Annotated in this window: 201 protein-coding genes and 2 pseudogenes (2 of these 203 only partly in view); 112 read left to right on the plus strand and 91 right to left on the minus strand. The window is 45.5% G+C overall.

The annotated features are described in order from the left end of the window. Positions 1–382: the 3' end of a Fe(3+) dicitrate ABC transporter ATP-binding protein FecE gene (fecE, locus tag OCU74_RS16545; RefSeq protein WP_087481737.1), read on the plus strand. It extends 386 nt beyond the left edge of the window; the window shows 382 of its 768 coding nt (coding positions 387–768); the start codon falls outside the window, past its left edge; it ends in the stop codon at positions 380–382. Between the two features lie 140 nt (positions 383–522). On the opposite strand, the gene glpK is transcribed toward fecE, so the two are convergent. Then, complete coding sequence (gene glpK, locus OCU74_RS16550) at positions 523–2,037, minus strand: glycerol kinase GlpK (RefSeq protein WP_087481736.1); 1,515 nt, start codon at positions 2,035–2,037, stop codon at positions 523–525. Positions 2,038–2,108: 71 nt separating this feature from the next. Then, the gene (locus OCU74_RS16555) at positions 2,109–2,963 is read right to left on the minus strand and encodes an MIP/aquaporin family protein (protein ID WP_087481735.1); all 855 of its coding nucleotides are present in this window, start codon (positions 2,961–2,963) and stop codon (positions 2,109–2,111) included. 512 nt (positions 2,964–3,475) lie between these two features. Between OCU74_RS16555 and glpA the strand changes: the two genes are divergently transcribed. The 3 genes from glpA to glpC are packed head-to-tail and all read left to right on the plus strand — an operon-like array spanning position 3,476 to position 7,694. Then, positions 3,476–5,119 carry an anaerobic glycerol-3-phosphate dehydrogenase subunit A gene (gene glpA / locus OCU74_RS16560; RefSeq protein WP_087481734.1) on the plus strand — a complete coding sequence of 548 codons (1,644 nt, stop codon included), beginning with the start codon at positions 3,476–3,478 and terminating at the stop codon, positions 5,117–5,119. Beyond that, positions 5,116–6,471, plus strand: coding sequence for a glycerol-3-phosphate dehydrogenase subunit GlpB (gene glpB / locus OCU74_RS16565; RefSeq protein ID WP_087481733.1), 1,356 nt, complete (start codon positions 5,116–5,118; stop codon positions 6,469–6,471). The genes glpA and glpB overlap by 4 nt, the downstream gene beginning before the upstream one ends. Continuing rightward, the gene (gene glpC, locus OCU74_RS16570) at positions 6,468–7,694 is read left to right on the plus strand and encodes an anaerobic glycerol-3-phosphate dehydrogenase subunit GlpC (protein ID WP_087481732.1); all 1,227 of its coding nucleotides are present in this window, start codon (positions 6,468–6,470) and stop codon (positions 7,692–7,694) included. Before glpB ends, glpC begins: the two co-directional genes overlap by 4 nt. A 177-nt stretch (positions 7,695–7,871) precedes the next feature. On the opposite strand, the gene OCU74_RS16575 is transcribed toward glpC, so the two are convergent. The 6 genes from OCU74_RS16575 to OCU74_RS16600 form a co-directional block, all read right to left on the minus strand. Continuing rightward, positions 7,872–8,198, minus strand: coding sequence for a hypothetical protein (locus OCU74_RS16575; protein ID WP_143693248.1), 327 nt, complete (start codon positions 8,196–8,198; stop codon positions 7,872–7,874). A 193-nt stretch (positions 8,199–8,391) separates the two neighbouring features. Next, positions 8,392–9,399, minus strand: a complete 1,008-nt coding sequence (locus tag OCU74_RS16580) for a LacI family DNA-binding transcriptional regulator (RefSeq protein ID WP_159457443.1) — start codon at positions 9,397–9,399, stop codon at positions 8,392–8,394. A 291-nt stretch (positions 9,400–9,690) separates the two neighbouring features. Then, a complete protein-coding gene (locus tag OCU74_RS16585; RefSeq protein ID WP_087481729.1) occupies positions 9,691–11,004 on the minus strand; it encodes a PTS sugar transporter subunit IIC in 1,314 nt (437 codons plus the stop codon). A gap of 17 nt (positions 11,005–11,021) precedes the next feature. Further along, positions 11,022–11,327: a PTS sugar transporter subunit IIB gene (locus OCU74_RS16590; RefSeq protein WP_087481728.1), complete on the minus strand. Its 306-nt coding sequence runs from the start codon at positions 11,325–11,327 to the stop codon at positions 11,022–11,024. Between the two features lie 185 nt (positions 11,328–11,512). Continuing rightward, positions 11,513–12,520, minus strand: coding sequence for a LacI family DNA-binding transcriptional regulator (locus OCU74_RS16595; RefSeq protein ID WP_087481727.1), 1,008 nt, complete (start codon positions 12,518–12,520; stop codon positions 11,513–11,515). A 112-nt stretch (positions 12,521–12,632) separates the two neighbouring features. Further along, on the minus strand, positions 12,633–14,537 hold the full coding sequence (locus OCU74_RS16600; RefSeq protein WP_159457442.1) for a methyl-accepting chemotaxis protein: 1,905 nt from the start codon (positions 14,535–14,537) through the stop codon (positions 12,633–12,635). 388 nt (positions 14,538–14,925) lie between these two features. On the opposite strand from OCU74_RS16600, the gene dmeF reads away from it, so the two are divergent. The 19 genes from dmeF to OCU74_RS16695 all read left to right on the plus strand — a co-directional run bounded on the left by dmeF (position 14,926) and on the right by OCU74_RS16695 (position 38,749). Then, complete coding sequence (dmeF, locus tag OCU74_RS16605; RefSeq protein WP_087481725.1) at positions 14,926–15,852, plus strand: CDF family Co(II)/Ni(II) efflux transporter DmeF; 927 nt, start codon at positions 14,926–14,928, stop codon at positions 15,850–15,852. Positions 15,853–15,861: 9 nt separating this feature from the next. After that, entirely contained in the window at positions 15,862–16,278 is a 417-nt protein-coding gene (locus OCU74_RS16610) for a MarR family winged helix-turn-helix transcriptional regulator (RefSeq protein WP_087481724.1), read from the plus strand. A 758-nt stretch (positions 16,279–17,036) separates the two neighbouring features. Then, positions 17,037–17,321 carry a type VI secretion system PAAR protein gene (locus tag OCU74_RS16615; RefSeq protein WP_087481723.1) on the plus strand — a complete coding sequence of 95 codons (285 nt, stop codon included), beginning with the start codon at positions 17,037–17,039 and terminating at the stop codon, positions 17,319–17,321. Further along, a complete protein-coding gene (locus tag OCU74_RS16620; RefSeq protein WP_087481722.1) occupies positions 17,305–18,390 on the plus strand; it encodes an SEL1-like repeat protein in 1,086 nt (361 codons plus the stop codon). The genes OCU74_RS16615 and OCU74_RS16620 overlap by 17 nt, the downstream gene beginning before the upstream one ends. Before the next feature lie 258 nt (positions 18,391–18,648). Further along, positions 18,649–19,158 (plus strand): type VI secretion system contractile sheath small subunit, encoded by a 510-nt coding sequence (tssB, locus tag OCU74_RS16625; protein WP_087481721.1) that lies wholly within the window; start codon positions 18,649–18,651, stop codon positions 19,156–19,158. Between the two features lie 56 nt (positions 19,159–19,214). Beyond that, on the plus strand, positions 19,215–20,690 hold the full coding sequence (gene tssC / locus OCU74_RS16630; protein ID WP_087481720.1) for a type VI secretion system contractile sheath large subunit: 1,476 nt from the start codon (positions 19,215–19,217) through the stop codon (positions 20,688–20,690). A gap of 1 nt (position 20,691) precedes the next feature. Beyond that, positions 20,692–21,129: a type VI secretion system baseplate subunit TssE gene (tssE, locus tag OCU74_RS16635; RefSeq protein ID WP_087481719.1), complete on the plus strand. Its 438-nt coding sequence runs from the start codon at positions 20,692–20,694 to the stop codon at positions 21,127–21,129. Between the two features lie 3 nt (positions 21,130–21,132). Then, positions 21,133–22,905, plus strand: coding sequence for a type VI secretion system baseplate subunit TssF (tssF, locus tag OCU74_RS16640; RefSeq protein ID WP_087481718.1), 1,773 nt, complete (start codon positions 21,133–21,135; stop codon positions 22,903–22,905). After that, positions 22,869–23,885 carry a type VI secretion system baseplate subunit TssG gene (gene tssG / locus OCU74_RS16645; protein ID WP_200807751.1) on the plus strand — a complete coding sequence of 339 codons (1,017 nt, stop codon included), beginning with the start codon at positions 22,869–22,871 and terminating at the stop codon, positions 23,883–23,885. The genes tssF and tssG overlap by 37 nt, the downstream gene beginning before the upstream one ends. Positions 23,886–23,888: 3 nt before the next feature. Beyond that, the gene (tagH, locus tag OCU74_RS16650; RefSeq protein ID WP_087481717.1) at positions 23,889–25,442 is read left to right on the plus strand and encodes a type VI secretion system-associated FHA domain protein TagH; all 1,554 of its coding nucleotides are present in this window, start codon (positions 23,889–23,891) and stop codon (positions 25,440–25,442) included. Then, entirely contained in the window at positions 25,442–25,939 is a 498-nt protein-coding gene (gene tssJ, locus OCU74_RS16655) for a type VI secretion system lipoprotein TssJ (RefSeq protein ID WP_087481716.1), read from the plus strand. The genes tagH and tssJ overlap by 1 nt, the downstream gene beginning before the upstream one ends. Positions 25,940–25,944: 5 nt before the next feature. Continuing rightward, positions 25,945–27,279 (plus strand): type VI secretion system baseplate subunit TssK, encoded by a 1,335-nt coding sequence (gene tssK, locus OCU74_RS16660; protein WP_087481715.1) that lies wholly within the window; start codon positions 25,945–25,947, stop codon positions 27,277–27,279. Between the two features lie 2 nt (positions 27,280–27,281). Next, positions 27,282–28,055 (plus strand): type IVB secretion system protein IcmH/DotU, encoded by a 774-nt coding sequence (gene icmH, locus OCU74_RS16665; RefSeq protein WP_234993605.1) that lies wholly within the window; start codon positions 27,282–27,284, stop codon positions 28,053–28,055. Positions 28,056–28,076: 21 nt separating this feature from the next. Beyond that, entirely contained in the window at positions 28,077–30,773 is a 2,697-nt protein-coding gene (tssH, locus tag OCU74_RS16670) for a type VI secretion system ATPase TssH (RefSeq protein WP_087481713.1), read from the plus strand. 2 nt (positions 30,774–30,775) lie between these two features. Further along, the gene (locus tag OCU74_RS16675) at positions 30,776–32,311 is read left to right on the plus strand and encodes a sigma-54 interaction domain-containing protein (RefSeq protein ID WP_087481712.1); all 1,536 of its coding nucleotides are present in this window, start codon (positions 30,776–30,778) and stop codon (positions 32,309–32,311) included. A gap of 8 nt (positions 32,312–32,319) precedes the next feature. Next, positions 32,320–33,000: a type VI secretion system-associated protein VasI gene (gene vasI / locus OCU74_RS16680; RefSeq protein WP_234993604.1), complete on the plus strand. Its 681-nt coding sequence runs from the start codon at positions 32,320–32,322 to the stop codon at positions 32,998–33,000. Between the two features lie 8 nt (positions 33,001–33,008). Next, positions 33,009–34,412: a type VI secretion system protein TssA gene (gene tssA / locus OCU74_RS16685; protein WP_087481711.1), complete on the plus strand. Its 1,404-nt coding sequence runs from the start codon at positions 33,009–33,011 to the stop codon at positions 34,410–34,412. Positions 34,413–34,473: 61 nt separating this feature from the next. Next, the gene (gene tssM, locus OCU74_RS16690) at positions 34,474–37,977 is read left to right on the plus strand and encodes a type VI secretion system membrane subunit TssM (RefSeq protein WP_200807755.1); all 3,504 of its coding nucleotides are present in this window, start codon (positions 34,474–34,476) and stop codon (positions 37,975–37,977) included. Positions 37,978–38,038: 61 nt separating this feature from the next. Then, positions 38,039–38,749 (plus strand): type VI secretion system ImpA family N-terminal domain-containing protein, encoded by a 711-nt coding sequence (locus OCU74_RS16695; RefSeq protein WP_087481709.1) that lies wholly within the window; start codon positions 38,039–38,041, stop codon positions 38,747–38,749. Between the two features lie 121 nt (positions 38,750–38,870). On the opposite strand, the gene OCU74_RS16700 is transcribed toward OCU74_RS16695, so the two are convergent. Next, positions 38,871–39,347, minus strand: a complete 477-nt coding sequence (locus OCU74_RS16700; RefSeq protein ID WP_087481708.1) for a GNAT family N-acetyltransferase — start codon at positions 39,345–39,347, stop codon at positions 38,871–38,873. Positions 39,348–39,554: 207 nt separating this feature from the next. On the opposite strand from OCU74_RS16700, the gene OCU74_RS16705 reads away from it, so the two are divergent. Continuing rightward, positions 39,555–40,322: an alpha/beta fold hydrolase gene (locus tag OCU74_RS16705; protein ID WP_234993603.1), complete on the plus strand. Its 768-nt coding sequence runs from the start codon at positions 39,555–39,557 to the stop codon at positions 40,320–40,322. Positions 40,323–40,426: 104 nt separating this feature from the next. On the opposite strand, the gene OCU74_RS16710 is transcribed toward OCU74_RS16705, so the two are convergent. After that, complete coding sequence (locus tag OCU74_RS16710) at positions 40,427–42,787, minus strand: Lon protease family protein (protein WP_087481707.1); 2,361 nt, start codon at positions 42,785–42,787, stop codon at positions 40,427–40,429. 324 nt (positions 42,788–43,111) lie between these two features. On the opposite strand from OCU74_RS16710, the gene OCU74_RS16715 reads away from it, so the two are divergent. Next, a complete protein-coding gene (locus tag OCU74_RS16715) occupies positions 43,112–44,446 on the plus strand; it encodes an MATE family efflux transporter (protein ID WP_087481706.1) in 1,335 nt (444 codons plus the stop codon). Between the two features lie 61 nt (positions 44,447–44,507). On the opposite strand, the gene aroG is transcribed toward OCU74_RS16715, so the two are convergent. Continuing rightward, positions 44,508–45,563, minus strand: coding sequence for a 3-deoxy-7-phosphoheptulonate synthase AroG (gene aroG, locus OCU74_RS16720; protein ID WP_087481705.1), 1,056 nt, complete (start codon positions 45,561–45,563; stop codon positions 44,508–44,510). 336 nt (positions 45,564–45,899) lie between these two features. Here aroG and OCU74_RS16725 point away from each other — a divergent pair, with 336 nt between their 5' ends. Further along, positions 45,900–47,618, plus strand: coding sequence for a phospho-sugar mutase (locus OCU74_RS16725; protein ID WP_087481704.1), 1,719 nt, complete (start codon positions 45,900–45,902; stop codon positions 47,616–47,618). 80 nt (positions 47,619–47,698) lie between these two features. On the opposite strand, the gene OCU74_RS16730 is transcribed toward OCU74_RS16725, so the two are convergent. Next, positions 47,699–49,378, minus strand: coding sequence for a phosphoethanolamine transferase (locus OCU74_RS16730; RefSeq protein WP_087481703.1), 1,680 nt, complete (start codon positions 49,376–49,378; stop codon positions 47,699–47,701). After that, positions 49,375–49,731: a diacylglycerol kinase gene (locus OCU74_RS16735; protein WP_087481702.1), complete on the minus strand. Its 357-nt coding sequence runs from the start codon at positions 49,729–49,731 to the stop codon at positions 49,375–49,377. The genes OCU74_RS16730 and OCU74_RS16735 overlap by 4 nt, the downstream gene beginning before the upstream one ends. Before the next feature lie 145 nt (positions 49,732–49,876). On the opposite strand from OCU74_RS16735, the gene mak reads away from it, so the two are divergent. Next, positions 49,877–50,794 carry a fructokinase gene (gene mak / locus OCU74_RS16740; protein WP_087481701.1) on the plus strand — a complete coding sequence of 306 codons (918 nt, stop codon included), beginning with the start codon at positions 49,877–49,879 and terminating at the stop codon, positions 50,792–50,794. Here mak and OCU74_RS16745 read toward each other — a convergent pair. Genes OCU74_RS16745 through OCU74_RS16755 form a run of 3 tightly spaced genes read right to left on the minus strand, consistent with a single transcriptional unit; the run spans position 50,785 to position 54,630 of the window. Further along, positions 50,785–52,914, minus strand: a complete 2,130-nt coding sequence (locus tag OCU74_RS16745; protein WP_087481700.1) for a putative bifunctional diguanylate cyclase/phosphodiesterase — start codon at positions 52,912–52,914, stop codon at positions 50,785–50,787. The genes mak and OCU74_RS16745 overlap by 10 nt on opposite strands. Before the next feature lie 37 nt (positions 52,915–52,951). Beyond that, complete coding sequence (locus tag OCU74_RS16750) at positions 52,952–53,404, minus strand: hypothetical protein (RefSeq protein ID WP_143693246.1); 453 nt, start codon at positions 53,402–53,404, stop codon at positions 52,952–52,954. Beyond that, positions 53,404–54,630 (minus strand): hypothetical protein, encoded by a 1,227-nt coding sequence (locus tag OCU74_RS16755; protein WP_087481698.1) that lies wholly within the window; start codon positions 54,628–54,630, stop codon positions 53,404–53,406. Before OCU74_RS16755 ends, OCU74_RS16750 begins: the two co-directional genes overlap by 1 nt. A gap of 182 nt (positions 54,631–54,812) precedes the next feature. Here OCU74_RS16755 and OCU74_RS16760 point away from each other — a divergent pair, with 182 nt between their 5' ends. Continuing rightward, the gene (locus tag OCU74_RS16760) at positions 54,813–55,418 is read left to right on the plus strand and encodes a DNA-3-methyladenine glycosylase I (protein WP_087481697.1); all 606 of its coding nucleotides are present in this window, start codon (positions 54,813–54,815) and stop codon (positions 55,416–55,418) included. A 495-nt stretch (positions 55,419–55,913) separates the two neighbouring features. On the opposite strand, the gene OCU74_RS16765 is transcribed toward OCU74_RS16760, so the two are convergent. The 4 genes from OCU74_RS16765 to OCU74_RS16780 are packed head-to-tail and all read right to left on the minus strand — an operon-like array spanning position 55,914 to position 58,864. After that, positions 55,914–56,891: a 5-oxoprolinase subunit C family protein gene (locus OCU74_RS16765; RefSeq protein WP_087481696.1), complete on the minus strand. Its 978-nt coding sequence runs from the start codon at positions 56,889–56,891 to the stop codon at positions 55,914–55,916. Further along, positions 56,881–57,762: a 5-oxoprolinase subunit B family protein gene (locus OCU74_RS16770; protein ID WP_087481695.1), complete on the minus strand. Its 882-nt coding sequence runs from the start codon at positions 57,760–57,762 to the stop codon at positions 56,881–56,883. Before OCU74_RS16770 ends, OCU74_RS16765 begins: the two co-directional genes overlap by 11 nt. 49 nt (positions 57,763–57,811) lie before the next feature. Then, on the minus strand, positions 57,812–58,063 hold the full coding sequence (locus tag OCU74_RS16775) for an acetyl-CoA carboxylase (protein ID WP_087481694.1): 252 nt from the start codon (positions 58,061–58,063) through the stop codon (positions 57,812–57,814). 27 nt (positions 58,064–58,090) lie between these two features. After that, positions 58,091–58,864 (minus strand): 5-oxoprolinase subunit PxpA, encoded by a 774-nt coding sequence (locus OCU74_RS16780; RefSeq protein WP_087481693.1) that lies wholly within the window; start codon positions 58,862–58,864, stop codon positions 58,091–58,093. Positions 58,865–59,001: 137 nt separating this feature from the next. Between OCU74_RS16780 and OCU74_RS16785 the strand changes: the two genes are divergently transcribed. Next, positions 59,002–59,928, plus strand: a complete 927-nt coding sequence (locus tag OCU74_RS16785) for a LysR family transcriptional regulator (protein WP_087481692.1) — start codon at positions 59,002–59,004, stop codon at positions 59,926–59,928. 158 nt (positions 59,929–60,086) lie between these two features. Continuing rightward, complete coding sequence (locus OCU74_RS16790; protein WP_143693244.1) at positions 60,087–60,872, plus strand: transporter substrate-binding domain-containing protein; 786 nt, start codon at positions 60,087–60,089, stop codon at positions 60,870–60,872. 1 nt (position 60,873) lies between these two features. Here the strand turns inward: OCU74_RS16790 and OCU74_RS16795 are convergent, their stop codons facing one another. The 4 genes from OCU74_RS16795 to proV form a co-directional block, all read right to left on the minus strand. Further along, on the minus strand, positions 60,874–62,220 hold the full coding sequence (locus tag OCU74_RS16795) for a magnesium transporter (RefSeq protein WP_087481690.1): 1,347 nt from the start codon (positions 62,218–62,220) through the stop codon (positions 60,874–60,876). Positions 62,221–62,391: 171 nt separating this feature from the next. Continuing rightward, complete coding sequence (proX, locus tag OCU74_RS16800; RefSeq protein WP_234993610.1) at positions 62,392–63,381, minus strand: glycine betaine/L-proline ABC transporter substrate-binding protein ProX; 990 nt, start codon at positions 63,379–63,381, stop codon at positions 62,392–62,394. Between the two features lie 181 nt (positions 63,382–63,562). Further along, entirely contained in the window at positions 63,563–64,600 is a 1,038-nt protein-coding gene (gene proW / locus OCU74_RS16805) for a glycine betaine/L-proline ABC transporter permease ProW (protein ID WP_087481688.1), read from the minus strand. 3 nt (positions 64,601–64,603) lie between these two features. After that, positions 64,604–65,791, minus strand: a complete 1,188-nt coding sequence (proV, locus tag OCU74_RS16810; RefSeq protein ID WP_087481687.1) for a glycine betaine/L-proline ABC transporter ATP-binding protein ProV — start codon at positions 65,789–65,791, stop codon at positions 64,604–64,606. Positions 65,792–66,066: 275 nt separating this feature from the next. On the opposite strand from proV, the gene OCU74_RS16815 reads away from it, so the two are divergent. The 3 genes from OCU74_RS16815 (at position 66,067) to OCU74_RS16825 (ending at position 68,464) form a co-directional block, all read left to right on the plus strand. Then, positions 66,067–66,912: a tetratricopeptide repeat protein gene (locus tag OCU74_RS16815; RefSeq protein WP_087481686.1), complete on the plus strand. Its 846-nt coding sequence runs from the start codon at positions 66,067–66,069 to the stop codon at positions 66,910–66,912. Between the two features lie 208 nt (positions 66,913–67,120). Next, positions 67,121–67,468 (plus strand): helix-turn-helix domain-containing protein, encoded by a 348-nt coding sequence (locus OCU74_RS16820; protein ID WP_087481685.1) that lies wholly within the window; start codon positions 67,121–67,123, stop codon positions 67,466–67,468. A gap of 276 nt (positions 67,469–67,744) precedes the next feature. After that, a complete protein-coding gene (locus OCU74_RS16825) occupies positions 67,745–68,464 on the plus strand; it encodes a carbonic anhydrase (RefSeq protein ID WP_087481684.1) in 720 nt (239 codons plus the stop codon). A gap of 353 nt (positions 68,465–68,817) precedes the next feature. Here OCU74_RS16825 and OCU74_RS16830 read toward each other — a convergent pair whose 3' ends face one another. Both OCU74_RS16830 and nadE read right to left on the minus strand, forming a co-directional pair. Next, positions 68,818–70,146, minus strand: coding sequence for an anaerobic C4-dicarboxylate transporter (locus OCU74_RS16830; protein WP_087481683.1), 1,329 nt, complete (start codon positions 70,144–70,146; stop codon positions 68,818–68,820). A 245-nt stretch (positions 70,147–70,391) separates the two neighbouring features. Continuing rightward, positions 70,392–71,222, minus strand: a complete 831-nt coding sequence (nadE, locus tag OCU74_RS16835) for an ammonia-dependent NAD(+) synthetase (RefSeq protein ID WP_087481682.1) — start codon at positions 71,220–71,222, stop codon at positions 70,392–70,394. Between the two features lie 234 nt (positions 71,223–71,456). Here nadE and OCU74_RS16840 point away from each other — a divergent pair, with 234 nt between their 5' ends. Further along, entirely contained in the window at positions 71,457–71,972 is a 516-nt protein-coding gene (locus OCU74_RS16840; RefSeq protein ID WP_087481681.1) for a nicotinate-nicotinamide nucleotide adenylyltransferase, read from the plus strand. 41 nt (positions 71,973–72,013) lie between these two features. Here OCU74_RS16840 and OCU74_RS16845 read toward each other — a convergent pair whose 3' ends face one another. Then, positions 72,014–73,903 carry a methyl-accepting chemotaxis protein gene (locus OCU74_RS16845; RefSeq protein WP_315972466.1) on the minus strand — a complete coding sequence of 630 codons (1,890 nt, stop codon included), beginning with the start codon at positions 73,901–73,903 and terminating at the stop codon, positions 72,014–72,016. Between the two features lie 458 nt (positions 73,904–74,361). On the opposite strand from OCU74_RS16845, the gene OCU74_RS16850 reads away from it, so the two are divergent. Then, complete coding sequence (locus OCU74_RS16850; protein WP_087481679.1) at positions 74,362–75,918, plus strand: DUF3369 domain-containing protein; 1,557 nt, start codon at positions 74,362–74,364, stop codon at positions 75,916–75,918. A gap of 93 nt (positions 75,919–76,011) precedes the next feature. Here the strand turns inward: OCU74_RS16850 and OCU74_RS16855 are convergent, their stop codons facing one another. Continuing rightward, complete coding sequence (locus OCU74_RS16855; protein WP_087481678.1) at positions 76,012–77,940, minus strand: PAS domain-containing sensor histidine kinase; 1,929 nt, start codon at positions 77,938–77,940, stop codon at positions 76,012–76,014. 162 nt (positions 77,941–78,102) lie between these two features. Next, positions 78,103–80,061: a sensor histidine kinase gene (locus tag OCU74_RS16860; protein ID WP_087481677.1), complete on the minus strand. Its 1,959-nt coding sequence runs from the start codon at positions 80,059–80,061 to the stop codon at positions 78,103–78,105. Between the two features lie 432 nt (positions 80,062–80,493). Here OCU74_RS16860 and OCU74_RS16865 point away from each other — a divergent pair, with 432 nt between their 5' ends. Then, entirely contained in the window at positions 80,494–80,838 is a 345-nt protein-coding gene (locus OCU74_RS16865; RefSeq protein ID WP_087481676.1) for a HopJ type III effector protein, read from the plus strand. Between the two features lie 44 nt (positions 80,839–80,882). On the opposite strand, the gene OCU74_RS16870 is transcribed toward OCU74_RS16865, so the two are convergent. After that, positions 80,883–81,182 (minus strand): cysteine-rich CWC family protein, encoded by a 300-nt coding sequence (locus tag OCU74_RS16870; protein WP_087481675.1) that lies wholly within the window; start codon positions 81,180–81,182, stop codon positions 80,883–80,885. Positions 81,183–81,538: 356 nt separating this feature from the next. Between OCU74_RS16870 and OCU74_RS16875 the strand changes: the two genes are divergently transcribed. The 5 genes from OCU74_RS16875 to OCU74_RS16895 are packed head-to-tail and all read left to right on the plus strand — an operon-like array spanning position 81,539 to position 89,406. After that, positions 81,539–83,596 carry a type VI secretion system Vgr family protein gene (locus OCU74_RS16875; protein ID WP_261856177.1) on the plus strand — a complete coding sequence of 686 codons (2,058 nt, stop codon included), beginning with the start codon at positions 81,539–81,541 and terminating at the stop codon, positions 83,594–83,596. After that, entirely contained in the window at positions 83,584–84,330 is a 747-nt protein-coding gene (locus OCU74_RS16880) for a DUF4123 domain-containing protein (protein ID WP_261856178.1), read from the plus strand. Before OCU74_RS16875 ends, OCU74_RS16880 begins: the two co-directional genes overlap by 13 nt. Next, positions 84,327–85,304 (plus strand): Rhs family protein, encoded by a 978-nt coding sequence (locus OCU74_RS16885; protein ID WP_087483062.1) that lies wholly within the window; start codon positions 84,327–84,329, stop codon positions 85,302–85,304. Before OCU74_RS16880 ends, OCU74_RS16885 begins: the two co-directional genes overlap by 4 nt. A 40-nt stretch (positions 85,305–85,344) precedes the next feature. Continuing rightward, the gene (locus OCU74_RS16890; protein WP_159457486.1) at positions 85,345–89,184 is read left to right on the plus strand and encodes an RHS repeat-associated core domain-containing protein; all 3,840 of its coding nucleotides are present in this window, start codon (positions 85,345–85,347) and stop codon (positions 89,182–89,184) included. 3 nt (positions 89,185–89,187) lie between these two features. Then, complete coding sequence (locus tag OCU74_RS16895; protein ID WP_087483063.1) at positions 89,188–89,406, plus strand: hypothetical protein; 219 nt, start codon at positions 89,188–89,190, stop codon at positions 89,404–89,406. Positions 89,407–89,524: 118 nt separating this feature from the next. Here OCU74_RS16895 and OCU74_RS16900 read toward each other — a convergent pair whose 3' ends face one another. The 5 genes from OCU74_RS16900 to OCU74_RS16920 all read right to left on the minus strand — a co-directional run bounded on the left by OCU74_RS16900 (position 89,525) and on the right by OCU74_RS16920 (position 94,431). Further along, positions 89,525–89,722: a hypothetical protein gene (locus tag OCU74_RS16900; RefSeq protein WP_087483064.1), complete on the minus strand. Its 198-nt coding sequence runs from the start codon at positions 89,720–89,722 to the stop codon at positions 89,525–89,527. Between the two features lie 468 nt (positions 89,723–90,190). Continuing rightward, a complete protein-coding gene (locus OCU74_RS16905) occupies positions 90,191–91,987 on the minus strand; it encodes a S8 family peptidase (protein WP_200807807.1) in 1,797 nt (598 codons plus the stop codon). A 22-nt stretch (positions 91,988–92,009) separates the two neighbouring features. After that, complete coding sequence (locus OCU74_RS16910; RefSeq protein ID WP_200807806.1) at positions 92,010–92,708, minus strand: hypothetical protein; 699 nt, start codon at positions 92,706–92,708, stop codon at positions 92,010–92,012. 24 nt (positions 92,709–92,732) lie between these two features. Beyond that, a complete protein-coding gene (locus tag OCU74_RS16915; protein WP_087483066.1) occupies positions 92,733–93,716 on the minus strand; it encodes an AAA family ATPase in 984 nt (327 codons plus the stop codon). A 268-nt stretch (positions 93,717–93,984) separates the two neighbouring features. Beyond that, positions 93,985–94,431 carry an NUDIX hydrolase gene (locus OCU74_RS16920; protein ID WP_087483067.1) on the minus strand — a complete coding sequence of 149 codons (447 nt, stop codon included), beginning with the start codon at positions 94,429–94,431 and terminating at the stop codon, positions 93,985–93,987. Positions 94,432–94,598: 167 nt separating this feature from the next. Here OCU74_RS16920 and OCU74_RS16925 point away from each other — a divergent pair. The 4 genes and pseudogenes from OCU74_RS16925 to OCU74_RS16940 all read left to right on the plus strand — a co-directional run. Then, positions 94,599–96,322: pseudogene (locus tag OCU74_RS16925) on the plus strand (type VI secretion system Vgr family protein); the annotation flags it as partial. After that, on the plus strand, positions 96,310–97,065 hold the full coding sequence (locus tag OCU74_RS16930) for a DUF4123 domain-containing protein (protein ID WP_087483068.1): 756 nt from the start codon (positions 96,310–96,312) through the stop codon (positions 97,063–97,065). The pseudogene OCU74_RS16925 and the gene OCU74_RS16930, both read left to right, overlap by 13 nt. Continuing rightward, positions 97,062–101,801: an RHS repeat protein gene (locus tag OCU74_RS16935; RefSeq protein WP_261856179.1), complete on the plus strand. Its 4,740-nt coding sequence runs from the start codon at positions 97,062–97,064 to the stop codon at positions 101,799–101,801. Before OCU74_RS16930 ends, OCU74_RS16935 begins: the two co-directional genes overlap by 4 nt. A 15-nt stretch (positions 101,802–101,816) precedes the next feature. After that, entirely contained in the window at positions 101,817–102,080 is a 264-nt protein-coding gene (locus tag OCU74_RS16940) for a DUF6966 domain-containing protein (protein WP_072961413.1), read from the plus strand. Between the two features lie 592 nt (positions 102,081–102,672). Here OCU74_RS16940 and OCU74_RS16945 read toward each other — a convergent pair. The 4 genes from OCU74_RS16945 to aguB form a co-directional block, all read right to left on the minus strand. After that, positions 102,673–102,870 carry a hypothetical protein gene (locus tag OCU74_RS16945; RefSeq protein WP_087481168.1) on the minus strand — a complete coding sequence of 66 codons (198 nt, stop codon included), beginning with the start codon at positions 102,868–102,870 and terminating at the stop codon, positions 102,673–102,675. 520 nt (positions 102,871–103,390) lie between these two features. Continuing rightward, a complete protein-coding gene (gene aguA, locus OCU74_RS16950; RefSeq protein WP_087481167.1) occupies positions 103,391–104,482 on the minus strand; it encodes an agmatine deiminase in 1,092 nt (363 codons plus the stop codon). Continuing rightward, the gene (locus OCU74_RS16955; RefSeq protein ID WP_087481166.1) at positions 104,479–105,870 is read right to left on the minus strand and encodes an APC family permease; all 1,392 of its coding nucleotides are present in this window, start codon (positions 105,868–105,870) and stop codon (positions 104,479–104,481) included. The genes aguA and OCU74_RS16955 overlap by 4 nt, the downstream gene beginning before the upstream one ends. A gap of 4 nt (positions 105,871–105,874) precedes the next feature. Next, positions 105,875–106,756, minus strand: coding sequence for an N-carbamoylputrescine amidase (aguB, locus tag OCU74_RS16960; protein WP_087481165.1), 882 nt, complete (start codon positions 106,754–106,756; stop codon positions 105,875–105,877). Positions 106,757–106,861: 105 nt separating this feature from the next. Here aguB and OCU74_RS16965 point away from each other — a divergent pair, with 105 nt between their 5' ends. From OCU74_RS16965 to OCU74_RS16975, 3 genes and pseudogenes are all read left to right on the plus strand, one after another. Further along, positions 106,862–107,752, plus strand: a complete 891-nt coding sequence (locus OCU74_RS16965; RefSeq protein ID WP_087481164.1) for a LysR family transcriptional regulator — start codon at positions 106,862–106,864, stop codon at positions 107,750–107,752. 48 nt (positions 107,753–107,800) lie between these two features. Beyond that, positions 107,801–108,040: pseudogene (locus OCU74_RS16970) on the plus strand (IS66 family transposase); the annotation flags it as partial. Positions 108,041–108,229: 189 nt separating this feature from the next. Beyond that, positions 108,230–109,756: a nucleoside hydrolase-like domain-containing protein gene (locus OCU74_RS16975; RefSeq protein ID WP_087481163.1), complete on the plus strand. Its 1,527-nt coding sequence runs from the start codon at positions 108,230–108,232 to the stop codon at positions 109,754–109,756. Positions 109,757–109,856: 100 nt separating this feature from the next. Here the strand turns inward: OCU74_RS16975 and OCU74_RS16980 are convergent, their stop codons facing one another. Together OCU74_RS16980 and OCU74_RS16985 are read right to left on the minus strand one after the other, a co-directional pair. Further along, entirely contained in the window at positions 109,857–110,642 is a 786-nt protein-coding gene (locus OCU74_RS16980; protein WP_087481162.1) for a helix-turn-helix domain-containing protein, read from the minus strand. A 77-nt stretch (positions 110,643–110,719) separates the two neighbouring features. Further along, positions 110,720–111,028, minus strand: coding sequence for a DUF6506 family protein (locus OCU74_RS16985; RefSeq protein WP_087481161.1), 309 nt, complete (start codon positions 111,026–111,028; stop codon positions 110,720–110,722). A gap of 651 nt (positions 111,029–111,679) precedes the next feature. On the opposite strand from OCU74_RS16985, the gene OCU74_RS16990 reads away from it, so the two are divergent. After that, positions 111,680–112,396, plus strand: a complete 717-nt coding sequence (locus OCU74_RS16990; RefSeq protein WP_087481160.1) for a tRNA-dependent cyclodipeptide synthase — start codon at positions 111,680–111,682, stop codon at positions 112,394–112,396. A gap of 229 nt (positions 112,397–112,625) precedes the next feature. Here the strand turns inward: OCU74_RS16990 and OCU74_RS16995 are convergent, their stop codons facing one another. Then, entirely contained in the window at positions 112,626–113,984 is a 1,359-nt protein-coding gene (locus tag OCU74_RS16995) for a hypothetical protein (RefSeq protein WP_143693208.1), read from the minus strand. Positions 113,985–114,502: 518 nt separating this feature from the next. On the opposite strand from OCU74_RS16995, the gene OCU74_RS17000 reads away from it, so the two are divergent. Next, complete coding sequence (locus OCU74_RS17000) at positions 114,503–116,983, plus strand: right-handed parallel beta-helix repeat-containing protein (protein WP_087481158.1); 2,481 nt, start codon at positions 114,503–114,505, stop codon at positions 116,981–116,983. A 112-nt stretch (positions 116,984–117,095) separates the two neighbouring features. On the opposite strand, the gene nikR is transcribed toward OCU74_RS17000, so the two are convergent. From nikR to OCU74_RS17035, 7 genes are all read right to left on the minus strand, one after another. Then, positions 117,096–117,521, minus strand: coding sequence for a nickel-responsive transcriptional regulator NikR (nikR, locus tag OCU74_RS17005; protein WP_087481157.1), 426 nt, complete (start codon positions 117,519–117,521; stop codon positions 117,096–117,098). Continuing rightward, positions 117,485–118,324 carry a nickel import ATP-binding protein NikE gene (gene nikE / locus OCU74_RS17010; protein WP_087481156.1) on the minus strand — a complete coding sequence of 280 codons (840 nt, stop codon included), beginning with the start codon at positions 118,322–118,324 and terminating at the stop codon, positions 117,485–117,487. Before nikE ends, nikR begins: the two co-directional genes overlap by 37 nt. Positions 118,325–118,326: 2 nt before the next feature. Continuing rightward, positions 118,327–119,118, minus strand: a complete 792-nt coding sequence (gene nikD / locus OCU74_RS17015) for a nickel import ATP-binding protein NikD (protein ID WP_087481155.1) — start codon at positions 119,116–119,118, stop codon at positions 118,327–118,329. Further along, the gene (gene nikC, locus OCU74_RS17020; RefSeq protein ID WP_087481154.1) at positions 119,118–119,948 is read right to left on the minus strand and encodes a nickel ABC transporter permease subunit NikC; all 831 of its coding nucleotides are present in this window, start codon (positions 119,946–119,948) and stop codon (positions 119,118–119,120) included. The genes nikD and nikC overlap by 1 nt, the downstream gene beginning before the upstream one ends. After that, a complete protein-coding gene (gene nikB / locus OCU74_RS17025; RefSeq protein ID WP_087481153.1) occupies positions 119,945–120,892 on the minus strand; it encodes a nickel ABC transporter permease subunit NikB in 948 nt (315 codons plus the stop codon). Before nikB ends, nikC begins: the two co-directional genes overlap by 4 nt. 1 nt (position 120,893) lies before the next feature. Continuing rightward, positions 120,894–122,423, minus strand: a complete 1,530-nt coding sequence (gene nikA, locus OCU74_RS17030; RefSeq protein ID WP_087481152.1) for a nickel ABC transporter substrate-binding protein — start codon at positions 122,421–122,423, stop codon at positions 120,894–120,896. A 257-nt stretch (positions 122,424–122,680) separates the two neighbouring features. After that, positions 122,681–122,884: a hypothetical protein gene (locus OCU74_RS17035; protein WP_087481151.1), complete on the minus strand. Its 204-nt coding sequence runs from the start codon at positions 122,882–122,884 to the stop codon at positions 122,681–122,683. On the opposite strand from OCU74_RS17035, the gene OCU74_RS17040 reads away from it, so the two are divergent. The 11 genes from OCU74_RS17040 to OCU74_RS17090 all read left to right on the plus strand — a co-directional run bounded on the left by OCU74_RS17040 (position 122,876) and on the right by OCU74_RS17090 (position 133,981). Beyond that, the gene (locus OCU74_RS17040) at positions 122,876–124,075 is read left to right on the plus strand and encodes a type III PLP-dependent enzyme (RefSeq protein ID WP_087481150.1); all 1,200 of its coding nucleotides are present in this window, start codon (positions 122,876–122,878) and stop codon (positions 124,073–124,075) included. The two genes, OCU74_RS17035 and OCU74_RS17040, sit on opposite strands and share 9 nt — an antisense overlap. 244 nt (positions 124,076–124,319) lie before the next feature. Further along, a complete protein-coding gene (locus OCU74_RS17045) occupies positions 124,320–124,481 on the plus strand; it encodes a hypothetical protein (protein ID WP_159457422.1) in 162 nt (53 codons plus the stop codon). Positions 124,482–124,919: 438 nt separating this feature from the next. Continuing rightward, positions 124,920–126,194, plus strand: a complete 1,275-nt coding sequence (gene sbmA / locus OCU74_RS17050; protein WP_087481149.1) for a peptide antibiotic transporter SbmA — start codon at positions 124,920–124,922, stop codon at positions 126,192–126,194. A 162-nt stretch (positions 126,195–126,356) separates the two neighbouring features. After that, complete coding sequence (bluB, locus tag OCU74_RS17055; protein ID WP_087481206.1) at positions 126,357–127,001, plus strand: 5,6-dimethylbenzimidazole synthase; 645 nt, start codon at positions 126,357–126,359, stop codon at positions 126,999–127,001. Between the two features lie 276 nt (positions 127,002–127,277). Next, positions 127,278–127,883, plus strand: coding sequence for an acyl-homoserine-lactone synthase (locus OCU74_RS17060; RefSeq protein ID WP_087481148.1), 606 nt, complete (start codon positions 127,278–127,280; stop codon positions 127,881–127,883). A 2-nt stretch (positions 127,884–127,885) separates the two neighbouring features. After that, positions 127,886–128,437: an acyl-homoserine-lactone synthase gene (locus OCU74_RS17065; protein ID WP_143693206.1), complete on the plus strand. Its 552-nt coding sequence runs from the start codon at positions 127,886–127,888 to the stop codon at positions 128,435–128,437. Between the two features lie 1,061 nt (positions 128,438–129,498). Continuing rightward, complete coding sequence (locus tag OCU74_RS17070; protein ID WP_159457421.1) at positions 129,499–130,992, plus strand: ATP-binding response regulator; 1,494 nt, start codon at positions 129,499–129,501, stop codon at positions 130,990–130,992. Between the two features lie 390 nt (positions 130,993–131,382). Continuing rightward, positions 131,383–131,553, plus strand: a complete 171-nt coding sequence (locus OCU74_RS17075) for an entericidin EcnAB (RefSeq protein ID WP_200807720.1) — start codon at positions 131,383–131,385, stop codon at positions 131,551–131,553. Between the two features lie 199 nt (positions 131,554–131,752). Further along, positions 131,753–132,202, plus strand: a complete 450-nt coding sequence (locus OCU74_RS17080; RefSeq protein WP_200807719.1) for a MarR family winged helix-turn-helix transcriptional regulator — start codon at positions 131,753–131,755, stop codon at positions 132,200–132,202. A 103-nt stretch (positions 132,203–132,305) separates the two neighbouring features. After that, complete coding sequence (locus tag OCU74_RS17085) at positions 132,306–132,728, plus strand: organic hydroperoxide resistance protein (RefSeq protein ID WP_087481145.1); 423 nt, start codon at positions 132,306–132,308, stop codon at positions 132,726–132,728. Between the two features lie 284 nt (positions 132,729–133,012). Then, positions 133,013–133,981: an aldo/keto reductase gene (locus tag OCU74_RS17090; RefSeq protein ID WP_087481144.1), complete on the plus strand. Its 969-nt coding sequence runs from the start codon at positions 133,013–133,015 to the stop codon at positions 133,979–133,981. 99 nt (positions 133,982–134,080) lie between these two features. On the opposite strand, the gene trxC is transcribed toward OCU74_RS17090, so the two are convergent. Continuing rightward, positions 134,081–134,524, minus strand: a complete 444-nt coding sequence (gene trxC / locus OCU74_RS17095; protein ID WP_087481143.1) for a thioredoxin TrxC — start codon at positions 134,522–134,524, stop codon at positions 134,081–134,083. A 296-nt stretch (positions 134,525–134,820) separates the two neighbouring features. Here trxC and OCU74_RS17100 point away from each other — a divergent pair, with 296 nt between their 5' ends. The 3 genes from OCU74_RS17100 (at position 134,821) to OCU74_RS17110 (ending at position 139,702) form a co-directional block, all read left to right on the plus strand. Further along, positions 134,821–135,201 carry a SpoIIAA family protein gene (locus OCU74_RS17100; RefSeq protein ID WP_087481204.1) on the plus strand — a complete coding sequence of 127 codons (381 nt, stop codon included), beginning with the start codon at positions 134,821–134,823 and terminating at the stop codon, positions 135,199–135,201. Positions 135,202–135,513: 312 nt separating this feature from the next. Further along, positions 135,514–137,145 (plus strand): methyl-accepting chemotaxis protein, encoded by a 1,632-nt coding sequence (locus tag OCU74_RS17105; RefSeq protein WP_087481142.1) that lies wholly within the window; start codon positions 135,514–135,516, stop codon positions 137,143–137,145. A gap of 808 nt (positions 137,146–137,953) precedes the next feature. Next, positions 137,954–139,702, plus strand: a complete 1,749-nt coding sequence (locus tag OCU74_RS17110) for a methyl-accepting chemotaxis protein (RefSeq protein WP_087481203.1) — start codon at positions 137,954–137,956, stop codon at positions 139,700–139,702. 46 nt (positions 139,703–139,748) lie between these two features. On the opposite strand, the gene OCU74_RS17115 is transcribed toward OCU74_RS17110, so the two are convergent. Next, positions 139,749–140,684 carry a LysR family transcriptional regulator gene (locus OCU74_RS17115; protein WP_087481141.1) on the minus strand — a complete coding sequence of 312 codons (936 nt, stop codon included), beginning with the start codon at positions 140,682–140,684 and terminating at the stop codon, positions 139,749–139,751. A 116-nt stretch (positions 140,685–140,800) separates the two neighbouring features. Here OCU74_RS17115 and OCU74_RS17120 point away from each other — a divergent pair, with 116 nt between their 5' ends. The 6 genes from OCU74_RS17120 to OCU74_RS17145 all read left to right on the plus strand — a co-directional run bounded on the left by OCU74_RS17120 (position 140,801) and on the right by OCU74_RS17145 (position 146,093). Next, a complete protein-coding gene (locus OCU74_RS17120; protein ID WP_087481140.1) occupies positions 140,801–141,460 on the plus strand; it encodes a glutathione S-transferase family protein in 660 nt (219 codons plus the stop codon). A gap of 536 nt (positions 141,461–141,996) precedes the next feature. Further along, complete coding sequence (locus OCU74_RS17125; RefSeq protein ID WP_087481139.1) at positions 141,997–142,776, plus strand: ABC transporter substrate-binding protein; 780 nt, start codon at positions 141,997–141,999, stop codon at positions 142,774–142,776. A 60-nt stretch (positions 142,777–142,836) separates the two neighbouring features. Then, on the plus strand, positions 142,837–143,523 hold the full coding sequence (locus OCU74_RS17130) for an ABC transporter permease (RefSeq protein WP_087481138.1): 687 nt from the start codon (positions 142,837–142,839) through the stop codon (positions 143,521–143,523). Continuing rightward, the gene (locus tag OCU74_RS17135) at positions 143,520–144,239 is read left to right on the plus strand and encodes an ABC transporter permease (RefSeq protein WP_087481137.1); all 720 of its coding nucleotides are present in this window, start codon (positions 143,520–143,522) and stop codon (positions 144,237–144,239) included. The genes OCU74_RS17130 and OCU74_RS17135 overlap by 4 nt, the downstream gene beginning before the upstream one ends. Before the next feature lie 79 nt (positions 144,240–144,318). Continuing rightward, positions 144,319–145,092, plus strand: coding sequence for a histidine ABC transporter ATP-binding protein HisP (gene hisP, locus OCU74_RS17140; protein WP_087481136.1), 774 nt, complete (start codon positions 144,319–144,321; stop codon positions 145,090–145,092). A gap of 44 nt (positions 145,093–145,136) precedes the next feature. Beyond that, a complete protein-coding gene (locus OCU74_RS17145; protein WP_087481135.1) occupies positions 145,137–146,093 on the plus strand; it encodes a GlxA family transcriptional regulator in 957 nt (318 codons plus the stop codon). Between the two features lie 93 nt (positions 146,094–146,186). On the opposite strand, the gene OCU74_RS17150 is transcribed toward OCU74_RS17145, so the two are convergent. Beyond that, entirely contained in the window at positions 146,187–146,813 is a 627-nt protein-coding gene (locus OCU74_RS17150) for a LysE family translocator (protein ID WP_087481134.1), read from the minus strand. 145 nt (positions 146,814–146,958) lie between these two features. On the opposite strand from OCU74_RS17150, the gene OCU74_RS17155 reads away from it, so the two are divergent. The 4 genes from OCU74_RS17155 (at position 146,959) to OCU74_RS17170 (ending at position 152,779) form a co-directional block, all read left to right on the plus strand. After that, positions 146,959–147,420, plus strand: coding sequence for an Lrp/AsnC family transcriptional regulator (locus tag OCU74_RS17155; protein WP_087481133.1), 462 nt, complete (start codon positions 146,959–146,961; stop codon positions 147,418–147,420). A gap of 34 nt (positions 147,421–147,454) precedes the next feature. After that, positions 147,455–148,114, plus strand: a complete 660-nt coding sequence (locus tag OCU74_RS17160; protein WP_200807718.1) for an SDR family oxidoreductase — start codon at positions 147,455–147,457, stop codon at positions 148,112–148,114. A 142-nt stretch (positions 148,115–148,256) separates the two neighbouring features. After that, the gene (melB, locus tag OCU74_RS17165; RefSeq protein WP_087481131.1) at positions 148,257–149,642 is read left to right on the plus strand and encodes a melibiose:sodium transporter MelB; all 1,386 of its coding nucleotides are present in this window, start codon (positions 148,257–148,259) and stop codon (positions 149,640–149,642) included. A gap of 20 nt (positions 149,643–149,662) precedes the next feature. Then, positions 149,663–152,779: a beta-galactosidase gene (locus OCU74_RS17170; protein WP_087481130.1), complete on the plus strand. Its 3,117-nt coding sequence runs from the start codon at positions 149,663–149,665 to the stop codon at positions 152,777–152,779. 73 nt (positions 152,780–152,852) lie between these two features. Here OCU74_RS17170 and OCU74_RS17175 read toward each other — a convergent pair whose 3' ends face one another. After that, positions 152,853–153,860 carry an expansin EXLX1 family cellulose-binding protein gene (locus OCU74_RS17175; protein ID WP_087481129.1) on the minus strand — a complete coding sequence of 336 codons (1,008 nt, stop codon included), beginning with the start codon at positions 153,858–153,860 and terminating at the stop codon, positions 152,853–152,855. A 621-nt stretch (positions 153,861–154,481) separates the two neighbouring features. Between OCU74_RS17175 and OCU74_RS17180 the strand changes: the two genes are divergently transcribed. From OCU74_RS17180 to OCU74_RS17220, 9 genes are all read left to right on the plus strand, one after another. Then, on the plus strand, positions 154,482–154,940 hold the full coding sequence (locus OCU74_RS17180; protein WP_390623667.1) for a lipocalin family protein: 459 nt from the start codon (positions 154,482–154,484) through the stop codon (positions 154,938–154,940). Positions 154,941–154,974: 34 nt separating this feature from the next. Beyond that, complete coding sequence (locus OCU74_RS17185; RefSeq protein ID WP_087481128.1) at positions 154,975–155,250, plus strand: putative quinol monooxygenase; 276 nt, start codon at positions 154,975–154,977, stop codon at positions 155,248–155,250. A 56-nt stretch (positions 155,251–155,306) separates the two neighbouring features. After that, positions 155,307–155,663: a nuclear transport factor 2 family protein gene (locus OCU74_RS17190; RefSeq protein ID WP_087481127.1), complete on the plus strand. Its 357-nt coding sequence runs from the start codon at positions 155,307–155,309 to the stop codon at positions 155,661–155,663. A 21-nt stretch (positions 155,664–155,684) separates the two neighbouring features. Beyond that, positions 155,685–156,320 (plus strand): DUF1349 domain-containing protein, encoded by a 636-nt coding sequence (locus OCU74_RS17195; protein ID WP_087481126.1) that lies wholly within the window; start codon positions 155,685–155,687, stop codon positions 156,318–156,320. 140 nt (positions 156,321–156,460) lie between these two features. Beyond that, positions 156,461–157,087, plus strand: a complete 627-nt coding sequence (locus OCU74_RS17200) for a LysE family translocator (protein WP_087481125.1) — start codon at positions 156,461–156,463, stop codon at positions 157,085–157,087. A 62-nt stretch (positions 157,088–157,149) separates the two neighbouring features. Next, on the plus strand, positions 157,150–157,626 hold the full coding sequence (locus OCU74_RS17205) for a GNAT family N-acetyltransferase (protein ID WP_234993585.1): 477 nt from the start codon (positions 157,150–157,152) through the stop codon (positions 157,624–157,626). A gap of 510 nt (positions 157,627–158,136) precedes the next feature. Continuing rightward, the gene (locus OCU74_RS17210) at positions 158,137–158,871 is read left to right on the plus strand and encodes a GTPase (protein ID WP_087481123.1); all 735 of its coding nucleotides are present in this window, start codon (positions 158,137–158,139) and stop codon (positions 158,869–158,871) included. Next, on the plus strand, positions 158,868–160,055 hold the full coding sequence (locus OCU74_RS17215) for an MFS transporter (protein WP_315972467.1): 1,188 nt from the start codon (positions 158,868–158,870) through the stop codon (positions 160,053–160,055). Before OCU74_RS17210 ends, OCU74_RS17215 begins: the two co-directional genes overlap by 4 nt. Positions 160,056–160,224: 169 nt before the next feature. After that, positions 160,225–160,650: a universal stress protein gene (locus OCU74_RS17220; RefSeq protein ID WP_087481121.1), complete on the plus strand. Its 426-nt coding sequence runs from the start codon at positions 160,225–160,227 to the stop codon at positions 160,648–160,650. A gap of 56 nt (positions 160,651–160,706) precedes the next feature. Here OCU74_RS17220 and OCU74_RS17225 read toward each other — a convergent pair whose 3' ends face one another. Beyond that, positions 160,707–161,318, minus strand: coding sequence for an NAD(P)H-dependent oxidoreductase (locus OCU74_RS17225; RefSeq protein WP_143693204.1), 612 nt, complete (start codon positions 161,316–161,318; stop codon positions 160,707–160,709). Between the two features lie 123 nt (positions 161,319–161,441). Next, on the minus strand, positions 161,442–161,930 hold the full coding sequence (locus tag OCU74_RS17230; protein ID WP_087481120.1) for an Lrp/AsnC family transcriptional regulator: 489 nt from the start codon (positions 161,928–161,930) through the stop codon (positions 161,442–161,444). Between the two features lie 216 nt (positions 161,931–162,146). On the opposite strand from OCU74_RS17230, the gene leuA reads away from it, so the two are divergent. From leuA to OCU74_RS17250, 4 genes are all read left to right on the plus strand, one after another. Further along, positions 162,147–163,811, plus strand: coding sequence for a 2-isopropylmalate synthase (leuA, locus tag OCU74_RS17235; RefSeq protein WP_087481119.1), 1,665 nt, complete (start codon positions 162,147–162,149; stop codon positions 163,809–163,811). A gap of 142 nt (positions 163,812–163,953) precedes the next feature. Beyond that, positions 163,954–164,334 carry a hypothetical protein gene (locus tag OCU74_RS17240; RefSeq protein ID WP_087481118.1) on the plus strand — a complete coding sequence of 127 codons (381 nt, stop codon included), beginning with the start codon at positions 163,954–163,956 and terminating at the stop codon, positions 164,332–164,334. A gap of 49 nt (positions 164,335–164,383) precedes the next feature. Next, entirely contained in the window at positions 164,384–164,734 is a 351-nt protein-coding gene (locus OCU74_RS17245; protein ID WP_087481200.1) for a DOPA 4,5-dioxygenase family protein, read from the plus strand. Beyond that, positions 164,721–164,954, plus strand: a complete 234-nt coding sequence (locus OCU74_RS17250) for a hypothetical protein (protein WP_143693202.1) — start codon at positions 164,721–164,723, stop codon at positions 164,952–164,954. Before OCU74_RS17245 ends, OCU74_RS17250 begins: the two co-directional genes overlap by 14 nt. A 134-nt stretch (positions 164,955–165,088) precedes the next feature. Here OCU74_RS17250 and OCU74_RS17255 read toward each other — a convergent pair whose 3' ends face one another. Together OCU74_RS17255 and OCU74_RS17260 are read right to left on the minus strand one after the other, a co-directional pair. Next, positions 165,089–165,301 (minus strand): hypothetical protein, encoded by a 213-nt coding sequence (locus OCU74_RS17255; RefSeq protein ID WP_234993584.1) that lies wholly within the window; start codon positions 165,299–165,301, stop codon positions 165,089–165,091. 314 nt (positions 165,302–165,615) lie between these two features. Next, positions 165,616–166,497 carry a helix-turn-helix transcriptional regulator gene (locus tag OCU74_RS17260; protein WP_087481116.1) on the minus strand — a complete coding sequence of 294 codons (882 nt, stop codon included), beginning with the start codon at positions 166,495–166,497 and terminating at the stop codon, positions 165,616–165,618. A 343-nt stretch (positions 166,498–166,840) separates the two neighbouring features. On the opposite strand from OCU74_RS17260, the gene OCU74_RS17265 reads away from it, so the two are divergent. Both OCU74_RS17265 and OCU74_RS17270 read left to right on the plus strand, forming a co-directional pair. After that, entirely contained in the window at positions 166,841–167,788 is a 948-nt protein-coding gene (locus OCU74_RS17265) for an SPFH domain-containing protein (RefSeq protein WP_087481115.1), read from the plus strand. Then, entirely contained in the window at positions 167,788–168,261 is a 474-nt protein-coding gene (locus OCU74_RS17270) for an NfeD family protein (RefSeq protein WP_087481114.1), read from the plus strand. The genes OCU74_RS17265 and OCU74_RS17270 overlap by 1 nt, the downstream gene beginning before the upstream one ends. 198 nt (positions 168,262–168,459) lie before the next feature. On the opposite strand, the gene OCU74_RS17275 is transcribed toward OCU74_RS17270, so the two are convergent. From OCU74_RS17275 to OCU74_RS17295, 5 genes are all read right to left on the minus strand, one after another. After that, positions 168,460–169,347: a LysR family transcriptional regulator gene (locus tag OCU74_RS17275; RefSeq protein ID WP_087481113.1), complete on the minus strand. Its 888-nt coding sequence runs from the start codon at positions 169,345–169,347 to the stop codon at positions 168,460–168,462. 147 nt (positions 169,348–169,494) lie between these two features. Beyond that, positions 169,495–170,853 (minus strand): carbohydrate porin, encoded by a 1,359-nt coding sequence (locus OCU74_RS17280; protein ID WP_087481112.1) that lies wholly within the window; start codon positions 170,851–170,853, stop codon positions 169,495–169,497. A gap of 114 nt (positions 170,854–170,967) precedes the next feature. Then, complete coding sequence (locus tag OCU74_RS17285; RefSeq protein ID WP_087481111.1) at positions 170,968–172,356, minus strand: glycoside hydrolase family 1 protein; 1,389 nt, start codon at positions 172,354–172,356, stop codon at positions 170,968–170,970. Positions 172,357–172,421: 65 nt separating this feature from the next. Next, on the minus strand, positions 172,422–174,290 hold the full coding sequence (locus OCU74_RS17290) for a beta-glucoside-specific PTS transporter subunit IIABC (RefSeq protein ID WP_087481110.1): 1,869 nt from the start codon (positions 174,288–174,290) through the stop codon (positions 172,422–172,424). A gap of 595 nt (positions 174,291–174,885) precedes the next feature. Further along, positions 174,886–175,797, minus strand: coding sequence for an AraC family transcriptional regulator (locus OCU74_RS17295; RefSeq protein WP_087481109.1), 912 nt, complete (start codon positions 175,795–175,797; stop codon positions 174,886–174,888). A 373-nt stretch (positions 175,798–176,170) separates the two neighbouring features. On the opposite strand from OCU74_RS17295, the gene OCU74_RS17300 reads away from it, so the two are divergent. The 4 genes from OCU74_RS17300 (at position 176,171) to OCU74_RS17315 (ending at position 180,272) form a co-directional block, all read left to right on the plus strand. Then, positions 176,171–176,803: a carboxymuconolactone decarboxylase family protein gene (locus tag OCU74_RS17300; protein WP_087481108.1), complete on the plus strand. Its 633-nt coding sequence runs from the start codon at positions 176,171–176,173 to the stop codon at positions 176,801–176,803. Positions 176,804–176,902: 99 nt separating this feature from the next. Continuing rightward, complete coding sequence (locus OCU74_RS17305; protein ID WP_087481107.1) at positions 176,903–178,081, plus strand: MFS transporter; 1,179 nt, start codon at positions 176,903–176,905, stop codon at positions 178,079–178,081. A 157-nt stretch (positions 178,082–178,238) separates the two neighbouring features. Further along, positions 178,239–179,096, plus strand: a complete 858-nt coding sequence (locus OCU74_RS17310; RefSeq protein WP_234993583.1) for a DUF3737 family protein — start codon at positions 178,239–178,241, stop codon at positions 179,094–179,096. After that, complete coding sequence (locus OCU74_RS17315) at positions 179,097–180,272, plus strand: MalY/PatB family protein (RefSeq protein ID WP_087481105.1); 1,176 nt, start codon at positions 179,097–179,099, stop codon at positions 180,270–180,272. 117 nt (positions 180,273–180,389) lie between these two features. Here the strand turns inward: OCU74_RS17315 and OCU74_RS17320 are convergent, their stop codons facing one another. Then, complete coding sequence (locus tag OCU74_RS17320) at positions 180,390–180,884, minus strand: (R)-mandelonitrile lyase (protein ID WP_200807717.1); 495 nt, start codon at positions 180,882–180,884, stop codon at positions 180,390–180,392. A gap of 9 nt (positions 180,885–180,893) precedes the next feature. Further along, positions 180,894–181,670, minus strand: a complete 777-nt coding sequence (locus OCU74_RS17325) for a carboxymuconolactone decarboxylase family protein (protein WP_200807716.1) — start codon at positions 181,668–181,670, stop codon at positions 180,894–180,896. Positions 181,671–181,897: 227 nt separating this feature from the next. Between OCU74_RS17325 and OCU74_RS17330 the strand changes: the two genes are divergently transcribed. Continuing rightward, entirely contained in the window at positions 181,898–182,800 is a 903-nt protein-coding gene (locus tag OCU74_RS17330; protein ID WP_087481104.1) for an AraC family transcriptional regulator, read from the plus strand. 22 nt (positions 182,801–182,822) lie between these two features. Here the strand turns inward: OCU74_RS17330 and OCU74_RS17335 are convergent, their stop codons facing one another. Together OCU74_RS17335 and OCU74_RS17340 are read right to left on the minus strand one after the other, a co-directional pair. Further along, positions 182,823–183,533 carry an exonuclease domain-containing protein gene (locus OCU74_RS17335; protein ID WP_087481103.1) on the minus strand — a complete coding sequence of 237 codons (711 nt, stop codon included), beginning with the start codon at positions 183,531–183,533 and terminating at the stop codon, positions 182,823–182,825. A 4-nt stretch (positions 183,534–183,537) separates the two neighbouring features. Further along, on the minus strand, positions 183,538–185,406 hold the full coding sequence (locus OCU74_RS17340; RefSeq protein WP_087481102.1) for a DUF294 nucleotidyltransferase-like domain-containing protein: 1,869 nt from the start codon (positions 185,404–185,406) through the stop codon (positions 183,538–183,540). A gap of 198 nt (positions 185,407–185,604) precedes the next feature. On the opposite strand from OCU74_RS17340, the gene OCU74_RS17345 reads away from it, so the two are divergent. The 5 genes from OCU74_RS17345 (at position 185,605) to cqsA (ending at position 192,857) form a co-directional block, all read left to right on the plus strand. Beyond that, positions 185,605–186,129, plus strand: coding sequence for a YgjV family protein (locus OCU74_RS17345; protein ID WP_087481197.1), 525 nt, complete (start codon positions 185,605–185,607; stop codon positions 186,127–186,129). 171 nt (positions 186,130–186,300) lie between these two features. Next, the gene (locus OCU74_RS17350; protein ID WP_087481101.1) at positions 186,301–186,870 is read left to right on the plus strand and encodes a GNAT family N-acetyltransferase; all 570 of its coding nucleotides are present in this window, start codon (positions 186,301–186,303) and stop codon (positions 186,868–186,870) included. A gap of 153 nt (positions 186,871–187,023) precedes the next feature. After that, positions 187,024–188,166 (plus strand): efflux RND transporter periplasmic adaptor subunit, encoded by a 1,143-nt coding sequence (locus OCU74_RS17355; protein ID WP_087481100.1) that lies wholly within the window; start codon positions 187,024–187,026, stop codon positions 188,164–188,166. Between the two features lie 2 nt (positions 188,167–188,168). After that, a complete protein-coding gene (locus OCU74_RS17360) occupies positions 188,169–191,243 on the plus strand; it encodes an efflux RND transporter permease subunit (protein ID WP_087481099.1) in 3,075 nt (1,024 codons plus the stop codon). A 441-nt stretch (positions 191,244–191,684) separates the two neighbouring features. Then, entirely contained in the window at positions 191,685–192,857 is a 1,173-nt protein-coding gene (gene cqsA, locus OCU74_RS17365) for an alpha-hydroxyketone-type quorum-sensing autoinducer synthase (RefSeq protein WP_087481098.1), read from the plus strand. A gap of 22 nt (positions 192,858–192,879) precedes the next feature. Here the strand turns inward: cqsA and OCU74_RS17370 are convergent, their stop codons facing one another. After that, the gene (locus tag OCU74_RS17370) at positions 192,880–194,937 is read right to left on the minus strand and encodes a hybrid sensor histidine kinase/response regulator (protein WP_087481097.1); all 2,058 of its coding nucleotides are present in this window, start codon (positions 194,935–194,937) and stop codon (positions 192,880–192,882) included. Between the two features lie 651 nt (positions 194,938–195,588). Between OCU74_RS17370 and OCU74_RS17375 the strand changes: the two genes are divergently transcribed. Continuing rightward, the gene (locus OCU74_RS17375) at positions 195,589–196,401 is read left to right on the plus strand and encodes a DUF3289 family protein (protein WP_234993582.1); all 813 of its coding nucleotides are present in this window, start codon (positions 195,589–195,591) and stop codon (positions 196,399–196,401) included. A 243-nt stretch (positions 196,402–196,644) separates the two neighbouring features. Here the strand turns inward: OCU74_RS17375 and nqrM are convergent, their stop codons facing one another. The 5 genes from nqrM to OCU74_RS17400 all read right to left on the minus strand — a co-directional run bounded on the left by nqrM (position 196,645) and on the right by OCU74_RS17400 (position 200,165). Continuing rightward, a complete protein-coding gene (gene nqrM / locus OCU74_RS17380; RefSeq protein ID WP_087481096.1) occupies positions 196,645–196,848 on the minus strand; it encodes a (Na+)-NQR maturation NqrM in 204 nt (67 codons plus the stop codon). Between the two features lie 273 nt (positions 196,849–197,121). Further along, positions 197,122–197,577, minus strand: a complete 456-nt coding sequence (locus OCU74_RS17385; RefSeq protein WP_087481095.1) for a heme-degrading domain-containing protein — start codon at positions 197,575–197,577, stop codon at positions 197,122–197,124. After that, positions 197,574–198,614, minus strand: a complete 1,041-nt coding sequence (locus OCU74_RS17390) for an oxidoreductase (RefSeq protein WP_390623665.1) — start codon at positions 198,612–198,614, stop codon at positions 197,574–197,576. The genes OCU74_RS17385 and OCU74_RS17390 overlap by 4 nt, the downstream gene beginning before the upstream one ends. Positions 198,615–198,623: 9 nt before the next feature. Then, positions 198,624–199,376: a DeoR/GlpR family DNA-binding transcription regulator gene (locus OCU74_RS17395; protein ID WP_087481094.1), complete on the minus strand. Its 753-nt coding sequence runs from the start codon at positions 199,374–199,376 to the stop codon at positions 198,624–198,626. A 102-nt stretch (positions 199,377–199,478) separates the two neighbouring features. Beyond that, complete coding sequence (locus OCU74_RS17400; RefSeq protein ID WP_087481093.1) at positions 199,479–200,165, minus strand: phage repressor protein CI; 687 nt, start codon at positions 200,163–200,165, stop codon at positions 199,479–199,481. A 293-nt stretch (positions 200,166–200,458) separates the two neighbouring features. Between OCU74_RS17400 and OCU74_RS17405 the strand changes: the two genes are divergently transcribed. Together OCU74_RS17405 and OCU74_RS17410 are read left to right on the plus strand one after the other, a co-directional pair. Next, on the plus strand, positions 200,459–200,623 hold the full coding sequence (locus OCU74_RS17405; RefSeq protein ID WP_159457420.1) for a hypothetical protein: 165 nt from the start codon (positions 200,459–200,461) through the stop codon (positions 200,621–200,623). Positions 200,624–200,943: 320 nt separating this feature from the next. Next, entirely contained in the window at positions 200,944–201,996 is a 1,053-nt protein-coding gene (locus tag OCU74_RS17410) for an NAD(P)-dependent alcohol dehydrogenase (RefSeq protein WP_087481195.1), read from the plus strand. Positions 201,997–202,119: 123 nt separating this feature from the next. Here the strand turns inward: OCU74_RS17410 and OCU74_RS17415 are convergent, their stop codons facing one another. The 6 genes from OCU74_RS17415 to OCU74_RS17440 form a co-directional block, all read right to left on the minus strand. After that, the gene (locus OCU74_RS17415) at positions 202,120–202,803 is read right to left on the minus strand and encodes an SDR family NAD(P)-dependent oxidoreductase (RefSeq protein WP_087481092.1); all 684 of its coding nucleotides are present in this window, start codon (positions 202,801–202,803) and stop codon (positions 202,120–202,122) included. Positions 202,804–202,892: 89 nt separating this feature from the next. After that, entirely contained in the window at positions 202,893–204,059 is a 1,167-nt protein-coding gene (locus OCU74_RS17420; RefSeq protein ID WP_087481091.1) for a sialidase family protein, read from the minus strand. A gap of 76 nt (positions 204,060–204,135) precedes the next feature. Next, positions 204,136–206,016, minus strand: coding sequence for a TRAP transporter permease (locus OCU74_RS17425; RefSeq protein ID WP_087481090.1), 1,881 nt, complete (start codon positions 206,014–206,016; stop codon positions 204,136–204,138). A gap of 32 nt (positions 206,017–206,048) precedes the next feature. Beyond that, on the minus strand, positions 206,049–207,044 hold the full coding sequence (locus tag OCU74_RS17430; RefSeq protein WP_087481089.1) for a TAXI family TRAP transporter solute-binding subunit: 996 nt from the start codon (positions 207,042–207,044) through the stop codon (positions 206,049–206,051). Positions 207,045–207,064: 20 nt separating this feature from the next. Continuing rightward, positions 207,065–207,949 carry a dihydrodipicolinate synthase family protein gene (locus tag OCU74_RS17435; RefSeq protein WP_087481088.1) on the minus strand — a complete coding sequence of 295 codons (885 nt, stop codon included), beginning with the start codon at positions 207,947–207,949 and terminating at the stop codon, positions 207,065–207,067. A gap of 8 nt (positions 207,950–207,957) precedes the next feature. Further along, a complete protein-coding gene (locus OCU74_RS17440) occupies positions 207,958–209,097 on the minus strand; it encodes an iron-containing alcohol dehydrogenase (RefSeq protein WP_087481087.1) in 1,140 nt (379 codons plus the stop codon). Positions 209,098–209,291: 194 nt separating this feature from the next. On the opposite strand from OCU74_RS17440, the gene OCU74_RS17445 reads away from it, so the two are divergent. Genes OCU74_RS17445 through OCU74_RS17455 form a run of 3 tightly spaced genes read left to right on the plus strand, consistent with a single transcriptional unit; the run spans position 209,292 to position 212,412 of the window. After that, complete coding sequence (locus OCU74_RS17445) at positions 209,292–210,674, plus strand: four-carbon acid sugar kinase family protein (protein WP_159457419.1); 1,383 nt, start codon at positions 209,292–209,294, stop codon at positions 210,672–210,674. Next, positions 210,671–211,657: a 4-hydroxythreonine-4-phosphate dehydrogenase PdxA gene (pdxA, locus tag OCU74_RS17450; RefSeq protein ID WP_087481085.1), complete on the plus strand. Its 987-nt coding sequence runs from the start codon at positions 210,671–210,673 to the stop codon at positions 211,655–211,657. The genes OCU74_RS17445 and pdxA overlap by 4 nt, the downstream gene beginning before the upstream one ends. Continuing rightward, positions 211,654–212,412, plus strand: coding sequence for a DeoR/GlpR family DNA-binding transcription regulator (locus tag OCU74_RS17455; RefSeq protein ID WP_087481084.1), 759 nt, complete (start codon positions 211,654–211,656; stop codon positions 212,410–212,412). Before pdxA ends, OCU74_RS17455 begins: the two co-directional genes overlap by 4 nt. A 66-nt stretch (positions 212,413–212,478) precedes the next feature. On the opposite strand, the gene OCU74_RS17460 is transcribed toward OCU74_RS17455, so the two are convergent. The 8 genes from OCU74_RS17460 to OCU74_RS17495 are packed head-to-tail and all read right to left on the minus strand — an operon-like array spanning position 212,479 to position 219,096. Beyond that, the gene (locus tag OCU74_RS17460; RefSeq protein ID WP_087481083.1) at positions 212,479–213,378 is read right to left on the minus strand and encodes an alpha/beta fold hydrolase; all 900 of its coding nucleotides are present in this window, start codon (positions 213,376–213,378) and stop codon (positions 212,479–212,481) included. Further along, positions 213,375–215,174 (minus strand): lysophospholipid acyltransferase family protein, encoded by a 1,800-nt coding sequence (locus tag OCU74_RS17465; RefSeq protein WP_087481082.1) that lies wholly within the window; start codon positions 215,172–215,174, stop codon positions 213,375–213,377. The genes OCU74_RS17460 and OCU74_RS17465 overlap by 4 nt, the downstream gene beginning before the upstream one ends. Next, the gene (locus tag OCU74_RS17470) at positions 215,171–215,626 is read right to left on the minus strand and encodes a hypothetical protein (RefSeq protein ID WP_087481194.1); all 456 of its coding nucleotides are present in this window, start codon (positions 215,624–215,626) and stop codon (positions 215,171–215,173) included. The genes OCU74_RS17465 and OCU74_RS17470 overlap by 4 nt, the downstream gene beginning before the upstream one ends. Before the next feature lie 32 nt (positions 215,627–215,658). Beyond that, a complete protein-coding gene (locus OCU74_RS17475; protein WP_087481081.1) occupies positions 215,659–216,102 on the minus strand; it encodes a YHS domain-containing (seleno)protein in 444 nt (147 codons plus the stop codon). After that, entirely contained in the window at positions 216,099–216,851 is a 753-nt protein-coding gene (locus OCU74_RS17480) for an NRDE family protein (protein ID WP_087481080.1), read from the minus strand. Before OCU74_RS17480 ends, OCU74_RS17475 begins: the two co-directional genes overlap by 4 nt. Before the next feature lie 3 nt (positions 216,852–216,854). Continuing rightward, the gene (locus OCU74_RS17485; RefSeq protein ID WP_087481079.1) at positions 216,855–217,412 is read right to left on the minus strand and encodes a hypothetical protein; all 558 of its coding nucleotides are present in this window, start codon (positions 217,410–217,412) and stop codon (positions 216,855–216,857) included. A gap of 26 nt (positions 217,413–217,438) precedes the next feature. Further along, a complete protein-coding gene (locus OCU74_RS17490; RefSeq protein ID WP_087481078.1) occupies positions 217,439–218,572 on the minus strand; it encodes an ATP-grasp domain-containing protein in 1,134 nt (377 codons plus the stop codon). After that, the gene (locus tag OCU74_RS17495) at positions 218,569–219,096 is read right to left on the minus strand and encodes a DedA family protein (RefSeq protein ID WP_087481193.1); all 528 of its coding nucleotides are present in this window, start codon (positions 219,094–219,096) and stop codon (positions 218,569–218,571) included. Before OCU74_RS17495 ends, OCU74_RS17490 begins: the two co-directional genes overlap by 4 nt. 555 nt (positions 219,097–219,651) lie before the next feature. On the opposite strand from OCU74_RS17495, the gene OCU74_RS17500 reads away from it, so the two are divergent. Then, positions 219,652–220,107, plus strand: a complete 456-nt coding sequence (locus OCU74_RS17500; RefSeq protein ID WP_087481077.1) for a hypothetical protein — start codon at positions 219,652–219,654, stop codon at positions 220,105–220,107. A 104-nt stretch (positions 220,108–220,211) separates the two neighbouring features. On the opposite strand, the gene OCU74_RS17505 is transcribed toward OCU74_RS17500, so the two are convergent. Together OCU74_RS17505 and OCU74_RS17510 are read right to left on the minus strand one after the other, a co-directional pair. Further along, positions 220,212–220,754, minus strand: coding sequence for a flavin reductase family protein (locus OCU74_RS17505; protein WP_087481076.1), 543 nt, complete (start codon positions 220,752–220,754; stop codon positions 220,212–220,214). Positions 220,755–220,867: 113 nt separating this feature from the next. Next, positions 220,868–221,200 (minus strand): MerR family transcriptional regulator, encoded by a 333-nt coding sequence (locus tag OCU74_RS17510; RefSeq protein ID WP_087481075.1) that lies wholly within the window; start codon positions 221,198–221,200, stop codon positions 220,868–220,870. A gap of 69 nt (positions 221,201–221,269) precedes the next feature. Here OCU74_RS17510 and OCU74_RS17515 point away from each other — a divergent pair, with 69 nt between their 5' ends. Then, positions 221,270–221,641 (plus strand): EthD domain-containing protein, encoded by a 372-nt coding sequence (locus OCU74_RS17515; protein ID WP_087481074.1) that lies wholly within the window; start codon positions 221,270–221,272, stop codon positions 221,639–221,641. Between the two features lie 54 nt (positions 221,642–221,695). Here the strand turns inward: OCU74_RS17515 and OCU74_RS17520 are convergent, their stop codons facing one another. The 3 genes from OCU74_RS17520 to OCU74_RS17530 are packed head-to-tail and all read right to left on the minus strand — an operon-like array spanning position 221,696 to position 224,820. Beyond that, entirely contained in the window at positions 221,696–223,765 is a 2,070-nt protein-coding gene (locus tag OCU74_RS17520) for an FUSC family protein (RefSeq protein ID WP_234993580.1), read from the minus strand. Continuing rightward, positions 223,762–224,616, minus strand: coding sequence for an efflux RND transporter periplasmic adaptor subunit (locus OCU74_RS17525; protein WP_087481073.1), 855 nt, complete (start codon positions 224,614–224,616; stop codon positions 223,762–223,764). The genes OCU74_RS17520 and OCU74_RS17525 overlap by 4 nt, the downstream gene beginning before the upstream one ends. A gap of 3 nt (positions 224,617–224,619) precedes the next feature. After that, positions 224,620–224,820, minus strand: a complete 201-nt coding sequence (locus OCU74_RS17530; protein ID WP_087481191.1) for a DUF1656 domain-containing protein — start codon at positions 224,818–224,820, stop codon at positions 224,620–224,622. Positions 224,821–225,717: 897 nt separating this feature from the next. On the opposite strand from OCU74_RS17530, the gene ppnP reads away from it, so the two are divergent. The 5 genes from ppnP to galM all read left to right on the plus strand — a co-directional run. Beyond that, on the plus strand, positions 225,718–225,999 hold the full coding sequence (gene ppnP, locus OCU74_RS17535) for a pyrimidine/purine nucleoside phosphorylase (RefSeq protein WP_087481072.1): 282 nt from the start codon (positions 225,718–225,720) through the stop codon (positions 225,997–225,999). A 394-nt stretch (positions 226,000–226,393) separates the two neighbouring features. Then, positions 226,394–227,404 (plus strand): UDP-glucose 4-epimerase GalE, encoded by a 1,011-nt coding sequence (galE, locus tag OCU74_RS17540; protein WP_087481071.1) that lies wholly within the window; start codon positions 226,394–226,396, stop codon positions 227,402–227,404. 79 nt (positions 227,405–227,483) lie between these two features. Next, the gene (locus tag OCU74_RS17545) at positions 227,484–228,539 is read left to right on the plus strand and encodes a UDP-glucose--hexose-1-phosphate uridylyltransferase (protein WP_087481070.1); all 1,056 of its coding nucleotides are present in this window, start codon (positions 227,484–227,486) and stop codon (positions 228,537–228,539) included. Between the two features lie 93 nt (positions 228,540–228,632). Further along, entirely contained in the window at positions 228,633–229,793 is a 1,161-nt protein-coding gene (gene galK / locus OCU74_RS17550; RefSeq protein WP_087481069.1) for a galactokinase, read from the plus strand. Between the two features lie 10 nt (positions 229,794–229,803). Then, a protein-coding gene (gene galM, locus OCU74_RS17555; RefSeq protein ID WP_087481068.1) for a galactose-1-epimerase crosses the window boundary here: on the plus strand, positions 229,804–230,686 show its 5' portion. The gene runs 170 nt beyond the window's last position; only the first 883 of its 1,053 coding nucleotides appear in the window; its start codon is at positions 229,804–229,806; its stop codon lies beyond the right edge, outside the window.

A 230,686-nucleotide genomic window follows, 5' to 3' on the forward strand; every position in this document is an offset into this window, starting at 1 on the left:
AGAATTTGCTGAGCGGAACGTTGTTGAACTCTCCGGAGGTCAGCGTCAGCGAGTCTGGCTGGCGATGACGCTGGCTCAGGATACGGATTATGTCTTTCTGGATGAACCGACAACCTATCTTGATTTGAACCATCAGGTTGAGCTGATGAAACTGATGCGGACGCTGAACCGGGCAGGTAAAACCCTGGTGACGGTGCTGCATGATATTAATCAGGCCTGCCGTTATTGTGATCATCTGATCGTGATGAATGCCGGACAGGTTGTTGCTCAGGGTTCGCCGGACGAGATACTGACCACACAACTACTGGCAGATGTATTTGATCTCGATGCCGAAATCCACCGGGATCCGGTTGCGGGTACACCAATGTGTGTGGTGAGGTAGAACAGTATATTCAGTGATTCTTACTTGAGGTCACTTGAGTATAAATGGGTATGGTGGAGCAAACAAGGGCATGGATGCCCTTGTTTAAGCGCTCATGGATGTTTTAAGCGGTTTGTGGTTAGACCACATTTTTATCCATCTTATTCTTCGTTATGCATTTCTGCCCAGCTTTGGGCACATTTGACCGCCCGTTTCCAGCCTTTGTAGCGACGTTGCCGTTTTTCTTCATCCTGATGTGGTGTGAATGTGCGATCAATTTCCGCTTTATCTTTCAGTTCATCCAGACTGTCCCAGAAACCAACAGCCAGACCAGCAAGGTAAGCTGCACCTAACGCGGTGACTTCGGTGACTTTCGGACGGTGTACCTGTGTATCGAGTACATCAGACTGGAACTGCATCAAAAAGTTATTGGCGACAGCTCCGCCGTCAACCCGGAGTCCGGCTAACTGAATACCGGAATCTGCCTGCATGGCATCCAACACGTCACGGGTCTGATAAGCGATGCTTTCCAGTGTGGCGCGGATGATATGGTTAGAGTTGACACCCCGGGTCAGGCCGACAATCGTACCGCGGGCATAAGCGTCCCAGTAAGGTGCACCCAAACCGGTAAAGGCCGGAACCACATAAACGCCGTTGGATGTTTCCACTTTGGTGGCAAAATATTCAGAATCTCTGGCATCGGAGATGAGTTTCAGTTCATCCCGGAGCCACTGAATCGAAGCACCTCCCATAAATACGGCACCTTCCAGAGCATAGGCCGGTTCACCTTTTGGACCGCAAGCCAGCGTTGTCAGCAGTCCGTTATTGGAGGTAACTTTTTCCTGCCCGGTATTCATCAACAGGAAACAGCCCGTACCGTAAGTATTTTTCGCCTGTCCGGCCTGAACACACATTTGCCCGTACAGTGCTGCCTGTTGGTCTCCGGCAATACCGGCAATCGGAATGCGGGTTCCGCCTTTTCCACCGATGTTGGTCTGGCCGTAAACTTCCGACGACTTTTTCACTTCCGGCATCATCGAAAGCGGAATGTCAAACTCTTGCAGAATCTTCTCATCCCATTGCAGCGTATTGATATTGAAGAGCATGGTCCGGGATGCGTTGGTGTAGTCCGTAACATGGACGCGTCCCTGAGTCATTTTCCACACCAGCCAGGTATCGACTGTTCCAAACAGAAGCTTACCGGCTTCGGCATCTTCACGGGCACCTTCGACATTATCCAGAATCCATTTAATTTTGGTTCCGGAGAAGTACGGGTCTAACACCAGCCCGGTATTTTCACGGATATAAGATTCCAGTCCTCTGGCTTTCAGCGTTTCACAAATCTCAGCCGTACGACGACACTGCCAGACAATCGCATTGTAAACCGGTTTGCCGGTTTCTTTGTTCCAGACAATGGTTGTCTCACGTTGGTTGGTGATCCCGATTGCAGCGACTTCATGACTACGAATCCCGGCTTTACCGATTGCTTCGATTAGCGTTGAGCTCTGGGTAGCATAAATCTCCATCGGATCATGTTCTACCCAGCCGGCTTCGGGATAAATTTGAGTGAATTCACGCTGAGACACACTGACGATATTGGCGTCATGGTCGAGTACGACGGCCCTTGAGCTGGTGGTCCCTTGATCAAGGGCGACGACATATTTTTGCTCAGTCATGGTTTATTCCTTCATCTTTTCTGTTTCACGTTTTTATCAGATTGACTTGTTGTTACTGTTATTCGTTCAGATTAAATATGAGCTTCGGTATTTTCTTCGGCATCATCACATTGATTCGGGATCGTGCAGCCAACACCGACAGTCGGCAGATATGCGGCAATGAATTTAGGATAAGCCCAGGCACCAAAGCATGCTCCGGCAATAGGTCCGATAATGGGTACAATAAAATATGGGATATCTTTACCACCGGTTAAGGCATAGTCCCAACCAGCCAGATAAGCAAAAAGTTTCGGGCCGAAATCACGGGCCGGGTTCATTGCAAAGCCGGTCAATGGGCCTAACGAGCTACCGATCACCGCAATCAGAATACCGATAAGTAATGGGTTCATCGCATTTCTGTGTGCGCCATTGTTTTCATCTCCGAGCGCCAGAATACCAAACATCAGGACTGCGGTAATGGTAAATTCAACGGCGACAGCACCAAAGAATGACAATGATGCATTCGGGTAGGTTGAGAAAATACCGGCAGTTGCCAGTGCTTCCTGACTACTGCGGAGCATGTCATGGGTGATTTCATAGTTGACAAAAAGGTTACTGTATAGCGCATAAACCAGTGCTGCGGAGCAGAATGCGCCTAATATTTGTGACACGATGTAGGGGATGACTTTTGCTTTGTTAAAGCCGTGGAATGCTGCCAGAGCAATGGTTACGGCGGGATTAATGTGTGCTCCGGAGACACCGGCAGTACAATAGATCGCTATTGAGACGCCAAGCCCCCAGACAATACTGATCTCCCACTGTCCAAATGAAGCTCCGGTAAGCACCAGAGCCGCGACACAGCCAGCGCCAAAAAATATCAATAATCCGGTTCCGATAAATTCGGCGATGCACTCCCCTAACAGGGTATGTTGTTTTGTTCGAGCCATAGGTAAGAGTCCTTATTTTACTCACATATATGTGCACAGCTTATTTTGCATATAAAGATTTTTTCGAAAACAAACAAACATGATTAATGAGTGTTCGAGCACAATTCTATGGTTTTTATTTCTATTTTTGTTAATTAGAGCATCAGTTTGACCTATAGCATTCTGTTTAAAGACTCAGTTAGTAAAGGGTAAAAATTCTGTTATCGGTAAAAAGATAAATTATCTGATATATAATGTTATAAATATTAGTTTATTGTTAATAATAATGTTAATTGTATAGATGAAATCACTATTTATGAATAATGGACTCTGGTGGTTCTCTTCATTTGGTTAAACGCTTAATCGCTATACATCCCAGAAAATTCGATCGAAATCGCAATAAATACCACTTTCAATAGATAATATTATTACTATAAATGTTCGTTCGCGCTTTTGTGAGCGATATATCGAACATTATGGATAATAAATGACACACTGTATGTCCGTGTATTGGGATAAGAAGGTTCACTATCATGACATTTGCCCAAAGGCTGGAAACAGATGTTGTTATCATTGGTGGCGGAGCGACGGGAACCGGAATTATGCGCGATTGTGCATTACGTGGGATCGGCTGCATTTTACTGGAGCGGGATGATATTGCCTCCGGAACGACAGGGCGTAATCATGGATTATTACACTCGGGAGCCCGTTATGCCGTTACTGACCCTGAATCGGCGAAAGAGTGTATCCGGGAGAATCAAATTCTCAGACGGGTTGCCAGGCATTGTGTTGAACCCACTGACGGCTTGTTTATTACCTTACCGGAAGATGATTTAAGCTATCAGGACGAGTTTATTCACGCATGTGGTGTTGCAGGAATTGAAGCTACCCGTTTAAGCGCCAGAGAAGCTCTTGCGCTGGAACCACATGTCAACCCGCAGTTGACTGGAGCAGTGAAAGTTCCTGATGGAACACTGGATCCTTTTCGTCTCTGCACTGCCAATGTTCTGGATGCGAAAGAACATGGGGCGCGTTTATTGAACCGGACTCTGGTTCTTGGTCTGATTCGTCAGGGAGATACCGTACTTGGTGTCCATGCTCTGCGCACGACAACCGGTGAACATCTGGATATCTACGCCAGAGAAGTGATCAATGCGGCCGGAATCTGGGGCCAGAATATTTGTGAATACGCCGATCTGAACATTCGAATGTTTCCGGCCAAAGGTTCTCTGCTGATTCTGGATTACCGGATCAACAATCTGGTCATTAACCGCTGCCGGAAGCCTTCTGATGCCGATATTCTTGTCCCCGGTGATACGATTTCTCTGATTGGAACAACATCGGAGCATGTTGACTATGCCCAGATCGACAATTTGCAGGTGACTGAACATGAAGTTGATCTGCTGCTAAGAGAAGGCGAAAAACTGGCACCGATCATGGCAAATACCCGGGTTTTACGGGCGTATGCTGGTGTCCGACCGTTAGTTTCTGTCGATGATGATGGCAGCGGGCGCAATATCAGCCGGGGAATTGTCCTGCTGGATCATGAAAAGCGCGATGGTCTTAAAGGGCTCACCACGATTACCGGCGGCAAGCTGATGACCTATCGTCTGATGGCCGAATGGGCAACCGATACAGTTGCCCGGAAACTAGGCAATGAAAAACCGTGTGAAACCCATACCCAGCCACTTCCCGGAGCAAATGACGTTCCGAAAGCAGTCAGGAAAACAGCCAGTATTGCCAAACCGGTTTATGAATCTGCGATATACCGTCATGGAGAACGGGCCGGACAGTTTTTAGCCGACAACCCGGAAAGTCAGTCAATTGTCTGTGAATGTGAAATGGTGACTGCCGGAGAAATCGAGTATGCCATCAAGCAGCTTGATGTGAAGAACCTGATTGATTTGCGGCGCCGGACCCGGTTGGGAATGGGACCGTGTCAGGGTGAATTATGCAGCTATCGGGCCGCAGCTCTGTTTTCGGAATATGCAGGCATGGACGGCTGTGAATCCAGCTCTTTACTGACCGATTTTCTTGAAGAACGCTGGAAAGGGATCAAACCTATTTTCTGGGGCGATGCCTTACGGGAAGCTGAATTCAGTTACTGGATCTATCAGGGGTTGCTGGGGGCGGGAGATATTCCCGCCAATCAGTCCCGGCAGGAGGACAACGAATGATGCATTATGATATTGCTGTGATTGGTGGCGGTATTGCCGGATACTGTGCGGCTATCCGGAGTCAGCAGGCCGGGAAGAGAACCGTTCTGATTAGTCAGGGACAGAGTGCACTTCATTTTTCATCGGGATCGATTGATGTTTTAGGACGCCTGCCATCCGGTGAAATTGTCGATTATCCTCTTGAGGCGATTTCTTTATTACAAGACAACGAATCACCGGAACCGGAATTACAGGGACAGACAGCGCAGTATTTGCCAGAGAAACATCCGTATAGCAAGGTCGGTCGCTCATCTCTGGAGAAAAGTCTGAGGTGGTTTACTGACATGCTGGCTGCGGAAGTGCCGTTATCTCATCAGGCCGATAGTGCGAATCACTGGCGTATTACACCTTTTGGCACGCTGAAATCGACCTGGTTGTCCCAGCCACATGTGTATCAGCATCGTTCGGCTGCCGGATTTCGTGAGATTGTCGTGATTGCTTTGGCTGGATATCGTGACTTTCAGCCACGCACACTGAAGGATAATTTAACCCGGCTGGCTGATTTTTCCGGGATTCCGGTCAGGATTGCCCAGATCCATATTCCCGGATTCGAAGGATACCGGCGTAATCCCTGTGAGCTACGTTCGATTGATATTGCTCACCTGTTGCAACAGGAGTCGGCGTGGCTGGCATTCTGTGACCAACTGACACATATGACCCACAAGGATGATCTGGTGATATTACCGGCAGTGATCGGAAATGGTGATGGTCTGAAGTTACTGGAGCGTTTACAGCAGGCCACACATCGTCACTTTCATGAAGTACCAACCATGCCACCTTCATTGATGGGAATTCGTCTTGAAGAGGCGTTACACCGGATTTTCCGTCAGGCAGGTGGTATTCACCTGAAAGGTGATCAGGTTCTCGAAGGTCATTTTGACGGGCATCGATTAACCGAAATTTATACCCGTAATCTGCCGGACATACCGATCCGGGCCGGACAATATATCATGGCAACCGGCAGTTATTTCAGTCAGGGACTTCGGGCATCACGGCAGTCGGTCAGGGAACCGGTTTTTGATCTGGATATTTCTCAGGCATCACAGCGGACTCAGTGGGGAGAACGTGATTTTTTCTCCCGTCAGCCTCATCCATTCATGACATTTGGCGTTTCAACCAATAAGCATCTGAATCCAAGTTATCATGGTAAAACAATTGAAAATCTTTATTGCTGTGGTGCGATGCTTGCCGGGTATGATCCGGTTTTCGAAGGAAGTGGTGGTGGTGTTGCGATTGCGACCGCATATCATGCAGTTGAACAGTGTCTTACGGGTGACATTTGGGCGGATACCCGGCAGGAGGTCGTTTTATGAATCGTTCTTTTACCCGGTTTGCACCGCAGAATACCTCATTTGATCAGTGTATCAAATGTACCGTATGTACGGCTTACTGCCCGGTTTCGAAGGCGAATCCCGATTATCCGGGACCAAAACAGTGCGGACCGGATGGTGAACGCCTGCGGATCAAAAATCCGGCCTATTATGATGAAGCACTGAAATACTGTACCAATTGTAAGCGGTGTGAAACGGCGTGCCCTTCCGGAGTCAAAATCGGCGATATGATTGCCGTTGCCCGTGGTAAATACGGGCAGGAGCCGATGAACCCCAAACGGATACGTGATTATGTTCTGAGTCATACGGATCTGTTCGGTACACTGGCATCTCCTCTTGCTCCTGTTATCAATGCGACGACATCTTTGCCACTCGTCAAAAAAGCAATGCATCAGACGATCGGTGTTCATCAGCATAAATCATTGCCCAAATATTCACATGGCACATTCAGACGGTGGTTCCGGCAACACTGTACCCGTCAGCCACTGTATCAGAATCAGGTGACGTATTTTCACGGATGCTATGTGAACTATAACCATCCACAACTGGGGAAAGACTTTGTCAAAGTCATGAATGCGATGAATATTGGTGTTCGCTTGCTGGAACATGAGAAATGTTGTGGTGTTCCTTTGATTGCGAATGGATTTCATCAGAAAGCACGTAAAAATGCTCAAGAGAATATGAAGTCGATCGAAGCTGCTGTACGAAATTATCAGACAGCCATTCTTTCCACATCATCGACCTGTTCTTTCACGCTGCAACAGGAATATCCACATGTACTGGGCGTCGACAACAGTCAGGTTGCCGACAAGATTGAATATGTGACCCGATTTTTACTCAAAGCATTTATGAATGGGCAGAAGCCCAGAATGAAGCCACTGAATATGAAAGTGGTTTATCATACACCCTGCCATCTGGAACGAAGCGGACAGGCCATATTTACGATTGAGTTATTGAAAATGATTCCGGGTGTGGAGCTGATTGTTCTGGACAGCGAATGTTGCGGCCTTGCCGGAACCTATGGTTTTAAGGCAGAAAATTATCAGGTATCGATGAAAATCGGTGCTCATTTATTTGAGTCGATTGATGCATCCGGAGCGGATATTGTTGTTACCGACTGTGAAACCTGTAAGTGGCAGATCGAGGAAAACACCCGGCTTGAAGCAATACATCCGGTTAGTTTACTGGCAATGGCGGTGCAATGAAAAACAGATATACCCAAATTATCTCAAGCTGGAGTTTCAGAGAGAATCACTGGGTTCAGAGGCAAAGCAGACATTCGAGTCATAGCCATTCTATGGCGAAATATAAGACGAGGGAGCATAGCTCCCTCGTAACTTAGGCCGGGCCTGAAAGCCCGATATGGACAGAATCCGGTTTGATTAGTGCTGTACAGCAATAAAGCGGTTCGTTGTAATTGAGTTACCGCTTGGATCTTCAACACTGATTTTGAAGCTGCGTGAATGGTTTTCATTGTTTTTCACAATCACGGTACCGTGGTCAGAAGTCATCAATGTCTGATGCTGACTTCCTCCCTGAATTTCAACAGGAACCTGACCGACCGGTTGTCCGTTATCTGTGATTTTGACAATCGCTTCATCAGAAAATGTATAAACACTCATTTTATACTGTGATTCAGATGCGAATACATTTGCTGAAAGTAGTGTTGCAATTGCAGTGACAGAAGCTAATGACAGTAGTTTTTTCATAATCTCACCCATGTTTGTTTTTGGTTGTACTTGTTTTGTCGAAAGAGATTATGCGTTGAAATAAATGTGACTTCGATAACAAAAATTCGTTTGTTACTTTCTAATTTTTTGAATCTAGTCACATCTGATATGTATTCGTTAGAATTTATAGTGTTGACTTATACTTGATTGTGGTGTATGGGTTAATTTCGGGTTAAGGAGATGCCGGCGCTGCAACGGATTCTCTTTCTACGATTTCACCGACAAACACAGCCGACATGTCCACCGGCTCGTTTTCAGCCAGTTTTAGTGCGGTTTGTATCGCACATTCAGTCATCGGTTTGATTGGGATTGTGACGCTGGTGAGTGGCGGGTAAGCGTATTTAGCAATTGTTGAGTTATCGATACTGGCAAGAGATTTGTCCTGCGGAATTCGAAAACCGGCATCAAGCAATGCCTTCTGACTGCCAACAGCCATTTCATCACTACAGGCAAACACTGCGGTAAAGGACGGATTCCGGGAGAGGATTGCATTACATGCCTGATAACCCCCGTCAAACATATTGTTTCCGGATTCCACCAGTTCTGCGCAATACGCTATCCCGGATTCCTGAAGAGCTTGTCGGTAACCTTTCAGTCTCTCTGCCCCTGTGTTGGTTGTCAGTTCTCCTGCAACACAGGCAATCTTCCGATGACCTTTCTGAATCAGATAACGTGTCATCATATAGGCCGCTCCCGCCTGATCAAACGTTACTCCGGGAAATGCGGTCCGGGAAAATTGCTGGTTGATGGTTACTATCGGGCTGCGGGTTGTCCGGGTCATTTCGTCTAAAGCCGTTTCTGGCATGTTCCGGCAATACAATACAATGGCGTCACACTGATGATCATTCAGAAGCAGAATTGCACCGTTTTCATGCTGGGGATCATTGTGTCCGTCGGTGACGATCAGTTTTTTGTTATAGAATCCGGCTGACGTCGCAGCCTGTTTCAGCAGCGCGCCATAGTAGGCACCTTCAAATTCAGGAACGATCAAACCAATGGTGTTGGTTTTTCTGGTTGCCAGTGCCCGCGCCAGAGAACTGGGACGGTAGTTGAGGTGTTGTATTGCATCAAATACTTTCTGGCGTGTTGCTTCTGTAACTTGTCCGGTCTCGTTCAGTACTCTGGATACGGTAGCTTTAGATACACCTGCCATCTTACAAACGTCAGAAATTGTTGCCATTGAACTTGCCTTATCATGATGTTTTCTACATTCGAAAGCCGCCATAACAGCTATTGCTCTGAGACGACGGATGATTTTATGTTGCCCTGTCCGGTGTGATGACAGATAGCCGGGGAAGTGAATCAATGAGCCATGGTCAATATTCTGAATGACATGGTGCGGAGTCGTCAGAATATACGTGCCACGACGATTGATTCCTGTTCCATGATCGTGTTTTCTGGATTTTTTCCTATTATCTGAATATTCATGAATCGGGAGCTTCCTCTGGAAACTCCCACAGTTTGATAGTTGTTACTGAGAATTTTGCGCTGTGAGTTCTGATTCAGCGGCGGCCTCAGCTTCTTCTTGTTGGATGAGCTGCTTTTCATAAATTTTGAAGAATGGATAGTAGATCACCAGATCCAGTACGATCAGTGCAATGACCAGAACGGCATTACTCAGTTGCCAGCCAGCACCCCAGGATGCTCCGATTGGTGCCGGCGCAGTCCACGGAACCAGAGAAACAACGCCACCAACAAGTCCGCTCCGGGTAGCAACATAAGCAATCGTGGCATTGACCAACGGTGTAATGACAAACGGCACAAAAAGCGTTGGATTCATCACGATGGGAGAACCGAAAATAATCGGCTCGTTAATATTAAAGATCGCCGGAACAATGCCCAGACGACCAATCGTACGCAGATGAACTGATTTACTGCGTAAGTACATCAGTACCAGAGCGAAAGTTGCTCCTGAACCGCCAAGTACGATGAAAAATGACCAGAATGCTTCAATAAATACGTGAGGCAATGGCATTCCGGAGGCTAACGCTTCCTGATTCATGCCCAGATTGTAAAGGAAGAAAGGTGCCATGATTCCGGCAACAATGGCTGCACCATGAATTCCGGCAAACCAGAGAATGTGTGCAATAAAGGTTGCCAGCAGGATTGCCGGGAGAGTATCAGAAGCTGAAATCAGTGGCTTGAAGATAGCCATGATGGCGCCGGGAAGTAACATATCGAACTGGCTTTGCAGGATCAGGTTAGCCGGGTAGATAGTCAATATAACAAACACAGCCGGAACCAGTAAGTTGAATGACTGACGTATTTTATCCGGAACCTGCTCCGGCATCTTGATACCGATATTGTGTTCTTTGAGAAAACGGGTTAGTTCAGTGACGTAAATTGCAACAATAATGGTGCTGAAGATCCCTGTACCTCCCAGATAACTGGCAGAAAGTTTGCCATCTTCCATCGGCGCGGCGATCATCAGAAATGTCATCAGCGACAGCATGGCTGTCGGAAGCGCATCCAATTTATAGCTTTGAGCCAGGTTATAGGCGATACATGTACAGATGTAACAAGACATGATCCCCATACTCATGTTGAAAGGTGTCATGATTTCATTGAAATAATCATGCGCGATATGAAGCCACCACTGACCGAATGTGAATGTTGTTTCCGCAGAGAAAGGGGGAAAAGCGATCACCAGCAGAAAGGAGCCGACGATCATAAAAGGCATCGCTCCGATAAAGCCGTCCCGAATAGCACAAACATGACGCTGGGTCGCTAACCTACCGGCAATCGGCGTCAGCGTTCCCTCTAAAAATTGAAAAAGACGATCCATATGAGCCTCCAATTATGTTATTGAATCATGGCAAGAGCATCAGCAAGGATTTTGTCTCCTTTCATCATGCCGTAGTCCATTGGATCGATGACACTGATCGGTTTGCCTAAGGCATCAGCTTTCACTTTGAAATCCGCCAGTTTATATTTAATCTGCGGACCGAGCAGATAACAGTCATATTCTGAATAACAAGATTCGAATTCATCAATACTGACAGCATTGATGTCCACATCGATAGACTTTGCAGCGGCTGCCTGCTTCATTTTATTGACAACCATACTGGTTGACATACCGGCAGCACAGCAGAGTAAGATTCTGATCATTATGTTTCCCCTTGTGTCAGTTAAATTGTTTTTATTGTCTGAGACTTACATCTCTTATACTTGGATATCATAAGCGAAAATAAAACCGGGCAAAGTAACCGGTTTCATTTTTTGTTGTTAAATGTGAAGAGAGACGTTTTTTTCAACGTGGTCAAGGTGATGTTCGATAACTGAGTCACAAAAGGCTAGGATTCCAAAGGACGTGTTGATTCTCTATATTCCAGAGAGCCGTAATATTCAAAATGATGTGGTGAGCATGGGATTTTATTGGTCAGTTTGATCGCCAGATTAGTTGCATCGATCGTAAGCTGTTCGATCGGAAGAGAAACCGTGGACAGGCTGGGAATTGAATAAAATGCGGCTGGTTCATTATCAATACCAATCACAGAGACATCCTTGGGAACCGAAAGTCCCCGTTCATGTAATGCCCGGATTGCACCCAGTGCCATGTCATCGTTACAAGAGAAAATCGCACTGAATTCTCTTCCCTGATCCAACAGCTGCATCACAGCAGCATAACCCCAGAAATGGGTACTTTTCCCTTCGATAATCAGTGCTTCATCTACAGGAATTTCTCTTTTGGTGAGGCTGTCACGATAGGCCTGAAGCCGGAGGAGACCGGTTTGATTGTCCAGTGGAGTTGTCAGGCAGGCGATTTGTCGGTGACCGAGTTCCAGCAGATGTTCTACAGCAAGAGTTCCCAACTGGTACTGGTCAAAGCTGAAACTAACCAACTGTTGTGCCGATAAAAAGCGGTTCAGAATGACCAGTGGTCTTTGTATCTGATGTTGATAATGAATCAACTGTTCTTCACTCAGGTAACGGCTATAGATGATAATGGCATCACAACGCTGGGTAGTCAGTGTATTGATGGCTTCAATTTCTCCGTCTTCACTGTTGTGGCTTTCCATGACAAACAATTTCTTTTTGGACTTTTGTAGTGTCTGGGCTGTCTGTTTCAGTATTGAACCGAAATAGTGACTATCAAAGTGGGGCAGAATCAAACCAATGGTATTGGAGGTATTGGTTGCCAGTGCCTGTGCCAGAACGTTGGGCTGGTATCCCAGTGATTTCATGGTCTCAAGGACACGTATCCGGGTTTTTTCTCTGACTTGGGGACTTCCGTTGATCACACGGGATACGGTTGCTTTGGATACGCCGGCAGCTTTACAGACATCATTGATTGTCGCCATGTATTCCCTCAGTTGATACATTTCAGGCACAAAGCGCGATTTTACCTAATTTTCATCTGTGGGAACAGATATCATTTCTCCGTCAGGAGAAATGATATCGACAGGAAATGGGCTACTGAGCTTGTGATTCGGTCAACCGGGTAATCGTCAGAACATTCTGATCAATTTGTTCCAGTTCCGACTGAACTTCATTGATGTCACTGATACTTTCCTGAATGCTGAAAGAAGCTTCACTGGACAGTGTTAACATCTTGCCCATTTCTTCGTGCAGGCCGAGTGAGGAGTTGCTGACGTGTTCCATGAGTGCAACTGTTGTTTCTATCACGTCTTTAATTGCATCGATCGATGAATAAAGATTATTGACGGTTTCTCCAGTTGTACTCAGGCTTTCCTGAGTATTTTTGGACAGATTCCGAACTTCATCTGCAACCACAGCAAAACCCCGTCCCTGTTCTCCGGCTCGGGCGGCTTCAATCGCAGCATTGAGTGCGAGTAAGTTGGTTCGCTCAGCAATACCATCGATGACATCTAGAATGTCCTGAATTTTATTCGAGTTAGTTTTTAATGTTTCCACATATTGCTGGAGTTCCTGGCTGTGCTCGGTTTGTCTCTGTACTTCTCCGGACAACCCGGCAAACTGAGTCTGAACCTTTTGCAGGACATCAGATGTGTCACTGGCATAGGACGCAACATTCTGCAGGCTCTGAAGCATTCGCCCTAGTAGCTCCTTATAGCGGAATAAGTCCCGAATCGTGGTTTGCTGAAGAAAAACCACTTTTTGGAGACTGTGCAGTTCATTTTGTAAGAAGTAGGCTTTGAAATGACTGTAGTGAATGGGGAAGTTGTCTGCATATTCATCGTGAAAGGATTCCCCGGCACGGACCTGATACAGATAAAGGGCGGTGAGCGTTTCATTTTGATGAAGACCTAAAAATTCACCGAATGTGCTGACCCCGGCAACTGCCGGAATATGATCAAAGTTATGCACAGAGGAGAGAGACTGGCTGTTATGTAGACGGCGCAGGATACAGTCGTTGGCAAGCATTGCCAGAGGTTCTCTGGGTTTGCCCCGCTGAAACGCTGCGTAGTCCCGCTGAATCGATTCGGAGAAATTTTTGGCTTTCATCAGATACAGTTTGTCGCCGAATGAGAAATCACAGAAGAATTTCAGGGTCTCATCTTCATAGTTAATGCTGGCAATCGAGCGGATATAGGTTTCGTGGCCGATTTTGACCCCGAAGCTGTACTGACTCAATATTGATTCCAGCTCTGACGGTGTACAGCCAAAATGTCGGCACAGCATAGAAACCGGAGATTGTAGTGTCATGCTGCTTTCATCAAGCAGCGATTTGACTGTCCGGGTCGCAGCATTTGTTTCAGCAATCGTAAAATAGGTTGGTGTAGGTTCAAAGTTATGCGTTTTTAAAATACCGTATCGGATTGTCGGGGCCAGTTTGACAAAAACCAGACAGACTTTGTTCGCGAGCGTTTTTCCGTCTAAGGCAACATCGGCTTTGGTGAAGTCCAGTTTTCCGCCCGCGGAGCTGCCGATGAAGTAACAAGGGAAACGGTCAGACTGATAGAGTGCCTGTACAAAGAAGTTTTCTGAGGAAGATAAACCATCAAAGAAAGTCAGCGCGATGGTATCGAGATAACTGACAGAAAAATCAAGTTTAACTTTCTGGATTTCGTCCTGAATACGGGCAATCCGATTGTTACGGCTGAGTTTTACCTGACCATTTTTAATATCTTCACAATGGAGTTCAACCTGAGCGATGGAAATATCCTGAAAGACATGTTCGCTGAAGCTCTGGATGACGATGTTGTCCCAGGTTTCCGGAGTTGTATGATAGAGCCCGCTATTTCCCCGGCCACCCAGTTCTCCGGCACTCATCAGTGAGACAATATGCTTTGCAAAAGGCATCGCCTCTTTTAATTTTCTGGAAATTTCCTCAAAAGGCAGGTGAGGTGACACATAAGCCAGAACCAGTGTTGTCGCACCGGAATTAAAGCTCATCTCCTTTAATTGACTGACACTGATATCATGACTTTTTATTGCCTTAACCTTCACAGGTGGTTCGTCATGCAAAGATTGTTTTTTTGGGGCATTTCGCCAAGATAGATTGAACATAAGAGCCACTCCGCCTGTTAGTTTTCCTGCAAGAAAGTATAAAGTGTTTCAATAACACCTGGATCCAGATTAATTTATTCTTATGGTGAGTAAAAACAGCATAAATAGTATGAACAGAAACCAGTATAAATAGTATGGATAAAATGTTGCTGTGAAAACAAGCACATTATTATTGATTTCGATGAGGTAAGAGCACTTGAGAAATAGTCTTGGAAATTAGTTTGATTATCAAATATTATTAATAAAATAAATTTTGATAATCAAGGTAATTTGTATGCATAGTGCGCCACAGTGTTCCCATGTTGATGTATTTTCTCGCTTTAACCCTAAAAATGAGCAGAAAACTTTCTATGTTTTGCTGCTCACGGTTGTGACGATGCTGGCTGAGATTACTGCAGGAAGTGTCTATGGTTCCATGGCGCTACTGGCTGATGGATGGCATATGGGAACCCATGCTGCCGCTTTTTGTATTACGCTGTTTACCTATCGTTATGCCCGTAATCATAAAGACAGTCGTCAGTACAGTTATGGTACCGGGAAAGTGAGTGTTCTGGGCGGGTTTACCAGCGCGGTCGGTTTAGGATTGGTTGCTGTCGTGATGTTATTTGAATCGTTATATCGTTTTATTGAGCCGGTTCAGATCCATTTTACAGAAGCCATGGTTGTTGCTTTTGTTGGGTTGCTTGTGAATGTAGCCAGTGTATTTTTGTTGCACGACCATCACGACCATCACGACCATCACGACCATCACGACCATCACGACCATCACGACCATCACGACCATCACGACCATAATTTAAACGCCGCATATATGCATGTTCTGGCGGATGCGTTGACTTCAGTGCTTGCGATTGTAGCGTTGTTGATTGGTAAATATCTGGGATGGGTTTGGCTGGATCCCGTAATGGGAATTGTCGGAGCAGTTGTAATTACCAAATGGGCAATTGGCTTGATGAAACAAACGGCACCGGTTTTATTGGATGAGAATATTGATCATACTTATGAAGCCAAAATTCTGCACAAGCTTGAAGGGTTGGGAGCAAATGTAACGGATATTCATATCTGGCGGGTGAGTGCAGATCATTTCTCTGCATCAATATGTCTGGAGACTCAGGAGGAGAAAAGTCCGGAGTTTTTTAGGCGTCAGTTGCAAGAATTTGATAGAATCCACCATCTGACTATCGAAGTGAATCATAAATAGAGGTTGACGATGTCATCGCTGATTGAACTGAATAATCTTTTAACTGAGTTCTATGACAAGATGTCATCCTGGGAATTATCCGTTGTTAAAGAAACCGGTTATTCACTGGCACAAATTCATACTCTGGAGGTTTTGGGCAGTCATGGAGCGATGAAAATGAAAGATCTGGCGAATCGGCTGGGAATAACAACCGGAACGCTGACGGTGCAGATTGATAAACTTGTCAGGCTTGGTCTGGTTGCCCGCCATTTCTATGAAGAAGATCGTCGTTCTATTCTTGTTGATCTGACTGACAGTGGCATCCAGATATTCCGCCAGCATAATCAGTTACACCTCTCTCTTACAGAAGAGCTGACCAAAAATCTGGATACAGAGGCTAAGTCAGTTCTGGCCTCTGTTCTTATGCAAATTAATCAGGAATTCTGACTTAAGTCCGCGGCATGCTCCGTGCCGTGATTCTATTTCATTTCAGTTGTATAAAATCCAACCATGCGGACTATAATTTTTTCTGATCAACTATGAATCGGTTTATCTGTGTTTTGTTGAGGCACCTAATGATTGGTGTGATGAATAGGATGTAATTCTTGGCTGTATATTGGTTATTAATTGTTCAGAAGATTTATCAGGAAATAACCACGTTTGTATAATTTACTGGATGAAGTAAAGCACCTGCGTAATTAAAAGGTATACAAATGTGGAATCAAAGTCATATTTTTATTATTCCATTTCTTCCGGAAATACTTTCGGAGTTTCACTTTATATAGAAATTTAGGGAATGCTAATAATAAAGAACAGATCATTGTATACGTACATTGTCAGAAAAGAAACATTTTAATGTTATTTCTATGTTATTTGTTGGGGTTTATCAGAAGTGATATCAAATTTATACATGAGGTATAGTGATTTTGTGATCCTCTGCGGTAAAAAAAAATTTATTATTAATAAAAATATTTTTAGGTATTCAGCACTAGATTATTTTGTCAATATAAGAGAAAATTATTTCACTAATCGGGCAATATATTGCCTAGACCAAGCAATATATTGCCCGATTGGATAAAAAATAACCGGCATGAATAAATAAAATAGATATATTCTAAGCATTTGCCGTTAAATCTGGTTCTCTTTGAAAACCGATTTTGAATTAACGAACAATTTTGATCGACTAACAACAGCAGAGGCACAATATGGGAAACGGAATCGTCGTTGGTAACACGGGTTCTGATCATGATGGCTTTCCTCCTACACCTGTAATCGCAGGTTCAGGAACCGTTAAATATGATGGTATTCCTGCCGCACGGAAGGGCGATCCTCTTGTTCTTCACGCTAAACCGAATAATCCACCTCATGGCCGCTCTATCTCTGGTGGCTCCGGGACTGTTATGGTTGATGGTAAACCGGCAGCCCGTGCTGGTGATCCCATTAGTTGTGGTGGTGCTTTACAAGGTGGTAGCAGTGTTAATATCGGCTAAAAACAGAGCGCTGTTATTCGGTGTTCTTGTCGTGGGTTATAGTCATATTGTAATGGCAGATGAGCCTTCTCCTGTTGTTTCCGAAGAAAAAGACCTGAATCCGGTAATGATTCAGGTGCCGGGAGAACAGCAAAACTATGACTATGATATTAACTTTCTGACTCCGCTTCAGGCTTATGAGAAAGGACGTTTACTTCGTGCCCAGTTTAAAAATGAAGAAGCACGTCCTTATCTGAAATATGCTGCGGATAAAGGCAATGCTGATGCTGCCTATTTATATGCGATAGAGCTGTCTGAATATAATGCAACAATCAGAACGCCGCAGAAAGTCAGAGATTATATTGAACAGTCGGCAAAACTGGGTAATCTGCATGCAATGAGTTATCTGTATCAGCACGGAAGCTGGTTGCGGACACCAATCCGTCAGTCGTGGGAAAAGCAGTACCATGATGGCCTGGTAAGACTTGCTGATACAAAGCCGGCCAAAGCTTCGTATTATCTGTCCCTTTATTATGAGAAGACAGACCCGGATCAGTCCGAATATTATTTACAGCGGGCACTGGATTATGGTTATCCGCTGGCATGGATGGATAAGTCCAGAAGAACATTAGATGATATAAATCAGTTATATACTGAAACTCGCTTTTCCACGGGCATTTATACCAACTACCGTCATGCTGCGGAGGAAAATTTTATTCCGGCGATTAAAGCATGTGTCGAGCTGTATGAAGGAAGAGGCGATTTTAAGAAGGCTTTCGAATGGCGTCAGAAAGCTTTGGATGCAGGGGATCTGACATCATTGGCCGTCGTCGCAAAAATATATGCGGGAGAGGCTTCATCCTACAGTTTTGTTGAAGAAGATTTAATTAAAGCCCGTGCGTATTCTGAACTTTATTTAGATTATGCCGGGAATGATCGGCTGACGAGTTTACATAAGTCGATGGAACAGTTTTTTGTTGATATCACCAATGAGATGACACCTCCGGACATTGAAAATGCCCAGAACATCACAGACAGTTATAAAGAAAAAGTAACCTTTTATAATCACGATACTTATTGGGATTTATAAATTATACACTGTAATGTTTTCATCATCTCCATTTATAAAATGGGGAGAATGTCACAATTGGTTTATTTAATTAATATGTAACATTGTAGACTTAAAAATATTATTAAATAAGCGAACCTCTTCGTTTATTTAACTGATACGAATCTTATTCGTGTTCTCATATCTGAGTCAGAATTATATTTCTGTTCAGATACCATTTTGCTGGTGAAATGAATATACGCAAGCAACGACTATTGGCATAGGTATTGGAGACTTGATATGTCTAAAGAAGGTAGTGTCGCTCCTAAAGAGCGCATTAATATCAAATATGTTCCTGCGACAGGAGATCAACAGGCTGAGATTGAATTACCTCTCAAAACATTAGTGATAGGTGATTTTAAAGGCCATACGGAAGAAACTCCGGTTGAAGATCGTCAGTCTGTTTCAGTTGACAAAAACAACTTCGAATCAGTGATGCGCGAGAGTAATCTCCAAATCAGTGCGACTGTGAAAAATAAATTAAGTGATGACCCTGATGCTGAGTTGCCTGTCGAACTGAGCTTTAAGTCGTTGCAAGATTTTGCACCGGATTCAGTTGCGGCTCAGGTTCCGGAATTGAATAAGCTGATCGAACTGCGTGAAGCATTGGTTGCTTTAAAAGGTCCTTTGGGGAATATCCCTGCGTTCAGAGACCGCTTACAAGCGCTGATTGCATCTGAAGAATCTCGGGAAAAGCTTCTTGCTGAGCTGGATATCGTCAGCGGATCGGAAGAAGAACCTCAAGAGTAATTATAGACGCGATACTTTTGGTGTTTTTTAACTTATATGTCATAGGAACTTGATTAATGTCTGCTACAGAAGAAACGGTACTAGAAAGACCCCAGGCTGGTGAAGTCAGCCTGTTAGATGAGATTATGGCTCAAACACGCCTTGCTCCGAATGAAGAAGGTTATGATATCGCGAAGAAAGGTGTTGCCGCGTTTATTGAAAACCTGATTGGTTCAAGCCAGGAATCAGAGCCGGTCAATAAATCTCTGGTTGACCAGATGCTGGTCGAACTGGATAAGAAAATCAGTGCACAAATGGATGAAATCCTTCACCATGAAAAATTCCAGCAAATGGAATCTTCATGGCGTGGACTTAAGCTTTTCGTTGATCGTACCGATTTCAGAGAAAACAATAAAATCGATATCATCCATGTAACAAAAGAAGAGCTTCTGGAAGATTTTGAATTTGCACCAGAAATTTCTCAGTCAGGTTTGTATAAGCAAGTTTACTCATCTGGTTATGGTCAGTTTGGTGGTGAACCAACAGGCGCAATGATCGGAAACTATGCTTTCACTCCGTCTACACCGGACATGAAACTACTGCAATACATGGGCGCACTGGGAGCGATGTCTCACGCACCATTTATTTCTAGTGTTGGTCCTGAATTCTTTGGTATCGACTCTTTTGAAGAACTTCCTAATATCAAAGATGTGAAGTCTATCTTCGAAAGTCCTAAATACACTAAATGGCGTTCACTTCGTGAATCTGAAGATGCACGTTATCTGGGTCTGACAGCACCACGCTTCTTGCTACGTGTGCCTTACGATCCAATTGAAAACCCAATCAAAACCTTTAACTATCAGGAAAATGTCCGTGAATCTCACGAGCATTATCTATGGGGTAACACTGCATTTGCATTCGCAACCCGTCTGACTGATAGCTTTGCAAAATACAGATGGTGTCCGAACATTATCGGTCCGCAAAGTGGTGGTGCTGTTGAAGATTTACCTGTACACGTTTTTGAAACAATGGGTGCTCTGCAGGCGAAGATTCCAACGGAAGTTCTGATTACTGACCGTAAAGAATTTGAACTTGCTGAAGAAGGTTTCATTGCGCTGACAATGCGTAAAGGTAGCGACAACGCGGCGTTCTTCTCTGCAAACTCGATTCAGAAGCCAAAAATCTTCCCGAATACGAAAGAAGGTAAAGAAGCGGAAACCAACTATAAGCTGGGAACTCAGTTACCTTACATGATGATCATCAACCGTCTGGCGCATTACATCAAAGTATTGCAACGTGAACAGATTGGTTCATGGAAGGAAAGACAAGATCTTGAGCGTGAACTGAATGGTTGGATCAAACAGTACGTTGCTGATCAGGAAAACCCACCGGCAGATGTCCGTAGCCGTCGTCCACTTCGTGCAGCTCGCATTGAAGTGTCTGATGTGGAAGGTAACCCTGGCTGGTATCAGGTATCACTGGCAGTTCGCCCACACTTCAAGTACATGGGTGCGAACTTCGAACTGTCACTGGTTGGCCGTTTAGATCAGTAATATGTCTTATATTGCACCTGAAGAGGTTGCATTTGGCGTCGGCTTCTTTGAGCGCTTAGAAGCCGGCGAAAGACCCCGGTCTTTGACACAGGGACCAGATGCAAATGACGTGCTTAATTCGATCAAGCGGAATGTTTCCAACGTTCTGAATACCCGCATGGGAGAAGCTCAGAGCGCTCCCGAGTTGGGGCTCGTTGACTTTAACGATGCGACTTTGGAAACACTTGATCTGGCAGTCAGAATCCGCATGGCAATTAAGGACTGTTTGAGAAAATATGAGCCACGATTGAAAGATATTGTGGTGACGTCAGAGAGAGACGATTTGAATCCATTATCACTGAGATTCCGGATTACCGCGGAAGTGAACAGCAGTGCAGTTCATGACACGGTGAAGCTGAATCTGTTATTGGATCAGAATCGTCAATATCGAGTGTATTGATGCATGGCACAAGATAAATACTTTCGGGAAGAACTTTCATTTTTGAAAGAGCAGGGGAAACGTTTCACCGATATTCATCCCCAGCTTTCTCGTTTTCTTCATGGTCAGGTGACCGACCCGGATGTTGAACGTCTGCTGGAAGGTTTCGCATTCCTGACCGCACGCTTGCGTGAAAAAGTTGAAGATGAATTTCCCGAGTTGACGCATTCGATCATTAATATGCTGTGGCCGAATTATCTTCGGCCAGTTCCCAGCATGAGTATTGTTGCGTTCCAGCCGGAGTCGAAAGTCAGTGAGAAACAGATTATCCGGGCCGGAATCCAACTCGACAGCTCAGAAAAAGTATTGGGCACGGTTTGTCATTTCCGGACATGCCGTGATGTAGCTGTTTATCCGCTGGTAATTGAAGACATCACTTCTCACCATACACGGGAATCCAGTATCGTCGATATCAATCTGGCGATGAAAGGTGAAATGTCCGTCGGGGAAGCATTGGTCGACAGTCTGCGTTTTTATCTGGGTGGAGAGAAGTACAGTGCCCAGATGCTGTATCTGTGGCTGCATCACCATTTGGATAAAATGGTGGTGGATGTGAACGGTACCGAATTCAGCATTCCTCGTGACGCGCTTCAATCGGTTGGTTTTGCCGGTGAAGACTCACTACTCCCTTACCCGAAAAACGTTTATGAAGGGTATCGGATTCTGCAAGAATATCTGTCATTTCCCGAGGCTTTCCAATTCTTTGATATCGAAGCTCTGGATAAGGTTATCCCGAAATCGGTACGGGGAAAAATGACGCTTCGTATCCACTTTTCAAAAACACTGCCAACGGATGTCCGGATTAATCAGGATAGTTTTCAGCTTTATTGTGTTCCGATTATCAACCTGTTCGAACATGATGCCGATCCGATTGCATTGACCGGAAAGCAGTCTGAATATCGGGTCATTCCCTCAAGCCGCTATCCGTCACATTATGAAGTTTTCAGTATTGATGGCGTTTTTGGCTGGCAGGACAAAACTCAGGATAGTCAGCGTATCCGCGGCGAAAAACGCGTTTATCACCCATTTGAAAGTTTCCAGCATCAGGTGGAGCGGGCCAGACAGCGTGAAGTGCTTTACTATCGTGCACGGGTTAAAGATAGTCAGCGTAATGATGGTTTCGACACTTTTATTTCATTTATCCGCGGTGATGAAACCGTTTCGATCAATGTTGATGAAGCCATCTCTATTCAACTGACCTGTACGAATCGGTTGTTGCCTATTGAACTGGGTGTCGGGGATATCTGTCAGTCGACAGATACTTCTCCTGATTATGTCACATTTAAGAATATTATCGCTCCGACTCAGCCACTGCGTCCGGTATTGGACGGGAGTCTGCTGTGGGGGCTGATTTCAAATTTATCACTGAACTATCTGTCACTGCTCTCTAAAGATGCATTAAGCAGTGTGTTAAGAACCTATGACTTCCGGGCTCTCGTCGATCGTCAGGCTGAACGGGTGGCGAAAAAGCGTCTGGAAGGCATTATCAAAATAGAATCGAAGCCCATAGATAAATTATTAAGAGGGCTGCCGGTACGTGGTCTGCAATCAGAGATCCACATTGATCAGAGCTGCTTTGGCTCAGAAGGTGATCTCTATTTATTTGGCCGGGTGCTGAGTCACTTTTTTGCTTTGTATGCCAACATCAATTCATTCCATGAACTGGTTTTGGTCAACGTCAGTAACAACGAGAAATACACATGGGGAACCCGGACAGGGATGCAGCCGCTGATATAGATGCGGCTCAAAAAGAGGAAGGGCTCATGCCAATACCGGATAAGGTGAGGTCGTACAATTTCTTCCAACTGGTGGAATTGTTACAAAAACTTCAGCTTTCGAATCCGGAAGATGAAGATTGGGAAAGAGTCTGTCGCCTGGTATTTAGTGCGAATCCCAGCTTGGGATTTTCACCTGCCGACGTGACGGATTTAACCCGATTTGATGAAGAACATTTGATTTTACAGACCAACTTTTTTGGTTTGACCGGAGCTCAGTCTCCATTACCGGGATTCATCCTCGAACAACTGGTTGCTGAAGAGCCGGGCGGATTCAAACGTCCCTTTCTGGACTTTTTCAATAACCGGCTAATCAATCTGGTGTATCGCATCTGGCGTAAATATCGCTATTACGTGCGTTTTCAGGATGATGCGCAGGATCTGTTCTCACAACAATTATTCGCCCTGGTTGGACTGGCAGACCCCGATTTGCGGGGAGATACGCCTATCAACTGGTGCAAAATGCTGGCTTATGCCGGAGTACTGGCCGGACGAAGCCGCTCTCCACAGGTTGTCGCCGGGATAATCGCTCACTGTTTTGATTTAGAGGATGTCAGTATCCGTCAGTGGGAAAGACGAAAAGTCATGATTGATCCGTCTCAGCAATTTTGCCTTGGCCAGCAAAACGGCAATCTGGGAATGAATACGGTGATTGGCGAGTCGGTGATGGATTGTAACGGAAAGTTTGTGATCTGTATTAAAGGGTTGTCACGCCAGCGGTTCGCAGATTTCCTGCCAATCGGTAAAGAGTTTCAACCCTTGTGTAAGCTGGTGGAGTTTGTATTACGGGAGCAGATGGCTTATGACCTGGAGCTCTCGATGGATGAGAAAGAAGTTCCGGTGCTTCGTCTGGACTCTCAGGAAGGCGTGGCTTTAGGTTGGTATTCATTTCTTGGCTCAGGTGAGCGGGAGAAAAACGTGTTAATTCAGGTGAGGCAATAAGTCATGGTTCAGAGTAAACAGCCTTCCCTCAACATGATTGTGACCAATGTGCAGGTACTGGAATCCGGTTTGGTTTCACGGACATCATGGACATCTGCCGGCGGTACGATTGGAACAGCGACAGACAGCTTCTGGCATCTGACCGATAAGAACGGGGCGATTTATCCCAATCATTGTGAAATTGTGGTCATTGATGGGGCTTTCTGTGTTCGGGATAACTGCGGTGAGACCTATGTGAATGGTTCATCCATGGCTCTGGGAAGAAATAAGTTAGCAAGACTGGAGAACAAGGATGAGATTCAAATTGGTCCATATCAGCTCCGGGTTCATTTGGGAAGTCATGGTGAAGAAGATATCGCTTCGAATAATGTGCTGGAGCAGTTATTTGAAGATGATCGTCACAGCTTACTGGCTGATGATGAAGGAGAAGCCGAAACCTTACACCATACGGAAGATCAAACTCATACAGTGATTGATCCTCTGATGGCGCTGGATGAACTGGCTCCCCAGAAAAAAGATGACAGTTATACCTTGATTGACGGGGATGATGATGAAGAATCGTCAGAAGATGAACCGCATGAAGAGCCATTACTTGCTGCTGAGGAATACTATCAGCCACCGCTTCAGGAAACGCAGCAGGAAAATGGTGAATACGATATGACTGCGTCGATTAGTCTGAAAAAAATCTTCAGATTCGGCGCATTGAAGCTGGGCAGAAAACCCAAAACGGAAGTACAGCGTGAGCCTGCTCATGCCGGTACGAAGAATGACGAAACAAATACGACAGACAATCAATCTGTGCACAACCGATCTGTAAGTCATGGATCAGTCGATTATCAATCAGTGAACAACGAATCAGAGGGCTATGGGATGGATGAGAACGTACTCGATCTACTCGAAGAAGAAGTCGCAAAAAGCATGTCATCAACATCAGAACAGTCTGTTGAAAAAAATCATCATGGAAAACATCTGCTGACCGGCCCAATGCTGGATGGGCTGGGTGTTGATCTGACCGATAGCCATGATATGGAAAAAATGCATTTTCTTTCTGAAGAGCTGGGACTGTCTCTTCAGGCGTGTGTGAAAGGATTACTTGAGCTGCATAAGCAGGTGAATCATGGTCGTTTTGATATGATGAACCGCAATCTTCAGCCAATTGAAGATAACCCGCTCAGACTTGGTTTGTCCTACGAAGAGACAATGAAGACCATGTATGACTCGCAAAAGAGTCTGGTTCATTTGTCTGCCCCGTCTGCAATTTCTGAAAGCCTGAAAAGCATTCAGGATCACAACGATGCTGTTCAGTATGCAACGACTGAAGCTTTGACACAGATTCTTGCTGCATTTTCACCTCAGGTTCTGCTGCGCCGTTTTAACAACTACAAGCGTCCGAACGACCAGCGTAGCGAGTCAGAAGAAGCCTGGGCCTGGAATATGTACAGCAGCTACTATCAGGAACTGACTTCTAACCGTCAAAAAGGATTTGAGAAGTTGTTCTGGGAAATTTTCGAACAGGCTTACGACAAGAAAATCCGTGAGAAGCAACTGGAGTTCTGATTGTGAAAAAGTTTGCTTGTGTTTTATTCGCTTTGTTATTGCTCTCTGCATGCAGCAGTAGTAGCAGTAGCTCTCCGGCGGATGAATATAACCCGGCAGAAGCTCCGACAACAGTAACGTTCAGTATGGTGACGGATGCGGGTGTGAACCCGAATATCTGGGGGGAAGCATCGCCGGTTGAAGTACAGGTCTTTGAACTGGAGGACGACTCCATGTTTATGTCGGCTGACTATGACGCGATCAAAGCCAGCTACAAGAAAGCACTCCGCAGCAACTTTGTCAGAGATTACGATTATATGCTGATGCCCGGACAGTTTAAGTTTGTGAATTCATTCAAAATCTCTCCGGACACCCATTATATCGGTGTGATGGCTCATTTTGCCGAACCAGAGCTGAGTGAGTGGAAAAAGGCAGTCAAAGTGCTGAACAAAGGCCGGGAATACCACCTGCTTATGCTGTTCAAAGACTACGATGTTAAATTAGAAAAAGTGGAATAATCGAGATGTTTGCACGTAACCGTGTTATCTGGAACGAAGGGCTGTTTATCAAACCTCAGCATTTCCAGCAACAACAACGATATACAGAATACTATGTTGACGCACGGATGAATTCTGTCAGTGGCTATCTGTACGGCATCTCTGAGCTGGCATTAAATCCGGAATATCTGGCATTTGGTCGGATTGCAATTGAACGTTTATCAGGCGTAATGCCCGATGGCACTGTTTTCAATATCCCACAGGAAGATTCACTGCCGGAACCTCTGGAAATCGAAGATGCTTCGCTGGCCGGACAGTTGATCTATCTGGCTTTGCCATTACGGACAGAATCTCTGCTGGAGGTCAGCTGGCCTGAAGAAAGAGGAACCGGGCGTTATGAAAGCCGCCGGATGGATGTCCGGGATGTGCAGAGTATGAAAGGCGATACGACAACGATCGATGTCTCGCCGGTACGGATGCACCTGATGCTGGAAAAAGAAGACCGTAGTTCTTATGCCTCATTTGCGATTGCCCGGATTCTGGAAAAGCGTCCGGATGGCAGTCTGGTGCTGGATCCTGAATTTATCCCATGTCACCTCAATTCATCGGTCAATGTAACCCTGCACCGGGTTGTGACTGAGATTGCGGGCTTAATGAATGAACGGGCGAAAAGTATTGCCGAGCGCATCAGTTCTCCCGGTCAGGGCGCTGTTGCCGATGTATCCGACTTTATGCTGTTGCAGGCATTGAACCGGTTACAGCCGCTGATTGAACATTTATCTAAGCTACGGACATTACACCCGGAACGGTTGTTTGAATGTCTGGCTTCTATTTGTGGCGAACTGGCGACATTTACCGACGAGAGCCGTCTGCCGCCAACCATCCCGGTTTATAACCATGATATGCCGACAGACTGCTTTATGACGCTGATTCGTCATATGAGACAAAGCCTGAGTGTGGTACTTGAACCACGTGCTGTGTCTATCCAGCTGGATAAACGGAAATATGGCCTCATGGTGGCACCGATCCATGACACCAACCTGATGGAAGATGCAGACTTTATTATTGCTGTGAAAGCGAGAATGCCACTGGATGAACTCCGTCGTGTGTTTGTTCAGCAAACGAAAGTTGCTTCGGTTGAGAAGATCAGAGAGCTGATTTCCCTCCAGTTGCCGGGTATTCCGCTAACGCCGCTACCGGTTGCACCTCGTCAGCTGCCTTATCATGCCGGTTATACCTATTATCAGCTTGATAAATCCAGTGCTGCCTGGTCAATGATCAAACAAGCCAGTGGATTCGCTTTCCATGTTGCAGCTGCATTTGATGACCTTGATTTACAATTCTGGGCAATAAGGAGTTAATTGTGGTGCAGAATACTGGTGAACACATTGACAATTTACTGTTTGATAATGTGGAAAATATCAACCGGGACCAGGACTACTGGTTCCAGTTGCGTGGCGACAATCCCAATGTCCTGATTGATGCTGCGACACCGCTGTTTGGTTTATCTCTCCGGGTTCGGGGAATGACCAGCTGTCCGAATATTGAGCAGATCTATCATCAGACGATTGAAGAGATCAAAGCGATCGAAATCGAGCTGACCGAGCAAGGTTTTGATAACGCAGTTCTGATGGCTTACCGATACATCTTATGTACCTATCTGGATGAGGCTGTGATGGGAACCGAATGGGGTTCATCCAGCATCTGGGCATCTCACTCTATGCTTTCCCGTTTTCACAATGAAACCTGGGGCGGAGAAAAGGTTTATACCATCCTTGCCCGTCTGGAAGGTGAACCAAAACGTTATCAGCTCTTGCTGGAGTTTATCTATCACTGTCTGGTTCTCGGCTTTGAAGGTAAATATCGTGTGATGGAGAATGGTCACAACGAACGGGAAAAAGTGATCAGTAATTTATACGATATGCTCGCCGCGCTTGATGAGAAAAAGATCAAGCCTTTGAATCAGGCCAACCAACATATTGTCGATGCTAAATACCGTCTGAACCGTCAGTTGCCGGTTTGGTCGGTTTTCCTTGGATTCTTCCTGCTATGGAGCGGGATCTTTCTGGGTTACACATGGTTATTGCATGAGAAATCTGCTGACGTTGTGAACCAGTTAAGTCAACTTCTTAATTAATTTTTAGGCTAGGTGATCGCTGTGATCCGAATTGAATTACCCACTCTTATTTCAAAGTTAAACCAACAGAGCAAGCTGGCGCTTGAGCAGGCTGCTTCTCTATGTATTGAACGCCAACATCCGGAAGTCACACTCGAGCACTATCTTGATGTTCTTCTGGAAAATCCGCTTTCTGATCTTCGTGTCATCCTGAAGCAGGCAAATATCGAATTTGAAAGTGTAAAACAGGCGATTGCCAGTTCGTATACACGTGAACATGTGCTGGACACTTATCCGGCTTTCTCTCCACTGTTGGTTGAACTGCTGCAGGAAGCCTGGCTGCTGTCTACGACAGAACTGGACCAGCGTGAACTGCGTTCCGGCGCTATCTTCCTGGCGGCACTGACCCGGGCCGATCGTTATCTGCCGGTTCGGCTGATCTCTCTGTTCGAAACGATCAACCGGGAAACACTGAAGAAAAACTTTGCTGCTGTGGTTGCCGATTCTTCTGAAACCGAAGTCGAGAAAACGACCGGAAAAGCAGGGGCAAAATCACCGTTGACTGAAGCCAGCTCACCACTACAGAAATACTGTTCCAATATCAGTGAGCAGGCGCGCCGTGATGAACTGGATCCGGTTTTGTGTCGTGAAGACGAAATCAATCTGATGATTGATATTCTGTGCCGCCGCCGTAAGAACAACCCGATTGTTGTCGGTGATGCCGGGGTTGGTAAAAGTGCCATGATTGAAGGTCTGGCGTTACGCATTGCTGCCGGAAATGTGCCGGATCAACTGAAAAACGTTGATGTCATGTCGCTGGACTTAGGTCTGCTTCAGGCTGGTGCTTCTGTGAAGGGCGAATTCGAAAAACGCCTGAAAGGTGTGATCGATGCGATCAAAGCTTCACCGAATCCAATCATTCTTTTCATTGACGAAGCGCATACGCTGATTGGTGCCGGGAATCAGGAAGGTGGCGCCGATGCTGCTAACCTGCTGAAACCTGCACTTGCCCGGGGTGAACTGAGCACCGTTGCTGCGACGACCTGGAAAGAATATAAGAAATATTTTGAAAAAGATCCGGCGCTGACCCGTCGTTTCCAACTGGTGAAACTTGATGAGCCAAGTATCGGTCAGGCCGTAGATATTCTGCGTGGTTTGAACGGTGTTTATGAAAAAGCTCACCATGTTCTGATTACCGATGAAGCACTGAAAGCTGCTGCGGAATTGTCGGCCCGTTATATCTCCGGACGTCAGCTCCCTGACAAGGCTATCGATGTTTTGGATACAGCCTGTGCAAGAATTGCGATTCACCTGACTACGCCACCGAAGCGTTTGTCGCAACTGGAAACCAACTGTTATCAACGCCAGCTGGAAATTGACATGCTGGAAAGAGCACAGTTCCTCGGCAGTGAAAATGATGTGAAACGTCTTGATGAGCTGCGTGCTCAGGAAGTTGAAGACGAAGCTGAAAAAGCAGCGCTGATTGAAAGCTGGGAAGACCAGAAAGAGTTGGTCGAGTCCATTATTGAATTGCGTTCTCAAGTGATGGAACTTGCTCAGCAGCAGGCTCAGGAAGCGGAGCAGACTGACGACGAGACTGAATCATTTGATGTTTTAGATGAGTTAGTGGAAGGACAGGCGTTAGAAGGACAGTCGCCGGAAGAAGTTCTTGAAGCTCTGAAAAGTGAACTGAAAGAAAAATATGCGGCTCTGGATGCGATTCCACATCGTGAGCGCCTGATTTACCCACAAGTTGATTCTGATCAGATTGCTGAAGTTATCGCAGACTGGACTGGTGTTCCTGTCGATCAGATGAATACAGATGAGCTACATAAGATTACGCATCTGACTTCAATTTTAGGCGAAACCATTAAAGGTCAGGACACGGCAATTGAACGGGTTCACCGTCACTTGCTGACTGCCCGTGCTGACCTGCGCCGTCCCGGACGTCCGAAAGGTGCTTTCCTGCTGGTGGGACCAAGTGGTGTCGGTAAAACTGAAACCGTTATCCAACTGGCAGAGCAACTATACGGCGGGCAACAGTTCCTGACCACAATCAACATGTCTGAATATCAGGAGAAACATACGGTTTCACGCCTGATCGGTTCACCACCGGGATATGTCGGTTACGGTGAAGGTGGCGTGCTGACAGAAGCCATCCGGAAAATGCCATATTCGGTTGTGCTGCTGGACGAAGTCGAAAAAGCGCATCCTGAAGTTCTGAACATTTTCTATCAGGCCTTTGACAAAGGCGAGCTTGCCGACGGAGAAGGCCGGGTGATTGACTGTAAGAATGTAGTGTTCTTCCTGACGTCGAATCTGGGCTATCAAACGATCGTTGATTATGCGGATGAGCCGAAAGTCATTGCTGACCGATTGTATCCTGAACTGGCGGACTTCTTTAAACCGGCATTACTGGCCAGGATGGAAGTGATTCCTTACTTACCGCTGAAGAAAGAAGTTCTGGCTGAAATCGTACAGGCGAAACTGGCACGGCTGGAAAAACTCTTCCAGGAACGTTACTCCGCAGTCGTTGACATTGCTGAATCCCTGATTGAGGAGATCCTCAACCGGGCGACCCGTTCTGAGAATGGTGCGCGGATGCTGGAAGCCATCATTGAAGGTCAGTTACTCCCGCCGGTTTCTCTTGCCCTGCTCAATAAACTGGCTGAGCGGGAACCGATCAACCGGGTTTATCTGGCTGCGGTTGATGGTGAGTTCATCGGTGAGGTTGAGTAACGATGAGCCGCTGGTTGACTTACGCGACCGATTTGGTAGGTATCAGAAAACCGCAGCAGTTGGCGACGCTTTTCATTGATACGGTTTCGCGTGAGTTGGAACTTGATACTTGTTTGCTGCTTGTTCCCAGCGCCGATGGGCGTACATTAGTGCCCCATCGGACCGACCTGGAGATGGTCTGGTCGGTGACTGATTTTGATTGCCCGTTTGCCCATGTGCTCCAGTCGTCAAAACCTATGGAATTGTTACTGGACAGTCTGGTCTTCTGGCAGTCTGATCGTACATTTACCCGGCTGACTGAGTCTGTCGGCCTTTTTGACTCTGTCCGGATCGTACCGCTTCCGCTGAATCAGGACGTAGTGAAAACGCTGCTGTTCCTGATTGGTGAAACTGACCATCTGCGGCAGATATTCACTCATGATGATTTTTGTCGTTATGTGGATGTATTCAGTCAGCAATGGGCTTTACTGAGCGATATTGAGCGCGAAGAGAAGAACCAGCGGGACTTGCGGGAATCACTGTCCGACGTTGAGCGGGATCGGGAGCAGCAGCGTCTGGTTTCGACGTTGTCCAAAACGTTAGTCGGGCAAAGTGCGTCGATGCAGAAACTGAGAGAGCAGATTGTCAGTGCTGCCGGATCGCAGTTATCGGTCATGATTCAGGGTGATACCGGAACAGGGAAAGAATTGGTTGCTCAGGCGGTTCATGAGATGTCAGAACGGGCAGATCAGCCATTCATTGCGATTAACTGTGCCGCAATACCGGAAAACTTACTGGAAAGTGAATTGTTCGGTTACTGCAAAGGTGCCTTTTCCGGAGCTGAAGCGGATAAGCAAGGGCTGATTGCTCAGGCTAACGGTGGCACTCTGTTTCTGGATGAAATCGGTGATATGCCGCTGGTCCTTCAGGCGAAATTATTGCGGGTGCTGGAAACGAGAACTTTCCGTCCGGTTGGTGGTAAAGAAGAGCTTGCTTCTGATTTTCGTCTGGTTTCTGCAACGCACGTCAATCTGTTGGGACAGGTCCGCCAGAAAGCGTTCCGGCAGGATCTGTATTACCGGCTGTTTCAGTACCCGATTACCGTGCCATGCCTGACGGATCGGATCGAAGATATCGAGCAGTTGAGCCAGCACTTTGTTGACCTGTTTAACGACTCGCATAGTACCCAGATCCGTGGTCTGAATTATAAGGCGATTGATTGCCTGAAACAGCATAGCTTTCATGGCAATGTGCGTGAGCTGAAACATTTGATCGAATTTGGATGTGCGCAGACACAGGACGGACACGAAGTGCAGGTAAATAGTTTCGTTCACCGGATTCTTCCCCGGGAGGAAGTCAATCTGTTTCAGGTTGAAGAGCCGGAGTCGCGCACTGTTATCAAAGATCTGAAGCAGGCGATTCAGGATTTTGAGTCGAAAATCATCAGAGAACGTCTGCGGTTGTTTTCCGGTGATCGCGCTAAAGCGGCAGAAAGTCTGGGTATTCCGAAGCGTACACTGGCTTACAAGTGTCAGAAATTGGAGATTAAAGCGCCATGAAATTAAGGATGTCTTGCTCTGTCGTGAGCCTGATGACACTGTTGTTATCCCCTCTTCATGCGGCTTTTGCCGCAACAGAACCCGAAATGCCGAAGCCGGAAGCGTTATCGCAGCCGGAGCAGTTGGTCCAGCAGGCAAACCAGTGCCGGGAAGTTTCGGAGCGTCTGGAAAGACTACGCTGTTTTGACCGGGTTTTTGCAACACCGTTGCATCTGAATCCAAGAAAAGAGCAGCAGGTCGGGGCATCGGAGTCATGGCTTCACGCCATGGATTCACTGGCGAAAGTAGGTGAAGGTGAAACGATGCATCTGACCGAGCAAGGTGATGATGCATGGTTGATTCTGATTGCATCAAATTCGGCATCACGATTTGCCGATGACCAAAAGCCATTGCTGATGATGAGCTGTATTCACCGTATCAGCCGGGTTGAACTGGCTCTGCCGAGTGAGATTCCTGATGCGAGGGTGAAAGTTAGCATTCAGCGGGCAACACAGTACTGGAGAAGTGATGACGCTGGGTTATTACTTTCATCAGGCCGGGGAATGCCGGCCATTAGTCTGATGAAAATTATGGCCGGGCAGGAAAAAACAGTGCTGCGTTCTAATTCAAAGGTTGTCGATGGTTTAGCTTTCGACACAAATGCTTTGAGTCAGGCGTTGCAACCGTTAAGAAAACGTTGTGATTGGTAGCTTAAACTATGGAACTATCTGAATATCGCCCGTGTATTACCACACCGATTGAGGGAGAAAATCCGGTCGGTGAACGTTTGATTGACGAACCGTTGTTTGATTTTGTTGAAGATCAGATGATGAAAGTCGGCTCTCTTTCTCATGCCAGTGTGCAATGGGATGAGGTCGAACATAGCGTTCTGAAACTACTGAAAGAAAAATCAAAAGATATCAAGCTATTGGTTTATCTATTGCAGTGTTTGCATCATCAGGCGACACCAGCCCGGTTTAATCTGTCTCTGTTTCTCTGGGCAGATTTTGTCTCACTTTTCTGGGAAGAAAGTTATCCGGCTCCGGGGCCGAGAGGAAAATTACCGCGACGTAAATTCTTTGGACAAGTCGTTCAGCGTTTTGGAATTGCTGCAGATAAGCAGGATTTCAACCGCTTTTCCGGCGAGTTGATGAGTGATCTGGAAAATGCACTGGATGCCCTGAATAAAGCAGTAGAAGCCAAGGAACTGACGACCGAAGATTTTACTTCGCTGCTGAATACCTTACGTTCCAAAATGCGGCTGGCGGAAGAGCGTCAGCGGGCTGAGCAACAGGCGCAGAAACCCAAAGCACAGCAACATCAGGAAAGCACGACAACCACGAGTACGCTTTCAGTTGACAGCTCCAGTGAGAAAGCGGCCAGACAGACGTTGCTGAAAGTTTCCGAGTTTCTGGCCGAACAGGAACAGGGTATTGCGTTAGCCATTCGTCTGCGTCGTCATGCGGTCTGGTCGGGGATTGTGTCTGAACCTGATCATAACTCAGACGGGGAAACCATGCTTCGTCCGATGCAGCAGGATCGGGTCAAAGATTATCAGGATCTGATGCGTAGTCCGGATTTATCGTTATGGCGCAAAATTGAACAAAGCCTGACGATGGCTCCTTACTGGTTTGAAGGGCAGATGATGAGCTACCAGATTGCACAGGCACTGGATAAAAAAGAGTGGTGCAGGGGAATCCGGGAAGAAGCAACCTATTTTCTTGAGCGTTTGCCCAAGTTAAGAGAGCTGAAATTTAAAGGCGGACAGCCGTTTGTTTCAGAAGAAGTGGATGCATGGCTGGGAGAGCAGGAACAGGGGACGACATCTACAGCTGTTGTCGGAAGCTGGCAGGAGAAACGTAAGGAAGCATTTACTTTGGCGAAAGAGGCCGGAATTGCTGTCGCTCTCTCCATGATTAATGGCGGCCTTGAAAAGGCGGTCGAACCCCGGGATAAATTTTACTGGCGGATGATGTCTGCTGATTTGCTCAACGAGCACGGTTTCGCGGCGATGGCCGGGGAACAGTATCAGACATTGTACCGTCAGGCGGGTTCAGCAAGTGTTTCTGAGTGGGAACCCTCACTCATGCAACGATTAGAAAAATATTCAACGTCAGAGTAAGCGAAGGATATCGTCCATGTTGAAAAAGATTTTCGGGCTGCTAAAAAAATTAATACCGAGCATGGTAGCACTGGTGCCGGTACTGCTGTTAGTCAGCTTTATTTTAATAAATATTGCAATTTGGTGGGCAGGTCCATGGCTCACTATTTATGACACAAAACCACTGGCGAGTGTCACTTCCCGGGTTTTTGCCAGCCTCTTGGTTTTCTTACTGGCTGCCGCCGTGTGGGGGTTCTGGCAGTGGAGAAAATTACAAAGCTATCAGGCAGAACAGCAGAAAGAAGAAGTCTTTCGCCAGGATCCGGTCAAACTGATGGAAGAGCGTCAGGAAGTTGAGCTGAATCAGGTGATTACCAACATGCGTAAGAGCCTGAAGAATAAGCGGGACTTCTTGTATTCTTCTCCCTGGTATCTGGTTCTGGGTCTGGAAAATGCGGGTAAGACCAGCCTGATCAACCGTTCCGGACAGAACTTTACTTTGTCTTCCGTGATGCGGGCATCCGGCCAGCGGAGTGAAAATCCATATTCATTTGACTGGTGGATTGGCGACAAAGCGGTTGTGATTGATCCGGATGGTGAACTGCTGACTCAGGGTAACCGTGATGAAGACAATGACGGAGAAATGGAACGTCGTTTGTGGAAGCACTTTGTTGAGTGGCTGGAGCGGACTCGTAGCCGCCGTCCTCTGAACGGTATTGTGCTGGCTCTGGATGTTTCCCATCTGGCAACCTCCAAAGCATCTGAGCGGAAAGCATACGCCAGTATTCTGCGGGCCCGGCTCCGGGAACTGATGGAAACAATGTCGATCCAGTTACCGGTCTACATCGCTCTGACTAAACTGGATCTGCTGTATGGTTTCGAACCGTTTTTCAGACATTACTCCAAAGCAGAACGGGAAGAAGCGTTAGGTTTTACCTTCCAGCTGAATCCGAATGATGATCAGGATGCCTGGTTAAAAGAATTTGAAGACGATTATCTTCAGTTTATGACCACCATTAATGACATGTTACCGAAAGCCGTTTCCGTCCCTATGGAAGCGGAAGAACGGAATGGTGTCTATAGTTTCAGCCGTCAGATCTCCGGACTGAAAGATATTCTGACCCAGTTCTTCCGCGAAACGCTGGGGAATGATCAGTACTCTCTTTCCGCCGTGGTCCGGGGGGCTTATTTTACGTCCGTTTACCAGCAAGGCGTACCAACTAATGCCTTTGATGATGCAGCATCTCGTCGCTACGGACTGGAACATGCGGTCAACCGGGCACAAATTGCGAAAAACTCGACGGTCTATTTCACTTCGCAGTTATTTAGCAACATTATTTATGCCGAGTCGGGACTGGCTTCGGATAACCGTAGGGTTGCCAAACGAAAACGGCGTCTGATGTTGCTTTCAGGAGCAACCTGTACGATCGCTTCATTACTGCTGTTCGGAGCCTGGCAACGTTATTATGCGGTAAACGTTGAACATGCGGATGCCGTACTGACCAAAGTAAACGAGTTTAAGAATGAGCTGCCGAAAAATATCTATCAGGCATCTCAGCGTGACATGCTCGATTCTCTGAACAAAATCCGTCAGGCAACTCTGGAGTTCGGTTTCTTCCGGAACAAGTCGAAGTATCTTTCCGATATGGGACTTTATCAGGGTCATACTATCGGTCCAATGGTTGAGAAGACCTATCTGAACCTGCTGGAAACCCGTTTTCTGCCGATTCTGCTTTCGGACGTTATCGTGAAAATGAATGATGCGAAAACCGAAGTTGAAAAGCTGGATGCGTTGCGGGTTTACCGCATGATGACAGATAAAGAAGGACGTTATAAGGACATCGTTCTTGATTACTTCGGTAAATACTGGCAGAAAGAGTTTCCGGCCCGGCGTGCCGTTCAGGAAGAGTTGATGGGACACCTGGACTATGCCATGGACCATACCGACTTAACCACGGCCCGGAAAAACGGCGATCAGAATGCTGAACAGATTATGGGTGCATACGATCAGACGATTGCCAAAGTTCAGACTGAGCTGAATGCGATGCCGAACAAGCAGCGTGTTTATCGCAACCTGAAACTGAATGCTCCGACTGTTCTTGGTCCGTCACTGAACCTGCGTAATCTGGTTGGTCCGGTGTTTGATCTGGTATTTGATGAGCGGGTGATGAACGGCGATGGTTTATATATTCCGCAGATGCTGACCAAAAGAGGATTTGAGGACTATTTCATTCCACAGGTCGAATCGGTTTCTAAACTGGCGCTGATTGACGGATGGGTTCTGGGACAGAATCGCTCGGCTGAGTTCAGTGAAGCGGATAAACAGGATCTGCGGGATAAAATCCGGGGACTTTATGTTGCCGATTATACCAAGACCTGGCGGGCTGCACTGGCAGAAGTCGACATTAAATATTTCAACGATATCAATGATGCTGTCACCGTACTGGATAATATCACCAGTAGCGTTGAGCCGATTCAGCGTCTGTTGAGAACTCTGGAAGCTAACACGAAAATGATTGCCGGTATTCCGGATGATTCTTCAGCACAGAGTGAACTGCTGAAATCGCCGAAGTATCGTGTGGCTGCGATGATCGATACGCCATTTGCTGATCTGAACGGAATGCTGACTGCGGTCGGAGACAAACCCGCTTACATCAGTGAAGTACTGGCTTCAATCGATGAACTGAAGTTATATCTGAAAGGTATTCAGGCTTCTCCTGATATGGGGATGGCGGCGCTGAATGCAACCAAAGCCCGGATGAAGCTGGTGAATGGTGATCCGATTTATACGCTGAGACGGGTTGCATCCGGACTACCTGCACCACTGGACAGAATTCTGACCAAACTGGCGGATGAAAGCTGGTATGTGATCAAGCAGGAAGCGGTTAAATATCTCGAAGTACGCTGGCATGATGACGTTTATCGTGTCTTCCGGGAAAAACTGGCGGATCGCTATCCGTTCAATCCGGAGTCAAGCAAAGATGCTTCACTGACTGACTTTGAAGAATTCTTCGCGCCAAACGGTATTCTGGATAGTTTCTATCAGAATCAGTTGAAGATCTTCATTGATGAGAAAGTTGGCTTGTCTGATGCAGACAGTGGTCAGAGCGTTGTGAAAGCGGAAGTTCTGGAGCAGATTGAACGAGCCCGGCATATTCAGGATGCTTTCTTCAACCGTAAAGGTGTTCTGGATGTCAGCTTCTCAATTGAACCACTACGCCTGACAGGAAACAAACGACGCAGTGTGCTGAATGTTGACGGACAGTTCCTGTCATACAGCCATGGCTCAAGAGAGAATGTTGAACTGATTTGGCCGAACACGCTACGGGATTCTGCGATTTCTAAAATTACGCTGATTCCGACCAAGTCGAACCTGTCACCGCGGAGTATCATTATTCAGGGACCATGGGCATTCTTCCGCCTGTTAGATTCCGGTGATGTGTTAGCGGCAAGTACAACGTCGGTAGACTATAAGTTTACGGTTGATGGTGGCGACATGGTTTATCGGATTAACTCCGAAGCTGATGTGAATCCATTTACCCAGCGTTTGTTTAAATCGTTTAAACTCTCAGGTAACTTATATTAATCTTCAAAAATCACGGAGCGCCTTCGGGCGCTCCCATCATTGATTAGGGCAATTTAATTCGATGTCCCCACGATTATTTATTGAGAACACACCATTTATCCTGACTGCCGAGCAGGACGATTTACACAATCATTCGCTGTATCAGGCCGTCAAGAAAGAGATCTACCGGGAGCGTTCTCCCTTTGCCGGTGGAACGGATTGGGAACTGGTTAAACAGAACTGTGAACAGCTGGCGCAGGCAACCGGACTCGATCTGGCAATGTGCGTGTATTACAGCATTGCCAGTCTGAAGCTGGATGGATTACGGGGTTACACCAACGGGCTGGAACTGATGTATGGCTGTCTGGTAAGCCTGAAAGAGGAAATCAAAGAGAGCGATAAGTATATTGAGCGTTTGTTCCATTGGGCGAACGCTCAAGCGCTTATTGAACTGCAAAACCTGCGGGCAAGCTATGAGATGTTACGTGAGCTCTATCGGTGCGAGCAGTTCTGTGACCGCATCAGCTACCTGCTTCAATCTGAAAGGCCGGGTATTAAAGCTGATTTCGAATCGATCGGTTATATCATTTTTGAACAGATTGATCGGCTGGAAACCTGCTATCAGGTGGCTCTGAAACGCCGGGAGTTTACGGAAAATGGTCGTCCGGCCGCGGTGGTTCAGGTCACTCAACCGGGAACCAGCTGGTGGAAGTTGATGGTGATGTTTCTGCTGGGCGGTGGTATTGCCGGCGGTGCAGTATACTGGTGGTTGTTGCAGACGCTCGGGAACTAAACTGTTACTTTGTCTATGATGAAAAGCTCCTGATTGCAGGAGCTTTTTTCGTTTTACAGTGTAAATATTTTAGTTTTGAGCTATCCCTGAAGCTACAGTTAAATGCTTCTTAAATTCATCATTATTCGTGAGTATCTATAGCTTTGAACATGATGAGTGACTGATTCTCAAAGCCCAATTTGTCATAAAATCTCTGGGCCGTTTCATTAAAGGACATCACCTCAAGTCTCATTTGTTCAGCACCCTGGGTTTTAGCCCAGTCCGTGCATACAGACATTAGTTCAGAACCAATACCTGAAGCACGACAATTCTCGTCAACGACAATCGTACCAATACGGCAGATTGGGCAGGTGACCAGAAATGGGACCGTCTCATTTTTAGTGATGATCGCTGTGATGAAACCGACAACTTTATCTTCGATTTCAGCTAATAAAAATAACCGGGTTTCATCCCGTAGTGCCTCAAGCAAAAAGTTTCTATCAGCATCAGAAGGTTCAACAAAAGCTTGAGGTACATTTTCAAAATGGAGCTTTCCGATTTGATAATTCAGGGTTAACAATCCATCCACATCTGTTGCTTCTGCTTTTCTTATGATCATATTTTCCCTTTCTGACTTTAGTTAGTGTCTTATTTAATTGGATATTGCACCATTCATACAATGATCAATTCATTTCAATTCCTGTCAGAAGATACTGACATCTGGCATTTAAAGCCGGTACAGTCTTTATACATAATCATCTGGTATCGATGCAACTACACGATATAATCGAGAGCTTTTAGATCGATCAGTAGGTGCTGTCTGAGCATGATGAAAACTCATTATATTGAAAAGTATCAAGCTGTTTTAAGATATCACGATATTGCAGGTGATAAACTCCCGATTGTCTTTATTCATGGCCTGGGATGCTCATCATCAAGTGATTATCCTGCGGTTGCTGCCAGTTCGTTATTGAGCGGGCACCGTTGTATTCTGGTGGACTTATTTGGTGCCGGTTTTAGTGATGCTCCGGAAACGTTCAGTTATTCCGTTCGTGACCATGCTCAGGTTCTGATGGAACTTATCGATGCGATGCAGCTTCCCCGGCTTGTGATTTTTGGTCATAGTGCCGGAGGTGCGATAGCAATAGAACTGGCATCTCTATGTCAGGAGCGGGTTGCATCGATTGTTCTGGCCGAACCTAATCTGGATCCGGGTGGTGGTTTCTTCAGCCAGACGATTGCCTGTCAGTCTCTTTCTGATTTCTGTGAGAAAGGCTATCAGCGCAAGATTCAGGAGGCGACTTTAACGGGGAATCATATATGGGCCGGAACGATGCAGGTTGCGGCTCCTGTTGCTGTTCACCAGTTGTCTCAATCACTGGTTACCGGCTCTGTACCATCGTGGCGGGAGTTGTTGATTCAGTTTCTGATGCCGAAACTTGTACTGTTTGGTGAATATTCATTACCGGATGAAGATTTGCAAAGACTGCCTCAGGCCGGTGTCCATGTTGCGGTGATTCCGCAAGCCGGACATTCGATGATGTGGGAGAATCCACTGACAGTGGCACAAGAGATTGCTGATTTTATCGGCTAATCCAGAAAGGGCAGATAGTGATTTTTCCTAGGGTATTGACCTGAGGCGCAGGTCTGAGTTACCAGAATGAAAACCCTGCGCGCGCCAGACAGATTACATTGTTCTTATTTCCTCATCGCATTCAGCTTCGCCTGAGCAATACCGAATATAGAGTTGATTGGGTAGCTGCCGTCATCAGTAGCGATGCCGGCTGGTTTACCGGTGAAGATTTCAATTGCCTCAGTGACATGATCAATTGCCCAGATGTGGAACTCCTCTTTTTCAATTGCTTTGACGATGTCATTACGCAGCATCAGGTTATGTACGTTTGAGCGGGGAATGATAACGCCTTGTCCCGGATGACGGCCTTTGATGGTACAGACATCAAAAAAGCCTTCGATCTTCTCATTCAGGCCGCCGATCGGCTGGGCTTCGCCGAACTGGTTCATTGAGCCTGTGATAGCAATATCCTGACGGTTGGCCTGATGTGAGAATGCAGAGACGATCGCACAGAATTCAGCCATACTGGCACTGTCACCATCTACACCGCCATAGCTCTGCTCGAACGTAATGGTGGTTGTCAGAGGAACTTTGGCATTCTTACCCAAAACGGAATGCAGATAGGCGGTGAGAATCATCACACCTTTGGAATGGATACTTCCACCAAGATCGACACTGCGTTCAATATCGATAATATCGCCTTCACCGTAACAGGTGGTGGCTGTGATCCGATTCGGTACGCCAAACATATGATCGGTTGTGCTCAGAACGGACAACGCATTGATCTGACCGACCGCCGTACCATCAGTCTGCATCAGAGTGGTGCCATTGATGAAACTTTCCATCACATTGTGCTGGATTCGGTTGACCCGCAGTTCCTGATTATGCAGTGCTGCATCAACATGGCCCTGACGAATCATGTTGGAATTGGCCTGCTTGGCGACGTAGTTTGACTCGCGTAGCAGATTGGCAATATGAGCTGAATGTAACGAAAGTTTATTCTGATCACCGGCAATCCTGGAGCTGTGTTCGATAATTCTGCCGATGGCTTTGCGATCACAGTGAAGCAGGTTGTTGTCGTGAACAAAACTGGAAATAAACCGGGCATATTGCAGTTCGGAGTCTGCGGTTCTGGGCATCTCATCTTCAAAATCAGCCGTGACTCTGAATAGCTCGCTGAACTCCGGATCATAGTGAGTCAGCAGTTGATAGGTGCGATAGTCTCCGAACAGGATGATTTTGACATTCAGCGGAATCGGTTCCGGATCCAGTGAGATTGCGCCACTTAAGGTGACTTCTCTTTCCAGTGACGTCATGCTGATCTGGCGTGAGCGTAAGGCGCGTTTCAGACCGTCCCATACGTAAGGGCGTTCCAGAACTTTAATCGCGTCCATCAGCAACACACCGCCGTTGGCCCGGTGCAGGCTTCCGGAGCGAATCAGCGAGAAATCGGTAAATACGGTGCCTTTGTAGGTTGCTGTCTCAATGTAACCGAACAGAGAGTGATAGTTGGGGTTTTCTTCCACCACGATAGGAAAGTGGTCTTCCGGGTGGCTGACCAGTACATTGACCTTGTAGCGGCGCGGAAGTTTTTTGTCCAGCGCTGCGGTGGCCAGTTCTCCCTGTTCACTGCTTTCTTCCAGAAAAATATCAACATTGTCGATGATATCTTTGCGTAGTTCATCCAGATAATTTTTGATTTCCGGATAGCTGGAGTAATCTTTTTTGAGCTGTTTGATAAAATGATTCAGAACTTCGCTGGTCACTTCATCATTGAGTTTCTTGATTTTTTCGTTGTAACTTTCTTCCCATTCTGAGAGTTGCCGGACCATATTGCGTAGTTTTACTTCCAGCTCGTCGATGGCTTCTCCGAAATAGGCCTGTTCTTCTTTTGTTAATGCTTCAAAGGTTGTTTCAGTATGCATTTCATCGCCATTCATGGCGATGAACTGATATTCTCCCTGAGAAGTAATTGTCAGACTGACACCTTTGGCTTTGGCATCTTTAGTGATCTGCTCCAACTCGGTCTGCTGCTTGGCGGCCAACTGATTTTTGAGCTGTTCCGCCCGGCTGATATATAGCTCGTTATCAAATGCCAGAGGAACGGCACCTACCAGTTTTTCGACCAGTTTTTCAATATCCTGCCGCAGGCTGCTGCCGACGCCTCGGGGAAGTTTCAGAACTTTTGGGGTCCGGCTTTCTGAAAAATTTGCAACGTAACACCAGTCAAATAACGCATCCGGTTCGTGCTGATGGCGGTTCAGATAGCGCAGAACCATAGTCCGTTTGCCCAGTCCGTTTCTGCCGATGGCGTAAATATTGTATCCTTTCTCTTTGATCGACATGGCGAATTCAACGGCTTTCTGTGCCCGTTCCTGCCCGACGATCTCATCAATCGGCGCTAAATCTTTTGTGGATTTGCTGGAAAGCTTTTCCAGCCTGGCTACATGATAGAGTTGTTGTGTCTGTAGTCGTTCGATTGCCATGATTCCCTCACGCCTTTTCCTTTGCTGTATTCAGTGTAGATGTAATTGTTTGCATTTTTAGTGACTTAGCGCTGATTCGTACCTGACTGCGCAAATAAACATCAGTTTAAGGTTAAATGTACGGGATAATTAAATAATTATCATTTGGTAAAGATTACTTTGCTAATACCAACAGAGTCAGTAGACTACCCTTCCTTTTTATATGACTGAGCAGATGTCTGAGCCATATCGGGTAACCTGGTGAGCCTTGTAGTAATAGCATTCAGGATTATCCGGACAGATAATGTTTAAGTTTTATCTGACTGTTAAAGAGCCTTTATTTTTATGCAGCAAACAGTAAATGTCCCGCAGCCGCTGGGCCGTCAGCTTCTGAAAATGACCTGGCCGATGGTATTCGGCGTGCTTTCACTGATGGGATTTCAGTTGGTCGACAGTATTTTTATTGCTCAACTGGGCGTTCTGCCTCTGGCAGCTCAGGGATTCACGCTACCGATGCAGATGGTTATTATCGGGCTACAGGTCGGGCTGGGTATTGCGACTACGTCGGTAATTGCCCGTGTGCTGGGAATGGGAAAGCAGCAAGACGCTAAACAGCTGGGCGGCCTGATTCTGAGTATCGGAAGTGTCAGTGTAGCATTGCTGACGGTGCTGATTTATCTGATTCGCCATCCGATTCTGAATCTGCTGGGAGCGACACCGGAAGTTTTTCCGATCATCGATCAATACTGGATTGTCTGGCTGATCAGTGCCTGGACCGGTGCAACACTTTACTTTCTGTATAGTATCTGCCGTGCTAACGGGAATACGATGCTGCCCGGCACAATGATGATGGTAACCAGTCTGGTGAACCTGATTCTGGACCCGATTTTTATCTTCTCATTTGATTTAGGGATACAAGGTGCGGCACTGGCAACTATTTGTGCATTCGGCTTCGGGATTGCTGTGGTTGCGGTGAAAGTGATTTCCCGCCACTGGATGTCCTTCCAGTGGGAAGGTCTGGATATCCGGGCCAGTGTACAGTCGATTTTGCAGGTGATGGGACCAGCCACGGTCAGTCAGTTACTGCCGCCGCTTTCCTCGATGATGGCTACACATATTCTGGCTTCATTCGGTAATGAGCCGGTTGCTGCATGGGCCGTAGGTTCCCGGTTTGAGTTTTTCTCACTGGTTGCAGTGCTGGCTCTGACAATGGCGATGCCGCCGATGGTTGCCAGAATGCTGGGCGAGAAAAAGATTGTCGAGATCCGCTATCTGGTTGGTATTGCGGTAAGATTCGTACTGATTTTTCAGACGGTGCTGGCAGTTCTCGCCTTTTTCTTAGCCGGTTATATTGTGGTCTGGATGGCTGAGGCACCGATGATTCAGCAATTACTGCGATGGCATCTGATCTTTGTTCCGATTAGCCTTGGTCCTCTGGGGATCTGCATGTTAATGGTCTCGATCCAGAATGCGCTGGCGAAATCATATACCGCATTGGTTATTTCCGCTTTGCGATTATTCGTTTTTTTCCTCCCCTGTCTGTGGGTTGGGGCTCAGGTTGCCGAATTGCGGGGAATCTATTTGGGGGCGATGACCGGTAACATACTTGCGGGTCTGTGTGCCTGGATAATCTACCGGAAAACCATACGGCAGATTGAGCAACAGCTTGTCGCCAATTAAGAATGAAAAGAAAAACCCCGCTGTTTCTGGCGGGGTTTTCAATTGAGTCAGCAAGCCAGATTTATTTTGCTTTGCGGCGTGCTTCTACTGCGGCAGATAACTGACGCAGAACTTTTTCTGTGTCATCCCAGCCAATACAGGCGTCGGTAATTGACTGGCCGTAAGTTGTTGCCTGACCATCAACCAGATCCTGGCGGCCTTCTACCAGATGAGATTCAATCATCACACCAAAAATCTGCTCTTCACCGGCAGCAAGCTGGGCTGCAACGTCTTCGGCAACAACCATCTGACGCTGATACTGTTTGCTGCTGTTTGCGTGGCTGAAATCAACCATGACTTTTTGTGGCAGATCGGTCTCAGCCAGTTTATCTTTCACATCCTGCACATGTTTGGCATCGTAGTTTGGCTCTTTTCCGCCACGCAGAATGATGTGGCAGTCCGGGTTTCCGGCGGTTTCAACAATTGCAGAATGACCGTACTTGGTGACGGACAGGAAGTGGTGAGATGCCCGGGCTGAACGAATCGCATCGGCAGCAATCTTGATATTGCCATCGGTGCCGTTTTTGAACCCAACCGGGCATGACAGACCGGATGCCAGCTCACGGTGTACCTGAGATTCGGTTGTTCTCGCACCGATTGCGCCCCAACTGATCAGATCGGCAACATATTGTGGTGTGATCATATCCAGAAACTCACTGGCAGTCGGCATACCCAGATTGGTCAGATCCAGCAGCAGCTTACGTCCGATTCGCAAACCATCATTGATTTTATAGGTATCGTTCATGTACGGGTCGTTGATCAGACCTTTCCAGCCAACAGTTGTCCGAGGCTTTTCAAAGTAAACGCGCATGACGATTTCCAGATTGCCACTCAACTCGTCACGCATGGTTTTCAGGCGCTTACCATATTCGATTGCCGCTTCCGGATCATGAATAGAGCAAGGACCGATAATCACCAGTAAACGGTCGTCTTTATCATTCAGAATATTATGGATGGCTTTGCGGGCATTAAATGTTGTTGAAGAAGCAACGTCAGTTGCCGGGTATTTTTCAAGAATCGCAACCGGCGGGAGTAGTTCTTTAATTCGTTTTATTTTTACATCATCAGTCTGAAACATTCTGTTCTTCTTCCTCTCTCAATACGATACACCTGATAGGGCAGCAGAGCTGCTCAGGTGATTTAACTCACGTAAGGTATCGGGTTCAATATGATGTTGCAATCATTTTTTTTATAAAAATGCAATATTAAAGCAATCTTTACACCAAAAGGCATTTGTAAAGAATAATGTACAGAATTCTCTGAAGCATTCTCCTGAAAAGGCTCAACTGTTCACTACTTCGCATTTTGCTTGAAATGAAGTTAAGAATTTCTATCATTTATCGATTGCGTACTCACAAATAGTAAGTGATCTATCATACACTGTGGATAAGAAAAAAGTGGAAAGGTATCTCCAATGAATGAACAATTATCCCGTTGGCTGGAAAGAGATCCGGATGGGACAACCAAAGATGAATTGCAAGCTCTGATCGATGCCGGTAATCAGGAAGAACTGCAAGACAGGTTTAAGTGCCGTCTGGCTTTTGGTACGGCAGGGCTGCGTGGAAAAGTCGGATGCGGACCAAACCGGATGAATCGTCTGGTTATTCAGGAAACGGCGACCGGGTTAGGACGCTATTTGATTCAGCAGGTTAAGCAGGCCCGTGAACGGGGTGTGATTATTGGCTATGACGGACGTCTGGATTCGAGAGATTTTGCTTTTGATACGGCAGCAGTGCTGACTGCGCTGGGCATTAAAGTCTATTTAACCGATCAGGTCGCGCCAACTCCGGTTGTTGCTTATGGTATTCGTCAACTGAATACGGCTGCCGGTGTGGTGGTTACTGCGAGTCATAATCCGCCGGAATATAATGGATTTAAGGTTTACTGGGAAAATGGTGCACAAATTATTCCGCCTCATGATCAGGGGATTGCGCAGGCAATAGAGCAGGCGGCACAGGAGCCGCTCCGGACAATATCTCTGACCGAAGCCGAGGAAGAGCAGCGTTTGCAATGGCTGAGTGATGATTACTATGCGGCTTACCGTCAGGCCGTTCATCAGCATCCGTTGTTACGGTCGGATGAGAGTGGTACTGATATCACCATTGCCTATACAGCAATGCATGGTGTGGGCGCACCTTACGCTGAGGCGTTGCTACGTGAGGCCGGATTCTCGCATGTTCACAGTGTTGCTGAGCAGCGGGAACCCGACGGTCGTTTCCCGACGGTCCAGTTCCCGAACCCTGAAGAGCCGGGTGCAATGGATCGGGTGATTGCTCTGGCTGAACAGACTAGTGCCGATTTGGCCTGTGCCAATGACCCGGATGCGGATCGTTTTGCTGTCGCAGCCCGTAATGCGGCGGGTGAATTTCATATGCTGACCGGTGACCAAGTCGGGACTTTGCTGGGTGATTATCTGTTAAATGGTTTCTCTCACGGAGAGAACACCGGACAGGCACTGGTCGGTAATACGATCGTTTCTTCCAGCCTGCTGGAAAAGATAGCGCAGCATTACGGCGCAGCTTATTTCAAAACACTGACTGGGTTTAAATGGTTAACCAATGTCGCAATGCAGCAGCAACGCGAAGACAGACCATTCTTATTTGCTTATGAGGAAGCGCTGGGTTACACCATCGGAACTCAGGTCTGGGATAAAGACGGACTGTCAACATTACTTGCTTTTGTCCAGATGAGTACGGCGCTGAAGCGTAATGGAAAAACAGTCTGGGATCAGCTGGAATCGATTTATCGTCAGCATGGTCTTTATGTGACAGCCCAGAAAAGTATTGCGCTGGCACCTGATACACCGCCAGTCGGTGATGCATTGAGAGCGGAACCACCTCAGGTGATTGCCGGTCGTCAGGTGGTTGTAACGGAAGATTATAAGACATCACAACGTATGCTGGCTGATGGACGTATAGAATCGATCGATTTACCGGTGAGTGATGTACTGATTTATCAGTTGGAAGGTAATGCCAGAGTCATCGTCCGTCCGTCCGGAACGGAGCCTAAACTGAAGTGCTATTACGAACTGGCAACTGAAATTGTGCAGGGAGAAGCATTTTCGACGGCACAGCAGCGGGCTGATGAACAGTTGAGTATGCTGATTGCCGAACATCAGATTCATTTACAATAAACGATACTTGTCATTGTAAATTCGTAAATAAAAAGAGCAGCATCATCGCTGCTCTTTTTAATGGCTGTGGATATATCGATTTATTTTACTGATGCCTGTGCAATGGCTAGTGCCGGGTTGGACTGGCGGCATTTGGCAAACACATCCTGATTCGGGCGATAGGCGCTGGTTGTCACATCCATTGCTCCCAACAGCGTATCAAAGAGATAGTCATGAGATATCTGAGCTTGTTGAGCTTCAGTTTTCAGACAAGACTCATCGACGGACTTCGCCTGTCTGAATCCCGGAGACATCCATAGCAAGAGTGGAACATGTGTCTGATATTTCGGGGCGAGACTGTAAGGCAAGCCATGCAGATAGACACCATCTTCTCCTAATGATTCACCGTGGTCGGACATATAGATCAATGCAGTATTGTATTTGTCTTCCAGAGATTTCAGCTGATCTATTGCCTGACCGACCACGTAATCGGTGTAATGGATCGTATTGTCATAGGAGTTGACTAACTGTTCATGAGTACAGTTTTCAATATCAGCTCTCGGACAGTCCGGCTGGAATACAGCCATATCTTTCGGATAGCGTTGATAATAAGTCGGCCCATGGCTTCCCATCAGGTGCAGTACGATCATCCGGTTACCTTTCATTGATGCGACTTTTCCCTGAAAATCTTCCAGCAACTTCATGTCCAGACAACTGGTTCCGTTACACAGAGAATTGGTATCGCTGCGGGAAAGAATTTCTTCCCGGAGACGAGCTGGTACATGTTTGTCTGCACCATCGTTTTCCCGCCAGAGTATATCGACACCGGCACGATTCAGGATATCCAGTACGTTGTCCTGATTGATCGCAACTCTTTCATCATAGTCTGATTTATTCAGCCGCGAGAACATACAAGGGACAGACACCGCTGTTGCAGTTCCGCACGAAGAAACATTCTGAAAAGCAATTACATCGGACTGACTGGTATACGGGTTGGTTTCTCTTGGATAACCATTGAGCTGATAGTTCTGACTTCTGGCTGTTTCACCCAGAACGAATACAAACAGTGTCGGTTTACCGTTAGTCGCTTCAGAAACCGGCTGATATGCATCCTGACCAATTTGTTTGTAGTTGATCGGCGCTGTCAGATAGTTTTCTTTCACGAAGCGGTTGATACTGTGTACATAATAAGTCGGAATAATCAGTTTACGCAGGTAGCTGTTGTTTCTGCCGACAGAGGCATAATCCTGATAATAGAACATGGCAATCACAATGATTCCCAACAGGGAAAGTACGATAGTCAGGAGTTTTTTACCGATAAAGCGGATTGGTTTAGGCTCCGGACGAATTGGAGACAGCCACAGAGAAATAGTTGGAATAATCCCTAAAATAACGATCCACAGTACGGAGTTCATACTCAGATATGAAGTCGCTTCGCCAGTGTTTGTCTCGACGATATTCCGGATCATGTCGATGTCAAAAATCACACCGTAGTTATAACTCGCATAACAGACGATGCTTGAGACAATGATAAGTACAGAAAAGAATACTTTGGTGATCTTCGGCCAGGTAAACAGTGAAAAGATAACGTTGAAGGCACAGAAGAAAAAGATCGGGATAGAAATAACGAAACCGGTATCGACTGCCTCAAGTTTACTGAAAATCGTTTTCAGTGCCGAGTAGATCGGCAGATTGAGAAATAGAGCAAAGTAGGCCGAAAGAATCAGCGTGATGACCGTATATGAAAACGGGTAGAAACTCATAGTACGATTTATTTTCATATTAAAACCCACGCCCAGATAAATGTTGTAAGAAGGATGGTGATAAACACAGCCGCAGAGCCGATATCTTTGGCTCTTCCGCTTAATTCATGGAAGTCATCGCTAATCCGGTCGACGACTGCTTCAACGGCAGAATTGAATAACTCGGCAATCAGAACCAACACCAGACATGCAATCATGAGCATTTGTTCGTATGGTGTAACATTGAGCCAGAAGGTCAGAAAAATGAGTGGAACTGAGACTACAACCTCCTGACGAAAGGCGGCCTCATGGATCCAGGCAGAACGAAGGCCTTTCATGGAGTAGACCGTGGCAAAACAGACGCGCTTTAGCCCTTGGTGACTTGCTTTCATTACATCCTCATATGAATCAGGTCGTAAAAAATCTGACATGCAGGTGAAACATATAGATATCGTAGGTAGCATTACTTAAGATTTACTTAAGATTTACTTAAGATTTACTCAATAACTTAAAATTGATGACATCAGAGGAGAAATCATGCGTATCGGAGTTGATTTAGGTGGGACGAAAATTGAAGCGATAGCATTGGCAGACAACGGTGATACTTTATTTCGGCAACGGGTGCCGACACCTCGTGGTTCATACTCTCAGACACTACAGGCTATTGTTGATCTGGTGCATACCGTAGAAGCAGAAACAGGGATGACCGGAACATTCGGGATGGGGATTCCAGGCACGATTTCTCCATACACCGGCCGGGTGAAGAACGCCAATTCTGTCTGGTTGAACGATCAGCTTTTGCATCAGGATCTGGTCGGATTGTTACACCGGGAAGTCCGGATTGCTAATGATGCGAACTGCATGGCGGTTTCAGAAGCTGTTGATGGTGCCGGAGCCGGTCAGCATATTGTGCTGGCTCTGATTTTAGGGACCGGTTGTGGCTCTGGAATCACGATTGACGGCAAACCACATATCGGCGGAAACGGTATTGGTGGTGAATGGGGACACAATGCGCTGCCTTGGCCTGATGAAGCGGAACGCCGGTTTGCAGTCCGGAAAGCATGTTACTGTGGACGGCACGGTTGTATCGAGCAGTATGTATCGGGAACGGGCTTGTGTGAAGACTATCAGAGTCGGAGCGGAGTAGCTTTAACTGGGGATCAGATCGATGCGCTGGCGGCGCAGGGAGATGAACTGGCACAGCAGGTTTTGAGCGACTACGAGCGTCGTTTAGCGAAATCTCTGGCTGCGTATATGAATATTCTCGACCCGGATGTGGTTGTTCTGGCAGGTGGTGTGAGCAACATCCAGCGTCTTTATCAAAATGTGCCGCGACTGTTACCGGATTTTATTTTCGGCCGGGAATGCCAGACACCGATACGACAGGCTGTGCATGGTGATTCCAGTGGTGTACGCGGAGCTGCATGGTTATGGCCGCTGGAGCGTCAGGCGTGATCGGGCAGACGGACCTGATCGAACAGACGGTGATACTGTTGAACGGATGAGCGAATTGCCTGAGCCAGATCAGCCAGTGGTACCGGCTGAGAGAAATAGTATCCTTGCAGGCTATCGCAGCCTCGTTCGATCAGATAACGGGCGTGCTCTTCCGTTTCAACTCCCTCACAGCAACTGTGTAACCCTAATTGTTTGGTCAGATCCAGAATAGCATTGAGTACTGAGGCGTCTTTGTCGCTGTTGAATGAGTTCACCACAAACTGGCGGTCAATTTTTAATGTATCAATATCAATCCGGTTCAGATAGCTTAAAGACGAATAGCCGGTCCCGAAGTCATCCAGTGCAATTGAACTGCCAAGGGCTTTGATCCGGGAAAAAAACTGATTGGCGACATCAAATTTTTCCAGATAGCTGGACTCAGTAATTTCAAACTGAAGCCGGGTAATATCCTGGTGATGCTCTTCCAAAGCACTCTGAAGCACATTTTCCAGTTGAGGTGTCATCAGGTCTTTGGATGAAATATTGACCGAGACTACCACCGGATAGGAACAGATTGCCTGGATCTGTTCTAAATCCTGGATTGCCCGACAGAGCATCCAGGATGTTATCTCTCCGATTTTTCCACCGTTTTCAGCAATGGGAATAAATTCTGAAGGAGGAATGAACCCCAGTTCCGGATTGTTCCAGCGAATTAAGGCTTCAAAGCCAATAACACCACCCTGCCGGGATACTTTGGGCTGATAAACCAGAAAGAACTCGTTATTTTCCAGTGCCATCGGTATCAGGTTCATAATCTGTAACGTTCGCCGTTTGAGGCTCAGCATTTTGGGTTTGAACAGGCGATATGAGCCTTTACCTGCTGCTTTTGAGTAAGACATGGCAATGTCGGCATTGGAAATCAGTGTATCAATGTCGAAGCCGGAAGCTTTCGCCATCGCAATACCGATACTGACACTGGTATGGATTTCCCATTGTTCAATCGCTATCGGTGCTTTCAACTGCTCAAGAATGGTTTGGGCGATTTGTTTGGCAATGTCTGGGTCCGGCAGGTCGGGAAGAACCACCAGAAAATCATCTCCTCCGAGTCGGGCCAGAATGTCATCTCTTCGCAGGCAACCTGAGATAATACGGCTCAGATGATGTAGAAGCTGATCTCCGGTTGCGTGACCCATGAGATCGTTAATGTCCTTAAAACTGTCGATATTGAAGAAGAAAATTGCCATGTCGGTATGGCGTTTTTGGGCGCTGCTTAGCTGTTGTTCCAATGTTTCCATCACATACCTTCGGTTGGGCAGGCCTGTCAGGTGATCATAATTGGCAAGGCGGAACATTGAGGCTTGTTGCTGACGGAGCTTTTTATTCTGTTCCTGATTCAGCTGATTCTCCTGATTGATCGTTTCCAGCATCGAGTTGATATCCTGGCTCAGGTGCAAGACCTCATTCACGCCCTCCGGGGAATGCTGTAGCGTATAGTCTCTGGTGTGTTTGACCTGTCGGGTAAACGCTGAGAGGCGGATCAACGGTGTGAGAATTCTTCTGAACATATACCAGGAGATAATTGAAGAAATTAACAGAATCAGCAGAACCAAAGGGATGGCTGTAATGAGCAGATCGTGACGGCTGTCGGCGATTGGCTGTTTGAAATCATGGATGACTTCAAGATATCCGACCGGAAATTCCGGATTACCTATTGGCTCCATACAGACCAGAAAATCATTGATGTGTGTGACGGGAAATGGTTTTTTATGTGCAATCAGCGACTGATAGCGGGGATCATGAACAATACGAGTCGGTCTGGCTGATGGCTTGATATAGCGTTCGATAAGGTTCCAGTTTGCATCGTATACATAGGCATACAGGATATGATCATATCTTTCGAATGTGAGCAGTTTGTTTTTCAGGACAAAATTGTCCGGATCTTCAGAAAAGGTAAAAAGCAGATCGTCAGCGACATTAGTTGTCAAAGCTTCAAGATTGTTTTCGACGGATTTAATATAGATGGCTTCATGTTCTTTCAGGGACACCATGAATACCGATAGTGCACACAGCGCTATCGATAACGTACTGATGAGGAGAAATTTTCCCCGGATACCCAGCTTTTCATGAATCCCTGATGACATGAAGCAGATCCTGTACTTGGTTGTGTTTCGCCAATGGCTATTTTTTATAGACTACAATGACATTGGGTGGTATCTCCAGCCCTGCCGGTAAATAGCCAATAGCATTACTGACGGTTGTTACATAGTGCAACACTTCCTGTGTTGAAGCCAGCTCCGGTGGAGGCTGACTGCGTCCCGTAAATAACAGCTGCGCCCAGTACGACTGAATCCGGTTCTCCGTTAAGCCAATAACTTTTGTGTTGAACTGGATCCGGGTCGGCGAACCAACTTTTAAAGCAACGGCGTGATATTTACGGCTGAGTGTACCACCCATATAGATTTGTCTGATCTCATTATGCGTCAATTCTGTCAGCTGTGATGCTGCATTTGCGACGACTAGTATTTCCGGATGCGGCTTGGCACTGACGAACAGACATAATATCAGCGAGCTTATTCCTACCCAGAAACGTAGTATACGACAGAAGTGATTCGGTTGAGCATCTCTTCTCATCAGAATACCCATTCCAGACTGATTTTATAGAGATTTGCATTCCTGTTGAAGCCATCCTGAATCGAGCTGAAAAAGGCGTTTTCTCCGGGTTTGCCATCTAAAAGGGTGACTTCCGCTTTGAATGCGATTTTAGGGCGAATATCCCAACGGGTGCCGAAGGTCCATGAGATTAAATTGTCCTGACTTCTGGATTTCAGTGCTGCGACTGCATCATACAATGCACCGGCTGATACCGGAACTTCATTCGGATAAGATTGATATTTGACCCGGCTTTGAGCAAATGTCGCATAAAACGTCAGCGGATTCATGTTATAGCCAGCAGAAACATAATAGTTTTGAATATTTGCAATCAGATACGTTTGCTGAGGATTAATCATGACCCACTCCGTCCGGAGAAAATAATCCAGTGTTTCGTAGCTGACCGCTGCTTCTTCAACATTGATCCAGTGAGTCTGGTTCAGGGTTCTCGCTGTTTGCGTATAACCGGCGGTTTCCAGAGAAGTTTGTAACTGGGTTAGTTCTTGTTTGTCCAGCTGAACTTTTCCCCGGTGGTGGGAAAGACGTAAGGTCAGGTTATTTATGTCAACACGGGCAATGAGTCCACCAAAGATTCTGACATCGTATTCAGTGGAACCGTAGTTGGTTTCATGAGTACCAGAATACTGCCCTATATAGGTTTCGAGAGAAGAATCGAAAGTGTCTGTAGAGTGTCCCCAGGAAAGGTCGACACCATTATAAGTCGGGAATAGCCAACTGTTGTAGACCTGCTGAGGTGCAGAAATCCAGGGATAGGCATAACCGACATCCAGAACATCGCTCAAAACGAAGAAGGGAGTCTGTAGTCGCCCGCCCTTCAGTAGAAGATTATCGCCCGGCTGCCAGGACAGATAAGCCCAGTTAATCAGTTCATCGTCTGCTGAGCGCTGCGTACGCAAAACGCCCTGAATCGTGGCACTGAAAGTAGAACTGAGATCGTATGAAGTTTGCAGACCGAGTAATGTTTCGGGTTTCAGAGATAACCGATCGGCGTATCCCATGTATTTTGCCTGAGATGTGTCCAGATAGCCTGCGGTGATCCGGCCAAACCCTGAAAAAGAGAGTGCTTCGTCAGTGTTAGCATGCCCGGTGAGGGGAAGCAAACTCAGAATTGAGGCAAACAGGCCGGTAACACGGGATACTCCCTGATATCTTCTACGGCATTTTATATCAAAAAAAGACAACATCATCTTGAGCCTACTGCTGCACTCATATTTAAGTCTGTTAATGGATTGTAACTTGCATATTGTTTAAAAGTCTATTTTATGTACTTGAATATATTTACGCTTGTTTTACATAATACATAGACTTCAATGAATTCGAATAGCATTAGTTATCGGATAGTATGAGTCAGTTGATATAGGGAATGGATATGAATAAAGAATATATTGGCCCGGATGGTCAAAAAAGATGTCAATGGTGTGGAGCAACCCCCGATTTCCTTGATTATCACGATCAGGAGTGGGGATTTCCGGTTAATGACGATCGGACTTTGTTTGAAAAAATATGTCTGGAGAGTTTTCAGTCCGGACTCAGTTGGCGGACGATTCTGGCAAAACGGGAAAATTTCCGCCGGGCCTTTGTGAATTTTGATTTTAATCAGGTCGCACAATTTACTGAAAACGATGTGGCGCGTCTGCTACAGGACGCAGGCATTATCCGGCACCGGGGAAAGATAGAAGCGGTGATCAATAATGCAAAACGGGCGCAGGAGCTGGTGGCTCAGGAAGGCTCTCTAGCAGCTTTTTTCTGGCGCTATGAACCGGATCCTGCTTCATTACCGGAACCTCAGTCAGTGTCTACATCACCGGAATCTGTTGCTTTGTCGAAACAGTTGAAAAAAATGGGCTGGAAATTTGTCGGTCCAACGACAGTGTATGCATTTTTACAGGCGATGGGATTGGTCAACGATCACGAGAAGGGCTGTGTGATTCGGGAAAAGGTGGCACAGGTTAAAGCGGGCTTTCAACGTCCTTAATCGAATAGAAGAATCTCCAGGGAAGATAAAGGTAGTTGCCCAGCAATCGGTGACTTATTCGGATATTGCCCTTTTGATAGATGTGAGTGTAATGAATCTCACAAATGAGACGGGTGTGATTTCCTCTCAGGAACTAATCCATTCGTTTTGACAACAGATACATTGGGTCTTATAAAATGAATTAATCATTTTAGATGAATCTATACTATTACACTTATAATAAAACCATGTTCATCTATGCTCATAGCTGCTGTTAATGCTGTGGTGGTTTTATCGAACATCGAATGGAGAAAGCAGGATGGTTATCGAAGTTGGATTAGTGATGTTATGCACCGGAGTCGTGTTAACACTTTATTTTCGTATAAACAGATAAGCCGTATTAACAGATGAGCCGTATTAACCGGTAAGGTTTACGAGACACAAAAACACAACGTCAGAATAAAAAGACCATTGCCTGTGATGCCACATGCATGGTCTTTATTCGTTTTATTCATATCACAGCATCAGGTGCTCGTGTAGCATTTGTAAACGCAGATTGGTTTCTTCCCTGATTTTGAGTGCTGTTTCGACAGTGACCGCTTCAAACTGAGCTTTGTAGTTGGGCTGCATTTGGCCGATCAGATCAAGATCAGGGCTGATGACCGTCCCAATTGTTGCGTAACCGCCACCGGATACTGCATCGCGGAGCAAGACGATCGGTTCTTTACCTGCCGGTACCTGAATTGAGCCGATTGGATAGCAGGCATCCACAATATTTGAGGGATCTGAACCAGCCCCGAATGGCTGGACTCTTGGTTTAAAGTCGAGTGAATGCCCACCTTTAAAGCGATAACCGATACGATCCGCTTCACTGCCGACTAACCATTCATCCTGATAAAAACGTGCGAGGCTTCCCTGTGTGAGCCGGTGGGCGTAAAGTCCCTGAACGACCCGAATGGTTGCTTCTTTATGTATCGGGCGCAGAAACCGTTTCGGGATAGTGCGACCTTTGCTGACGTTAACGGTGGGGGAACCGATCGTCAGCAGGTCGTCTTTCTGTATTGTTCGTCCTTTCATTCCACCGAGGCTGCCCAGTACATATGTTGAACGGCTGCCTAACGTTGGTTTCAGATTAAAGCCACCGGCTACGGCCAGATAAATCCGGGAGCCTTTTAAGGGATAGCCAAAGCTGAGTTTTTGCCCGGCTTGCACTTTTAATGTCGTATTCATCGGCATCACTTCACCGTCTAGCATTGGCGGCATTTCTGCACCACAAACGGCGATCAGCATCGGGCTGAGAAATTCAAGTTCCGGCCCCAGAAGCGTACATTCCAGAACGGCTTCACCGGCAACATTGCCAACCAGCAGATTAGCCGCCTTCATCGAGTATTGATCTAATGCGCCTGATGGTGGAATACCCAGATGATAATACCCTTCGCGCCCACAATCCTGCACGGTTGTGCTGAGACCGGGTTTAATGACTTTAATTGACATAAAGGGCCTCCATAATACGAGCTTTGTAGCTTTCCGGATCTGCCAGATATTCCTGTAAATCAAACCTGAATGACCGGGTGTGAAGCACATATTCTCCGGCTGCTACTGCCTGAGTGATTTGTCCGTATTCAGTCCGGTCAATCGGGCGGAACTTCACAATGTCGCCTGCGCGGAAGAAAACAATCGAATCTTTCAGGTGAGGCATCGATTGCTGGGGATCATAAATTGGTACGGGAGTTGTCCCGAACATTTGATATCCACCGGCACCTTTAACTGAATAAATACAGCCGAAGCAGCCCCCGTGACCGACCGTTTGTTTCGGGGTATCGGTTCTGGGAGTCAGATATTTGGGGACTTCGATTTGCTGTTCCTGTTCGACCATCTGGAACATGAAAGGAAGGCCGGCAACAAATCCAACCATCGAGACAAACCAGGGGGAGTGGCTATGTGCAAGAATGAAGTCTTCAATGTTGCCGTACCCGTTTAAACTGGCGGCATATTCTAAATCGGTCTGTTCTGGGGACTGATGCCGATCCCGAAAACGCATCAGGGTTTCATGTGTCCATGGATCATTGTAATAAACCGGTATTTCAATAATACGAGTGTCGAGATAGTGTGCCGTTCCACGTTGGTTTTCAAGCGATTTTACTTTGTGTAACAACGTTTGTGGGGAAATGCGATCCGGATTAAAGCGAATCTGAAATGAAGCGTTGGCGAGACAAACATCCAGGACTCCCGGTAACTTCATCGCTTTGAGCGCATTCGTCATCTCCAGCCCCCGGAAAAATGCAGGCAGTGACATGGATTCGGAGACTTCGGCAAACAAGTGTTCATCACCCCCGAAAGAGTAGCGGATTGATTGTTCAGGCATGTCCTGTTCCCTCTCGTCGGTTGATGTGATCGGAGCATCGCATATCGATCTACTCCGGGGTTTCGATGCAGGCAATCACCTGACCTGGCTCAATAAAATCTTCATTCTGGATATAAAACGATGTCAGCTTACCATCGATATCGGCTGTCACTTCTGAAAACTGCTTCATCACTTCAATTAATCCGATAATCTCTCCGGTGTGGACTTCACTTCCTTCAACAACAAATTCCGGTGCATCAGGAGCCGGACGCCGGTAGAAAATACCGGGAAGCGGAGAAACGACATCATGTTTTCTGGTCATTAAGTTACCTCAATCTTTTTCATTTATTTATTGAATATTCATAGGGTTAGGAGCCTGAATGGCAATGCCGGCCTGTTCCAGTGTTTGTCTGACAACCCGGACTAATTTCAGCGCTCCCGGCGTGTCACTATGAATACAGATTGAGTCAAATTGTACAGAAATCTCCTGATGATCAACGGTTGTCACCTGATTTTCGCGACACGCCCTGAGAACTTTTTTTGCAACCTGTTCCGGATCGAGTGCTCCGGTCTTCCGGGTGAAGACGATTGAACCACTCTGATCATAATCTCTGTCTGCATAAAACTCGCAGATCACAGGATGGCATTTTTCTAACGCAAGCTTATGGAGCCGTGTCCCATGCATCACGTATAACATCAGTTCCGGTGCCAGTTGGTGGAGATGATTTATAAATAATCCGGCGGCATCCTGATCGTTTGCCAGATGCATGTATAAGGCGCCATGCGGTTTGACATGTTGCAAGGTCAGGCCGTGAGCGTGTGCTATCTCCCGCAGGGCACCAACCTGATAAATGATATCGTGAACCAGCTCATGAGCTGAGGTATGGATATGACGGCGACCGAAGCCGAGCAAGTCACGATAACCGGGGTGTGCCCCGACAGAAACACCATGTTTTCCGGCAAGTTCAACAGTTGTATACATGGTTGATGGATCTCCGGCATGAAACCCTGTTGCGACATTGGCTGAACTGATTAGTGGCATAATCTGTTCGTCTGTATTGTCGCCGATATGCCAGGCTCCGAATCCTTCTCCGATATCTGAATTTAAATCAACGGATAACATAGTCTCTTTTCATACACCTTATTTATATTTCTAATTTTATGCAACAATTTCAATATATAAGCTTTGGGGGGATGTGAAAAAGATTTATTTTTAGATACTGTAGTATCTGAAAATCAGATATATCGAGAGGTAAGCATATGTCCATGACCATCCGACAACTTAAATACTTTGTTGCGGCGGCTGAGCTGGGACAGGTTTCTCAGGCAGCGATTCACTTAAGTATCTCTCAGTCAGCAGTCACAACAGCGATTCGTGAACTGGAAACATTACTTGGGGTGAATTTGTTTGTTCGCAGTACTCAGGGTGTCACGTTGACTGATCGGGGACGCCATTTTCTGAATCATGCCTATCAGGTACTGAGAAGTGTCGATGAAGCACTGAATATTCCGCATACGGATGAAGATGCGATGGGTTCTGTCCGGCTGGCTGCAACGTATACGGCTCAGGGATATTTGCTGCCTTATCATCTACAGCGACTGAGACAGTGGTATCCCAACATTTCAATTGATTTGTATGAGTTTGAACGGACCGAAATTGAAGATAAGTTATTAGACGGCTCGATCGATATGGCAATTGTTCTGACTGATAACCTGATTGAATCAGAAATTGTATCTGAAAAACTGTTCAGCTCGGAACGCCGACTCTGGATGCCCAGCCATCATCATCTGAGTCAGAAGAAAACACTGGCTTTGGAAGATGTGGAAAAAGAGCCTTTTATCATGCTTACCGTTGATGAAGCTGATGTGAGTGCCATGCGTTACTGGAGTCTCAAATCACTGCAACCCAATGTGATTCTCAGAACCAGCTCAGTCGAGTCGGTCCGGAGCATGGTTGCAAATGGGTTAGGTGTTGCAATTCTTTCTGATCTGGTTTACCGGCCCTGGTCACTGGAAGGACGAAGAATTGAAACCCGTTCTCTGGATGATGTTGTTTATCCGATGAGTGTTGGTTTAGCCTGGAAACGCGGAAAAACTTTTACACAGGCGATGCATGCGATTCGGGGATATTTTCAGCAGGTCTATCTTACGCCTCAGCAAAATATGGTGCGAAGCACCGTGGTATGAGAAGACTGGTGCTGATTTTGATGACGTGAGGGTTTTCCTTTTGTTAGGATAAAAAGATCAACACGCCCTGAGATGCGCTTTAGTAAGGATCATCAACAAGGCAGCAATTGCGTCGTAGTTTTCTACGGTGGGTATAAGATGAATAAGTGGTTCAGTTCATGATATTGATTGCCGGTTGTTTGCGTTTTATAACTCAGACAGATCTATTAGAAATTATTCGGAAACGAGGGGTCTTGCGGATAGGAACGCCGGGAGATTACCACGCGTTGTCGTATTTTGACGGCCAGAAGTTTGTTGGTTACGACATCGATATGGCTTCATATCTGGCTGAGCAACTGGGTGTTGATGTCGATTTTGTGCTGACAGAGAGGCCGGAACTGGTTTCAGGCCTGTACCTGGGAAAATTTGATATTGCAATGGGAGGTATTCCCCGGACGGTGTCCCGCCAGTTTGAAGTTGAACAGACCCGGGGATATATGACTTTTAGTCATGCTTTATTGGTAACGGCTGAAAATCAGGAACGGTTTCATAGTTTTGAGAAGGTCAACCTACCCGGTGTTAAAGTCGGAGTCGCAATCGGGGAAGTATATGAAAAACTGGCCGGACAGTATTTTCCTGAGGCGACCATCGTTCCTTTTGAGAATCATCTGAATATCCCGCTGGCCGTTCGTTCCGGCCAGATTGACGCGATGATGACGGAAATGCCGCTGGCGCTGTTTTATCAGACAACCGAGAAACAGTTGAAGGTGATTCGGGAACAGACGCTGACGGCGCAAAACCAGTTCAGTTATCTGCTGCCCGTTGGGCAGCAGCGTCTGCTTAATATGGTCAACCTCATTATGGATGAGGTGAAACTGAAAGGAGTCGAACAGCAGCTAATGGCAAAGCATACTTTGATTGAGTCTTCCGGAAGCACTGAAGCTGAAAATAACTTTGAAAAATAGCTTAGAGTAAAATTGCTCCGGCGGTGCCCAGAAATGCAAAGAACCCAACTACATCAGTGACTGTTGTCAGAATCACGGAACCGGCAAGCGCCGGATCCAGTTTAAATTTATCCAGCAGCACCGGAATGAGAACACCAAACAACGCTGCTGTTGCAATGTTGACGACAATGGCAAACGCGATGGTCATCCCCAGTTGAGGAGACTGATACCACAGACCGGCCATCGCACCAATGATCAATGCCCAGACAATCCCATTGAATGCCCCGATTCCAAGCTCGTTTTTCAGAAACACCCACCGGTTACCCGCAGTGATCTGATTTAAAGCCATGGCCCGGACCATCAGAGTGAGTGTCTGACTTCCCGCAATACCTCCCATCGAGGCAACAATTGGCATCAATACAGCCAGAGCAACAACCTGAGCAATAACATTTTCAAACAGTCCGATGGTAATTGAGGCCAGAATGGCTGTCATCAGATTGATCCCAAGCCATAAACCTCGCTTCTGAACCCCTTTGAAAACCGGTGCGAACAGATCATCTCCTTCGTGGATACCGGTTCCTGCCATCAGACGGGCTTCATAAATTTCCCGCTGGACACTGAGTGAAAACTGCCAGTCAATTTCCCCGATTAAGATGCCATGATCACTCAGGACCGGCAGGGTCGGATATTCTGAATGTTCCAGTGCGCTGACGGCTTCTGACAGTGGCTGGGTTGCCCTGAGCAGGGTGAGATTCGTTTTATTCAGTGTACTAATCGGTGCCGATGGCTCTGCGGTAAGAACATCGGCGTAGCTGATCAGACCGCGGAATTTTTTATCTCTGTTGATGAGGTAAATATAAGGTGTTGAACTCTCCTGATATTTATCCAGTAATACTTTAGCGCGGCTGACCCGGATATTAAACGGCAGGGTAAAAACCTTGCGGTTTGCCCAGTGACCGAGCTGGTTGTCATCGTACTGATTTGCCTGATCATAAAGTTCCAGTTCATCCCGGCTGATTAAACGCAGGGCTTCACTGATAATCTCATCAGGCAGAGAATCTTCCCATTCCAGCAGGGATAGGTTATCCAGTTTTGCCAGAATCAGTTTCAGCTCTGTTGCTGTCAGGCTCTGAATGACTGAAATCCGCGCTTCGGCGCGCATATCCGTCAGAACAGCTATATGGAACTCAAGGGGTAAAGCCCGCCAAAGCCTGACCCGTTGCTCCACCTGCAATGCTTCCAGTAAACGGGCAATGGTATCTGACTCCATGCCGTCATTCAGGTATGCCGTCAGTTGCTTTGTCTGCTGAATTTCGTCTGCTTGTGTCAGTGATTCAATAAACAGGGATAAATCTTTGTGATCGCTCAACTTCTCCACTCCAGCAGGGCGAGGTTACTGGGTATATATCATACTCAAGAATAAAAATGGCAGGAACAAAAATTAACAGAAAATACTGATGATTCTGTGAGTGAGTATCACCAATCTGAAAAAGCCACCCGCCGGATATCGGGGCCGAACCGGCGGGTGGCTTCAGAGCGCTTAGTTTGCAGCGGCTTTAGCCTGATCTATCCAGGAATCGAATAGTTTCTGGTGGGCTTTAATCCAGCCGTTTGCATGGGCTTCGATATCTGCCGGACTATTTTTACCCCGGCTCATCATCATATTTTCAGCACTGACATCATTGATGCTGAGTTTGATGAGTGAGAATAGTTTAGCGGCTGCCGGGTTATCCTGAGCGAATTTTTTGTTGGCAACGATTTTCATGGAATTCATTTCGAAACCATAGTTCTTACCATTTGGCAGGCTGGTATCGATATCCTTCCTTTCTCCGGGAAGAGAAGAGAATGGCACTTCAAGCCAGACAACATCTTTTCCCGGAACCAACGCACCACTGACCCAGTAAGGTGTCCAGGTGTAGTAGAAAATGGGCTGGCCTTTTTTGTAGCGGGCAATGGTATCAGCAATGATCGCTGAATATTTTCCCTGATTGTGAGTGACGGTCTGACGTAAACCGTAAGCATCCAGTTGATGTTCGATGACACTTTCACATCCCCAGCCGGGGTTACATCCGGTCAGATCAGCTTTTCCGTCACCATTGGTATCAAAGAGCTTGGCGATTTTGGGATCTTTAAACTGCTCAATATTGGTGATGCTATACTGTTGAGCTGTTTTCTTGTCAATAAGGTAACCCTGTGCTGCGCCGGAAATATAGTCACCGGCAACATAGAAGGCATCATCACCTCCGGCTTTTTCATATTTGTTGATATGCAGGGGGAACCAGCCTACAGCAAGGTAAGTTGCATCCCCTTTGGCAATTGATGTGTAAGCAACGTTGTAGTCGACTTCTTTGGTCGGTAATACGTTGTAGCCTAAAGCCTCCATTGCTTTATTCACGATCAGAGTCTGGAATGTCTCTTCAGCAACAGTCGATTGAACGGGTTGAACCGTGATCCCTTCTCCGGGTAATTTTTCGGCGAAAGCCAGTGTTGCCTGGCAAGCTGATAGTACAATGCCGGTGGCTATCAACATTCTCCGTGTATATTTCATGTGTGATTTCCTTATGTACAGGTGAACTTATAAAAAATACCCAAGTGACCTCAAAATCAGGATTCAGAGTGTCTTCAGGCCGTCAATTCAAGGAAAAGAGCCTCTTTTTAAGGCTCTCTTATATTGTAGGCGAATAAGAAAAATCTGCTTATTTCTGACCATGTTACTTCCCGGTCAGGCGCCAGATAAAACTAACGGGACCGGTGTGATACCAGCGAACCTTGTTATCCCGGGATGCAATACCAATAGTTTGGGTGATCCGGTCCAGCAGGATAGCAAGAATCACAATGCCTAATCCACCTACGGCTGCCATGCCCATGTCCAGTCTGCCGATGCCGCGTAGTACGGTCTGTCCCAGACCACCGACGGCAATCATAGAAGCAATCACGACCATGGAAAGAGACAGCATCAACGTCTGGTTGACTCCGGCCATGATTGACGGCATTGCGAGCGGTAACTGGATTCGATACAGCATTTGTTTCGGGCTGGCACCGAAAGCGTGTCCGGCTTCGATCAGTTCTTCCGGAACCTGCTGAATCCCGAGGATTGTCAGCCGGACGATCGGCGGAAGTGCAAAAATGATCGTGACGACAACTCCCGGTACGTTCCCGATACCAAACAGCATAACTATCGGTACGAGATACACAAACGCAGGTGTAGTCTGCATCGCATCAAGTACCGGACGAATCACTCTGGCTGCCGTTTGATTGCGGGCCAGCCATATACCGAGAGGCAGTCCCATCAGTAAACAGAAAAAAACGGAAGTCATGACCAGAGCCAGAGTAATCATGGCATCATTCCAGGCGCCGACTAGTCCGACCACAATGAGTGAGCACAGGGAAATGATGCCCATGCGCAAGCCTGCCAGTTGCCAGGCGATCAGAAATAAAATCACCAGCATCACCGGGGCCGGAGTGGCGACCAGTGCAGTCTGAAATGAACTGAGAATGAGATCGATTGGAATACGGATCGCCTGAAAAACCGGACGTCCGTGCTCGACCAGCCAGTTCAGTGCTGTTTCAACCCAGTGGTCGAATGGGATGAGTGCATCTTTAAACGGGTGCAGCCAGTGAAAAGTATCCGGGGGTGTGCTGGCATTTAACCAGTCACCACCGGTCGCAGTGTGGGCTGCCCAGGGATCACTTGTCTGAGCAGCACTTGAGGCCCAGGGATCAGCATTTTGTGTCGGTTCTGTTGCCATGAATTATTCTCTGTCTAAAGTCTGAAGTAAGCGGGATTTGGTGATAACTCCCAGATAACGGTTGTTGTCATCGACGACCGGGATAGCGTAAGGGGTTTGTGCAACCTGACCAATTAACTCACTGATCGATGTATCGGCATGCACGTGAACCGTTTCATGCAGAAGAGCACTATTGAGTGAACGGCGTTCGTACCGGGCTTCTTTGAGGGAGTCGAGAGAGACGATTCCGGCATAGTAATTTCCCCGGTCAACAACAATGCCATATTCGGTATCATGATCGAGCAGGAGTTGCAGCGCTGCAGCCGGTCCGTCATTGTCATGTTTCTTCAGGACTGTTGCGTTTTTTCTTCGGGCAATATCTTTTGCCGTCAGAATATTTGCTACATTAACCCCACGGAAAAAGGAGCTGACATAATCGTTTGCCGGATTATGGAGAATGTCGTCTGGTGTTCCGATCTGGACGACCACGCCGTCTTGCATAATGGCAATTCGATCGCCGATACGCATGGCTTCATCCAAATCGTGGGAGATAAAAACAATGGTTCGTTTATCATCGTTCTGTAAGCGGATCAGCTCATCTTGCATTTCCGTCCTGATCAAGGGATCAAGCGCTGAAAATGCCTCATCCATAAGCAGTATGTCCGGATCATTCGTCAGTGCCCGGGCCAGTCCGACACGCTGTTTCATTCCGCCGGAGAGTTCATCCGGATAAGAGTCACCGTAAGCTTCCAGCCCGACCCGCGACAGCGCTTCTCTTGCCCGCTGATATCGGGTTGGTTTATCTATCCCGGCGAGTTCCAACCCAAATGCGGTGTTTTCGATCACCGTCATATGCGGCATCAGCGCAAAATTCTGAAAGACCATTGAGATCTGTTTACGCCGGACTTCGCGCAGTGCCTGGGCTGAAATACGTGCAATATCCCGCCCTCTTAATAACACACTGCCTCGCGTTGGTTCTATCAGGCGGTTTAATAAGCGGACTAACGTTGATTTTCCTGAACCGGAAAGTCCCATAATGACAAAAATTTCGCCTTCCTGAATCGACAGGGAAACATCTTTGACCCCAACAGTTAGCCCTGTTTTTTCAAAAATCTGATCTTTGTCCAGTCCTTGTTCCAGTAACGGAAATGCTTCGTCAGTTGCTTCTCCGAAAATTTTATAGAGCTGCTTGACTTCTAAGATGGCTTCCATGCATCACGACCTGAATTATTGTAAAAGTTAGAGGTTGTATATAATGAACTCTAAGCATTAAATGGATAAAAATCAAGCAGTTCAGTCAGGGGATGTTTTTGTTCTGTTGATAAGTTATTGATTTTTAATGGTTGTATATTTTGTGTTTATTATCACTTTGTTTTGTGTACAAAATAATTAAACTTTGACGATGGATTGTTTCATGTCGTATTTCATTAGAGAATGGAAATTGCACTTATCATGTTAAAAATGACGGGGTTGCCGTGTTAAAACTTATGCTGATGGTTGGAGTGATACTGTCTCTTTTTCTGGGAACTGCTGTCGCGGAATCAGAGCAGAAATACTCACAAACCGATATTTTGGATCGCCCACTGGTTGAGCGTTATATTCTTGATGAGCTGAAGTCACTCAGACAGGATCAACAGGATCTGGAGCGTCGTCTGACGATACAGATTACGGATCGGGAACTGAGCGTCGCCGATAAATCGATGAACTATGCCAATGTGACGGTGACTTATTTCTTTTACATCATTGCCGCTGCAGCTTCACTGATTGCTTTATTTGGCTGGCATTCGCTGAAAGAGGTCAAAAATAATACCCGGGAGCTGGCCGATAAGCGATTAAATAAAATCGCTCAGGATTATGAGAAAAAATTTCTGGCTTTAGAGCGGGATCTGAAGCGAAAAACCCGGATCATTACTGACAATAATCGTGAAATTGAAATTATCAATGAGATCCACAACCTGTGGCTCAGAGCTCAAAGTGTTCAGACGCCGGAACAGCGGGTGCAGGTGTATGACGAGATTCTGAAAATTCGTCCGGGAGATCTAGAAGCGCTGACTTATAAAGCGGATGCCGTGATGGAGATGAAAGAATATCACTGGGCAATGAGCTTATGTAACCGGGTTCTGGAGCTGGACGAAACTAATGGGCCGGCGTTATATCAGCGAGCTTGTGCTTATGCCCGTCTGGGAGCTGAAGAACAGGCCATTATCGACTTGCGTCTGGCCGTGGATCTCAGTCCTTCTATACGTGACTCCATCGCCGAAGAATCGGATTTTGAAGGTCTGCACGGACATAAAACATTTGATGACTTACTGACGACTCCGCCGCAGGAATAAATCTGCTGAGAGTCAGGCTATACGTGGTGTGACCGATACATTTCTCCTGTTCACTGGCCGGGGGAAACCGATGTGGGAAAAACGTATGGAAATCATGACGACGGGTTGACATATTTATAATATTTATCTGTCATGTTGTGGGGATTCATTGAATCAGAGAGCGGGCTATTACATGTGTAATAGCCCGCTCTTTACAGGAGAACCCTTCATGGAGTTTACACCGGATGACCTTCAGGCGCTTTATCATGTCTGGATGTCACAAAAAGCGAGGATGCATCTGACACAGATGGAAGCGGCCAAGCGACTGGGGTTGAGTCAGGTCGAGCTGTCAAATATTCTTCGGGGTCGTGAACCCCTGACACTACAATTCGTCCAGTCGTTCTGTCGGCACCTGCATGTCGACCCATATCTTTTTATGCCGAGCCTGCTCAGGCAGCAGCGGGAAGGTCAGCAACACGTCAAACTGGTCAACAAGGTCATCATTGATGGTGATATTGAATCGGTTCATATTGATGGAAACCAAGTCGTAATCGAATACCGGAGTCTGGTGAGGTAATTTGAGAAATATGATTCCTGAATTGATCTGAGCGAAGCAGCGTTGATTGCATATAATGAGCGGCTTCTGGCCCCTGCAATATTCTGGATCATTGCCATAGTGAAGGGGCCAGAAACTACTTATTTAATGGGTAAAAAGTTCAGATTAATTCATACAGAAAATGTAAAAAAATATTAAATTGATCAATTAAATAAATTGAAACATTTTCAGCCTTGTATTGATGCTCAACAAAAACAAAAATGTTTGAAGTTATCTGTTTTATTACAGGGAGATACAATGAAAAAAATCATATTGGCAGTATCGGTTGGTGCTTTATTTTCCGGAATGGCTCAGGCTTCTGAGTGGGGATACGAAGGCGAGAATGGTCCGGAGCATTGGGGACATGTTGCTAAGATTTGTGAAACCGGAAAAAATCAGAGCCCGATCAATGTGACGAACACAATAAAGTCAGATGTGAAACCTTTGGCAATCCAGTATCAGGGGCAAGTTACTGCACTGACGAATAATGGTCATACACTACAGGCTACTGTGACCGGAGATAATGTCCTGACGGTCGACGGGAAGCGCTTTGAGCTGAAGCAATTCCACTTCCATACGCCATCAGAGAACCTGATTAAAAGTCGTCAGTATCCGCTGGAAGCGCACTTTGTTCATCAGGATAGTGAAGGGAATCTGGCTGTCATTGCGGTCATGTTTGAAACCGGTGCTGCAGATGATGAGCTGGCTAAACTCACGCATACACTGCCGGGGAAAGGTGATTCCGTCTCTATTGCCCAGGTCTTCCCGGTTAAAAATTTACTACCGGCCACGCAAAACTATTACCGTTTTAATGGTTCGTTAACGACACCACCGTGTAGTGAAGGTGTGCGTTGGTTTGTGATGAAACAGCCGAAGACACTCTCTGCTGAACAGGAAAGCACGCTGGTCTCTGCGATGGGATACAATAATCGTCCGGTTCAGATGCAGAATGCCCGCACTGTACTTGATGAAATGTAATATCTGTCCCTAGGGGCTGTTGACCTTTCGTGATGTTTTTTGCAGCAATTTGTCGTTCATTTAGCCAAGGCAGGTCATGTGAAGTGTACGACCTACATGAACCATGACCTAACACCGGATAAATGGGCGACAAATGCTGCCCAGAGGGTTCATCTGAACGTGTCTTGCTCTTTGTTGCGGGTCATTTGCTTAGGATGCTAAGCGGCATGCCCCGCGCCGCGATCAATCCCCGTTCAGATTGAACAAAATTCAACCACGAAAGGTCAACAGCCCCTAGCTTTCTTTCTAATAAACAAGCCCCTGTTAAACAGGGGCTTGTGTCGTTTGGTCGTGTGTTTTGTCGTTAATGACAGTTATCCGATAACGACCTGAGCCAGAAGGTAACCGACGACACAGCCGGTGACTACGGCAATCAGACCCACGGACATGAAGGAGTGGTTGAAGTACCATTTTCCTATTTTTGTTGTTCCGGTGACATCGAAGTTCACAGTAGCAATATCAGACGGATAATTCGGGATAAAGAAGTAGCCATAAACTGCCGGCATCAAACCGATTAACAGGGCCGGACTCAGGCCGAGTGCAAGACCTACCGGAAGCATCATCCGGGCGGTTGCTGCCTGAGAGTTGACCACAACAGAAACGATGAATAGTGCCAGTGCGAATGTCCAGGGATACAACTCAACCATTTCAACAATACCGGACTTAAACTGCGGCATCGCAAATTTGAAATAAGTGTCCGACATCCAGGCAATCCCGAAGATCGCAATTGCTGCAACCATCCCTGATTTAAAGACTACACCGTCAGGTACGTTTCTCGGGCTGGTTTTCGTTGCCAGAAGAATAATCCCACCGAAGCAGAGCATCATCATCTGGATGACAACCGACATACTGATTGGTTTTGAGCCTTCACTGATGGTTCTGATTTCTGGAACCATAGCAATCACTACGATACAGAGAATCGATGCGATAAATAACAGAACAGCGTTTCTGGCTTTGGCCGGAAGTTCTTCATCCAGCGTTGTTGCCGTTGTTGTCCGGATTTCTTCCTGCCAGACAGGATCTTTCAGGCGTTCCTGATATTCAGGATCATCTTTCAGTTCTTTCCCTCTTCTCAGGCTGTACAGAGACATTGCCAGCGTTCCGCAGAGCGTTGCCGGGACAGTAACCATCAGAATTGAAAGGAGTGTGATATCAGACTGAACATTAACCAACTGTGCCAGATAGTAGACAACTGCTGCAGAAATAGGAGAAGCCGTAATACCAACTTGTGAAGCAACGGAAGCTGCGGCCATCGGACGTTCCGGACGGATTCCGTTTTTCAGTGCCACATCACCAATGATCGGCATGATTGAGTAAACGGCATGGCCGGTACCCAACATAAAGGTCATGGTATAAGTGACGAATGGTGCGATTAGGGTGACTCGTTTCGGATTTTTCCGTAACAGCCGTTCAGCGACCTGCAACATATATTTCAATCCGCCGGCAGCTTCAAGAATCGATGCACAGGTAACCACTGCCAGAATAATCAGCATGACCGTGATCGGTGGTGATGTCGGAGGCATTTTGAAAACAAATACCTCGATAACCAGACCAATACCGGAGACAACGCCTAACCCAATACCGCCGTACCGGGAACCAATATAAAGCATCAATAACAGGAACAAAAATTCCATATACAACATATTGTAAACTCCTATAACAATTCGTTACTTATATAATTATTGATGCGGTAAAAAAAAGATTGACGATTAATCACATTCATCAATCGTTTTCTGGGAATTGTTAAGCTATCGGAGAGAACTCACGTTATTAAATGAAAACGTAACTGCGATGAAAAGTATCTGTGTCATCGGTTTGTTTTAAATGTTGCAAAAGTGTGAAAAGTCAACGAATAATTGACTTTTCACAAAGTTAAACAAGAGTGAAATTAATCGTAAATCGTAGGAATTGGCTGGCGTTTATGCTGGGTGGCCTGATAAATAGCGACTAATTTATCAATCACGGTCTGAGATACAGGTTTACCTTCCAGAAAATCATCAATCTGATCGTATGTCAGATTCAGAGCATCCTCATCGGCTTTCTGTGGAGCCAGTTCTTCCAAATCAGCTGTCGGGATTTTATTGACCAGAACATCCGGAGCACCCATTGTGGCTGCCAGTTGACGAACCTGACGCTTACTCAGGCCGAATAACGGTGCCATATCACATGCGCCATCACCGAATTTAGTATAAAAGCCGGTAATGTTTTCCGCTGAGTGATCGGTACCGAGTACCAGTCCACCGACGTAACCGGCAATTTCGTATTGTGCAATCATACGGGCACGGGCTTTGACGTTGCCTTTGACAAAATCGAGATGAGCATGATCTGAAGGAAGCAGGTGTGTTCCGGCTAGTGCCTGATGGGAAGCCGCATGTAATCCGTCAACGCCTGCTTTAATATTTACAGAGACAGCGTGAGTCGGCTGAATAAAGGAGATGGAAAGCTGAGCTTCGTCTTCGTCTTTCTGTTCGCCATACGGAAGTCTGACAGCGATAAACTGATACAGATCCGCCTGATTTTCTTCATTGAGCTGATTGACGGCCAACTGAGCCAGACGACCACAGGTCGCTGAATCAATACCACCACTGATACCGAGAATGAGAGACTTACAGCCGGATTCAATCAATTTGCGTTTAATAAAGTCAACCCGACGCTGGATTTCATACTCAGGATTGATGGTGGGTTGGACGCGCATTTCCTCGCGAATAAGCTGTTCCATTTGAGATTCCTTTTCGTACAAGAATAAATTTACCGCATTATATACCCAAGTTACCTCCGGATACGCTGAACTCTGGGTTTTGAGGTAACTTGGGTATATAGCAATTTTTTAGTATCATACCGCTTCTTAGTATCATACCGTTTTCGTTGAATTAGAAAACCGGATAATACCAATCAAAGTAATTAAATGCTCAGATAATTCCTGCGATTGGTATCATTGCCTGAAAGGAAGGATATGCTGAAAATCGCTGTATTTGGCAGCGCTTTTAACCCACCCAGTCTGGGTCACAAAAGTGTTATCGATTCATTAAACCACTTTGATCAGGTTCTGCTTGTTCCGAGTATTGCACATGCATGGGGAAAAACCATGCTTCCTTATGATATGCGGTGCCGGCTGGTTGATGCGCTGATACTCGATTTGGGGAGTGATAAAATTAAACGTTCTGATATTGAAGAACAGCTGTATGTACCGGGAAAACATGTTACGACTTATGCGGTATTGACTGCGTTGCAGAAGATCTACCCGCAGGATGAACTGACATTTGTGATGGGGCCGGATAATCTGTTTCAGTTTGCCCGTTTCTACCGGGCCAAAGATATCTTACAGCGATTTAATGTGATGGGCTGTCCGGAAAAGGTTCCGGTACGCAGCACTGACATCCGCCAGTGCATTCGACAGGGTAAGGCAATCGATGCTTTGACGACTCCGGCTGTGAGTCAGTTAATCAATTCACTCTCTTTGTATCGCTAGATTTGCCGCACAGGCAATGAATGTTGCCTGTGCATTCACCATTATACCCGGAAGGTATTTAGTTTAAGAGTCACCTGCTCAACATCAGATTTATAGTGGGAAGCGATATCTTCCATATTTTGTGCCAGAGAGCCGGTTTTCTGGGCAATTTCTGCCAGCAGGTTGATATCAAGATTGACACTTTCACTGGCCTTGGACTGTTCCAGTGTCGAATTGGTTATCGTCATTATATGTTCATTGACCGAGGTAATCACTGACCCCAATTCTGCAACACTGTGGTTCACGGCAGAGACCGATTCAAACGTTTCTTTCGTTGCTACCTGACTCTGGTTCATGTTGTTGACGGCCTGAGCCGTATTTTGCCCCATATTTCCGAGGAGCTGGCTGATCTGTTCCGTTGCTTCTTTACTGCGCTGAGCCAGATCTCTGACTTCTGTTGAAACTACGGCGAATCCCCGTCCGTGTTCGCCTGCTCTTGCTGCTTCAATCGCTGCATTTAAGGCTAGTAAATTGGTCTGCTCTGAGATTGCAGTAATAGCTTCAACAATCTGGCTGATACTTTGCGAATCTTTCTCCAGATCCTGCATACAGATTTGGGTCTGCTCAATCTGCTGAACCAAATTTTCAACAGTGGAAAAAGAAGTCTGACTCTGTTCTCTGCACAACGTGAGCTGATTTGTCATATGACTGGTTTCATCCAGTGCACGTTCCGATGAAGTGGCGATTTCTACACTGGACTGAGATAACTCGGTGGCGGCAGTCGCAATAACTTCACATTTTTTGATGGTTTCCAGACTGCTTTTTTCAAGATCGATGGAACTGTCGACCACACGCATTAGCTTTTCCGTACTTTGTAAATTCATTTGCTGGACGTCTTTAAGCAGTGCTTTAACCTGCTGAGCCATGGTCTGGGTACTGCGGGCAACCTGTGCGACTTCATCATTTCCTTCCTGTGTCAGTTCTATCGTCAGGTCCTGATTTGAGGACATCTGTTCTAACTGGCGGGTAAGCTGACCGACACGGGATTTCAGACTGTGGATACACATTCCGAGTAACAGCAACATGATTGAACCGATAACAAGTGTTGCGACCAGTAATACTCTCTTATACGACAACATCTGTTGTTCATGATGACTCGTATTCGCCTGAATTGTTTCCTGGAGCTGGTTGCGGATTTGATTGAGCAGCTTGATTCGGCTGGTGGCCAGACTGAACCACTCTGATGGTTGTGGGCCATCTAGCTGTTCAAGGTGATCTTGTTGCGCAAGATATTTCTGCTGGATGGTTTCGACCTCTTTCCAGGCGGATGACTGTTTGACTTTCTCCAGTGCCTGACTCGCTTCTGGCGGCATCATAATCATGGCACTACGATCCGCATAAGTACCTGAACGGATATATTGATTGATTGCGGCATACTGTGCCGGTGAAGAAGATTTTCTGGCGAATGCTCCGTTCAACGCCCCCCGGACTTGTCCAGCCCGTTCTTTCATTGTCACGATCGCAATCAGCGCTCCGCCGATATTGGCAATCTCCGGGCTATTGATTGATTCCAGTAGCATCTGGCCGTTATCAATCGCAATCTGGTTGATATGTGAATAGTAGTCAAAAGGGGAAAGGGTTGGTTTCAGACTGTCGACCTGCTGACGGACATTGCGTAGTTGATTGAGTTGTTCGTTAACATCGGATCTGAGTTTTTCAGCCAGATGTCCGGGCAGAAACTGTGGGGTAAACTGGCGTAGGTTATTAATCTGCTGGTTAACGACGAGTCGCTGTTTTTGCAATGCTTCGACCTGAGCGCCTTTCCCCTTGCTGCCGAGAACCCCGGCTGTCAGGCCTCGCTCGACGGCAAGGTTGTGGGCCAGATTGTCGAAAAGCAGAATGAACCGGACCGTTTCTTTATCCTGTTTCGTCAGGTCAACTTGCTTTGACATCTCAAGAATATTTGAGATCGCAAAAATGAGTGCAATAACCAGAGGTATTCCCGCCAATATACTCACAAGTATATATAAAGGATACCGACTTAATAGTTTCTCCATATACCCAGCCCTCAGGTCTTCAGTTTTTATTGTTATCATTTTTTATCATTGTGCAGATATTTTTATAAAAGTCATATGTATATTTCCCTGGTCCAATCAGCCCAGAATTAGTTCGTGTTACGAAAAAACCGCAACCGTTTCAATATGCACATCTTTGTCAGTATAGACAATCTTCATCAATTATCTGATTGATATGTCCGGATAACCTTATATATCCGTTTCGCTGAAGTTACCGGAAGCCGGTGTTACTGAACAATTCTTTTTGAGGTTGTGCCCTATGTACCAGAATAAAAAAGCAAGAGTTGAGGGGAGTGTGCTAAAACTATATTAGGTCGGTGAAAAAAGAGGTATTTATGGAACTATTTGCAGATATGCGTTCAGGCTCTCCGGATAATGAAGAAAATGATAATACTTCATCGACAAATATCAAAGCATTAGAGCCCTGGAAAGTGTTACTGGTTGATGATGATGCACAAATGCACCAGATTACAAAGCTGGCACTGAGTAATTTTGTTTTTCAGAAACGACCATTGAAATTAATCTCTGCCTATTCAGGCAGTGAAGCACAAGAGATATTTAAACAGGAAGATGATATTGCTCTGGCCCTGGTCGATGTCGTGATGGAAACAGAACATGCCGGGCTGGATCTGGTCAAATTCATCCGGGAAACATGCCATAACCGCGTTATCCGGCTGGTTTTACGTACCGGTCAGGCAGGGCAGGCTCCTGAAGAGAAAGTAATTCAGGATTACGAGATTGATGATTATAAAGAAAAAACCGAGCTGACAACGCAAAAGCTGCGTACCTTACTTTACTCAATGCTGAGAGCATATCGGGACTTGTGTCTGATCGAAGAACAAAAGGAGGGATTGAGCCGGGTCATTGAAGCTTCAGCAAAGGTTCAGAATACCAGAACACTACAGACTTATGCGACAACGGTGTTGAAACAACTGACTTCTTTGCTGGGGCTGGAAGCTTCTGCTTTTTACTGCATCGTGTATCCGCGTGATCATGAAGAAGGTGGACGGGCTCTGACTCTGGCTGCAACCGGAAAATATGTTTCATTTTATAAAGAATGCAGCTTTAGTGTCTTGCCGGATCTTGTTGCCCAGCGTTGTCAGGAAGTATTGAAGCAACACGAATCCCACAATTATGGCGATGCGTATGTTTTCCATACCAGTGATGAGCGGGGAGTAACCAATCTGCTCTATGTGAATCTGAATGGAGAACTGTCGGAACTGGATAAACAGTTGCTGGAAATATACATGCAGAATATCTGTATGACATTCGACAACATCAACCTGTTTGTCGATTTGCAGGAAACCTCGGTCGAACTGGTCTATAACCTGTCGAATGCTGTCGAAGCAAGAAGCAAGGAAACCGGTGCCCATGTACAGCGGATGTCGCTGTTCTGTGAACGACTGGCCCAGCTTTACGGTCTTCCTGATCAGACAGTGAAAATGATTAAGCATGCTTCACCTTTGCATGATGTTGGTAAGGTCGCTGTTCCTGACCGGATTCTGCATAAAGAAGGAAAGCTCGATGCCGAAGAGTGGGCGACCATGCAGAAACATGTGGAATATGGTGTGGAGATCCTGAGTAAGTCCTCTCGTCCTCTGATGGTGATGGCGAAAGAAATTGCGGGATATCACCATGAGCGGTGGGATGGATCTGGTTATCCTTATGGTCTGGCCGGAGAAAATATTCCCGTTTGTGGCAGGATTGCGGCACTTGCAGATGTTTTTGACGCACTGGGCGCGAAACGTTGTTATAAAGAAATCTGGCCGGATGATGAGATCAGGCAGGAGATTCAGGCACAACGGGGAAAACAGTTTGACCCCCGGCTTGTAGATCTGTTTCTGGAACACTGGGATGATTTTATTGAAATCCGAGATAGTTTACCCGACTGATTCATGGTTCGATAACCGATAATATTTTTCTCACACACCGCCTGAGCCGCGGTCATCTTTCAGGCGGTGTGATTTGTTCCCGGTTCATTGATATCAACAGCCTTTGGGAAGTTTGATTGAGTAGTGTACGCCTTGTCCCGGCTCGGATGAGAATTGCAGTGTCCCTTTAAGTTTCTGGGTGACCAGATTAAACACCAGACTCAGCCCGAGTCCTGACCCTCCGTGGCCTCTTTTTGTGGTGTAGAACGGTTCAAATATCTTATCGTGCAAATCGGTGGGAATGCCGATGCCGTTGTCCCGATATTCAAAAACGATGAATTCTCCCTCGGCCCGAAACCGGATAGAAATCTGGGGAGTGTCCGCTGAATTGCCGAACGCGTGTATCGTACTGTTCATGATGAGATTAGCGACAATCTGTGTCAGAACACCCGGCAGACTATTCATCATCAGGGTTTGATCACCATCCAGTCTCGGTTCTACGGGGATTTTTCTGGTTTCCGGGGACATACTGGTGATTAATGCCGTGAGGACCTGATGAATATTGAACTGACTCTGATTCTCCGAAACCTGATCGACTGCCGTCTGTTTAAAATCCCGGATCAACCGGGATGCGCGATCGAGATTACTGTGCAATAACCCGACGCTTGAATTCAGCCGCTGTGTCAGGTCGGCAAACTGACTGGTTGTCAGTGTCTGGTGATGGAATGCTTCTTCAAGTGTTTTTCTAATATCCTCAATAACTGAGGTGGCTGTGATGGCTATGCCCAGCGGTGTATTGACTTCGTGCGCGACACCGGCAACCAGTCCTCCCAGTGCAGTGAGTTTCTCTGACTGGATTAATTGCGCCTGAGTCTGTTTCAGCTGGTTCAGACTCTGCCCCAGCTCGTGAGTTCGCTCCTGAACTTTATGTTCCAGATCCTGATTGAGCTGCTCCAGTGCAAACTGTACAGATTTGAGTTCTGATATATTCAGTGTCGTTCCCCGAAAACCGAGGAACTTTTCTGTATCACTATAGCGGGCTTTGGCCTGAAACATGAGCCACTGCTGTGTTCCATACAATGTAATTGCAACTTCACACTGGTGGAAAGTCTGCTTTTCATTCAGAAGCTGTTGCAGGTTTTGTGCTGACTGGAATAATTCAATCTGATGGAAAGGAATGTGCTGATCCTCTTCGAGATGTAAGGTTTTTAGCATTCCTTTTGATGCATAAATCAGGTTGAGCGATGCATCGGTTTCCCACAGCCAGTCAGATGAAATATGGGCAAAATGAGTTAAACGTGTGTGTTCTGCGCGGCTGTTCTGATAAAGAACGGCAAGATTCCGGGTCAGTTTATTCGTTTCTTTAACCAATAGAGATAATTCATCATTTTTCTGGGTAATCAACGGCGCCTGATAGACGTTAAGCTGAGTTGTCCTGGCTCCCGGCTTCATCGGGTTGTATTGTTGCAGATAGTGAACAATCGAAAAAATACGTTGATTGATACTTTTGTGGAAAATAATCAGGATCAGATAACACACAACGGCAGTTTTCAGGGTATTAATAACTAATGTCGTCAGAAAATCGCGGATCAGTGAATTGTAGATAGACTGAAGATTGGACGCGACAAGTATTGTACCTATCTGTTCCGACTCACCGCTCACCGGTTCGCGAAACATCAGTGGATAGATGTTCTGGGCTGTACGTCCGGTGATTGGCTTTCCTGCGGTCACCTTATAGGTTCCGGATCGGATCTCCAGATAATCGAGATCGGACAGAAGAACCAGATCATTCATCCGCTGTTGTAGCGTTGCCAGATTGAAATCCCAGAGGGATGCAGCCAGCAGATGAGCGTGAATATCGCGGATTTCCTGATGGCGTTTTTCAACATGTCCCATCTGCTGACTGTAGTTAAAGTAAAGTTGGGCAACTGTAGAAAAGAATGTGACTATGCCGCTGATCAGAACCAGAATCAAAATGATACGTCGCCCCAGATGACTGCGCAAAGGGGAAATGGATTCTGTTCTGTACCTGCCTGCTCTCATATTGATCAATACCTACATCAACCTGATGTTTTTCATAAGTGACAAAGAATAGCATTGCCACTATACCTCCAGTTTTCACTATATTTACACTACGTGCTATATGTTTTTTTCAATCAGATGGCAGGCAAGTATCCCCGTCATGGTACGGAGATGTCTGCCTGATCAATCCAATGTCTTAGGGAGTTGAATTCGATAGTGGACACCCTGACCGGGCTCGGATGTGAATTGTAATGTGCCTTTGAGTTTCTGGGTAACCAGATTGAAAACCAGATTCAGCCCGAGCCCTGAGCCACCATAGCCTCTTTTACTGGTATAGAAAGGCTCAAAAATCTTTTCGTGTAGCTCATGCGGAACACCGATACCGTTATCCTGATATTCCAGAATAATATTTTGGGCTTCTGCATAGAATTTGATATGAATTATCGGAGACGGATGTTCCCCCTCAAATGCATGAACAATACTGTTCATAATCAGGTTGGAGACAATTTGAGTTAATATCCCCGGCAGGCTATTCATCATCAGGTTTTCATCTCCCTCAAGCTGCGGGGTCACCGGGATTTTCCTGGTTTCCGGATGCATACTGGCGATTAATGCCATGATGACCTGATGGATATTAAACTTACTCCGGCTTTCTGAAACCTGATCGACTGCCGTCTGTTTAAAGTCCCGGATCAATTTAGATGCCCGGCCGAGATTACTCTGTAGCAACTCAGATCCCGACTTCAGTCTGCCCGTCAGATCGACGAACTGATCCGTTGTGAGTGTCTGATTGCGAAAAGCACTTTCAAACTCCTCGGTGACTTCTTCAATAATCGAGGTTGCCGTGACGGCAATGCCCAGTGGTGTATTTACTTCATGGGCAACACCAGCCACCAGTCCGCCAAGTGCTGCCAGTTTTTCCGACTGAATCAACTGTGCCTGTGCCTGCTTCAGTCGTTTCAGACTCTGGGCCAGATCCTGAGTTCGTTCCTGAACGGTGTTTTCCAGACTCTGATTTAATGTTTCCAGCTCGGATTGCACTGATTTGAGTTCGGTAATATTCAGTGCAGTTCCCCGGAACCCGAGAAATTCATGATCATCATTGTTATAACGGGCCTGAGCCTGAAACATGAGCCATCGTTGATGTCCGTTCAATGTCAGGGCGACTTCACAGTGTTGAAAGTTCTGTTTTTCGTTCAGAAACTGCTGTAGCTGGACTGCTGCGTGGAATTGCTCAATCTGATTGAAGGTCAGGTGGTGGCTTTCTTCCAGATGCAGAGCTTCCAGCATCCCTTCGGAACAATAAATCAGTTTCAGCGATGCGTCGGTTTCCCACAGCCAGTCGGATGATACATGGGCGAAGTCCGCCAGACGCGCCTGCTCGAAGCGGATGTTCTGATATAGGATGGCCAGATTTTTGGTCAGCTTGTTCGTTTCATTACACAGTAACGATAATTCATCATTTTTCTGGGTGATGATCGGATAGTTGCGTACTTTGAGCGGATGAGTTCTGTGTCTGGGATTATATTGTCTCAGGTAGCGGACAATCGAAAAAATACGCTGATTGATACTGTGGTGAAAGACAATCAGGATCAGATAACAGACCAGTGTGGTTTTCGCCGCATTGATTGCCAATGTGACCAGAAAGTCGTTGAGCAATGAGTCATAGATTTGCTGGACATTCGACTCGACGAGGATCGTTCCGATTTTCTCGGATTTTCCGGTGATCGGATCCTGAAATGTCAGCGGGTAAACGTTGCTGGTTTTTCTCCCGGTTACAGGCTTGCCGGCACTGATTTTATAATCATCGGATTTAATTTCCAGATAATCGATGTAGGGCAGGTTGATCAGCCCGTTCATTCTCTGTTGCAGAATCGTCAGATCAAAATTCCATAGCGATGAAGCCAGCAGGTGAGTGTGGATATTCCGGATTTCCAGATGGCGTTTATCCACATTGTTGAACTGTTGGCTGTAATCGAAATAGAGCTGGGTCAGCGTGGCAAGAAAGGTGATCGTTCCGCTGATTAATACCAGAATAAAAACAATTCGTCTCCCTAAGCGGCTTCGCAGCGGATGGATCGATTGTGCTTCTTCTGTTTCTGCATCTGTCTCTGGTATCGGACTTTCAGTCTCTGTTGTCATATTCTGCAATACCTGCCCTGGTGAATCAAAGATACAAAATTCCAGTCGTTATTTCTGCCGATGGTGCCTGCATAAAAGCAGACGCAGTATCGGCAGGGCAACCCCACCTGAGTTAATTATTGATGACATTAAGTTTTTCTGCCTAATAGTTAACAAAAAAATCCTGATTCTGTTGAGAAGACTCACAGAAGTGCCGACTGAGAAACATATTTTTCCTGCGATAACCGGAGGAAAAGTCAGCTGGCCCTGATGAAGACTATACCCAAATGACTTCAAGATGCAGTTTCAGCGAGAATCACTGAACCCAGAGACTGCGTTAGAGATGTATATCAATCAGAACTATTTTTGTTAGACTCTGGTTTCCCCCGAAATCTTGTTTCCAGGGGAATTTGAATTAATAAATATTGTTTGAGTAAAGTAGAGAAGATTTGCATGACATTAAATGAATTGCTGGAAGTGATCCGGCACTCGCCAGAGAAGGTCGATTTTTTTGAGGTGATCAATGTAATTGATACCCACTATGATTTTACACCCACCCGGTTTACTAACGGTGAACTGGTAAGTGAAGCGCATGAAAATCAGGGGTCGTGCAAGATCTTTTCATTCGCCGGGATACATCAGCTAAACCCGGATGAAACGTTAGCCTGCTTCGGCGACTTTTATCGTCAGGATGTTCTGGCACATCCTGAGAATCAGGATCATCAGAACATCCGCAATTTTATCCGTACCGGATGGGAAGGCATTCAGTTTGAAGGGGAAGCATTACAGGCGAAATGATGATCATCCGCCGCTTTTGATTTGAGACTGACTTTGATTGCAGATTATGCCAGAGGCTGGCGGGAGAGACATCGACGGCACAGGCAGTGTCCGGATTCTGCTTTTTCCCGAGTCTCGACACTGAAGCACCAACAGTCTGATTCTCCGGCCTGTAAACCACAGTAAGTGGCATCGCCACATTGCGGGCAGTGATGCGAAGCATCTGCGCCGCTCAGACGCTGCATGATCTGCTCTCTCTGATGGTCAGTGTAATGACGCCACTGCCGGATCTCTTCCATGGTCCGGTAGCATCCCGAACACAGGCCTTCCTCATTTTTACAGTTTGCCATACACGGAGATTTCATCGCACTTCCCTACATTTCTATCCGGTTTATGAATATGGCCTGACACTATAAAGACGGTTCCGTTTTGTGGCAATCACATCCATCCGGTGGCTTCATTTCTACTTCTTTTATGGTGACTTATATTTCTGTGGTGACATCAGAAACATATATAGAGCAAAACGTCAGAAAACTGAGATATTCATTCAATAAAACTCTCTTAGTAATGAATTTTTATCGATAAGGGCTGAACTCAGTAAAATAAATTGCATACAATGGTAAGCTGCTGAGTAAAGCTCAGATTGTCGGTCTGCTGCTTCCCGTTCTTGGTGAAACAGACAGCTTCTGCATTGATTAAAATAAACATAAAAGGTTTCTTCATGGCAACGTTAGGTTTCAGGCTCAGTGTCGATGGGGTCGACGACGAGTCATTGGTGGTGCGTGACTATCAGGGATTTGAATCGGTGTCAGCATCATCTGACAGTGGTGGCCGCCCGGTGTACGGCTACCGTTATCAGGTCGAACTCGCCAGCCGTAACAGTGATCTGACCTTTGAACAGATGGTCGATACCACGGCTCTGTTAGAGGTTTTCCGTAACGGTCAGGTGGTGCAGAAAGTTCATGGCATCATCCGTAACTTCAGCCGTGGCGATACCGGCCATCACCATACCTTTTATTCCCTGACGCTGGTGCCTTCTCTCGAACGACTTTCCCTGCGTCATAACAGCCGTATCTTCCAGCAGAAAAGTGTCCCGGAGATTCTTTCTGTCCTCCTTTCTGAAATGAACATCACCGATTATGCTTTTTCCACCCAGCGGGAATGTCTGCCGCGGGAGTTCTGCGTGCAGTACCGGGAAACGGATTTAGCGTTTTTCCACCGGCTGGCCGCCGAAGAAGGGCTGATGTACTACTTTACCCATGAAGCGGAAAAACACACGCTGGTGGTGACTGATAATCCGGAAGGGTTTACCACGATGGGCGGAACCGTGCCTTACAACGTCCTTTCCGGTGGTATTTCTGAAACACCTTACGTGCAGTCGATGACCGAGCAGAAGCAGTCGCAGGTCAGTTCGGTGTGGATGCAGGACTACAGCTTTAAAAAGCCGGATTACAGTTTTAAACAGACCGCAGAAGGCAGTGAACTGGACTATCAGCTGCCAACTTACGAACATTATGATGCGCCGGGGCGTTACAAAGATGATGCCAGCGGCAAGGCATTCAGCCATATCAGGCTCGACTCGCTGCGCAAAAATGCCCATACCGCGAAGGGTAAAAGTAATCAGGCCATGCTTCAGGCCGGCGTACGCTTTGAACTGAGCGAACATCTGGACAAAGCTATGAACCGCAACTGGCTGGTGGTCGGCATTGCTCATCAGGGCAGTCAGCCACAAGCGCTGGAAGAATCCGCTGGCAGCGGCGCGACCACCTATGCCAACCAGTTTACCGTGATCCCTGCTGATAATTTATGGCTTGCACCTATCGCCAATAAACCCCGGGTTGACGGCGCGATGGTCGCCACAGTGGTCGGCCCGGCAGGTGAAGAGATTTATTGTGATGAACATGGCCGGGTGAAACTTCATTTCCCGTGGGACCGGGAAAGCAACGGTGACGAGCTGAGTTCCTGCTGGGTGCGGGTTTCTCAGGGCTGGGCCGGCGCTCAGTACGGCATGGTTGCGGTGCCACGGATCGGTCATGAAGTGATTGTTGATTTCCTTGACGGCGATCCGGATCAGCCGATTGTTACCGGGCGAACCTTCAATGCCAGCAATGTGCCGCCTTATCCATTGCCGGACAATAAAACCAAAACAGTCATCCGCACTGAAACCCATCAGGGGCAGGGATTTAACGAGCTGAGTTTTGAAGACCAGTCCGGCAGTGAAAAGATTTATCTGCATGCGCAGAAAGACACTGAATCCCTGATTGAAAACGACGCCACTACGCTGATCCGTCACGACAGTCACCTGACGGTCGAAAATGACCGTTATGAACATATCAAGATGAATGATCACCTGACCATTGACGGTGAGCAGCGCCTCAAAATTACCAAAGACCAGACACATGAAATCGGCGGCTCGCTGCAACAGCAGATCGGCAGCCTGACCGCAGTCGAGACTGGCAGTGCCATTACCCTCAAAAGCGGTGCGAAAATCGTCGCCGAAGCCGGCTCCGGCCTGACCCTGTCTGCCGGCGGCAGCTTTATCAGCATCGACAGCGGTAGTGTCAATCTATCCGGCCCGGCGATTAACCTCAACGCCGGCGGCAGTGCCGGTAGTGCCACAGCTTATGGTGGTCAGGCGGCACTATTGCCGGATGAAATCACCACCAAACCGGAAAACCCGGCCCCGATCCTGACACCGGCTCAGATTGCAACCATGAAATCAGCCGCCCCGTTCTGTGAAGAGTGTGAGAAGTGTAAGGACGGTGTATGTGCCATCTAAAAGAGCAGCTGACCCCGGATTTAAACTGGTACGTCATTTTAAACCAGACCAGTGACGGCAATCCGCAGCGCTGGTTTTATATGAACGGCGGCGAGAATGCTCAGGGCATCTGGCTCGGCACACCGTATGCCGAGTGGCGTGAAGTGATGCCGAATATCGCTCAGATCTCGCCGGAGCATCCGTTTCTTGACTGGATTGCAACCGAATCTTGCGATGACTGGGGCATTGTGGTCGGCAGTGAAGCTGACTTTGCCACCGTTCAGGCCCATTTCCGCAGTCTGACGCATGTGTGGCTGCCCTCGGGCGAGCATGTGTTTTTCCGTTTCTACGACCCCCGCTTCGGGCTGGATGTCGCAACCTTCTGCGAAGATGAAGCGCGCACTGCCCTGATGGGGCCGACGCAGTGCTGGCTGAGCCTGTCTTCATCACAGCAAGAACTGACACAGGTCGATAACCCGACCCCGACAGCAACCGCCGATTTTCAGGAACGCGCTTTCCCGTGGTGGACCGTGCCGGAGGCGGTGTTGGCAGCGTTTGGTGAGAAAGATAAATCAACCCTGATTACCAACAGTCTCAAGTGGATCAAAGAGCAGCACGCGGATCTCTATTTCTATTTCCCCGAACCGGTGCTCAACGCCAAGGTGACCCGTCTGGTCAACCGTTATAACGAGCAGACTCCGGTCACTCTCAACCAGTATTTACATCAAGCCCTGCATCAGGAGGTTTACCGATGAGCACTGCAACAACCGATTTAGATCAGATGTTCTCTGATATCAAAGCCGATTTTCAGGGTTCTATCGATGAATACCGCAAACATTCAGAGAATATGCTGTATGGCTGGGCTTTGGAGATGGAGCAGAAAATTGCGGTGAACGGCAGTGAAATGTCAGCGGATATCGATGATGACGAAATCCGGGCCGATATTATTACTTGCCCGCTGGACGGCAAGCTGACGCTGGTGCACTGCTTTGAGGCCGAAACCTTTGTTCCGCTGGGCGATACACCTTTTGAAATTCAACCGGTCAAACCTGGGAAATATTATGGATATAACCATGATGGCCCGGCTTATAAAGGCACGATTGGGGCGTCAGGTTCGATACTGGTTGAATTAGATGCAGCAACCTACGGTGGCAAGCAACTGCAAATCACTTTCTATCCGGATGTGACCAAAGATGATGTCAAAACATTACTGGATTCCTATGATGCCACGCTGGAAAAACTAACCAAGTGGCTGGAAAAGGAATGGGAAGCCCAGAAAAAAGCATGGCAGGAATTTCTGGATAATCCGATTGACGTGTGGGATGAAGTGAAAAAATTCCTCCACAGCATGGTTAATGAGCTGATTAAAGCGTGGGATGAAATTGCAGATCTGTTCGATTTGTTGGCCCATCCGACCAAACTGGCGAAAATGCTGAGCAAGTATATGGAAAACCCGGAGTTGATTGCCAAGATGCTTCAGGATGCGAAAGATGAAGCGGCCAAGATGCTGATGCTGCTGAAAGATGAAGCGCGTTGTTTCTTGTGTATCAAGGCCGTGTATAGCTGGATACGGATGCTCAGCCCAACGCAGATCCTTAATTTCATCGGTACCAGTCTGGCAGCAATTCTGGTGGAAGTTATTCTGATGTTGATTATTCCCGGCGGTGCGGTGTTGAAAAATGTCAACCGGGTGCGTGATGTGGCAAGTTATGCGTCGTTGGTCAACTAAGACAGCGATTAAAGAATAATAAAGATTAGGTGCATAAAAGATGGCGCGTAAAGCAAAGTATGTAGATATCATCGGCAAAATCGAAAAGTTGGTGAAACTGGTTCAGGAAGATGTCGATGAAGGTTTGGCGGCTCTGAAAAAACTATCGCAACACGGGAAGGGCGATTTCAATAAAGGGCTGAAAAAGAAGCAACTGGTTGAAGGCGATACGCTGGATGGGGCAACCGGTCAGGCCCGTAAAGCGAAGCAGCAGTCTAAACTGGTTGCAGACGAGAACATTGATAATGTCGATAAACCCGGCACGACTCCGAATAAAAAGCCGGCAGATAAAGTTGAAAATACCTGTACCAACGGATGTCCGGTCTCGATGGTGACCGGTGAAGAGTTGCTTTCTGTGGAAGATGTGACTTTGCCGGGTGCATTGCCATTTACTTTCAGCCGGACTTACCGGACCAGTGGCTGTGAAATCAATGCCGGGCTGGGTTATGGCTGGGGTCACTCGCTGGCTCATCGTCTTGAATTCAAGGACGGTGAAGTGCTGTGGCACAATGAAGAAAACCGGATTATCCCACTGCCGGAACCAACAGAAAGCCGCCCGGAAATCTTTAACAATCTTGCCGGTGCAGCCGTCTTTCTTGGCGGTCAGGCGAACGAATATGTACTGGCTGCGCCGGGCAAGCCGTTCTACCACTTTGAACGTCAGGGCGACAGTGCCCGTTTGGTTCGCTTGTCGGACAATTACAACAACACGCTGAGTATCAGCTACGACCGTCAGAAGCGCCCGCAGGCGGTGGTTAGCCCGCATGGTATTGCTCTGTGGCTGACCTATGAAAATGACCTGATTACTCAAGTTGAGCTGAAGAGCTTCCGTGATACTACGGAAGGGAAAGAGTGGACGACACACCGTTTTCTTCATCAGTACACCTATAATGACCGCCAACAACTGATTGCCGAAAGTAATGAAGGCGGTCTGGGTGAAAGTTATACCTATGATGCGCAGCATGTCATCACCGAGCGGAAAATGGCGGGTGGTATTGCCTTTGGCTGGGAATGGGAAGGCGAAGGTAAGGCTGTCCGCTGTATCAAGCACTGGAGTAATACCGGTTATCTGGCAGAGTATGTCTGGGATGACGAGGCCCATACGGTGACCGTCGTCAACAGTGATGGCTCGCAAGAGATTTACCAGCACGACGAAAACGCCAAGCTTATCAGCACCACTGACCCAGACGGCGCGGTCACAACCAATGGTTACGATGAAAGTGGTCATCTGGTCAGTACTATCGATGCACTGGGCAATGAAACCCGCCATACGTACAACAACAGCGGTGACCGGGAAGCGACGATTGCCCCGGACGGCACCGTCACCGAGTTCCAGTATCTGCGGGGTAAAATCTTCAAGGTCATTCAGGGTGAGGCGGTCTGGCGCTACTTCCACAATATGGAAGGAGATTTAACCGAGAAACGCGACCCGCTGGGCAACACCACTTTCTACCACTACAACGACATCGGTCGTCTGTCGAAAATAGAATATCCGGATGGCAGTGAACACCAGTTGCGCTGGAACCGTCTGGGAATGCTGATTGGTGAAACCTACCCGGACGGCAGTGAAGTGGTTTACCGCCACGATATCAGTGGCCGGGTGATTTACGAGAAGTCATCAATTGGTGGTGTGACGGAATACCAGTGGGACGGCGCAGACCGTCTGGTGGCGATGATTTCGGGCGGCAAAATCAAGCGCTTTGAATATAACGGCTACGGCAAGGTTACACAGGTCACCGATGAAAGTGGGCTGAAGACCAACTATGAATATGGCGAGAACAGCCATTTAGTGAGCCGGGTGGTCAACCCGGACGGCACCAGCCTGAGCTACCGCTATGACAATGTAAAAAACTTTGTCAGTGAGATTACCAATGAGCGGGGCGAAACCCACAGCATCGGTTATTATCCGAATGGTCTGGTACAGACGGAAAACACTTTCGATGGCCGGACGTTCAGCTATGAATATGACCTGTTGGGACAACTGACCAAGAAGACCGAAACCGGCACCGAAGGCACAGAGTTGACGACTGAGTTCGAGCGCGATGTCATGGGCCGTCTGGTGAAAAAGACACTGGCCGACGGCAGCAGCATTGACTATCGCTACGATGAATACGGCAACCTGACCGAGGTGGATGACGGTGAACGTCCGCTGGTGTGGCGTTATGACCTGATGGGCCGGGTGACCGAAGAGCATCAGGACTGGGCCTCGAACTATTTCAGCTATGATGCGCTGGGACAGGTTGAAAGCTGGCAGCTTCCTGATGCCAATGTGCTGAAATACCAGCGTGGCAGAGGCGGTGCGCTGAAGCAGATTGACCTCAATGACTCGGTGCTGACCCAACACCTGTACCAGAACGGTTTAGAAAAAGAGCGTCATCAGGGGGCGGTCATCAGCAGCTTTGCCCATGACGAGCAGGGCAGACTGACCTACCAGCAGCGCAGCCTCAACCGTCAGATAACCCGTAAACGGGATTACAGCTATGATGCGCGGGGCAACCTGACCCATATCAGTGACAGTAAAGACGGTGACATTCACTTTGACTATGACCCGCTGTCACGCCTGAAGGCAGTGCGGGGAAATATCGAAGAGCGGTTTGTGCATGATGCGACGGGCAATGTGCTGTCGCAAATCCTCGGCCGTCATGACGACATCACCCGGGACAGACTCGGTCATGCGCAGGGCAACCAGCTGGCTTTTCATGGTGACAGTCACTATGAATATGATGAATTCGGGCGGCTGATTACCGAGAAACGGGGCAAAGGCCAGAGCCTTGTCACCCGCTACGAGTACGACTGCCAGCACCGGCTCATTAAAGCCAGTCTGCCGGATGGCACGATAGCCGACTACAAATATGATGCCTTTGGCCGACGGACACACAAAACCGTCACGGACAAGACAGGTAAGGTAACCACCACCGAATATCTGTGGCAGGGTGATAACCTGATTGGGGAAACCACAGACACAAACTACCAGAGCTATATCTACGAGCCGGGCACGTTCAAGCCGCTGGCACTGCTCAAAGGTGAAGGTAAAGACGCGACGCCGTACTATTATCACCTTGACCAAATCGGTACACCGACAGAAATCACCGATGTGGAAGGGCAGAGCGTGTGGGCAGTGCAGTACCGCGCCTACGGCAGTGTGCTGACTCAAAGTGTCGAAGAAATCCAAAGCCCGCTGCGTTTTCAGGGGCAGTATTATGATGAAGAAACGGGTTTACATTACAACCGCCATCGTTACTATAGCCCCAGCACCGGACGCTTCATCACCGCTGACCCGATAGGGCTTGCCGGTGGTCTGAATAACTACCAGTATGTGCCGAATCCTACGGGATGGATTGACCCGTTGGGGTTGGCGAATAATGCTACGAATTGTTCTTTTAACATTGATACAGATATAGATAAACAACCAGCTAATGCTCCTTTTTCAAAAGATGCAAATGGCCGTTGGCATGATAAGCAAGGTAGGTTTGTTTCACAAAGTTGGCCTCCTAACGATGGTTTTGCAACGAGATATGGCGAAGTTTTACGAGATCGAGTGACTTTACAACCTGGGGATAAGATAGATCGTTTTGGTGGTTGGTATGAGAATGGAAAATTTAGGGATAAAGGTAGTTATTTTTCAGATATGGGAGTGCCTTTTGAAAATAGAGCATTGCCACCAGAAACGAAACTTTCACCTTATCGTAGATATGAAGTTGTGGAACCGTTTGATGTTGAAGCTGGACCTATAGCTCCTTGGTTTGGTGAACCCGGAGGAGCTAGACAATACCTAGTGCCAAAACTAGAAGGTGGAGTCGAAGGTTTACTTAAGTCAAAGAAAATAAAGCCAATAGAGTAAATAATGAATAGTGAAAAATTAGTTAAAATAGATTTTGTTGCTTCAGAAGGCTATCCAGCAGGGAAAAAAATCTACTATAAATGTACAAAATGTGGGGATTATGTCCCGTCATTTCCGCAACATTTTGCTGAATGCTCGTGCCAAAATATTACGGTAGATAGAGCGGGAGGCAGGTTATCTGTGGAGTTAAAAGATTTTATTGAAATATACAAAGAACGTTGAGGTATTTTGATTATTCTGTGTAATTTATGGGAGGAATAAATTTAATCGGGTAGTTTATATACCTTATCTCATGAAATCGAGCCGCAATTGCGGCTCGAAAATCAAATAAATCAATCTATTACACCAAATTCTCTCCATCAACCACTTCATGGTATCGCACACAATGCGTAGTAATCAGATTATTCAGATACAGCAGCACATTGCGCAGTTCCTGACAGTTTTGCTGCTGCTCGGCTTCAAATATTTCTTCTAACTGGCGCAGATATTCGCGGGCTTTTTGGGCAAATTCGGGATCGTAAGGGATGGTTTCGTACATAGTGAATTCCTTGTGGTCATTGAGAATACACACCACACGAAGTTCCTACGCTTCGGGTGGTGAACTGGAACAAGGTGTAGGAATACCGCTCCACAAGGTTAGCAGTCAGCCGAAGCTGCCTTGCCCAGCCCACCATAATTCAGGCGAGCTAAAGCGTAACATAGAAAAATACCAGTATAAACTGACATTTATTATGCCTTGTGGTGGGGATGCGGGTTCCTACGCCCGGCACCGGATTTTGCCAGTGCGGGAGTTAGGTTATCTGATTGTGGGAAAGGAAAAGTATGGAAAAAGTATGAGATTTTGGGCATTGATCATGGTTATGGGGAAATATTGGAATAGAGCAGGGTTAGCACGAATTTGGACAGAAATGAGCTAGAAACATGGCTTAATTAAACTCATTTCAGATGAGAAAATGTATTGGAAACGGCGAAAATAATGGTCAGTATTTATTGACCATATTTGGCGTTAACTAATTTCTATAGTTACCACATTTTCAATAACAGTCCTATTCCTGATCTCAGTTTCTACTGGCGTGTATAAATCTACCTCCGTTGATGGCGTTTCAATTGACACAATCAATGAATAACGAGCTTGTTTATTATATCGTTCCAACTTTTTGCGGGTTCGCCACCAGCCCATAGCCGGATAAACAGCCAATAAACCGCGTTCAGCTAAATCAGCCGCAGTGCCTTCCCAAACATCTTTATGAATAGATCCTTTATTACGAAAATCACCTAATAGCCAATTAGGATCTGGTGGAGGCGTTGACGAACCTTCTTCTTCAGCTCTAGCGGCTCGACTTAATCGTTGCAAAAATTGAGCTTTGGACTCAGTTGGACGTTTCACATCAAAACGCAGTTGATGGCTCGGGTAACGATATTTACTTGATATATTGCGGCTAGATGGATTAGGTTCAATAAAGTACGACAAAGTAATTGTCATTTTTACAGGAACATCACCTAATTCCAAAAGTTGTTCTTTTGGCCAAGGGATATCATGGACATGCATATCCTTAGTCGATGGAGCTTTACCTTTTATTTTTTCAAACGGCTGCAGCTCATCCTCCACAATCATTACTAACGAGTTATTTGCACTCCACAACGCTTTGCTGAGATTTGGAACGCCGTAACCAACACATCTAGCTAAATGTTGTGCTCGTTGCCGCGCTGTTTTCCCTGGATAGGAGAATTGACTGAGCATGCTTTCAGTCCAGTTCGCTGAATGAACAATTAAAGCTCTTACCGTTTCTGGCCATAGATTAGGGTACGATGCACTTATCTCTGCGGCAAATTTTGCAGCTAACGCTGTTGCTGCACTAGTTGCATTAAATGTTGAGAATAGTCGTGTATGGAAGTCATGATGAGTAGTCAAAAGCTGCAGACTTGACATAGAAGCCGCTGAATAATCATCAACTCCCATATTTCCGCCTTCAAAAACGACCTCTGGTTTAATAGGCATTGAGTTCATCCAAGTCACAGAGGTAGTACTATATGGGCTCAACCCACCATTGGGAGCAAGCGGAGTATAATTTTCCCCACCATCATCAGTTATCTGTGTTTTATTAGTGTATGCTCCAACAGTCAAAACATTCCATGACTGACCAGGGTCATGAATATCTTGTAGCTCATTGTATTGGGGATATTCTTTTAATTGGGTTAAATTTTCTTCAGTATTGCCAGCACAAACAACAAAAAGCCGTGGATATAAATTCTCTCCGCTATAATCAACAGATAATGCATCTAATTCTGAGGACCATGCTGATGGTTTCCCTCTATCTTTTGAATCTTTTGCTGATAAAGCAAGCGTATAAATTCGTTTTCTATCAAAATTTTCGATCTCAGATAAAGAAATACCAGACGCAGTCACTTGCCCAAGGTGTTTATCTCTGTTATCCCCAGGATAACGTAAAAGCTTAATGGATTCTAATTTGTGATTGATACTTATTCGGTCAGACGTTTCAAGAGCAGATATCAAATCTCCCCAGATAGAAAGCCCCGCCATTGAAGTTCCATGACCATTAGCATCAGCTTCATCCCAGGTAGGATCAACAACAAACATATCATTAGTATTAGCAAAGGCAGATAAAAGAGGATGACCAACATTTATACCAGTATCTAAAATAGAAATATAAGGGGGGGTGTCATCATCATCAAAATTATATTCAACTCTTTCGGTTAATTCCTCTGCCCATTGATGCTGATCTTCTATACCCAGAGAATCAAAAAATTCAGCTGTTGTTTTCGATTTGCGTATTTCAGAAATCTTACTTAAAAGTACAGCTGAACTAGCTAGCTGATCTAGCTAGCTGATCTAGAGATGTCCTAACTAGTAATACAGTTCTTTCCGGAAATTCAAGTGTACTATCTGATACGGTTATTTCATGAATACCACAAAGCTTTTTAAAATCATTAATTACGGCGACCCGATCATCACCCACAGGTAACCATATTTCAAACCAATCAACTTCCTGATTGGAAGTAGGAAATAGCTCTGGATTATCCGTCCAAAGGCTTTCTATAACAGTATTACGAATAGTGGAAATAGCGTTCAAAAGAACCGCATGCTTAGGACCTGATTTATTGTCTTTACTTGGGTTTAAATATTCTGAAATTTTTTTCTCTAAAACTCCAAATTTCCCCAGCGGTACCAACACGTTTGCCACATAGATATCTTCCTTTTGAACTACGCTCAACAACTCTATTCCACTTCGAACATCCGCTAATTTTTCAAACGTGATTTCAATACCAGGGAAACTTTCAAATGAGAGTTGAACTCCCACAGGAGTATCTAGTTCAATACTATCAATTTCTTCACTGATAGCTTCTTCGGCAACTTTCGCTAATGTTAACTGAGATGAAAGATTAGCACCGTGAGCAGCTCGGTCTCTCTTTGGTATGGTAGGCGTTATTACGACTCTTCTTGGATAGGTATATTTCTGTGCTTTCCCGCTCTTTCCTACAAATAAATGTTTTTTTCCTTCCATTATTCCTATCCATTAATACAAAATTTAAAACAGGTCCTTTCTCATGTTTTTTCGATCTAAGATAGCGTCTTTAACAGTGGTCAACGTGATTCGCTCCGTTCCATGAATCAGCATATCTTTGATTGATTCATCCGCAGCTCGAGTGATCTCTGCACTACTCAATTCTTTAGCTATCTCTGGCAATTTTTTCCATGGAAAGCTCTTTGCTACATATGGCTTAAGTCTGTTTTTAAACAAAATTATGATTTCGTCATCTTCTGGCAATTCGTACCGAATAACATCGTCAAACCGTCTAAATAACGCATTATCCAAGATTTCAATATGGTTAGTAGCGCACACGATTAAACTATTAGACTCATCCTGTTCGATCATTTGAAGAAAGCTATTTAATATTCTGCGAGCTTCACCCACATCATTTTGAGAATTCCGTTGTGAACCTAGCGCGTCGAATTCATCAAAAAAATACACACCTCGAACATTGCTAATTGCATCAAATACCTGCCTTAATTTAGCAGAAGATTCTCCCATAAATTTAGTTATCAACGCATCAAGCTTTACTTGAAACAGAGGATAATCCAATTCTCCAGCCAAGATTGATGCAGTAAATGTCTTACCTGTTCCTGGAGGTCCAACCAATAGCACTTTTCGACGAGGAGACAATCCATGAGTTTTTAATTTTGTCATGAATTTTTGTTCTCTGATTAATCGCTCAAGCCGAACTTTCAAATCGTCTTTTGCAATCAAATCAACAAGTCTGTTTTTAGGTTGAGACGCAAAAAGAAGTCCACTAGTATCTTGAATTCCTTTTGCAATTGAAATTGGAGCATGCTTATCAGCTGAAACTTTCTTTTTAGCTACAGTTACCAAATCACGCAGCTCTTGCGCAAGTTTCCCATGACCACTACGGGCTTCATGCGCAGCGACTTGTAAAGCAATAGACATGAATCGGTCGTCATCCTTTTCGAGATGCGACTGCAACAATGCTTTTAATTGCTCTGAACTAGCCATAAGAAGTCTTCTTTTAAATAAAATTGATATAACACTTAACCGTTATAGTTTGACACAGTACCTTAAAAAAAACATCCATTCATTACGATGTCTTTCAAGGTAGTTGTCACTAGTCGGTTAATTAGCGACCAATTGATTTGGCTAGATTCATATGCGTAAATGGGATCAGGTCGTATCTTTTGACAAGCATTACTTTTTGTATGTCTAAATGGACCGATTATCTGATTTCGTGTTTAAAGGCGTAACAAACTTTGGGGCAGATTCGATTTTAATTCTTCATTTGATGGGCTTTAAGTCGTTCGCTTAACTCCCATAAAGCTATTCGATTTGAATCATACTTGAGAAGTTCGCTCGCCTCAGTTGCGTTACACCAACGGAATTCAGTGTGTTCCGAAGATAACTGTGGCTCCCCCGAAACCTGCACTGAGAATGAGTATTCTGGTATCACATAAGGGTGATCGCTCCATTTTTCATGACCAGAATAAAACACTCTAGGTAACATGCACATAGCATCAAGTTGAACCCAGTCACTACCTGTTAACGACGTCTCTTCATACAATTCTCTTTTTGCGGCATCGAACAAAGACTCTTGGTCTTCTCCACCACCAGAAATTGCCTGCCATTCACCATTGTCTGTTCGGCAAGCAATCAAGAAGATAGGTTCAGAAATTTTAAATTTATATGGAAATATCAGAACCTGAAATGGTGCTCTCACTGCCTTGATTCCACTGTTGTTGCGAATCAATAGATACTACAACCATTAGGAAAAGTTAGGCAATTCTCAGATTACATTATTCGCGGTTTTATTGCGCAAATGCGGAATGGGGCAAAAACTTGTTACCTTTCAAATCTGCCCTAGGCTCCTAAATTATCACTCCTCGCCTGCGCCACAACAGCCGTATCTTCCAGCAGAAAAGTGTCCCGGAGATTCTTTCCGTCCTCCTTTCTGAAATGAACATCACCGATTATGCCTTTTCCACCCAGCGGGAATGTCTGCCGCGGGAGTTCTGTGTGCAGTACCGGGAAACGGATTTAGCGTTTTTCCACCGGCTGGCCGCCGAAGAAGGGCTGATGTACTACTTTACCCATGAAGCGGAAAAACACACGCTGGTGGTGACCGATAATCCGGAAGGCTTTACCACGATGGGCGGAACCGTGCCTTACAACGTCCTTTCCGGTGGTATTTCTGAAACGCCTTACGTGCAGTCGATGACCGAGCAGAAGCAATCGCAGGTCAGTTCGGTGTGGATGCAGGATTACAGCTTTAAAAAGCCCGATTACAGTTTTAAACAGACCGCAGAAGGCAGTGAACTGGACTATCAGCTGCCAACTTACGAACATTATGATGCGCCGGGACGTTATAAAGATGACGCGACCGGCAAAGCATTCAGCCAGATCAGGCTCGACTCGCTGCGCAAAAATGCCCATACCGCGAAGGGTAAAAGTAATCAGGCCATGCTTCAGGCCGGGGTGCGCTTTGAACTGAGCGAACATCTGGACAAAGCTATGAACCGCAACTGGCTGGTGGTTGGTATTGCTCATCAGGCAGTCAGCCACAGGCGCTGGAAGAATCCGCTGGCAGCGGCGCGACTACCTATGCCAACCAGTTTAGCGTGATCCCTGCTGATAATTTATGGCTTGCACCTATCGCCAATAAACCCCGGGTTGACGGCGCGATGGTCGCCACAGTGGTCGGCCCGGCAGGTGAAGAGATTTACTGTGATGAACATGGCCGGGTGAAACTTCATTTCCCGTGGGACCGGGAAAGCAACGGTGACGAGCTGAGTTCCTGCTGGGTGCGGGTTTCTCAGGGCTGGGCCGGCGCTCAGTACGGCATGGTTGCGGTGCCACGGATCGGTCATGAAGTGATTGTTGATTTCCTTGACGGCGATCCGGATCAGCCGATTATTACCGGGCGAACCTTCAATGCCAGCAATGTGCCGCCTTATCCATTGCCGGATAATAAAACCAAAACAGTCATCCGCACTGAAACCCATCAGGGGCAGGGATTTAACGAGCTGAGTTTTGAAGACCAGTCCGGCAGTGAAAAGATTTATCTGCATGCGCAGAAAGACACTGAATCCCTGATTGAAAACGACGCCACTACGCTGATCCGTCACGACAGTCACCTGACCGTCGAGAATGACCGTTATGAACATATCAAGATGAATGATCACCTGACCATTGACGGTGAGCAGCGCATCAAAATTACCAAAGACCAGACGCATGAAATCGGCGGCTCGCTGCAACAGCAGATCGGCAGCTTGACCGCAGTCGAAACCGGTAGTGCCATTACCCTGAAAAGCGGTGCAAAAATCGTTGCCGAAGCAGGCTCTGGTCTGACCCTGTCTGCCGGTGGCAGCTTTATCAGCATCGACAGCGGTAGTGTCAATCTATCCGGTCCGGCGATTAACCTCAACGCCGGCGGTAGTGCCGGCAGTGCCACGGCTTATGGTGGTCAGGCGGCGCTATTGCCGGATGAAATCACCACCAAACCGGAAAACCCGGCCCCGATCCTGACACCGGCTCAGATTGCAACCATGAAATCAGCCGCCCCGTTCTGTGAAGAGTGTGAGAAGTGTAAGGACGGTGTATGTGCCATCTAAAAGAGCAACTGACCCCGGATTTAAACTGGTATGTCATTTTAAACCAGACCAGTGACGGCAATCCGCAGCGCTGGTTTTATATGAACAGTGGCGAGAATGCTCAGGGCATCTGGCTCGGCACACCGTATGCCGAGTGGCGCGAAGTGATGCCGAACATCGCTCAGATCTCGCCGGAGCATCCGTTTCTTGACTGGATTGCAACCGAATCTTGCGATGACTGGGGCATTATCGTCGGCAGTGAGGCTGACTTTGCCACCGTTCAGGCCCATTTTCGCAGTCTGACGCATGTGTGGCTGCCCTCGGGCGAGCATGTGTTTTTCCGTTTCTACGACCCCCGCTTCGGGCTGGATGTCGCAACCTTCTGCGAAGATGAAGCGCGCACTGCCCTGATGGGGCCGACGCAGTGCTGGCTGAGCCTGTCTTCATCACAGCAAGAACTGACACGGGTCGATAACCCGACCCCGACAGCAACCGCCGATTTTCAGGAACGCGCTTTCCCGTGGTGGACCGTGCCGGAGGCGGTGTTGGCGGCACTGAGTGAAGATCCGAGTGTGCTGACCAATAATCTGCTTCAGGGATTGAGTGAATATCAACAGGCACTGTATGACGCTTATCCTGAGCCGGTGTTGCGGCAGAAAACGGAGCGTTTTGTGGCCCGGTATCAGGGTGAAAAAGACGGTTATCTTGCGGCTTTCATTGAATATATAGAACAAGAACAACAACGGTTGGGGATGCTTTCATGAGCGAAAAACAGGAATTTTATAACTATATCAATCAACAGTTGGAAGCCTTTCCTGAGATGCTGGGTGAATATCAGAAAACCACAAAGAAGTGGTACTTCCAGCTTGCTGATTCAGCAACGGAAGCATTGGATCGCCCTTCCTTTTTTTCGATGGATAAGCAACTCAAGGTTAATGATCAAACGACAACCGTCGGCAAGGATGATGAAAACTACAAAACAACCGTGCAGTGTCCTCTCAGTGGCAATCTGGAAATCGAAAGTGTGTTCCAGTCTATCTACCATGTACCGCTGGGAAAGATTCAGGCGATCGTGAAATCAGAAGATGGCAGCGATACCCGGGAAGTGATGCTTGATGCTGAGGGGAAAGCTTCTGTGACCGGTTTGACGCCGGGTAAGTACTACGAGGTATTTATCGACCATAAGCCGACTCCGGCGGAGATGGACAGCCTGTTTTCTCATTATGATGAACTGAGCAGTGATTTGATGAACTGGCTGAACGGCAAATGGCAAGGGTTTCAGCCGCAGTGGGAGAGTTATTTTACTAACTCGGCAGCTCAGTCTGTATTAACGGTGATTGCCAATTTTGCTGATGGGATCTGGAGCGGATTAAAAGATCTGTGGGACGGTCTCGAAGAGATATATAACATGCTCAAGGATCCGGTCAAAGCGCTGAAAGATCTGGGTGAAGGTGTGGCAGATATTATCAATACGATAAAAGATGCTGCCAGCAGTGCACCGGGAATGCTGGAAAAAGCATTATTGTTCGCCTCAGATGAAGCGGCACTGTACCTGTTTGTACGGGCGATGATGGCTTATATCTCGATGGTGCCGCTGACGGGAATGCTGAATAAGCTGGCTGAAATGGGGGGTAATGCACTGGCTGGTGTGCTGCTGGGGCTGCTTGGTGGCGTAATTGTTACCTTTATTGCCACACCGGCTTCTGGCGTGGCTTATGCGGTTTACCGGGCGGTGAAAACTGCCGGAGTGGCGATTAAAAAGGTCATCGAACCGCTGCTGAAAGTGATTGAGGAAATCTTTGCCTTTGCCAAGAAACTGATTAACAAGGCCTGTGAGAAATTCAAGCGTATCGCCATGAACAAGGGCGGCAAAGGTGTATATCGCAATGGCAAGCTTGAATATGAAGCGAATAACCGGCCGAACAGTGTTCTGCATACTGATAACGATGGGTTGCCGGATAAAAGTACTTCGTCTACTAATGGTGCTGACCGCCCAACACAGGACAGTAAGAAAACCGTTTGTGATAATGACCCTATCTCAATGGCGACCGGTGAGGAGCTGCTAACGCTGACCGATGGTCATCTGATTGGTCTGCTGCCGTTTGAGTGGCAACGGCTTTACCGGACTGGCTCAGTCGAGACCAATGTCGGGCTAGGTTACGGCTGGTCGCACACGCTTTCTCATCAACTGACCCTTGATGGGGATGAAATCATCTGGCGGGACGGCGAAGGTAAACTGACCCGTTTCCCCAGACCGACAAAGCAGCTTCCGGCCATTACCAACCGGATGGCAGGCTCGGCGGCTTTTCTTGGCAGTGACGAGCAGATTGTGATTGCTGCCGGGGGGCATTTTTATTTCTTTAAAATGAGCGGTGACAGCGGCAGACTGACCACCATCAAGGATGTCTACGACCATACGCTGAGTATCGCTTATGACCGTCAGCATCGTCCGGTCCGGGTTGCCACCGAAACCAACCTGAAGTTTGAGCTGGTTTATGAACATGACCTGATTGCCCGGGTGGATTTGTATGCCTATCTGGCTGAGCAGGACGAATGGCAGTTTGTTCAAACGCAGGTGAGTTATGGCTATAACGGTCTGTCACAACTGATTAGCGCAACCAATGCCAGTGGTGAGACCGAGCAGTATACCTACGATGCACAGCATGTGATTCAGTCGCGTGAGCTGGCCGGTGGCGCAGTATTCCGCTGGGAATGGCAGGGCGAAGGCAAGCAGGTTCGGGCAATCCGCCAGTACAGTAACCTGACTCAGGTGGATACCCGTTATGAATGGGATGAAGATGCCGGAACGGTGACGCTGACCAACAGCGACGGCTCGCAGCAGGTGTACCAGCATGATGAAAACGCCCGGCTGGTGAAAGAAGTCGACGGCAGCGGCGGTGAATACCTTAAGGAATACGATGATAAAGGCCGACTGACCAAAGAAACCGATGCACTCGGTAATGTCACTGAATCGGTGTATAACGATGCCGGAGAGCTGGTTGCTAAAATCGAGCCCAATGGCTTAACCACCCATTTCTCTTACCGCAATGGCCTGCTGAGCAAAGTGCAGCAGGACAAAGCGATATGGCAGTACCGACACGACCATCTGGGCCATATTACTGAGCAGACCGACCCGCTCGGTCACACCACAAATTATGACTACAATGACCACGGCCTGATTGAGAAAATCATCTATCCGGACGGTGGTGAGCACAAACTGACCTGGAACCGCAACGGTCATCTGGTGGATGAAACCACACCGCCGGGTGAAGTCATCCGCTACCGCTACGATATTCTGGGACGACTGCGCCTGCGCCATGACAGTCAGGGAGTTACCGAACTGTCTTATGACCGCAGCGGACGGCTGACCAAACAGGTGCTTCCCGGCGGGCAGACCCGTTTCTATGAATACAACGCTTACAACAAGGTGACTAAGTTTACCGATGAGCAGGGCAGAGTCACGACCTATGACTATGAGTTCCCGCTGCATCTGGTGACGAAGAAAACCAACCCGGACGGCAGTACGGTTCAGTACCGCTACGACAACCCGTTCCATTTTGTCAGCGAGATTATCAACGAGCGTGGCGAACGCTATCAGATTGATTACATGCCGACCGGTCATGTGCAGCGGGAAGTGACGTTTGATGGTCGTCAGTTCGTGTATGAGTATGACAGCCATACCCAACTGACTGCGAAGACTGAAATCGGCAGTGAAGGCACTGAGCTGATTACCCGCTATGCATATAACGAGCAGGGCAAACTGATAGAGAAAATCCTGCCGGATGAATCAACTATCAGTTACAGCTATGACTTACTGGGCCATCTGACCGGTGTTAATGACGGCCAGTGGCCGCTGGCGTATGAATATGATGTGCTGGGCCGGCTGACGGTTGAACATCAGGGCTGGGCGAGTGCCGGTTACCGCTACGATGCGATGGGGCATCTGACAGCGCACCTGTTGCCGGACGGCCAGCAGATTGATTATGAGTTTCAGCACGGTCGTCTGCATCAGGTCAGCCTGAACGGACATTGCCTGACCCAACACCAGTATCAGGTGAGTGGTCTGGAAAGCAGCCGGACACAGGGCGCGCTGACCAGTCACTTCCAGTATGACGACATGGGCCGCCTGAGCGAGCACCGGGTCAGTCAGGCGCAGCAACAGACCTTGTTCCGCCGTTATCAGTACAACCGTTCGGGCAACCTGACACAGGTCGAAGATAACCTGCGCGGCCTGACTCAATATCAGTATGACCCGCTGGACCGTCTGACGTCGGTGCGCGGCAGTGTCAGCGAGACGTTCGCCCATGACCCGGCAGGCAACCTGATACAGGACCAACTGAGTAATGTGGAAGGCAACCGATTGCTGTTTCAGGGTGACTGTCACTATCAGTATGATGAGTTCGGTAATCTCATTCAGGAAGCCCGAGGGACAAACCAGTCATTAGTCACAACCTACGAATACGATGGTCAGCACCGCCTGACCCGGGTTGAAAAGCACGACGGCACCATTGCGGAATACCAATACGATGCGTTTGGCAGACGGATTCAAAAAGCGGTCACGGATAAAACCGGACATCAGAAAACCACCGAATTCCTGTGGCAGGGCGATAAACTGCTGGCCGAATCAGGCGACAGTCATTACCAGACTTATCTGTACGAGTACGGCAGTTTTAAACCGCTGGCACTGATTACCGGCGAAGGTGCAGCTAATGCAACACCATACTTCTATCACCTTGACCAGATTGGGACGCCGCTGGAAATCACCGATGCAACCGGGCAAGTGGCATGGTCGGTGGATTATCACAGTTACGGCAATGTTGCCTACCAGCGCAAAGCCGAGATTGTCAGCCCGCTACGTTTTCAGGGGCAGTATTATGATGAAGAAACGGGTTTACATTACAACCGGCACCGTTACTATAGCCCGAACACCGGACGTTTTATCACCGTTGACCCGATAGGTTTAGCGGGCGGGCTGAACAATTATCAGTATGTGAAGAACCCGACCGGTTGGATTGATCCGCTGGGGTTAATGAGTGTTCCGGGAGATTGCCCGGGTAAATCTCCAAAATATACTGATAACGCCAGCAAATTAGGTACAATAGAAGGTGAATATTCAGCAATAAACCCTGGGCCTTTAGATGATGGAATTGCCGGTACATTTTCAGGTGGGCGCTACAAAGTAGTTTCGTTGAAAGAAGATACAATACTTTATCGCGCTGGTACTGAGAGTAATCCATATGGACAATTCTTTAGTGTTGAACCACCAATTAGCGAGATTCAAACTCGAATAGACAAGGCTGTATTACCTGTGTGGCCCGGCGGAGGAAAATCCCCAATAGATACTGCATTTGAATTAAAAATACCTGCGGGTACGAAAGTTTATGTGGGTGAAGTAGGCTCACAGAGTAAAGCATTTATTGGTGGAACAGAACAAATTGTTGTTTTGCAGCCATGGGCTTTAGAAGGCGTTGAAGTTATGGGTTCAAAAGCACTGAAGTAAGTTATGGATATTTAAATGAAAAATATTAGTTCTATTGTTTCAGAAATGATCGAATTGCTAGAAACCTATGGATACTTTGATTGGGCAAAAGCATTGAAATCGAATGTATCATATATGAGTGATTCACCTACAGAAGCGAAAAGCAGAATTGTTTCGATGTATGGGGGAATGGGATCATTAAATGATATCGTTTTGCATCAGAATGGTGTACCAAATTTAAAAGATAATTTACGATTCAGCGAACTTCGCAGTGAGCTTTATAACATTTGTATCAAGTAAATTAACAGGAACAGATACCTTCAAAAAACAGCCGACGGACTAAAAGTTCCGGCTGTTTTTATTCACATCAACTGATATCTGGGGTAAACACAGACTCATGATTAATACTTTATTCTGGATGAACACTAAACAAAACTGATGCCTGTTAAAAGCTCTTTAGAAGTAATGAAAGATACTAAGGCTCCTGCTATTTCTAATAGGTTAGAAAAGCTAAGGAATAAATGATGATCAAAATTGAAGAGTATGCACCAGATGGGATGCCTAATTACCATCACTTACAACCCATAGTCGATTATTTGTTGAAAAATGGTAATGAGTCTTGTAACTCATTTTTATGGGGTAATAATAGGACGGGGTATTTTTTTGTCATTTAAAAAACGAAATTGATTTTGAACAGCTTTTGTCTGTTTTTGATATCCCAGATACGATTCGAATTGATGCTGAAAAACAAACAATAGACTGCTTTAATACTTATTCCTTAATAAAGGGGAATATGGGTAATTAAATTGGTGGGTGATTAACTCATCATAAATAGAACTTAAAGATAGAACTGAGCCGCATTTGCGGCTCGAAAACCAAATAAATCAAATAATCACACCAAATTCTCCCCATCAACCACTTCATGATATCGCACACAATGCGTAGTAATCAGATTATTCAGATACAGAAGCACATTCCGTAGTTCCTGACAGTTTTGCTGCTGTTCGGCTTCAAACATTTCTTCTAACTGGCGCAGATATTCGCGGGCTTTTTGGGCAAATTCGGGGTCGTAATGGATGGTTTCGTACATAGTAAATTCCTTGGAGAATGATGAAAATAAATTCACCACGGGAGTTCCTACGCTCAGGCGGTGAACTGGAACAAGGTGTAGGAATACCGCTCTCCAAGACACGGTCAGCCAAAGCTGCCTTGCCCAGCTCACCATAATTCAGATGTGCTGAGGCCGTATATAGTAAAAAACCAACGAAAAGTTAGCAACCTATAATGCTTGGAGTCTCATATGCGGGTTCCTACGCCCGGCACCGGATTTTGCCAGTGCAGGAATCAGGTTACCCGATTGAGGGAAAGGAAAAGTATGAAAAAAGTATGATATTTCGGGGAGCAGGTCACAGCCTCCAACCAGACTGCATCTGGACTTAACTTGCGATCAACAAGATGACCATTTGCTCCGGTATATCTGTTCAGGGCTTTTCTCTGCGTTTAAGGCATTAGAAGTACAAGGTTCGAGTGGGGGTTGAAGGAGCAAAAAACATGGATAAATGTTCTGTTCATTTATCCATGTTGATCTTTGTACGAGTTAATTCAAGATATTACCTAACGGGGACTTGTTGCGTAATACAGTGAATATTCCCACCACCCAATAGGATTTCCCGGGCGTTTACGCCAAGGAGATCATGTTCAGGGAAGGCGGCTTCCAGTACCGCTCTTGCTTCAGCGTCGCGGTCTTTATCCAATAATGGATAAACTACCTGCCCATTGCTGATCAAAAAGTTCGCATATGATGCAGCGAGCCTCTCTCCAGCCTCGCGTTCCATTCCTTCGCTGTGGTCAATTCCTGCGGCTTCTTCTTCCGTCATATAGAGAGGCCCCGGCATCGGAAGTTTATGGACGGTTATTGCACGCCCTTTCGCATCTTTTTCTGTATTCAGGATATCAAAAGCGTCACGACTGATCTGATATTGTGGATCATTTTGATCATCACACCATGTCAGCGCGACCTCGCCGGGTCTGACCACGTGCAGAATGTTGTCTACGTGTCCATTGGTCTCATCGTTATAAAGTCCTCTTGGTAGCCAGATAACTTTATCAATTCCAAGGAAATTTTTCAGGTGTTGCTCTATCTCACCTTTACTCATCTCCGGATTGCGACTTGGATGAAGCAGGCACTCTTCGGTTGTATAAAGTGTGCCTTCACCATCGGTGTGAATCGAGCCACCCTCTAAAACAAGTGGTGCTTGGTAAATATCATCTTGAGTGAGTTCGAGCATCTTATTTGCAACGACATCATCTAAATCCCAAGGAAAGTAAAGCCCGTCAATCAGCCCTCCCCAAGCATTGAACTGCCAGCTGATGCCTCTTCGGTCACCATTTTCGTTGATGACGTATGTAGCACCGATGTCTCTCATCCAACAGTCGTTATAAGACATTTCGACGACTTTGATCTCAGCCGGAAGCTGTGCTCGCGCATTAGCGAACTGAGCATCGTTGACCAGCATTACCACAGGCGTTTTTTTTGCAATGGCAACAGCTACATCAACAAAGGCTTTCTGAGCAGGTTTACCACTGTATCGCCAGTTATCACTTCGGGTTGGCCATGCCATCCATACTTCGCTTTGCGGCTCATGCTCTCCGGGCATGCGAAAATTGTCGTCTTGCGGAAGTCTATCAATGGTTTTGCTCACGCTAATTCTCCCTTAACGATACGGTTTGTGGCGTGTTTTGTACGTAATAGCAGAACCTCACCGATACAAAGCGTAATCATGACGCCAACAAGAATTGGCAAAGTGTATTGCCAGTCAACGCTACCGAAAATGATGTCAGGGAAAATGAACAACACGACAGCCTGAAGGATAATGATGAAACAAATTGCTGTTATGATTTTTTGAACGCCAAGGCCACCTGGTACTTTGAATGGGCGAGGTGTCTCGATGTCTGCGATTCTTAGCTTAAGATAAGCGGGGAACATCAGCAGATAAGGCATCAAAAATACACAGCTTGAAAACGCGAACATAGACCAGAACAGCTCATCGTTACTATTCGCAAACATGGCGTAGGTAAGAATTACCGAAGTAGAGACTAAACCAGTGATCACGTTCGCGCCGACTGGCGTTGAATATTTGCGTGAGGTTTTACCAACCAGTGCAGGGAGTTCTCCTTCACGGGCAGATTCAGCAGCAGCACGGCTTGAGCCCATCGTCCAGCTGACCATATTGCCGACAAATGTAATCAGCGTCACGATACCTAGTGCGTATGTCATAAAGCGACCAATCGCACCGTCACCAAACAGCACTTTGAGTGTATCGATAATGCCGGCGACCAATCCAACTTCCTCAACTGGCAGTGCCATCAGAATGCCCACGGTTCCAACAATATAGAGAAGGGCAGTAACGCTGATAGCAAGAAACACGACTTTAGGCATCTGTTTGACATCTTTCATCTCGCGGGTCATGGTTGCAACCAGTTCAAAACCCATCAGGTTAAAAACAAGAGCCGGAAGAAAAGCAACACCAGAGTCAAACGACGGCATCATAGACGACAAACTAAATTCGTTAGCCACGCCATTCTTTGCTGCATAGATAAAGCCACCGATGCCCAACACGGAAATGATGATAACTTTGAGAACGGCACAGAAGTTTGTGATTAATACACCAATATCGGTCGAAACGTTGCACACCCAAACGGTGCCCCAAGTGAGCACAATACAAATCAATACCTGAGTTGTGATTGATAGATCGGGGAAAAATAGCTCTGAAAACATGCCCGCAAACATGATGTAGACGGCCGGCATCCACAGCCCGACATTGATCCAATAGAACCAGGTGGTACGAATGGCCCAGTTTGAACCAAACGCTTTTTTGACCCAATCGTAAATACCGCCTTCACCGGGGTAGGCAGAACTCAACTCTGAAGTGATAAGCCCATACGGCAAGACAAAGATAACCAGAATCAGCGCCCACCATCCTAGTGAGCTGACTCCAATTGCGGCTGAAGCGGTTAAGGTATCGACAACCAGAACAGCGCACAAACTAAATAAAGCTAGCGGTATAATTCCCATTTTTACATCAGCCATAACATTAATCCTTTAATTGACCGTCCAATGTGAGTAAATGTTTGTAGTGCTCTGGCCGTCTGTCTCTGAACAGACCCCAGGCACTGCGCTGGAATGCAATTTCATCGAGATCAAATTCATGAATCAGAACGCCTTGCGTTGTTCTATCTGCTCTGGCGAGAATCTCACCGGTGTAATCGGCAATGAAAGAAGAACCAAAGAAGGTGAGTTCCAGATCCCGGAACTGCGCTTGTTCAGTGCCGATTCGGTTAGAAGCGATAACAGGAATCTGGTTGGCAGCTGCGTGTCCTTGCATGACACATTGCCAGTGAGGTTGGGAATCCAGCTCCGGTTGACTTGGTTCGCTGCCGATGGCGGTCGGGAAAAAGAGAAGCTCTGCACCTTGTAGTGCCATACTCCGCGCTGTCTCCGGGAACCATTGATCCCAGCAAATACCCACGCCGATTTTTGCGTAACGAGTGTTCCAGACTTTAAAGCCGGTATCACCAGGGCTGAAGTAATATTTCTCTAGGTAACCATCGCTGTCAGGAATATGGGTTTTACGATATACACCGAGTAACGAACCGTCCGCATCGATCATCGCCAGAGAGTTAAACTTTACTGTTCCAGCATTTTCAAACCAGCTGAAGGGCAAAACGACCTCTAACTCTTTTGCCAGTTCTGTCATGCGCTGAAAGGCTTCGTTTTCTTCAAGTACGGAAGCCAGCTTGTGGTATGACTCTTCGATCTCAATACAAAAATATGGTGTTTCAAATAGCTCTTGGAGCAGAATGATTTGCGCACCTTTTGCGGCGGCTTCACGCACTAATTGTTCTGCTTTATCAATATTTTCACTGACGTTCCAGGAGCAAGCCATCTGTGTCGCAGCTACGGTTACTTTTTTCATTACATTCCCTATATATGTTTTAACCTTTGTCCCTATCTTTACTGAGTTTTTTGTTATGATGGAAATGCGATATTTTTATTCTTATATGAAGGATTTCGATAACCTATGGATATGGACATCAATCAACTCCGGCTTTTAGTTGTACTGGAGAGCGAAAGGAACCTATCTAAAGCAGCAAGCAAACTGTTTATGAGTCAGTCCGCTGCAAGCCATGTTTTGTCTAAGCTTCGGACGCGTTTTGACAACCCGCTTTTCATCAAAACAAAAACGGGTATGGAGCCAACGCCTTTAGTACATGCGCTGCTGCCAGACATACAGAAAGGGTTAAATCACATTGATATGGCTTTTGATAGGATGAAGCCCTTTGATCCTAAAGTCGATGCCAAAACCTTTTATATCGGTGCTATCGATTATTTCGAGTTTTACGCATTGCCAAAGTTAGGTAAAAGGCTGGAATTAACCGCACCTAATGTTCGGGTTGCGATCGACATTCTTTCTGAAAACATGCAGATGGAGCGGGTAGAGCAAGGGCATATCGACTTGATCCTGGCGGTAGATGAGCTGCAGGTAATGCCTCGATATTACAATCGTTATCACTGGTTAACTGACCGTTATGTGGGGATTGCTTCTAAAGACGCACCAGTACCAGATAAGCTGACATTAAAAACATTTGTATCCACCCCACAGGTGCACTTGCCATTTATCAATAGCGGCGCAGACCCAATTGACCGCTGGTTACAGCAGCATCATCAGGCCCGTCAAATATCAATGATTGTACAAAGCTTTGCTGTAGGGGGAATGGTGACGGCTCAAACCACCAATTTGATGTGCGTACCGTTACGGATTGCAGAAGAGCTGGAGCAAATGCTGCCACTAAAAATTGTCGAGTTACCGACAGGTACACCAGAACTTTCGTTAAGTATGTTCACTCATCAACTTTACGACAGTCAAGAAAGCATCCAATGGCTGATTAAACAGATAAAAAGCTGCACGTAATATGTTAATGGCAATAGGTGATAGCTTTCTCAGGCGGTACCAAATTCAGTTGAAGATGGACGTTTATCTATCGACAACAACCAAGCCGAACGTACAATCAAATCGCTGGTCATTGGCAGAAAGAACTGGCTCTTCGCCAATAATCCCAATGGTGCTGATGCCAGTGCATTACAATACAGCATTATCGAGACAGCAAAAGCTAACGGGCTAATACTCTACGATTACATGGTGAAATGTATGAAAGAGTTGGCAAAGTCAGAGCTTGATATCGACTCACTTCTTTATTAACCACTCATAAAAATGTGAACTAACTCGTTGTTAAATTAAGATATTTGCAATAATTGTAACCGGTACTATCAATGTGAGCCATTCCACGGTAATTGGAAAAAATATTAGTACACTCAATTAATTCACCAAATGAATTAATTAATCCAGGGTGAACGAAAATTTGGCAACCAATAAAATGAGATGCTCTAAATGTCTGATAATATAAAGTTTAACAAAAAATCCCTTAGTTTATATTTAGGTATAGGGCTATTTGCTGCCAGTTTCTCAACAACTGCTGCTCTTTCCCCACAACATATTGATGATTACCAAGGACACCCTCGTGTTTTCGTTTTTACCGATATGGGTAATGAACCTGATGATCAAATGTCTATGGTGCGCTTATTAACCTATTCAAATGAATTAGATATTGAAGGACTGATTGCTACCACATCAACCTGGCAAAAATCAAAACGTGAAACCGAAACTATCAAAGGTATTATTGAATCTTATGGTGAAGTTCAGCCAAATTTAGCAAAGCATGCTTCTAACTGGCCTAGCGCTGAATATTTAGAAAGCTTAGTCAGTGTCGGTCAACCCAATTATGGTATGGCAGACGTTGGTAAGGGTAAATCATCACCTGGGTCGAAAGCACTTATTGCTGCAGTAGATAAAAATGATGAACGCCCATTATGGGTTACTGTCTGGGGGGGCGCCAATACCCTGGCTCAGGCGCTTTATGACGTGCGCGCCACTCGTAGCGCAGAAGAACTGAAAAAATTTGAAGAGAAGATTCGTGTTTACTCCATTTCTGACCAGGATGATGCTGGCCCTTGGATCCGTAAAGAATTTCCGGATGTATTCTACATTGTGAAACCATCGTCACCAAACGGCGATGAATACGCCTCAGCAACATGGACTGGGATCGCTGGTGATAAATACTATAAAAACGGTGATGGCGCTGATTTTACAACCGTAACCAATGAATGGCTCGACAAGAATATCCGTAGTAAAGGGCCACTTGGTAAACACTACCTAAAATACGCATTTATTATGGAAGGTGACACTCCTGCCTACTTAGGTCTGACAAATAACGGCTTAAACAGTTTCCGTAGCCCTAGCTGGGGTGGTTGGGGCGGTCGCTATGTATACCGTCAACCTTACGGTGAAACCCATAAGATATGGAGTCAGGGAGGTGACTGGTTCCCTCGGGTGAACTCTGCCGACACAGTTATCGGTGTGGATGGTGACGAACATGTTTCCGATCATGCGACCATCTGGCGCTGGCGTACCCAATTCCAGAATGACTTTGCTGCCCGCATGGACTGGACGATTAAAACTTATACAGACGCGAACCACCACCCAGAACTAATAGTGAATGGTAAAGGTGGAAAAGATGTTATCTACATCGATGGAAAACCAGGGCAAGAAATCACATTGGATGCATCGGCAAGTACAGATCCAGATAAAAACCAGCTCAGTTACAATTGGTTCCACTATAAAGAAGCAGGATTTACAGGTGAATTAACCAAACCAGGATTAGCCGACATTGCTGTATTGAATGGTGATAAAGCCAAAGCAATCATTAAAATTAATAAAGATTGTCGTGATATGTGGGTGCCTGAATGGACGCCAAAATGTGAAAACGGCGGTACTGCACACGTAATTTTAGCTGTTACCGACAATGGTACTCCAGCACTCACTAGCTATCGTCGCGTAATTATTAATGTAAAAAATTAACCAGCTATAAAGACACGGCAGCAGGAAAAACTCTAACTTATCGTGCCATTAAAACTGGGAGGGTTACAGACTTTATGGCTTTAGTATTGAATTCTAGTACTCACGTTGTTGTGTAGTAGTTTAAAGAAAAATTCCTTTCAGTCAGATATTCGCTTGGTGTCGCCTTAAAGTCTTTAATAAAGTGTGCTTGATCATAGTAACCATGATCGAGTGCAACTGTTATATATTGGTTTGAATGAGCCGCTAACAACGTTTTTAGTGCCGATTGAAATCGTGCGGTTCTCTCAAAGTACTTTGCATCTACTCCCGTAAATATTTTGAATTTTCGTTGAAATGTTCTCTCACTACATTTTAACTGGTTTTTGACTTCACTAATGCTGTCATTGTGATACTGGTAGTAAATCTTATCGATGGCCCATTGTAGTGCTGAGTCTTGACGTTTGATCTTAACCATTTGTTGTAGTAACCATTGTTCTAACAAGGTAACCTTCGCAATATCACTTTTTGATTCGACAAGGTGTGTGAGTAAATTATCGGGTAATAATTGACATGCCGGAATTATTTGATCTGATAATTCAGTTAAGGGCAATCCAAAGAGGGTGAAAAATCCAGCTGAGCGAAAACGTATTGAGAGTGTTTTTGTTACGCCCGTTGGCTGGATCTGAACACGTGATTTACGCGGGCAGATCACCACAGCGTCACCAAAGCGAAGTTGCGATTGTTGATTGGTTTGTATTATTAATGCATCTCCAAAGTTGAACAGCATCTCAGCCCCTGTCCCGGGTAACATATCAGGGAGTGCTAAGGAATGGTTTTGCTCCCAAAGCCAAAAGTGGGCGATATATTGGCTCAATTGATGGGCTGGTTTGATTTGTCGCGTATACATGATTGCTATGTTACCGACCACCTCTTGCAATCATAATGTCAGTATTAGAGGTGGTACCGTTGCTGTTTTATAGGGGATCAGAATAACTCATCACCGCTGGCAAAGTCTAAACAAGGATGTTTATCAAAGCGCACAACACCCACATGCAACCGCGCATTGGCTGCTTTTACTACATCTGCGACCCCTTGATGACCAAACCCACCACAGAGTTCAACGGCTTTAACGCCTTCTTCAACTAATGAGTCAATTAGTTCGCAAGCTTGTTTATAATTTGAAACGGCAATGGTTTTTACGTGTACTTCTTCGGTACGTACCCAAGAGCAATCGCGGGAAGGATCGGCTGCGGGGGCGACGAAAATAAAAGCAGCTTTGAAAATGGTAGACATAATAGAGCTTCCTGTTTAATTATTGGAATCATTATTACAAGAGTATGGCTTTGGGATATTGTATAAATCCGCCATCTTGCGAGATAAAGCCACACTAACGGCCTTTCTTCAGATAACGTATCTAAGAAAGTAAATCAGAAATTATCATTAACCGCATATCTCAATCCACGGTCGTCATGTGGGATTTTTTTATACTTTCTAAGGCAAGAAAAATTGATTTCCAGTTCAGATCTAAAATAATGTGGTTAAATTTTAGGCACAGTAATCAATTCAATATGTTTACCAAATTTTCCAGTAAGTCTGTAATTGTAAAAACTATTAAAATTCGGGCAAGCAAACATTTGATTGATAAAAATAAATTAGTTATATTAATATGTATATTATTAATGGGAATGTCATTGTGTTGAATAACTATGCCCTCACAATATTAGATTAACTCCATTGTAATTAATGATAAAGAGATTTTTTCTGAAAAGAATATATCAATAATGTCTAAGCGAGTACTAAATAAGTCTTACTTAAATAAAGTTCAAGACCAATATGATAATAAATTAATCTGGTTCGAAGGAATACTAAAACCAGTCTCAGAAAACAATGTCATATGGACAATGAGTTGTATAAAGGAAGATATCATTTAATTAAGGTAGTTCAATGAGCCATATAAAAAAATACAAAGGTGAGATACAGCGAGTATCACCAAAATCAAAAAAAGAGTACCTAAAAGAGAAACCGAAATGTTTTATTGGAATAAGTCTTAATAACCCTAATTTTTTAGATTCTAAATTCACAGGACTTATTGATTTTGTCGCAAACAGACATAATGAATGTACTTTTTTATTAGGTGACTACATTCATAGGTTGACCTTGCAAATTAGGGATGGCTTATCTGAAGAAGATGCTCTCAAAATTGCTTTAGCTATGGGTGATAAGTATATTCAACAAAATGAGTATATTCTAAACGAATACATAAATAACCTTCATGTGAATTTCATTAGAGGTTCGGAAATACATGATAATGAAAAATTTAAGATATACTTTCAAAAAATAAAATCAGAATATGATTCTGATGTGGAATTTAGAACAGCAGTCAATAAATTTTCAAGAATATTTATTTCAAGATCAAGTGATGAAGAGGCTATTAGTGATATGGATGTATTCCTTTCATCTTTATATGTACTAGAAGAGCTGGCTGAAACCTGTTATATGATTAGCTTAGGACACAATGTTTTATTATATCCAGGTTCACTGGCAATTTTTGAAAATATTGCAGATGGCTTATTTCCAAACTTACCAGACGAATTCAAACAATTAGTTAATGTAAGTATTAGATTAAAAAGTAGAAAGCAACTAGAATTAACTATTAGCTAATGGTATAACTAGGAATATCTTTCACTATATTATGCTAATTAATATTTTATAATATCGGCAGGAAAAGTTATTTATCTGGCGATTCAGGATGCTTCTAAAAAACGGGCGATGCCTATAAGTAATTGGAGCGGTTAAACTAGTCGATGGTGAGGTTGTCGATAGTTTTCAGCAATTATTGTAATACATTTGATTTCTGGCTCGCCTTTCATTCTTATGCCTGTCTGCTGACCTAGTGGCTGATAATATAGTTAGCATGACCGATACAAGTCTGGAGTGTTTCAAGCATTTGATCGTGAGTTTTCGGGGTTGCCGACTGTAAATAAAAGTTATGAGATAAGATGGCTCTGTCTGCTGCTTCTTGCCCGTTTCCCATAAAGTAGGAGTAGTTACTAAACTGGATCATCTCCCGGTTCCCTAGTCCGGTTTTAATCCTCTGTAACCCACTGACGAGCGCCTGGAGTAGCGTTTTTACCTGAGCCTGAGTACATTTTCGGTTGTTATCATCACGGGCAAGACAGTCCATCAGAGAAAGTGACGGAACAAACTGAGCATCAATCCCCTGAGCCCAACGCTGCCCGGCCCAGCTTTCAACCCGTTCGTAATCCGTATCTCCTTCATCGACAATGGCATGAGGCCACAAACTAAATGAATGATCATGAATGTCGATATGTATGACTTTACCAATGAAATTGTCATCGGTGAGTAGGTTATTGAGTCCGGCGATTGCGTTGTCGATATTTCCCGCATGGTTCCCTTTATCCAACTGACAATGATCGACGGTATTGGTCGTAAACAGTTTTAGTAATCCTTTTGCGGTATCGTGACAGGTATTGAAACCAATATCATCGTAGATATTTCCCTGGGTGACACTGGGTTTGAAAAATAGAGAGAATATCTCTAAGTCATCAATACGTTGTCGTTTTTCTAATTTGGTCGGTTCATCATCTTCTTCGAGCGGTTGTGGCGGATTACGCTGGAAATCAATTAAGCTGGCATTGAACACGATAAATCCTAAAAATGGTAACCATTGGGAAATATCATCGTTATTGAGTGCAGCCAGATCCCGGACTAATTTTCGGATCGGAGACTGGCTACAAAATCCATTCGCAGGGCCGGGCCACATGAGTTTTGACAGGTTGAGCAAACCAATATCTAAGATGTTCCCCCGATCGATTTGCGACAGCATTTTCCGGGGCTCTCTGGCTCTTTCAAAAGCGAAGCGTTTGATATAACTCTGAGTCCTGACCGCTGATGCTTCTTTGCGTTTTATATAACAGAGGTGTGGATCCAGTGCCGCGAGCATCGAAAAATTACGTTTATCCCCTTCATCTAAATAACTCAGGCTGTTATTGCCCCAGCTGTTCAGCAACCGGTACAGATAAGGTTTGTATTTCTGGATGCGTTGATCATTTTTTTGAATCGCAGTACGGATGTCATCCAAGGCTGCATCTTCGTCATCTGTGCCATCCTGAATTCTTTTGTCTAATGCCTTCAGCATGGTATCTAAGCTGCTGCGTTTTTGGGTAAAACGGGGATTCACAGTTCGAATCTGAGTTCTGAAGTTCGTTAATATGTCAGCGTTTCTCATTGGATGTCCCCTGTATATTTAAGGTTGCACAGAATGTTCAACGAGGTGTTTGGCAATATATCAGGAGATCTGTCCCCGGCCTCGGTGGAAACGCGGCAAGTATCGGGTGAAATACGCATAGTATTCAGTGAAATCGCTGTAGGCAAACCGGAGGTAAGAAGGAGGCGGTTATTTTGAGCGTATTCTATTAATGAAATTTTTTGGCAGGTATCATTTAAAATTGAAATATAATTGTTTTATTAAATAAGATAATTAGATCTTGGTGCCATTACTGTGGAGTTGCAGTGTTGGGTGATATGATTTTAGTTATAATATATAAAAAACCTATATTTCAATGAAGGATTATTAAGAAAATAAACATACGAATAAATAAGGAGTATTCAATAAGAGTAGATTCTGAAACTCAAATAATAAATGGAAAATAGTTTATAAAAATTTATTTGAGCTAGCGGTTCTTTGATGAAACTGCTGATTTTTTAGTTGATAAATTTAAAATAATATATGGTAAAGGAATGAATATGTACAATAAAATAATTTGGTACTCAGTGCTAGGAGTGTCGGTTGGTCTTTCAAATGTATATGCAAGTGATAGTTATATTACATCTGATAGCCTGAATATAGATAAGATACAGATTCCCAATCCAGACTGGTCATTCAATGATGACTTTGAAGAAAGCAAAAACACACAGTTCTGGACAGGGTTTGATAACAATGTAGAGTATGGCGCTGAAGACCCGACGAATCCGGGGAATAAAGTTTTAAAATTTAAATATTTAGAAAATAGGGATGATAAACCCGGCTCTGGATATTCTTTTGAATTACCTATTAATGCAACTAAAATTTCACTTAGTTGGAAGCAATATATTCCGAAAAACTATCTTAGAAATAACCAGAAGTTTTTTACTTTATGGTCTGGTCCTGCTGGTACAAAACAATCAAATATCACCTTGTCAAGCTCGCTTTGGAGTGTAAACTATTTCCCCGGTTCTAATTTAGGTGTAATACCATCGATCAATGTTGGAATTGATGGAGTTAATTATGGCCATAATATGAACTCTAATCATGAGTTTATGTTTGAAAACTCTGAAGGCAGATGGGTAGACATGCAGGTTTATATTGAACTTGCAAAAAATGCTTCTGATTATGGCAGAATGGATATTTATAAGAATGGAGAGTTAATTACAAGTACACATTCTGATAGTTTAACGAAAGCATATAGTGATGTACCAGGTGGAGCAGAGCTAATTCAATATTCATCAAGAGGTAACTACATAAATAAAGGGAAGTTATTTGGTGGCTGGATGAATACTGGTTTTGAAACACAGACCGAATTTTTAATCGATGATTTTGAAATCGCTGCTAGTTCTAACCCTAGTCGTTCTGATTTTGTAGATTTCAACGGTGCTCCTGAAGATCAAGCGCTAATAGATGAATTAATGAGCAAATATTTTGTTATTAATGAACCTAAGCGTATCATTTATGTTGCTCCTATGACTGATGATAACAGTGAGAGCGGAACGGGAAATTCGCAAGATGATCCAAAAAGAAATTTAAAATCTGTACTTATAAATGCACAGCCTGGTGATCATTTCTATTTAGCACCTGGTGTTTATCACATGGATCAAGAAAATCCACAGTTACCTAAAATTTCATTAAGTAACATTAATGGTACATTAAAGGATAAAATAGTAGTAACAACTGATCCAAACCTATTTGATCCTGAAAATGATAAAATAGCCCAAATTGATTTTAATTTTAAAAATAAAAGTGACCGTGCGATAGGTCTATATGTAAGTCATTGGGTCATTGAAAACCTAGAAATTAGAAATATGAATGGGATAGGTATTGCTATATCAGGCAGGTATAATCTTATTCGGAATAATAATATTCACCATGGAAAACTGATATCAGGTAATAATCTGGCATTAGTCATGTCAAAAACACGTATGGGAGGAAGTTATAATCTAATAATGAAAAACCATCTTCACCATTTTGGACATTTAGATGAAGATAATAAGGAATTAATAGCACCATCTGATGTAGGAAGATATGATAGATATTCGAATGGGGGATGCTTTTATTCTGAAGAAGTACAATACTATAAAGTAGAAGATAAAGTTTTAGCTGCCGGATATGCATATGTAGATGAATCGAATACCGGTCATCTCTATGATAAATGGCGAGACTTATCATGGGATGAAATAAAATCTAAGTTTATGTTACCCGCTAGCTCACATGTTTATCTGTACAATAATGCTGTTGATAACTGCTATCCATATGGTTTGGCTTCTAAAAACTCTGCTGATGGCCCTTACTACTTTCTTTCAAACATTATTCACTCTGCACCCACTGGGCTAAAAGCAACTTTAAGTGGTACAGTAGTTAGAAATAATATTATCTATAAAGATAAATGGATGGAAACAGGTATTGACTATGGGTCTCAATACAATCCTAGAAGTATTTTAGGAAATTTAGTGGCTGGTGTTGGTATGAAAGTCACAAACAATACTATAGTTGGTCCTAAAAAAGGTATTGAATATAAAATGGGGTGGGATGGATATGTTGCTAATAATGTTATTTTAGATGTGGAAATCCCCCACTATTTATCACGTGTTTATCACTCTTGGTTAACGAATAGAGTAGGGAAAACTGATAATCAAGGAAATCCTAAATATACCAAGATGTTCACTGGTGAATATCTTTATGGAGATGTAAATCCAGACAATGATATGTATAAAGATATGCCGCTTTCATTACAACAGCTAGAATATAGTAAATTAAAGATTGAAAATGACATCTATACAGTTGAGCCAATCCTAAAATGGCTAATATGGGATGATCAGGCTAATTATCTGAATTTAAAGAAAGTTACTGAGGATTATACGATATATCCTTCTGAAGCAATTAAATCCTATATGGTTGCTCCTGAAAGCTATGATTTCAGAAAAAATAAAGAGAACTCCGGCATTCTTGAAGGGGTAGGTTCTAATATTCAATAGTCTCTGTTTTTACACTCTAAAGTTAAACTTTGGGGTGTAAAAATGCAAAACGGCGGCGGGTTGTTGGCAGAATGTTATTGCTGGTGACTCGTTCGCCGTGGGCAGATAGTTTCTAACTATGATGCGTATGCTTTTCCTCATCCGGCACCGGGATAACTCTTAAGCTGCCATGATTTACACCGCGTTGTGATATCACACTGTCGGCAAAGTGCTGGAGCTTCTGCCGTGGCCCTTTGAGAATGTTGACTTCCAGACAGTCGTCATGATTGACGTGCATATGTAAAGTCGATACGGACAGATCATGATGTTCATGGTGTGTGGCGGTCAGGCGCCGGGCCAATTCTCTGGTATTGTGCTCGTAGAGATAAGATAACACGCCCAGACATGGCTGATTATCATCCTCCTGCTGGTCGCGGAGCAGAGAATCCCGGACCAGATCACGTAAGCCTTCCGAGCGGCTGGTATAGCCGCGTTGTTCAATCATCTGGTCTAAATGTTCAATCAGATCGTCATCGATGGTAATCGTGATTCTTTGCATGTTGGCTTTCCTTGGTTCATAAATGCTGCCGGTAGAGCAGGCAGGATGGCATTTTGTAATTCTATGGCGGCCGCGTGGCGGAACTGCATTTGTTTGCTGATTGCGCATGACTCAACAATATGTCCCTTATCCATCACCACAACCCGCTGGCAGAAGCGTTTTGCTACTCTCAAATCGTGGGTGACAAGCAGCCATGAGATGCCGCTCTGTTGCTGAATCTGTTGCAACATATCCATCATCTGGATTTGCAGCACTAAATCTAAGTTGGACAGGGCTTCATCAAGAATCACAAGTTGCGGTTCAGGCGCCAATGCCCGCGCAATACAGACTCGCTGGAGCTGACCACCGCTCATTTGTGGCGGACGTTTATGGCGGTCTGCTTCGTTGAGTCCGACCTGATTGAGTAATGTGATCACACGCTGGCGTTGTTCTGCAACAGACTGGTTTGTCAGATAGCGCAGAGGTTCGGAAATAATCTGTTCGACGGTTTGCCGTGGATCAACAGCACTGACCGAGTCCTGAAAAACCATCTGGATATGTCGTCGCATCTGATTTTGCTGATGCTTGTGCATTTTCCGGGTGCTCACACCCTGAAAGGTCACAACACCGGATTGAGGCTGTTCCAGCCCACTGAGCAGTCGCACCAGCGTGCTTTTACCACAACCGCTCTGACCGAGTAATGCGACGGATTCGCCCGTGCCGATATCAAGATGAATATCGTGAAGAACATCCCGGTGAGAAGTGCGTCCCAGCAGAGAAAAGCGGTGGTAACCATGAGAAATATTGTGTGCTGAAAGTAACATGATCAGGCGAACTCCATATCATTGGTTAACTCCATGTCATAGAGAGACAAGTGCGCGTTGACCAGTTCGCGGGTGACCGCATGCTGTGGATTGGTAAATATCTCTTCGACACTGGCGTGTTCAATGATTTCTCCGTGAGACATAACCATCACACGATGTGCCAGTCTGGCGACGACGCCCATATCGTGAGTGACCAGCAGCATGCCGAGTTTCTGCTGTTGTATCAGAGAATGTAGTAACTCAAGGATTCTGGCTTGCATCACCAGATCCAAATCGGTGGTGGGTTCATCAGCAAACAGAAATGGCGCATGGCTCAGCATGGTCAGTGCAATCATCATGCGCTGCAACATGCCACCGCTCATCTCATGCGGGTACAGCTTCAGCAGTGTTTCCGGATTCTCAAGCCCAGCTTCCCGCATGGCCTGAACAATGGTGTCTTGCGCTGTGGTCTGGCGGGCACTTGTGGTGATTCTCAGGGTTTCGATACCATGTTGCAGCATGGTGTGTACCGGATTAAACGCACTGCGGGGATTCTGCATGATGGTTGAAACCACATGTCCGCGCAGTTCATCGGGCTGCATCGCCTGATGATCGAGTAATATCCGTCCCTGTGTCATTTGGAGACCGTGGGACAGCACACCAAGGGCTGCCGAACAGGTGAGCGATTTCCCGGAGCCGCTTGCGCCGATAAGTGCCACGATTTCTCCGCTCCGGACGGACAGCGAGACATCGCGGACTAAAGGCTGCGTTCCGGCAAGTACGGTTATATGTTCCAGCGTAAGTTGTTTGGCCATCAGTGACAGTGCTCCTGTTGCAGATAGGGATCAAGATGATCACGTAGTGCATCTCCCAGCCAGTTAAAGGCAATCACGCTGACCAGTAAGGCCAGACCGGGCCAGAGAATCAGCAAGGGTTGTGTCCAGATAAACTGGCGGGCGTCGCTGATCATCACTCCCCATTCCGGTGTTGGCGCTTTGACACCCAGCCCCAGAAAAGACATCCCGGCGACATGGAGCATCATATGACCGATATCCATCGTCGCCAGTATGACCAGCTGAGCAACAATCGGGGTGAACAGATGTTCTTTAAACAGATGAAAACCACGATTGCCGGACATACGTGCGGCTAAGATAAAATCCCGGTTTCTCAGTGTGATCACAATGCTGCGCACCATGCGGGCGTACCACGCCCAGTGTGACAGGGCGATAGCAAGGATGACATTGGTAATTCCGGTGCCCAGAACTGCAATCATAAACAGAGAAAGAACCAGCGTCGGAAAGGTCAGAAAAATATCGGTGACCCGCATCAGTAAAGCATCGATGCGGCCACCGCTCAGCCCTGCAAGCGAACCGATAGTGATACCCAGCACCAGAACGATGGCAATGGCTGTTGCGACGGCACTTAGTGAGACGCGGCTGCCGGTAATCAGACGGGCGAAGATATCTCTGCCCAGATGATCGGTGCCCAGCCAGTGTGTCGGTGACGCCGGCTGCAATCGCTGGATTAAATCGATATGGTCCGGATCCCAGTGCACCAGTGACGGCCCCAGCAGTGCGGTCATGATCAACAGCATAACCACGACACATGCCAGAATGTTGGTTCTATGGCGGAAGAACTGCGTCATACCGGCACCTCATCGGTGGTTTTACGTATCCGGGGATCTAAAGCTGCATAAAGAATGTCAACGATGAGATTGCATACCACATAGATGATCACCATAAATAGGGTAAAGCACTGGATGACCGGGTAATCGCGGTTAAATACGGCGGTGACCGCATAGCGTCCGACACCGGGCCAGCCGAAGATACTTTCGATCACTAATGTTCCGCCGATCAGCTCACCGATATGCATGCCCAGAGCCGTAATCACCGGTAGCATGGCGTTGCGCAGAATATGAGAGATTTCGATTTTGCGCTCACTGACACCGCGTAAACGTGCCCAGATAACATGACGTTGACCGGCAACCTCCAGCATATTGGTTCGAATCAGACGGGCGTTCATCGACAGGGACATCAAAGCGATAGAAAACGCCGGCATTATCAGATGGCTGAAGCCGCCATAGCCAAGGGCCGGCAACCAGTGTAAGTGTACGGCAAACAGAATGACCAGCAGAAAAGCCAGCCAGAAATTCGGCATACTGACTCCCATAAAAAGCACTATCCGGATCAGATGATCGGGGATTCGGTTACGGTATCTGGCGGCAATGACTCCCATCGGGACGGAAAATACCAGAATCATGACCAGAGCGGTTCCGGCTAATAATAGTGTGGCCGGCACAAAACTGATCAGCTCGGGAAAGACCGGCCGCTGAGTGGCGTAAGATGTGCCGAAATCCAACTGAACGGCCTGCTGTAACCAGATGAGATATTGAGTCAGTAGCGGTTTGTTCAGCCCTAACATTTCCCGGGTACTCTGAAGGAGTTCGGTGGTCGGAGGCAGCCCCGACAATCGCAGATAATCCAGTGCCGGATCGCTTGGTCCCAGCCTCAGAATGAAAAAGATGATGGCCGATGCGATGAGCAGTATCGGGATCAACAACAGCAGACGACGATAAATAAAATGCCACATCTCAGTTCACCGCCGGGACAATCTGGTCAAATGGGATCTGACTGGGAATCGCATCAAATGGGATCTGCCCGAGCTTTGGATTGGCGACAACGTATAAGCGAACCCAGGTGAGTGGCAGATAAACAGCTTCCTCATGGAGTCGGGTTAAAATATCGCGGTAGAGCACCTGACGCTGTTGTTTATCGGTCGTTAGCAGCACCTGGCCAATCTCCTGATCAATCACCGGTTTATCTTTGAGTCCTGACTGGGCCTGAAAATCTGCGTGAGCTGGGACACGCATCGAACTGATAAAAGCGTGCGGATCATAAGGCGCTCCCCAGGTGTGGTTGAAAATCAGTCCGAACTTGCCGGTTCGCTGGCGGCTTAGTACCGAGCTTTCTTCTTCGCCAATCAGGTTGATTTGGATTCCGATCTTACGCAGTTCTCCCTGAATGATTTCTGCCATCGATTTCTGATTCGGATTGGTGCCGATATAAGCAAGATCGATACTGAGTGTCTGTGTCCCTTTATGACGAACCATTTCACCCTGACGGAGTTTCCAGCCGGCCTGCTCCAGCAGTTGTTTCGCCAGCTCCGGATCATATTGATAGGGCTTCAGGCCGATGTCGGCATAAGGAACTTCCGGAGCAAACAGTGAGCTGGCTTCCTGCTGCGTGTTGTACAGAACCGACTGAATCATCGCTTTTTTGTTGACGGCATGATTGATTGCCCGGCGTACGGCAATGTCATTGGTCGGAGCAAGCCGGGTGTTGATGGCTAATACAATGGTTTCAATGGGGGCGGAGAGGTCGGTGGTGTACTGACCTGACTGTTTGAAACGTTCAAAAGTGTCCGGAGAAACACTGCTGTCAACGCCGTAGAGCAGATCAACGTCGCCGGTTTCAAAAGCCAGTGCCCGGCTGTTCGGATCGGGAATGACTTTGACCGTAATCGCATCCAGTGCTGGTTTTTTACCCCAGTAATGTGGATTGGCCTGAAATTCATCATCCTGATTCAGACGCGAGCGGGTCAGCATCCACGGGCCGGTTCCAATCGGTTTTTGAATGCCGTTTTGGGTTCCGCCTTGAATAAACTGGGATGGTGCAATAAAACGGAACGGGCGCGGCAGAGCCAGTTCCTGAAGTACCGGATAGTAGGCGTGCTTTAAGGTCAGGACAAATGTGTTGTTGTCGACAGCCTGATAAGTGTCGATTTGATTGACCAGTTCAAGCCATGAGTGACGTGCCTTGTTCTCCATGATGGCTTTAAAATTCGCAGCGACAGCCTGAGCATTAAACGGCTCACCGTTTGAAAAAGTGACATGCTGGCGTAATGTGAAGGTGTAGGTTTTCCCATCGGGTGAAATGTCCCAGTGAGTGGCGAGCCAGGGAGTGACACTTCCGTCGGTTTGGTATTTGACTAAAGGTTCATAAACCATGCTCTGGGCGAACATCTGATTCGGTGAATAGAGATGGGGATTCAATGGCCCGACATTCAGCGGCCAGGCAAAAGAGAGCGATTGCGCACCGGCAATCGCGGATGTCAGTATCATGCAGCTCAACAGCAAGAATCGCAGACAACCAGACGCGATATGATTCAATGTTACAACTCCCACAGCAGGTGATGGTTAAGGCGTATGATGTTTTGTGGAAAAAATCATACCGGAGATAATATGCCATCTTATGGGTACGCGATTTGATCAATATTAGGTTGTCCTGATTTAATTTAGTCAGGAGGATGACTGACGTTCATTCCATCAATCAATATTATCCTGACCATAAAAAAATTTTGCCTTTCCGGGGCTGTTTTTTATTGCGCCTGTCCCCACATGACCTTACTATCTTCGGGCTTCTTGATGATAGCCAATCCGAGTACATCACAGCTTTGTGGCAAGGCGATAGAGCAACTATCCAAGAGTGACTTTGACAGCGTACCGACGCTTTTATTGACGCTCCACTTTTCATCATGACTCCGGTGAAAAGTGACTGACCCCGGAGGTTTGTGATGGCTCATTCCCATTCTGTATTAAGTTTTCAGTCTTTTACTACTCAAACTCTTTCTGCGGACGAGATTCAGTTGATCGAATCATCTGTCGCACAATTCGGTGCACCGTTACTGATGCTGGACTGTGATAGCATCCGTCGCCAGTATCATGCTCTGAATGATGCATTACCGAATGTGACACTGCATTTCGCACTGAAACCTCTGCCGCATCCGGTGGTGGTCAGAACCTTGCTCGAAGAAGGTGCGAATTTCGATCTGGCAACCAGTGGTGAAGTTGAGCTGGCGGCACAGGAAGGTGTTCCGGCTGAACGGACGATTCATACTCATCCGATTAAACGGGATGCGGATATCCGTGATGCTCTGGCTTATGGCTGTCGCGTATTTGTGGTCGATAACCTGAACGAGCTGGCGAAATTCAAACCGTATCGGGATGAGGTGGAACTGCTGGTGCGTCTGAGTTTCCGCAATGCTGAAGCATTTGCTGATTTGTCGAAAAAATTCGGCTGTTCTCCGGAACAGGCGCTGACCATTATTGAAACGGCTCAGGCGTGGAATATTCATATTAAAGGTCTGTCATTTCATGTCGGGTCACAGACGATCCATCCACAAAAATATGTTGATGCGATCCGGACTTGTAAAGAAGTGATGGAACAGGTTGTGGAACGGGGACTACCTGCCCTGAGTACGCTGGATATCGGTGGTGGCTTTCCGGTCACTTATACCAGACAGGTGATGCCGATTGAGCAGTTTTGTGTGCCGATCAACGAAGCACTGAATGAGTTGCCGGAAACCGTGCAGGTACTGGCTGAACCCGGACGTTTTATCGTGGCACAGGCGATGATGAGTGTGGCTTCAGTGATGGGACAGGCTGAGCGGGAAGGCCAGATGTGGTATTACCTTGATGATGGTATTTACGGATCTTTCAGTGGCCTGATGTTTGATGATGCGCAATATCCGTTGGTGACTCTGAAACAGGATGATGAGCTTTTCCCGAGTGTCCTGGCCGGGCCGACCTGCGACAGTATTGACGTCATTGCTGAAGACATCATGTTACCCAGACTGGAGAATGGTGATTTAGTTGTCGGCTGTATGATGGGCGCATATACCAGTGCAACGGCGACTGATTTTAACTTCTTCAAACGGGCACAGACGATCGTGTTTAATGAACATATGGTGAACAGTGAACGCCTGATCGGTTGATTCCGAACGAATCTCGCACAAGCCACAGTTTGTACGCTGTGGCTTATATTCAATTTTCTCTCATTGATACCTGACTTGTTTTTTTCTCCTTGATTTGGTTTGTGATTATTCTGCCAATGAAGTGAATATTTACAGATTTATGTAATTTAATTACTGTAAATGTTGACTTGAGTCACATAATTGTCGATAATTTGAGCTGTATCTCGTACGGTTGTGAAACAAAATAACAGACAGGAGTAAAGTCATGAGTTCAATTCTTTCTTCACAAGTTACTGCCACTGTTCCTCAGGCAAAAATCGGTGCATCTGTGATCACTGCGGTTAAAGAGCTTGCTGGCATTTTTGCCATGTTTGCCGTTACTTCCGTGATTACTTTCTTTCTTGCTTTATCCTGGGTAAATTTCTGATTTTCATTATGAAACGATGTCAGAGAGAGCATTTCCCGTCTTCGGTGGTGTAGGATGCTTCCACCGGATAAACCATTAGCATCTGTTTTCGTCCCTCCCACCTTCATTTATCTTCCGAATCTGCCTTTGTAATCCATATTCTGAATGCCGACAAGCATGTTTGTACGGCCTGCTATCCCGATGATTTTTCTGCGAACATAAAGTCACTTTGAGGACTGAATGATAGACAGGGGAATTTTAATGATTTTCATTTGTCCTATATTCAAATGATCTCAAGAGGTGCTCTGAATCCGGCATCTTGAGGTTATCTGGGTATAGAGATATTGCATGTCATCAAAGGATAGTGAATATTGTCTCTGTGATTCATTTTTTACCGTGCTTCATGAGATCGCTTATTAGGCACGATAACCATCAGTGAAATAAGAAGAGATTGATATAGTGTTTGATTCTTTCTTTCCGAAACCAAAATTGTTTTTTCTCAGCTTCGTTATCTGGGCACTGCTTTGTGTGATTAGCTGGTATACCGGCCTCCGGGATCTCGGTTCTGATCTTAGTCTGGCTTATCTGGTCGGGATTGAATTCCCGCAGCCACTCCTTGTCGATGCCGCTCCGGCGGCGCAGGCGGCTTTTCAGCAGGCACAGGAGAGCGCAACCAATGCCTGGCTGTATCAGTATATGTTTGTCTGTTATGCACTCTTTATGGCGGTCTGGCTGAAATACGGCGGGCAGAAATGGGCCCGCTGGTCAGTAGCCGGTTCGGCGTTGATTGTTTTTATTACCTGGTTTCAGGTCGAAGTCAGCGTCATGCTGAATGAATGGTATGGTAATTTTTACAATTTGATTCAACAAGCTTTGTCGAATCCTAACAGTATTACCCTGAGTGACTTTTACGGTGAACTGGCAACGGTAGCTGTTATTTTGATGATTGCGATTATGGTCGCGGTGTGTAACAACTTCTTTGTTAGTCACTATGTCTTCCGGTGGCGAACAGCTATGACGGACTATTATACTGCCCGCTGGCAACATGTACGTCATATTGAAGGGGCATCGCAGCGGATTCAGGAAGATACAATGCGTTTTGCATCGATTGTTGAAAGTTTAGGTGTCAGTCTTCTGAATGCTGTTATGACACTGATTGCATTTTTGCCGATTTTGTGGAGTTTATCCGGTTATGTGAAAGAGCTGCCACTGATCGGTGAGGTTTCTCAGGGGCTGGTGTTTGTTGCCATTATCTGGTCAGTGATCGGAACCGTATTACTGGCTGTGGCTGGTGTAAAACTGCCGGGACTAGAGTTTAAAAATCAGCGTGTCGAGGCGGCTTACCGAAAAGAGTTGGTTTATGGTGAAGACAATGAACACCGGGCCGAACCTCAAACCTTGAAAGAATTATTCGGTCATGTGCGTCAGAACTACTTCCGCCTTTATATGCATTATGTTTATTTCAATGTTGTGCGTTATGGCTATTTACAGGTGGGGGCTTTTGTTCCGCTGATTGCACTGGCTCCTTCGATTGTCGCCGGTGTTTTTACTCTGGGTGTGATGCAACGGATCCTGAACGCTTTCAGTCAGGTTGAGAGTTCTTTCCAGTATTTGGTGAATTCATGGACAACAATCGTTGAGTTACTTTCCATTTATAAACGTCTGAAAGCATTTGAAGATGAAGTTGAAGGCTTACAGAACGTGACTTTAATCGAAAATCCGGCTGAAAATTAATTTCAGCCGTAGTTTATCTGAATCGATCTCGTAAGAGAAAATTTGGCTGAGGTATGTGTGGGGCGAAGAGAAAACGATCAGTTTTTCTTCGCCCTGTATATTGCTGATGTGATTTTCAGCCCATTTATGTTATCTAGAGAGTTTTTTCCGGTTGATATCGTTATGGAATTTACTCCCCAAGACAGAGAAACATTTTACAACATTCTGTTCTCCCGCAGAGATGTCAGAAGCCAGTTTACTTCCGAACCAATTGATGATGCGGTGCTGGAACGGATTCTCAATGCCGCACACCATGCTCCCAGTGTCGGTTTTATGCAGCCGTGGGATTTTATCGTAGTGCGCAGCCTGCAAACCCGTCAGGCAATCAAAGCCGGTTTCGAACAGGCACATCATGAATCGGCCCTGATGTTCGCTGAAGACAAACAAGATACTTACCGGCGCTTTAAACTGGAAGGTATTGTTGAAGCTCCGGTTGGTATCTGTGTCACCTGTGACCGGAGCCGTAATGGTCCGGTTGTGATTGGCAGGACTATCAAGCCGGAAATGGATCGCTACAGCGCCGTGTGTGCCGTCCAGAATATGTGGCTGGCCGCACGGGCTGAAAACCTCGGATTCGGCTGGGTTAGCATCCTGCACGATTCTGTCTTGCGTGCTGCCTTATCCATTCCGGAACACCTCGATATTCTCGGTTACATGTGCATCGGACATGTCACCCACTTCCAGCCACAGCCTGAACTGGAAAGCGCAGGCTGGCTGGATCGAACCCCGCTCAGTCAGGTGGTCCATTACGAAACCTGGTCGGAGTAATTGCTTTACGGCGGCATTATTATAAGGACACACGCTTTCAATGATTACGGTGTGTGTCCCTGTAAGTTACTTGCAAAATAACCTCACTATTAATAGAAGATATGATCTGCTAACCGGTTGCACTTCATATTTGTTGCATATATCCTTAACCCCTAAGTAATTACCAGCGTATTAACCGCGTATTTTTGATTTCGGCTTGTCAGAAAAGCCACGAATCGTCGTCATATTGACATTATTCTCAGAAATATAATGTATATGATAGATGTGGAGTGGTAAATGAAGGTTAACGCTTATAACAATACTTTTGTCTCAAACAAAGAAGACTTATTTGGTATGGTTGACAATGTATATTCAGGATGTGCAAGGAGTAGAATAGGAAATACACTGAAGACCAGAATTCACCAACTGGAGACTGAGTATCCAGAATATAGCCATTTGAATATGGCAGGTAAAATCAGTTGTGAAAAATATAAAACGATTATAAAAAACAATCCAATGCAGTTATCAGCTGAAGATTTATATATCGAATCATTGGCATTGTCGATATTTAGTAATTATGCTGATTTTTGGTGTGAATATGAAATATATCAAATTAAGAACCAATATAAGAATTATTATTATTATTTTGATGACTTTCAATTAACATACAATGAGAATGATTATCACAGTCAACTGATTGATAATATTCAACAGATAAATCGAGTTTATCTGACAATGTATGAAACATTCCCGGTCCGGCTGGCGGATGCAGTTCTTTTGTCGAATCTACATGCATTTGTAAAAGGGAAAAAATGGTATGAGATGCTGTATGCACTAGAGTTGTCCACTCGGGGAACGCATTTTATCATGTCTGTCCCGGTAAAAAAAAAGGGCTGGAGATGATTGTGTCGACAGCTCGGATACAATTTTGGCATGAGAAAGAACAATGGCTTTATTATGCACCGTTTTTTCAGTCGGAACGATGGGATTTGAGAGCTCATAAAGGTTTTAAGAAATATCTCAATAAATCTATAAAAGTTCATAAAGATATTAAACCAAATTATGAAAGTCTCATTTCTTTTGAAAATAGTTTGAACAACATGATTCTTGATAAGAGAGAGATTTGTGAAGTAATTCGACTAACAACATGTGGGGCATCACATAAGCAATTGTTTATACTATATTTGGCTCAAAAAAAATTGACTCAGTTACTGGCTAGGAGAAACATGTCTGTTGCTTTTATTATTACAGAGCAGGCTATGGAAGTATCATTTTACCAAAGTTTGGGGAAAGATATATTCCTTCTTGTTGGACAGTGTGACCTAAAGGATACAGGTAATATTACTTATAAAGGGATATCTATCATTAAAAAATTAGACATACAGTTTAGTAAGCTAACTTATTCAGATTATAAGAAAAAGTGTTTTTCACAGAAAGATAGTGAAGCAATATCCTAAGGAGATTATAAATGGATATTATATATAATGATTTGATGATATATCCTAAGGCTTTCGGATTATTGCTGGTATCAATTGTTGTAATTGGTTGGGTGTTTTATTTTGTCTATAAATTGAAGTCTAAAAATGTAAAATTAGTGAATAGTTACTATAGATTTTATATTGTATACTCAGTATTTGTTTTTTTATGGATTTTGTCTAATCTCTATTTTCATACCGAACTGCTTACCTTTTATTCCGAAGCTGTAGCCAAAGACGTGGCTATTCTTGCAAATGTATTTGCATTATTTGCTGTTGTTTTTGCATGTTTATTTTCTTGTGAGTTAAAACAGGGATATTTTCATATAAAGGTTCCTTCATATATATATGTTGTCATTGCTTTACTATCTTCATGTGGGCTGATTTTAAATGTCATTCCAAACTTAACTATATTAGAGGTTAAGGTTTTCTCTGTAAGTAATTTTGTAATAAACTTTGGAGAGTATACATCATTATTCTTTTTATTTGCATTTCTTATTATTGTTATTACATTTATTAATATTATATCCTTGAGACTAAATGTTCGTAGTCAATTAGGCAAAACCAAAGCTTATTATATGATCTTTGGTATTGTAATATTTATGTTGTCTAATATTGTAATACATGGTGTTGTTGCTCTATTTTTTAGTAATTTTTCTTTTACATGGGCACCTCCAATATTATCAGTTAGTGAAATGATATTCACAGGATATGCATTAATGACATCACGGTTTTATAGTGTTCGTTATATGATGCATTTGATGACCACGATAGTTACTACTTCTATTATCTATATAGTACCATTAATCGCTGTAAATATATTTATTGGGCCATCATATTCATTTATTTATTCCTATATTCCAATTGTAGGACTAACCTGGAGATGGGTTTTTCTCTTTGTAAAAAAATGGGTCACCCGGGTAATCTATCATGCAGATGTTCATCCTATTGAACGGTTGAATTCATATATTGATGATTTTAAAAGAGATCCTTTAGATGCTATTCATAAAATCTCCCGGATGTTAGATGTACCGGATGATCAGATGAAGATCATCAAAAATGATGCAGAGCTTGAATTTTACCGGCATTATTTTTCACAGAGTTCAGATGTATTGATATTGGATGAAGTACAGGAAAAGCTGGAATTTGCTAAAAGAGGGCTCAAGACACTCAGTGAACTTCATGAGCGAATGAACCAGAGTGATGCCGCGCTCATTATTCCTATTTTTGATAGTCACAACGCTATTTCTCATCTGTTTGTCTCAACGCATAAAAGTAGTGGCAGACTCTTTTCAAATGAAGAAGTCAAGACACTGCAACGTATTATTCATGAGGCCCAGTTTTACATTAATTCTCATGTCAAAGTTCAGAAATATTCGGCGCTGGCATACTCGATTGCCCATGAAGTTCGTAATCCGTTGTCACAGGTTCAGTCCCATCTGGACCTGTTAAAACTTTATGTACTGCAAAACATGGATACCCAGACAATATTGCATGGTTTTGATAAGGCAAGCGACGCAATTCAACGCGGCAACCAACTGATTGATATTATCCTGCGTGAAATCGGTGACTCATCTTTGCAGGCTTCGGTGTCAACATTGCATACCGATCAGCTCATCCGTCAGTCTGTGGAACAATTTGGTTTTGATGATGAGTCATACCGGCAGAGGATTCATATTGCGGCTGATGATGGGTTTCCTCTTAAAGTTAATGAGACGCTATTTAACTTTGTCATTTTTAATTTGTTGAGAAATGCGCTTTATTACTTCAGCTCTTATGCTGAAAGTCAGGTTGAAATCAGAACCGAATCCGGTCAGAAAAGTAACTGTATCATTTTCAGAGATACCGGACCGGGAATCCCTGATGACGTCCGTACCCGAATTTTTGAGGAGTTTTACAGTTACGATAAGCCGAATGGCAGTGGCCTGGGGCTCAGCTATTGCCAGCGGGTGATGCGGGCCTTTGGTGGTTCGATTCAGTGCAATTCGGAATATGGTAAATTTACGGAGTTCAGACTGCACTTTCCGAAGGTATCTCCTACAGCCAGTGAACTATCGGTGTTGACTGATCAAATCACAGTTTCCGAGCCGGAAATGGCTCCTGAAGCAGAAATGCAACCTGTATCCCCGGATCATTTGATTCTGGTTGTGGACGATATGATCTCTCAGCGGGTGCTTTTAGTGACTTACTTAAAACAACTGGGATATCGGGTGATTGAAGCCGGGAATGGGCGGGAGGCGTTAGTACTGTTCCAGTCCCATCCTGTTGAACTGGTCATCATGGATGTCCAGATGCCAGTGATGAATGGATTTGATGCAACCAGGGAAATGAAGGCGCTTCGAGCTTCAGTTCCGGTGATTGCTTTTTCCGGAGAATCGGGAAAACGGGAAACTGCGTTGATCAAAGAAATTATGGATGATCAACTCAGTAAACCATTTCACCGTTCAGAGCTTCAGTCAGTGCTGGCACACTGGCTGAGTCCTGGTTCTCGTTCTCTGAATACTAATGAACCGTTAATTGCAGAAGAAGCAATTTGATGGTCTGACAATTGTCCATGCTTCTGAGCCGTGTACGATTCGGCAGAATTTATCGCTGTTAGTTGATAAATCATTCCATCCTGACTTTTGTTTATTGGGGGTTGTGTCAGCATTGCTTCCCTTTCCAAACGCTGAAAACAGTGGATGAGTGCACACACTATTCGCTCTGTTTCATTAAAAATGAAATTATGAGATATTCGTCGCGTTATCGGTAACAATTTTGACATTCGCTTTACGCAAGCGGCACCATGTTATTACATCATATGTGCTTTCCCGTAACTGTAATCCGTTATAATTTTAATGGAAGTTATCGGAAGCGCTGTACGTTATCGTGCTATTCTTCCGTCATAGACGTTTGGGAAAATGAGAATACCTGAGAGGAGAGTGTCAATGAAGTATGGACTTATCGCCATATTGGTTTTGTTTTTGAGTGCTTGTTCTTCAACCTGGAGCGGTGTGAAAAAAGATTCCTCTGAGATATGGGATGCGACGAAAGAAAAGTCGAGTGATGTTTATCACTCCACAAAGAAGGCGATTCATAACGCAACGGCTGATGAGTAAAGTCAGTCCCATATTTAAATTCGTAAGTGGTGTGTCAGGCTCTTGCTTTATGGCTGTGATCCGGGATGTTTATCCTGAAATATAATGATCACAGCCGACAGGGCCGTTTTCTGGTGTTGTGAGGACACACTCACTGATTCATCAACCCCAGCCCGTTTGAACTGACAGTGATGCAGTGAACGCATGATAAGAAGTAAAGATGATGTCCGATAGTAACGTCTTATTGCTTGATAACCAGCTATGTTTTGCCCTTTATTCCACGTCTCTGGCAATGACGCAGATATATAAGCCATTACTTGAACCGCTGGGGCTGACGTATCCACAATATCTCGTTTTACTGATTCTTTGGGAACAGGATGGTATCGGACTGAAAGATATTGGTGAACGGTTAGGGCAGAAATCTGGTGCTTTAACTCCTGTGATCAAACGAATGGAGCAGGAAGGTTTGGTTGATCGCACCCGTCTGCCACATGATGAACGCTCCCTCAGTGTCCGTTTGACAGCCAGAGGTCAGCAACTGAAAGCCGAAGCGATGAAAATTAATCAATGTTTGATTGAGACCTGTGGTGTCCCGGGCGGAGAGCTGATGGCGATGAAAGACAAGATCATCGCTCTGAGAGATATTCTTCTCGCGAATCAAAAAAAATAGTTGCACAATAATAGTTATTGCGATAGCATTCTTTTCAACAAGAGAATGCTTCTGCTCTTTTTAAACTAAATAGTTATCGCAATAACAAATAGAGGAATAAATTATGAACATTCTATATTCTACACAGGTGACTTCTACTGGCGGACGAGATGGCAAGTCTGTTGCTGACGATCATAAATTACAGGTGAATCTCAGTACGCCAAAAGAACTTGGTGGTGCTGGTGGTGAAGGAACCAACCCGGAACAGCTATTTGCTGCCGGATATTCGGCCTGTTTTATTGGTGCGATGAAGTTTGTCGCTATGCAAGACAAAATTAAACTGTCACCGGAAACAAGTGTTACCGCAAAAGTTGGAATCGGACAAAATACGGCAGGTGCCGGTTTTGCCATCGATGTTGAACTGCATATTGCTCTCCCTGAACTCGAACGCAGTGTTGCTCAGGCGCTGATTGAAAAAGCCCATCAGGTGTGTCCGTATTCAAATGCAACACGCGGAAATATCCGGGTTGAACTGGTTCTTGTCTGAGCTCCCTGCGATTACACTTTATCGTCCGTTTCTTCTGAGGACAGGCACTTTATAGTGTCTGTCCCTGTAGGTTCTGTAAGTTTCCTGCTTCACAAGTTTCTTTTCTCTGTATCTAAAAGTATCTGTCCCCCGTAAGCTTGGGCTCCATATCTAAAAGCGTCTGTCCCTGTAAGTTTTTGCACTTATGAATGTGATTTATAGGTGCATCAAATATTCATTTATTATCATAAATAATCTGAGTGTTTACACTGAGTCTCCTTTTAGGGTGAAACAGGATTTGTCCAATGAAGAAAAGAATTTTAGGTGCCAGTGGCCTTGAAGTGACGGCTCTTGGTCTGGGGTGTATGCGAATGAGTTTTTCGGATAAGCCGACCGACAAGCAGGAAATGATTCAGTTTCTGCATCAGTCTTTGGATATGGGAGTTACGTTTTTTGATACGGCGGAAGTCTACGGACCATTTACCAACGAAGAATTACTGGGTGAAGCATTTTCAGCAGTAGACAAATCAAAACTGGTGATTGCAACTAAATTCGGCTTTAAACATCGGCCGGGGTTCGGTCCATCACCGTCAGTCGGATTTGATAGTCGCCCTGAGCAAATTAAACGTGTCGCTGAAGCATCTCTGAAACGGCTGGGAGTCGAGTGTATTGACCTTTTCTACCAGCATCGTGTCGATCCTAATGTGCCTATTGAAGATGTTGCTGGTGCGGTGAAAGATTTGATTCAGGAAGGGAAAGTAAAGCATTTTGGTCTTTCTGAAGCGAATGCCGAAACAATTCGTCGGGCTCATGCGGTTCAGCCGGTTACAGCATTACAGAGTGAATATTCTATCTGGTGGCGTGAGATTGAAGCCGAAATTTTACCGACCTGTGAAAAACTGGGGATCGGTCTGGTGCCTTACAGTCCGCTGGGGCGTGGTTTTTTGACCGGGACGATTACCAAAGAAACCACTTATGACAAGAGTGATCTGCGTAGCCATAATCCGCGTTTTACGCCAGAAGCAATTGATGCGAATCAGGTCGTTATCGATTTACTACGGCGGATTGGTCGGCAGTATGAAGCAACTTCAGCACAAGTGGCTCTAGCCTGGTTGCTGGCTCAAAAACCATGGATTGTACCAATTCCGGGTTCGCGCAATATTGCGCGTCTGTCTGAAAATATGGCCGCAGCAGATTTAAATCTGAGTGCAGAGGATTTACTGGCACTTGATACGGCGATGGCCAATATTGAAGTTGTCGGTAATCGTTACTGATTTCAGCCAATGCCCCTGTATAGACAATGTTTAAAGTGTCTGTCCCTGCATGGACAGACACTTCTGTCAGTTCACCAAGAGCTTGTCCCGCAAGTTCTGTTACTCTCCTACAGCTTGCAGTGATTCATCCAGCCACGCATTAAACTGTGAATATGGCAGGGCGCCATTAATCATGTTGATTCGCTGTCCCTGATGAAAAACCATTACCGTTGGAATACTGCGAATCTGAAACTGAGCAGCCAGTGTCTGTTGTGCTTCAGTGTCGATTTTGACAAATCGTACCGACCTGGCACGCTCTTGTGCTGTTTGCTCAAAAACCGGAGCAAAACCGACACATGGATTGCACCATGGTGCCCAGAAGTCTACGACAACCGCAACATCGCTGTTAAGAAGTGTCTGAAAATTATCTGCAGTGCCTTCGATTGGCAAGCCATCCAGTAAGGCGTGCTTACATTTACCACACACCGGGGACTCCGAGACACGTTCGGCTGGAATGCGATTCATGGCGTGGCATGAAGGGCAGCGGGTTTTGATACTTGTCATAAAGTGCTGTCTTTACTGTGATACTACACAAATGACCTCAAGGTATTGTAAATCCTGTGAGGTGATTTGAATATTGGTGAATAGGAAACAATAAATTATCACCAAAGTAAAATGGATAACAACCATGAATCGATAGTGGGAAAGGTAAGTCATGAGTTGGTTATTTTTCGTACACTTTGCGCTGAATTTGTGGGATGGATCCAAGTGAACTGTTACAGAATGACTTAGGCTTAACTGATCATATGATTTTCTATGGTTTTACCTGTGGTTTTGTCTCAGATATTTTGGAGGTTCGGATGACGTATAAAAGGCATGGCCTCTCCATTGGACTGGAACGGGTTGATCACGAGTTCTTTGTACTGATTAAAGCGGTCGGGACACTAACACATCAGGATTATGAAATTATCACACCACTTCTGGATGCCGCTCTGGTCAAAGTAAATACACCGACTGTCGACGTATTGTTTGATGCTTCAGAGCTGGATGGCTGGGAGCTGCGGGCGGCGTGGGATGACTTTAAACTGGGTCTGCAACATGGTGCGGATTTTAATAAAGTTGCTCTGTATGGCCATCAGGAGTGGCAGGCTCTGGCGGCGAAAGTAGGGAGTTGGTTTATCTCAGGAGACATCCGTTACTTTGACAATTATGACGAAGCGATCCGGTGGTTGCAGGATTAGAGTGATAACTCTATGAAAATACAGATAAAGTGATATGGATCGGAGTTATTCTTCGAACCATATCTTGGTTGCATAAAATTTTATGAATCGATAGAGCGTTTTTGTTTACATTGAGTGGTTTTTTTTCACATTTTGTGATGTTGTGTGCCTGTCACCGTTATTTCGATGCTAGACTTTAGTCGTAAACAGTTATAACCAGATGAAAGAAATTAGACGTCATGTTGGTAAAATTCATGTAGTTGCAATGATACTACTCTATAACTCTAATCATAAGAATAGTATCAGAAGCTAATGCTATAGATTTAGGATGTCATGATGTTTAGTAATTTTACTGTCCGTATGCAGATAGGTCTGTCTCTGGCCTTTTTAACTGCAATCATTGTCTTCTCCGGATTACAGAACCGGAGTTCCCTCAACCTGTTGGATCGGAATATCCAACTTTTCGCTGAACCTCTGAGAAAAGCCCAGCGGGATGTCCTGAATGCAGACAGGGATCTGTATCAGGCGCTCAAAGGCCAGCAAGATGCGCTCTTGACGAATGATGATAAGATTTTGAAGAGTTCAAAAGATGATTATCAGGAAAACGTCCAGCAGGCCTATGACAGAATGCAGAATTATCTGAAATATATGGCCGATCATCCTCAGGTAACTGCTCAGTTCCGTAACTTCGACCGTGTTTTTAAAGACTGGCAAAACCGGGCCGATCAGGTTTTCTCTCTGGTCGAGAAAGGGGACAAAGACAAAGCCTATAAGCAGTTTCTCGATTCCGAGAAATATTTTGGAACGCTACGTAACGAATATGATAAAGCCGGAGAACTGGTTGATAAGCTTGGTAATGAACTCCATGCTCAATCAAGTGAGGTTGTCGGGCAACGGGTTTTCTGGAACATTACGATTTCTATTGTCTCGGTGATTATCGGTCTGGCATTGATGATCTTCATTCCGAAGGCAATCACATCTGCGATCTACTCAGTGAAAGATAAAATTGATGATCTGACTCAGGGAGATGGTGACTTGGTCAGCCGTCTGGCGGTTAACGGGAAAACTGAACTGGGTGATCTGTCGGGAAGTGTCAACAGCTTGCTGGAACAGCTGCAGCAACTGGTGAAAGATGTGATCAACGGAGTGCAGAAACTGGGTGCAGATACCAGCCATCTTCAGGATGTTGTGAGCAAGACCGAGATTATTGGTCAGAATCAGCAGCAGCGGCTGGCACTATTATTTCAGGCATTTGAGCAGATTAATCTGGCGGTTCATGAGATTACAGCTAATGCACAGGATACTTCTTCTAAAAGTGAAGATGCGAATCAGGCAGCAGTTAACGGGATGGATCTGGTCGATAAGAATACTATGCTGAATGATAAGCTTTCTGTGAGCTTTAAAGAAGCGAGTCAGAAGATGTCATCACTTGCGGCGGATTCAGACAGTATCACCTCTGTTCTGGATGTTATTCGGGGTATTGCCGATCAAACCAACTTACTGGCATTGAACGCAGCAATTGAAGCAGCCCGGGCTGGTGAACAGGGACGGGGATTTGCGGTTGTTGCCGACGAAGTTCGGACACTGGCACAGCGTACTCAGGCTTCGACAGAAGATATTCAGGAGATGATTTCTAACCTGATCAAAGGAGTCAGTGAGACACAAACAGCCATCCAGAGCGGAGAAGACGCGGTTGCGGAATCGGTGAGTATGGCGGATGAAATGCGGCATGCTTTCCAGGATATCCGTGAACTGATTTCAACGGTTCAGGAAATGAATATTCAGATTGCTGCTGCCACAGAGGAGCAGAGTTCTGTGATTGTCGATGTTAATCAGGGAATCTCCGAACTGAAAGACCTGTCCGATGAGGCGACCGGAGTGCATCAGTCAGTTGCAGATACCGGTAATGTTGTTGCTGACATTTCCCAAAGTCTTTCTAACTTGGTGAGTAAATTTAAGGTGTAATCACGAGTTAGGATAATACCTGTAAAAAGACAAAACATCAGACGATTGATTCAGGGGAGAGTGTTTTCACTCTCCCCTGAATATTTTTACTCAAGACACGCTGAATCCGGCATCCTGAAGTGGCTTGGGTCTATATGAAATGAATCGTGACAGAAGAGTGAATGGAATTTGAAAATAATGAGAGAGATCCCAAATACGGGGACTTTCCGCAAATTTTTATTCACTTTTAGCTTCAAATTACCAAAAATGTGACCAAAATTTTTGAAATGGTGTTTTGGCTGAAAATAATTCACGGGAGATCACGTAGTTTTCACCGATGTTATGACTTTTCCGCTGAAACGTTTCATTTAATTACAGAAAATGTCCCCATTGTCGATATAAATGTGTCATACCTGAAGTCATTTGGGTATAACAGTATATGGTATGTTATTGGTTATGTTGCAGTCAGTGCCGGGATGTCTGGTTCAATAGTTTGAAACGGTTTCTGACATTGTTACATACAAAGTGAGTTTTACTTTATCTTGCCACGGATATGCATGTTATCAGAGAGACGGTTTCAGACGTTGAAATATGATGGATAACTGATTGTTACCTAAGAGAATTGAACTGCTCACTCTCAGGTCATCAGGTGCTGGCATTTTATTCTTAGTTGGAATAATAAACGAACTCTGAAAATGCCGTAGATGACATGTTTTTTGATATTTCTATCTGTTAGAGTGTTAATGGAATGTTGATTGTGCAGATTCCACATGACGGAATATCGGAATCGTTGTTGGCTACAATTTTGAGAAAGGATCATGAACAGAATATGAAAACAATATCATTTAAAGCTAAGTTGCTTGCCATTGTTGTTGCGATTGTCTGTGTGACGATTTTCACTGCCTATTTTAGTGCTAATTTTTATATCAGCCGCTATATCCATCAGACTGATGACAAAGTGATCCGGACACAAATCGATACGATCCGCACTGTTGTGGAAGGTAAGCTCAAAGACAACCTCGTTCTTGCCCAGTCGACTAAATTCAGTTTTTACGAAGTCAAGCAGGCAATAGAGAAAACTGGATTTAAAGATGCCATTAAGGTTGCTTTCGGTATGACGATCAACCGGGATGGTGCGATTAAGGATCCGGAAAAAGCCCAGCCGTATATGGATATCTTCAGTCAGGCCAACGGGCAGGTGACGGTTAGCGACGTATTTTTTGATGATGGGAAGCCAACGGTTACTATTACCGTTCCGGAGAACAAAGATTCCGGGAATATCTTCTATATCGATCTCTCTCCACTTGGAGAACTGCTTAGTACAATGTCTATCGACGGTAGCTACCTTGAACTGGTAGATGATAAACAGAACGCTGTTTTTTCCAATAAAGTGGACGGCCATCATCTGACGCCGTTGACTGCCAAGATCGATGTCGCCGGGAAACAATGGACACTGACCGGATATATTGACAATGACTACATTCAGAATGATACCGACACGCTGAACGGTAGTATTACGATCGCGCTGGTCATTGCCGCAATTATCCTGATCCCGATTGCGATCTTGCTAATCAACTGGGTATTTAAACCTATTCTTTCGTTGAAAAATCTGATTGCTGATCTGGCGAATGGTAATGGTGATTTGACACACCGTCTGACGGTCGATTCAAAAGATGAGCTGGGCATGATTGCCACGGGAATTAATCAGTTTATTGAGAATCTCCAGACCATGATGCGGCAGGTCAGAGAATCAACCAATACGATTAGTCAGGAGATCGCGCAGCTTGAGCAGCAAACAGGTTCGAATAGTCAGTTGTTGCAGTCACACAGTCAGGAAATTGAGATGGCTGTAACGGCGATCAATGAGATGAGTTCAACGGCGATGGTCGTTGCTGAAAATGCAGCGACAACGGCCAGTCAGACGGAAACAACCAACAGTGAAGCGGAGCAGTCAAAAGAGGTTGTGCAGCTGGCAGTTGCTCAGGTTGGTGCATTGGCAGAAGAGGTAGAAGAAACTGCCCGCTTTATTGCTGACATGAACTCTCATACTGAGGAAATCGGTAACCTGTTGGGTGAAATCGGCGGTATTGCAGAACAGACCAACTTACTGGCTCTGAATGCGGCAATCGAAGCGGCCAGAGCGGGAGAGCAGGGACGGGGTTTTGCTGTTGTTGCTGATGAGGTTCGTGCACTGGCTTCCAGAACTCACCGGAGTACGGAAGATATTGTTCAGATGTTGGATCGTCTGAAAGCCGGAACTGCGACGGTTGTTTCCAGTATGGAGTCAACCCGGAACAGTTGTCGGGATACGGAAGAATCTACGACAGTCGTTATGTCTTCACTGGATAAGATGACACAATCGGTCAATGAAATTAATGATTTGTCGATTCAGATTGCAACTTCCGCCGAAGAACAGAGTAGTGTGACCGAAGATATTAACCGGAGCATGGTGGCGATTCGCGAAGTTATGCATACCATCAATGACAATGGTGATAATACGGTTGCAACGACACGCCGATTGATTTCAACCAATCAGCAATTACTGGATATTGTCAGTCAGTTTAAAATCGAAAACTAACTGAAAGTCTCTCATCACTGATTATCCGGCCTGAAACTCTTAAGTATCAGGCCGGCTGTTTTTCTGCTCTTGTTTTGTCAGAGGATTTCTGTCGGTCAGATGTTTCAGAAACGTTTTGTCTGTTCGTTTGGTTCTGTATCTCCGACTGATATTGTGTACAGAGCTGTTTGGCAATGGTCTCGCTGATAGGGCTCTCCGCCCGTCCGGATAGCACCAGAACTACTTCAATCGCCGGGAGTTGCGGGAGCGTTTTGTCTGGGATCTCCTGAACGGTCGTGTGGTTCAGACTGGAGCGGGCCATTGCACCAATTGCCAGCCCGCTGGCGATCAATCCCCGTTGTGCAGATGCACTGCTTGAACTGGCAATGACTTTAAAATTTCGGTTTTGCTTTAACAGACCGTCGATTGCCGACTGGCGGAATTTGCAATCATTCTGGAACAGGGCAACCGGCAGCGGATCTTCTGCTAATAGGTTGTAGTGCGGGTTACAGGCCCAGACTCCCTGATCTGTCTGGAGCAGATAACCTTCTTCAGAAATGGGAGCACGAGTCACCAGTCCGGCATCTAAATGACCGCTGTCGAGCATGATTCGAATCCGATTGCTGGGAGCTGTCGTGATTTGTAGATCCAAAGCGTGCCACTGCTGGTGTAGCAGAGGAACAAACCGAGGCAGAATGGACTCAGCATAGTCGTCCGGACAACCGATACGGATAATGGTTGTCGGGGCATCTGAACGTAGCTGAGCCAGAGCATTATCATGTAGTGCCAGTAAGTGTTTCGCATAAGGAGCCAGCCGCTGTCCATCATAAGACAGTGTCAGGTTTCGCCCACGCTTGGTAAATAAAGGTCGCCCAACCTGTTCTTCCAGCTTCCTCATCTGCATGCTGATAGCGGACTGTGTACGGTGAACCTGCTTCGCAGTCCGGGTAAAACTACCGGTTTCAACAAAGGCGAGAAAACTCCTTAAGGCTTCAATATCCATAGACCAACCTATCAATAATTCTGATGTTAAGTATGAATATTATACGATAGTGCTTTACAAGTCATTCACGTAATGTAGTGAAAACCTCAACAGACATCATCAGCAGGAGCACTATGATGAAGCTATATATTGGCAATAAAAATTATTCAACCTGGTCACTCAGACCATGGATTTTATTAGCAAAATCAGATATTTCATTTGATGAAATTAAGCTGCCGCTAGATACGCCTCAGTTTTATACAGCTTTGGAATCCGTTACGCCAACCCGGAAAGTTCCTTGTCTGACAGATGGTGAGTTGACCGTATGGGATTCTCTCGCGATCTGTGAATATATCAATGATACTTATCTTTCAGGGCAGGCATGGCCAGAAGATCCGCAAGAGAAAGCGAAGGCCCGCTCACTGGCCGCAGAAATGCATTCAGGATTTTCGGCATTACGCAGTGAGGCTCCGATGAATATCCGGGCGGCCCGGATGGTGACTTTGTCTGATGCTGCTCAGCAGGATCTCAAGCGGATTGAAGCGATCTTTACGGAGCAGATGATGCAGTTTGCTGATCATGGTGGATGGCTTTTTGGTCAATATTCAATTGCTGATGCAATGTTTGCACCTGTAGTGATGCGGCTGAGAACTTATCAAATCAGGCTGGGAGAAATGGCACAAAAATATGTGGATCATGTTTTATCATGCCCGGTGTTGCAGCAATGGATTGATGCTGCACTTCAGGAAACTGAAATTGTTGCTGCCGATGAAGCCGGAGAACCTTGTCAGGAATAATGAAAATAGTTTTATATGACAGGCTGTTTTATAATCGGCTATCTGTCAGTCATTAAATTATTTTTAACGAATGTTGTGTTGATAAAATAAGCAGGACAACCTATAAAAAATAATGATTGGTGTTATTCCGGGTAAATATTAACTTCGAACTGAAGTTGTAAATATATAAAAATATGTCGCATATTTGATTGAATTCTTAATATTTTAAGTGAATCAATCTGGTGCGACATTTTTTTGTTTATTTCGTATTTGTTAATATATTGCACCCTAATGGTGAAATATTTGTTAATATGTATTAATGTAGTGCGGTGTGTGTATAAAAATAGTGCATATGTAAAATATCAATAAAATTTGAAATTTCAGGAGAAGTTTATATTTATATGCAGTAAAATCCCCATTTTGAGGTGTCTATTTAAGTATTCATGCATTTTTGGTGTTTAAATATATTTCCTTTTGCTGAGGCTGGAAAGAATAGATGTCAAATGGCATGAATTGTGCTGTTTTTATAATTTTTATCATATATATGAGATATCACTATGAAAAGAATAACAAATCTGAGTTTGTTCCTGCTTGCTCTTTCTGCACCGTTTGTTCAGGCATCTGAGCAGCCGCTGGTCCGGTTGGGCGTTGAACCTGGATATGCGCCTTTTGAAATGAAAAATCCGGATGGTTCGCTGACCGGGTTTGATATTGATCTCGGCAAAGAGATATGTAAGCGGATTGAAGCTCACTGTGAATGGGTTGAAAGTGATTTTGACGGATTGATTCCATCTCTGAAAGCGAAAAAAATCGATGCAATTCTCTCTTCAATGTCGATTACGCCACAGCGTCAGCAGGAAATTGATTTTACCGATAAACTTTACGGGACGCCTGCTCGTTTAGTCGCAGAAAAAGGTGCTGCTTTGCAGCCGACAACGGCATCATTGGGTGGTAAACGCGTTGGTGTTTTCCAGGGCACGACAGCTGAGACTTATGCAAAAGAGCAATGGGCAGCGCATGGCGTTGATGTTGTCACCTACCAGAATCAGGATCTGGTTTATGCTGATTTGGTGAACGGACGTCTTGATGCTGCATTTCAGGATGCTGTCGCCGCGAGTGATGGTTTTCTGAATCGTCCGGTCGGGGAGCATTTTGCATTCAGCGGACCGGAAGTGAACGATGAGAAATACTTTGGTGTCGGAGCCGGTATCGGAGTACGCAAAACCGATCAGGCACTCAAAAATAAGATGAATGCCGCATTAGCCGAAATGCTGAAAGACGGCACCTATGATGCGATTGCGAAAAAATACTTTAATTTCGATATCTACGGTAAGTAACTCTTCACTCTGTACTGCTCTTCGGATCTAAGGAGAGCAGTATTCGTTTAGGAAGGCATTATGCTTTATGGATATGGTGGCATCATTTTCGATGGTGCAATCATGACGATTGAACTGGCCGTTCTTTCCGTGATTTTCTCAATCATTCTGGGGTTGATTGGGGCTTGTGCCAAACTGTTTGGCAATCGTCCGGTGATTGTACTGGCCCATTTTTACACGACATTGATTCGTGGTGTTCCTGATCTGGTTCTGATGATGCTGATTTTCTATGGATTACAGCTTGGGCTGAATAGCATCACTGAATCTCTGGGGTGGCAGCAGATCAATATTGATCCGTTTACTGCGGGAGTTCTGACGATTGGTTTTATTTATGGCGCTTACCTGACAGAAACATTTCGCGGGGCTTTTCTGGCAGTACCTAAAGGACAGATTGAAGCAGGAACTTCCTATGGTTTTACACCATGGCAGGTATTTCGTGTGATTCTTTTCCCGCAGATGATGCGCCATGCATTACCCGGTCTGTCTAATAACTGGCTGGTGATCCTAAAGTCAACCGCTCTGGTTTCAATTATCGGTTTAGCTGATGTGGTCAAAGCAACTCAGATGGCTGGTAAAGGGACTTATCAGTTCTTCTACTTCACGATTGTTGCAGCAGCGGTTTATCTGGTTTTCACTACATTATCAAATCTGGCATTTTACTGGCTGGAGCGTCGCTATGCATACGGTCACGGGAGTCGCTTGTCATGATTGAAATACTTGAACGCTACGGCAAGGCATTTTTGTGGTCGGATGGTTACCATTTTACCGGTGTTGCTGTGACGTTGTGGCTGCTGGTCATTTCCGTATCGCTGGGATTCATTGTTTCTATCCCGCTGGCTTTAGCCAGAGTATCAGGAAATCGCTGGTTCTCATTCCCTGTCTGGCTGTTCTCATATCTTTTCCGCGGAACCCCATTGTATGTACAGTTACTGGTGTTCTATACCGGCGTGTATACGCTGGATTTTGTTCGTTCGACGGACTTTTTGAACTGGTTTTTCCGTAGTGGTTATAACTGCACTATTTTTGCGCTGTTTCTCAATACCTGTGCTTATACGACCGAGATTTTTGCCGGAGCGATCCGGGAAACGAATCAGGGTGAAATTGAAGCCGCAAAAGCTTATGGTTTTCCCCGCTGGAAGCTTTACTGGTGTATTGTGATTCCTTCCGCGTTGCGTCGCTCTATTCCTGCGTACAGTAATGAAGTGATTCTGATGCTTCATTCTACATCTCTGGCGTTTACGGCAACGGTTCCTGATATTCTCAAAATAGCCCGCGATGTGAATGCGGCAACGTATAAATCATTTCATGCCTTTGGTCTGGCTGCCATTATTTATCTGGTGATCTCCTTTGTGCTGGTGGCACTGTTCCGGCGGGCAGAAAGAAAATGGTTACGCCACTTACATCCGATTCCGGTAAAACATTAGCCGATTTTTAAGTTTCCGGTGAAAGCTTACGTTTAAAGAGCTTTGCTGTTCAGGATTCTTATTTTTAAGGACAAGCATTATGCAAAATACAAAACTTGCCGTCAGAGACCTCCATAAAAAGTATGGTCAGCATGAAGTGATCAAAGGAGTCTCTTTACAGGCAAATGCCGGCGATGTGATCAGTATCATCGGTTCATCCGGTTCCGGAAAAAGCACATTTTTACGGTGTCTGAATTTTCTTGAGAAGCCCTCGGAAGGTGCGATTTATATCAATGGTCAGGAGATCCTGATGAACCGTGACTCAGACGGGCAACTGAAGGTAATCGACCATAAGCAGTTGCAACTGCTCCGGACCAAATTAACCATGGTATTCCAGCACTTTAATCTGTGGAGTCATATGACGGTGCTGGAAAATGTCATGGTTGCTCCTATACAGGTGTTGGGGATTAGTAAACAGGAAGCGCGGGAAAGAGCCATCGCTTATCTCAATAAAGTCGGTATTGATGAACGTGCTCAACAACGCTATCCGACACATCTGTCCGGCGGACAACAACAACGGGTTTCTATTGCCCGGGCTTTGGCGATGGAGCCGGAAGTTCTGTTGTTTGACGAACCGACTTCAGCATTGGATCCGGAACTGGTCGGCGAGGTGTTGAAAATCATGCAGCAACTGGCTGAAGAAGGTAAAACCATGGTGGTGGTGACTCACGAAATGGGGTTTGCCCGCCATGTCTCGAATCATGTCATCTTTCTTCATCAGGGTAAGATAGAAGAAGAAGGACATCCGGAGGAAGTCTTCGGGCAGCCAAAGAGTGAACGTTTACAACAGTTTCTCTCCGGTGCTCTAAAATAACAGTATGATATCTCATCGTTTTGCTGAATAAATACTGTTGAATCATGAAATCTGCCTCATCGGTTTATCAGGTCGCCATCTATCTGCCCGATAGTTATTCTCTGTATACCATCGGGTCGGTAGAAACACCTTTCCGGGTCGCCAATGACATTCTCGCGGAAGAGAAATTCCGGTTTGTCTATGTGGTCCCGGAGCCTCGTCTTTCCGGCCTGCCCGGATTTCCGGCCTGTGTCGCACTGACCGATGAATTTGATTGTGACTTACTGGTGATTGTCTGTGAAACGATACCAGATGGTGCGTTGTCGCAGGCTGAAAAGAGGAAACTACAGAGTCTTTATCAGCAGGGTAAGACGATACTTACCTGCTATGCTGGTGTTTTCTGGCTGGCTGACAGCGGATTATTACAAGACCGGACGGCGGTGGTTCACTGGTCTTTGATGGATAGCTTCAGTGAACGTTATGATGACATTTCGTTGTCTGATCACTTGTATGAACGCCACGATCGCTTGATTACAACCGCAGGGCAGGCTGCAATTCTGGATTGTCTGGTTGACTTTCTTGAAGATACTGAAGGAAAAGATCTCGCCTATGCAGTTTCTGATCAGCTCTGCATGGACCGGATTCGTCCGGCTCAGGAACGGCAGCGGTTACCGTACAAACAATTCGGGGGTGATGTTCAGCCACGGTTGACTATGGCGATTGAGCTGATGGAAAACAATCTGGAAGAACCTCTGTCGACGGATGAAATTGCTGAACTGGTGCACATTTCCCGCCGGCAGCTTGAACGTCTGTTCAAACGTTATCTGGACACCATGCCCGCCCGTTACTATCTTCAGCTCCGGCTGAAAAAGGCGCGCCAGCTTTTGCTGACGACCCATACTTCGATTGTGCAAATTGGTCTGTTGTGTGGTTTTTCCAGCGGCCCGCATTTTTCCAGTGCCTACAAGGCCTATTATCAAATTACTCCCCGGGAAGAACGCTCGAAATTACTTCGCTCTTAAATTACTTCGCTCTTAACTGTGGCCGGGGATGAGCCGCTACCCAAATGTTTTCGGAAACTAATATGTTTTCGGAAACTAATATGTTTTCAGAAACTAAAGCGTCTTGGATACCATACTGCCTGCTGCCGCAAGCATCATGATTCCGGCGCTGCGGAAGAGCAGCATCTGGGCATTCTGGCTGGCAAGGAACTTTCTCACTTTCAGGGCGCCCAGAATGAAGATGGAGCCGACGGCAATTAAAACCGTAATTGTCACCGGAACCAGTAATAATCCCCATGTTTGTACTGAGATGGTATCTAAGGTTATGACCAGTGGCAAAATTGCCAGATAAAATGCAATGGTTTTGGGATTGCCCAACGTAATCGTAAAACCGGAAAGCCATGCTGAAGTCAGCTCCCGCCGGGAGGCTTTCTGATCAATTTGGATCGCTTCCGGGGTACTGGTGATGAACTGCCATGCCAGCCAGGCCAGATAAAGTGAAGAAGCCCAACTGATCAGTGTGAATAACGCACTGAAACTATGGGCGATCACGGCCAGTCCGAACACTGCAAATGAAAGATAAATTAAATCTCCCAGAATTAACCCTGCCAGCATTGTATATCCGGTCATGGCACCACCACTGACACTCCGGGCAACCAGAGCGGTCATTCCCGGCCCCGGTATGGCGGCAGCAAGCCCTAATGCAGCAATGTAAGCGAGTATTTGTGTGGGTTCCAGCATGAGCTCTTCTTATTGAGTTCCGATTAAATATGCAACTATTGTGAATGAAATTAGTAGAAATATGTTACCTATTTTATACTGAATCAATTATAATTTGGGTAAAAATAACCCTCATATAAGTTAAATATGGAAGGATTTTTCATTTATGACCTTAACAAAGACAGATACCCAAATTCTGGCACTCTTACAACAAGATGCACGGATGACCAATCAGGAGCTGGCAGACCAAATTGGAATGTCGTCTTCTCCATGCTGGCGCAAAGTGCGCAAACTAGAGGAAGATGAAATCATTCAAGGTTATCGTGCCGTACTGGATCGTAAGAAAATCGGGCTGGGTGTGATGGTTTTCGTGCGAGTCAGTATTGATAGTCACAGTGAGGCGGAAGCAAGAAATTTTGAGCAGGAAGTCGCAGCGCTTGAGAACGTGGTTGCCTGTTACAGTATTGGCGGGGATGCTGATTTTCTTATGCAGGTTGTATCTGGTGATTTAGATGCTTATGCTGAATTCGCCATGTCGGTGATCCGGCGTTTACCCGGGATCAAAGAGATGCAGAGTATGTTCGTTCTGAAAGAGATTAAACCATATGCTTCTCTGCCGGTCGGGTAATCATTCATTCAGCAGAAACTAATCAAGGGAGAACATGATGAAAACCGTTTTAATTACAGGTGCGAACCGGGGAATTGGTTTTGAACTGGTGAAACAGTATTTAAAATCTGGCGCTGATGTTTATGCCGTGTGTCGCCATACCAGTGAAGCACTATCTGCGACTCAGGCTCATATTATTGAGGGGATTGATGTGACCAGTCCGGGTTGTATTGAATCGCTCAGAGATCAGGTTCCTGTACTAGACATACTGATTAACAACGCAGGTATTTTAAGGGATGAAGTTCTCGGACAGATTGATTATGCATCAGTACAGGAGCAATGGCAGGTGAATACTCTTGGCCCGTTGCGCGTGACTGAAACATTACTCAGTCATATCCGGGATGGCGGTAAAATCGCTTTTATCACCAGCCGGATGGGGTCAATGGCTGATAATACGTCAGGCGGGCGCTATGGCTATCGTATGTCCAAGGCAGCCCTGAATGCCGCCGCAACTTCCGTTGCCCATGATGTTGCCCATCGTGATATTTCTGTAGCAATTCTTCATCCCGGTTACGTGCAGACCGAAATGGTCGGTGGCCGGGGAGATATTGCACCAGCCGAGGCTGCACAGCGTTTGTGTACCCGGATTGATGAGCTGAATATGTCCAATAGCGGAACATTCTGGCACTCAAATGGCAGTGAACTTCCCTGGTGATTTTAGTATGGAGTGTGATCTTTTTCTGATACTTTGATATCTGTGGAAACGTTTCCACTAAACGACGCGATGATCACAGTTTTCCTGATATGCACTCAATATAGTATTTGTCATGTCAAATAATAGATGATAAAGCGCTGCCATGAACAAGACACAGAACGAGACACATATTGAGCTGAAAACGAAGCTATCTTACGGCTTGGGCGCACTGGGTAAAGACTTTGCCTGTGCGCCTATCTATATATTTCTGATGTTCTACTTTACCGATGTTGTTGAACTCTCTGCGGCGTATGTCGGGACGGTGTTCCTTGCTGCCCGGATTATTGACGCTCTGACGGATCCGATGATGGGGATTGTCGTGGATAATACCCGTTCCCGCTATGGTAAATTCCGGCCCTGGATTCTGATTGGTTCGGCAGTCAATGCGTTTGTGCTGGTTGCTCTGTTCTGCACCCATATGTTTGAGGGTACGGCCGCTTATGTTTATGCCGCGGTGATTTACATCCTGTGGGGACTGACTTACACCATTATGGATATTCCATTCTGGTCGATGATTCCTGCAATTTCCGATTCCCGCCGGGAACGGGAAAAACTGGTCGTGTGGCCGAGGCTGTTTGCCAGTCTGGCCTGGTTTGTTGTCGGGAGTTACGGCCTGTTGATTGTTACGAAGCTGGGGCAGGGCGAACAGGGGCGAGGATTCTTTCTGTTTTCGGTGCTCATTGCCGTTTTATTTATCATCAGTGCTTTGATTACCTTTAAGAATGTTAAAGAGAAAGTCGTTGCAACAGAACGGACAACCGAAAAGTTTGGGCTCAAAGATGCTCTGACGATCATCGGCGGTAATGATCAGTTGAAAGTATTAATTGTGACGCTGCTGGCTTTCCAGATTGGTAACATGCTGGTTGGTGGTTTCGCCATTTACTATTTTACTTATGCTCTGGGGAATAAAGAGCTGTTTCCTATCTATATGATGTTTGCCGGTGGTGCTGAAGTCGCCGGAATTTTCCTGTTTCCCCGTCTGGCAGCACTACTGCCGCGTAAAAATCTGTGGGTGATTGCCTGCGGCTTTCCCATCCTGTCATGTCTGCTGTTAGTCGTTATGTTTATTGCTGCACCGGGAAATGTGTTCTTAATCGGCCTGTCCGGAGCGGCAATTAAGTTCGGTGTCGGGATTATTAACGGATTACAAACGGTGATGCTGGCTGATGTTGTGGATTACGGAGAATATATCTCAGGGCGGCGCAGTGAAAGTGTCATCTTTTCCGTTCAGACCATGCTGGTCAAATTTGCCGGTGCTGCCGGGGCGTTTATCGTCGGAGTTGGGCTGGCTGTGATTGGATATGTGCCTAATGCCGAACAATCGGCGGAGACTATCTTTGGCCTGCAAGCCTTGATGATTGGTATTCCGATTCTGCTGATGCTTTTTAGTGCTGTGATTTACAAACGGTATTACAAACTTCATGAAGGCTTTCATCAGCCTGCTTCCGATCTTTATCCGTTAGAAACTGCAAAAGAAACAACTGCATAATTAGGGGCTGTTGAACTTTCATGCGAACTTTTCAAGATATTATTGCCAGCCGGGACTGGCAGAATCCTGGTGTAGTCAAATTGCACACTTTGCCTGCCCATGTGCCGTTACAGAGCTACCGCAGCATTGAGCATGCCTGTCACGGGACAGAAAGCCGCCGCCATTATCTGAATGGAAAATGGGCATTCAGACTCTATCCTGCTCCCGAAGCTGTGGATGCGGCGATAATATCGCCGGAGTATGACATATCACAGTGGACACCGATTGATGTGCCCGGAAACTGGCAGCTGCAAGGTTTTGATCACCCTATTTATACCAATGTGAAATACCCGTTTCCCGATCGGGCTCCTTATGTTCCGGAGCAAAATCCGACCGGCTGTTATATCTGTGATTTTGTGGTTGAAACACCGCCCGGAGAACAAACCCGGCTCCTGTTTGAAGGGGTGAACTCTGCTTTTCATCTGTGGTGTAACGGGCAGTGGATCGGCTACTCTCAGGACAGTCGTCTGCCGGCAGAATTTGATTTATCTGCCTGCATCCAGCCGGGTAACAATCGTCTGGTCGTCATGGTCATGCGCTGGTCTGATGGTTCTTATCTTGAAGATCAGGATATGTGGTGGCTGAGCGGAATTTTCCGTGATGTTTATCTCTGCCATAAACCTGAAGTGGCGATCAGCGATGTGTTTTTACGTCCTGAACTGGATGCCTTATACCAGAATGGACAGTTGCATGTGACTACGAAGCTGAACCGGCAGACAACACGGCATCGTGTGCAGGTGATGTTATTTGATGCCGATGGTCATTCTGTTCCAATGCAGGGAGAAACGATCTGTGCAACTGGTCAGGCGGATGTCGATGAGAAAGGTGGCTGGGGTGATCAGGTGGAACACCTGCTGACAATATCTCATCCGCATCACTGGAACGAACAGACGCCTTATCTGTATCGCTGTGTTGTGGCGTTGCTGGATGAACAGAGCCAGGTCATTGAGTGTGAAGCTTTCTCTCTCGGATTTCGCAATGTTGCGATCGAAAACGGGTTACTCAAAGTCAATGGCAAAGCTTTGTTGATCCGGGGAGTCAACCGCCATGAACACCATCCTGAAACCGGCCATTATGTTGATGAAAACACAATGGTCAGAGACATTCTGCTCATGAAGCAGCATAACTTTAATGCGGTGCGCACATCCCACTATCCCAATCATCCGCGTTGGTATGAACTGTGTGATCAGTATGGCCTGTATGTGGTTGATGAAGCCAATATCGAAACGCATGGTCAGTTCCCGATGTGTCGTTTATCGGATGACCCGCAATGGAATCATGCCTACATGCAGCGCATGATCGGCATGGTCGAACGGGATAAGAATCACCCGTCTGTGATTCTCTGGTCTCTGGGCAACGAATCCGGAATCGGTCTGAACCATCATGCAATGTATCAGTGGACCAAACAGCGTGATCCGTCACGTCCGGTACAGTATGAAGGCGGCGGTGCTGATACCGACGCAACCGATATTATCTGCCCGATGTATGCCCGGGTTGACCGGCATCTGGGCGGAATCAACCCGAAATATGCAATCAAAGACTGGATTGGCCGGCCGGGAGAGCAGCGGCCTTTAATTTTATGTGAATATGCGCATGCGATGGGGAATAGTCTGGGCAGTTTTGCCAAATACTGGCAGGCATTCCGTCAGTATCCACGTCTTCAGGGCGGGTTCATCTGGGACTGGGTCGATCAGGGGATTTCAAAGCGGGATGAACAGGGACGGCATTACTGGGGATATGGCGGAGATTTCGGCGATGAAATCAATGATCGTCAGTTCTGTATCAATGGCCTGATCTGGCCGGATCGCACGCCGCATCCGACATTACAGGAAGCCAAACAGGCACAGCAGTTCTACCAGATTGCTTTTGACGGTCAGCAATTACTGACATTGACCAGTGAACAGTTGTTTGCTGCTGAAGTCTTGATTTGCCGCTGGACAGTGCTGGAAAATGGCATTGAGATTTTAGCCGGGGAGCAGACGATCACGATCAAACCTGAGTCAGAGCAACATCTGGTATTGCCTGTTTTCGATTGTCAGTATCAGTCTGATAAAGCATACCACCTGAATATTGATCTGATGCTCGCAGAGGCGGCGTCCTGGGCTCCGGCCCGGCATCCTGTTGCTCAGACACAGTTCGAGTTAAAAGCTGCCTATCCATCAATTTTTTCCGGTTTGTCCGGACATGCTGGTTCATCCCGGCAAACAGGATTTTCTCAGAATTCGGCTGAGCTGCGCGTAACGGAAAGCGCAACGCTGGTCACTATCAGTCTGGCAAACCAGCAATGGACGTTTGATCGTCACAGTGGTTATCTCATTGGCTGGAAAAATGATGATCATTCTTTATTGTGCCGCCCGCTGAAAGATAATTTCTACCGGGCACCATTAGATAATGATATTGGTATCAGCGAAGTGGATCGGCCGGATCCGAATAGCTGGATGGCCCGCTGGAAGAAAGCCGGTTTCGATCAACTGGCGGTGCAGTGTACGGATTTTGTGCTTGAGCGGGAAAGCGACCGGGTGACGGTGGTGACGGACTTTGAATATGCATTCGAAGGACAGGCGGTTTTACACACGAAATGGCGCTATACCCTGAATCCTCAGGGAGCGATGCTCATCGATATCGAGGCATGCAAGCTGGCAGAATTGCCATCGTTTGCACGGGTTGGCCTGACATGCGCGCTTCCCCTCACTGATTCTGTGACATGGTTTGGCCGGGGGCCGCATGAAAATTATCCTGACCGCTGTCTGTCTGCCCGCATGGGATGTTATCAGTCCCGGATTAGTGAAATGCATACGGATTATATTTTCCCCACTGACAACGGATTACGCTGTGATACCCGGGAGCTGAAGCTGAGTGGAATCACAGTGAAAGGTGATTTCCATTTCAGTGTCAGTCACTATTCACAGGCGACGCTTGAGGCAGCTAAACATCCACATGAGCTGGTGGCCGATGAAGTGGTTTATCTCAATATTGATGGTTTTCATATGGGAGTCGGTGGTGATGATTCCTGGACGCCGAGTGTTCATCCTGAGTTTCTGCTGGAAGAAAACCGCTACCGGTATCAGATCGTACTTATGGCCAGTTCATGCTCGTGATCATAAAGAAACCCGGAGCGAAAGCTGCCGGGTTTCTTTGCTGTGAACTACGTGTAATGTTTTTTAGTACTGGTTAACGATTAGCACAGAAGCCGAACGTTGTACTTGCTCCGGCTGACAGCGAGTCATTCCATGAAGCTCCGGTGACAGATAAAGTTTTACCAGACTGAGACCATTGTCCGTCCCACAGATTGTATACGCTACCAGTAATATCCAGTGTGACTGCCCAGACAACTCCGTGGTCATTGTTATTGGTTACAGTAACGGTTTCACAGTAGCCATCGTTCCATGAACTGTCCGTTGCTTCAGAAACCGCAATGTTGTCAGAGGTTGGGGTATTGTTATCATCAGGTGGTGTCGAGCCATCATCGCCTGAGCCTCCGGTATCACCAGAAGATCCGTCACCCTGATGAACCGGGAACTGAGTCGCGGTATCAATTTCATTTGTCAGAATAAGAGGCACTGACAGCACTTCTACAGTTTGTCCCCAAAAATCGGTGATACGGAAATCATAAGGACCAACCCCGAATCCGTCAGCTTTTACAAAATAGTTATATGGCTTACGCTCTAAGTTTGCGTAACTGTTACCGGAGCCGGAAACACGGTATTCAATGGCGGTGATTGGATAGCGGTGATCCCGAGCCTGAACTGCAGTCCACCACTGGCTGGAACCTTCTTTGAAAAAGAGCTTCATATTACCGGCCTGCTCATTGGCTACATATTTCCAGGAAATTGGAATCCGCCCGGCTTCGAGTGGTGAAATTTCCGCGAAGGCATCTTGATCCAGATCGACATCGCCTTTGGCACATTCGGGGCATTGATCATCGATGCGCACGGTGACGGTCTGATTGGTTTTAGTATTTGTTACCTCAATAACAGCACCACAAGCAGCCGAATTATTATAGTCTGTCGCATTCATTGCTGCGGTGTAAATACTGTCATCCGGGAGCGGAAAGCTACAGTTTCCACCACCGCCATAACCGTAGAATGTACCTTCTCCTGTGTGAATCGAGTCGTCAGCGACACTCTGTCCACAAACCAACATCGTCGCTACCAATAGTGAATAATATGTTTTGTTCATAAAACCCTCGTCTTAATCTTAGAGACACAAAAGTAAACGCCGGTCAGAAGAAACATGCTTAAGCCGATGCCACTGACCTTACAAATAAAGATAAATAGCAATCGATACAGCAGATTACCTAGGGGCTGTTGACCTTTCGTGATGTTTTTTGCAGCAATTTGCCGTTCATTTAGCCAAGGCAGGTCATGTGAAGTGTAGCGATCTACATGAACCATGACCTAACGCCGGATAAATGAACGACAAATGCTGCCCAGAGGGTTCATCTGAACGTGTCTTGCTCTTTGTTGCGGGTCATTTGCTTAGGATGCTAAGCGGCATGCCCCGCGCCGCGACCAATACCCGTTCAGATTGAACAAAATTCAACCACGAAAGGTCAACAGCCCCTAGATATATTTACATTGTTTCATATGTGTTTATGTGAGTTTATGGTGATATTTGCAATAGAAATTTGTTTGAATAAAAGGATTGTGATGTGAACGATACTTGAGATCATAAGATATCTGTTCTCATAATCATAAGGTGTTTGTTCTCTTCATCACCCTGACTGGTTTGTCTGTGGAGGTTTTGTTGAAAAAGCTATTTGTGTTCATCAGTTCTCTGATTCTCGGGGGATGTTTAGGTATGCCTGAATCGGTAAAACCTGTATCAGATTTTGAGCTGAACAATTATTTGGGTACATGGTACGAGATTGCTCGTCTGGATCACTCTTTTGAAAGGGGATTGAGTCAGGTGACCGCGGAGTATCGGGCAACAGGTGATGGTGGTGTCTTGGTGTTAAACCGGGGGTTTTCTGCGGTAGAGAATGAATGGAAAGAAGCTCAGGGGAAAGCTTATTTTGTTGGTACGAAGCAAGAGGGATATTTGAAAGTCTCTTTCTTCGGACCTTTTTATGGTTCTTATGTTGTTTTTGAATTAGATCATGATAACTATCAATATGCGTTTGTCTCCGGGCCAAACACTAAATATCTATGGCTGTTATCCAGAACGCCGTCAGTCACACCAGAGCTGATCAAAAAATTTATCCGTATGTCAGCGGAGCGTGGTTTTGATACAAACAACCTGATTTACGTGCAGCATTAAAATTTTGCAGAGAATGAGGTTATTAAGGAGACTCATGTCAAAAGTCATATTGAAAGGGTTTATTATTGTTCCTGAATCTGATCTTGCTGCGGTAAAGCAAGCGTTGGTTCGGCATCGGAAGTTAACATTAGAAGAACCGGGATGTATTGTATTTGAAGTGACGGAAAATGCTGATGACCCACAGCGATTCGATGTGTATGAAGAATTCACCGATAAGTCAGCGTTCGAACAGCACCAAAAGCGGGTGAAGCGCTCTCTCTGGGGAGAGATCACTATGAATGTCGAACGTCACTATGAAATTGTGGGGTAAATGGGTCAGCAGGAAAACATCGGTGGAACGCTGAGTTCAGAGTGGGAGGGTGAAGGATGGAACCAAAGCAACTCATTGAAAAGTGGGTCGAAGTTTTCAATCAGGGAGACGCTGAGAAACTTGCTCGTTTTTATCATGATGATGCGATCAATCATCAGGTTGCAAATGAACCGGTGATCGGCAGGGATGCGATCAAAACGATGTTTGCCAGTGAATTTGCAACGGCTGAGATGGTTTGTATTGTTGAGAATATTTTTCAGGATGGAAACTGGGCTATTCTGGAGTGGAAAGATCCACTCGGATTACGCGGATGTGGCTTTTTTAAGTGTGAGGCCGGATTGATTACTTTCCAGCGGGGATACTGGGACAAATTGAGTTTTCTGAAAGCCCACAATCTGCCGGTTCCAGTCTGAACAACAGGATGGAATACTTATATGGAACGGATATTAAAGCAAGGAATATGGCTGCATGAGCCTCAGTCTTATCTGATTGGTGAAGACTCGGTTGTGATCGATACGGAACCGGGAACCGATTTCTGGCAACGCTCTTATTACGGTTTCAGAAATGACAATGCCCCGGCCTTTTTATTTACCAGTGATGAAAACTTCACATTCACGACAAAAGTGAAGTTCGAATATAAACATCTGTTTGACCAGTGTGGTCTGCTTCTCTATATCGATAGCGAGAATTGGTTCAAAGCCTCTATTGAATATGATAATCCTGACTTTTCAAAACTGAGTAGCGTGGTAACCAATTTGGGTTATTCCGACTGGGCAAGTAACGATATTATAACTCCGCCGTTTATCTGGTATCGCTTAAGCCGGCGTGGTCCCGATTTTCTGATTGAGTCTTCATTTGACGGCGATACTTTTCATCAGATGAGAATATTTCACTTACATGCGCTGGGCGAAACAACCGCAGAGATGGGCCGGATGAATCCGCCTATGCCAGTGAGTGTTCCGGTTCGTTTTGGTTTATATGCGTGTAGCCCGACGGATTCTCATTTTCGCGCCGAATTTACCCATTTCAGATTTGAAACCTGTCGTTGGAAAGCACACGCTACGGAATAACCGTTATTGGTCACAACAGTTATCACGAAATATGTTGCAATCAAATTGTTGTCGCTGGTTACAGTACGGTTGACAGCGAAATTCAAAGGACACAGTATGAGTGAAATAAAGAAAGTACGATGATCTGAAGGAAAAGATAAATGTCGGTAGAAATCTGGTGTGCATTTGTATTAACGGCGTCAGTGATCTTAGTGATCCCAGGACCAACGATTATTTATGTGGTCGGCCAGTCATTAACACATGGCCGGAAAGTCAGTATTCCTCTATCACTAGGGGTTATCTTAGGTGATGCTATCTGTATTATATTATCTTTTATTGGCATTAGTACGTTGCTGTCACTCTTTTCTGCCGCATTAGCTGTGATTAAATATATAGGTGCAGCCTATTTAATTTACCTCGGTTTAAAAATGCTTGTTGCAAATTCTGGTTTAAATAACCAGAAAGTAACTGAAGCACCATTTTATCATCCAAAGACATTATTCAGAGATGTCTTCTTTGTTAATGCACTCAACCCTAAAGGTATTATATTTTATTCGGCATTTATGCCGCAATTTATCACACCGGGATATGATGTTGGTTTTCAGTTTATGCTGCTGGCTATGACGTTCTTATGTCTGGCTTTGATTAACGTAACGTTTTACTCATTGTTAGCCGCAAAAGCGAACGAACTATTCCGTTCGGTCAGATTTACTAAAGGATTCAATGTCACAGGCGGTCTCAGTTTAATATTTGCGGGTTTGTATACCGCAACGATTGAGAAAAGATAGTCTGTTTACGACCGGTAATTTCCCGTGAAATAGAGATGGGTTGCGTATCTAAGATAGGAGAGATGATGAGTATCAAATACAGAAAAGCAGCAGGAAAAGATGCGCAGGCGATTAGTGAGCTGATTGTTCCTTTAACCCGGAAGTACGTTTGTCCGACATTCGATGAATCAATGCATGATACTTTGTTGCAATCGATGTCGGTCGAGAATATAGAGCGTTATTTGTCTGAGGGATATCTGTATGTGGTTGCAACCGATGATATGGGGGAAATTGTCGGTGTTGCGGCGATACGTGATGCTTCGCATTTATACCATTTGTTCGTCAGCGAACGTTATCAGGGACAAGGTCTGTCACGCAAGCTCTGGGAAAAAGTCAGAGCTGAAGTCCCAGAGAATCGTCGTCCAACGCGCTTTACGGTGAATTCTGCTTTAAATGCCGAGCATGTTTACCGGAGCTTTGGTTTTGTCCGGACTGAAGAAGGTGTCCGTAACCGAAATGGGATCATTGATGTGCCGATGGTGCTGAATGTCGATTGCTGAGATTGTTTAGTGAATTAAATATGGAAGTAACATCACAAACTCTTCTGTGTTAATTTTATCAATATAAGTAAATCACAGTACAAGCAATATATATAAAAATCATTTTAATCAATAAAAATTAGTAATATTACCATCAATAATCCTTGAGAATATATTTGTAACTAGTTTTCATTAGACCAAAGTCTTATGCAGTATTCGCTAAAGGTTGCCTAAATTTGTTACAGAATGTTAACAAATGTGTTTCATTCTTATCCATCAATTAACATTTTTATATTGGCAACTATCATAGAAAATGAGGTCTACAATGAAAGATAAGTTACAAGCCGCAATGTCAGTAAAACTAAAGGGATTGAACATTAACGAACAACCCCCTCGCTTAGTTCGTTCTAACGCCGCTTTTGATTCGAATGATTCTAACCCGGATTCAAAGAAGAAAAAGTAGTTATTATTTAATGAGAAGCACCCTTGGTGGGTGTTTCTCTGTTCTTCAGTCTAAGCTAGGTGAATAAAATGAATTCAATAAAAAAAGAACTTTATGAAATGCTTAATTCTTTTGATGTGTCCCCATCCAAAGAATACAAAAAATGCATCGAAAAATATTTAACATCGGATCTGTCTTTTACATCAGATCTTATGTCTGGGTTGGCGAAGACAATTTTTCAAAGTAAGAAAATGATGGCTTACTATCTGCTTCATAATTCGATAGATGAAGCTAAAGGGGCGGCAAGACTCCGTATGATTGCTGGCCGTTATGCGGATGAAGAATTAAAACAGAAAATGATGCGGCATTATTATGATGAAATGAATCATTCCAAAATGTTTGCGAGTCTTATTCCTTTAACCGGATTTGAAGCTGAACCTTATCATGATGGTGTTGCTGAAGAAATCGATAAGATTCTGGATTTCGATGATAATATTAAAACATTTATTTTCCGAGTTCATTCGATAGAAGTTCGCTCATGGCGATTACTGTTACTTCATCTGAAAATTATTGATGAAAGTAATGCCGAATATATGGAAGAGATGCGTCCAACCATCCAGAGAATTCTTGAAGATGAAATGAGACATGTGTCTTATACAGCGAGCTATGTTAGTCAATGGCTACATGAAGATCCTGAACTGTCGAATACATTTATTGAGTGCATCACACATACAAATAAAGAGACGTGGGAAGATTTGTCATCAATGGCAGGTTTCATGAGAGATAATGTGCAAGAGCTTATGCGTGAGGCTGACTTGGTATGATTGCCTGGAGATACCACCTTTTATCACGCTCGCCTGTCGCAATGCTTATTATTATCGGGATAGCATCAATTATCGCGAATACCGGCTGGCGGGTAGTGATGAATAACTTTGCTGTCGATACAGTAGGAATGACCGGGGCAAATGTCGGTATTCTTCAGAGTGTCCGCGAGATTCCCGGTCTGCTTGCATTTACGGTTATGTTCTTATTAATGGCGTTATCTGAGCAGCGTGTTGCAATACTTTCACTGTGTATACTTGGAATAGGTGTTGCTATTACAGGATATTTACCTACAGTTTATGGGTTCTACTTTACGACGGTTTTTATGTCACTGGGATTTCATTATCTGGAGGCTGTTCACCGTTCCCTGTCTACCCAAGTACTTGAAGCCGAAACCTTCGGTGAGTCAATGGGACAAATAAATGCTGCTTCAGCATTTTTTGGTTTAGCGACGTTTATCGGGATTATTTTGGCTGTACAGATATTTGATGTGTCGGCTAAAGTCATATTTTTGGGATGTGGCGTGATCTGTACCCTATTATCAATCTACTTACTTTCTTTTCATAAATATGACGATAGTCGTGTAAAGCAGATAAATAAAATCATCCTCCGAAAGGAATATTCAACTTACTACTTTCTGACATTCTTAGGAGGAGCAAGACGGCAGATTTTTGTGGCTTTTGCCGGGCTTTTAATGGTTCAGAAATTTGATTATTCAATTACCATGATGGCTACATTATTCATGTTATCCAGTTTAGCGACAACTATTACATTACCTGCTATCGGAGAATTTATAGACAGGATTGGTGAGAAAAGAGCACTTCTTCTGGAATATGCAGCGTTGGCGATTTTATTTCTATCCTACGCATATGTAAGTAATCATTATGTTGCGGGTGTTTTATACGTACTTGACAGCATTCTATTTAGCTTCACTCTTGCATTGGCTACCTACTTCAAAAAAACGATCAAACCTGATGAAATCTCTGCGACATCAAGTATTTCATTCACTATTAATCATATTGCTGCTGTTTTTCTGCCGTTTTTACTGGGTATTGTTTGGATGAGTGGATCTGAGATTGTGTTCATCATTGGTGCTGTTATTGCGATGATCAGCTTTTTTGTTGCGATGTCGATAAAAGAAGACCGAGGAACCGTAAAACAAGATATTTATCAGCGGGATATATGAATATTCAGTTTAGGTGTGTAAATATATCAATCTCCCGGCTGTGATCGGAATATCTTGGTTCATTCGCTGCTATGAGTAAGAAGAATCAGGAAAATGGGAGACGGCTCAAATCACAATAATTGTGACTGACTTAAGTTTTAGTTAAATAAACTTAAGTCTGGATAATGTGATGTACAAACACATTCTGGTTGCCGTCGATCTTTCAGCAGAAAGCTGGCTCCTGTTGGAGAAAGCGGTGAGTCTCGCCCGTAGCTTTGGCTCGGAATTGTCGTTGTTTTATGATGATTATACCTACCATGACAACGACGCACATATGATTATTGATCCATCATATGCCATTGAGAATAAGGTTTGTGGCCAGGCTGATGCTCAGGCACATCTGAAGGAAATTCTTGAAACCACAGAATACCCGATAAAAAGCACTTTAATCGGTAATGGGAGCTTCTCTGAAGAAATCCAGAAAGCGATTAAAGAATTACATATTGATCTGGTCATCTGTGGTCACCATCATAACTTATGGCACAATATTTCTTCATCAGCTCAGCACATGATGAAAGCGACATCCGTTGATCTTTTAGTTGTCCCTCTAAAATAAGAAGATAACAGCATCCCCATCTCTGGGGAGCTTAAAAATTTTCTGCTTTTTAGGGGTTATTTTTCCAGTCGTTCGATTAACCGTTGCTGATATTCAGGCAGTTTTGATGCTGAAATTGCCTGAAATGCTAATGGGGTTAAATAAGTCATTCCGGCATGGAGAGCACTGGCTTTCATTGGGGTAAACACATCTTCCAGCTTGACGCCTATTCTGCCTGATTCCCCATATGTAGAACTGCCACCTGCCGCGGTGGTGACCAGCAGCATCTCTTTGCCCCGCCATAATCCCGGTCCAACACTGCCCCATACCTCATTCAGATAAGCTTTCATCATTGGTGTGATATTGAACCAGTGGGTTGGAAACATAAATACGATCCGATCATTCTGGCGAGTGATCTCACGCTCTTTCGCACCATCGATAGCACGGGTGTCAAAACCATAAATAGTTTCCAGATTCCTGACGGTTACGCCTTCGACACTCTCGGCTGCCTGTTGCAATCCTTTGGTCATCACAGAACGCTCAGGGTAAGGGTGGGAAACGATGACTAGCGTTTTGATATCGGTCTTATGCGGTTTGTTTGCCGCTAGTGCGCTGCCGGTGATAAAGAAACTCAATACTTGCACCAGTATCAGGGACAGCGTGGCTTTCAGAAGGGAATGTCGGTTCATGATTGAACTCCTCAAAATATGAATAGGGATAGAATAGTCATAAAGTCTCATATTTTGCTTTTCAGTGGTAGTCTGTTGTACCTGTGCAATTCATTGATGTTACTGGTGGTTTAAAGCTATGTCTTAACTGTGATTTTCGCGTTTTACATAATGGAGCGGTAATGCAGTTGAATCGACAATCTTACGCAGTATGAATGAAGATTTCACACCCGATACGCCCTGTATACGGGTGATCTTACCCAGCAGTATATCGTGATAACTATCCATATCTGCTACGGCAATTTTGAGCTGATAATCGGCATCGTGGCCAGTAATGACATAGCATTCCATAACCTCGGGGATTTCTGCGATCGCTTGCTCAAAGGCAGCAAAACGCTCGGGGATATGTTTATCCATACTGATATGCAGCAGAGCAATCAGATTCAGTCCAATCTGGCGTTCGTTTACCCGGGCGACATACTGGTCGATCACGCCATTTTCCTGAAGCTGGCGAACCCGGCGTGAGCAGGGAGCTGCGGTCAGACCAATACGATCAGCAAGCTCCTGATTGGAGAGTGAACCGTCTTGCTGTAACTCATACAGAATCTTTATATCATAACGATCGAGTTGCATTTTATTTTTCTCATAAATCATAGTGAGCAATACTATATAATATAAATGGATAATTACTTATATTAAATTGCGTTTGGGTTGAAAAATAGCCAATTTACGCAACCCTATTTCTTTGCACCTTGATTAAACTGGATTCTATGGAAACTTCCTGAATCCGGCTGCCTGTGAGCCGTGGATTTTCTGCCGACACCCACATAACTTTCAAGGATTATAATTATGTTTGATTTTCGTAAATACCGAGCCTTCGAACCGATTCGTTTAACCGATCGTACCTGGCCTGATCAGGTGATTACACAAGCACCGGGCTGGTGTAGCGTTGATCTGCGTGATGGAAATCAGGCACTGATCAATCCAATGGATGTTGCTAAGAAAACCCGTATGTTCCAGCTGTTGGTGAAGCTTGGCTTTAAAGAGATTGAAGTCGGTTTTCCCGCCGCGTCGCAGCCGGATTTCGATTTTGTCCGTGCTTTGATCGACAATGATTTAATTCCCGATGACGTATCAGTGCAAATTCTGACTCAGGCTCGTGAGGAGTTAATCGCCCGCTCGTTTGATGCTTTAAAAGGTGTGAAGAAAGCGGTTGTTCATGTTTACAACTCAACCTCGACCGTTCAGCGTGAGCAAGTCTTCGGGAAAGACCGTGAAGGTATCAAAGCCATTGCCGTTCAGGGTGCTCGCTGGGTGCGTGAATACGCGGAGCTGAATCCGGAGACTGAATGGGCATTTCAATATTCCCCGGAAAGTTTTACCGGTACAGAAATGGATTATGCGGTGGAAGTGTGCAATGCCGTGATTCAGGAATGGCAACCGGAGACGGGGCGTCGTGTTATTCTGAATTTGCCGGCGACAGTTGAGATGTCGACTCCCAATATTTATGCCGACCAGATTGAGTACTTCTGCCGCAGTGTGAATCATCGCGATCAGGTTGAGATCAGTCTGCATACTCACAATGACCGCGGTTGTGGTGTCGCGGCTGCGGAGCTCGGTGTCATGGCTGGTGCTGATCGGATCGAAGGGACTTTGCTGGGGAATGGTGAGCGTACGGGCAATATGGATATTGTGACGATGGGAATGAACCTCTATTCTCAGGGCATCGATCCTGAGCTCGATTTTTCTGATATTCAGGAAATCATCGAAGTGGTTGAATATTGCACCGAGCTGCCGGTATCGGCGCGTCATCCCTGGGCCGGAGAATTGGTGTATACCGCCTTTTCGGGCAGTCATCAGGATGCGATCCGCAAGTCGATGCAATATCACGAAAAGCATCAGTTACCGCACTGGCAAGTGGCTTATCTGCCGATTGATCCGCGTGATATCGGCAGAGATTATGAAGCCGTGGTCCGGATTAACAGCCAGAGTGGTAAAGGCGGTGTCGCACTGATTCTGGAGCGTGACCACAATATTAGCTTGCCTAAGTGGATGCACAGTGAGGTGAGTCAGGTGGTCCAGAAAGCTACGGAAAGTAGCGGTGCAGAAATTACCTCGCAGGAGATCAAAGCGATTTTCGAACAGTATTTCGTTACCTGTAATCCGCAATGGATGCTGGAAGGATATGATGTCCGCACCGGGCAGAGTAAGGTTGCCGGAGAGTTCCGTATCCCGGCTATCAAGCCGGCGTTATATGGTGAAGGTCACGGTATTGTAGAAGCATTCGTCAATGCTTTGGAAAAGCGGTTCGGTATTGAGATTCGGGTAACTCATTTGGATGAAAGTGCTCTTTCCGCCACGACCGATGCTCAGGCTCAGGCATGCATTGCTTTAGATGTCGCCGGTCACCGGTATTGTAGTGTGACGACTGGTGAAGATACCTCCGCAGCGGTATTACAAGGTGTTCTGACAGCCTTTGCCCGCAGTCAGTTAGCGCAGCAAATTGCTGCATAATCCGATGTTGCATGATCCTGAATGTCGGCAAACTGCCGACATGAAAGCTGAAATATGCTCCCGTTTTATGTAACACTATCTCTGGTAGTTGAAAACTGGGATAGTTAGCCATATAACATTATAAAAGAACGAGGAGATTTTTATGAAGGATCAAAGGCTTATTCAGAAAGTAGAACAGCTCAGCAGTGCCGGGTGCCACTATCGTATTGAAGAGTTGGCTACTATTTATTCCCCGGACCTTGTTATACATATCTTGCAGGAAGATTCATCTCTGCTCACTTTTGATTATCAGCAGAATCTGGATTTTTTCCGTTCTTTGCGAGACTCCGGAGCTTCTCCATTAGATACGACGGCGGACTTTAATCTGGCTGAAGTTCAGAATGGAACGGGGTTTGTTACTGTGACAAGGATCTTAGACCTTGGTGCCGGGCCGAAAAAGATTATATTTAACCTGTTCCTTGAAGAAACCTCAGAAGGATGGCAGATTTTCCGGGAACAGGCCGTTATTCTTGGTGATGCCTGACCACCAGTATCAGATGTTCCTGAATATTTTAAACAGACGTGTAATAAAAATGAAAAATCCACCAAGACCTCAAAACAGACATGCCGCATATCATGCGCATGTCTATTTCGATAGCAGTACCTTAGGGTTTGCGACTGAGTTGTGTCATACCGCCGGTGAAAAGTTTTCTCTGAAAGTCGGCCGGGTTCATCAACGGCTCGTTGGTCCTCATACGAAATGGAGCTGCCAGATTCGTTTCGGCCATGCTGATTTCGACCATCTGATTCCCTGGCTAGACAAGCATCGGGGAGATTTAAGTGTCCTGATTCATGCAGATACGGGGAATGATCTGGAAGATCACACCAAATATGCCTACTGGCTGGGTGATGCAGTTGAGCTGAATCTGAGTGTACTTCACTAATCTCAACTCCTCATTGCCGGGAGAGATCGGTTTTGGCGGAGGAATGCTGTTGATCGCGATTTTGCCGGCTTTTCTCCCTAAGTTTCTCGTTGGCTCTTTTGTCGGCACCCGGTTGAGACTTTCTGCCAACAATGAATACATCATCCGGGTGATCAAAATACTGCTGAGCTTACTGGCAATCCACATGGTCATCCGCGTGTTACTGCTGCAAAGCGGGTAGCTATTGCTGTATTTTGGGTGTGTTTGTTTGCTGTGTTATAAAATAACTATTTGATTTAAAAAGAATTGATATTGTTGGTTAAGCTTTGGATACAAAAGTAGTGTCTATCTGACTGTAACATATTTGGTATTTAGTTAAGAATTTTCTGCTTTCTTAACCTGTGACTTATAAACCCCATCAAAGGATAAAAGTCTTACTTCCATTACTGCACCAAAATACTCAAGCTGTACCAGAGGTTCGTCCTTTTGCTTAAGCTGAAAACTGAATGTTTCATAAAGAGATGCAATAAAGTCTTTAACTGACTGATCAGCTTCTGTCAGAGAATGGGATAAATTATCTTGTTTCATTTTAAACCTTGCCAACATTAATAAATATTAGAATTATTAGTTCACAGAATAAATAATATTGTTTTCTGAATTATTATATTTTTACTATAAGTAAAGAGAATAGTGAATGTTATTTATATGAAAATGGATAAATTGATAAGTATATAATAAATTTGTCAGTTAAATTAAATGGTATGCTAAATTCTACTGACTGTAATAATGAAATATATCTAACAACCAAGTAATGAGAATATTAATTTGTATAATCACTATTTCTCACCAAGGAATATTACATGATTCTAGTTTTTTATCTCATATCAAGTCAACTTAAAATTCTACTCTTTTATTGATAGATGTGATACTAATTGAGCCACTTCATTTTTTTGATGAGGGTTGAGTCGGCGGAAGGCTTCTACGATTAGAATATCTCTATAATGCTGATACCGTCTCAGTTGGTGGAAAGCAGTAAACTGCTCCATTTCACTTGTAAAATCAGCATGAGAGTTTAGATTAAATCCAAGGCGAACCCTGGCACCAATTGAAATTGAAAATGGAGTTGTTTTGTTCTGGTCTTCCAACACACTATATTGATATTTTGATAATCCTAATACTTTAGCCATCGTATATGATGTTATATTATTTTCTATTCTAAATCGCTTTATGGTAATAGCCACTGAACGATAGTAATCAATAGCAAAAGCACGTAAATCTAAAACACTAGGTGGGAATAATTGGTCATATTTATCTTTACTGTAAAATTTAGACTGCGTATTTCTCTTGAATATTGAAAAGCCCTGTCTTGAATCGTTATCAAGCAACGTTTCGATCATATCAAGAATAGTGTTAAACTGTTTGGAAGATAGTCTACCAATACACATTAACACTTTAATAGCATTATCATCCATACCACGGAATTGTTCTTTTACCTTTAATCCATAGTAAAAACTTGTTGGAGGAACCATAGTGACCCATGAATATGCAGCAACAAAATGAATTGGTCTCATTGATGAATAGCTTTGTTGCATATATTTTTTCAAAGTTTCTCCACTAAGTCCTCCAAAACGTTTTTTCAATTCATTAAAAGTAATTCCTTGTATTCTTTTCACATAAGACATACCCATAGCAATATCAGAGTCTATATTTCTTAACATTTCATCCAGATGAGCAATTTCTTGATCAGATGCAATTACAATGTTTTTATTCTTTTGGTCCAACATATACAACCTAACTCGGATTTATTATCTCATAATAATTATACAATTAATTACATAGCTACGGAGGTTATTAAATTTTTCAGATATGTCAATCCTGTTCGTGTATATGGATAAACCCATGCCATTTTCCTTTTAAGGGAAGTCCGGGCAGTGAGTCCGGTGCCGTCAGAGATCACTTGGCACTCGGAGTGAGGGCTTCCATTGATGGAGATTGAGCACACCAAAACCACTACAAATTGATTTAAGTTGCACTATCGGGCGTTTATGCAAAGAAGTTCTTTCCTTGCTTGTTTGAGGTCAGTAAACTTTAATTTGCTTATATTCTTATCAAGGAACGGGTTTACCCATGAATATCGTTAATATTCTGATCGACAATGTCTTCACAGTACCTGTCGCTCTGCTTATCTTTGTTCTCATCTTTCTCAAGTCTTCTATTATTTTTGTACCTCAGAACCAGGCCTATTTGATTGAGCGGTTTGGTAAATACCTTGCAACCAAAGAAGCAGGGTTAAACTTTTTATTCCCTTTTATTGATAAAATTGCTGCTGTTCGTTCATTAAAGGAACAGGCGGTTGACGTACCACAACAAGGGGCGATTACCAAAGATAATATTTCTCTGCATGTCGATGGTGTGCTGTATTTCCGGGTACTTGACCCATATAAGGCCACATATGGTGTCGATGATTATATTTTTGCCGTGACTCAGTTATCGCAAACAACAATGCGTTCTGAGTTAGGTAAGATGGAATTAGATAAAACCTTTGAAGAACGAGATGCTCTCAATACAAATATTGTATCGGCGATCAATGAAGCGGCCGGACCTTGGGGTATTCAGGTATTGCGCTATGAAATCAAAGATATTATTCCGCCACAATCTGTCATGGAAGCAATGGAAGCTCAAATGAAAGCCGAGCGGGTTAAACGTGCTCAGATTTTGGAATCTGAAGGGGATCGTCAGGCCGCGATTAACCGAGCTGAGGGAGAGAAGCAGTCTATCGTTTTATCTGCTGAAGCGGATAAAGCAGAAAAGATACTTCGGGCTGAAGGGGAAGCGAAAGCCATCATTGCTGTTGCGAATGCACAGGCAGAAGCGCTGCGGACGGTGGGTGAATCAGCTAATACTGAAAGTGGTCAAAAAGCTATCCAGCTTGAGCTGGCAACGAAAGCTATCGAAGCCAAGCAGGCGATTGCGAAAGAGTCTTCGATGGTCATCCTGCCTGATAATGCAACCGATGCAAGCTCTATCGTTGCTCAGGCGACATCCATCATTAGTCAATTGAATAAGAGTCGGTAATGGAATTTATTATATCTCATCTGATTCAGGCACTGGCTGTACTTGGGTTGGTGTTGTTAGCAATAGAAGTCTGGGTGCTGGGACTGAGTACCTTCGTCTTATTGTTCATGGGAATCGGCTTACTGCTTACATCATTGTCAATGTATATCGGATGGATTCCCATCACATGGCAATGGGCACTGATTGCCACCACATTGTATACATTGCTAACGGGTGCTGTATTGTGGCCTGTGTTTAAGCGAGCCCAGAAAACGCCAGAACATAAAACCGTGCAAAGTGATTTGATTGGACACAGTTTCTTCCTTCCGGAGGATACTGCACCGGACAAACCTGCGTCTTATCGTTTTTCAGGGATTGAGTGGCGTCTGATTACCAGTGAACCTTTGGCAAAAGGCACTTTAGTGGAAGTTGTCAGTTTGCAGGTCGGTGAGCTGTTCATTCGGGCAAAAGAGTCTGATTCCGGCATAAATTAATATAGGTTGTGCCAGTGATGCGCAAAGTCTTTACTGGTTCTTGCCGAATCGATACTTGCGCATCTATTCCTCTTGGATATTACCTGATGCCGAGATGGATATAAGTCGGGAGCACAGATATTGCTCTACGGAGTAATGGGTGAATATCTGACAATGCTACCCTCCTTTGTTCAACAAGACATTATTCTAATTGGCGGCCTAATAAATCGAAGCATTAAAATGGCGGTAAACCGTTTTTACAAAGAGTTCGGTAACTGAGTTGAAGTTACGGTTTTTCTTCCACAGAATAACACTCTGGATGGTTTTAGCCGGAGATATCGGGCGGAAGCAAATCGACTGATGATTTTCAATTAAGGAGTTGTTCAGGCAAATCGGATATCCCAACCCTTTTTCGACACACAGTAGCGCGCTTGGCAGCAGATTATAGGTTCCAAACGTTTTGATATAGTATTTGGTTTTGCCGAACCAGTTTTCAACTTCACTTTTGACCGCAGGACGGGAAGGGAGTAACACGGGAACTTTACAGAGATCCTGAATCGTTACCGCCTCTTTTTGGGCCAGTTCATCATCAACATGCAGCAAAACTCCCCATTGTTCATTGCTGGGTAGTCTGATTACGTTGTATTTAGAAGTATCGACCGGATCAAGCAACATACAAATATCGATGATGCCCTGATCCATTTTTTCCAGAATATCGTCGGTAGAACCTGTATACAGATTAAACGTAACATTCGGATATTCCTGTGAAAAAGGTCCCATCAGTTCATATAGTTTTTCAGAACCCGATGATTCAATTGTACCGACTGCAACGCTACCTGAAATGAGAGAATTCGGATCGACCAGCTCTTTACTGGTTTGATCGGCCAGATCCAGTATTTCACGAGCTCTTTTCTTCAGCAGTCGACCTTCAGCTGTCAGCTCGATAGAACGCTTTTCTTTTATAAACAGGTGGACGCCCAGATTTTCTTCCAGAACAATGAGTTGCCGACTGAGAGTTGGTTGAGTGATGTGCAACAAATCGGCAGCCTTCGTTATATTTTTCGTGTTTGCAACAGTTAAGAAATAGCGAAGAATTTTCAGATCCATGTTCGGTGTCACTACCACTAAAAGTTTAAAAAGAACAATATATCGTAATCAATAAAAAAAAGCGCTGTAATCTATCACATATATGGATTACAGCGCATTTACTCTACTCAGAGCATTGGGGGCAGTGGATTAGTGGATAAGATTAGATTACCACCATACTTCGGCCTGAACACCGAAGGTCAGCTGGTCGTCTTTACCACTGTTGAACTTGAACTCGGAAATTTCATTTTCGATCGATTTCAGGTACGTGGTATAGAAACGGATTTCAGGGCGAGAACGCAACATACTGGTTTTAACTTTCAGTGCGTGGAACGCTGTGAGTTTATATCCGGATTCATCCAAAGTTTGTGAGTTCGCTTTGGTCGACTGGTTAAAGTAACCGACTTCAACTCCGGTCTGGTTGAAGCGATCCCAGATATATGCCGGGCGAATTGCCGTTCTGACAAACTTGGTGTCTGCATTAGCCCGTTTGTCGTCTGCACTGTATATATCGTCTCCGAATCCGGCAACAAACGCATGAGCAACAATGAAATCTGAGCCCAGATAGTTTTCACCCTGACTAATTAAACGGTAACTGTATCCCGTTGCGCCACCGTCAATATACATATAATCCGGGTTTGCATCGTTAATTTTTACCATATTACTGGCGATAGAGTTGCTACCGATTTGCAGAGTTAATTCGTTGAATCCACCGTCTTCAAATTTTGTTTTTAAAATACCAGTGGCAATCCAGGCATCTTTAAAATTAATATCAGCCTGCTGATCGGTCTTATTTGGCGAATGATATTTGCCAGCTAATTCGAGTGTTGTGTCACCAAATACAGGAATATCCCGATAACGGAAGTCAACAAAGTTTGTATTTACAGCGCTATCATTGACATTGATATCTTCCCGTAATAAGGCTATATCAAGAAAGCCTGTTCCCATATCAATATTTTCCAGACCGACAGCTCCGGCAACTTTGGCGCGATGGAATTTCCAGTCCAGCATCTGAATCTCATGGTTGGCCAGTTTATGTTTACCAACCCAGAGCCGTGAACCGGGCAGGGCAGGGATAAAGCCGGTTGTGGTTACATACATATCTGAGTATTGTAAATAACTGCCGTCAGCTTTTGGTGCATCGAACCAGCCGCTTGCTTTAGAGAGGCTGACATTACCGTCCAGAGTTACAGCTGCGGTGACGGTTTTTCCCTCTTCATCAAAAACTTTCTGAATAAATTTCAGATCATACCAACCGGTATGTTCATTACCGAAACGTCCTACACTTCCCAGAGCATAGTGTTGTGGAGCACCATCGGTTGTCGTTGCGTAACCAGCGCGAAAATAACCGGAATAACGGAAGCCGTAATCTTTTTTGACTTCTTCTTTGACCTGTTTAACAATCTGATCAATCTCTTCCTGTGTTAAATTACTGGTTTTTGCTTCTTCTGCGTGAATATATGGACTCACGGCAAAAACAGCGCCTGCGATTAATTTAATCAGTGTTTTATTACTATAATTTTTCATAATATACCCAATTGATCACGTAAATAAAAAAATTATTTTAAAGTGAGTTTACCCGGTAGTTTTCTGGCTCCCACCAGAAAACTACTATTCTTTTATATGATTAATATCTATTGATTAGCTGTTGGAATTAATAAACTCTTTGTACCAAAAGTAGCTTTTTTTAGGGATTCGCTTTAATTCTTTTAAATCAAATTCATCCCGGTCAATATAAATAAAGCCGTAACGTTTACCATAACCCTGGTGTGTGCTGACTAAATCCATCGCTGCCCAAGGACAGTATGCAAATATCTCGACACCATCAGTGAGGGCTAATTGCATTTGCTCGATGTGCATTGTTAAATAATCAATTCGGTATTGATCATCAACTTGTCCATCGACCAGTTCATCTCCCTGGCCTAAGCCGTTTTCAGAGATCATGATTGGTAAACGATATTTATCCCATACGGCACGTAGTGTTGTTCTGAATCCAACCGGGTCAATCAGCCAGCTATATTGCGTTTTGCCCAGATGTGGATTGACCGCTGCACGATAAACACCTTCTTCACCATACATGATCTGTTGATCACCCTCACGATGAGTCACGTCAGTGCCATCATTCCGGCTGGCAGATACAGTCATTGTTGCGTAGTAGTTGATTGAAATAAAATCAGGTTTCGCGCCTTTCAGTATTTCTGCATCGCCTTCCTGAAATTCCGGTTCAAGACCGCGGTCACACAAGTAAGCCCAGACCAGACTGTTATACTCACCGTGGTAAGCCATATCCAGATATAGCCAGCAACGAATTGCCATCCAGTTATCGGCAGCAATAACATCTTCCGGACTACAGGTTTCAGGATAAACAGAAATAATATTCGGTGCCGGGCCGATTTTCGCGTCATCCAATAGTTCGTGGCAAAGTTTCATGCTTAATGCCTGAGCCAGAAACATATGGTGTGCCTGTTGGTATGATTCTTTCTTCGTTGATTGTGCGCCAAGTGCATTTCCGTGTAATACCATGACATTCTGTTCATTAATAGTCAGGAAATATTTAACGCGGTCACCAAAGCGTTCGAATACCAAACGGGAATATTCAACGAATGCATCGATTGTTTCCCGGTTATTCCAGCCTCCTCTTTCTTCCAGCGCCTGAGGTAAGTCGAAATGATATAGCGTCAGAATAGGTTCGATATTATAACGTAATAATTCATCAATTAAGTTGTTATAGAATTCGATACCTTTCTCGTTGACTCCGCCCTGACCATCCGGAATGACCCGTGACCAGGCTACAGAAAAACGATAACTTTTCAGACCCATCTCAGCAAATAATCGTACGTCTTCCTGATAACGGTGATAGTGATCGCTAGCGACTTTGAAATCAGTAATATCATCGTGTCTTGCCCCAAGTGCATCCTGCACTGAAGGGCCTTTTCCATCAGCATCCCAGCCACCTTCAACCTGAAAGGCTGATGTTGATGCTCCCCACAGGAAATTTTTGGGGAATTTCTTCAGCTGTTTATAAAACATAATTATCCTTACCTAATCACTGTACAGTGTAAAATTGCAGTGGAATAAAATAGTAATTTCTCTCGTTAAGCCTGACTGAGTACTAATAATTTTTCATTGATCTCCAGATGATTTTCATCGGAACTCAGATAACCCAGCTTCGATTGTCCATCTAAGTTAGTCACAATGATTGGCGTCTGCAATGAGAAACCGGCGTTAGCAATGGCATCCATATCAAAGCTGATAAGTAGCTGACCGGATTTAACTTTCTGACCTTCTTCAACATGAGTTTCGAAATGCTTTCCTTGCAAGGATACGGTATCGATACCGACATGAATCAGTAGTTCTGTTCCGTTATCCGATTCCAGACAGACAGCATGTTTTGATGGCAGCAGTGAAACAACCGTACAGTCAAAAGGAGCAACGACTTTTCCTTCTACGGGCTCGATAGCAATACCGGGGCCAAGTGCTTCAGAGGCAAATGCTTCATCACTGACTGAAGAGAGAGGAATGACTTTTCCTTTAACCGGATTGAAGATGATTTCATCATCAGTCATTTTTTCAAAATTTTTCTGCTCTTTTGTCTCTTGAGATTTTTTCTCATATTTCAGGCTCAGGACGTAGGTCAGAACACCAGTTACAACAACAGCAATGACCAAAGCAATCAGGATATTGAACAGGTTCCAGATATTTTCCCCGATATACAGTGGAATTGCCGGTAAACCTGATGCGCCGGTTGCATAGCGATAAACATCAGCTAAACCTGCATATAAACCACCACAGGCAGAACCAATCATACCGGCAACCAATGGATACTTCTTCGGAATGTTTACACCGTAGAGTGCAGGTTCAGTAATCCCCATTAATGCAGTGATACCACTGGAGTTTGCGATCTGTTTGGTTGATGAATCGGTTGTTCTGCGGCTGACGATCAGTGCTGCAACACCTTGAGTTACGTTTGCCAGCATAGCTCCGGGGCCGATAATATTTTCCACACCCATGGTTGTGATCTGGGCGATTGACAGCGGTGTGATGCTATAGTGGATACCGAACATAACCAGAATCGGCCAGAAGGTTGCGATCAGGAAGACGATCGTCCAGCCACCGAATGACTGCATGACATTAAAGCCAACAGCAATGTAATCACCGACGAAACCGCCCAATGGCCCTAACAGTGTCAGACCGACAATACCGACAGAGAAAATGGTAAGCATTGGCACAAAGATGATTTTGACTGCGTTGGGTACGATTTTGTTCAGATAGCGCTCAACATAGCTTTGCAACCATACGATCAGTAGAATTGGCACCACGGATGAACCATAGTTAACCAGTCTGACCGGAATATTAAAGATTTCGACCGGATCGCCGAGGCTTTTCAGGTGGGCAAAACTCGGGTGAAGGAGGATTCCGCCTAAGACAGTTGCAATCACCGGGCTACATTTCAGCTTTGTTGCAGCAGAATAAGCCAGCAGCATAGGTAAGAAATAGAATACGGCGTCTGCCATAAAGTTAACGATATAGTATGACTGCGATTCACGAGTAACCAGCCCAGCCAATAGAAGTAACGCCAACAGTGCTTTTACCATCCCGGCACCAGCAATTGCCGGAATGATCGGACTGAATGTGCCTGAAATAAAATCAATCGCTTTTTCAAATAATCCGGAATTATTTTTTGGGTTTTCACCATTTCCTGAATCACTGGAGAATTCGAACTTACTTTTGATTGCGTCAAAGACTTCTTTAACATGCGTGCCAATGATTACCTGACATTGTCCGCCTTTGACGACAACCTGAGTTACGCCTTGAATGGATTTCATCTTTTCAACATCGACGACATCAAAATCATTTAAGACAAATCTAAGACGGGTTTGACAATGATATAAGTCTGCAATATTTGATTGCCCGCCAACGTTGTCGATAATATCTGATATTAAATCATCATATTTACCGCTCATAAATCCTCTCCAATATTAATAAAATTAATTCTGGTAAATTTAATTAATATTTAAAATGCAAAAGTAAATTTTATTAAACTCCCAGAAGTTTGATGAAAATATCAATGCCCCCGGGAAAAGACCAATGCTTAAATTGAATTTCTTTTAATGCTCAGGAAGCATTGTTTGGAGGCTTATGGGGAGATTTTTGTGATAACACTATGATTTGTATATAAAATAAATTATTTTATTATTATTCATTGCACCTTGATGCATTTGTTGTTTTGATTTTTTCTCACCGATCATTTGTTTGAAAAATATGATGCAGATCTAAATAACATGGAAGCTATTGTTATTATTGTAATATGATCTGAATCACATATTTATTGGGTGGTTTAAAGGGAAATAATAAAATTAACTCATCGGATGTTTTTATTTCTGAATATTTGTATGGCTGAATATTCTCTTATTCAGATAATATTTATGAAGTAAGTGGTGTAGATTGGATGGCATGTAAAGACAGAGATGAACCGAGGAGCACAATCAGAAGAATGACCATAACCTGCGGTATAAAAGATACAGCAGGCATATGGAATGATGAAGTTTTTATCGTCGCTCAGGCAAAGCCAGATTCGCGTAAGCTTTTGATATCTTTCGATGGCGGAGCACCGAATAACCGGCTGTATTCTCTGCTGAACTGTGACGGACTTTCGTAACCGACTTTGAAGGTTGTGGCGAGTGCGTCTAAGTTTTCCGTCAGCATCAGTCTCCGGGCTTCATTCAGACGCAGTTTCTTCTGAAACTGGAGTGGCGTCATTGAAGTCATCGTCCGGAAATGATTATAAAATGCTGATTTACTCATGCCTGAATATGAGGCCAGTTTTCCGACACTAAGTGGCTTGGCATAGTTACGCTTTAACCAGTCAATTGCTTTTGAAATCTGGTTACTGTGGCTTCCGGTTGTTACAATCTGATGCAGTCGCAGCCCCTGCTCTGTGCTTAACAGGCGGTAAAAGATTTCGCGTTTAATCACTGGTGCCAGAATTTTAATGTTGTCCGGCTCATCATGGAGATCGATTAAGCGTTGAAATGCATTCAGCATCGGGAGAGAAAGATGTCCGACATCCATTCCGCTCTGAGCTTGTTTTGACTGTTTCAACGAGAATCCGCTGTCAACGATCAACTGGGATATTTCCTGAAGATCTAACTCCATGATCAGACCCAGATAAGGTTTATCCGGAGATGCTTCTACAATATTAGCCACGATAGGCAGATCAACAGACGAAATCAGAAAACTGTTTGCATCATAAGTATATGTTTCTTCACCTAAAATGATTCGTTTTACACCTTGGGCGATGACACAGATACTAGATTTCTGCGTATAGCTTGTCGGAAGGGTTGTTGTATCCCAACGGCTGAGTCTGAGTCCGGGGACTGGCGAATCGAATTGTGTTGCATTCCCGGTCCATCGGATAATACATTTTGCCAGCTTATCGGAAGCTGCTGCCATTTCTTCTGGTGTGCTCATCTTCGGTTCACTTCTTTGTTTAGTCTCTACGGTCTACAACTGCTATTTATTGTTTACAACTAACTGTTACAACGCAGTTTTATCCTGATATTAAGAGTATCAGGCAAGTCATTCTGTGAGGTTTTAACCGTTTTTTGCCAATATTATTTCAGGGTTTTGGTTGAAAATCCAGCAAGAATATAAATGGGGATATATAAAAAATCAATTAGTTAGAGTTATTGATGGGCTCTATCCACTATTTTTATATAAAATAGCAGGAAAATTCTAAGCTCTACACAATTAGGCAATAATTTAGAATAAATAGGCTATCGATTGACCATAAGAAAGCGTTATAGTACGACCTCTTCATTCTCTAATTTCAGGAGCGTATCTCATGCAAACAGACTTTAATGACAAGCAGCAGGCAATCATCCCTATTGCAGCTTTTACTGCAAGTGGGGAAATCGATAAGTTAAAAACGAGTTTGAATCAAGGTCTTGATGTTGGTCTGACCGTCAATGAAATTAAAGAAGTTCTTGTTCAACTTTATGCGTATGCTGGTTTCCCGAGAAGTCTGAATGGGCTTGGTACGTTGATGGCTGTTTTAGCGGAACGGCAAGCTCAGGGGATTGAAGACCCGCAGGGCAGTAGTGCTAGCCCGCTTCCTACGGATCAAACCAGTCTTGAGTTTGGAACTGCGAATCAGACTAAATTGGTTGGTCAGCCGGTGAGTGGGCCACTGTTCGATTTTTCTCCGGAAATCGATTATTTTCTGAAAGCACATCTGTTTGGCGATATTTTTCAGCGGGATGTGCTGGACTGGCCAACCCGTGAGCTGGCAACGATCGCAGCTCTGGCCAATATCAAAGGCGTCAATAGCCAGCTTCAGGCCCATTACGGTATTAGTTTAAACAATGGCATTACCCCGGCTCAGCTTCAGACATTTGTTGCTGTCATGGAACGTGAATGCGGAGCGGATGTTGCTGCGAATGCACAGCAGGTGCTTGACCAGCTATTGCAAAAATAACATATATCCAATATCTCAAGTGACAGGATTCAGAGCTTTTTATTGTGCTCCGGACAGAAACTATCACCATGAGGCTATCAATATTGGCTTTGAGGGCTTATGTCTACAAGTTTGAAGTATATTCTGGCGGTTATATGCTTTCTGGTACTGGGAAATTTATATTATGCCCAGCCCATCATCTCAGACATTGCCCCGGATGTCGGTATTGAGTTGTCCGGTAGCGGCATTATCGTGACTGTGACCCAGATCGGTTACTGCCTCGGTGTGTTGTTTCTGGTCCCGCTGGGAGATGTGGTCGAAAACCGAAGATTACTGAGTTTATTGGTGTGGGGCGCAATGGTGGCTTTAGTGGCTGCCGGGCTAAGCCATCATCAGCTGTCTTTTTTATCATCGGTATTTTTTGTCGGGCTATTTTCATGCTCAATGCAAGTGATTATTCCGTTGAGTGCCGGTTTAGCCGGAGATCAAGAACGAGGGCGGGTTCTGGGACTGATTATTTCCGGTGGACTGTTAGGTATCGTTTTATCACGTCCGACTGCCAGTTTGCTGACTGGTCTTGGAAGCTGGCGGTTTACTTACTTTTATGCTGCCGGATTGATGGTCGTGGTCGGCTTGTTGATCCGCAAGATGCCACGTAGAGCGCCTGTCGCTGATGCACTTAGTTATCCTGCGATTTTATCTTCGATGGTCCGGTTGTTTATTTCGGTTCCGGGAATTAAAAGATATCTTGGCGCGATGGCTTTAATCTTTATGACTTTTACCCTATTTTGGGCGACCGTCCCGATTGTATTACAGGATGTTTTGCACTTTTCTCATACGGATATTGCGATTTTTTCTCTGATAAGTCTGGCCGCGCCACCCTGCGCTTTAATGGCCGGAAAAATGATTGATCGCGGTAAGGGTTTCTTGCTGACGCTCATCAGTATCAGTATGGTTTTCTGTGCATTTATCGCGACGCCGGTTTTAGGAATGTATCTGTTTGCTTTCATGCTGGCAGCCCTGCTACTTGAACCCGGTGTACATATGACCAATGTTGTCATCCAGCAGGCCGTTATTGCTTTTGTCCCGGAAGCGAGAAGTCGGCTCAATGCATTATGCATTGCATTCACATTTACTGGTGGTGCTGTCGGTTCATGGCTTGGACCATGGTTATATAGCCACTATGGCTGGAAATTAACCGTCGCTATCGCTGGAGTGACGGTGCTGGCAGCACTGACTCTGAATGTGTCATTGAGAGTCATGCCAGCAAAACAAATTTCAATGCCAGAAAATACTTAATGCATCTCAGATGCTACTTCTCTGCATCATAGAAAATATTCTTCTCCGGAGTATTTCGAATGCTTTATATCAGTATCGGTTGAAGACCGTTATTGGTTATCCGTCCAGAATAAATTTTTAATACAGGTTAATAATAGTAATGTCTAATGTGACTCTGATGAAAACTGAAATTAATGACTGCTTTTATGAAGGGGAACGCCCCTTATATGCATTAAAAGATGGTGCTTTGAATAAAGTCCGCTTTTATCCGGGTGAATCCGCATTGAAACATTCTAGCGATGTCACCGCACAGAATTGTGAATTCATGTGTAAATATCCTTTCTGGCACAGTAATCATATTGTGGTAGAACAATGCCAGTTCACGGTTTATGCCCGTGCTGCAATTTGGTATACGGAAAACCTGACAATGCGTGATTGTCTGGTTGAAGCACCGAAAATGTTCCGGCGGGTTTCTCATCTGACAATCGAGAACTCACGTTTTCCGAATGCCGGTGAGACACTGTGGAATTGTGATGATGTAACCCTGAAAAACGTTGAGCTACAAGGTGCTGACTATGTGTTTATGAACGGTGAAAATATTGTCATCGACAATATGACCCTTCAGGGGAACTACTCATTCCAGGACGCAAAGAATGTGACGATCAGAAATTCACATCTGAATTCAAAAGACGCATTCTGGGGCACCGAGAATGTGACGGTGTATGACAGTGTGATCGAGGGTGAATATCTGGGCTGGCACTCAAAGAATCTGCGTCTGGTAAATTGCGTGATTCGTGGTGAGCAACCGCTATGCTATGCAACGGATCTGATCATGGAAAACTGTATTATGGAAGACACCGATTTGTGTTTTGAATATGCCACGTTACAGGCTGAGATCAATTCACATATTGTCAGTGTTAAAAACCCGAAAAGTGGGTTTATCCGGGCTCAGTCAATCGGTGAAGTGATCATCGATGAGAACTGCATCAATCCGGGGGCTTGCGTGATTGAATCAGTTGATTATGAGGAAAATTAAGTGAAATCGTTCGACTTCGATACTGTTGTTCCCCGACGCGGCAGCGGGAGTTATAAATGGGATGCGTCGAATGATCCTGAAAGTTTACCTATGTGGGTTGCTGATATGGATTTCCGGACTGCTCCTGCGGTGATTCATGCTTTAGAACGCCGGGTCAGTCACGGTATTTTCGGTTATACCAAAGTGCCGGATTGTTATTATTCCGCACTGATTAGCTGGCTTCAGCGTCGGCATCAGTTTCTGATCGAACGGGATTGGGTTTTATATACTTCCGGTGTTGTTCCGGCTATTTCGGCGATATTAAAAGCCCTGACTCAGCCGGGAGATGGAGTGATTGTCCAGACACCGGCTTATAACTGTTTTTTCAGCTCGATTCGCAATATGGAATGCCGTCTGGTTGAAAACCGATTGATCTGTAACAACGGTTATTTTGAAATGGATTTTGACGATCTGGAGCTGAAAGCTTCTGATCCCAGCGTTTCTGTGATGTTATTGTGTAATCCGCATAATCCTGTCGGGCGAGCCTGGACCGCTGAAGAACTTCAGCAGGTCGGCAAAATTTGTGGCCGGCATGGTGTGGTCGTTATCAGTGATGAAATCCATTGTGATCTCACATTCCCTGAGTTCAGGCATCAGCCCTTTGCTGCTCTGAGTGATGATTTTCTGTTGAATTCGGTTACCTGCAACTCTCCGAGTAAATCATTCAATATCGCAGGGTTACAGATTGCAAATATTATTGTAGCGGATGAGAATATTCGGGCCAAAATAGATAAGGCATTGAATATTCATGAAGTATGTGATGTAAATCCATTTGGTGTTGAGGCGCTGATGGCTGCTTATAATGAAGGGGAAGAATGGTTGGATGCATTACGGGATTACCTGTATGAGAACTACCTGACTGTTTCAAGCTTCATTTCCGAGCAGTTGCCAGAGTTGACTCTGACCACTCAGGAGGCCACATATCTGGCGTGGATTGATTGTCGTAGTCTCAATGCATCATCAGCACAAATCAGTCAGGCATTGCAGTCGCAGAGTCACTTATTTATTAGTGAGGGCACAGTGTACGGAGATGCAGGTGAAGGTTATATCCGGCTGAATATGGCCTGTCCGAGAGAAGTTCTGCTGGATGGCCTGATGCGTATCAAAACGACGCTGATCAACTGTTACCGCAAATAGCAGATTTGGGAATTGTCGTTGATCTGATGATAATTTTCTGGTCGATAAGTCTGAGATAAAACCACCGCTTTTTAGCGGTGGTTTTATCATGATTTCTGAACAAGAATGTTTGCGAACTTAGTGGCCCTGATACTGCTCGTCGGTTACTTTTTCCATCCACTCAACATTTTTACCATTCAGATCACCGGTGATAACCAGATGGGTCATCGGTGAATCGATGCTGGCACCATGCCAGTGTTTTACTCCCGGTGGGCAGATAAGTACATCACCCGGATAAAGTTTATGAATCTCACCGCCCCATTCCTGAGTCAGGCCAACGCCGGAAGTGATAACCATTTTCTGTCCGGCCGGATGAGTGTGCCATGCTGAGCGGGCACCGGGTTCAAAAGTTACATAAGCACCGGAGGCATTCACATCTTCAGCAACCGGGAACAGCATGTCTACTTTTACTTTGCCGGTAAAATATTCTGCCGGACCTTCAAATGAAGCATTTTCACCTTTTCGGATCACTGTCGTTTGTTCTGCAGCGAAAAGGTTGGCAGAAAAAGCGCTACATAAAGCTGCGACGGCGATGGTTTTAAGCATACTGCTTTTGAGAGTACTGTTTATCATAAATCGTTCCTACTTGGATATATTGCGTGATTCGAATACCTTTTTTACGACGGGCAGAGCAGAAAATACCTTCGGCCAACCGGCGTAAAATGCAAGCTGTGTTAACAGCTCCGAAGCCTGCGCCTGAGTAAGTCCGTTATCCATCGCTTTGTTGAGATGATAAGGAACCTGTTCTGCCTGACCGGTTGCAATCAGAGCACTGACTGTGATTAAGCTACGGTTTTTAGGTGCCAGATTAGGGCGGAGCCATAAGTCTTTAAACAGCTTATCTGTTGTATATTGGACAACCCCTTCAGAAACCTTACCGAAATTAGCAGAAACAAATTTAGCCCGGGCAGCTTCGGCTTTCTCATCGATCGGCAGTAGTTTCAAAGATGACGGCTCTATCTGTGGACTCTTGATACCTAGTTTCTGGTAAATCGGTGCTGCGGCTTTGACAGCAGACATGGCATTGCCCCAACCGGCATAAAATGCCAGGTGCGTGATCACTTCTGAAACTTCTTGGGGAGAGACGCCGTTATCTAATGCGCCCTGAATCTGTTCGCCGAGAATTGCCTGTTGATCTCTGGCAATGGCGGCAGCCAGAGTGATCAGACTTCTTTCTTTCATCGACAACTGCGGGCGCTGCCAGAGTTCATCTGCAAGAAACTGATTGGTTTGCGCTAGTTTCGGAGAAACTGTTTGGAGTGCGGCATCTAATGATTCGGTAGTATTGTTTGCGTATACACCATGTGCGGTAAGCATACTGCAAAGCAGAAATATGCGGCTGAACCGATTTGTCTTCATTGTAATAAGTTTCCTTTCAACGGATAGGGAAAATACAGTTCCTGGAAATGAAAAAGCAAAGCCTGATGGCTGGATTGTTCTTGCAGAACATCCAGAGAATGATTCTAGGGGTTAATCATCTGGATGAATATCATATTTCTACAAAACACTTGCCTATTCCTACAAGGTTCTGTCTAATCAGAAGGTCAAAAAATTAATTCGAACGAAGTAGACCAACAGTAATTCAGATGGTAGAAAACAGTTGGATGGGACAAGCAATGACAGAAATGACCGGAAAATTAGCAGAAAAATTAATGTGTCTGATTGATCGTGACGGACTCTATCCGACGTCGATGAAGTCGCTCAGTTTTTTTAAAGTTTCAGCCCCGACTCACTGTGATAGCAACATCTATAAACCCAGCTTTATTGTCACCTTGCAGGGTTTAAAAAGCCTTTATTTATATGGGACTCAGCAGACTTTTTCTCCCGGAGAGAGTTTAATTACTTCGATTGATATTCCTATTCAGTCATACATTGTCGAAGCGAGTATTCAACAACCTTATTTATGTGCAATTTTTGAACTAAATATGTCTATGGTTGCACAATTGATGTCCGAGCTTGATTCGGGCAGTCAACGGCACTGTAGTGAATCGAAAGGGGTTATGATTGTCCCTGTTTCAGATACATTGATTGACGTGATGAAACGGATGGTTGACTTGCTCGATAATCCAAATGATATTCCAGTTCTTTACCCGATGCTGGAACGTGAAATGATTTACCGGCTGCTGATGGGAGAGCATGGGGAGATGCTACGGCAGTTATGCACTTTTGACAGTTCCAGCAATAAAGTGATGCGAGCTATTCAGTACCTGAATGAAAATTATAAAAAGACCGTCAGAGTTGACTCGCTGGCAAGCCGGGTCAATATGAGTGTCTCTTCTTTGCATCAACATTTTAAGGCTGTTACCTTACTGACACCGCTGCAATACCAGAAACAGCTCCGGCTGTATGAAGCCCGGAAAATGATTATGCAGGGAATGGAAATATCATCCGCAGCGTTTCAGGTCGGATACGAAAGCGCTTCTCATTTTAGCCGCGATTACAATCGCACATTCGGCACATCACCATCACGGGATCGTGAAGCACATTGATGGGTGGATGTTCTGATATTCCTTAATCAACGGTCAACTGGCTGATAGCAAGCTGTTGCAGGTTCAGTTTTTTGGCCTGAACTAAAAATAACTCAGCACAGGCGAATGCATCACTGGCCGCAGAGTGGGCAAGGTAGTCGGGCAGATGATAATAACTGCGTAAGTCATTTAACTGATAGCTTTCATGATATCTGCTTCTGCCGGCATAACTGAAGCGTTTCTCAATTTGCAGTGTATCGATAAAACAGACGGGGAATGTGCTGAGATTGTAGTTATTTTGCAGAAAAGCAGTGATAAAGCTGTTTTCTATCTGGCAGTGATGTGCAAGTAAGACTTTCCCCTGAGCCCGTTCAAGCAGCCGGTTTATCCCTCTGGACAGAGTAATGCCCTGTTGCAGAATTTTCGGAGTCAGTCCGTTGATTTGTGCACTTTCTGCTTTGACAAATTCTCCGTGATTGAGCAGGATTTCTTCAGTACTGGCGATATCAATACCTTCCAGAGTCAGATCGACCATACCGATTGAGAGGATCTGATCCCGTGCCGGTGATAGTCCGGTAGTTTCAAAATCGACGGCCAGAAACTGCAATTCAGATAATGGTGTCTGTGCGTCGGCAAAAGGCTGCAACAGGTAATTTTTCAGTGGAGCAGGCCAGTGCGGCGCCGGTTCGACCCGTTGTCGGCGTATCTCCGCCCCGAGGACACGTTTCCATCGTTTCAGCCAGCGAGTCAGCATTGGTTTATCTTCCTCTGACAAATTTGAGTTTGGCGACATCCTGTAATTCGCTGATGATTTTGAATGCATCCTTCAGATGTTTACGTTCAAAACTGCTGAAATGATCCGGCGTGATATGATTATCCGGCGGTGTTCCCGCCAGTATCGCATTGAGCTGGTGGCGAAAGCGGACCTGAGTAATAAACCGGTAGGCGCCGATAATGTTTTCACAACTGTCCTGAGAAAGAAAACCATGTTCCGTCGCATAACGGAAACGTTCTTCGGTTCCGGTTAAAGAGCCACCTGCGGCAAGGCTGAAGATTCTTGCCAGATCAATAATCAGATTAAGTGCATATTTTTTGATATTCAGCGTATGGCTGTTCTGACCGCTTTTTTCCAGAACCAGATTATTGAAAATTCCCAACGGTGGCTGCGTTTCGACAGCATCCCGGACCAGTGCCGGGATAAAGCCGGAACTGTTCTGAATACAGTGATGCAAGTGTTGCTGAATTTGATCAACCAGCTCCCGGTTCCCATAAACGGACCGAACCTCAAGAAACACACTGATACTCAGAAGACGGTTATATTCCGGGCTGGAAACCCATTTCTGGTAGTATTCTTTCCAGCGGGAAACCGGCTGGCACCATTTCGGTGAGGCAGCCATGTACCGGCCATCACAAACCGGATAGCCACAGGCTGCCAGCGCATTACAGACCCGCATTGCCAGATGAGTAAAATAGAGTTTGTGTTCATCGCTGGCATTATCCGACAGTACTAAAGCACTATCCTGATCAGAAAGCATATGGACTTCGTTACGTGCATGAGAACCGGCAACGACCCAGGCGTATTCACAGGGTGGCGGGCCGAGGATTTCTTCACTGAGCTGGATGATTCGGCGGGTAAAGGCATCCATCATCATCGACATTATCCGTCCCTGAATTTCGGCACTGACACCACTTTCGACCAGCGCCTGAAAAATCGTTTCCCGTTCTTCTTTCAGACTTGCCAGCGCATTGACAGAGCTGGCGTATTTGATCTTTTCGATTAGAAACAGAGACTGAGTCCGGTGGTTGTGGACCAGATGTGTGGTGGTGAGCAATCCGACGACCTGATTTTTACTGATCACTGGAAGGCAACGGATGTTATATTGCAACATCAGAGAAATGGCCTGAATGACTTTCGCATCGCTGTCAATCAGCACTGGGTTTGGCGTCATGACAGTCGCAATGGGTTCACTGGTATCTCTTTCTGTGGCGACGACAGAATAGGTCATATCCCGATCAGTCACTAACCCGACGATTTCTCCGTCCTGCATGACCACTGCGCAGGAACTGCGTTTTTGACCACACATGGCGCGAGCCACATCCCGGATACTATCGTCAGTGTTGACGATAGCTATGTTTTCACTGGCGATCTCACCGACGGTTCTATAGAACAACCCCTTTTCTTCTTTACCATTGACATCATTTACCGCCGATGTGAGACGAGTTTTCGCCTGAGCAGCAAAATAGTCTGCGAACTCTGGATAGCTTGCACAGACCTGAGTGAGTTCCTGATGCGGGATCAGATAAAGCAGTGAATCATCAATTGCCTGTGCCTGATAACCATCTTCTGCATTGACCAGCGGTGTCAGAAAAGTAAAACCGAATTGATCATCCTGCCCCAGTCTGGCCCGTAATTCCCCTGTCTGAGTGCGTTGCTCGATCGCGCCGGTTCTGATGATATAGAGGTAGCGCTGTTCACACAGCGCACTGAAACCAATGGTTTCTCCCTTAACCAGATATTTGACTTTGACAGTATTGGCGATCTCAGTGACCAGAGTATGTGGCAACTTATCAAACGGATCGATTCTGATCAGAAAATCATCAATATTCGGTGTGACTGATGTACTCATATTTATTCTGCCCTTTGCCCGGTTCTGGGTTATTATATCGATGTGTTACAGGATGAATAGTTTTTTTAAAATGGCTTTTCAAAAATTTGAAACTGTGCAACGATAATAACGTCGAAAAGCTGAATTCTCTGGCTTTTCTATTTGTTATTCATATGGTTAATCTTTGAATTAACTGTCCGTGAACCGATAGGTGAGAGTATTGCTGTGGATGATGTATTGGCACAAGCATTGGGCTTGGTGAGTTTTGCTTTAGGGCTCTCCACTTTTTATCAGAAAAATGATCGGCGTCTGAAAGTGCTGATGCTTATTTTCAATCTGAATCACTGTATTCATTATATCCTGCTGGGTTCGACCGTTTCGGCATTAAGTACATTACTGTCTGCGGCGAGAACAACGACTGCGATTTTTGTTTCATCAGCCCGGGTTGCTGCTGTTTTCATTCTGATTAGTCTGGCAAGTGGTTTATGGATGGCTAATCACTGGTGGGATCTCTGGTCGGTTATGGGAACAGTAATTGGCACTTACGCTGTTTTCTGTCTCTCCGGGATCAAAATGCGGATCGGTTTTCTGTTGGGTGGAATGTGCTGGCTGATTAACAATATCATCGTTGGTTCGATTGGCGGCATGATGTTAGAAACATCGCTGCTGAGTATGAACCTGCTGACGATATACCGGATCCACCGACAGACAGTGAGTGCACTGGTCAAAACTCCGGAATATTGAACATCGGGGTTCATTCGTGTTGTAACGATGGCGCTTTTGTGGAAATGCTATGCTGAGATGATTGGGTTGAAGTGTGAACATCGATCACAATGATGACCATCATGACTTTATCTTTATAACTATTTCATCCATGCTCGCTCCCCCTGAAATTCAGCATGGAGTCGTACCGATATGTCTTATGTCTTAGCAACAAAACGTTTAATTTTACGTCAGTGGCGTGATAGTGACTATAGCGCTTTTGCCCGACTGAATGCTGATTCACATGCGATGCGGTATTTCCCGGCTACGCTTTCACAGCAGGAGAGCGACAGTCTGGCTGATCGTATCAGGAACATGATCGATGTTCAGGGCTGGGGACTTTGGGCCACAGTACTGAAGTCTACCGGTGAATTTATCGGCTTTGTCGGTCTGAATGACAAAGATGGCCAGAGCGGGATTCCTCATGCACCACTGACAGAAATCGGCTGGCGTCTGCTGCCTGAACATTGGGGAAAAGGCTATGCTCCGGAAGCAGCTGAAAGCGTCCTTCGTTTTGCTTTTGAACAACGGAATCTTCCCGAAGTTTATGCCTTTACCACACTGTCTAACCAGCCTTCCCAACGGGTTATGTGCAAGATCGGAATGCACAATACCGGAGATGATTTCGATCACCCGCAAGTAGCTCCTGAGCATCCGTTAGTGCGACATTGTCTGTATAAAATGACTCAGACCGAGTGGCGCCAGAGAATCACATCACGCTGAAATTCTGTTTTTCGTATATTTCTCTTTTCGTATGACCGGATCGGGCAGTCTGTCCGGTCTGACCACAAGTGCTATTCATAAAATTTCCGTTCACTCTGTATCATAAACGGGTAATATCCGTTGAATTCTAAATAAAAATGATAGGGGAATATCATGATGACGTTTAGCATTCGTCAGAAAAGACCTGATTCTACAGGTCGATTTTCTCGGCATCGTGTCTGGCTCCGGTGGCTCGGGATATGGATTTTGATTGGTGGGTTAACTGCCTGTGATGATGATAACCGTCAGATGACGGTTGAGCCAAAACCGATCCGCCCGGTGAAAACAATGACGGTCTCATCGGTTGAGACAACCCCGATTGTCAGTCAGGTCGGAGATATTGAAGCATATCAACAGACTTTACTGGGGTTTCGGATCGCCGGACGTGTTCTTGAGCGCCGGGTTGATGTCGGAGACCATGTTCGCCAGGGTGATCTGCTGGCGACATTGGATCCCAGCAATGCCAACAATACATTGAAACAGGCCACTGCCGAACTGGATAATGCGAAATCTGCCGCAGAGTTAGCCAAACGTAATTTTGAGCGGATGAAGAAACTGTTACCAAACGGTGCGATTTCTCAGTCCCGTTATGATCAGTCACGGTCTGACTGGCAGGCCGCTGCTTCTCAGCTCGAACGGGCTCAGGCTGCGGTTAATGATGCGCAGGATAATTTACGTTTTACCCATCTGATTGCTCCTCAGGATGGCGTTATCAGTGAAACGAGTGCGAATCCCGGACAGGTTGTCAGTGCGGGACAACAAGTCTTTAAATTAGCTTACAACGGTCAACTGGATGCTGTGTTTGAAGTCCCGGAGCAGGTACTTCAGACCCGGATTGAAGATCCGCAAATTACCGTATCCCTGTTATCCAATCCCAATGTCAAAGTCCGGGCTAAGTTCCGTGATGTGACGCCTCAGGCTGATCCGTACACCCGGACATACCGGGTTCGGGTTACATTAATCGATCCACCCGAACTGATGGGACTGGGAGCAATTGTCAGAGGGCAGTTACAACTGCCAACGATTGATCAGGTTGTCGTCCCAAAAGCGGCACTCACCCGTCAGGGTGATCAGCCGGCTGTCTATGTGGTGGATAAGCAGACGAGTCAGCTTCAGCTGAAACTGATTCAGGTTGCGCGTTACAGCGACGATTCTATCCATATTTCCGGAGGACTGAACGCAGGTGATCAGGTCGTCATTGCCGGTGTGGACCAATTGCGTCCCGGATTAAAAGTTCGTCTGATGCAGGGAGAGTAATCATGGCGTCAAATTCTCCCGGAAAACGCTTTAACCTTTCCGCCTGGGCACTGGAAAATCAACAGATGGTTTCTTTTCTGATGCTGATGATCGTCGTGATGGGGATCATGAGTTTCCAGAAGCTGCCCCGTAATGAAGACCCGGAGTTTACGGTAAAAATTGCGGTGGTCTCTGCGCGCTGGCCCGGAGCCACGATTGAAGAAACGACGCAGTTTCTGACTGACAAATTAGAAAAGAAACTACAGGAAATTCCTTATCTTGATCATTTAAGAAGTTATACCCGGGCCGGTGAAACGGTCATCTTTATTAACCTGCGGGATAGCACACCACCGGAAGAGGTGGATGATATCTGGTATCAGACCCGGAAGAAAATGTCGGATCTGGCGCCTGAGTTACCCAGTGGCGTTCTTGGCCCGGCAGTCAATGATGAGTTTGCCGATACTTACGGGACTATTTTTGCTTTTACTGCCGACGGGTTCAGCATGAAAGAGCTACGTCAGCAGGTTGATGATATTCGTTCGACACTGATGCGCGTGCCATATGTCAGTAAAATCGAAGTGATGGGCGCTCAGGAACAGCAGGTCGTACTGGCGATTTCGTCCAAACGTCTGGCCGGACTCGGACTGAACCTGCAACAGGTGATTCAGAGTTTACAGGCGCAGAATACAGTGACACCTGCCGGGGTGATCCGGACCGCAGATGAACAGATTTCGGTTCAGGTCAGCGGATCATTTCGTTCTGCTGAGAGTCTGAATGATATTGTCCTGCGAATTCATGATCGTTTTATTCCGCTCAGAGATATTGCGACCATCTATACGCAGGCCGAACAGCCACCGACACCGTTGTTTCGTATCAATGGTAAGGCATCGATTGGGCTGGCTATTTCAATGTCTCCCGATGGCAATATGCTGAAGTTCGGCCAGGATTTACGTAATGCCATGGCAAAAATTCAGAGAGACCTGCCATATGGGATTCACGTCACCAAAGTTGCGGATCAGTCAGCGGTGGTTGAAGATGCTGTCGGTGGTTTTGTCAAAGTACTGGTTGAAGCCGTTGTGATCGTGCTGGCTGTCTCATTTGTTTCGCTCGGGTCCAGAGCTGGTCTGGTCGTTGCGGTTTCCATTCCCATTGTTCTGGCGATGACCTTTTCCGGAATGGAAATGGCCGGAATCGGTTTTCAGCGTATTTCTCTCGGAGCGCTGATTATTTCGCTTGGCTTGCTGGTCGATGATGCCATGATCACCATCGAAGCGATGGTTTCGAAACTGGAAGATGGCTGGCCACGCAGAAAAGCCGCTGCCTGGGCTTATCAGAATACGGCATTTCCGATGTTAACGGGAACGCTGGTGACCATTGCCGGATTTATTCCGGTTGGTTTCGCGGCCTCCGGAGCCGGTGAATACTGTTATTCACTTTTTGTGGTCGTAGTGATTTCACTGGCCAGTTCATGGATTGTTGCCATTCTCTTTTCTCCGTTGTTAGGTGTCTGGTTGCTCCCCCACTCATTTAAATCGCATGAAGCTCATCAGGGACGCTTGTCCGCCTGGTATCAGAGGCTCATCCATGGTGTATTGCATCATCGTTGGAAGACCATCTTTGTTGCCGTATTTCTGCTGGTGGCTGCCGGAGCTTTGTCCGGACGGTTACATTCAGAGTTCTTCCCGGCATCGGATCGGCCTGAGCTGCTCATTAGTCTGAGACTGCCTGCGAATGCCAGCCAGAGTGAGACGCTGGAGCAGGTCAGGATGCTGGAAAATCAATTGCTGGAGAATCCGAAAATCGCTCAGTTTTCGAGTTATGTCGGGGCAGGAGCGGTGCGTTTCTATCTGCCAATGGATATTCTGCTGAATCAGGAGAATATTGCTCAGGTCGTCGTCGTTGCGAAAGATATCAAACAGCGGAAGGAATTGCGCAAAGAGTTACAGGGCATAATGCAACGTGACTTTGGTGAGTGGATTACCCGTGTTTCTCCGTTGGAACTAGGGCCGCCGGTCGGCTGGCCGCTGCGTTACCGGGTCAGTGGCCCGAATCTGAACAAAGTCCGGATGTATGCTCAGTCACTTGCCAATGTGGTTGCTGAACATCCGGATACGCGGGATATCAACCTGACATCCGGTGAACCGCAACGGCTATTGCGTGTCGATGTGGATCAAACCGCAGCACGGGCCGTCGGTCTGAGCCGTCAGCAAATTGCTGAACAACTGGCGACGATTTTTTCCGGACAGACCATTACTTCACTACGGGAAGGAATACATCCGGTTAGTATTGTGGTGAAAGGTGGTGTCAGCGAGCAGCAGGATATTGAGACGATTGAAAATCTGCAAATTTCATTAGGTCAGGATCAGGTGATTCCACTCAGACTGGTTGCGAAGGTTGAGTATACCATTACGGATCCGATTATCTGGCGGCGTCAGCTGGAACCTTTTATTACTGTACAGACGGATATCATTTCCGGCGTGCTGGCTGAGAAAGTCTCTTCTGAACTGGCACCGAAGGTTGCAGCGTTCAGAGCGCAGTTACCAGAGGGTTATGAAGTCACTGAAGAAGGGACAGTCAGTGAGTCGAGTAAGGGGAATGAGTCAATTTATGATGTTTTACCTGTGACACTTATCGTTATGCTGGCACTGCTGATGATGCAGCTCAGACGCTTCTCCAGCATGATGCTGGCACTGTGTACTGCGCCATTTGGACTCATCGGGATTGTTGCAGCGATGTTGCCGACAGGCACACCACTCGGCTTTGTGGCACTGCTTGGGATTATTGCGCTGGTCGGGATGATTATCCGTAATGCGGTGATTCTGATCTCTGAAGTTGATGATAATCTCTCCAGAGGTAATGAGGCACATCAGGCTATTGTGATGGCTGCAACTCACCGGGCCAGACCGATACTGCTGACTGCTTTTGCCGCGATTCTGGGGATGATTCCTATTGCCCGGCAGGCTTTCTGGGGGCCAATGGCATATGCGATTATCGGCGGTCTGATGGCGGCAACCGTGATTACCTTAACCATGTTACCGGCGGCAATTAGTCTGGTTTTACAGTGGGAAAAGCGGACCACGCAGAAAGAAGCAGAGTAAGTCGTATACACTTGTCATTAATAAGCAGCGCTGTGAATTCAGCGCTGTTTTTTATATTCTGTAGAGAAACTTTTTTAGTAAACAATAGTCTGATGCTATTATGATCTTTAAGTATACCAATGGAAGATCTTTCAAAGATAGTAAACTTCTCTTCGTTTAAATTTTTACTGCTGTTATGTTGTTAAATAACCAATGGATGAGAATTCTGTTGGGTTCTCTATAAGGTAGTTTCATTTCTAATCCAGAACTCATTGTTTTTTCTAAAGTTAAAGTATGTAGATTTAAACCAAACCGCCAAATGGTAATGATGATTAAATAATAATATATTTAATATAATTGAATTTGTAGTAATGCGCAAAATAATTAATTTATCGTAATGACAAATGTTTCCTTCCTGAGAAAATGCCTTTCTCAATCATTCTGATTAAGAAGGAAAATATTATGATTAATTGCCAAAAAGAATTGCCTGAATTTATTAAATCAAGAATGGACTTCTTGATGAAAGACCTTATAAATACTGATTATGGAAAGAATTTAGTTGTTGGGTTAACTCCTGAAAGAGGAGATGTTCTTATACAAAGTAATGATTACTTAGATATATCAGAGCATGTGGAGATTAGAGGTAGATTAATAGAATCATTGCAAAATAAAAAGAGTGATATGTTTATGTCATCAATATTTCTGCATGACAATAATAATAAATATATGCTAGAAAATGAACTGTCAAAGTATACAAATTTTAGTAACTCTTATATTTCCCAGTCTGGTTGGAATGCAAATGTTTCTTTATTACAGGCTATTTGTGTACCAGATACTAATGTATATATTGATTTCTTTGCTCATATGTCAATGTGGGAAGGTGCTCGATATAGCTGCGCTAAAATTCGTCCATTTATGCACAATAATAGTAACCATCTAAGAAAACTTATTCAACGTAATGGCCCCGGAATTATTGTGGTTGATTCTATATACAGTACAATAGGAACGATTGCTCCTCTGGAAGAAATTGTTTCTATTGCACAGGAATACGGATGTGTGACCGTTGTTGATGAGTCTCACTCATTGGGCGTTTATGGAGAAAATGGCGCTGGGATGTTAAGTAGCTTAGGCCTGTCCGAAAAAGTTGATTTTATGACTGCCAGCCTGGCTAAAGCATTTGCTTACCGTGCCGGGCTTATATGTACAAACAGTAACTTTGGTCAATGTATTCCATATACTGCGTTTTCTAATATTTTTAGTTCAACCATGATGAATTATGAGATTTATGGCTTAAAAGCGACTTTAGATGTCATAAGAAGTGTTGATGATAGAAGAGAAGCATTATTTTCCTTATCTAAGCGGCTACGTTTAGGTCTACGTGAAATTGGTCTGGATATAAGAAGTCAATCGCATATTATTTCATTAGAGACAGGAGATGAATATAATACGAAATTAGTTAGAGATATTCTTGAGGAGCAGGGTATATTTGGTTCAGTTTTTTGCCGTCCGGCAACGCCTAAGAATAGAAATATTATTCGATTTTCTATGAACAGTTCTTTAACCAATGAAGATGTTGATCGAATAATTTCAGTATGCAAATGTCTACTAGAAAATGAAAATGTATATTTTAAATGATTGATGATTTTATATGGGTGAATTATATCCAGTTTGCTAACTTTCCTAGTAGATTTTCAGTATCTGCTGGCTTAATAATATAATCGTTCATTCCTGAGTCTTGAATCCGCTTGAGCGTCGGGGTGTTGCTGTCGCCGGTATGACCAAGGATTGGAATATGGCGATATGGTTTCTGGGAGCTACGGATCGTACTGGTTGTTTCGATGCCATCAAGAACGGGCATTTCGATATCCATCAGAATGAGATCAACAGTATGTGTTTCTATCGTTCCCAGAGCCTCTTGACCATTCGAAGCCTGTAACACGTGATAGCCTTGTTTTTCCAGTAGCATTGCAGTTAAATTACGCACGGAGTGATTATCATCGACAATGAGAATGTATTTTTCTACACGTTCCCTTCTTAATGGAATGACATTTTTGTCTGCTTCAATTTTCTCATCCAGTTCAAAAAATAGTTGATACAAAGTGACTGTACTGTCTTGAATAATTTGGCTGACTTCCAATGGGTAGACTGAAAGATATCGTTCTATGTTGATTGGATAATGATTTTTTGAATTATAGAGATAATGTAGCCGGGCTTCAGAAAAATGGAGCAGGGATTCCAGAACAGTCAGATAATCCCATCTCTGATCGATTTGGTCTAGGTCAATCATGACCATATCAAACTCAAATTCATACTCATTACGCTCTATTGCTTCTGGTAATGTTACTGTTTCTATACTGAATCCCATCTGCTGTGCCTGCTTTTTCAGGCGGTGGCAGACAGCACTTTCGTTACCGATATAGAGGAGTGATTTGGAATGAATCAGTTCCTCTTTTAACTTCTTCATCTCTGGAGAGAATTCTTTCGGGAAAGAGAGCGTAAATTCAGTCCATTCTCCCAAAACAGATGAGCACTCAATTTTCCCTCCCACGGCTTCCATGATTCTTCGGCAGAATGGCAGGCCAAGTCCATAACCACCATGTTTACCATGTGTATAGAAGTCTTTAAAAATATCTTGTAAATGCTGTGGATCAATACCTGAACCATTATCTCTAACTGTGATTTGATTGCATTTTTTCTGGCTTCGGATACTGATATCAATACGAAAATTTTCATTATTCTGATAGTAAAATGCATTTTTAAGCAGGTTATAAAATGCATACTTCAATAAAATATCACTGCCTAGAAATCTGAAATCATTGTTTGTTGTAACGGTTACTGCGAGTCGGTCTACCGGGTTTTTATAGCTGAATGAATGTATTGCGTGTCGGGTAATTTCATCTACTGAATACATTTTGAAAGTAGATGTTGGAATTCGGTTTTGATCAATGGATGTTAACAATAGATTGATAGTTTCATTGGCTGAGTCGACGATGTTATGCATGTCGCAAATCATATCATTAACCATTTGAACATTGTGTTGTTCTATCGTATATGCGGGTACTGACTGAGAAGGGTGACTTTCATTAAACACAGACTGAATAATTTCCAGAGAAGATTTGATTGCACTTAAAGGATTTCGCATTTCATGCGCAATCCCTGCACCAAATGATTTGGCGATCGATACCTTTGTTTCATGGGAAACCTGATTGCGGAAATAAAACACATTTCCAAAGAAGTAAACAAAAAGAAATATTGGTACATACATCCAGTCAATAAAATATTTCAGCTCATTTCCTATCATATAGTCAGCAGTAAAGTACGCTATGGCTATTGATATTGTTGTTTGCATTATGAGTGATTTCGTTTCATGGATGAGTAATATATGCAAACAGATGGAAGCGGTAAAAGACATAACCCATACATTATTATAGCTATTCATGATCATCATATAGCTAAAGAAGAATGGTAAGCAAAATCCCATGGTGAAGTAATAGTAATAAGGAAGGTATTTTTTAATTTTTATGGGTACGAAAGAACGTAGTGCAAGACCGAGACACAGTATTGCTCCAGTGGCTCTTAGCCATAGAGATTCATACGGCTGTGGAAAGAGATAGGTCCAGATATAGTAATAGACAGGAAAACCAATGAATCCCATCCAACCAACGGAAGACAGGTTAGGTTCTGCATATTGATATATCTTCTTGATAGTGTTCATTAATTTACTGACCTGAACTGATAAAATAGTATGCTTGTTATCGATTATGTTGCTCTGAATTCATGAAATGAAGAACTTGTAGTCACTGGATTCTAATACTGAGTAACAATCATCCAATACTATAAGGTTACCTTATTATGCATTCAAGAGAAATGCTCTATCGCAATGAGCAATTGGTTTTCTATGGTAATCAATGCAATATACAGCATATTAAGCGTAAACGATGATTCGCCACCGGGTATTTAATGTCATTTATAGGAAGGAGCATCACTAATTTAATCATTATTATTAATTTATTTGTTATTTTCTGATGTGGCAGATAAAGCAGAATTAATTTTATCAAAATGTGGGGATGAACTGGATGCTCTCACCTGAGAGTATGGTCGCCCGAGTGGGTAAATTTTTGCCCAGCTATTTTATGCATTATCATGCTCATTGCTTTGTATGTGTTTAAATGAATATTTTGTAAATGGCTAACGGTAGTCACCCTAAAAATAAATCCGGGAACTATTACGTCCCGGAAAGACTTCCTTCCGGTGTACTTGAAGAAGAGTGGAAGAATCGAGAGTACAAGCCCATTGCGGGCCATAAGGAAATGCGAGAGCGTGCGGAACGTATTGAGGCTAACCAGAAAACAAAGAAAGACGTTGATTGGATGCCAGTGCAAGGGTCATTCCCTCGCTTGGTATTCGAAACAAAAACAAAATGGACGACTTTACAGCTCCGGATATGCTACATGGGGATGAATCCAGATCGACCATTGAATCTTATGGATTCTGGCAGCCCTTTAAAAACAAGATGAGATATTCCCCAACGAGACAAATGGATGTCGTATCAGAAGACCAGTTTGCTTTACCCGCGAAGGAACATTTTGACCGGATGCGGGATCTTGGTGAAGGGATTGGTTTTTCTATGGTAGGGAAAACAAAAGGAGTCTTTTCGAAGATGGTCGATAAATTCGAGAAGAACGAAGGCGGTTACTATCACAGCCCGTTACTGGATGATGCTTTACGTGATCACCAAACGACAGCGGCTTTCCATGCTGCACTTAAACGCTGTTTGGCAGAAAACGTTAAGGACGGAGTGTTAGATAGTGATATTGTAAATTTATCCAGCGCTTACATGTCAACAAAAGGGAAAGGGGCTAAATTACCTCACTTCATCGCCAGAGATGGGTATAAACCATCTATTGATTTAGTTAATGGTACGGTTTTAACTGTACACGGTATCTGGTATATGAAAGTTTATGCTGAGAAATTGGAATATAAAGGTAATGATATTCGAGGCGTGTTTAAATATGAAATTCAGGATCATTTCGGCTTAGACACAAAAGATATAAATCACCCTGATTTAAATGATATCCCCTTTGAAAGACTAGATGGATTCCGTTCTTGGTATTTACTGCAGCACTATAAGGACTATGGATATAAGCCGTTTGTTACCAGAATTGGATTCAGATTATGAGAAAAATAATGACACCTATAAAAATTTTACTTCTTTCTATGCCCTTAGTTTGGTACGTGAATCTGTGGTTAGGTTTTGTTTTTGATATCGGTTTATCCGAAGATGTAATTGGGGAAGAAGCGGGTAATTTACCACTTAGCGCAAACCATCACAAATCGCTTTGAGGCTGTACTGATGATGTGCAGAAGTCCTCATTCAGTGATTGGCGGGCAATTCTAAACTATTCGGAAAGAACTCAGGAGTTCACTCATCAGAGCCGGGTTCCTGAATCTGGTAGAGTGTTTTCTCCTGATTTTTACACACGTCCTTACAGTTACATTCCCGTTCAACACCGATTGCTGATAAACCACCACAGCTTCCCTGAATGGATTTTCGGTGGAACAGCACACCAACTGCCATCAGTAATACCAGAACGATAAACAGGATAAATGTCAGTAGATAAGTCATTGTGACTCTCCTTTGGCGTAACTGCGCGGGATAGGAACATAAACAGAAATGCTCTCTGATAAAAGTTTAGCTGAAGAAACAGTATCGGGACAATCTACCTGAGCACGGGTAATGCTATCGCGGATGATGGTACAGAGTGAGCTGTGTTGTGTTTCTTACGGAGGGAAATATAAATCTTTTTATTAGCATATGCTAGTAAAATCTCACCATTCCGAGTAGTCCCGGAACGATGAGATTTAATCGTTTTGCGAATATTGGCAAAGAAGTGTGTATTTATAACAGTTCCTGAATTGCTTCAGTGACCATCCGGTGATCTTCTTCTGACACCAGACCTGCCATTGTGACAACACCAACCAATCCACAGTCTTTGATATAAATCGGAAATGCACCACCGTGGGCGCAATAGTTTTGTGGATCGATATGGAGCTGAGACTCAAACTGGCGGCCTTTGGATTTGTTGTATTCGTTCAGGTAGAGTGAGCTGTGACCGTAACGCATCACCGCATTACGTTTCATTCTGATCCAGTTACTTTTATCCTGATTGGCTCCCGGACAGGCTGAAAAGAATACAACCTGCTCAAAGGCATACACCTCGATCGAAACCGGCCATCCATGAGCTTCTGCTTTCTTGCGTAGAGATGATCCGAGTGCCCAGGCTGTATCGAGGTTAAACCGGTCAAACTGTAACTGCGTTTCCTGATCGAGTAGCTCCTGAAGTTTTGTGCTCATTCGGTTACCTCGATTGTTTGTCCGCGTGCACTACTCTCCATTGCCAGCTCAATCAGGCGAATAGTGCGTAACGATTCTTCAGCGGTGACCGGTGGCTGTGTTCCCTGACGAATAGATTCGGCTAACTGAGTAAAGTAGTGTTCATAGCCACCTTGTTCCGTCGGAACTGGTTCGGCGTGCTCTTCCGTTGATAGAATACCCCAGTCTTTCGCAGGTTCCTGAGTCTGTTGCAGGTCATCGACACTGCCGCCTGCTTTCAGGAACGACTCCTGAGGATCAATACCCATTTTGATATATTTCGCTTTTGTACCCAGAATCTTATAGCGCATGTTGTCGCCGGGACTATATGGATTTGAATGCAGCTGAACCAGACAATCCGGATAGTGCAGCAACAGATGGAAAAAGTCTGTTGCGCCACCGGCTTGTCGCATTGAAAGGCACTGGGCTGTGATTGCGCTTGGTGTGCCGAACAGTTCCAGAGCCTGATCAATAAGATGAGGTGCCAGATCATAGAGAATACCGGAGCCTTCAACATCGGCAGACTCACGCCAGCGCACTCTGACTTCAGGGCGATAACGATCAAAATGTGATTCAAACCATTTCACATCGCCCAGTTGTCCACTCTCAATCAGTTTTTTCACAGTCAGAAAATCATTATCCCAGCGACGGTTATGATAAGCGCTCAGAATGAGTTGTTTCTCCCGGGCGATGCGGATCAACGTTTCACCATCGCTGACTTTGGTAACAAATGGCTTTTCGATAACTACATGCTTCCCATGCTCCAGTGCCATTTTGGCCAGAGAGAAGTGAACATCGTTTGGTGCAGTAATGATAACCAGCTCTGCATCCGATTGTTCTATCAGAGCCTGAGCTGTTTCAAAGCATGTGACGGATGGATACAGTTCAGCAACTGCTTCTTTCTGGCGGCTGCTGATCGCACTAAACTGAAACTGGGGTAAAGATTCAATAAACGGAATATGAAACGTTTTGGCTGAATAACCGTAGCCAATGACGGCAGTTTTGATGGGTTGAGACATAATCTTCACCTATTCATTGGTAATAATGAGTTCAATATCATGGCGGAGCAGGTAATCTTTATCTGTTTCTGACAGATCCGGATCGGTGACGATGATATCGATCTGATCAAGCTCACATACAGTAAACAGGTTACGTTGCCCGAACTTATGGCTTTCGCTGACCAGTATCACCTGACTGGCGCGGGACATCATGGCGCGCTTCATCGTTGCCTCCTGCTCCAGTGTGGTCATCAGACCGGATTCACTCAGAGCACACACACCGATAAAGGCTTTATCTACATTGAATTGTGCCAGTTGAGCTTCGGCCAGTGTGCCGAGCATCGCGCGGTGATAAGCATTAAACTGCCCGCCCAGCAGAAAAATTTCTTTTTCAGATGATGGCTGACATGCCTGCAGAATATCCGGTGCATTGGTCACAATGGTTAAGGGTTCCGGCAGGTAGGGCATCATGGTGGTCAATGTCGTTCCGGAATCAATCAGAACGTGCTCTCCGGGGCGAATCAGTGTTGCGGCCTTCTGGGCCAGCGTTTGTTTACGCGAACTGGCGGGTTTTTCTGTATAGGCCATTGTATGGCGTGACAGCCGGTTGAAAATAGCACCACCCCGAATTCGCATAATATCCGGTAGTTCTGCGAGCTTTACCAGATCCCGCCGGGCTGAGTCGGCAGAGATACTGAAACGCTCACAAATCTGAGGCAAAGTGATTTTCCCGTCGGTTTTTATCAGCGTTTCGAGTTCGAGCAGGCGTTCTTCTTGAGTCATTTACTTAATATTGCGTAAGTGTTTTTAAGTATATTGCGCGTTATTTTAAGTGAATGCAATGGTTTTATGTAATTAAAATGTATACCGTCAATAGTGTGATTCCTAAGAACGCTTTATAGTCAGTACGACTCGCCCCAGAATCCTGACTTTACCGGTTTCAATCGTGACGGCACCATCCGGGAAAACAACACGTATATATTGCTCCGGTAAGCGTTGCACTGTGTGAAGTATGATTTTGCCATCCATATCTATGAGATAGGTGCCGGAAACGATATCCTGGGTATTCTGATCGATAAGGTAAATGGTATCAGAGGTCTCAACCTCGATAGTTGACGCCGCTTTGAGACGAAGTTCGTGCATTCGTTGTGCGGCATAAGGAGATTCTCCGGTACTGATGAGATCACCGTGCCTGAGACTGAAACGTTGCAGAATAACTGTTGCGTGCTGATAAATCTGGCGGGTTTCTGTCTGGGAATGATAAAAACCGGCCTGATCCTGGATCCGCGGAATGAACTCGTGACTTTCCCAGAGAGAAGGATGTAAGTCCGTATGTGGATAATCCTTAGGCAAGGCCAGGTGTTTAATTGGAATCCCCAGAGCGAGGTGGAGTCTGACGATTAATTCATGCGATGTCCTGCCATGAGCATTCCAGGTACTGAATGTAGATTTCGGGACATTCAGCAGATTGGATAATTCTATATAATCTTTACATTGAGTTTGCAGTTTCAGATTATTGGTAAATGCTGAACCTTTGAGGTAATGAAACGCCTTAATATTGTCATTTGACATTCTGAAGCCCTATTTTAGTATGATTTTAGTATGAGATTGTCTGGGTAAGCTTTATCTGTTTCAGGCGGAGATTTAAGATTCTTATATCAGATTTAAACAGGTTATATCGCCCACCAGACATGTGAAAAAAATAATATCACTGGCTGTCGCGGAGAAAAGCCAGGTGGCTGCGTACTCCGTCGCAAAAGGTGTAATTGATTCGATGTCTGTTACCTGTCTGTTTCTGTAGAACCTATTTTTTCCGGGTACCGTTATGAATATAAACGGAATGATTTATTGAGCAGGTGAAGTATATGCTATTAGAAGATCAGGATTTTTTTGTTGAATCAGTTGAATTTGTCTTAGATGCTGTCGCACAGGATCAGGTCGGGGCGAGTCGGGCGGATATTGGTATTTATCTGATTGGTTTATTAATTGCCGATCAGAAAATGAGGTCAGAGGTCGGTGCTGAATCATGAATGGATAATATATTTATATATATCAGTATAGCTATCAGAAAGCGTGGCTTATAAAGCTGATTTGATGCGATAAATACATTTTGTTTTCAGATAAATACATTTTTATTTATGTAATTTATTAATTAATGAAATGAATGTTAGGTGAGGCAGTAAATATTTTGTTGCTTGCCTCACTCATATGATTTAATTAATTTTATGATTGAAAATAAATCATAATGTATTATGCTCGTACGCCTTTATTAGTCATATATTAATGATGTTGACTGACGATCAAGATGATTTGTCATCAGCAGGTATTCATCACGAAACAGGAGATGGTCATGAAAACAGTTGGCTACGCAGCATACAGTCAGGGAGCAGCTTTAGAACCGTATGCATTTGAACGTCGGGAACTGAGAGAGAATGATATTGCAATCGAGATTCTCTACTGCGGGGTGTGCCATTCGGATCTGCATTCAGTTCGTAATGACTGGGGTGGCTCAGAATATCCGCTGGTTCCGGGACACGAAATTGTTGGTCGGGTTACTGCTGTTGGTCCCGATGTATCACGTTTCAAGGTAGGAGAAACTGTTGCTGTCGGATGTATGGTGGATTCATGTCAGGAATGTGACCAGTGTGAAGCAGGTGAAGAACAGTTCTGTCGTGAAGGGATGACACCGACCTATTGTGGTCACGATCGTCATACTCATGAAGTAACACAGGGTGGCTATGCGCGCCATGTTGTTGTCCGTGAAGAGTTTGTTTTGTCCGTTCCTGAATCTCTGGATCTTTCCCGCGCAGCGCCACTGCTGTGTGCAGGGATTACAACCTACTCGCCACTACGGGCATGGGATGTAAAAGAAGGAACAAGAGTCGCGGTACTCGGGCTTGGTGGTCTTGGTCATATGGCTGTGAAGCTTGCTGTTGCAATGGGTGCGGTCGTGACAGTTGTTGGTCGTACGGACTCAAAAATTGAAGACGCAAAAGCGCTGGGTGCTCAACATTATCTGATCTCTTCAGATGAAGCAGCAATGGCTCAGGCTCAGTCCAGTTTTGATCTGATCATTGATACAATTCCGGTTAAGCATGACGTGACAACTTACGTTCCGCTGATGGATGTGGATGGTACACTGGTTATCGTTGGTCAGGTTGGTCTGCTGGATGAACCGTCAACCATACCGATGATCTTTGGTCGTCGCCGGATCGCGGGTTCGTTGATCGGTGGTATTGCTGAAACACAGGAAATGCTCGATTTCTGCGGGAAACATAACGTATTGCCTGAATGCGAAATTATCCGGATGGATGAAATCAATGAAGCTTACGAACGGATGGAACGCTCTGATGTCCGTTATCGTTTCGTTATCGATATGGCAACGATGCCTGAGAGCGCTTGATTCAGACACTGCTGAAAGTCAATGTGACCTGATGTTCAAGGTTTTATTTAATAAATGCACCTGCGGGTGCATTTTTTATGACTGTACTTGCCATGTCTAATTGCATCTTTTCGAAGATTTTTTCTAGGACAATGACGCGCCACCACAAATCACCAGTTCTTGCCCGGTAATGGCTCCGGCATGCGGTGAAGCAATATATCTGACATATTCGGCAACTTCCTGAGGCTGGATATAACGGCCTATCGGCGGGAGTTTCGGTGGAGACTGCTGTCTTTGCGGATCAGCCAGCATCGGTGTTTCCGTTGCTCCGGGAGCGATGATATTGGCAGTTATACCTTTGGTAGCAAGCTCCGCAGCCCAACTGCGAACCATGCCAACCATCGCCGACTTCGTCGCAACATACTGTGAGCGACCGGCAACACCACGAGATGTCCGGCTGCCAATCAGGATAATGCGCCCTCCGGATCCCATTTTGGGTACCAATGTGTTTGCAAGTAGCTCTGCGACATGGATATGGAGATGCCACAGCGTCTGGCTTTCCGGTAAATTGAGCTGACCTAAAGGCGCTGAGGTCATTTTCCCGGCAGCGTGAATTAATGCATCGATCGTTGTGATGTCCTCAAGGCTGTGCAGGAGCTGGGCGGTATTCATCAAGTCGACACGAATGGTGGTGAAATCCGGATGGTGAATTTCAGGCGCTGTCCGGCTCAGTCCGGTGACTCGCCAGCCATCATTCAGCAGGGTTGTGACAATTGCCAGTCCAATACCGGAACTGGCTCCGGTTACCAGTGCATGTCTTTTTTTCATATTATTCCCGGTATGATTTTTTCAGTATGTTGATGTGATTTTCAACGTTGTTTTATGAGCTACCGGGGTTTTTCCGGCAGCTCTGAACGTCAGCAGAGAGATTCCGCCGGATAGCGGACGTACTTGATTGCCTGACGGAAGTAGGTGTAGGCAATATGAAGTGCACCGTCTGTACCCTGAGTAATAGTCGGATAAGAAAATTCCCGGTTTAGTTTCTGTTGAGAGTTGTTGGTCATACAATAACCATCTCCTTCATCCAGATGAATGATTTCCTCCCAGCTTTCACCATTGTTTCTGGATATTGCCAGAGACATCGGAGCCCGTGGTGCGCCCCAGAAAGCGGAACGACCTGCGGTGATTTCCGGTTCTTTCACCCCGCTGTCATCTTCAATTTCATCGTAGAGAGAACTTCTCCGTTCTGTTGCTCCGGCAGCACTCATCGCGTTGAAAACCAGAGCCAGATCGCCATTATGTAGTGTTGTGACCTGAATCGATGAGTTGTTATTCGGTAATGATGTCGGTACCGGGGCGCTCCAGGTGATGCCTTCGTCTTCAGAAAAGCTCTGATAGATGTGATCTGCCCAGCGGCTACGGTATAGCGCAATCAGTCTGCCATCCTGAAGCGGGGTAATACACATGTGAACACACCCCAGACTGTCGGGGACTTCTACGTTGTACCAGGTTTTGCCCTGATCATCCGAAATACGGACACCACTGGTATCATAGTTGCCAACCCATTTCTCACCGGGATTGACCGTACAGTAGAAAACTGGGAGCAGCCATCTTCCGCCAGGAAGTACCACCACCGGCTGGCGGATGAATGTTCCGGGTTCATCGATCAGTGTCGCGATCTTTCCCCAGGTTTCACCGTAATCACGGGATTGGCGGTAGCGGACAATTGCAGTGTCCTGATTACCGGATAACTGCGCTGTCCACATCAGCCATAAAATGCCTTGTGGATCCAGAAACAGCACCGGATTCTGTTCGGAACGGGTCGGGTCATCAGATAGCCGGACTGGTGATTCCCACTGATTACTGTTGGATCGAAGCCGGGTACACAGCACCGATATATCCGCAACGCCTTCCTGTGTTCCGGCAAACCAGACACAAAGCAAGTCACCATTAGGCAGACATAAGAGATTTGAGGCATGATTCTGCGGATAATCAGAAGGCAGCATCGCAGTCATATAGGATGGCTGCCCCTCTGTTACTGTTAATATTCCATTTTTCTCGACTAAGACGCTGTCTTGGCTCATTCGGGACTCCGTTGCGTTGTATAAATTTTATAGGCTAAGCGGGCTCCTGAAGGATAAGGAGCCTGTGTTTGGGGCATCATGCGGTTTTCACCCGGGTTACGTATCGTCCCGATGTTTTCCAGCACCAGACAATCAGTGCGGCAGACATTGTGAGGAACAGAAGCCAGAGTGGTGATGCTGATGTATCCAGAACCAGTCCTATGCTGGCAATCAGGAACAATAGCCGTTCCAGCCAGTTGAGATCCCGTTTCAGCCATCCCTGTAAGAACACTGCCCAACAGAATGTCGCGACTAGCATGCCAATGAAAGCAATCAGAATCAGATACCAGCTTCCTTTCCACAGGACGACCGGATCGGAGATGAAGCTGAATGGAACCAGAAAGATGACCAGCGCATAGGAAAATGCAATAAAGCCGGTTTTTGAGGAATCACTCTTACCGATGGCTGATGCGGCATAAGCGCAGAGGGCAACCGGTGGTGTCACCATCGAGAGAACGCAGTAATACATGATGAACATGTTTGCAGCCAGTCGGTCAACGCCCATATCGATGATCGCCGGGGCGAAGATGATCGAGCCGATAATATATGCAGCAACCGTCGGTAATCCCATTCCCATGATAATGCAGCCGATAATCACCATGATGAGTGACAGGTACAGATTGTTACTGCCGATTTCACTGAGAATCTCAACAAACTTGAACGCCAGATTGGACTGAGTTGCCAGTACCATGATGATCCCGACCGATGCGAGCGGTACGGAAACCCACGCCATCTGTCTGGCTGTATCCATCAGCATCGGAAAGAGAACTTTGTAGCTGTAACGGGTACTTTTTCGCAGGAGCGGAGCAAGTAGCGCAACAACAGTCCCTACGAATGCCGCGTACGGGGCAGAATATCCGGCCACCAGTGCGATGATGAGAAACAGAGGAGAGATCAACAGATGCATCCGGGGACGGAGCGGTTCAAAATTCAGATCTTCTTTAGAAATGTTACCGACACCTGATTTCCGGGCTCTGAGATCAATGATAACAAACAGGGCAAAGTAGAAGGCTGCGGCCGGGATGATCCCTGCTGCGGCAATGTCGGTATAAGGAATACCCAGCATGTCTGCCATGACAAATGCAGCGATACCCATAATCGGTGGCATCAGTTGTCCGCCGGTAGAAGCGATGGCCTCTGTTGCTGCGGCCTGTTCTTTGGTGTAGCCGGAACGTTTCATGATCGGGATGGTGAGTACGCCGGTCGAGGTGGTATTGGCAACCGCAGAACCGCTGACCATACCGAATAGTGCAGACCCGAGCAGCGACATTTTGGCAGCGCCGCCTTTCAGCGAGGCTGTTGCCATCATGGCCAGATCGATGAAGACACTACCACCGCCGGTGATCGTGAAAACACAGCCGAACATAACAAAAAAGAAGACAAAGTTAATCGCGGTACTGGCGGTAATCCCGAACAGTCCGTCGGTCTGCATACTGATTAACTCGGTCATCGTATCGAGTGAAAAGCCTTCAAAGGCCGTCCATCCCGGAAAATAAGGGCCGAGGAAACCGTAGGCAACGAAGATCAGTACTACGGACAGCAGTGAGAAACCGACAGAACGTCTGACGGCTTCAAACAGCATCAGCCCACCGGCGATAAATGCATATTTATCTGACCACAGGATGTCATCGATCATCTCCAGTCTGGTTTCCAGCCGGGGAATAGAAACGTAATAGTGGTAGACAACAGAGAGTGCGATACCAATACAACAGAGATCAATTACCCTGCCTAAATAGAGCAGAGCCGGTTTTTTAAACTGAATTGGCTGAAAGCAGATGACCAGTGCGGTCGCCATATAAACATGGATCGATGCGGCAGTCAGTGGTGAAACCGGCACAAAGAACTGTTTGAGAAGAAACAGAATATAGGCTATTGCAAGAATAGCCTTGATTGTATTCAGTATATGGTCATATTTCATAACAATACCTTACATACTTTTGTCTGACCGGCTTACTTCATCCAGCCTTTTTCACGGTAGTACTTTTCAGCCCCTGGGTGCAGGCTAATCAATGCTGCGTGCTTACCGATATTTTCCGGATGCCAGAATTTCAGCGGAGAGTGGGTATGTTTAATGTCCTGCTGGTGCTCGACCAGAGCTTTGGTGATGTTATAGACCGTATTTTCATCAACTTTGGCATTGGTGACAAAAACAGTGGCACTGACCGGATTCACGTAATCCTTAGTCTGCCCATTGTAAGTACCGGCTGGCATGGTTCCGGTCGGCAACCCGAGTTTTGCCAGATCCTTGAGAACTTTATCGCTGTACGGAATGTAAACAACGTCGTTAGTCAGGGTCATTTCAGTTAGGTTCGGATGCATTGCCGGGACGTTATCGATATACACATCGATCGCATTGTCACGCATCATCTGAGCTGCCTGACCACTGCCCATCTGAACAACTTTGTCTTCATCTTTCAGTGTGCTGATATCGGTTCCCAGTGATTTGAAAATATAATCGGCAATAATCGGTACCTGAGAACCGGTCGGTTTCATGGCGATACGGACATTCTTGGCATGGATGATCTTTTCAAGCGTGTCATTACCGGTTTCTTCAACCCAGGCTTTGCGTGCAATCGTGATCGTGTAGGCCTGCTGAACATCATCTAAAACCATTCTGAGATTTTGATTTTTCTTGCCTTTGTAAATATCAGTCAGACCATCTCTGGCCCAGACGGTGGCATTGGATGTGGTGAATCCGAAATCAGCTTTTCCCTGATTGACCACAACCGGATTCGTCATACCGCCACCGCGAGGGATAAGTTTGATTTTATATTCATCGTGGGTGGCTTTCGGAATGAGTTGTGAGAAGGTCGTTCCGTAGGTATACCAGCCGTTTCCGGGAGGCTGTGAAATAATGGTCGACGTGGTTGCCTGAGACAATCCCGTCACCAGCAAAGTCGAGAAAGCAAGAGCTCTGGCAGCATTTTTTAACTTATTATTCAACATAGTAGGGTATCCTTTTGTGGTCATGAGATTCGTTGTTTAATAATATTCTGAATCTGTTCAATGTCCGTTTGGCTGAAGTGCACCGGGTAACGGCTGTCGCCGACATTTTCACCCAGTAGATTTAAGGTTTGCTTGACGACAGCCGGTGCAAATGCAATTGGATATAAGTGGCTTCGTAGGTAATTGATCACCTCCTGTGCGTTGTTTGCTGATTCGAGATCATGGCTTTTCCAGCCCTGGTAAATCTGACTGACCAGTTCCGGAACAATGTTGGCGATGCCGGAGACACAACCGACAGCTCCATTCTGGTAACCGGTGAGTATGAGTGAGTCCGGCCCGGTCATGACATCAAACTGGTGATGTTTCCGGGAGACTTCCAGAAATCCGGACAGGCTTTCATAGCTTCCGGCACTGTCTTTAATCCCGTAAATATTCGGATGGGCGGCCAGTTGATCGGCAACAGCAGGTGAAATCGTATTGCCGGTCCGGGCTGGAATATTGTAGAGATAGACTGGTATTTCCAGGCTATCGGCGATTTCAGTGAAATAGTCGATCAGTTCCTGATCACGTAAAGCACAAAACCAGGGAGTAATGACGGAAACGGCTTGTACTCCGGAAGACTGAATATCCCGCCCGTGGGCAAGAGTACGCTGAAGGGTCAGTTCACCGATATGACTGACAACCTGAACACGTCCATCTGCCTGTTCCAGACAAATCTCAGTCACACGTCTTTTCTCAACATCACTGAGGACAAAAAACTCACCGTTTGTCCCGTTACAGAAAATGTTGTTACCAAATCGAATTTGCCGCTCAACCTGATTTCTCAATTCTGTTTCATTGAGTGAGTCTTGTTGATCAAAGGGGGTGACAATCGCGACATAGGGTCCTTTCAATGCTTCGCTCATATTTTTCCTTATTCACAAATACTGTTGTAGATACTCAGAACTTCCTGCTCGGTAACGGGCACCGGAGAGTTGGCGATCAGACGTTTGACTTCCATCGCACTACGTGCCAGCTCCGGAAGTTGTGACGCTTCGATACCAATGTCATTTAAACGGGTCGGAAGTCCCAGCTGAGCGACCAGACTCTCCAGATAATCGATCACTGCCTGGGCTTTTTTCTCTTCAGCCAGACTTGGATCGGCATCCGGCAGCAGGTCATAAACCTGAGCCATTTTTTCCTGACAGGGCTTGCAGATGAATTTCATACACGGCACCAGCAGCAGAGAATTCGCCAGTCCGTGTGGAATCCTGAATTTCCCTCCTAACGGATAGGAAAGGGCATGAACCAGATGCGTTCCTGAATGAGAAATCGAAGCGCCGCCGAAATAGGAAGCCCATAACAGATTCAGACGAACCAGCAGATTGTCCGGTGATGTGATGACTTTTTCGATATTGGCAAAGAATTTCTGCATACCAATCAGCGCGTAATTATCACCGATAGGGTTGGATACACTGGCCGTAAAACATTCGATGAGATGACACAATGCATCAACTGAGGTGGATGCGGTAATGTGGGCCGGCATTGACGTGGTCAGTTCCGGTGCCAGTAACACATAATCCGGTAATAATACCGGAGAAATAATACCGACTTTGGTGGCTCGCTCCGGGATGGCGACAATTGCATTAGGTGTTGCTTCTGCACCTGTACCGGCAGTAGTCGGAATCAGTAACAGTTCCGCCCGTTCTGTCGGCTTTTCTCCGGTCAGTAACTGTTTGAACCGTTCAACCCGTGCTGAATGTTCAGCTTTGCCGAATACAGCAATTAGTTTACTGACATCCAGTACACTCCCGCCACCGACACCAATCACAAAATTGATGGTTGCAGGGAGTTGCTGAATTAAGCGCAAAACATCTTCTTCTCTTGGTTCTGCCGGTAAATCATCAATCACGGTCAAATGGTCACAGCTTTCACGGAGCCGGGCAATCAATTGTTCGACCTGAGGCAGTCCTCTGACGTTCGGATCGGTCGCCAGCAGGATGTCCTGATGCGAAAGCGTGATGTCTGAGATTTGATCGATATCACCGCTCAGCACTGTCGTGAAAATGTTCATAGGATTCATCCTTTCAATTTTGATTCCATTTAATCATTTGCTTAGTTTTAGTCATCACGATACCCCGTTTATTCATTTTTTTGCTTGATCTCGATCTCAAATAATCAAAATGATTAAAATTAATCAAAAATGTCTTTCTGATAAGACGTTTTTTGATTAATATGAATAAAAACGATAGAGGAATAAAAGCAGACATGTCGAATCAAAGCTTCACAGACCTGCCACAGATCATCGTGTCTGATGACTTTACCGGGGCAAATGATATCGGAGTGGGATTAGTGGATTCCGGTTCACGGGTGTCCGTGATTCTGAATCCGTCGTCCCGGACAGCACTTCGCTCTGATACGGCTTATGTATTGTGTTCCGATAGTCGGGATGATGAAGCTGCGGTTGCGAAGGGAAAATTACAGCAACTGATCCGACTATATCCGGAAATGGTGCAGCAACAGGTTTTGCTTAAGAAAGTTGATTCGACATTGCGGGGAAATATCGGCGCTGAGATTGCGTCTTTTGTTGATATGCATTTCCCGCTTGCCATTGTTGCGATCGGTGCACCGGAAGCAGGGCGCCGGACCACACAAGGATACTGTTATGTCCATGATCAGCTGCTCACCGAAACCGAATATGCCTCTGACCCGAAATCGCCGGTTCGTTCAGCCCGGATCAAAGTGTTACTGGAAACACAGACAGCTCTGACTGTGGATGAATTGTTTATCGACGAAGTCCGAACCGCATCATTGGCTGAGCGTCTGGAGTCGCTTCATCGATCCGGTGCTCAGGTAATTGTCTGCGATGCAGAAACCGCATCTGACTTACGGGCAATTTATCAGGCTGCGACTCAGTTGAGTTGCCACACACTGCTGGTGACGACCGGAGAAATGGCTGCGGCGGTAAAACCGAGGGCTGCATCTCATCAGGCACTCTGTATACCCAATGCGATGCCTCTGCTGGGAGTCATCGGTTCGATGAGTCAGGTCACGCTTGAACAGGTAGAAGCGCTGGAATCTCACCAAAACGTCACCATGCTTGATGTCAGTGTGGCTGATGTTCTCAGCCCAGAAAGAGAGAAATATCAGCACTCATTGGTACGGGATATCACCGCGAGTCTGAAAAATCATCATCACTGTTTGATTTGTACCTGTCAGAATGCCGCCCAACGGCATGAAATCCAAGAGATTTGCGATGCATTCAATCTTTCCCGTCCGGAGCTGGGAAACCGGCTCAAGCAGTTTTTGGCACAGGTTGTCCGGTCAGTGATGCAACCGGCTCATCAGCATTTGCCGGGATCTTTATTACTGTGTGGCGGTGATATTGCGCTGGCAGTCTGCCGTGAACTGGAGGGTGATCAGTTCGAACTCCAGGGGATGATCGCAGGATGTCTGCCCTGCGGCACGTTGTCTTATGGCAACCGGTCATCTTTGGCTGAATTGACCATTCCGGTTTTTACCAAAGCCGGAGGATTCGGTGACCCCACCAGCTTTACACAACTGATTGAATTTTTAGAACATTATCGGTTTTCGGAACACATGCAGCTTGGGGAACAAGTACAGTTTTTGCAACAAGAGGATAAATCATGAACGGTATCATCGGTATTACCATGGGCGACCCAGCCGGGATTGGCCCGGAAATTATTATGAAGGCACTGGCAACCCCGTTGTTGTCCGGCCGCAAATGTATTGTGATTGGCAGTGCGGAGATCCTGCATTTAGTGCAGGATAAAGGGCTCAGCCCTGCACTTGATATTCATACGATAGAGCAGGTTGAAGATGCGGTTTTTGCTCCGGATGTTGTGAATGTCATCGATATTCCACTGACTGATCCGGCTGCATTTCGTTTTGGAGAAGTACAGGCTCAGGCCGGTGATCTTGCCTACCGTTGTATTAAAAAAGCAACGGAGCTGGCAATGAATGATGAAATCTCTGCCGTTGCGACAGCGCCGCTGAACAAGGAAGCATTACATTTGGCCGGACACCATTATCCCGGCCATACAGAATTGCTGGCCCATTTAACCGGGACCAAAGACTTTGCTATGGTTCTGTATACGGATACGTTGAAGGTGATTCATGTTTCGACCCATATTTCTCTGCTGAATTTCCTGAAAAATCTCAGTCAGGAACGGGTTGCTACCGTTATCGGCATTGCCGATTCATTCATGAAAAAGGCGGGATTTGAACATCCGCGGATTGCGGTTGCTGGTGTGAATCCTCATGCCGGAGAGAACGGTCTCTTCGGTGAGGAAGAAAATACGATCCTGAATCCGGTGATTCAGGCAATGCAGGAAAAAGGTCTGGATGTTTCCGGCCCATGCCCGCCGGATACGGTGTTTTTACAGACCAAACAAGGTCAATACGACATCGTTGTGGCAATGTATCATGACCAGGGCCACATTCCATTGAAACTGATGGGGTTTTATGATGGCGTTAATATTACAGCTGGATTACCATTCTTCAGAACATCCGCCGACCACGGGACCGCATTTGATATCGCATGGACCGGAAAAGCAAATCCGGAAAGTATGATCACTTCGGTCGAACTAGCAGTGAAATTAAGCAATATATGAAGAATCAGTATCGGGTTGAAAAAATAGTTGAATACTTAACTGTCCATAATCTGGCGACAGTTGAGGATTTGGTTAAAGTTGTCAAAGTATCACCGGCGACAATACGTCGTGATCTGGTCAAACTGGATGAACAAGGGGTGATCACCCGAACACATGGCGGCGTCTCTCTCAACCGTTTTGTGGCGTCGCAGCCGACCACCAATGAAAAAATCATGCAGAATCCCCGCGAAAAGAACCTGATCGCCGAAGCGGCAGCAGCTTTGGTCAGTCCGGGAGATTCTGTCGTGCTTGATGCCGGAACGACATCAATGGCACTTGCCAGACACTTTATCGATATTCCGCTGCGGGTGATTACCGTCGACCTGCACATTGCACTATTCCTTTCCCAGTACAAACAAATTGAAGTGATTGTTGCCGGAGGCCGGGTTGATGACAGTAGTCAGTCAACGGTTGGTGAGCATTGCCGTTCTCTGCTGCGTTCGATTAACCCGGATATTGCGTTTGTCACCTGTAATTCGTGGAGTGTTGAGCGGGGCATCACCACGCCAACGGAAGAGAAGACCATCCTCAAACGGGATCTGATGGCCAATGCCGATAAGAAAATCATGATCGCCGACAGTAGCAAATACGGGAAATACTCCCTGTTTAAAGTGTGTGATCTGCATGAAATAGACATGATCATCTCTGACCGGCAATTGGATGATGAAGTTCAGTCTCAACTGGCATTGAATGGTATTCATCATATTTTGGTCTGACTTGTAGGGTAACGGATGGATAAGTAATGATTGTCTTTCCATCCGTACTTTTCGTGTATGTGCTGTTTAACTCCTGCCTGCCATTTCACGGATTGCTGCATCTACCAGATCCGGGTGTTGCAGATGGATCAGATGACCGGCTTCCGGAATCCACTCGATTTCCAACTGACTCTGTTTAAACAGGGATTTGGCGTAGTTAGCATTTTCCGGGATCACCAGTTCATCTTTGGTTCCCTGTAATATGGTAATGGGGACGGACAGTCGGGCAAGCCGGCTCTGGACCTGAGCCAGACTGGTGGAAAGCTGTAACACCTCCATATTTGAGTAATACCAGTGATCCGGCACCCAGGCATGCGGCAGCCAACTGAGCAGACTGTTATACCAGCGGTACTCTGCCAGTTTCGGGCTGATGTCTCCGGCCAGAATGACCACTCCACGAACATATTCCGGGTAAAATGAAGCCAGAATCGGGGCAAGAGATCCTCCCAGAGAGTGACCGACCAGAATGAATTTCTGGTGGTTATTCTGCTGCCAGATCTGTTGCAGCGCCGGGCCAATCAAACTGGCCTGCTGTTCTAAATTGGTTGGAAATTCTGTACCGGGATAACCGGACTGTCCCCAACCGGGCCGATCCAGTGAAACCAGCCGGAATTGCCGACGCAGATCATCATCCAGAAAATAACGGGCGAAGCTGTTCCAGCCGCCGGGTGTGCCGTGAACAAACACGACTGTCGGACGACTCTTCGCGCTGTCGTCACTACTGACATAACGGAGCTGGTAGCTCTCGTTTCCCTGCCCGGCAGACACGATATGCGTTTTGATCAGATTCGGGGTATCGAGCACTTGCCGGGTTGTCTGCTTGTTCTGTTCAATCTCCTTTGGCATAGAACAACCGGCGAGTCCGATGAACAACAATGCCGTGAACCATAATCTGATGGATAAGGGTTCTATGGACAAGAGCTTCATACCTGAGGCTCCTTCTGAGTCATATTCCGGCCTGAGTCTTGCGATGATGGTTTTTCTCCAGAGAGATAGTGCACAGCTTCCGACCTCCCCATATATTTTGCCAGCGTTCCCAGCGGGACATTCTTCAGGTTAACGACAATCAGGCCGTCCAGTGTGTCCTGAAAAGCGTGGTCGACATTAAAACAGACCAGTTTGCCATTCATTTTCAGATACTGTCGTAACAAAACCGGTAAACCTTTGCCTTGTTCCATTCGGGTAAGTACTTTGGACAGCAGCGCGACGTTGGCAAGTGACGACAGCAGATGAGGCTGCCAGAAGATTTTTCCGCTATTGCGCAGTGGTGTCCGTGGCGCGACCAGTGTGGCTTTTTCCCGGTCATAATGATGAATCGACAGGGTTGCGGCCATCAGTTGTCTGGCAACGGCACTGTATTCATTGCTGATACTGACCGGGCCAAACAGATGAGTATAGCGGGGATGACGGACGACAAAGGCTGCGATTCCCTGCCATAGTAGTAAGAGTGAGTTGAGCTTTTTCTGGTAGCGCATTGCAACCACTGAACGACCAAGTTCAAGGCTACAGTCAAGTGTATCAAGGAAGGCTTGATCATAGTTGAACAGGCTGCGTGAGTAGAGTCCATCCAGACCGTACTGCCGGATCAACTGATCAACCATCCCGAGCCGGTAGGCTCCGACCAGACAACGATCGGTTTTGTGCCAGACAAACAGTTGGTGATAGTAGAGATCATACTCATCCAGATCACAGGCGAGTCCGCTTCCTTCGCCGACGGCCCGGAAAGTTTCTTCCCGAACCCGGCCGATTTCCCTGATCGTATAGGGAATCAACTGGCTGGGAGCGCAGTAGACGGCATACTCTCCCTGATCCAACAGATGCATTGATTCAGGCAGGTTTTGCAGCTCCTGCTCAATAAGGTCCGGTGAAACCGGGTCAATGATTGGTGCACTGAAGTCGTGAGAAGTCTGGTTTTGTTCTGTGGTAGGTGCCGGACGCATCAGATAGGTGTTGAGCCGCAGGTAATTGACCAGATCCCGGTCGTCTTCAATATTTGCGATTTCACTGTAGCTGATAGTTTGCCCGACAGAAATATCGATCCGGGTCGCATTTTTATGCAGCATTTCCCGCGCCAGTAATGCTGTGCGTAGCAACGGATGTATTTTCCCCGCCCGGTAAAATAGCTGACTGTTGCGGCCGTTGATAAAAATCGGAACCGTTGCTGCCTGACTGCGGCGGATGAACTTTGCTACCGAGCGGCTCCATTCAATATCGGCCAGCTCTGTTGAGCCTTTGGGATAGGTTGAGACTTCCCCGGCCGGGAAGATAATCAGTGTTCCTCCATCAGCAAGGTGGCGGTGAGCATCGCGGATTGCCGCCCGGTTCATCTGTTGGGATGATTGTCCTTCGAATACATCTACACCGATAAATAATTCATCCAGTTCTGGCAGACGTTTGAGCAGATGGTTCGCCAGTACTTTAACGTCCGGGCGGATCGAACCAATCAGATCCGCCAGAATCACACCTTCAATTGCACCCAGCGGATGATTGGCGACAATCACCAGCGGACCAGTCCGGGGAATTGTTTCGACAGAACCAGAACTCAGCCGGTAATCGATATTTAACACTGACAGGGTGTAGCGCATGAACTCGAAGCTGGAAAGTTGCTGCGGCCTTTTCTGATACAGCGTATCGAGCTTACCGAGTCCGGTGACCCATTCCAGTAGTGACTCTCCGAGTCCGAACGGGGTATAACGGTGAAGACGAAACGGGCTGGTGGTCATGAGTGACTCCTTTTTACAAGACGATGCAGAATCCCTTGCTCGGACTGAAGATCTTTGAGCGTTAGATAGATCGCGCACAACAAAATGAGGCAGGCCATGCCAAACAAAAGACCACCGTCATCACCGATTACCCGGCCTGCGGCATCATAAGCGGGCATTCTGATACCCAGAGGTGTAAACAGATGGAAGAAAACCGCGCCGCTCATCAGGCCGGTTGCTAGAAGTGCGCCGAGTCCATGCCAACGACTGAATAGCAGAATGCTGGCAATCAGTTCTGCCGTACCGATGATATATGCACCATAGGCACCGAAGAAGTCCAGCCCTGACCATTCCCCCAGCGTACTGAAGATGTAGATTGTTTCCGGGGCGTCGCTGAACTTATAGAACAGCGATTGAATGAACACAAATGCAATAAAGGCTGCCGGAAGATATTTGCTGATTTGGAATTTCACAGGGTACTCCTTATTTTGATCAGGTTGATTCATCATTTTTGGCTCAGCAGGGCAGGCCAGTTTTTGTCACCCTCTTTGATCAGATTTTCACGATCATTGTCCCAGCGTCTTTTCACTTCTTTGTTGTAATTGAGATACAGTTTGTCATTCACAACCGCCCATAATTCAGGGTCTCCGGGGGCAAAGTCATTGACTGCGGCGACGGCCCAGGCACAGTAACCACCGTATTGAGGGGCATATTTTTCCGGGTTGGAGGTGAACATATTTAAATGTTCGGCAGATGCGAAATACCAGTCGGCTCCCATGTAGCTGGTTTTAAACTGAGATTTGCCTTTGACCGGCTGATGATCGGTAAAATAAGCAACGGTGTCATAACCACTGACAGCTTTATTACTGAAGAAACCGGTGTAGATAGGATCTTCGGCCATCGCGAAAGGGCTGAACAGAATCAATAGTCCGATAATATAGGCTTTCATGCTGACCTCCTGTGGTCGTCAATATTTAAAGAATAACGGTGTGTCGTTAAAGATTGCTCTGATAGCTCACAGCAGGGTGAACCGGGGATATACACCATCTCTTTGTGTGTGTTGGATACACTGATATGGGTGAAACTGACGGTATGAGCGTCTTCCCGGTGCATGCAGACCGAAAGGTGGCCAGAATCCGGTGCATGGTTGCGGTGGAAATCCAGCGCGTTTTGAAAAGTTGGCGTGAATTCGAGGTGCTGGTGATAGGCTGAATGGCGATAAGCCTGTACGCCTTTCAGATCAATCCCGGACGAAAACAGCGGGCAGCGGGTCGGATAGATCCGTACTTTTTCTCCGTCCCACTCACAAGCGGTGACGTCTTTGCCGCCGCTGCAGACTTGTGTGTCAAAAGCCAGTAGCGTAAACGGGGCAAACTGCTGTGGAAGTATCTGCTGAAACCACTCGGTCACCTGTTTTGCTGAGACTGCCCCGGAGAGCATTCTGACCAGTTGTCCACGGCTGGTAAGTGGTCCGGAAGGCTCTTTGCCCTGATAGTTGTTAAGTAAGCAGAGCGAGACGCCGTATTCGTTGAGGCTGATCCAACTGCCTTGTCCGACCGGATCGATGGGCATCAGAACAGAGACACCATCAATCTCAAACTGCCGGGGCGAATGCGCCAGTGCGCGGCTTTTCTGCTCGTCCCGGTTGAAGAAGAGCTGATAACCGTCCGGGGTGAGAAACCATGATACTGAGCACATAGCTTATTTCCCCCTCAGGTAAGATGCTGTAGTTGGGGCATAACCCAAAGCATCATCAGTTTCCACGTGATGCAGGCTGAGTGTTGCTTTCGCCATTGCAAAGTGGTGAGTTGCATGTAACGCAGCAAAAGTGAGTTCTCTTTCCTGCGTTGACATCATTTCGCAAACCTCGGTTTGAGTCAGGGAAACCTCAGTCAGCATTCTGACCGGTTTGGTCAGACTGGCCGGTTCTATCCAGTTAAGCCAGTGAATGAATTCATCAATCTCAGCTATTGCTTTTTGCCGGGAGGTTTCAACAGTGTCACCACGGCGGCGCTGGTTGTAATCGATGATGCCATCAGCATGGTAAATCGCCTGAAACACGTCGAGCAGATGGCGAAAATGCTGCCCGACAGTACTGGTAATGTGCGGTGGTGCAGCATAGCAATACTGCTCATCGGTAATTGACTGTAAAAACTGATATCCCTGTTCCAGCGTTTCGATGCATCCCTGCGTTGCCACAGTCGGCTGAGGGGGATAGTGTGTCTGAGCTAAATTTTCAGAAGTCGTTAACATAAGAATGCCTCATTCAATCCATTGATATTGGTTTAATCTGTTGTGGGATAATGCCGGGTCAGCCGACGTTCTGTGCGCCATGCACGAATTAGTGAACGAAGGGACGGCGGACGGTAGCCCCGGCGTTTTTGTCTGGCCCCGATTTCAAACAGAATGCGGTATTGACGAAGCAGCGTTGTGACGATTTCCCACAGGGATGTATTGCGATCCCAGATGTGGGTCGCTTCGCTGCTGGCTCCGTTTATTTCCAGAATAGTGAAGTCTGTTCCGGCCATCAGATGGTGGATATCGAGGAACTTGATATCGAGCCGTCCGTAGTAATAGCCGTCAACATCGGCAAGAATTTCATCCAGCCGTTGAGTGAGTGCCTTGGTAATGTAGCGGTTGCCGTCGCGGAATATTGAACCCCGGCTATGGCTTCCGGCAAATGCCAGTTGAAACTCTTCTCCCTGTGGAACCACCCAATCCAGTCTGTGCTGATGGCGGGGCAGATAGAGATGGCTGAGTTGACCAGCCCTCGGATTCATGTCAATGAGTTCTTGCAGCGTATGAATACCATCGCCAACGACGAAGGGTGTATATTTCAGTGTGACGGAAATGATTCTGCCTTGTTTTTCTCCGGGATAACGGACATAGAAAATACCGGCTTCTGCCTGATAAGGTGCTTTTTGTTGTAACAGGAAACGGGCCTGTTGCGGAAACTGAGCAATGTAGTCCTGTAATTGTTGTGGATGATTAATTAGCCTGACACCGGCTCCCCGGCAGCCGAGATCCGGTTTGGCAACCAGCGGAAACTGCAGCCCGGCCTGAGTTAGTGTTTGTTGTGCCTGACGGGTTTGCTCTTCAACTGGCTCGTCTGTTCTGGTCAGGGTAATAAATGGGGCAATCCATTTTTGTGCCTGAGGACCGGCAAGACTTAAAATATCATGTTTGGATTCACCCACCATGCCACTGAGCTCGATAGTCGGGTTGGCGACTAACGGCAGACGCAGATCACCATAACGGACTCCCAGCAACAGACTTTGTACGACGACCGGTGCATAAAATAACCAGCCGGGAAGAAACTCAAACGGAGAAACCGCCCGTTGTGTGTCAGCCTCCAGTGCCGGCATGCCCGCATTGATTTTATCAGCACGAATACACTGAACGTGAAATGTTGAATTCATAACAATCCTCTTGTATATGAGTGACGGACAAACCGATTGATGAGAAATAGTGCTGTGGTTGCAACAGGGATCAGAACCCATTGGTACTGGGCAGCCTGAGACCAGACATTCGATCCCAACAGATAGACCACAGTGAAAACAAGGGCGGTCCAGATTGCAGTGGCAAAGGTGACGGCACTGAGAAACAGCGATAAGTTCAGTGAAAAGAAACCACTAAGTGTGAAGCCAACCGTTCTTAATCCGGGAATGAAACGGATTACGAAGAGCTGGTAGAATGCGCCCCGGCGCAAACGGCTGCGAACCGTTTTAAAAGAACGATGACGCAGTGTTTTATAGCGCAGCCAGCGCGACGTCCGGGCATAGCGTCCCAGATAATACAAGCCGAGATCGCCGGTGATGATGCCGATCATAATTGCAATTAGTGCTGCCAGCATAGACAGCTGCTCCTGTGCCGCCAGAGAGGCAGCCGTGACAATTGCTGCGTCTTCCAACAGATAAGAAAGCAGAATAATACCGACAATCATCAGTCCGGCAGATGTCTGCTCTGCGGTGATCAGTTGTTGAAGTTCCGTTATCAAAAGTAAGACCTCGCCTGTTTGACAGATATTCGGGCTCTTCCGTCACTTGCTTTATAAAAAGCAAAGCAACTTGTGAATCCGTTGATGGTTTGTCGTGGCAAAGCAAAGGTTTCTTACACAAGAATAGTTATTTTTATGAAAAAAACTCGGAATGGACAGCAAGAAGCGAACCTTACATGAGCATGAATCTGTAAGTTTCTTTTTATTATCAGATGGTTGTAATCTAATCGGTCGTTATTGATGATGAAATCGCAAGTGTATTAAAAACCAGCAGATATGATGATTGACGGGCTGAATTTTTGGCTGTTACAACATATATGAGATAAGTGGCAAACCGGAATAGGGCGGACTATTGTTAAGATTAGAAGGCTAGGAGCCCGAAATCAGCTTACTGGATCACATTATTTTGTGTAAAAAAATAAAACAAAACTGAACAGTACGGTTTACATATGAGTGTGCATCAAGTAAAGTCATAGTATTGTCATAACTGGAGTAAAACATATGAAAACGTTTGTTATTGGCATTGTCGCTATGTTGTTAACCGCATGTGCTAACAACACGAACCCTACACCAAATGCTAAAAGTTATCTTATGGAGGAAGGTTATACATACGAAGATGTAAAATCAGACCTTTCTCTTCAAGAGATTGAAAAGCCATTAGAAGTACTTTTAAACCGTTGCTACCGTTCTTACAGTGTAACTACAGGATATGCAACGAGTAAGAATATAACATTTACAATTATTAAGGAACCAGTACAACAAGGTCAGGAATACTGGATTAATCAATCTGTTGAGAATGACGGCAATTTTTATTTGCTCCATATACTCGTCAAAGAAACAGACAATAATGATGGTGTGATTCTGTCACCGACAGTCATTCACCGGATGGGTAATATCGGTGTGGATCAGTTGCATGATATTGCTGTTGGCAGAACGCCTTCTTGTCCGACATTCTGATTCTGACATCAGATAGAAATGAATGCAGGTTTGTGTAAGCAGGCCTGCATTATTTTTGTGTCATCGACAATTTAAGTTATCTTCTGTTCTGAAACCGGTATGGGTTATACACCATCCGGAAGTTTGGAACGCATCATGACCCGGCGGTCGAATTTCTGTCCGTCGGCGACAAAAGTACCGTCACCAATTGCATGAAAGGCCCGGTTTTCTTCCCGGGATGAATTCAGATATGCGTCAATCGCTTCGAGGACAATGATATTGTGATCTTCAATTATGTCGATCACACGGCATTCAATATTTGCCAGACATTCCTGAATGAGCGGTGCACTGACATGACTTGCCTGAATCGGTGTTAAGCCAAATTTTTTAAATTTATCGGTATCTGCGCCAGAGCAGGTTCCGATACCGATAACCTGATCAATCAGATCAACTGCCGGAATGGCAATGACACATTCTTCCGATGCCTGAAGTGCGGCATAAGAGTAGTTCCATCGGCCAGTCGTAATTGCAAATCTCGGGGTAAAATCCATAACCATCGTCCAGGTGATGGTCATGATATTGCTTTTCTCACCATTGTTGGTGGTGACCAGGACCACCGGACCTGATTCCATAAGTGTGAATACTTTATTGAGCGGCATCCTTTCCATGATTGCCTCCTGACGGGATTGATCATAACAGTTTATGTCAATATTGGTTTGGTTGCATATTTGACTTGTTCTTTTGATAACCCGTAAAGCATCGAATCAGAGAAATCCATTGTTTATACATATTGGGATAAGGTTGCTTTCGCCTGAATTAAGTTGGCTACCGATTGATCAATCTGTTCTATTTTCCGGGTAATTTTTTCTTTTAACTGCCCGCAGATCTGCCCGTCTTTTGCTTCCAACTGGCATTGCATGACCGGGCGGATATCTTCAATGGTAAAACCGACGTCTTTCAGTATTTTTATTTTATTGATCTGTTCAATATGCTCTGCGGTGAATTGGCGATAACCCGATGCTGTCCGTGTAGGGATCAGTAATCCTCTTTCTTCGTAATAACGGATCATCCTGATACTCACCTGAGTTCGTTTAGATAGTTCGCTAATTTTCATTCCGGCCTCTTGACTCTGACAGTACTGTCATACTTTAACATGATCCTCAGTCATAAGGAGGATAGAAAAATGATGAAGTTGATATGTATTGTGAAGCGATTACCTGAGTTAAGTTATGAAGAGTTTCTGGATCACTGGTGTTACCAGCATGCAGACTTGATCAAAAAATATGCGGATGTTCTGGGAATCAATAGATATGTTCAGAGCCAGTCGATCGAATCTCGTGAGATTCAGTCACAGATGACATCACTGAGAAATATGACGGATTTTGACTTTGATGGTATTGCGGAGCTTTGGTATCCCAGTCTTGAAATCCATCTGAATAGCAGAAACACACTTGAAGGTGCACAAGCGCTTGAAGAAATTATTGCTGACGAGAAACGGTTTATCGATTTATCCAGATCCCGAATGTGGTACAGCTGTGAATATACTGTTTTATAGTATGGTATGAGTGATGTCATTCGAAGAGGCACTATCAGCGTATTCGGATCTGAGTCAGTCCATCATTGTTGACTGGCTCACCGCTGCCGCAGTTCTTTCGAATGTTAATCCTATCCGTTGAATCATTCCCTGCATCATCAGAATATTTTCGTCTCCGATTTTTGCTGCTTGCAGTTCAGTCAGCAGTTGTTCTGAACTACACATAAACTGTTCACTGATTTTTCCCTGAGCTGCGAGCTCGTAGGTTTCAGCCAGTACTATTTGCCAGTCGTGATACGAGGAATTTTGCCGGTCGATGCCGAATGAGCCAAGCAGTCGCCCGATACGCAGACTGACGTGGCCGAGATTCAGACCGGTCAGAATAATATCGGTCATTATTTGTCTCTCAGGTACAGAACCGCCGACAGCCGAGCGTAATAAACGATCAGTCATCCGGGCGTTAAACCGGGTTTTCTCGTATTCCCGGTTGGTTGCAGATAATGATTTCAGGTCGTTGACCGTGGCTTTTAACACACCTTTCTGAATCAGTTTCAGTCCGGGACCGGTGATAATCTGAAACAGCCAGTACAACAGATATGTTCCGGTAATAATTCCAAGTCCGCTGCTTAATGTGAAATCGATAGAGAATGAGGTGCTCATATCGGGGCCGGGCCGGATCAGAATGGTGAAGGGAATACAGAATCCGAGCCCATAGGGAAGCGTCTGGCGGTTTGCCAGTGCCAGCAAACCGAGAAAATAGGGGCCGGCGAGTACCAGCAACAGCAGAATATAATCATCTGAGCTTTGAGCAAGGATGTTGAGCGCATAAAAAATTGTGACACACAATGCCACAAGCGCACTTATGGTGAGCCGTTTCAGGACAATGGTGACAATATTCAGCGGCAGGCGCGCCATCATCATGGAAAAAATCACGGGCAGAATCATCATCATAATGACGGCTGACGAGCCGGTAAAAATCCATAAGGCAGCAGAGATTGAAAATACGCTCACGGTTCTTAAAGCAACCGAAAAACCAATCCATGGATCGTGGTGAGGCTGAAATTTCGGCGCATTCAAGCGGGTGCCTTCCCGGTGAAAAATTGCCTGATAGGTGGTTAATACCACGGTTAGGTCTGCCGTCATTTCCATTGCAGTTTTAACCAGCCTTAATTCCAGAGGTGTTGTCTGACCGGTTGACTGTTTGAGTATCAGTAGCTTTTGCCGCAGGGTTTTGGCGATCTGATAGCAGACTTGCCGGTCAGTTTCTTCTCTCATCTGGCAGACCGACTGGCGAATATCCTGTACGACGGTATTGAGAAATGGACTGTCGAGCTCTGGATGATAGCGCTTGAGGCGGCCGAATATCTGGATGACGGCCAGCAATGACATAATTTTGTTATTCAATAGGGAAATAGCCCGGAAAATTCCAGGTCCCTGCGGACCTTCATACTGAACGGCACTAGTGTTTTCGTTGAGTTGGGTCAGGGTTTCCAGAATAGAATCAAGGGACTGATGTCGTTCCTGATGTGTTTTACTCTCGTCCAGTTCCAGCACCAGATAATGTAATGTCTGATTAATTACGGTTCGGGAGAAGGTGTGCAGACTGTCTTTGACATGTGTCGGCCAGAAAAACAAACTAATGAAGGTGGCACACAGTGAACCGACAATCAACTCACTCATCCGGGCCTGAGCAATATCGAAAACCGTATGACTTGAAATAACCGATGCCGGTTGTGCCATGGTCAGTACCACAATCAGAATCGGTGTGACACCGGCCATGGTATAAGCGTAGATTGCATTCGGATTGCGGACCATTGCTGAGAAATACGCGGTAATTGCCAGCCATAACCCCAGCGCCGGTAACGCCAGCTCAGGAAAAGGTATCAGCCAGTCGAGGATCAGAATTCCGACACCGCCGCCAACCAGTGTTCCGGTAATCTGGCTGATTCCTTTCTCGATAACCAGACCGCTTTCCGGACGAAGCTGAAGAAAAACGGCAGAAACTAATGCCCAGTAAGGGCGATCCAACTGGCAATACATGGCAACATACAGTGAAAGTGCCATGGCAATGATTCCTTTGGTCGCAAAAATGACCGCAGGCCGCTGCGGGAAGAAGATCGTACGGGCAAGAAGAGGAACACTCACCGTGCAGATTCCTGGATGGTTACTGATGCGGTCATCCCGGCACTCAACTGGTGTTGATCGGTATTTTCGTCCAATCGAATATTGACCGGGATTCGTTGGGCGAGACGTACCCAGTTAAAGGTTTGCTGAATTTGTGGCAACAGCTGTCCGTTGGTATTGGTATTGTTGTTGGCAATCGCCCGTCCGATGCTGATCACTTGTCCGTGGAGCGAATGTCCGCCGTTCATTAACTGGATGATTGCAGGCTGGCCGACCTGAATTCGTGTCAGTTTGGTTTCCTCAAAATAACCGGTCACGTAAAAGGAGTTTTTCTCGACCAGTGCCAGTACGGAAGTGCCTTGTCTGACATAGTTGCCGGAGCGCAGACTCAGGTTAATGACCGTGCCGTCAAACGGTGCACTCACTTTAGTTCTGGCCAGATTGAGCTGGGCTTCATCCAGTTTTGCCTGAGCCAGTTGATAATCCGCTTTGGCAATGTCCATATTGATTCGGGCAGTTTCCAGATCTTCGGTACTGATCGAATCGTGGCTGGGCAGGTTCTTACGTCGTTCATATTTGTGTTTGGATAACTCCCATGCCGCCAGCCGGTTTTCCAGTGTGGCATTGGCCTGAGAGACGGCTATTTCATAGCGTTTGGGATCTATCTGAAACAGAACTTGTCCTTGCCGGACATCCTGATTGTCGCTGACTTTCACCTGAGTGACAAAACCGGAAACATCCGGTGAGATCGTGATGATATGGGCATTGACTCTGGCATCTCTGGTCCAGGGCGTTAGCATATAGTGGTTCCAGAGCCAGTAACCGGAGAATGCAGCAATCAGGATAATGAGAATCGTTGAAAATTTTTTCATTGCTTATGCTCCATAAATTCTGACAGACAGAGACAATACACAGATAAAGAGACTCACCAGCACCCAGGCTGGTTTCCATAACCGGGAATAGAGGCCGGTCCGAAACAGCACCACCCGGAACAGGTAAGTGATCCCGAGGGCGACAGGAATATAAACCACGAACGGACTAAATAAGAGCCCCAGAAACGGAATTTCTTGAAACACCTGATTTTCCTTATAAGGCAACAGTGTCATTGCAGTGGGGAACTTCAACAATGAAAGTCCCTTGCTCAGGATGACATTCTCCGGAAAGGGGCAGTGGCTGAATTCCTCTGGCATCGTCCGGAGAGGCTGAAGAGAATGATTACACTCAGATAACCCATATACAGTGAGGCGGAGGCCTGCGTTATCTGAACAGAATAAATTTATGCTAGCGTATTCGTATTGATAAGAAAAGTATTAAATCGGGGCCGTCAGGTGAGGATTTAAAAAGAAAAAGACCCCCAGAGAAGCTCTGATGAGACTCCCTGAAGGCATGGGGAAGTGACAAAAGGCAGATGCCGGCGCCACTTAATTGCAAAACGTTTGGTTTGAGAAATTGGTTTTATACACCCAATGTCCCGAATTTGTTGTCAGAGACTGTTTTCTGGCACTTTTATGTCCCATCGGATGTTTTGCCGCGGAGGTGCTGTTTTCATCGGTTTACTGATGTTTTCGCCGTTTGTGTTTTGCATCAATATGTCTTCCGGTAAGGAGTCTCTCTATCTGTATCACTGCATGAGAGTCATTATCAAAGGTTGAAAGCATCATGCTATGAATACTGATTGAGTAAGTAGAATGGAGAGATGGTTCCCAATTTTTTGTTCTGGTACTAACTTGTTTTATTTTTTGTTATTTTTCAATAGATTATATTGTTTTTATGTTTGGGTTAATTTATCACCAGTCGATGGAATTTTGTTCATTTACGCCGAAAAATCATTTAAAGGGTAAATTTGACCATTTTCTGATAGTTTTCTCCGATAGCCTTCTGTTTTCATTATGTTGCTCAAGTGAAGAATTCTTGTTTTTAGCTACAGCATGAGTTACAACATATCACCAATAAAAACACTACAAGGAAGAAACATGATTCAGGTAAATACCTATTTTGACGGGAATGTAAAATCACTTGGTTTTGAACAGCAGGGCGAAGCCAACAGTGTTGGTGTGATGGCTCCGGGGGAATATACATTTTCGACTGCTGCGCCGGAGAAAATGACAGTGATTAAAGGCGAGCTTGTTATTAAGCGGGCTGAAGATCAGGAGTGGTTGTCATTTAAGAGCGGTGAAAGCTTTTCGGTTAACGGCAATGCATCATTTGATGTACAGGTGAAGGTAGCAACTGCATATTTGTGTGAATATCTGTAATTTGCTCATCCGGATGAATTGACTGCGCCATCTCAAAGAGATGGCGTTTTTCTTATTCCTGCCAACTTTTCAACTGACGTTACTTCCTCCTTTTCTTTGAACTCCCTTTTGCAAGCTCCCGGTCTTTGCGTATATTTTTTTGTTTCTGGGGCGTTATTACCACCCCATATACTGAGTTGTAGATTATGTTTCTGTAAACGTTTTACAAAAATGTGACATTTCTACTCATTAATAGTGATTAAAACTGTCTTATTCTCTTGTCTGTTCTTTATCATCATTTTGTGTAAACGTTTCCACTCTGTGGAATTAGTCACAGAAACAGGGTCGCCGGTGCTGCTAGACTTCCACCCATGTAATCAGTGGTTAAATTGAGACGCGAGAAGAGAGGTTAAGCATGGAAGTTCTTGTGACTGGTGGACTGGGATATATCGGAAGTCATACCTGTGTTCAGATGATTGAGTCAGATATAACGCCTGTCATTATCGATAATTTATGCAATGCAAAGACAGAAGTGCTGAACAGAATCGAGTCTCTGACGGGTGTCAGACCTGTGTTTCATCAGGGTGATATTCGGGACGAATCTTTCTTAAATCACGTTTTTTCACAACACCAGATTGAGGCTGTTATCCATTTTGCCGGCCTGAAAGCGGTGGGTGAGTCGGTTGCCAAACCACTGGAATATTATGATAACAACGTCAACGGCTCACTGGTTCTTGCCCGCAGTATGCGGCAGGCTGGTGTGAAGAGCATGGTATTCAGCTCTTCTGCAACGGTTTATGGCAACCCTCAGGTTGTTCCGATTACTGAAGATGCACCAACCGGTGCAACAACGAATCCCTATGGGCGTAGCAAATATATTGTTGAACAGTGTTTGTCTGATTTGTGTACGGCTGAACCGGAGTGGAGCGTTACTTTGTTGCGTTATTTTAATCCGGTTGGGGCGCATCCTTCCGGAACAATGGGAGAAGACCCGCAAGGCATACCGAATAATCTGATGCCTTTTATCGCTCAGGTCGCAGTTGGCCGTCGGGAGAAGCTTGCTGTCTTCGGTGATGATTACCCGACGGCAGATGGCACGGGCGTTCGGGACTATGTTCATGTCATGGATCTGGCCAATGGTCATATCGCAGCACTGCGGGCTGTTGGCCAGCAACCGGGATTACATACCTACAACTTAGGAACCGGGCAGGGTTCCAGTGTTCTGGACATGGTTCGTGCTTTCAGTGATGCATGCGGTTCTTCCGTGGCTTATGAAATTTGCCCAAGACGTCCGGGAGATATTGCCGAGTGCTGGGCAAGTACCGGGAAAGCATTGAGAGAACTGGGTTGGAAAGCGGAACGTTCCATTGCTGAAATGACGGCAGATACCTGGCGATGGCAATCTGCAAACCCAAACGGTTATTGATCGTAGCATGTGCCGCTTAGTCACTCTAAGCAAATGACCTAATTATATTGTTGTATTCACCAAAGAAGAGTAAGTGAAGATGTCGAATCAATCATTTAATCCGGGCTCACATCCCCACCGTCGTTACAATCCACTGACCGGACAGTGGATTCTGGTCTCGCCACACCGTGCCAAACGTCCATGGAGTGGTCTCAATGAGCCGCCGAGTCAGGTGATTATACCGTCTTATGATTCGTCTTGTTTTTTGTGCCCGGGCAACGAACGGGTTTCCGGAGAAGTGAACCCTGACTATCATGGAACTTATGTATTCAACAATGATTTTTCGGCGTTAATGCCGGACTCTCCTGTGATTTCCGACGTTGACCACCCACTGCTGAAAGTTCAAGGGGTTCAGGGACTGAGTCGGGTGATCTGTTTTTCTCCGGATCACAGTAAAACATTGCCGGAACTTGAACTGCGGCAGATTCGGGGAGTTGTTGAGACCTGGAATGAACAGATTGAAGAACTGGGCCAGCAATATGTCTGGGTTCAGGCATTTGAAAACAAAGGGGAGCTGATGGGATGTTCCCAGCCTCATCCGCATGGTCAGATTTGGGCAAATAGTTTTCTGCCGAACGAAATTGAGCGAAAAGACAAGCAGTTGAAAGAGTATTTCACTACTCATGGTTCGAATATGCTGGTCGACTATGTTCAGACAGAGCTGAAAGATGGTTCCCGGACTGTGGTTGAAACGGAATATTGGCTGGCAGTCGTACCTTACTGGGCTGCATGGCCGTTTGAAACTCTCTTATTACCGAAAATGCATGTGCGTCGTATGAGTGAACTAACAGATGCACAACGAGATGATCTGGCCTTAGCTATCAAAAAATTAACCTGCCGGTACGACAACCTGTTCCACTGTTCTTTCCCTTATTCGATGGGATGGCACTATGCGCCATTTTTTGCTCAGGGAACAGAAATTAATCATTGGCAACTGCATGCACTGTTTTATCCACCATTACTGCGTAGTGCATCGATCCGCAAGTTCATGGTGGGTTATGAAATGCTGGCCGAAACTCAGCGGGATTTGACACCGGAGCAGGCAGCTCAGTATCTGCGGGATGTGAGTGAAGTCCATTATAAAGAGCAGGCCTGAGTTTTGCTCCAGTACCGAATGATGTTCACTGAGGTTATTTGAGTATATTCATACGGTTATTGATATAAACAAACTAAAAAAGAGAAGTTGAAGATGTCGAATCCAGTTCAGAATGTGAAAACGTCGTTTTCCGGAGTATTCGGGTACCAGCCAAGTCATCTGATTCAGGCGCCGGGCCGTGTGAATCTTATCGGTGAACATACTGATTATAATGATGGTTTTGTTTTACCCTGTGCTATTAATTATCAGACGGTTGTTGCTGCAGCTAAACGGCAAGACTCAATCATTCGGGTCGTTTCTGCCGACTATCAGAATGCGCAGGACGAGTTTGATCTCCAGGCACCGATCACATTTCAGCAGGATAAAATGTGGGCGAATTATATTCGTGGTGTCGTGAAATGCTTATTAGAACGTGGCTATTCGCTGTGTGGTATGGATATTGCTGTGAGTGGTAATGTTCCGCAGGGAGCCGGGCTGAGTTCTTCGGCAGCACTGGAAGTAGTCATTGGACAGACATTTAAAGTGCTGTTGAACCTTGAAATTAGTCAGGAAGAGATTGCACTGAATGCTCAGCAGGCAGAGAATAAATTTGTCGGCTGTAACTGTGGCATCATGGATCAGCTGATTTCAGCGGAAGGCCGTGAAAAACATGCATTATTGATCGACTGCCGGGATCTGACAATCCGGCCGGTTCCCGTTCCTGAAGATATGATGGTTATGATCATCAATTCGAACAAACAGCGGGGGTTGGTAGACAGTGAATATAATACACGTCGTGAACAGTGTGAGACGGCGGCCCGTCAGTTTGGCGTTAAAGCCTTACGGGATGTGACACTTGCGCAGCTGAATGCCAGAATCCATGAGCTCGATGATGTTGTTGCCAGAAGAGCCCGGCATGTGATTACTGAAAATGACCGGACGACTGAAGCAGCACAGGCACTTGCTGCCGGGAATATCAGAAGAGTTGCTGAGCTGATGGCACAGTCCCATATTTCAATGCGGGATGATTTCGAAATAACAGTACCGGAAATCGATACTCTGGTCGATTTGATTAAAGCAGAAATCGGTGAACAGGGCGGTGTGCGGATGACTGGTGGTGGCTTTGGCGGATGTGTCGTTGCACTGATTCCACCAGCATTGGTTGAGAAAGTCCGGGCCGCGGTAGATGAGCAGTATGAAGCTGCAACCGGTTTACAGGCAACGATTTATGTCTGTCAGGCGACACATGGGGCAGGTCTGATTTCCGAATCATGAGGAAATAGTGATGCAAAATTTACATGCCGGGCAAACCCCGGCAGATGAACGAAGACTCTTGGCAGATTCGATTGTCTTGCGTAATTCGCAGGGGATGCGGATTGAACTGACCGCTTTGGGAGCGACCTGGCTCAGTTGCCGGTTACCGTTGCGTGATCATGAACAGCGAGAAGTTCTGCTCGGGGTTGATTCTGAGCAAGATTTATTGTCTCAACAGGCTTATCTGGGAATGACGATTGGTCCTTACGCCAATCGGATTGCTAATGCCTCTTTTGCATTGGAGGGAAACCAGTATTCACTCCATGCGAATGAACATGGCAACTGTCTGCATAGCGGTGATGAAGCTTTTCATACCCGCCGCTGGGATGTTTCCGGGCAGAAAGACAATCAGGTCCGGTTTTCTCTGGTTTCCCCGGATGGCGATTCAGGTTTCCCCGGCCGGTTGCAGGTTTCGGTCACTTATACGGTTACAGAAGAGAATCAGGTTCGCATTGAATACCATGCGATCAGCGACCAGCCGACTCCGGTCAGTTTAACCAGTCATGCTTACTTTAATTTGCAGGGTGCAGACAAAGGACACTCCTGTCTGGATCACAGGCTTTGGCTGGATGCCGATGAGTTTTTGCCTATTCATGACAATGGTATTCCGCTGGGAGCACTTCAGGATGTCAGTGGCACTGGTTTTGATTTTCGTCAGGCGAAACAAATTCGCCGGGATCTCATGCAGGATCAGCAGCAAATGGCTGTACAGGGTTATGATCATGCCTATTTATTCCGGGCTAACCGGGATGTTTTACAACCGGTTGCGACCTTAACTGCCCCGGACGAACAGGTCAGAATGCATGTCACGACAACGATGCCGGCAATACAGCTTTATACCGGTAACTGGCTGA

The sequence above is a fragment of the Vibrio mangrovi genome, from assembly GCF_024346955.1.
Taxonomy (GTDB): Bacteria; Pseudomonadota; Gammaproteobacteria; order Enterobacterales; family Vibrionaceae; genus Vibrio; species Vibrio mangrovi.

Bases quoted from the DNA above. Each gene is read 5' to 3' on its own strand.
- glpK (WP_087481736.1), bottom strand. From the start codon at position 2,037: ATGACTGAGCAAAAATATGTCGTCGCCCTTGATCAAGGGACCACCAGC.
- OCU74_RS16555 (WP_087481735.1), bottom strand. From the start codon at position 2,963: ATGGCTCGAACAAAACAACATACCCTGTTAGGGGAGTGCATCGCCGAA.
- glpA (WP_087481734.1), top strand. From the start codon at position 3,476: ATGACATTTGCCCAAAGGCTGGAAACAGATGTTGTTATCATTGGTGGC.
- glpB (WP_087481733.1), top strand. From the start codon at position 5,116: ATGATGCATTATGATATTGCTGTGATTGGTGGCGGTATTGCCGGATAC.
- glpC (WP_087481732.1), top strand. From the start codon at position 6,468: ATGAATCGTTCTTTTACCCGGTTTGCACCGCAGAATACCTCATTTGAT.
- OCU74_RS16575 (WP_143693248.1), bottom strand. From the start codon at position 8,198: ATGAAAAAACTACTGTCATTAGCTTCTGTCACTGCAATTGCAACACTA.
- OCU74_RS16580 (WP_159457443.1), bottom strand. From the start codon at position 9,399: ATGGCAACAATTTCTGACGTTTGTAAGATGGCAGGTGTATCTAAAGCT.
- OCU74_RS16585 (WP_087481729.1), bottom strand. From the start codon at position 11,004: ATGGATCGTCTTTTTCAATTTTTAGAGGGAACGCTGACGCCGATTGCC.
- OCU74_RS16590 (WP_087481728.1), bottom strand. From the start codon at position 11,327: ATGATCAGAATCTTACTCTGCTGTGCTGCCGGTATGTCAACCAGTATG.
- OCU74_RS16595 (WP_087481727.1), bottom strand. From the start codon at position 12,520: ATGGCGACAATCAATGATGTCTGTAAAGCTGCCGGCGTATCCAAAGCA.
- OCU74_RS16600 (WP_159457442.1), bottom strand. From the start codon at position 14,537: ATGAGCTTTAATTCCGGTGCGACAACACTGGTTCTGGCTTATGTGTCA.
- dmeF (WP_087481725.1), top strand. From the start codon at position 14,926: ATGCATAGTGCGCCACAGTGTTCCCATGTTGATGTATTTTCTCGCTTT.
- OCU74_RS16610 (WP_087481724.1), top strand. From the start codon at position 15,862: ATGTCATCGCTGATTGAACTGAATAATCTTTTAACTGAGTTCTATGAC.
- OCU74_RS16615 (WP_087481723.1), top strand. From the start codon at position 17,037: ATGGGAAACGGAATCGTCGTTGGTAACACGGGTTCTGATCATGATGGC.
- tssB (WP_087481721.1), top strand. From the start codon at position 18,649: ATGTCTAAAGAAGGTAGTGTCGCTCCTAAAGAGCGCATTAATATCAAA.
- tssC (WP_087481720.1), top strand. From the start codon at position 19,215: ATGTCTGCTACAGAAGAAACGGTACTAGAAAGACCCCAGGCTGGTGAA.
- tssE (WP_087481719.1), top strand. From the start codon at position 20,692: ATGTCTTATATTGCACCTGAAGAGGTTGCATTTGGCGTCGGCTTCTTT.
- tssF (WP_087481718.1), top strand. From the start codon at position 21,133: ATGGCACAAGATAAATACTTTCGGGAAGAACTTTCATTTTTGAAAGAG.
- tssG (WP_200807751.1), top strand. From the start codon at position 22,869: ATGGGGAACCCGGACAGGGATGCAGCCGCTGATATAGATGCGGCTCAA.
- tagH (WP_087481717.1), top strand. From the start codon at position 23,889: ATGGTTCAGAGTAAACAGCCTTCCCTCAACATGATTGTGACCAATGTG.
- tssK (WP_087481715.1), top strand. From the start codon at position 25,945: ATGTTTGCACGTAACCGTGTTATCTGGAACGAAGGGCTGTTTATCAAA.
- OCU74_RS16675 (WP_087481712.1), top strand. From the start codon at position 30,776: ATGAGCCGCTGGTTGACTTACGCGACCGATTTGGTAGGTATCAGAAAA.
- vasI (WP_234993604.1), top strand. From the start codon at position 32,320: ATGTCTTGCTCTGTCGTGAGCCTGATGACACTGTTGTTATCCCCTCTT.
- tssA (WP_087481711.1), top strand. From the start codon at position 33,009: ATGGAACTATCTGAATATCGCCCGTGTATTACCACACCGATTGAGGGA.
- tssM (WP_200807755.1), top strand. From the start codon at position 34,474: ATGGTAGCACTGGTGCCGGTACTGCTGTTAGTCAGCTTTATTTTAATA.
- OCU74_RS16695 (WP_087481709.1), top strand. From the start codon at position 38,039: ATGTCCCCACGATTATTTATTGAGAACACACCATTTATCCTGACTGCC.
- OCU74_RS16700 (WP_087481708.1), bottom strand. From the start codon at position 39,347: ATGATCATAAGAAAAGCAGAAGCAACAGATGTGGATGGATTGTTAACC.
- OCU74_RS16705 (WP_234993603.1), top strand. From the start codon at position 39,555: ATGATGAAAACTCATTATATTGAAAAGTATCAAGCTGTTTTAAGATAT.
- OCU74_RS16710 (WP_087481707.1), bottom strand. From the start codon at position 42,787: ATGGCAATCGAACGACTACAGACACAACAACTCTATCATGTAGCCAGG.
- OCU74_RS16715 (WP_087481706.1), top strand. From the start codon at position 43,112: ATGCAGCAAACAGTAAATGTCCCGCAGCCGCTGGGCCGTCAGCTTCTG.
- aroG (WP_087481705.1), bottom strand. From the start codon at position 45,563: ATGTTTCAGACTGATGATGTAAAAATAAAACGAATTAAAGAACTACTC.
- OCU74_RS16725 (WP_087481704.1), top strand. From the start codon at position 45,900: ATGAATGAACAATTATCCCGTTGGCTGGAAAGAGATCCGGATGGGACA.
- OCU74_RS16730 (WP_087481703.1), bottom strand. From the start codon at position 49,378: ATGAAAATAAATCGTACTATGAGTTTCTACCCGTTTTCATATACGGTC.
- OCU74_RS16735 (WP_087481702.1), bottom strand. From the start codon at position 49,731: ATGAAAGCAAGTCACCAAGGGCTAAAGCGCGTCTGTTTTGCCACGGTC.
- mak (WP_087481701.1), top strand. From the start codon at position 49,877: ATGCGTATCGGAGTTGATTTAGGTGGGACGAAAATTGAAGCGATAGCA.
- OCU74_RS16745 (WP_087481700.1), bottom strand. From the start codon at position 52,914: ATGTCATCAGGGATTCATGAAAAGCTGGGTATCCGGGGAAAATTTCTC.
- OCU74_RS16750 (WP_143693246.1), bottom strand. From the start codon at position 53,404: ATGAGAAGAGATGCTCAACCGAATCACTTCTGTCGTATACTACGTTTC.
- OCU74_RS16755 (WP_087481698.1), bottom strand. From the start codon at position 54,630: ATGATGTTGTCTTTTTTTGATATAAAATGCCGTAGAAGATATCAGGGA.
- OCU74_RS16760 (WP_087481697.1), top strand. From the start codon at position 54,813: ATGAATAAAGAATATATTGGCCCGGATGGTCAAAAAAGATGTCAATGG.
- OCU74_RS16765 (WP_087481696.1), bottom strand. From the start codon at position 56,891: ATGTCAATTAAAGTCATTAAACCCGGTCTCAGCACAACCGTGCAGGAT.
- OCU74_RS16770 (WP_087481695.1), bottom strand. From the start codon at position 57,762: ATGCCTGAACAATCAATCCGCTACTCTTTCGGGGGTGATGAACACTTG.
- OCU74_RS16775 (WP_087481694.1), bottom strand. From the start codon at position 58,063: ATGACCAGAAAACATGATGTCGTTTCTCCGCTTCCCGGTATTTTCTAC.
- OCU74_RS16780 (WP_087481693.1), bottom strand. From the start codon at position 58,864: ATGTTATCCGTTGATTTAAATTCAGATATCGGAGAAGGATTCGGAGCC.
- OCU74_RS16785 (WP_087481692.1), top strand. From the start codon at position 59,002: ATGTCCATGACCATCCGACAACTTAAATACTTTGTTGCGGCGGCTGAG.
- OCU74_RS16790 (WP_143693244.1), top strand. From the start codon at position 60,087: ATGATATTGATTGCCGGTTGTTTGCGTTTTATAACTCAGACAGATCTA.
- proX (WP_234993610.1), bottom strand. From the start codon at position 63,381: ATGTTGATAGCCACCGGCATTGTACTATCAGCTTGCCAGGCAACACTG.
- proW (WP_087481688.1), bottom strand. From the start codon at position 64,600: ATGGCAACAGAACCGACACAAAATGCTGATCCCTGGGCCTCAAGTGCT.
- proV (WP_087481687.1), bottom strand. From the start codon at position 65,791: ATGGAAGCCATCTTAGAAGTCAAGCAGCTCTATAAAATTTTCGGAGAA.
- OCU74_RS16815 (WP_087481686.1), top strand. From the start codon at position 66,067: ATGCTGATGGTTGGAGTGATACTGTCTCTTTTTCTGGGAACTGCTGTC.
- OCU74_RS16820 (WP_087481685.1), top strand. From the start codon at position 67,121: ATGGAGTTTACACCGGATGACCTTCAGGCGCTTTATCATGTCTGGATG.
- OCU74_RS16825 (WP_087481684.1), top strand. From the start codon at position 67,745: ATGAAAAAAATCATATTGGCAGTATCGGTTGGTGCTTTATTTTCCGGA.
- OCU74_RS16830 (WP_087481683.1), bottom strand. From the start codon at position 70,146: ATGTTGTATATGGAATTTTTGTTCCTGTTATTGATGCTTTATATTGGT.
- nadE (WP_087481682.1), bottom strand. From the start codon at position 71,222: ATGGAACAGCTTATTCGCGAGGAAATGCGCGTCCAACCCACCATCAAT.
- OCU74_RS16840 (WP_087481681.1), top strand. From the start codon at position 71,457: ATGCTGAAAATCGCTGTATTTGGCAGCGCTTTTAACCCACCCAGTCTG.
- OCU74_RS16845 (WP_315972466.1), bottom strand. From the start codon at position 73,903: ATGTCAAAGCAAGTTGACCTGACGAAACAGGATAAAGAAACGGTCCGG.
- OCU74_RS16850 (WP_087481679.1), top strand. From the start codon at position 74,362: ATGGAACTATTTGCAGATATGCGTTCAGGCTCTCCGGATAATGAAGAA.
- OCU74_RS16855 (WP_087481678.1), bottom strand. From the start codon at position 77,940: ATGAGAGCAGGCAGGTACAGAACAGAATCCATTTCCCCTTTGCGCAGT.
- OCU74_RS16860 (WP_087481677.1), bottom strand. From the start codon at position 80,061: ATGACAACAGAGACTGAAAGTCCGATACCAGAGACAGATGCAGAAACA.
- OCU74_RS16865 (WP_087481676.1), top strand. From the start codon at position 80,494: ATGACATTAAATGAATTGCTGGAAGTGATCCGGCACTCGCCAGAGAAG.
- OCU74_RS16870 (WP_087481675.1), bottom strand. From the start codon at position 81,182: ATGAAATCTCCGTGTATGGCAAACTGTAAAAATGAGGAAGGCCTGTGT.
- OCU74_RS16875 (WP_261856177.1), top strand. From the start codon at position 81,539: ATGGCAACGTTAGGTTTCAGGCTCAGTGTCGATGGGGTCGACGACGAG.
- OCU74_RS16880 (WP_261856178.1), top strand. From the start codon at position 83,584: ATGTGCCATCTAAAAGAGCAGCTGACCCCGGATTTAAACTGGTACGTC.
- OCU74_RS16885 (WP_087483062.1), top strand. From the start codon at position 84,327: ATGAGCACTGCAACAACCGATTTAGATCAGATGTTCTCTGATATCAAA.
- OCU74_RS16890 (WP_159457486.1), top strand. From the start codon at position 85,345: ATGGCGCGTAAAGCAAAGTATGTAGATATCATCGGCAAAATCGAAAAG.
- OCU74_RS16895 (WP_087483063.1), top strand. From the start codon at position 89,188: ATGAATAGTGAAAAATTAGTTAAAATAGATTTTGTTGCTTCAGAAGGC.
- OCU74_RS16900 (WP_087483064.1), bottom strand. From the start codon at position 89,722: ATGTACGAAACCATCCCTTACGATCCCGAATTTGCCCAAAAAGCCCGC.
- OCU74_RS16910 (WP_200807806.1), bottom strand. From the start codon at position 92,708: ATGGAAGGAAAAAAACATTTATTTGTAGGAAAGAGCGGGAAAGCACAG.
- OCU74_RS16915 (WP_087483066.1), bottom strand. From the start codon at position 93,716: ATGGCTAGTTCAGAGCAATTAAAAGCATTGTTGCAGTCGCATCTCGAA.
- OCU74_RS16930 (WP_087483068.1), top strand. From the start codon at position 96,310: ATGTGCCATCTAAAAGAGCAACTGACCCCGGATTTAAACTGGTATGTC.
- OCU74_RS16935 (WP_261856179.1), top strand. From the start codon at position 97,062: ATGAGCGAAAAACAGGAATTTTATAACTATATCAATCAACAGTTGGAA.
- OCU74_RS16940 (WP_072961413.1), top strand. From the start codon at position 101,817: ATGAAAAATATTAGTTCTATTGTTTCAGAAATGATCGAATTGCTAGAA.
- OCU74_RS16945 (WP_087481168.1), bottom strand. From the start codon at position 102,870: ATGTACGAAACCATCCATTACGACCCCGAATTTGCCCAAAAAGCCCGC.
- OCU74_RS16955 (WP_087481166.1), bottom strand. From the start codon at position 105,870: ATGGCTGATGTAAAAATGGGAATTATACCGCTAGCTTTATTTAGTTTG.
- aguB (WP_087481165.1), bottom strand. From the start codon at position 106,756: ATGAAAAAAGTAACCGTAGCTGCGACACAGATGGCTTGCTCCTGGAAC.
- OCU74_RS16965 (WP_087481164.1), top strand. From the start codon at position 106,862: ATGGATATGGACATCAATCAACTCCGGCTTTTAGTTGTACTGGAGAGC.
- OCU74_RS16975 (WP_087481163.1), top strand. From the start codon at position 108,230: ATGTCTGATAATATAAAGTTTAACAAAAAATCCCTTAGTTTATATTTA.
- OCU74_RS16980 (WP_087481162.1), bottom strand. From the start codon at position 110,642: ATGTATACGCGACAAATCAAACCAGCCCATCAATTGAGCCAATATATC.
- OCU74_RS16985 (WP_087481161.1), bottom strand. From the start codon at position 111,028: ATGTCTACCATTTTCAAAGCTGCTTTTATTTTCGTCGCCCCCGCAGCC.
- OCU74_RS16990 (WP_087481160.1), top strand. From the start codon at position 111,680: ATGAGCCATATAAAAAAATACAAAGGTGAGATACAGCGAGTATCACCA.
- OCU74_RS16995 (WP_143693208.1), bottom strand. From the start codon at position 113,984: ATGAGAAACGCTGACATATTAACGAACTTCAGAACTCAGATTCGAACT.
- OCU74_RS17000 (WP_087481158.1), top strand. From the start codon at position 114,503: ATGTACAATAAAATAATTTGGTACTCAGTGCTAGGAGTGTCGGTTGGT.
- nikR (WP_087481157.1), bottom strand. From the start codon at position 117,521: ATGCAAAGAATCACGATTACCATCGATGACGATCTGATTGAACATTTA.
- nikE (WP_087481156.1), bottom strand. From the start codon at position 118,324: ATGTTACTTTCAGCACACAATATTTCTCATGGTTACCACCGCTTTTCT.
- nikD (WP_087481155.1), bottom strand. From the start codon at position 119,118: ATGGCCAAACAACTTACGCTGGAACATATAACCGTACTTGCCGGAACG.
- nikC (WP_087481154.1), bottom strand. From the start codon at position 119,948: ATGACGCAGTTCTTCCGCCATAGAACCAACATTCTGGCATGTGTCGTG.
- nikB (WP_087481153.1), bottom strand. From the start codon at position 120,892: ATGTGGCATTTTATTTATCGTCGTCTGCTGTTGTTGATCCCGATACTG.
- nikA (WP_087481152.1), bottom strand. From the start codon at position 122,423: ATGATACTGACATCCGCGATTGCCGGTGCGCAATCGCTCTCTTTTGCC.
- OCU74_RS17040 (WP_087481150.1), top strand. From the start codon at position 122,876: ATGGCTCATTCCCATTCTGTATTAAGTTTTCAGTCTTTTACTACTCAA.
- OCU74_RS17035 (WP_087481151.1), bottom strand. From the start codon at position 122,884: ATGAGCCATCACAAACCTCCGGGGTCAGTCACTTTTCACCGGAGTCAT.
- OCU74_RS17045 (WP_159457422.1), top strand. From the start codon at position 124,320: ATGAGTTCAATTCTTTCTTCACAAGTTACTGCCACTGTTCCTCAGGCA.
- bluB (WP_087481206.1), top strand. From the start codon at position 126,357: ATGGAATTTACTCCCCAAGACAGAGAAACATTTTACAACATTCTGTTC.
- OCU74_RS17060 (WP_087481148.1), top strand. From the start codon at position 127,278: ATGAAGGTTAACGCTTATAACAATACTTTTGTCTCAAACAAAGAAGAC.
- OCU74_RS17070 (WP_159457421.1), top strand. From the start codon at position 129,499: ATGAAGATCATCAAAAATGATGCAGAGCTTGAATTTTACCGGCATTAT.
- OCU74_RS17075 (WP_200807720.1), top strand. From the start codon at position 131,383: ATGAAGTATGGACTTATCGCCATATTGGTTTTGTTTTTGAGTGCTTGT.
- OCU74_RS17080 (WP_200807719.1), top strand. From the start codon at position 131,753: ATGATGTCCGATAGTAACGTCTTATTGCTTGATAACCAGCTATGTTTT.
- OCU74_RS17085 (WP_087481145.1), top strand. From the start codon at position 132,306: ATGAACATTCTATATTCTACACAGGTGACTTCTACTGGCGGACGAGAT.
- OCU74_RS17090 (WP_087481144.1), top strand. From the start codon at position 133,013: ATGAAGAAAAGAATTTTAGGTGCCAGTGGCCTTGAAGTGACGGCTCTT.
- trxC (WP_087481143.1), bottom strand. From the start codon at position 134,524: ATGACAAGTATCAAAACCCGCTGCCCTTCATGCCACGCCATGAATCGC.
- OCU74_RS17100 (WP_087481204.1), top strand. From the start codon at position 134,821: ATGACGTATAAAAGGCATGGCCTCTCCATTGGACTGGAACGGGTTGAT.
- OCU74_RS17105 (WP_087481142.1), top strand. From the start codon at position 135,514: ATGATGTTTAGTAATTTTACTGTCCGTATGCAGATAGGTCTGTCTCTG.
- OCU74_RS17110 (WP_087481203.1), top strand. From the start codon at position 137,954: ATGAAAACAATATCATTTAAAGCTAAGTTGCTTGCCATTGTTGTTGCG.
- OCU74_RS17115 (WP_087481141.1), bottom strand. From the start codon at position 140,684: ATGGATATTGAAGCCTTAAGGAGTTTTCTCGCCTTTGTTGAAACCGGT.
- OCU74_RS17120 (WP_087481140.1), top strand. From the start codon at position 140,801: ATGAAGCTATATATTGGCAATAAAAATTATTCAACCTGGTCACTCAGA.
- OCU74_RS17125 (WP_087481139.1), top strand. From the start codon at position 141,997: ATGAAAAGAATAACAAATCTGAGTTTGTTCCTGCTTGCTCTTTCTGCA.
- OCU74_RS17130 (WP_087481138.1), top strand. From the start codon at position 142,837: ATGCTTTATGGATATGGTGGCATCATTTTCGATGGTGCAATCATGACG.
- OCU74_RS17135 (WP_087481137.1), top strand. From the start codon at position 143,520: ATGATTGAAATACTTGAACGCTACGGCAAGGCATTTTTGTGGTCGGAT.
- hisP (WP_087481136.1), top strand. From the start codon at position 144,319: ATGCAAAATACAAAACTTGCCGTCAGAGACCTCCATAAAAAGTATGGT.
- OCU74_RS17145 (WP_087481135.1), top strand. From the start codon at position 145,137: ATGAAATCTGCCTCATCGGTTTATCAGGTCGCCATCTATCTGCCCGAT.
- OCU74_RS17150 (WP_087481134.1), bottom strand. From the start codon at position 146,813: ATGCTGGAACCCACACAAATACTCGCTTACATTGCTGCATTAGGGCTT.
- OCU74_RS17155 (WP_087481133.1), top strand. From the start codon at position 146,959: ATGACCTTAACAAAGACAGATACCCAAATTCTGGCACTCTTACAACAA.
- OCU74_RS17160 (WP_200807718.1), top strand. From the start codon at position 147,455: ATGATGAAAACCGTTTTAATTACAGGTGCGAACCGGGGAATTGGTTTT.
- melB (WP_087481131.1), top strand. From the start codon at position 148,257: ATGAACAAGACACAGAACGAGACACATATTGAGCTGAAAACGAAGCTA.
- OCU74_RS17170 (WP_087481130.1), top strand. From the start codon at position 149,663: ATGCGAACTTTTCAAGATATTATTGCCAGCCGGGACTGGCAGAATCCT.
- OCU74_RS17175 (WP_087481129.1), bottom strand. From the start codon at position 153,860: ATGAACAAAACATATTATTCACTATTGGTAGCGACGATGTTGGTTTGT.
- OCU74_RS17180 (WP_390623667.1), top strand. From the start codon at position 154,482: ATGCCTGAATCGGTAAAACCTGTATCAGATTTTGAGCTGAACAATTAT.
- OCU74_RS17185 (WP_087481128.1), top strand. From the start codon at position 154,975: ATGTCAAAAGTCATATTGAAAGGGTTTATTATTGTTCCTGAATCTGAT.
- OCU74_RS17190 (WP_087481127.1), top strand. From the start codon at position 155,307: ATGGAACCAAAGCAACTCATTGAAAAGTGGGTCGAAGTTTTCAATCAG.
- OCU74_RS17195 (WP_087481126.1), top strand. From the start codon at position 155,685: ATGGAACGGATATTAAAGCAAGGAATATGGCTGCATGAGCCTCAGTCT.
- OCU74_RS17200 (WP_087481125.1), top strand. From the start codon at position 156,461: ATGTCGGTAGAAATCTGGTGTGCATTTGTATTAACGGCGTCAGTGATC.
- OCU74_RS17205 (WP_234993585.1), top strand. From the start codon at position 157,150: ATGATGAGTATCAAATACAGAAAAGCAGCAGGAAAAGATGCGCAGGCG.
- OCU74_RS17210 (WP_087481123.1), top strand. From the start codon at position 158,137: ATGAATTCAATAAAAAAAGAACTTTATGAAATGCTTAATTCTTTTGAT.
- OCU74_RS17215 (WP_315972467.1), top strand. From the start codon at position 158,868: ATGATTGCCTGGAGATACCACCTTTTATCACGCTCGCCTGTCGCAATG.
- OCU74_RS17220 (WP_087481121.1), top strand. From the start codon at position 160,225: ATGTACAAACACATTCTGGTTGCCGTCGATCTTTCAGCAGAAAGCTGG.
- OCU74_RS17225 (WP_143693204.1), bottom strand. From the start codon at position 161,318: ATGAACCGACATTCCCTTCTGAAAGCCACGCTGTCCCTGATACTGGTG.
- OCU74_RS17230 (WP_087481120.1), bottom strand. From the start codon at position 161,930: ATGCAACTCGATCGTTATGATATAAAGATTCTGTATGAGTTACAGCAA.
- leuA (WP_087481119.1), top strand. From the start codon at position 162,147: ATGTTTGATTTTCGTAAATACCGAGCCTTCGAACCGATTCGTTTAACC.
- OCU74_RS17240 (WP_087481118.1), top strand. From the start codon at position 163,954: ATGAAGGATCAAAGGCTTATTCAGAAAGTAGAACAGCTCAGCAGTGCC.
- OCU74_RS17245 (WP_087481200.1), top strand. From the start codon at position 164,384: ATGAAAAATCCACCAAGACCTCAAAACAGACATGCCGCATATCATGCG.
- OCU74_RS17255 (WP_234993584.1), bottom strand. From the start codon at position 165,301: ATGAAACAAGATAATTTATCCCATTCTCTGACAGAAGCTGATCAGTCA.
- OCU74_RS17260 (WP_087481116.1), bottom strand. From the start codon at position 166,497: ATGTTGGACCAAAAGAATAAAAACATTGTAATTGCATCTGATCAAGAA.
- OCU74_RS17265 (WP_087481115.1), top strand. From the start codon at position 166,841: ATGAATATCGTTAATATTCTGATCGACAATGTCTTCACAGTACCTGTC.
- OCU74_RS17270 (WP_087481114.1), top strand. From the start codon at position 167,788: ATGGAATTTATTATATCTCATCTGATTCAGGCACTGGCTGTACTTGGG.
- OCU74_RS17275 (WP_087481113.1), bottom strand. From the start codon at position 169,347: ATGGATCTGAAAATTCTTCGCTATTTCTTAACTGTTGCAAACACGAAA.
- OCU74_RS17280 (WP_087481112.1), bottom strand. From the start codon at position 170,853: ATGAAAAATTATAGTAATAAAACACTGATTAAATTAATCGCAGGCGCT.
- OCU74_RS17285 (WP_087481111.1), bottom strand. From the start codon at position 172,356: ATGTTTTATAAACAGCTGAAGAAATTCCCCAAAAATTTCCTGTGGGGA.
- OCU74_RS17290 (WP_087481110.1), bottom strand. From the start codon at position 174,290: ATGAGCGGTAAATATGATGATTTAATATCAGATATTATCGACAACGTT.
- OCU74_RS17295 (WP_087481109.1), bottom strand. From the start codon at position 175,797: ATGAGCACACCAGAAGAAATGGCAGCAGCTTCCGATAAGCTGGCAAAA.
- OCU74_RS17300 (WP_087481108.1), top strand. From the start codon at position 176,171: ATGCAAACAGACTTTAATGACAAGCAGCAGGCAATCATCCCTATTGCA.
- OCU74_RS17305 (WP_087481107.1), top strand. From the start codon at position 176,903: ATGTCTACAAGTTTGAAGTATATTCTGGCGGTTATATGCTTTCTGGTA.
- OCU74_RS17310 (WP_234993583.1), top strand. From the start codon at position 178,239: ATGAAAACTGAAATTAATGACTGCTTTTATGAAGGGGAACGCCCCTTA.
- OCU74_RS17320 (WP_200807717.1), bottom strand. From the start codon at position 180,884: ATGATAAACAGTACTCTCAAAAGCAGTATGCTTAAAACCATCGCCGTC.
- OCU74_RS17325 (WP_200807716.1), bottom strand. From the start codon at position 181,670: ATGAAGACAAATCGGTTCAGCCGCATATTTCTGCTTTGCAGTATGCTT.
- OCU74_RS17330 (WP_087481104.1), top strand. From the start codon at position 181,898: ATGGTAGAAAACAGTTGGATGGGACAAGCAATGACAGAAATGACCGGA.
- OCU74_RS17335 (WP_087481103.1), bottom strand. From the start codon at position 183,533: ATGCTGACTCGCTGGCTGAAACGATGGAAACGTGTCCTCGGGGCGGAG.
- OCU74_RS17340 (WP_087481102.1), bottom strand. From the start codon at position 185,406: ATGAGTACATCAGTCACACCGAATATTGATGATTTTCTGATCAGAATC.
- OCU74_RS17350 (WP_087481101.1), top strand. From the start codon at position 186,301: ATGTCTTATGTCTTAGCAACAAAACGTTTAATTTTACGTCAGTGGCGT.
- OCU74_RS17355 (WP_087481100.1), top strand. From the start codon at position 187,024: ATGATGACGTTTAGCATTCGTCAGAAAAGACCTGATTCTACAGGTCGA.
- OCU74_RS17360 (WP_087481099.1), top strand. From the start codon at position 188,169: ATGGCGTCAAATTCTCCCGGAAAACGCTTTAACCTTTCCGCCTGGGCA.
- cqsA (WP_087481098.1), top strand. From the start codon at position 191,685: ATGATTAATTGCCAAAAAGAATTGCCTGAATTTATTAAATCAAGAATG.
- OCU74_RS17370 (WP_087481097.1), bottom strand. From the start codon at position 194,937: ATGAACACTATCAAGAAGATATATCAATATGCAGAACCTAACCTGTCT.
- nqrM (WP_087481096.1), bottom strand. From the start codon at position 196,848: ATGACTTATCTACTGACATTTATCCTGTTTATCGTTCTGGTATTACTG.
- OCU74_RS17385 (WP_087481095.1), bottom strand. From the start codon at position 197,577: ATGAGCACAAAACTTCAGGAGCTACTCGATCAGGAAACGCAGTTACAG.
- OCU74_RS17390 (WP_390623665.1), bottom strand. From the start codon at position 198,614: ATGTCTCAACCCATCAAAACTGCCGTCATTGGCTACGGTTATTCAGCC.
- OCU74_RS17395 (WP_087481094.1), bottom strand. From the start codon at position 199,376: ATGACTCAAGAAGAACGCCTGCTCGAACTCGAAACGCTGATAAAAACC.
- OCU74_RS17400 (WP_087481093.1), bottom strand. From the start codon at position 200,165: ATGTCAAATGACAATATTAAGGCGTTTCATTACCTCAAAGGTTCAGCA.
- OCU74_RS17405 (WP_159457420.1), top strand. From the start codon at position 200,459: ATGCTATTAGAAGATCAGGATTTTTTTGTTGAATCAGTTGAATTTGTC.
- OCU74_RS17410 (WP_087481195.1), top strand. From the start codon at position 200,944: ATGAAAACAGTTGGCTACGCAGCATACAGTCAGGGAGCAGCTTTAGAA.
- OCU74_RS17415 (WP_087481092.1), bottom strand. From the start codon at position 202,803: ATGAAAAAAAGACATGCACTGGTAACCGGAGCCAGTTCCGGTATTGGA.
- OCU74_RS17420 (WP_087481091.1), bottom strand. From the start codon at position 204,059: ATGAGCCAAGACAGCGTCTTAGTCGAGAAAAATGGAATATTAACAGTA.
- OCU74_RS17425 (WP_087481090.1), bottom strand. From the start codon at position 206,016: ATGAAATATGACCATATACTGAATACAATCAAGGCTATTCTTGCAATA.
- OCU74_RS17430 (WP_087481089.1), bottom strand. From the start codon at position 207,044: ATGTTGAATAATAAGTTAAAAAATGCTGCCAGAGCTCTTGCTTTCTCG.
- OCU74_RS17435 (WP_087481088.1), bottom strand. From the start codon at position 207,949: ATGAGCGAAGCATTGAAAGGACCCTATGTCGCGATTGTCACCCCCTTT.
- OCU74_RS17440 (WP_087481087.1), bottom strand. From the start codon at position 209,097: ATGAACATTTTCACGACAGTGCTGAGCGGTGATATCGATCAAATCTCA.
- OCU74_RS17445 (WP_159457419.1), top strand. From the start codon at position 209,292: ATGTCGAATCAAAGCTTCACAGACCTGCCACAGATCATCGTGTCTGAT.
- pdxA (WP_087481085.1), top strand. From the start codon at position 210,671: ATGAACGGTATCATCGGTATTACCATGGGCGACCCAGCCGGGATTGGC.
- OCU74_RS17455 (WP_087481084.1), top strand. From the start codon at position 211,654: ATGAAGAATCAGTATCGGGTTGAAAAAATAGTTGAATACTTAACTGTC.
- OCU74_RS17460 (WP_087481083.1), bottom strand. From the start codon at position 213,378: ATGAAGCTCTTGTCCATAGAACCCTTATCCATCAGATTATGGTTCACG.
- OCU74_RS17465 (WP_087481082.1), bottom strand. From the start codon at position 215,174: ATGACCACCAGCCCGTTTCGTCTTCACCGTTATACCCCGTTCGGACTC.
- OCU74_RS17475 (WP_087481081.1), bottom strand. From the start codon at position 216,102: ATGAAAGCCTATATTATCGGACTATTGATTCTGTTCAGCCCTTTCGCG.
- OCU74_RS17480 (WP_087481080.1), bottom strand. From the start codon at position 216,851: ATGTGCTCAGTATCATGGTTTCTCACCCCGGACGGTTATCAGCTCTTC.
- OCU74_RS17490 (WP_087481078.1), bottom strand. From the start codon at position 218,572: ATGAATTCAACATTTCACGTTCAGTGTATTCGTGCTGATAAAATCAAT.
- OCU74_RS17495 (WP_087481193.1), bottom strand. From the start codon at position 219,096: ATGATTGTCGGTATTATTCTGCTTTCTTATCTGTTGGAAGACGCAGCA.
- OCU74_RS17500 (WP_087481077.1), top strand. From the start codon at position 219,652: ATGAAAACGTTTGTTATTGGCATTGTCGCTATGTTGTTAACCGCATGT.
- OCU74_RS17505 (WP_087481076.1), bottom strand. From the start codon at position 220,754: ATGGAAAGGATGCCGCTCAATAAAGTATTCACACTTATGGAATCAGGT.
- OCU74_RS17510 (WP_087481075.1), bottom strand. From the start codon at position 221,200: ATGAAAATTAGCGAACTATCTAAACGAACTCAGGTGAGTATCAGGATG.
- OCU74_RS17515 (WP_087481074.1), top strand. From the start codon at position 221,270: ATGATGAAGTTGATATGTATTGTGAAGCGATTACCTGAGTTAAGTTAT.
- OCU74_RS17525 (WP_087481073.1), bottom strand. From the start codon at position 224,616: ATGAAAAAATTTTCAACGATTCTCATTATCCTGATTGCTGCATTCTCC.
- ppnP (WP_087481072.1), top strand. From the start codon at position 225,718: ATGATTCAGGTAAATACCTATTTTGACGGGAATGTAAAATCACTTGGT.
- galE (WP_087481071.1), top strand. From the start codon at position 226,394: ATGGAAGTTCTTGTGACTGGTGGACTGGGATATATCGGAAGTCATACC.
- OCU74_RS17545 (WP_087481070.1), top strand. From the start codon at position 227,484: ATGTCGAATCAATCATTTAATCCGGGCTCACATCCCCACCGTCGTTAC.
- galK (WP_087481069.1), top strand. From the start codon at position 228,633: ATGTCGAATCCAGTTCAGAATGTGAAAACGTCGTTTTCCGGAGTATTC.